Annotated in this window: 226 protein-coding genes, 3 pseudogenes and 1 riboswitch (1 of these 230 cut by a window edge); of the genes and pseudogenes, 126 read left to right on the top strand and 103 right to left on the bottom strand. The window is 67.4% G+C overall.

The features are described 5' to 3' along the window. The 6 genes from ACWFRF_RS01145 to ACWFRF_RS01120 form a co-directional block, all read left to right on the top strand. Positions 1–161, top strand: partial view of an acyl-CoA dehydrogenase gene (locus ACWFRF_RS01145; RefSeq protein ID WP_452448421.1) — the end only. The gene continues 2068 nt to the left of window position 1, outside the view; 161 of the gene's 2229 nt are visible here — the last part of the coding sequence; its start codon lies beyond the left edge, outside the window; it ends in the stop codon at positions 159–161. Between the two features lie 172 nt (positions 162–333). Continuing rightward, positions 334–1017: a TetR/AcrR family transcriptional regulator gene (locus tag ACWFRF_RS01140; RefSeq protein ID WP_378630881.1), complete on the top strand. Its 684-nt coding sequence runs from the start codon at positions 334–336 to the stop codon at positions 1015–1017. Between the two features lie 84 nt (positions 1018–1101). Beyond that, positions 1102–2061, top strand: a complete 960-nt coding sequence (locus ACWFRF_RS01135; protein ID WP_452448420.1) for an AurF N-oxygenase family protein — start codon at positions 1102–1104, stop codon at positions 2059–2061. After that, positions 2058–3386, top strand: coding sequence for a lipase family protein (locus ACWFRF_RS01130; protein ID WP_452448419.1), 1329 nt, complete (start codon positions 2058–2060; stop codon positions 3384–3386). The genes ACWFRF_RS01135 and ACWFRF_RS01130 overlap by 4 nt, the downstream gene beginning before the upstream one ends. Before the next feature lie 80 nt (positions 3387–3466). Next, complete coding sequence (locus tag ACWFRF_RS01125) at positions 3467–4501, top strand: alpha/beta fold hydrolase (RefSeq protein ID WP_452448418.1); 1035 nt, start codon at positions 3467–3469, stop codon at positions 4499–4501. Positions 4502–4651: 150 nt separating this feature from the next. After that, positions 4652–5686, top strand: a complete 1035-nt coding sequence (locus ACWFRF_RS01120) for an alpha/beta hydrolase (RefSeq protein WP_452448417.1) — start codon at positions 4652–4654, stop codon at positions 5684–5686. A gap of 109 nt (positions 5687–5795) precedes the next feature. Here the strand turns inward: ACWFRF_RS01120 and ACWFRF_RS01115 are convergent, their stop codons facing one another. From ACWFRF_RS01115 to ACWFRF_RS01100, 4 genes are all read right to left on the bottom strand, one after another. After that, entirely contained in the window at positions 5796–6449 is a 654-nt protein-coding gene (locus ACWFRF_RS01115) for a class I SAM-dependent methyltransferase (RefSeq protein ID WP_379318251.1), read from the bottom strand. 277 nt (positions 6450–6726) lie between these two features. Then, positions 6727–6993: a hypothetical protein gene (locus tag ACWFRF_RS01110; protein WP_378989817.1), complete on the bottom strand. Its 267-nt coding sequence runs from the start codon at positions 6991–6993 to the stop codon at positions 6727–6729. A 67-nt stretch (positions 6994–7060) separates the two neighbouring features. Then, complete coding sequence (locus tag ACWFRF_RS01105; protein WP_452448416.1) at positions 7061–7339, bottom strand: hypothetical protein; 279 nt, start codon at positions 7337–7339, stop codon at positions 7061–7063. A gap of 66 nt (positions 7340–7405) precedes the next feature. Further along, positions 7406–8647, bottom strand: a complete 1242-nt coding sequence (locus ACWFRF_RS01100; protein ID WP_378989820.1) for an oxygenase MpaB family protein — start codon at positions 8645–8647, stop codon at positions 7406–7408. A gap of 805 nt (positions 8648–9452) precedes the next feature. Between ACWFRF_RS01100 and ACWFRF_RS01095 the strand changes: the two genes are divergently transcribed. Together ACWFRF_RS01095 and ACWFRF_RS01090 are read left to right on the top strand one after the other, a co-directional pair. After that, positions 9453–10196: an SDR family NAD(P)-dependent oxidoreductase gene (locus tag ACWFRF_RS01095; RefSeq protein ID WP_379316573.1), complete on the top strand. Its 744-nt coding sequence runs from the start codon at positions 9453–9455 to the stop codon at positions 10194–10196. 46 nt (positions 10197–10242) lie between these two features. After that, positions 10243–10875: a TetR/AcrR family transcriptional regulator gene (locus tag ACWFRF_RS01090; protein ID WP_452448415.1), complete on the top strand. Its 633-nt coding sequence runs from the start codon at positions 10243–10245 to the stop codon at positions 10873–10875. Between the two features lie 86 nt (positions 10876–10961). Here ACWFRF_RS01090 and ACWFRF_RS01085 read toward each other — a convergent pair whose 3' ends face one another. Beyond that, entirely contained in the window at positions 10962–11819 is an 858-nt protein-coding gene (locus ACWFRF_RS01085; protein WP_452448414.1) for an oxygenase MpaB family protein, read from the bottom strand. A 187-nt stretch (positions 11820–12006) separates the two neighbouring features. Between ACWFRF_RS01085 and ACWFRF_RS01080 the strand changes: the two genes are divergently transcribed. Next, positions 12007–13653 carry an acyl-CoA synthetase gene (locus tag ACWFRF_RS01080; RefSeq protein ID WP_452448826.1) on the top strand — a complete coding sequence of 549 codons (1647 nt, stop codon included), beginning with the start codon at positions 12007–12009 and terminating at the stop codon, positions 13651–13653. Between the two features lie 37 nt (positions 13654–13690). Here the strand turns inward: ACWFRF_RS01080 and ACWFRF_RS01075 are convergent, their stop codons facing one another. Then, complete coding sequence (locus tag ACWFRF_RS01075) at positions 13691–14131, bottom strand: group I truncated hemoglobin (protein WP_379315737.1); 441 nt, start codon at positions 14129–14131, stop codon at positions 13691–13693. 384 nt (positions 14132–14515) lie between these two features. Between ACWFRF_RS01075 and ACWFRF_RS01070 the strand changes: the two genes are divergently transcribed. Together ACWFRF_RS01070 and tatA are read left to right on the top strand one after the other, a co-directional pair. Next, positions 14516–15721, top strand: a complete 1206-nt coding sequence (locus ACWFRF_RS01070; protein ID WP_452448413.1) for a PucR family transcriptional regulator — start codon at positions 14516–14518, stop codon at positions 15719–15721. 80 nt (positions 15722–15801) lie between these two features. Continuing rightward, a pseudogene (tatA, locus tag ACWFRF_RS01065) lies at positions 15802–16257 on the top strand (Sec-independent protein translocase subunit TatA); the annotation flags it as partial. 224 nt (positions 16258–16481) lie between these two features. On the opposite strand, the gene ACWFRF_RS01060 reads toward tatA, so the two are convergent. Further along, positions 16482–17288 carry a PucR family transcriptional regulator gene (locus tag ACWFRF_RS01060; protein ID WP_379315741.1) on the bottom strand — a complete coding sequence of 269 codons (807 nt, stop codon included), beginning with the start codon at positions 17286–17288 and terminating at the stop codon, positions 16482–16484. On the opposite strand from ACWFRF_RS01060, the gene ACWFRF_RS01055 reads away from it, so the two are divergent. Then, a complete protein-coding gene (locus tag ACWFRF_RS01055) occupies positions 17271–17768 on the top strand; it encodes a hypothetical protein (RefSeq protein WP_379315743.1) in 498 nt (165 codons plus the stop codon). The two genes, ACWFRF_RS01060 and ACWFRF_RS01055, sit on opposite strands and share 18 nt — an antisense overlap. Positions 17769–18112: 344 nt before the next feature. Here ACWFRF_RS01055 and fadD5 read toward each other — a convergent pair whose 3' ends face one another. Genes fadD5 through ACWFRF_RS01040 form a run of 3 tightly spaced genes read right to left on the bottom strand, consistent with a single transcriptional unit; the run spans position 18113 to position 21556 of the window. Beyond that, positions 18113–19690, bottom strand: a complete 1578-nt coding sequence (gene fadD5 / locus ACWFRF_RS01050) for a fatty-acid--CoA ligase FadD5 (RefSeq protein ID WP_378989829.1) — start codon at positions 19688–19690, stop codon at positions 18113–18115. A gap of 28 nt (positions 19691–19718) precedes the next feature. After that, positions 19719–20525, bottom strand: a complete 807-nt coding sequence (locus ACWFRF_RS01045; protein WP_452448412.1) for an enoyl-CoA hydratase-related protein — start codon at positions 20523–20525, stop codon at positions 19719–19721. After that, entirely contained in the window at positions 20522–21556 is a 1035-nt protein-coding gene (locus tag ACWFRF_RS01040) for an NAD(P)H-dependent flavin oxidoreductase (protein ID WP_452448411.1), read from the bottom strand. The genes ACWFRF_RS01045 and ACWFRF_RS01040 overlap by 4 nt, the downstream gene beginning before the upstream one ends. 184 nt (positions 21557–21740) lie before the next feature. Here ACWFRF_RS01040 and ACWFRF_RS01035 point away from each other — a divergent pair, with 184 nt between their 5' ends. Both ACWFRF_RS01035 and ACWFRF_RS01030 read left to right on the top strand, forming a co-directional pair. Then, entirely contained in the window at positions 21741–22031 is a 291-nt protein-coding gene (locus tag ACWFRF_RS01035; protein ID WP_452448410.1) for a hypothetical protein, read from the top strand. Between the two features lie 39 nt (positions 22032–22070). After that, entirely contained in the window at positions 22071–23216 is a 1146-nt protein-coding gene (locus ACWFRF_RS01030) for an acyl-CoA dehydrogenase family protein (RefSeq protein ID WP_378989833.1), read from the top strand. A gap of 75 nt (positions 23217–23291) precedes the next feature. Here the strand turns inward: ACWFRF_RS01030 and ACWFRF_RS01025 are convergent, their stop codons facing one another. The 12 genes from ACWFRF_RS01025 to ACWFRF_RS00970 are packed head-to-tail and all read right to left on the bottom strand — an operon-like array spanning position 23292 to position 34283. Then, a complete protein-coding gene (locus tag ACWFRF_RS01025) occupies positions 23292–24581 on the bottom strand; it encodes a TetR/AcrR family transcriptional regulator (protein WP_379317697.1) in 1290 nt (429 codons plus the stop codon). Positions 24582–24621: 40 nt separating this feature from the next. After that, positions 24622–25224, bottom strand: coding sequence for a hypothetical protein (locus tag ACWFRF_RS01020; RefSeq protein ID WP_452448409.1), 603 nt, complete (start codon positions 25222–25224; stop codon positions 24622–24624). Between the two features lie 15 nt (positions 25225–25239). Then, positions 25240–26424: an MCE family protein gene (locus ACWFRF_RS01015; protein WP_387447299.1), complete on the bottom strand. Its 1185-nt coding sequence runs from the start codon at positions 26422–26424 to the stop codon at positions 25240–25242. Continuing rightward, positions 26421–27533, bottom strand: coding sequence for an MCE family protein (locus ACWFRF_RS01010; protein WP_452448408.1), 1113 nt, complete (start codon positions 27531–27533; stop codon positions 26421–26423). The genes ACWFRF_RS01015 and ACWFRF_RS01010 overlap by 4 nt, the downstream gene beginning before the upstream one ends. Beyond that, complete coding sequence (locus tag ACWFRF_RS01005; RefSeq protein WP_452448407.1) at positions 27530–28630, bottom strand: MCE family protein; 1101 nt, start codon at positions 28628–28630, stop codon at positions 27530–27532. The genes ACWFRF_RS01010 and ACWFRF_RS01005 overlap by 4 nt, the downstream gene beginning before the upstream one ends. Next, positions 28630–29643: an MlaD family protein gene (locus tag ACWFRF_RS01000; protein ID WP_452448406.1), complete on the bottom strand. Its 1014-nt coding sequence runs from the start codon at positions 29641–29643 to the stop codon at positions 28630–28632. The genes ACWFRF_RS01005 and ACWFRF_RS01000 overlap by 1 nt, the downstream gene beginning before the upstream one ends. Further along, a complete protein-coding gene (locus ACWFRF_RS00995; protein ID WP_452448405.1) occupies positions 29640–30662 on the bottom strand; it encodes an MCE family protein in 1023 nt (340 codons plus the stop codon). The genes ACWFRF_RS01000 and ACWFRF_RS00995 overlap by 4 nt, the downstream gene beginning before the upstream one ends. Continuing rightward, a complete protein-coding gene (locus ACWFRF_RS00990) occupies positions 30659–32101 on the bottom strand; it encodes an MCE family protein (protein WP_452448404.1) in 1443 nt (480 codons plus the stop codon). Before ACWFRF_RS00990 ends, ACWFRF_RS00995 begins: the two co-directional genes overlap by 4 nt. 9 nt (positions 32102–32110) lie before the next feature. After that, the gene (locus ACWFRF_RS00985; protein WP_378989842.1) at positions 32111–32974 is read right to left on the bottom strand and encodes an ABC transporter permease; all 864 of its coding nucleotides are present in this window, start codon (positions 32972–32974) and stop codon (positions 32111–32113) included. A 1-nt stretch (position 32975) separates the two neighbouring features. Continuing rightward, complete coding sequence (locus ACWFRF_RS00980) at positions 32976–33827, bottom strand: MlaE family ABC transporter permease (protein WP_378989843.1); 852 nt, start codon at positions 33825–33827, stop codon at positions 32976–32978. Positions 33828–33873: 46 nt separating this feature from the next. Beyond that, positions 33874–34059 (bottom strand): hypothetical protein, encoded by a 186-nt coding sequence (locus tag ACWFRF_RS00975; protein ID WP_378630924.1) that lies wholly within the window; start codon positions 34057–34059, stop codon positions 33874–33876. Beyond that, the gene (locus tag ACWFRF_RS00970; RefSeq protein WP_378989844.1) at positions 34059–34283 is read right to left on the bottom strand and encodes a hypothetical protein; all 225 of its coding nucleotides are present in this window, start codon (positions 34281–34283) and stop codon (positions 34059–34061) included. The genes ACWFRF_RS00975 and ACWFRF_RS00970 overlap by 1 nt, the downstream gene beginning before the upstream one ends. Before the next feature lie 583 nt (positions 34284–34866). On the opposite strand from ACWFRF_RS00970, the gene ACWFRF_RS00965 reads away from it, so the two are divergent. Then, complete coding sequence (locus ACWFRF_RS00965; protein ID WP_378989845.1) at positions 34867–36030, top strand: thiolase family protein; 1164 nt, start codon at positions 34867–34869, stop codon at positions 36028–36030. 509 nt (positions 36031–36539) lie between these two features. Continuing rightward, the gene (locus ACWFRF_RS00960) at positions 36540–37538 is read left to right on the top strand and encodes an oxygenase MpaB family protein (RefSeq protein WP_452448403.1); all 999 of its coding nucleotides are present in this window, start codon (positions 36540–36542) and stop codon (positions 37536–37538) included. Positions 37539–37565: 27 nt separating this feature from the next. Here ACWFRF_RS00960 and ACWFRF_RS00955 read toward each other — a convergent pair whose 3' ends face one another. After that, on the bottom strand, positions 37566–38849 hold the full coding sequence (locus ACWFRF_RS00955; RefSeq protein WP_378989847.1) for an MFS transporter: 1284 nt from the start codon (positions 38847–38849) through the stop codon (positions 37566–37568). A 113-nt stretch (positions 38850–38962) separates the two neighbouring features. Here ACWFRF_RS00955 and ACWFRF_RS00950 point away from each other — a divergent pair, with 113 nt between their 5' ends. From ACWFRF_RS00950 to ACWFRF_RS00935, 4 genes are all read left to right on the top strand, one after another. Further along, complete coding sequence (locus ACWFRF_RS00950) at positions 38963–39325, top strand: winged helix-turn-helix transcriptional regulator (protein ID WP_452448402.1); 363 nt, start codon at positions 38963–38965, stop codon at positions 39323–39325. Positions 39326–39498: 173 nt separating this feature from the next. Continuing rightward, on the top strand, positions 39499–39765 hold the full coding sequence (locus ACWFRF_RS00945) for a hypothetical protein (protein WP_378989849.1): 267 nt from the start codon (positions 39499–39501) through the stop codon (positions 39763–39765). A gap of 233 nt (positions 39766–39998) precedes the next feature. Then, entirely contained in the window at positions 39999–40505 is a 507-nt protein-coding gene (locus ACWFRF_RS00940) for a hypothetical protein (RefSeq protein WP_378989850.1), read from the top strand. A 56-nt stretch (positions 40506–40561) separates the two neighbouring features. Further along, on the top strand, positions 40562–41050 hold the full coding sequence (locus ACWFRF_RS00935) for a hypothetical protein (RefSeq protein WP_452448401.1): 489 nt from the start codon (positions 40562–40564) through the stop codon (positions 41048–41050). Positions 41051–41080: 30 nt separating this feature from the next. Here ACWFRF_RS00935 and rox read toward each other — a convergent pair whose 3' ends face one another. Together rox and ACWFRF_RS00925 are read right to left on the bottom strand one after the other, a co-directional pair. After that, positions 41081–42520, bottom strand: coding sequence for a rifampin monooxygenase (rox, locus tag ACWFRF_RS00930; protein WP_452448400.1), 1440 nt, complete (start codon positions 42518–42520; stop codon positions 41081–41083). 205 nt (positions 42521–42725) lie between these two features. Next, entirely contained in the window at positions 42726–43139 is a 414-nt protein-coding gene (locus ACWFRF_RS00925) for a winged helix-turn-helix transcriptional regulator (protein ID WP_452448399.1), read from the bottom strand. A 97-nt stretch (positions 43140–43236) separates the two neighbouring features. On the opposite strand from ACWFRF_RS00925, the gene ACWFRF_RS00920 reads away from it, so the two are divergent. The 4 genes from ACWFRF_RS00920 (at position 43237) to ACWFRF_RS00905 (ending at position 47233) form a co-directional block, all read left to right on the top strand. Further along, positions 43237–44109: an alpha/beta fold hydrolase gene (locus tag ACWFRF_RS00920; protein ID WP_452448398.1), complete on the top strand. Its 873-nt coding sequence runs from the start codon at positions 43237–43239 to the stop codon at positions 44107–44109. 293 nt (positions 44110–44402) lie between these two features. Further along, positions 44403–45170: a MerR family transcriptional regulator gene (locus tag ACWFRF_RS00915; protein WP_452448397.1), complete on the top strand. Its 768-nt coding sequence runs from the start codon at positions 44403–44405 to the stop codon at positions 45168–45170. A 354-nt stretch (positions 45171–45524) separates the two neighbouring features. Further along, positions 45525–46751, top strand: coding sequence for a lipase family protein (locus tag ACWFRF_RS00910; protein ID WP_452448396.1), 1227 nt, complete (start codon positions 45525–45527; stop codon positions 46749–46751). A gap of 131 nt (positions 46752–46882) precedes the next feature. Beyond that, positions 46883–47233: an HNH endonuclease gene (locus tag ACWFRF_RS00905; RefSeq protein WP_378630944.1), complete on the top strand. Its 351-nt coding sequence runs from the start codon at positions 46883–46885 to the stop codon at positions 47231–47233. A 136-nt stretch (positions 47234–47369) separates the two neighbouring features. On the opposite strand, the gene ACWFRF_RS00900 is transcribed toward ACWFRF_RS00905, so the two are convergent. Further along, the gene (locus ACWFRF_RS00900; protein ID WP_452448395.1) at positions 47370–48350 is read right to left on the bottom strand and encodes a zinc-binding dehydrogenase; all 981 of its coding nucleotides are present in this window, start codon (positions 48348–48350) and stop codon (positions 47370–47372) included. Between the two features lie 83 nt (positions 48351–48433). Here ACWFRF_RS00900 and ACWFRF_RS00895 point away from each other — a divergent pair, with 83 nt between their 5' ends. Further along, the gene (locus tag ACWFRF_RS00895) at positions 48434–49093 is read left to right on the top strand and encodes a TetR/AcrR family transcriptional regulator (protein WP_452448394.1); all 660 of its coding nucleotides are present in this window, start codon (positions 48434–48436) and stop codon (positions 49091–49093) included. Positions 49094–49189: 96 nt separating this feature from the next. Here the strand turns inward: ACWFRF_RS00895 and ACWFRF_RS00890 are convergent, their stop codons facing one another. Continuing rightward, positions 49190–50242: a hypothetical protein gene (locus ACWFRF_RS00890; RefSeq protein WP_452448393.1), complete on the bottom strand. Its 1053-nt coding sequence runs from the start codon at positions 50240–50242 to the stop codon at positions 49190–49192. Positions 50243–50358: 116 nt separating this feature from the next. Continuing rightward, positions 50359–51297, bottom strand: coding sequence for an SDR family NAD(P)-dependent oxidoreductase (locus ACWFRF_RS00885; protein ID WP_452448392.1), 939 nt, complete (start codon positions 51295–51297; stop codon positions 50359–50361). A gap of 187 nt (positions 51298–51484) precedes the next feature. Between ACWFRF_RS00885 and arfB the strand changes: the two genes are divergently transcribed. Then, entirely contained in the window at positions 51485–51913 is a 429-nt protein-coding gene (arfB, locus tag ACWFRF_RS00880) for an alternative ribosome rescue aminoacyl-tRNA hydrolase ArfB (RefSeq protein WP_378662109.1), read from the top strand. A 106-nt stretch (positions 51914–52019) separates the two neighbouring features. On the opposite strand, the gene ACWFRF_RS00875 is transcribed toward arfB, so the two are convergent. Beyond that, a complete protein-coding gene (locus tag ACWFRF_RS00875; RefSeq protein ID WP_452448391.1) occupies positions 52020–52373 on the bottom strand; it encodes a hypothetical protein in 354 nt (117 codons plus the stop codon). Positions 52374–52467: 94 nt separating this feature from the next. After that, positions 52468–53307 (bottom strand): LysR family transcriptional regulator, encoded by an 840-nt coding sequence (locus ACWFRF_RS00870; RefSeq protein WP_452448390.1) that lies wholly within the window; start codon positions 53305–53307, stop codon positions 52468–52470. A gap of 105 nt (positions 53308–53412) precedes the next feature. Here ACWFRF_RS00870 and ACWFRF_RS00865 point away from each other — a divergent pair, with 105 nt between their 5' ends. Next, positions 53413–54138, top strand: a complete 726-nt coding sequence (locus ACWFRF_RS00865) for an SDR family NAD(P)-dependent oxidoreductase (protein ID WP_452448389.1) — start codon at positions 53413–53415, stop codon at positions 54136–54138. Between the two features lie 96 nt (positions 54139–54234). Here the strand turns inward: ACWFRF_RS00865 and ACWFRF_RS00860 are convergent, their stop codons facing one another. Next, the gene (locus ACWFRF_RS00860) at positions 54235–54900 is read right to left on the bottom strand and encodes a maleylpyruvate isomerase family mycothiol-dependent enzyme (RefSeq protein ID WP_452448388.1); all 666 of its coding nucleotides are present in this window, start codon (positions 54898–54900) and stop codon (positions 54235–54237) included. 258 nt (positions 54901–55158) lie between these two features. After that, positions 55159–55296: a hypothetical protein gene (locus tag ACWFRF_RS00855; RefSeq protein WP_452448387.1), complete on the bottom strand. Its 138-nt coding sequence runs from the start codon at positions 55294–55296 to the stop codon at positions 55159–55161. A gap of 132 nt (positions 55297–55428) precedes the next feature. Here ACWFRF_RS00855 and ACWFRF_RS00850 point away from each other — a divergent pair, with 132 nt between their 5' ends. The 4 genes from ACWFRF_RS00850 (at position 55429) to ACWFRF_RS00835 (ending at position 58902) form a co-directional block, all read left to right on the top strand. Continuing rightward, complete coding sequence (locus ACWFRF_RS00850) at positions 55429–55824, top strand: MerR family transcriptional regulator (RefSeq protein ID WP_378989873.1); 396 nt, start codon at positions 55429–55431, stop codon at positions 55822–55824. 107 nt (positions 55825–55931) lie between these two features. Next, positions 55932–56855, top strand: a complete 924-nt coding sequence (locus ACWFRF_RS00845) for an NADP-dependent oxidoreductase (RefSeq protein WP_452448386.1) — start codon at positions 55932–55934, stop codon at positions 56853–56855. A 434-nt stretch (positions 56856–57289) separates the two neighbouring features. After that, complete coding sequence (locus ACWFRF_RS00840) at positions 57290–58171, top strand: protein kinase family protein (protein WP_452448385.1); 882 nt, start codon at positions 57290–57292, stop codon at positions 58169–58171. Between the two features lie 413 nt (positions 58172–58584). Next, on the top strand, positions 58585–58902 hold the full coding sequence (locus ACWFRF_RS00835; RefSeq protein ID WP_452448384.1) for a hypothetical protein: 318 nt from the start codon (positions 58585–58587) through the stop codon (positions 58900–58902). Positions 58903–59042: 140 nt separating this feature from the next. On the opposite strand, the gene ACWFRF_RS00830 is transcribed toward ACWFRF_RS00835, so the two are convergent. Further along, complete coding sequence (locus tag ACWFRF_RS00830; protein ID WP_452448383.1) at positions 59043–59438, bottom strand: hypothetical protein; 396 nt, start codon at positions 59436–59438, stop codon at positions 59043–59045. A gap of 375 nt (positions 59439–59813) precedes the next feature. Between ACWFRF_RS00830 and ACWFRF_RS00825 the strand changes: the two genes are divergently transcribed. Then, positions 59814–60218, top strand: coding sequence for a hypothetical protein (locus tag ACWFRF_RS00825; RefSeq protein WP_452448382.1), 405 nt, complete (start codon positions 59814–59816; stop codon positions 60216–60218). Positions 60219–60252: 34 nt separating this feature from the next. Here the strand turns inward: ACWFRF_RS00825 and ACWFRF_RS00820 are convergent, their stop codons facing one another. After that, positions 60253–60639, bottom strand: a complete 387-nt coding sequence (locus ACWFRF_RS00820; protein ID WP_452448381.1) for an AAA family ATPase — start codon at positions 60637–60639, stop codon at positions 60253–60255. Between the two features lie 517 nt (positions 60640–61156). Here ACWFRF_RS00820 and ACWFRF_RS00815 point away from each other — a divergent pair. From ACWFRF_RS00815 to ACWFRF_RS00805, 3 genes and pseudogenes are all read left to right on the top strand, one after another. After that, positions 61157–61318: pseudogene (locus ACWFRF_RS00815) on the top strand (VOC family protein); the annotation flags it as partial. 615 nt (positions 61319–61933) lie between these two features. Continuing rightward, positions 61934–62551: an alpha/beta hydrolase gene (locus ACWFRF_RS00810; protein ID WP_452448380.1), complete on the top strand. Its 618-nt coding sequence runs from the start codon at positions 61934–61936 to the stop codon at positions 62549–62551. A gap of 119 nt (positions 62552–62670) precedes the next feature. Continuing rightward, positions 62671–62814, top strand: coding sequence for a hypothetical protein (locus tag ACWFRF_RS00805; RefSeq protein WP_452448379.1), 144 nt, complete (start codon positions 62671–62673; stop codon positions 62812–62814). Between the two features lie 81 nt (positions 62815–62895). On the opposite strand, the gene ACWFRF_RS00800 is transcribed toward ACWFRF_RS00805, so the two are convergent. Next, complete coding sequence (locus ACWFRF_RS00800; protein WP_452448378.1) at positions 62896–63882, bottom strand: helix-turn-helix transcriptional regulator; 987 nt, start codon at positions 63880–63882, stop codon at positions 62896–62898. 103 nt (positions 63883–63985) lie between these two features. Between ACWFRF_RS00800 and ACWFRF_RS00795 the strand changes: the two genes are divergently transcribed. The 4 genes from ACWFRF_RS00795 to ACWFRF_RS00780 all read left to right on the top strand — a co-directional run bounded on the left by ACWFRF_RS00795 (position 63986) and on the right by ACWFRF_RS00780 (position 66552). Then, entirely contained in the window at positions 63986–64372 is a 387-nt protein-coding gene (locus ACWFRF_RS00795; RefSeq protein WP_452448377.1) for a VOC family protein, read from the top strand. A 61-nt stretch (positions 64373–64433) separates the two neighbouring features. Then, positions 64434–65039, top strand: a complete 606-nt coding sequence (locus ACWFRF_RS00790) for a TetR/AcrR family transcriptional regulator (protein ID WP_379313924.1) — start codon at positions 64434–64436, stop codon at positions 65037–65039. Next, complete coding sequence (locus ACWFRF_RS00785) at positions 65036–65803, top strand: maleylpyruvate isomerase family mycothiol-dependent enzyme (protein ID WP_452448376.1); 768 nt, start codon at positions 65036–65038, stop codon at positions 65801–65803. The genes ACWFRF_RS00790 and ACWFRF_RS00785 overlap by 4 nt, the downstream gene beginning before the upstream one ends. A 23-nt stretch (positions 65804–65826) precedes the next feature. Beyond that, positions 65827–66552, top strand: a complete 726-nt coding sequence (locus tag ACWFRF_RS00780) for an MBL fold metallo-hydrolase (RefSeq protein WP_452448375.1) — start codon at positions 65827–65829, stop codon at positions 66550–66552. A 70-nt stretch (positions 66553–66622) separates the two neighbouring features. Here ACWFRF_RS00780 and ACWFRF_RS00775 read toward each other — a convergent pair whose 3' ends face one another. Beyond that, entirely contained in the window at positions 66623–67774 is a 1152-nt protein-coding gene (locus ACWFRF_RS00775) for a hypothetical protein (protein ID WP_452448374.1), read from the bottom strand. Positions 67775–67785: 11 nt separating this feature from the next. Next, positions 67786–68712, bottom strand: coding sequence for a metal-dependent hydrolase (locus ACWFRF_RS00770; protein ID WP_452448373.1), 927 nt, complete (start codon positions 68710–68712; stop codon positions 67786–67788). Positions 68713–68830: 118 nt separating this feature from the next. On the opposite strand from ACWFRF_RS00770, the gene ACWFRF_RS00765 reads away from it, so the two are divergent. After that, positions 68831–69439, top strand: a complete 609-nt coding sequence (locus ACWFRF_RS00765; RefSeq protein ID WP_452448372.1) for a TetR/AcrR family transcriptional regulator — start codon at positions 68831–68833, stop codon at positions 69437–69439. 48 nt (positions 69440–69487) lie between these two features. Here the strand turns inward: ACWFRF_RS00765 and ACWFRF_RS00760 are convergent, their stop codons facing one another. The 5 genes from ACWFRF_RS00760 to ACWFRF_RS00740 form a co-directional block, all read right to left on the bottom strand. Beyond that, on the bottom strand, positions 69488–70057 hold the full coding sequence (locus tag ACWFRF_RS00760) for an ABC transporter permease (protein ID WP_378989892.1): 570 nt from the start codon (positions 70055–70057) through the stop codon (positions 69488–69490). A gap of 25 nt (positions 70058–70082) precedes the next feature. Next, entirely contained in the window at positions 70083–71102 is a 1020-nt protein-coding gene (locus ACWFRF_RS00755; RefSeq protein ID WP_452448371.1) for a medium chain dehydrogenase/reductase family protein, read from the bottom strand. A gap of 86 nt (positions 71103–71188) precedes the next feature. Continuing rightward, the gene (locus tag ACWFRF_RS00750; RefSeq protein WP_378989894.1) at positions 71189–71758 is read right to left on the bottom strand and encodes a TetR/AcrR family transcriptional regulator; all 570 of its coding nucleotides are present in this window, start codon (positions 71756–71758) and stop codon (positions 71189–71191) included. Between the two features lie 52 nt (positions 71759–71810). Beyond that, entirely contained in the window at positions 71811–72617 is an 807-nt protein-coding gene (locus ACWFRF_RS00745; protein ID WP_452448370.1) for an SDR family oxidoreductase, read from the bottom strand. Between the two features lie 4 nt (positions 72618–72621). Then, positions 72622–73401, bottom strand: coding sequence for a crotonase/enoyl-CoA hydratase family protein (locus ACWFRF_RS00740; RefSeq protein ID WP_452448369.1), 780 nt, complete (start codon positions 73399–73401; stop codon positions 72622–72624). A 252-nt stretch (positions 73402–73653) separates the two neighbouring features. Here ACWFRF_RS00740 and ACWFRF_RS00735 point away from each other — a divergent pair, with 252 nt between their 5' ends. From ACWFRF_RS00735 to ACWFRF_RS00725, 3 genes are all read left to right on the top strand, one after another. Next, positions 73654–74073, top strand: a complete 420-nt coding sequence (locus ACWFRF_RS00735) for a YciI family protein (RefSeq protein WP_378989897.1) — start codon at positions 73654–73656, stop codon at positions 74071–74073. Between the two features lie 6 nt (positions 74074–74079). Further along, positions 74080–75357, top strand: a complete 1278-nt coding sequence (locus ACWFRF_RS00730) for an RNA polymerase sigma factor (protein WP_387447337.1) — start codon at positions 74080–74082, stop codon at positions 75355–75357. A gap of 207 nt (positions 75358–75564) precedes the next feature. Next, positions 75565–76923, top strand: coding sequence for an MFS transporter (locus tag ACWFRF_RS00725; protein WP_378989900.1), 1359 nt, complete (start codon positions 75565–75567; stop codon positions 76921–76923). A gap of 55 nt (positions 76924–76978) precedes the next feature. On the opposite strand, the gene ACWFRF_RS00720 is transcribed toward ACWFRF_RS00725, so the two are convergent. From ACWFRF_RS00720 to ACWFRF_RS00695, 6 genes are all read right to left on the bottom strand, one after another. Further along, complete coding sequence (locus ACWFRF_RS00720) at positions 76979–77455, bottom strand: nucleoside deaminase (RefSeq protein WP_378989901.1); 477 nt, start codon at positions 77453–77455, stop codon at positions 76979–76981. Beyond that, positions 77452–78432 (bottom strand): ornithine cyclodeaminase family protein, encoded by a 981-nt coding sequence (locus ACWFRF_RS00715; protein WP_452448368.1) that lies wholly within the window; start codon positions 78430–78432, stop codon positions 77452–77454. The genes ACWFRF_RS00720 and ACWFRF_RS00715 overlap by 4 nt, the downstream gene beginning before the upstream one ends. Positions 78433–78460: 28 nt before the next feature. Then, on the bottom strand, positions 78461–79387 hold the full coding sequence (locus ACWFRF_RS00710; RefSeq protein WP_452448367.1) for an ABC transporter permease: 927 nt from the start codon (positions 79385–79387) through the stop codon (positions 78461–78463). Then, entirely contained in the window at positions 79384–80442 is a 1059-nt protein-coding gene (locus ACWFRF_RS00705) for an ABC transporter permease (protein ID WP_378990019.1), read from the bottom strand. The genes ACWFRF_RS00710 and ACWFRF_RS00705 overlap by 4 nt, the downstream gene beginning before the upstream one ends. A 155-nt stretch (positions 80443–80597) precedes the next feature. After that, the gene (locus ACWFRF_RS00700; RefSeq protein ID WP_452448366.1) at positions 80598–82223 is read right to left on the bottom strand and encodes an ABC transporter ATP-binding protein; all 1626 of its coding nucleotides are present in this window, start codon (positions 82221–82223) and stop codon (positions 80598–80600) included. 6 nt (positions 82224–82229) lie between these two features. Continuing rightward, positions 82230–83222 carry a BMP family protein gene (locus ACWFRF_RS00695; protein ID WP_452448365.1) on the bottom strand — a complete coding sequence of 331 codons (993 nt, stop codon included), beginning with the start codon at positions 83220–83222 and terminating at the stop codon, positions 82230–82232. A gap of 134 nt (positions 83223–83356) precedes the next feature. On the opposite strand from ACWFRF_RS00695, the gene ACWFRF_RS00690 reads away from it, so the two are divergent. Then, positions 83357–84103 (top strand): GntR family transcriptional regulator, encoded by a 747-nt coding sequence (locus ACWFRF_RS00690; protein WP_387447342.1) that lies wholly within the window; start codon positions 83357–83359, stop codon positions 84101–84103. A gap of 17 nt (positions 84104–84120) precedes the next feature. Here the strand turns inward: ACWFRF_RS00690 and ACWFRF_RS00685 are convergent, their stop codons facing one another. After that, positions 84121–84951, bottom strand: coding sequence for a TetR/AcrR family transcriptional regulator (locus tag ACWFRF_RS00685; RefSeq protein WP_379313471.1), 831 nt, complete (start codon positions 84949–84951; stop codon positions 84121–84123). 74 nt (positions 84952–85025) lie between these two features. Here ACWFRF_RS00685 and ACWFRF_RS00680 point away from each other — a divergent pair, with 74 nt between their 5' ends. After that, positions 85026–86270, top strand: coding sequence for an MFS transporter (locus ACWFRF_RS00680; protein ID WP_452448364.1), 1245 nt, complete (start codon positions 85026–85028; stop codon positions 86268–86270). A 95-nt stretch (positions 86271–86365) separates the two neighbouring features. On the opposite strand, the gene ACWFRF_RS00675 is transcribed toward ACWFRF_RS00680, so the two are convergent. Next, positions 86366–87511, bottom strand: a complete 1146-nt coding sequence (locus tag ACWFRF_RS00675) for an LLM class flavin-dependent oxidoreductase (protein WP_379313468.1) — start codon at positions 87509–87511, stop codon at positions 86366–86368. An 88-nt stretch (positions 87512–87599) separates the two neighbouring features. Next, a complete protein-coding gene (locus ACWFRF_RS00670) occupies positions 87600–88472 on the bottom strand; it encodes a LysR family transcriptional regulator (protein WP_378989911.1) in 873 nt (290 codons plus the stop codon). Positions 88473–88543: 71 nt separating this feature from the next. Here ACWFRF_RS00670 and dapA point away from each other — a divergent pair, with 71 nt between their 5' ends. Then, positions 88544–89434: a 4-hydroxy-tetrahydrodipicolinate synthase gene (gene dapA / locus ACWFRF_RS00665; RefSeq protein WP_378989913.1), complete on the top strand. Its 891-nt coding sequence runs from the start codon at positions 88544–88546 to the stop codon at positions 89432–89434. 66 nt (positions 89435–89500) lie between these two features. Continuing rightward, positions 89501–91033, top strand: coding sequence for a DHA2 family efflux MFS transporter permease subunit (locus tag ACWFRF_RS00660; RefSeq protein WP_378989914.1), 1533 nt, complete (start codon positions 89501–89503; stop codon positions 91031–91033). Positions 91034–91095: 62 nt separating this feature from the next. Here the strand turns inward: ACWFRF_RS00660 and ACWFRF_RS00655 are convergent, their stop codons facing one another. Then, positions 91096–91527: a type II toxin-antitoxin system Rv0910 family toxin gene (locus ACWFRF_RS00655; RefSeq protein ID WP_378989917.1), complete on the bottom strand. Its 432-nt coding sequence runs from the start codon at positions 91525–91527 to the stop codon at positions 91096–91098. Positions 91528–91822: 295 nt separating this feature from the next. Between ACWFRF_RS00655 and ACWFRF_RS00650 the strand changes: the two genes are divergently transcribed. The 5 genes from ACWFRF_RS00650 to ACWFRF_RS00630 are packed head-to-tail and all read left to right on the top strand — an operon-like array spanning position 91823 to position 95719. Then, a complete protein-coding gene (locus ACWFRF_RS00650) occupies positions 91823–93202 on the top strand; it encodes a sensor histidine kinase (protein ID WP_379317792.1) in 1380 nt (459 codons plus the stop codon). Further along, positions 93180–93593 carry a roadblock/LC7 domain-containing protein gene (locus ACWFRF_RS00645; protein WP_378989920.1) on the top strand — a complete coding sequence of 138 codons (414 nt, stop codon included), beginning with the start codon at positions 93180–93182 and terminating at the stop codon, positions 93591–93593. Before ACWFRF_RS00650 ends, ACWFRF_RS00645 begins: the two co-directional genes overlap by 23 nt. Next, the gene (locus ACWFRF_RS00640; RefSeq protein ID WP_056817094.1) at positions 93590–93940 is read left to right on the top strand and encodes a DUF742 domain-containing protein; all 351 of its coding nucleotides are present in this window, start codon (positions 93590–93592) and stop codon (positions 93938–93940) included. Before ACWFRF_RS00645 ends, ACWFRF_RS00640 begins: the two co-directional genes overlap by 4 nt. Beyond that, positions 93915–94517: a GTP-binding protein gene (locus ACWFRF_RS00635; RefSeq protein ID WP_266289261.1), complete on the top strand. Its 603-nt coding sequence runs from the start codon at positions 93915–93917 to the stop codon at positions 94515–94517. The genes ACWFRF_RS00640 and ACWFRF_RS00635 overlap by 26 nt, the downstream gene beginning before the upstream one ends. Next, the gene (locus ACWFRF_RS00630; protein WP_378989921.1) at positions 94514–95719 is read left to right on the top strand and encodes a cytochrome P450 family protein; all 1206 of its coding nucleotides are present in this window, start codon (positions 94514–94516) and stop codon (positions 95717–95719) included. The genes ACWFRF_RS00635 and ACWFRF_RS00630 overlap by 4 nt, the downstream gene beginning before the upstream one ends. Positions 95720–95793: 74 nt before the next feature. Here ACWFRF_RS00630 and ACWFRF_RS00625 read toward each other — a convergent pair whose 3' ends face one another. After that, complete coding sequence (locus ACWFRF_RS00625) at positions 95794–96222, bottom strand: MarR family winged helix-turn-helix transcriptional regulator (RefSeq protein WP_452448363.1); 429 nt, start codon at positions 96220–96222, stop codon at positions 95794–95796. Between the two features lie 119 nt (positions 96223–96341). Between ACWFRF_RS00625 and ACWFRF_RS00620 the strand changes: the two genes are divergently transcribed. Continuing rightward, positions 96342–96923, top strand: coding sequence for a DinB family protein (locus ACWFRF_RS00620; protein ID WP_379314324.1), 582 nt, complete (start codon positions 96342–96344; stop codon positions 96921–96923). A gap of 45 nt (positions 96924–96968) precedes the next feature. Here ACWFRF_RS00620 and ACWFRF_RS00615 read toward each other — a convergent pair whose 3' ends face one another. Further along, positions 96969–97364: a nuclear transport factor 2 family protein gene (locus tag ACWFRF_RS00615; RefSeq protein ID WP_056817088.1), complete on the bottom strand. Its 396-nt coding sequence runs from the start codon at positions 97362–97364 to the stop codon at positions 96969–96971. Positions 97365–97491: 127 nt separating this feature from the next. On the opposite strand from ACWFRF_RS00615, the gene ACWFRF_RS00610 reads away from it, so the two are divergent. From ACWFRF_RS00610 to ACWFRF_RS00595, 4 genes are all read left to right on the top strand, one after another. Beyond that, positions 97492–98103, top strand: coding sequence for a TetR/AcrR family transcriptional regulator (locus tag ACWFRF_RS00610; protein ID WP_452448362.1), 612 nt, complete (start codon positions 97492–97494; stop codon positions 98101–98103). Between the two features lie 30 nt (positions 98104–98133). Further along, the gene (locus tag ACWFRF_RS00605) at positions 98134–99012 is read left to right on the top strand and encodes a siderophore-interacting protein (RefSeq protein ID WP_452448361.1); all 879 of its coding nucleotides are present in this window, start codon (positions 98134–98136) and stop codon (positions 99010–99012) included. A 97-nt stretch (positions 99013–99109) separates the two neighbouring features. Next, positions 99110–99571 carry a MarR family winged helix-turn-helix transcriptional regulator gene (locus ACWFRF_RS00600; protein WP_379219523.1) on the top strand — a complete coding sequence of 154 codons (462 nt, stop codon included), beginning with the start codon at positions 99110–99112 and terminating at the stop codon, positions 99569–99571. Then, complete coding sequence (locus ACWFRF_RS00595; RefSeq protein ID WP_452448360.1) at positions 99568–99945, top strand: DUF5313 family protein; 378 nt, start codon at positions 99568–99570, stop codon at positions 99943–99945. Before ACWFRF_RS00600 ends, ACWFRF_RS00595 begins: the two co-directional genes overlap by 4 nt. 44 nt (positions 99946–99989) lie before the next feature. On the opposite strand, the gene ACWFRF_RS00590 is transcribed toward ACWFRF_RS00595, so the two are convergent. Next, the gene (locus tag ACWFRF_RS00590) at positions 99990–100544 is read right to left on the bottom strand and encodes a TetR/AcrR family transcriptional regulator (protein WP_378989925.1); all 555 of its coding nucleotides are present in this window, start codon (positions 100542–100544) and stop codon (positions 99990–99992) included. Between the two features lie 215 nt (positions 100545–100759). On the opposite strand from ACWFRF_RS00590, the gene ACWFRF_RS00585 reads away from it, so the two are divergent. From ACWFRF_RS00585 to ACWFRF_RS00570, 4 genes are all read left to right on the top strand, one after another. Next, positions 100760–101998 carry a cytochrome P450 gene (locus ACWFRF_RS00585; protein ID WP_379314319.1) on the top strand — a complete coding sequence of 413 codons (1239 nt, stop codon included), beginning with the start codon at positions 100760–100762 and terminating at the stop codon, positions 101996–101998. Positions 101999–102055: 57 nt separating this feature from the next. Next, complete coding sequence (locus tag ACWFRF_RS00580; protein WP_379314318.1) at positions 102056–102853, top strand: N-acetylmuramoyl-L-alanine amidase; 798 nt, start codon at positions 102056–102058, stop codon at positions 102851–102853. Between the two features lie 420 nt (positions 102854–103273). Next, positions 103274–104107: a carbohydrate-binding protein gene (locus ACWFRF_RS00575; protein ID WP_379318202.1), complete on the top strand. Its 834-nt coding sequence runs from the start codon at positions 103274–103276 to the stop codon at positions 104105–104107. Positions 104108–104235: 128 nt separating this feature from the next. Further along, positions 104236–104628 carry a hypothetical protein gene (locus tag ACWFRF_RS00570; RefSeq protein WP_378631050.1) on the top strand — a complete coding sequence of 131 codons (393 nt, stop codon included), beginning with the start codon at positions 104236–104238 and terminating at the stop codon, positions 104626–104628. A 56-nt stretch (positions 104629–104684) separates the two neighbouring features. On the opposite strand, the gene ACWFRF_RS00565 is transcribed toward ACWFRF_RS00570, so the two are convergent. Further along, a complete protein-coding gene (locus ACWFRF_RS00565) occupies positions 104685–107282 on the bottom strand; it encodes an ATP-dependent Clp protease ATP-binding subunit (RefSeq protein WP_452448359.1) in 2598 nt (865 codons plus the stop codon). Between the two features lie 317 nt (positions 107283–107599). Here ACWFRF_RS00565 and ACWFRF_RS00560 point away from each other — a divergent pair, with 317 nt between their 5' ends. Next, on the top strand, positions 107600–109663 hold the full coding sequence (locus ACWFRF_RS00560; RefSeq protein ID WP_452448358.1) for an AMP-binding protein: 2064 nt from the start codon (positions 107600–107602) through the stop codon (positions 109661–109663). Here the strand turns inward: ACWFRF_RS00560 and ACWFRF_RS00555 are convergent. From ACWFRF_RS00555 to pruA, 4 genes are all read right to left on the bottom strand, one after another. After that, positions 109646–110269: a TetR/AcrR family transcriptional regulator gene (locus tag ACWFRF_RS00555; protein WP_452448357.1), complete on the bottom strand. Its 624-nt coding sequence runs from the start codon at positions 110267–110269 to the stop codon at positions 109646–109648. The genes ACWFRF_RS00560 and ACWFRF_RS00555 overlap by 18 nt on opposite strands. Before the next feature lie 30 nt (positions 110270–110299). Next, positions 110300–111727, bottom strand: coding sequence for an amino acid permease (locus ACWFRF_RS00550; RefSeq protein ID WP_378989934.1), 1428 nt, complete (start codon positions 111725–111727; stop codon positions 110300–110302). Positions 111728–111853: 126 nt separating this feature from the next. Continuing rightward, a complete protein-coding gene (locus tag ACWFRF_RS00545; protein ID WP_452448356.1) occupies positions 111854–112819 on the bottom strand; it encodes a proline dehydrogenase family protein in 966 nt (321 codons plus the stop codon). Further along, positions 112819–114465 carry an L-glutamate gamma-semialdehyde dehydrogenase gene (gene pruA, locus ACWFRF_RS00540; protein WP_452448355.1) on the bottom strand — a complete coding sequence of 549 codons (1647 nt, stop codon included), beginning with the start codon at positions 114463–114465 and terminating at the stop codon, positions 112819–112821. Before pruA ends, ACWFRF_RS00545 begins: the two co-directional genes overlap by 1 nt. A gap of 132 nt (positions 114466–114597) precedes the next feature. Here pruA and ACWFRF_RS00535 point away from each other — a divergent pair, with 132 nt between their 5' ends. Continuing rightward, the gene (locus ACWFRF_RS00535; RefSeq protein WP_452448354.1) at positions 114598–116238 is read left to right on the top strand and encodes a PucR family transcriptional regulator; all 1641 of its coding nucleotides are present in this window, start codon (positions 114598–114600) and stop codon (positions 116236–116238) included. 111 nt (positions 116239–116349) lie between these two features. Next, positions 116350–118344 carry an alkyl/aryl-sulfatase gene (locus tag ACWFRF_RS00530; protein WP_452448825.1) on the top strand — a complete coding sequence of 665 codons (1995 nt, stop codon included), beginning with the start codon at positions 116350–116352 and terminating at the stop codon, positions 118342–118344. A 5-nt stretch (positions 118345–118349) separates the two neighbouring features. Here ACWFRF_RS00530 and ACWFRF_RS00525 read toward each other — a convergent pair whose 3' ends face one another. After that, positions 118350–119153 carry a VOC family protein gene (locus ACWFRF_RS00525; protein ID WP_452448353.1) on the bottom strand — a complete coding sequence of 268 codons (804 nt, stop codon included), beginning with the start codon at positions 119151–119153 and terminating at the stop codon, positions 118350–118352. 247 nt (positions 119154–119400) lie between these two features. Here ACWFRF_RS00525 and ACWFRF_RS00520 point away from each other — a divergent pair, with 247 nt between their 5' ends. Together ACWFRF_RS00520 and ACWFRF_RS00515 are read left to right on the top strand one after the other, a co-directional pair. Next, a complete protein-coding gene (locus tag ACWFRF_RS00520) occupies positions 119401–121440 on the top strand; it encodes a CocE/NonD family hydrolase (RefSeq protein ID WP_387447357.1) in 2040 nt (679 codons plus the stop codon). A gap of 105 nt (positions 121441–121545) precedes the next feature. Then, the gene (locus ACWFRF_RS00515; RefSeq protein WP_378990022.1) at positions 121546–122028 is read left to right on the top strand and encodes a gluconokinase; all 483 of its coding nucleotides are present in this window, start codon (positions 121546–121548) and stop codon (positions 122026–122028) included. Here ACWFRF_RS00515 and ACWFRF_RS00510 read toward each other — a convergent pair. Beyond that, complete coding sequence (locus ACWFRF_RS00510) at positions 122019–122765, bottom strand: M50 family metallopeptidase (protein ID WP_378631064.1); 747 nt, start codon at positions 122763–122765, stop codon at positions 122019–122021. The genes ACWFRF_RS00515 and ACWFRF_RS00510 overlap by 10 nt on opposite strands. A gap of 122 nt (positions 122766–122887) precedes the next feature. Here ACWFRF_RS00510 and ACWFRF_RS00505 point away from each other — a divergent pair, with 122 nt between their 5' ends. After that, positions 122888–123892, top strand: coding sequence for an SMP-30/gluconolactonase/LRE family protein (locus ACWFRF_RS00505; protein WP_452448352.1), 1005 nt, complete (start codon positions 122888–122890; stop codon positions 123890–123892). Between the two features lie 2 nt (positions 123893–123894). On the opposite strand, the gene ACWFRF_RS00500 is transcribed toward ACWFRF_RS00505, so the two are convergent. Next, a complete protein-coding gene (locus tag ACWFRF_RS00500; RefSeq protein ID WP_378989943.1) occupies positions 123895–124473 on the bottom strand; it encodes a pyridoxamine 5'-phosphate oxidase family protein in 579 nt (192 codons plus the stop codon). 134 nt (positions 124474–124607) lie between these two features. Here ACWFRF_RS00500 and ACWFRF_RS00495 point away from each other — a divergent pair, with 134 nt between their 5' ends. Then, a complete protein-coding gene (locus tag ACWFRF_RS00495) occupies positions 124608–125435 on the top strand; it encodes an NADPH-dependent oxidoreductase (protein WP_378989944.1) in 828 nt (275 codons plus the stop codon). Between the two features lie 9 nt (positions 125436–125444). On the opposite strand, the gene ACWFRF_RS00490 is transcribed toward ACWFRF_RS00495, so the two are convergent. Further along, positions 125445–126437, bottom strand: a complete 993-nt coding sequence (locus ACWFRF_RS00490; RefSeq protein ID WP_378989945.1) for an LLM class flavin-dependent oxidoreductase — start codon at positions 126435–126437, stop codon at positions 125445–125447. A gap of 145 nt (positions 126438–126582) precedes the next feature. Between ACWFRF_RS00490 and ACWFRF_RS00485 the strand changes: the two genes are divergently transcribed. Continuing rightward, entirely contained in the window at positions 126583–127998 is a 1416-nt protein-coding gene (locus ACWFRF_RS00485) for an amino acid permease (RefSeq protein WP_452448351.1), read from the top strand. A gap of 127 nt (positions 127999–128125) precedes the next feature. Continuing rightward, positions 128126–129130: a hypothetical protein gene (locus ACWFRF_RS00480; protein WP_449961180.1), complete on the top strand. Its 1005-nt coding sequence runs from the start codon at positions 128126–128128 to the stop codon at positions 129128–129130. 96 nt (positions 129131–129226) lie between these two features. On the opposite strand, the gene ACWFRF_RS00475 is transcribed toward ACWFRF_RS00480, so the two are convergent. Next, positions 129227–130033, bottom strand: a complete 807-nt coding sequence (locus tag ACWFRF_RS00475) for a class I SAM-dependent methyltransferase (RefSeq protein WP_452448350.1) — start codon at positions 130031–130033, stop codon at positions 129227–129229. An 85-nt stretch (positions 130034–130118) separates the two neighbouring features. Here ACWFRF_RS00475 and ACWFRF_RS00470 point away from each other — a divergent pair, with 85 nt between their 5' ends. Continuing rightward, on the top strand, positions 130119–130757 hold the full coding sequence (locus tag ACWFRF_RS00470; protein ID WP_452448349.1) for a hypothetical protein: 639 nt from the start codon (positions 130119–130121) through the stop codon (positions 130755–130757). A 107-nt stretch (positions 130758–130864) separates the two neighbouring features. Here the strand turns inward: ACWFRF_RS00470 and ACWFRF_RS00465 are convergent, their stop codons facing one another. Next, on the bottom strand, positions 130865–132280 hold the full coding sequence (locus ACWFRF_RS00465) for an MDR family MFS transporter (RefSeq protein ID WP_452448348.1): 1416 nt from the start codon (positions 132278–132280) through the stop codon (positions 130865–130867). A 110-nt stretch (positions 132281–132390) separates the two neighbouring features. Beyond that, complete coding sequence (locus ACWFRF_RS00460; protein ID WP_379314271.1) at positions 132391–133137, bottom strand: IclR family transcriptional regulator; 747 nt, start codon at positions 133135–133137, stop codon at positions 132391–132393. 212 nt (positions 133138–133349) lie between these two features. Here ACWFRF_RS00460 and ACWFRF_RS00455 point away from each other — a divergent pair, with 212 nt between their 5' ends. The 8 genes from ACWFRF_RS00455 to ACWFRF_RS00420 are packed head-to-tail and all read left to right on the top strand — an operon-like array spanning position 133350 to position 140927. Beyond that, positions 133350–134387, top strand: coding sequence for an NrtA/SsuA/CpmA family ABC transporter substrate-binding protein (locus tag ACWFRF_RS00455; RefSeq protein ID WP_378989952.1), 1038 nt, complete (start codon positions 133350–133352; stop codon positions 134385–134387). Between the two features lies 1 nt (position 134388). Further along, positions 134389–135204 carry an ABC transporter permease gene (locus ACWFRF_RS00450; protein ID WP_378989953.1) on the top strand — a complete coding sequence of 272 codons (816 nt, stop codon included), beginning with the start codon at positions 134389–134391 and terminating at the stop codon, positions 135202–135204. Beyond that, positions 135201–135965, top strand: a complete 765-nt coding sequence (locus tag ACWFRF_RS00445) for an ABC transporter ATP-binding protein (protein ID WP_452448347.1) — start codon at positions 135201–135203, stop codon at positions 135963–135965. Before ACWFRF_RS00450 ends, ACWFRF_RS00445 begins: the two co-directional genes overlap by 4 nt. Further along, on the top strand, positions 135962–136987 hold the full coding sequence (locus ACWFRF_RS00440) for an ABC transporter substrate-binding protein (RefSeq protein WP_387447366.1): 1026 nt from the start codon (positions 135962–135964) through the stop codon (positions 136985–136987). Before ACWFRF_RS00445 ends, ACWFRF_RS00440 begins: the two co-directional genes overlap by 4 nt. Further along, positions 136984–138084 carry an LLM class flavin-dependent oxidoreductase gene (locus ACWFRF_RS00435; protein ID WP_452448346.1) on the top strand — a complete coding sequence of 367 codons (1101 nt, stop codon included), beginning with the start codon at positions 136984–136986 and terminating at the stop codon, positions 138082–138084. Before ACWFRF_RS00440 ends, ACWFRF_RS00435 begins: the two co-directional genes overlap by 4 nt. Next, positions 138081–139250 (top strand): LLM class flavin-dependent oxidoreductase, encoded by a 1170-nt coding sequence (locus ACWFRF_RS00430; RefSeq protein ID WP_378989957.1) that lies wholly within the window; start codon positions 138081–138083, stop codon positions 139248–139250. The genes ACWFRF_RS00435 and ACWFRF_RS00430 overlap by 4 nt, the downstream gene beginning before the upstream one ends. 13 nt (positions 139251–139263) lie before the next feature. Beyond that, positions 139264–139983: a class II aldolase/adducin family protein gene (locus ACWFRF_RS00425; protein ID WP_378989958.1), complete on the top strand. Its 720-nt coding sequence runs from the start codon at positions 139264–139266 to the stop codon at positions 139981–139983. Beyond that, positions 139980–140927 (top strand): ABC transporter substrate-binding protein, encoded by a 948-nt coding sequence (locus ACWFRF_RS00420; protein ID WP_452448345.1) that lies wholly within the window; start codon positions 139980–139982, stop codon positions 140925–140927. The genes ACWFRF_RS00425 and ACWFRF_RS00420 overlap by 4 nt, the downstream gene beginning before the upstream one ends. 45 nt (positions 140928–140972) lie before the next feature. Here the strand turns inward: ACWFRF_RS00420 and ACWFRF_RS00415 are convergent, their stop codons facing one another. Then, a complete protein-coding gene (locus tag ACWFRF_RS00415; RefSeq protein ID WP_378989961.1) occupies positions 140973–141521 on the bottom strand; it encodes a hypothetical protein in 549 nt (182 codons plus the stop codon). A 108-nt stretch (positions 141522–141629) separates the two neighbouring features. Between ACWFRF_RS00415 and ACWFRF_RS00410 the strand changes: the two genes are divergently transcribed. Both ACWFRF_RS00410 and ACWFRF_RS00405 read left to right on the top strand, forming a co-directional pair. Beyond that, positions 141630–142778 carry a sensor histidine kinase gene (locus ACWFRF_RS00410; protein WP_378989962.1) on the top strand — a complete coding sequence of 383 codons (1149 nt, stop codon included), beginning with the start codon at positions 141630–141632 and terminating at the stop codon, positions 142776–142778. Continuing rightward, complete coding sequence (locus ACWFRF_RS00405) at positions 142775–143419, top strand: response regulator (RefSeq protein WP_452448344.1); 645 nt, start codon at positions 142775–142777, stop codon at positions 143417–143419. Before ACWFRF_RS00410 ends, ACWFRF_RS00405 begins: the two co-directional genes overlap by 4 nt. Before the next feature lie 72 nt (positions 143420–143491). Here the strand turns inward: ACWFRF_RS00405 and ACWFRF_RS00400 are convergent, their stop codons facing one another. After that, a complete protein-coding gene (locus ACWFRF_RS00400; RefSeq protein ID WP_378989965.1) occupies positions 143492–143638 on the bottom strand; it encodes a hypothetical protein in 147 nt (48 codons plus the stop codon). Positions 143639–143918: 280 nt separating this feature from the next. Between ACWFRF_RS00400 and ACWFRF_RS00395 the strand changes: the two genes are divergently transcribed. Genes ACWFRF_RS00395 through ACWFRF_RS00385 form a run of 3 tightly spaced genes read left to right on the top strand, consistent with a single transcriptional unit; the run spans position 143919 to position 146049 of the window. Then, on the top strand, positions 143919–144209 hold the full coding sequence (locus ACWFRF_RS00395) for a hypothetical protein (protein WP_211300305.1): 291 nt from the start codon (positions 143919–143921) through the stop codon (positions 144207–144209). A gap of 26 nt (positions 144210–144235) precedes the next feature. Then, the gene (locus ACWFRF_RS00390; protein ID WP_452448343.1) at positions 144236–144820 is read left to right on the top strand and encodes an NAD-dependent epimerase/dehydratase family protein; all 585 of its coding nucleotides are present in this window, start codon (positions 144236–144238) and stop codon (positions 144818–144820) included. A gap of 32 nt (positions 144821–144852) precedes the next feature. Further along, positions 144853–146049, top strand: coding sequence for a GNAT family N-acetyltransferase (locus ACWFRF_RS00385; protein ID WP_452448342.1), 1197 nt, complete (start codon positions 144853–144855; stop codon positions 146047–146049). Between the two features lie 19 nt (positions 146050–146068). Here the strand turns inward: ACWFRF_RS00385 and ACWFRF_RS00380 are convergent, their stop codons facing one another. From ACWFRF_RS00380 to ACWFRF_RS00345, 8 genes are all read right to left on the bottom strand, one after another. Continuing rightward, positions 146069–147319 carry a serine hydrolase domain-containing protein gene (locus tag ACWFRF_RS00380; RefSeq protein ID WP_452448341.1) on the bottom strand — a complete coding sequence of 417 codons (1251 nt, stop codon included), beginning with the start codon at positions 147317–147319 and terminating at the stop codon, positions 146069–146071. 245 nt (positions 147320–147564) lie between these two features. Next, positions 147565–150303: a fumarate reductase/succinate dehydrogenase flavoprotein subunit gene (locus ACWFRF_RS00375; protein WP_378989969.1), complete on the bottom strand. Its 2739-nt coding sequence runs from the start codon at positions 150301–150303 to the stop codon at positions 147565–147567. Next, positions 150300–151043: an ABC transporter ATP-binding protein gene (locus tag ACWFRF_RS00370; RefSeq protein ID WP_378989970.1), complete on the bottom strand. Its 744-nt coding sequence runs from the start codon at positions 151041–151043 to the stop codon at positions 150300–150302. The genes ACWFRF_RS00375 and ACWFRF_RS00370 overlap by 4 nt, the downstream gene beginning before the upstream one ends. Beyond that, a complete protein-coding gene (locus ACWFRF_RS00365; RefSeq protein WP_378989971.1) occupies positions 151040–151972 on the bottom strand; it encodes an ABC transporter permease in 933 nt (310 codons plus the stop codon). Before ACWFRF_RS00365 ends, ACWFRF_RS00370 begins: the two co-directional genes overlap by 4 nt. Continuing rightward, a complete protein-coding gene (locus ACWFRF_RS00360) occupies positions 151969–153399 on the bottom strand; it encodes an ABC transporter substrate-binding protein (RefSeq protein WP_387447374.1) in 1431 nt (476 codons plus the stop codon). Before ACWFRF_RS00360 ends, ACWFRF_RS00365 begins: the two co-directional genes overlap by 4 nt. Positions 153400–153416: 17 nt before the next feature. After that, a complete protein-coding gene (locus tag ACWFRF_RS00355) occupies positions 153417–153644 on the bottom strand; it encodes a 4Fe-4S dicluster domain-containing protein (RefSeq protein WP_056816936.1) in 228 nt (75 codons plus the stop codon). Continuing rightward, positions 153644–154420, bottom strand: a complete 777-nt coding sequence (locus ACWFRF_RS00350; protein WP_378989973.1) for a GntR family transcriptional regulator — start codon at positions 154418–154420, stop codon at positions 153644–153646. The genes ACWFRF_RS00355 and ACWFRF_RS00350 overlap by 1 nt, the downstream gene beginning before the upstream one ends. Before the next feature lie 188 nt (positions 154421–154608). Then, positions 154609–155283 carry a PaaI family thioesterase gene (locus ACWFRF_RS00345; protein WP_379312463.1) on the bottom strand — a complete coding sequence of 225 codons (675 nt, stop codon included), beginning with the start codon at positions 155281–155283 and terminating at the stop codon, positions 154609–154611. Between the two features lie 157 nt (positions 155284–155440). Between ACWFRF_RS00345 and ACWFRF_RS00340 the strand changes: the two genes are divergently transcribed. After that, complete coding sequence (locus ACWFRF_RS00340) at positions 155441–156097, top strand: HAD family hydrolase (RefSeq protein WP_452448340.1); 657 nt, start codon at positions 155441–155443, stop codon at positions 156095–156097. Between the two features lies 1 nt (position 156098). On the opposite strand, the gene ACWFRF_RS00335 is transcribed toward ACWFRF_RS00340, so the two are convergent. After that, complete coding sequence (locus ACWFRF_RS00335; protein WP_378989977.1) at positions 156099–156623, bottom strand: DinB family protein; 525 nt, start codon at positions 156621–156623, stop codon at positions 156099–156101. A 44-nt stretch (positions 156624–156667) separates the two neighbouring features. Then, complete coding sequence (locus ACWFRF_RS00330; RefSeq protein ID WP_452448339.1) at positions 156668–157294, bottom strand: maleylpyruvate isomerase family mycothiol-dependent enzyme; 627 nt, start codon at positions 157292–157294, stop codon at positions 156668–156670. Between the two features lie 112 nt (positions 157295–157406). Here ACWFRF_RS00330 and ACWFRF_RS00325 point away from each other — a divergent pair, with 112 nt between their 5' ends. From ACWFRF_RS00325 to ACWFRF_RS00310, 4 genes are read left to right on the top strand one after another with little or no spacing between them, the layout of a single operon-like run. Beyond that, on the top strand, positions 157407–157901 hold the full coding sequence (locus ACWFRF_RS00325) for a hypothetical protein (RefSeq protein WP_452448338.1): 495 nt from the start codon (positions 157407–157409) through the stop codon (positions 157899–157901). After that, complete coding sequence (locus ACWFRF_RS00320; RefSeq protein ID WP_452448337.1) at positions 157888–158418, top strand: MepB family protein; 531 nt, start codon at positions 157888–157890, stop codon at positions 158416–158418. Before ACWFRF_RS00325 ends, ACWFRF_RS00320 begins: the two co-directional genes overlap by 14 nt. Positions 158419–158437: 19 nt before the next feature. Continuing rightward, a complete protein-coding gene (locus ACWFRF_RS00315) occupies positions 158438–158647 on the top strand; it encodes a hypothetical protein (protein ID WP_266289138.1) in 210 nt (69 codons plus the stop codon). Positions 158648–158688: 41 nt separating this feature from the next. Next, entirely contained in the window at positions 158689–159639 is a 951-nt protein-coding gene (locus ACWFRF_RS00310) for an ADP-ribosylglycohydrolase family protein (protein WP_452448336.1), read from the top strand. Here the strand turns inward: ACWFRF_RS00310 and ACWFRF_RS00305 are convergent. Further along, on the bottom strand, positions 159606–160388 hold the full coding sequence (locus ACWFRF_RS00305; protein ID WP_452448335.1) for an ABC transporter ATP-binding protein: 783 nt from the start codon (positions 160386–160388) through the stop codon (positions 159606–159608). The two genes, ACWFRF_RS00310 and ACWFRF_RS00305, sit on opposite strands and share 34 nt — an antisense overlap. Beyond that, positions 160385–161056, bottom strand: a complete 672-nt coding sequence (locus ACWFRF_RS00300) for a FadR/GntR family transcriptional regulator (protein ID WP_379312244.1) — start codon at positions 161054–161056, stop codon at positions 160385–160387. Before ACWFRF_RS00300 ends, ACWFRF_RS00305 begins: the two co-directional genes overlap by 4 nt. Before the next feature lie 181 nt (positions 161057–161237). On the opposite strand from ACWFRF_RS00300, the gene ACWFRF_RS00295 reads away from it, so the two are divergent. Beyond that, entirely contained in the window at positions 161238–162983 is a 1746-nt protein-coding gene (locus ACWFRF_RS00295; RefSeq protein ID WP_452448334.1) for a 2-isopropylmalate synthase, read from the top strand. Between the two features lie 47 nt (positions 162984–163030). On the opposite strand, the gene ACWFRF_RS00290 is transcribed toward ACWFRF_RS00295, so the two are convergent. Then, complete coding sequence (locus tag ACWFRF_RS00290) at positions 163031–163291, bottom strand: hypothetical protein (RefSeq protein WP_452448333.1); 261 nt, start codon at positions 163289–163291, stop codon at positions 163031–163033. Between the two features lie 100 nt (positions 163292–163391). Next, on the bottom strand, positions 163392–164399 hold the full coding sequence (locus tag ACWFRF_RS00285) for a YeiH family protein (RefSeq protein ID WP_452448332.1): 1008 nt from the start codon (positions 164397–164399) through the stop codon (positions 163392–163394). Between the two features lie 107 nt (positions 164400–164506). Here ACWFRF_RS00285 and ACWFRF_RS00280 point away from each other — a divergent pair, with 107 nt between their 5' ends. Together ACWFRF_RS00280 and ACWFRF_RS00275 are read left to right on the top strand one after the other, a co-directional pair. Next, positions 164507–165112 (top strand): YdcF family protein, encoded by a 606-nt coding sequence (locus ACWFRF_RS00280; RefSeq protein WP_452448331.1) that lies wholly within the window; start codon positions 164507–164509, stop codon positions 165110–165112. A gap of 36 nt (positions 165113–165148) precedes the next feature. After that, a complete protein-coding gene (locus ACWFRF_RS00275; protein ID WP_378989991.1) occupies positions 165149–166069 on the top strand; it encodes a LysR substrate-binding domain-containing protein in 921 nt (306 codons plus the stop codon). A 3-nt stretch (positions 166070–166072) separates the two neighbouring features. On the opposite strand, the gene ACWFRF_RS00270 is transcribed toward ACWFRF_RS00275, so the two are convergent. Beyond that, complete coding sequence (locus ACWFRF_RS00270) at positions 166073–167218, bottom strand: glycosyltransferase (RefSeq protein ID WP_452448330.1); 1146 nt, start codon at positions 167216–167218, stop codon at positions 166073–166075. Between the two features lie 56 nt (positions 167219–167274). On the opposite strand from ACWFRF_RS00270, the gene ACWFRF_RS00265 reads away from it, so the two are divergent. The 11 genes and pseudogenes from ACWFRF_RS00265 (at position 167275) to ACWFRF_RS00215 (ending at position 178615) form a co-directional block, all read left to right on the top strand. Continuing rightward, the gene (locus ACWFRF_RS00265; protein ID WP_379312250.1) at positions 167275–167868 is read left to right on the top strand and encodes a TetR/AcrR family transcriptional regulator; all 594 of its coding nucleotides are present in this window, start codon (positions 167275–167277) and stop codon (positions 167866–167868) included. Between the two features lie 160 nt (positions 167869–168028). Next, positions 168029–168838, top strand: coding sequence for a GntR family transcriptional regulator (locus tag ACWFRF_RS00260; RefSeq protein WP_378989994.1), 810 nt, complete (start codon positions 168029–168031; stop codon positions 168836–168838). A 5-nt stretch (positions 168839–168843) separates the two neighbouring features. Beyond that, positions 168844–171568: pseudogene (locus tag ACWFRF_RS00255) on the top strand (fumarate reductase/succinate dehydrogenase flavoprotein subunit). After that, positions 171568–171795, top strand: a complete 228-nt coding sequence (locus ACWFRF_RS00250) for a 4Fe-4S dicluster domain-containing protein (protein ID WP_378989996.1) — start codon at positions 171568–171570, stop codon at positions 171793–171795. Before ACWFRF_RS00255 ends, ACWFRF_RS00250 begins: the two are co-directional and overlap by 1 nt. Before the next feature lie 11 nt (positions 171796–171806). Continuing rightward, positions 171807–173219, top strand: a complete 1413-nt coding sequence (locus ACWFRF_RS00245) for an ABC transporter substrate-binding protein (protein WP_452448329.1) — start codon at positions 171807–171809, stop codon at positions 173217–173219. 29 nt (positions 173220–173248) lie between these two features. Continuing rightward, entirely contained in the window at positions 173249–174112 is an 864-nt protein-coding gene (locus tag ACWFRF_RS00240; RefSeq protein WP_379312252.1) for an ABC transporter permease, read from the top strand. Further along, positions 174109–174864 carry an ABC transporter ATP-binding protein gene (locus ACWFRF_RS00235; protein WP_379312253.1) on the top strand — a complete coding sequence of 252 codons (756 nt, stop codon included), beginning with the start codon at positions 174109–174111 and terminating at the stop codon, positions 174862–174864. The genes ACWFRF_RS00240 and ACWFRF_RS00235 overlap by 4 nt, the downstream gene beginning before the upstream one ends. After that, positions 174861–175196 (top strand): ferredoxin, encoded by a 336-nt coding sequence (fdxA, locus tag ACWFRF_RS00230; RefSeq protein WP_452448328.1) that lies wholly within the window; start codon positions 174861–174863, stop codon positions 175194–175196. Before ACWFRF_RS00235 ends, fdxA begins: the two co-directional genes overlap by 4 nt. Next, a complete protein-coding gene (locus ACWFRF_RS00225) occupies positions 175193–176569 on the top strand; it encodes an FAD-dependent oxidoreductase (RefSeq protein ID WP_452448327.1) in 1377 nt (458 codons plus the stop codon). The genes fdxA and ACWFRF_RS00225 overlap by 4 nt, the downstream gene beginning before the upstream one ends. A 10-nt stretch (positions 176570–176579) precedes the next feature. Then, complete coding sequence (locus ACWFRF_RS00220) at positions 176580–177710, top strand: Mrp/NBP35 family ATP-binding protein (RefSeq protein ID WP_452448326.1); 1131 nt, start codon at positions 176580–176582, stop codon at positions 177708–177710. A 77-nt stretch (positions 177711–177787) separates the two neighbouring features. Beyond that, positions 177788–178615 carry an IclR family transcriptional regulator gene (locus ACWFRF_RS00215; protein WP_387447388.1) on the top strand — a complete coding sequence of 276 codons (828 nt, stop codon included), beginning with the start codon at positions 177788–177790 and terminating at the stop codon, positions 178613–178615. Here the strand turns inward: ACWFRF_RS00215 and ACWFRF_RS00210 are convergent. Further along, entirely contained in the window at positions 178612–180300 is a 1689-nt protein-coding gene (locus tag ACWFRF_RS00210) for an FAD-binding dehydrogenase (protein WP_452448325.1), read from the bottom strand. The genes ACWFRF_RS00215 and ACWFRF_RS00210 overlap by 4 nt on opposite strands. A 97-nt stretch (positions 180301–180397) precedes the next feature. Here ACWFRF_RS00210 and ACWFRF_RS00205 point away from each other — a divergent pair, with 97 nt between their 5' ends. Beyond that, on the top strand, positions 180398–180610 hold the full coding sequence (locus tag ACWFRF_RS00205; protein WP_378997029.1) for a hypothetical protein: 213 nt from the start codon (positions 180398–180400) through the stop codon (positions 180608–180610). A 183-nt stretch (positions 180611–180793) separates the two neighbouring features. Beyond that, entirely contained in the window at positions 180794–181447 is a 654-nt protein-coding gene (locus tag ACWFRF_RS00200; RefSeq protein ID WP_379318408.1) for a cutinase family protein, read from the top strand. Positions 181448–181453: 6 nt separating this feature from the next. Here the strand turns inward: ACWFRF_RS00200 and ACWFRF_RS00195 are convergent, their stop codons facing one another. Next, positions 181454–182056, bottom strand: coding sequence for a TetR family transcriptional regulator (locus tag ACWFRF_RS00195; RefSeq protein WP_449961264.1), 603 nt, complete (start codon positions 182054–182056; stop codon positions 181454–181456). Between the two features lie 149 nt (positions 182057–182205). Between ACWFRF_RS00195 and ACWFRF_RS00190 the strand changes: the two genes are divergently transcribed. The 5 genes from ACWFRF_RS00190 (at position 182206) to ACWFRF_RS00170 (ending at position 185938) form a co-directional block, all read left to right on the top strand. Next, positions 182206–183432, top strand: a complete 1227-nt coding sequence (locus ACWFRF_RS00190; RefSeq protein WP_452448324.1) for an alkane 1-monooxygenase — start codon at positions 182206–182208, stop codon at positions 183430–183432. After that, on the top strand, positions 183429–183605 hold the full coding sequence (locus ACWFRF_RS00185) for a rubredoxin (RefSeq protein ID WP_378997037.1): 177 nt from the start codon (positions 183429–183431) through the stop codon (positions 183603–183605). Before ACWFRF_RS00190 ends, ACWFRF_RS00185 begins: the two co-directional genes overlap by 4 nt. Then, on the top strand, positions 183602–183784 hold the full coding sequence (locus ACWFRF_RS00180) for a rubredoxin (protein WP_266289085.1): 183 nt from the start codon (positions 183602–183604) through the stop codon (positions 183782–183784). Before ACWFRF_RS00185 ends, ACWFRF_RS00180 begins: the two co-directional genes overlap by 4 nt. Beyond that, positions 183781–184974, top strand: a complete 1194-nt coding sequence (locus tag ACWFRF_RS00175) for an NAD(P)/FAD-dependent oxidoreductase (protein ID WP_452448323.1) — start codon at positions 183781–183783, stop codon at positions 184972–184974. The genes ACWFRF_RS00180 and ACWFRF_RS00175 overlap by 4 nt, the downstream gene beginning before the upstream one ends. A gap of 79 nt (positions 184975–185053) precedes the next feature. After that, positions 185054–185938: an NmrA family NAD(P)-binding protein gene (locus tag ACWFRF_RS00170; protein ID WP_452448322.1), complete on the top strand. Its 885-nt coding sequence runs from the start codon at positions 185054–185056 to the stop codon at positions 185936–185938. A 55-nt stretch (positions 185939–185993) separates the two neighbouring features. On the opposite strand, the gene ACWFRF_RS00165 is transcribed toward ACWFRF_RS00170, so the two are convergent. The 5 genes from ACWFRF_RS00165 to ACWFRF_RS00145 all read right to left on the bottom strand — a co-directional run bounded on the left by ACWFRF_RS00165 (position 185994) and on the right by ACWFRF_RS00145 (position 193108). Beyond that, positions 185994–188006, bottom strand: a complete 2013-nt coding sequence (locus ACWFRF_RS00165; protein ID WP_452448321.1) for an SDR family oxidoreductase — start codon at positions 188004–188006, stop codon at positions 185994–185996. 274 nt (positions 188007–188280) lie between these two features. Continuing rightward, positions 188281–189384 carry a glycosyltransferase gene (locus ACWFRF_RS00160; RefSeq protein WP_452448320.1) on the bottom strand — a complete coding sequence of 368 codons (1104 nt, stop codon included), beginning with the start codon at positions 189382–189384 and terminating at the stop codon, positions 188281–188283. Beyond that, positions 189381–190712 (bottom strand): glutamate-1-semialdehyde 2,1-aminomutase, encoded by a 1332-nt coding sequence (locus ACWFRF_RS00155; protein ID WP_452448319.1) that lies wholly within the window; start codon positions 190710–190712, stop codon positions 189381–189383. The genes ACWFRF_RS00160 and ACWFRF_RS00155 overlap by 4 nt, the downstream gene beginning before the upstream one ends. Continuing rightward, on the bottom strand, positions 190712–192028 hold the full coding sequence (locus ACWFRF_RS00150) for a GNAT family N-acetyltransferase (protein WP_452448318.1): 1317 nt from the start codon (positions 192026–192028) through the stop codon (positions 190712–190714). The genes ACWFRF_RS00155 and ACWFRF_RS00150 overlap by 1 nt, the downstream gene beginning before the upstream one ends. A gap of 9 nt (positions 192029–192037) precedes the next feature. Continuing rightward, complete coding sequence (locus ACWFRF_RS00145; RefSeq protein WP_378991886.1) at positions 192038–193108, bottom strand: YveK family protein; 1071 nt, start codon at positions 193106–193108, stop codon at positions 192038–192040. A 307-nt stretch (positions 193109–193415) separates the two neighbouring features. Here ACWFRF_RS00145 and ACWFRF_RS00140 point away from each other — a divergent pair, with 307 nt between their 5' ends. From ACWFRF_RS00140 to ACWFRF_RS00115, 6 genes are read left to right on the top strand one after another with little or no spacing between them, the layout of a single operon-like run. Then, positions 193416–194240 (top strand): glycosyltransferase family 2 protein, encoded by an 825-nt coding sequence (locus ACWFRF_RS00140; protein WP_452448317.1) that lies wholly within the window; start codon positions 193416–193418, stop codon positions 194238–194240. Then, positions 194237–195601 carry an O-antigen ligase family protein gene (locus ACWFRF_RS00135; RefSeq protein WP_452448316.1) on the top strand — a complete coding sequence of 455 codons (1365 nt, stop codon included), beginning with the start codon at positions 194237–194239 and terminating at the stop codon, positions 195599–195601. The genes ACWFRF_RS00140 and ACWFRF_RS00135 overlap by 4 nt, the downstream gene beginning before the upstream one ends. Beyond that, positions 195598–196662 carry a glycosyltransferase family 4 protein gene (locus ACWFRF_RS00130; RefSeq protein ID WP_452448315.1) on the top strand — a complete coding sequence of 355 codons (1065 nt, stop codon included), beginning with the start codon at positions 195598–195600 and terminating at the stop codon, positions 196660–196662. The genes ACWFRF_RS00135 and ACWFRF_RS00130 overlap by 4 nt, the downstream gene beginning before the upstream one ends. Beyond that, on the top strand, positions 196659–198257 hold the full coding sequence (locus ACWFRF_RS00125; protein WP_452448314.1) for an oligosaccharide flippase family protein: 1599 nt from the start codon (positions 196659–196661) through the stop codon (positions 198255–198257). Before ACWFRF_RS00130 ends, ACWFRF_RS00125 begins: the two co-directional genes overlap by 4 nt. After that, positions 198196–199233 (top strand): glycoside hydrolase 5 family protein, encoded by a 1038-nt coding sequence (locus ACWFRF_RS00120; RefSeq protein ID WP_378991891.1) that lies wholly within the window; start codon positions 198196–198198, stop codon positions 199231–199233. The genes ACWFRF_RS00125 and ACWFRF_RS00120 overlap by 62 nt, the downstream gene beginning before the upstream one ends. Next, the gene (locus ACWFRF_RS00115; protein WP_452448313.1) at positions 199220–200317 is read left to right on the top strand and encodes a glycosyltransferase family 4 protein; all 1098 of its coding nucleotides are present in this window, start codon (positions 199220–199222) and stop codon (positions 200315–200317) included. Before ACWFRF_RS00120 ends, ACWFRF_RS00115 begins: the two co-directional genes overlap by 14 nt. Before the next feature lie 51 nt (positions 200318–200368). On the opposite strand, the gene ACWFRF_RS00110 is transcribed toward ACWFRF_RS00115, so the two are convergent. Together ACWFRF_RS00110 and ACWFRF_RS00105 are read right to left on the bottom strand one after the other, a co-directional pair. After that, positions 200369–201004: an MspA family porin gene (locus ACWFRF_RS00110; RefSeq protein WP_379313018.1), complete on the bottom strand. Its 636-nt coding sequence runs from the start codon at positions 201002–201004 to the stop codon at positions 200369–200371. Positions 201005–201194: 190 nt separating this feature from the next. Beyond that, a complete protein-coding gene (locus ACWFRF_RS00105; protein WP_452448312.1) occupies positions 201195–202307 on the bottom strand; it encodes a class I SAM-dependent methyltransferase in 1113 nt (370 codons plus the stop codon). Between the two features lie 14 nt (positions 202308–202321). On the opposite strand from ACWFRF_RS00105, the gene ACWFRF_RS00100 reads away from it, so the two are divergent. Beyond that, positions 202322–202885: a dTDP-4-dehydrorhamnose 3,5-epimerase family protein gene (locus ACWFRF_RS00100; RefSeq protein WP_378991895.1), complete on the top strand. Its 564-nt coding sequence runs from the start codon at positions 202322–202324 to the stop codon at positions 202883–202885. Here the strand turns inward: ACWFRF_RS00100 and ACWFRF_RS00095 are convergent. The 4 genes from ACWFRF_RS00095 to ACWFRF_RS00080 are packed head-to-tail and all read right to left on the bottom strand — an operon-like array spanning position 202863 to position 206597. Next, the gene (locus tag ACWFRF_RS00095; protein WP_378992052.1) at positions 202863–203897 is read right to left on the bottom strand and encodes an NAD-dependent epimerase/dehydratase family protein; all 1035 of its coding nucleotides are present in this window, start codon (positions 203895–203897) and stop codon (positions 202863–202865) included. The genes ACWFRF_RS00100 and ACWFRF_RS00095 overlap by 23 nt on opposite strands. 2 nt (positions 203898–203899) lie before the next feature. After that, positions 203900–204550 carry a PIG-L deacetylase family protein gene (locus tag ACWFRF_RS00090; RefSeq protein ID WP_449963386.1) on the bottom strand — a complete coding sequence of 217 codons (651 nt, stop codon included), beginning with the start codon at positions 204548–204550 and terminating at the stop codon, positions 203900–203902. Continuing rightward, on the bottom strand, positions 204547–205323 hold the full coding sequence (locus tag ACWFRF_RS00085; protein WP_379312903.1) for a glycosyltransferase family protein: 777 nt from the start codon (positions 205321–205323) through the stop codon (positions 204547–204549). Before ACWFRF_RS00085 ends, ACWFRF_RS00090 begins: the two co-directional genes overlap by 4 nt. 14 nt (positions 205324–205337) lie before the next feature. Then, positions 205338–206597 (bottom strand): methyltransferase domain-containing protein, encoded by a 1260-nt coding sequence (locus tag ACWFRF_RS00080; protein ID WP_452448311.1) that lies wholly within the window; start codon positions 206595–206597, stop codon positions 205338–205340. Positions 206598–207084: 487 nt separating this feature from the next. Between ACWFRF_RS00080 and ACWFRF_RS00075 the strand changes: the two genes are divergently transcribed. Beyond that, positions 207085–208584, top strand: coding sequence for a sugar transferase (locus ACWFRF_RS00075; protein WP_452448310.1), 1500 nt, complete (start codon positions 207085–207087; stop codon positions 208582–208584). 60 nt (positions 208585–208644) lie between these two features. Here the strand turns inward: ACWFRF_RS00075 and ACWFRF_RS00070 are convergent, their stop codons facing one another. Genes ACWFRF_RS00070 through ACWFRF_RS00060 form a run of 3 tightly spaced genes read right to left on the bottom strand, consistent with a single transcriptional unit; the run spans position 208645 to position 211826 of the window. Next, positions 208645–210276: an ABC transporter permease gene (locus ACWFRF_RS00070; protein WP_452448309.1), complete on the bottom strand. Its 1632-nt coding sequence runs from the start codon at positions 210274–210276 to the stop codon at positions 208645–208647. After that, positions 210273–211202, bottom strand: coding sequence for an ABC transporter ATP-binding protein (locus ACWFRF_RS00065; RefSeq protein WP_378991900.1), 930 nt, complete (start codon positions 211200–211202; stop codon positions 210273–210275). Before ACWFRF_RS00065 ends, ACWFRF_RS00070 begins: the two co-directional genes overlap by 4 nt. A gap of 3 nt (positions 211203–211205) precedes the next feature. Continuing rightward, entirely contained in the window at positions 211206–211826 is a 621-nt protein-coding gene (locus ACWFRF_RS00060; RefSeq protein ID WP_378991902.1) for a TetR/AcrR family transcriptional regulator, read from the bottom strand. A 101-nt stretch (positions 211827–211927) separates the two neighbouring features. Here ACWFRF_RS00060 and ACWFRF_RS00055 point away from each other — a divergent pair, with 101 nt between their 5' ends. Continuing rightward, positions 211928–213859 (top strand): acyl-CoA dehydrogenase family protein, encoded by a 1932-nt coding sequence (locus ACWFRF_RS00055; RefSeq protein ID WP_452448308.1) that lies wholly within the window; start codon positions 211928–211930, stop codon positions 213857–213859. Here ACWFRF_RS00055 and ACWFRF_RS00050 read toward each other — a convergent pair. From ACWFRF_RS00050 to ACWFRF_RS00040, 3 genes are all read right to left on the bottom strand, one after another. Then, positions 213856–214452: a phosphatase PAP2 family protein gene (locus ACWFRF_RS00050; RefSeq protein ID WP_379314628.1), complete on the bottom strand. Its 597-nt coding sequence runs from the start codon at positions 214450–214452 to the stop codon at positions 213856–213858. The genes ACWFRF_RS00055 and ACWFRF_RS00050 overlap by 4 nt on opposite strands. A 31-nt stretch (positions 214453–214483) precedes the next feature. Continuing rightward, positions 214484–215362 (bottom strand): nuclease-related domain-containing protein, encoded by an 879-nt coding sequence (locus ACWFRF_RS00045; RefSeq protein WP_378991908.1) that lies wholly within the window; start codon positions 215360–215362, stop codon positions 214484–214486. 63 nt (positions 215363–215425) lie between these two features. Then, a complete protein-coding gene (locus tag ACWFRF_RS00040; protein ID WP_378991910.1) occupies positions 215426–216820 on the bottom strand; it encodes a DUF2252 domain-containing protein in 1395 nt (464 codons plus the stop codon). A 121-nt stretch (positions 216821–216941) separates the two neighbouring features. Here ACWFRF_RS00040 and ACWFRF_RS00035 point away from each other — a divergent pair, with 121 nt between their 5' ends. From ACWFRF_RS00035 to gcvP, 7 genes are all read left to right on the top strand, one after another. Further along, complete coding sequence (locus ACWFRF_RS00035) at positions 216942–217577, top strand: CDP-alcohol phosphatidyltransferase family protein (protein ID WP_378631208.1); 636 nt, start codon at positions 216942–216944, stop codon at positions 217575–217577. Positions 217578–217619: 42 nt separating this feature from the next. Next, the gene (gene gcvH, locus ACWFRF_RS00030; protein WP_379219366.1) at positions 217620–218018 is read left to right on the top strand and encodes a glycine cleavage system protein GcvH; all 399 of its coding nucleotides are present in this window, start codon (positions 217620–217622) and stop codon (positions 218016–218018) included. A gap of 177 nt (positions 218019–218195) precedes the next feature. Then, entirely contained in the window at positions 218196–218681 is a 486-nt protein-coding gene (odhI, locus tag ACWFRF_RS00025) for an oxoglutarate dehydrogenase inhibitor Odhl (protein ID WP_101462719.1), read from the top strand. A gap of 70 nt (positions 218682–218751) precedes the next feature. Continuing rightward, the gene (gene ftsR / locus ACWFRF_RS00020; RefSeq protein WP_452448307.1) at positions 218752–219537 is read left to right on the top strand and encodes a transcriptional regulator FtsR; all 786 of its coding nucleotides are present in this window, start codon (positions 218752–218754) and stop codon (positions 219535–219537) included. Positions 219538–219696: 159 nt separating this feature from the next. Further along, the gene (locus ACWFRF_RS00015) at positions 219697–220170 is read left to right on the top strand and encodes a bifunctional nuclease family protein (RefSeq protein ID WP_067446263.1); all 474 of its coding nucleotides are present in this window, start codon (positions 219697–219699) and stop codon (positions 220168–220170) included. A gap of 158 nt (positions 220171–220328) precedes the next feature. Next, complete coding sequence (locus ACWFRF_RS00010; RefSeq protein ID WP_131816826.1) at positions 220329–220886, top strand: MerR family transcriptional regulator; 558 nt, start codon at positions 220329–220331, stop codon at positions 220884–220886. Positions 220887–221096: 210 nt separating this feature from the next. After that, positions 221097–221196: riboswitch (glycine riboswitch) on the top strand. 164 nt (positions 221197–221360) lie between these two features. Next, positions 221361–224171, top strand: a complete 2811-nt coding sequence (gcvP, locus tag ACWFRF_RS00005; protein ID WP_452448306.1) for an aminomethyl-transferring glycine dehydrogenase — start codon at positions 221361–221363, stop codon at positions 224169–224171. Positions 224172–224188: the final 17 nt, after the last annotated feature.

The following is a 224188-nucleotide window of genomic DNA, read 5'->3' as shown; positions in this document are numbered from 1 at the left end:
CCGGTGTGGTGTCGGTGCCCGGTGAGCGCAGCGACCACGCGATGGAACAGCTGATCGCGGGCCGTGCCACCACCATCTACGGTGGCACCACCGAGGTCCAGCTCAATGTCATCGGTGAACGGATGCTCGGCCTGCCACGCGACGCCGCGGCGCAGGGGTGAGTGCCCCGGGCGTCGGGCAAGCGCCCGGCGCCCGGGCGATCGCCGGTGCCCGTGCGCGGCCGGATCGGTGGAATCGCTGGACTACAGTTCGTCGTTGTATTCAGCACAGCGTGGTATTCAGCAGAGCGCCGAACCGGCATCTGCACCGCACGGACCCGGTGAAGGAGATGACGTGACCGCACAACGCACCGACGGCAGAGCCAGCCGCTGGGACCGTCACCGCGCCGACCGTCGCGAACTCATCCTCGCCGCCGCCCTCGCGGCCGTGCAGGCCCAAGGCGCCTCGGTCGGCGTCCAGGAGATCGCCGATCTGGCCGGCGTCCCACGCTCGGTGCTGTACCGCCTGTTCAAAGACCGCCAAGACCTCGATGAGCAGCTGCGCACCCGCATCATCGACGACCTGATGGCGGTACTCGCCCCCACCCTGAACCCCGAGGGCACCGTCACCGAGGCGATCGCGCGTTCCGTCGACGCCTACGTGGGCTGGATCGCGACCAATCCGCGCCTGCATTACTTCCTCGGCGCCGGATCCGGTGCCAGTAAGGATCACAACTCGCCGATCGTATCCGGGACCAAGATCGCCATCGCGGGTACCGTGCGCGAGGTGTTCGAAAGCGCGCTGCGGGCACAGTCCGCACCGGTGGCGGTGGCCGAACCGATGTCGTTCGGCCTGGTGAGCTTCGTCGACGGCAGTGTGAACCGGTGGTTGAGCCGGTCGATGCAGCCGATGGACGCGGCGGAACTGTCGTCCTACCTGCAGATCGCCATCTGGGCGATCATCGACGCCAGTCTGCGTGAGGTCGGCGTCACGCTCGATCCGCGCACGTCGATCGCCGAACTGACGGCGCAAAATTAGATGTAACACGCAGTAGCGTCAACCCTTGTGTGGTACCGCTGGTACCACTAAACTGGGTAGTGGAACCGCACCGAGGAGACACCGATGACGCTGTCCAGCTACCACGAGGTCCTGCAGAGCCTGTCCGAAGGCTCGGTGACCAAACACTTCGATCCCTACGTCGACATCGACTGGGACTCGCCCGAGTTCGCCGTGCATTCCGACGACCCGCGCTGGATCCTGCCCGAGGTGGACCCGCTCGGCCGTCACCCCTGGTACAAAGCCCAGCCTGTCGAGAAGCGGATCGCGATGGGACTGTGGCGCCAAGCCTGCATCGCGAAGGTCGGCATCGACTTCGAACAGCTGCTCATCCGTGGGCTCATGCAGTACCTGCCGTCGGTGCCCAACGGTGATCCGGAATTCCGCTACATCACCCACGAGGCTGCCGAAGAGTGCAACCACACGATGATGTTCCAGGAGATGATCAATCGCATCGGCTATCGCGATGTGATCGGCATGGGCTCGGTCGATCGTAAGCTCACGTTGATCATCTGGCCGGCGGTGAAGTTCTTCCCCGGATTCTTCTTCGCCCTGGTGCTCGGTGGCGAGGAGCCGATCGATCACCTGCAGAAGGCGTTGCTGCGCAGCGGCACCGACCCACATCCGATGGTGCACCGGGTGATGGAGATCCACGTGGCCGAGGAGGCCCGGCACATCTCGTTCGCGCACGAATATCTTCGGATCAACGTGCCCACGATGAACGTCGTGTCGAAAACCGTCCTGTCCGTGGCCTTCCCGATCATCATGCGGGTAATGCTGGCGATGATCGCGACACCACCGAAGGAGTTCGCCGAGAAGTTCGGGATTCCGGGCGAGGTGATGCGAGACGCGTACTGGCGCAACGAGCACTCGCGCCATATCAAGCGGGATGTGTTCACCGATGTCCGCGCGCTCGCGACCGACATCGGCCTGATGAATCCTGTCGCCAAGCGCGTCTGGCAGCTGCTCGGTATCGACGGACCGGTGTCGCGCTACCGCAGCGAGCCCGCGCGCAGGACCGCATGAGGGCCGAAAGCTGGTCCGCGCCCACGGCCGCCGTGCTCCCGGACAAGGATCCTTTCTTCGCGCCGAGGCCCGGGTTCGAGACCCTTGCCGAGGGCACGATCCTGCGTTCGCGGCCGGTCGAGCTCGCCGCGTTCGGTGTAATCGGCATGAAGGTGCGGGCCTGGCAGCTGCTGTATCGCACGACCGATCTCCACGGCATGCCCGAGGCGTCCGTCACCACCGTGGTGGCGCCGAGGGGCGGTGTCGCGCCCGGTGCCCCACTGCTGTCGTTCCAGTGCGCGATCGACGCCATCTCGCCGCGGTCGTTTCCGTCCTACGCGTTGCGGCGCGGCTCTCGCGCCGTCGGTACCTTCGTGCACGTCGAACAGCTGTGTTTCGCCGATGCGCTGGCCAGGGGTTGGGCGATCTCGATTCCGGATCACGAAGGCATGCTCGGCGCATGGGGAGCGCCGCGTGAACCGGGCTACCGCGCACTCGACGGCATCCGCGCGGCCCTGGCCTTCGAGCCCGGCGGTCTCGACCCGCAGGCGCAGGTCGGGCTGTGGGGGTACTCGGGCGGCGGGCTGGCCACGGCGTGGGCCGCGGAGATGGCGCCGACCTACGCGCCGGAGCTCGACATCGCAGGCGCTGTGCTCGGCTCCCCGGTGGGCGATCTGGTCTCGACCTTCCATCGCCTCAACGGCGGGCTGCACGCGGGCTTGCCGACCCTCGTCGTCGCCGCGCTGCGCCGGGTGTATCCGGCGTTCGAGGACCTCGTCGCCACCCATTTCAGCGACGAGGGTCGCGCGGTACTCGACAAGGCCGCCGAGTCGACGACCGCCGCCGCGGTGCTGCGGTTGGCCCGCTACAACGTCGACCGGCACAGCGGCACCCCGATCGCCGAGTTGCTCGCCATGGAGGCGATGTTGGCCGTCTTCGCCGATCTCACGCTGGGGGACCGGGCGCCCTCGGTGCCGCTGCTGGTGGTGCAAGCCGTGCACGACCAGATCATCGCGGTGGACGATATCGACGCGCTGGTGCAGCGCTACCGCGAGCAGGGCGCGCACGTGACCTACCTGCGCGATCGGGCGAGCGAGCACATCTCGCTGCTGCCGCTGTCGACGCCGCTGAGCTTGAACTGGCTCGACGACCGATTCACCGGCGTCGCGGTGACACCGTCGCAGACCCGGACGGTGCGCAGCGTGCTCGCGCTGCCCGCGGGCCGTCGGGGGTTCGGCGCCCTCGCGCGGGTCGTGCTCCGGGTCCTCTTCGGGCGGCCCATCACGGCCTCGTCGGCCGGTCACGGCAGGGAGCGCACGGGGAGCAAGGCTCGTCACGCAGCCTGAAGCAACAACTTACTCGCTGGTAAGATAGGAAATAGTGGGTCTGCCGGCAGGCAGTAACTGGTGAGGTAAGGGGTTTACCGATGGGGATCGTTGCCGATCTGCCGCGCGCGGTGCGCAATGTGTGGTCGGTGTCGTTCGGTGGTGGACTCGAGTCCTACCGCCCCGCACCGTCGACGACGGTGTACGACGGCGCACACCGGCACTTGAAGCGCTACGACCGCACCACGCGGGCGAAGGGCAATCCGGTGCTGCTGGTGCCGCCGCTCGCGGTGACCACGGCCTGCTTCGACCTGCGGCCCGGGCAGAGTCTGGTGCGCTTCCTGCTCGACCAGGGCAGGCAGCCCTACGTCATCGACTACGGCGAATTCGGTTACGCCGACCGCGATCTCGGCCTCGAGGACTGGACCGAGGACATCCTGCCCGAGGCGATCGCGCGGGTCAGTGCGGAACACGACGGCCGTGGCGTCGACATCATCGGCTGGTCGCTGGGTGGTGTGCTCGCGCTGCTGACCGCGGCCGCCCACGCCGACCTGCCGATCGCCTCCATCACCTGCCTGGCCGCGCCGATCGACCAGGCCCGCACCGCGTTCCTGATCCCGCTGCGTTTGATCGCCAAGGTCACCGGTGGTCGCGAGATGGCCGTGGCGACCAAGGTGATGGGCGGCATCCCGCAGGAATTCGTGCGGCTCGGCTTCCGGATCCAGGCCTTCGACCGCGAGCTCGCCAAACCGATGTTCCTGGCCCGCAACGCCTTCGACACCGAAGCGCTGGCCAGGATGGAGGCCACCGACCGGTTCATGGCCACCATGCCCGGCTACCCGGGCCGCTCGTACTGGCAGATCTATCGCAGCCTGGTGCTGCGCAACGAACTCGCCGGCGGGTCGATCCGACTGCGCTCGGATCTGGTGATCGAACTGTCGAAGGTCACCTGCCGGGTGTTGCTGGCGGGCAGCCCCAGCGACGTGGTGGTGCCCGCCGCCTCGGTGCGCCGCGGCCTCGATGTTCTGCCCAACGCCGCCGAGGTGGAGTTCGTGGAGGTCAGCGGCGGACACCTCGGACTGGTTTCCGCCGCCGACACCACCTGGCCCGCGATCGAGGAGTTCCTCGGCCGCTGACCCGCGCCGACGTCTGTGCCCGCGGAATTTCGGCCGCTCCACCAAACCGCGGGCCGGTGCAGTCCGAACCTCTCTTCATGCCTCACGTCCGCCGTGGGGTGACCCGCACTGATTCGAGCAGTGCATCCGGTAGACGAGAGGTTCGCGCTGGTGAGAAGAACACGTCGATCGATCCGTACGGCTGCGGTGAGCGCCGCGCTGGTGAGCGCGCTGGCCTCGGCCGGGCTGACGCTGCCTGCGAGCGTCGCTGTCGCCCAACCCGGGACGGCCGGGGTGGTCTCGGCAGTCGATATCGACAGCAGACGCCAGCTGGTGACCGTCTTCTCGCCCGCGATGGACAAGCCGATTCCGGTGCAGGTGATCCGTGCCGCCGATACCGAGAACCCGCGGCCGACGATGTATCTGCTCAACGGTTCCCAGGGCGGCCCGAATCAGAGCGGCTGGGACGCGCAGACCGACGCCGTGAGTTTCCTGCGTGACAAAGACGTCAACGTCGTGACCCCGGTCGGCGGCGCCAGCTCCTACTACACCGACTGGGTGCGCGACGACGCGGTGCTCGGCCGCAACAAATGGCAGACGTTCCTCAACGAGGAGTTGCCGTCGGTGATCGAGGGGTTCCTCCGGGCCGACGGCAATCGCGCCGTGGTCGGTGTGTCGATGAGCGGCACCTCGGTGCTGAACCTCGCGATCGCCAAGCCCGGCTTCTGGAACAGCGTGGCGTCCTTCAGCGGTTGCGCGCAGACCTCGGACCCCATCGGCCAGGAATTCGTCCGGATCACGGTCGAGAACTGGGGTGGCGGGCAGAGCATCGAGAACATGTGGGGCCCACGCAACGGTCCCCTGTGGCGTGCCAATGATCCGCTCGTCAACGCCGAAGGGCTGCGCGGCACCCAGGTCTATCTGAGCACCGGCACCGGGATCCCCGGCGCACCCCACGACACGCCGGCGGACGCGCGTGTCCAGGACGGCAGGATCCCGCTCCCGGTCCAGCTCGCCTTCGGCGGCCCCATCGAGGCGGCAGTGCACTTCTGCACCGTCAACCTCGCCAACCGGCTGCGCGAGTTGAACATTCCGGTCACGCTGGACGAACGCCCTGTCGGCACACACTCCTGGGGATACTGGGAGGACGACCTCCGCTCGTCGTGGCCCTTCCTGGCGCAGTCGGTGGGCAGCCGGACGAACTGAGCGCACGGCGTCACCGAGCATCGCGAACCATCGATAGCCCAGCGCGGCAACGGATCCCGATGACCTGTTCCAGGGTCATCGGGACCACCTTCGTCACGGCGACGGGGTATCAGGCCTTCGTGGCGACTACCAGCACGTTCTTGCCGAACAGCTTGCCGGTGACGGCCTGCAGGAGCTTGCTGAGCGGGAACACCACGCGGTCGTAGAGCTTCAGCGCTCGTGTGTTGATCGTGCCGTCGTCGCTGCCGGCGAACTTGTAGGCCAGGGTGGCGAAGAAGCCGATCGGGTCGCAGTAGCGCGACTCCACGATCTCCAGACCCGCGTTACGGAGAATGCGGTTGAGCTGAGTTCGGCGATAACGCCGGTAGTGCCCGACTTTGGTGTCCATCGAGGTGAACAGCACCTCGAGCGCGGGCACATAGATCACCAGCGTCCCCCCGGGCCGCAACAGCGAGGTCAGGTGTTCGGACGCTTCCTGGTCGTTCTTGATGTGCTCGAAAACGTTGAAAGAATAGATCAGACCGTACATTTCGGCTTCGGACGGCTCGGCCTCGCAATCGACGACCTTGTAGCCTTTCGACAGCAGCAGCTTCTGCAGCTCGGCGTCGGGTTCGAGACAATCCGGGATGATCTGCCGCTCGGCCAGCATATCGGCGTAGGTGCCCCGACCGGCACCGAAGTCCAGTATGCGCAGGTCCGGCGACGTGACATGTTTATCTACGCAGTCGATCAGAAATTTGTTGTAATTGACCGCTTCGGTCATCGCCTCCAGGTTGTCACACCCGGTGTACGCGAATTCACTGCTGGTCACGCTTGATCCCCTCAATGCATCGATGGGCGGCAATGGCGGTCAGCGTAGTCCGACTACATTGCGGTGCCACGACATCGGGCAACATTGTCCGCGCCTCGGTCGGCGTCAGCGGCGGGGTGGCCGTGGCGAGGGAGGCCGGAAGGGGTGAGCGGTTGCGGGTTCGGCGCACCGGGCGCGGTGCTCGCGCCCGGTGCGCCGAACCTGTGTCTGCGCCATCATGGTGGTGTCGTCAGTCCGGCCGATCGAAACGGCGGCGGTCGGTCATCGTGGTCAGCGCGACCGGCCCGGTCCAACCACAGGGTGAGTCGCACATTCCGGTCACGATCGCGGTGGTCGATCCGTCGCTGTAATAGACGGTGTGCGTGCTGGCCCGCGCCGGATAGCCGCACGACGGGCACTTCCCGAAGTAATCGAGCACCTCGCGAATCCCGGACGCCGACACCGGTTTCGGCGTCCATGGCGGTGCTTCCGCGCGTTCGACTGAACTGTCTCGCATCGTCGGTTCGCTCCATCGTCGCGATGACGATGGGTCCGTCGTCGCGTCGATTCGAGACAAGAGCCTTTCAGTAGTGCTGGGCTCCGGGCGTGCACGGGCTCGCCGAACCCGTCAATGTCGCCACATCGCAGACTCCGCCGGTCAGGATCTGAAACGGAGTGACGCCGAGCAGGGCGATCAACCCGATGATGTCACCTTGCCCGGCCAGCACTGCGGCCGAGTTGGCCGCTGCCGAACCCGAGTCGGCTGCCGATGAGCCTGTTTCGGCTACCGCGGTGCCCGCCGCGGCTCCGACGAGACCGGCTACCGCGACCGAGGCCGCGGCGATACGAAGAGTGTTGCGCATTGTGTGCTCCTTGCTGGGGAGTGGGAACTCCCTGGAAGTGGGTCGGTGCAGAATTACGGCGACAGATCAGCGCGGCGGCTTGCTCATATCGCGGTTCATCGTCGGGAGTTCGATGCTGATCGGCATGCGCAGTTCGGACAGATAGATCAGGGCGGCCTTGCGCAAGAACTCGTCGAGGAGCCAGTAGGGATCCTCGAGCGGCGGGACCACGCTGAGCGCGCCCTCGCGCACGGCGATGAACGGACCCCATGCAACCTGGAGCAGGGGATCCCAGACCGGTTCCCGCGGAATCGAGAGCCCGTCGGCGGTCTTGTCGCCGAGCAGGAAACGAGTGAACGCGCCGAGCACCGGCTTGCTCAGAATCGACAGATCGATGTTGGCGCCCAGGCTGAGGAGCCGATCGGCCAGCTTGGCGCCCTCCGGCGTCGGCGCGATGATGGGGTCGAGGATTTGTGCCGCTTGGGCATTGGCGTCGGGCCATGACTTGGGGATGTATTCGTCGCGTACGCCCAGCAGGTGCCCGGCGACCTGCCAGGAGTGCAGGAACGCGTCCGATTCGTGTGCCGGGATCGGCACTTTCCAGGAATTGAGGTGCTTCATCACGGTTGTCGGCAGGCTGTGCCAGGTGACCATGATGTCGTTCTGGCTGATCGGTTTGTCCTCTTCCGCGGAGTGCACCCAGTGCGGGGACTGCGGCAACAGGTGACGCACCGCCGCGTGCACCAGTCGGGTTTTGACGCAGGTGACGATCATTTCCCCGTCGGGGGCATAAGCATTCGCGCTACCGATGTCGTAACCGAGTTTCGCGGTTTTGGTGATGCGGTCTTTGAGATCGTGGCCGCCCTTGGAGTAATAGACCGCGCGCGCCTCTTTCGGGATGACGGTGCTCATCATGCCGCTGGCGAACCCGTAGAGGACACCGAGATACAGTCCGCGTTTCTTGTTGAACGCGATCGCGGTATCCAACTTGCCGGTGTCGGTCCACTGCGGCAGTCGGCGGGCGTACTCCATGAAGTCGCGCAACTCCGAGGGCAAGCCGGCAGGCAGCGCCTGACCGTTCTTGGTCCAGGTCCGCAACAGTTCGTTGATCTTGGGAACTTCGCCTCGGTCGACGAGTCCGGCGACGAGTTCGTCGGCTTCGGGATCCCAGACCGTCAACGGGTCGACGCCGGAACCGGATCCGGCCACCGATCCTTCCGGCGACCACGTCCACGGATCTGCCCGTGCGATCGCACCCAATCCGATGGTGCCGACAACGCCGAGCATTCCGCCGGCCTTCAGCGCATTGCGCCTATTGAGTCTATCCATGACATTACTCCTCATTGAGCACGTTCAGACTCCCAGGCCGCAGCGCGAGTACTCGATCCTCTTCACTGAATCAGCCTAGAATAGTGAGTAACTTAACAGGCAGTGACCGCTGTGTCCACGTTATGCGGATTGACGCCGGATGGCGGTTCGGTCGTAGAGAGGGGGAGGTGGGGTTGAACCCTCAATAGAAGGCTGTGACCTGCACACTTTTTCATTCGGTAGGGCGTGTCCGCAGCTCGAGTGTGGTCACCGACTGATGGACTCAGAGTTGCGGGATGGTGAGTAACTTAGCTGGACAGCGCACTCGGGATCGAGATCGTCGGCTCCGGTTGTTGGGCCCCCGCTTCAGTTGCTCGCTGGCTGATGTAGAAGCGGTCAGCACTGTATAGGGGCGTGTACGTGTGGATGGTCGAGTCCTGAGCTGCTTCCCTGTACGGCCGATCTGTCGGAGGGCGTCGATTGAGCGCGTGAGATAGCGGCGGAAACTATCAGGAATTCGCAGTAACATAGCGTCAAAGATCCGATGCTTCGCCGCGCATCCCGGATCTTGAGCCGGCCAACCGCCTGTGCGAGAATCATGGCTAACTTATTGGACCTGTCGCCGACCGGTGGCGACAGCGCGTGAGGAGTCAAAGATGTCCGCTCTCGTCGTCGACGTACTTCGACCACCGTCTGGCTGGAGAACTCGCGGTGGGGGACCGTCACCGGTGGGCTCCGCGGCCCTGCTCGTCGATGTGTTCGGCGAGCCGGCCGATCTTTGCCGCTCGATGATCGTGGCGTCGGCTGACGCGGGATCGGCGCAGCGATGAGCTACCGGCGTTGTGCCCTGATCACCGGCGGTTCGCGAGGGATCGGCGCGGAGGTCGCGCGGCGTCTGGCCGAACTCGGCTACGACCTCACGCTCGCCGCCCGCGATGGAGCGGTCCTGGACAGCACTGCTGAAGAGCTGCGCACCGACCACGGTGTGGACGTAGTGACGGTGATTGCGAACATGAACGATCCCGAACAGTTGCTGCGCCTCGCCGACACGCACGCCGACCGGTTCGGTCGCCTGGACGTCTTGGTGCACTGCGCCGGCACCGGTACCGCCGGTCCGGTAGCGACGATGAGCGCCGCCGGCTACCACCGCATGTTCGACATCAACGTTCGCGGTCCCCTGACTCTTGTTCAGCATTGCCTGCCATTGCTGCGCGAGACGGCGAAGGGCAACCCCGGCGCAGGTGCGAAAATCGTTGCGCTGGCCTCGATCACCGGTGTCGCGGGGGAGCCGGGCTTGGCCGCCTATGGGGCGTCGAAAGCCGCTCTGGTGTCGCTCTGCGAAACCATTTCGCTGGAGGAATCCGCGAACGGTGTCAGTGCGACAGCTATCTCACCTGGCTATGTCGATACCGATATGACCGCGTGGAAACGCGACGAACTCGACCGCGCGGCGATGCTGACGACCGGGGACATCGCTGAACTGGTGCTGGCCATCACTCGTCTGTCCGCCAACGCCGTCGTTCCCAATATCGTTGTCTCCCGGTCGGGGAGCCAGCTGTGGCGAGCATGATCGACCGCGCATCGCCTGCTGAGCCGGTGGGAACGAGTACGGCTCGATGACCGCGATACGCGGCGAAGTGAGGAATGCGCACATCCTCACCCGCGCGGATCGCGGCGCGGCCCGTGCCCGTCGCCGAGAGGTCGTCATCCGCGCCGCACGTGACGTCTTCGTCGATCATGGTTTCCACGGCGCCAGCATGGAAGAGATCAGCGTCAGGGCCCAGGTGAGCAAACCGGTGCTCTACAACCACTTCACGGGCAAGGTTGACCTGTATTCCACTGTGCTGCAACGCTATCTGGACCACATGGTCGGTGGGCTGCGTGATGCGCTCCGGACGACCGCCGGGTACGAGAACAAGGTGCGGCGCACGGTCTCGGCCTATTTCGACTTCGTCGACGAGGACAACGGTGCGGGATACACGCTCGTTTTCGACACTCCGGTTCCGAGTGAGCCGAGCGTCGAGGGTCGGGTACGGATGGCGATGGCCGAATGTGCGGCGCTGGTCGGTGTCGAACTCGCCGCGGTGGGGATGGATCCCTACCGTGCCCGGGCTTGCGCATTCGGTCTCGTCGGCGCCAGCCACCTGGCGGCCCGCTACTGGTTCGACGCCGGTCGCCCGATTCCCAAGATCGACGCGGTCGACACCACCGTTGCGCTGTTCTGGACAGGACTGTCCGGAACAGGGTAGTGCGAATACCGGTGGGGTCGACGAAGTCGCCGCGGCGATCCGGGAAGCGTCCGAGGATCTGGCCCCGATGCACCGTGTGTGTCTGCTCAGATCAGATTCTTGCCCTGAGATCTACGCTCACGCATGTCGTCCAGGTAGCGCTCGAAGGGCTGAGCTCGCCAAGTGTCCGGCAGCACCTCGAGCAGTCGGCCGAGCGTCCGCATCGCGATTTCGAACACTCGTTGCTTGCGCGGGCTCCATGGCAGGCCCAACTCGTCGCGGAACTGCTGTGGCAGAAACCCGGTGGTGAAGAAGCGATTCGCCCGACCGAACGCGACGCGCACGCTTCGACGCCATGCCGCCAACTCGACAACGTAGTTGAGCAGGTAGGTGCGGACTTCGTCGTCGAAGGACAGATCGCCGAGCATCGAGTCCCAGTACCGATCGAAGGCCGCGCGGTCGGCCGGCCACAGTTCGGCCGGCATCTGCAAGGTTGTTCCGAATCTGGCGGCATCGCGATACATCTCGTCGGCATCCTGCTCGTTCATCCCGCCGAAGAGCAGGTTCACCGTATCCAGGACTCCTCGGTACAGGCAGGCGGCTACCCACAGTTGCAGTTGAGGGTCGAAGGCGTTGTACCGAACAGGGCTGTGTGGTCCCGAGCGCACCTGCCGGTGCGCGGAGCCCACCGCGGCACGGTATGCCGCCTGATCTTCGTCTGTGCCGATCATCGCCACCGCGAGGTAGGTGAGCGTGGTACGACCGCGCTTGGCTGGTCGTGTCGCGTAACTGCCTGATTCGACAACACTTTCCACCACGCCGCGTCCCACCGGGGGCAGGCTCAGCTGCATGATCACGTTCGCCGGGCCGCCCAGCAGCGCGCCGGCACCGTTGAGGTAGCGGTGTCTGCGCGCGATGTCGCCCGAGACATCCTGCGGCCGACCAGCTTTTGCTGAACGGGTCATGGCCGGCCTCCGAATCGAAAGGATGAGAGATTCATGCGCTCATGTTCTCACCGAGCCCGGGGCCTCCACAATGCTTTTCGGCGATTAAGTTACTAATGATTCCGGCGAGGTCTACGATCGCCATCGGCTGTCGGTGCGCAGATTCCGATCGCTGGCCCCCCAGTACCCGAACACTTCGGAGGTGTCCATGTCGGTGATCCCGAGCATGTCAGCGGCCCTGGTCGCAACGATGGCCGACGGCTTGGCTGCCGTCGGAGTGCTGCGCAGAAGCGGCGCGATCGAACTTCAGCACCCGCTGGAGCTGCTGCGTACCGCCAGGGATGCGACAGTGCTCGGTCCGGTCGTCACCGCGTTCGCGCACGCGGCTCGCCGCAACGGCGCCGCGACGGCCATCGTCGACGAGCTGGGGCCGCTGACGTTCGCGGAGCTCGATCGTAGGTCGAATGCGGTGGCCAACGGCCTTGCCGCGCGGGGGATCGCGAGTGGCACTGTGCTGGCCGCGCTGTGCCGGGATCATCGGGGGATGGTCTTGTCGCTGCTCGCCGCGGGCAAGCTGGGCGCGCGCATCGTGTTGCTCAATACGGGAATGGCGGGCCCGCAGTTGGTGTCGGTGACCGAACGCGAAAACGTGGGTGCGATCCTGCTCGACGCCGAGTTCCTTCACCGCTTCGAAGATCTTCCGAAGAAGTTACCGACTATTCTGACCTTGGACGACGGTTGGGTGGACCACGGGCAGCCCACGCTGGACGATGTCCGAGCGGGCCAGCACACCAGACCGCCGGTGAGCCCCAAGCAGCCCGGCGGGATCGTGGTACTGACCAGCGGCACGACCGGAACACCGAAAGGTGCGCCGCGAGGCAAGGTGTCGCCCTTGCAATCGGCGCAGTTCCTCGACCGGATCCCCTTGCCGACGGCGAGTACGACCGTGCTCGCGGCGCCGGCGTTCCACGGCACCGGTCTCTCGCAGCTGATTCTCGGTTGGGCGCTGGGAAGCGCGATCGTCTTGCAGCAGCGCAGATTCGACCCGCGACGCACGCTGGCCGATATCGAACACCATAGGGCGGGAACGTTGGTGCTGGTACCAACGATGTTGCAGCGCATCGTCGATCTGGGCGAGTCCGTGCTGGCCGAATACGACACCTCCTCGCTCAAGGTGATCTTCGCGGCCGGATCCGCCATCTCGCCCGACCTGAGCAGGCGCACGGCGCTGGCGTTCGGTGAGGTGCTCTACAACCTGTATGCCTCGACGGAGGTCGCGGTGGCAGCCGTCGCCACACCCGGCGATATGCGGGAAGCGCCCGGCACCGTGGGTCGTCCACCTGTGGGCTGCCGGGTCGCGATCTACGATGACGACCGCCGCCGGATCACCGAACCGGGCGTGGTCGGCACCATATTCGTCGCCAGCGCACTGAGTTTCGGCGGCTATACCGACGGCACGGGCAAGGAGATCGTCGACGGAATGCAGTCCAGTGGCGATGTCGGTCATTTCGATGCGGCGGGAAGACTGTTCATCGATGGTCGAGACGACGACATGATCGTCTCCGGCGGAGAGAACGTCTTTCCGCTCGAGGTCGAAAACCTGCTCGTAGAACGACCCGACATTCTCGAGGCTGCGGTCGTGGGGGTGGACGATCGCGACTTCGGAAAACGTCTGCGCGCGTTCGTCGTGCCCGCGCCGGGTGCGTCGTGCGACGCGCAACAGGTGAAGGATTACGTCAAAGCGAACCTCGCGCGACACAAAGTCCCTCGGGATGTGGTGTTCGTAGACGAGTTGCCACGCAATGCCACCGGCAAACTGCTTCGTCGCAAGCTCGAGAGCGCCGATCCACAATGAGATCCGGGTCGCGGCTTCTTCTGTGCGTCCGGTCTGGTCACGGCGAGGTGGGTGACTCCCGAGACGTGGCGATGTCACCCGCCAACGGTGCGACCGCGCCGATCACGTGGTCCGTGAGATCGCGATCGAGCCCGGCTGCGCTGAGCGCATCGGTGAGATGGCCTGCGACCAGGTTGAAATGGTCTACGGTGATGCCGCGACCACGATGCACGGCTCGCATGGAAACGCCGACGTAGGGCACCGGTCCGCCGAGTAGTGCGGCGAAGAATTCGACCTGCCGGCCCTTCGTTCGAGTGAGGTTGGTGCCGGCGAAGAACGGCGACAACCGCTCATCGGCGAGGATGCGTCGGTAGAGATCGTCGACGACCGTCTCCAGGGCGCCGCGACCGCCGATCCGCTCGTAGAGCGGCACGTTGTTGTGCGATGCATCGGGATCGTTGTCCGGCGCAGGGGTACTGCGTCGATCCGGTTCGTCCATGGTGGGAGTCCTCGTTTCGCGAACATCACCGATGGGGTGGCCGGTGACAGTGCCTGAGGTGTTCGTCTTGCATGAATTGTCGGTAACTTAGCTCTTTGGGGGTGGGATGTCTCGGATTTGGCGCAGTCCGTTCGTGAAGTCCCGTGCAGCGGTCTGTCCGGCGGCGTCCGGTCTACATGCAGTTCAGATAACCGAGTTGGCGCCGCTACCAGCACGTCGGCGCTCGGGCTGATGCGGTCGAGGCGCCGTCACTCGACGAATTCGGCCCTGGATCGAGCTGGAATAGGCATTAACATAATCTTGTGTTGGAGTCTTCGGCGTGGGAGACTACTTGCCAGCCATCGCTGCCGTGAGGCGACGTTGAACGCAGTGAGGAAGTCAAAGATGACTACCGACTATTCACCCAGAATCGATTCCGCGCGGCCCCGTGCGGCCACGGCCGAGTCCTCCATCAGAGTGCGGGCGCTCGCCGACGAGTTGGTCTCCCGAATGCGGGAGAGCATGGCTGCGCGCCTCGGCGGCGTCGACGGCGGTGCCCCGGCCGCCATTGATGTGCTACCGGGCACTGCCCTGGCCACACTGCCGGCCCGTAGACGCGGCGATACCGTTCGACACCGCACCGCCGGGCCGCCGCGAGCGCGTACCGAGGTGCCCGGCGAAGTGATCGATCAGGCGATCGGTCAGGGTTTCACAACGAGTTTGGAGCTGATCGCCTCGAGTGTGGTCGGCACCGACGAGCAGAAGCTCTCGGTCGTCCGCCAATTGGCGACCGAAATGCTGGACAGCGTGACGGCCGCGATATCACTCGCGTACACCGACCAGCTCGAGGTCGAGGTCGTCGAGGATCAACGGGCCAGGAACTCCTTGGCGGTTGCGTTGCTCGCCGGGCAGGATACGTCGACGGTGACGCGGTGCAGTGGTTTCGAGGTCGCCGAGAGCTATTCCGTGCTGGCGGTGCATTTTCCGTCCGGTAGCGACGACAGGCCCGACACATTCGTTACACAGATGGATGTCCGGCGAATGATTCGAAATATCCGGGCGGCCCTTGATCGTCATGGGTCGGTGCGCGCGCTGTCGCGGCTCGATGTGCGCGGTGGCATCATTCTTGTTCCGTCAGCCGAGGTCAGGGACCTCGACACGCTGTTGACCGTGCTCTCTGCGGCGGCCGGCGTCGATATGACCGCAACCTGCGCGGAGGCATCGCCGGCGAGAATTCCGGAAACCGTTGATCAGCTGTGCGAGCTCCTGGATCTCGCACAAAGAATGCAGCGCCCACCCGGTCTGTTTCGTTTCGCTGATCTGGCAGTCGAATTCCAGCTCACCAGACCGTCTGCTGTACGACGGCATCTCGATGCGATACTGAACCCGCTCGACGACCATCCGATTCTGATGGAAACCTTGTGCAGGCACCTCGACAACAATCTGAATCGTCGCCGAACCTCGCGACAGCTCAGTGTTCATATGAACACCATCGATTACCGGCTGAAAAGTATCCGCAAACTGACGGGCTTCGATCCTTCGTCGGCCGATGGGCTCTGGTATCTGCAGTCGGCGCTGGTCGTGCGTAAAGCGAACTATCAGGATAAATAGAGTCGGCCGCAGCGCCATCCGTGGGGCGGACATTTCGGAGGGTCGTGGTACTCGGGCACGGGTCGCCACGCGGCGGTGCCATGTGCGCGGAGTTGATCAGCCGCCTGCGCACTGGATCCGTGCAGGCGTTGCCGGCCCCGGCATCGCCGATCATTGTCGCCGGTGGGAATGCTGCCAGGGGATGTATCGACGCGGCGGCCATGGCGTGCCGGCTGATAGATCTCGGAACAATGGCCGAGCGTGTACGTGGCTTCGCCGGGTGTGGACAACACTTTCGGGACCACGCCATCGTGGGCACGGCGCCTGCGAGCGATCGGGGTAGTCGGCGTTGTCGCATCGGTTCCGAGTCCACCATGTCGATACAGGAGGTAAAGATGGGTCAGTTCAGCGTCTGGCATTGGTTGATAGTCGCGGCTGTGTTCGTGCTGTTCTTCGGTGCGAAGCGTATGCCGGATGCCGCCCGCGGGCTGGGGCGGTCGCTACGGATCTTCAAGAGCGAGGTGAGTCGAATGCAGTCCGAGGAAGCGGATTCGGCGAAAGAGCGGTCGGCCCGAGAGAACGTTGGGCTGGCGGCACCGGAGCAGGCGCCGGCGACGCCTTCGCCGAACCAGTGGCTCAGCCGCCGAAAACGCTCTGAGCATTGTGTCGCTACCGAAGTGGGCGACTGTTCACTTCGGTACGCCGATGATGACGAGGGCGGCGATGACCAGAATGATCGTCTCGCTCCACCCGATGTTGCTGAACATCTACGGAGGCTCCGTCACTCTCTCGGGTTGTCGTCGCGGCAGTCCTGGGCGACCATCGCCGACCGCAACTGCCACAGATCCGATGCCCGCGCCGGGTTGAGTCCGGTGAGCCGGGCGATTCGGCGAAGTCGATAGTCAACGGTATTGGTGTGGATATCCATGATCCGCGCGGTCTGCGCCCGATTCAAGTTGTTGGCGATGTGTACCCGCAGTGTCTTCCGCAATTCGGGATATCTTTCCAACGGCGCCAATAATTCACCGAGCAGGGAAAGACCGAGTCCTTGCCGCGAAAGCTGGTACTCCAGTGCGAGTTGGCCGAATCGATAGAGGCCGGGTGCGCATTCGAGTCGCTCGACGACATCGAGCATCTCGTGTGCCGTTTTCGCCGCAGACGCGACGTCGGCGGCGGGCGCGGCGACCACAGCTGCGACGAGTTCGACCTGCGCCGCCCCTGCGAGCGCCTCGACCAGTGAATCGAGTTCGTCCTCGGCCACCGCGTCGGTCGGGATGAGAACGGTCCCACCGTCGATCGACAGCCGGGCCAAACCCTGCCCGTCGCTGTGCTGGGCCAGGGCTTTCCGCACCCTGTGCAGGTAGTGCAAGGCAATTCCCGTGTTCGGGTTCGCGCGCATCGCGATGGCGAGCACCGAGTACGTGTCAGCGATAGGGATGCCGCATCTGCGGGCGGTGACGGGTGTCCACTGTCCGGCCAGCAGGGCGGACGTGAGAGTCCGCTCGGCGTCCTGGCCGAACGTCGCTGCGCCGTGCTCGCCGAGGTACGCGTGGGTGACTGTCAGGCAGAGTTGATCGCTGATCGTCATGGCGATCTGGAATCCATCGATCACAGTTTCGCGAGTGCAATCCTGATATCGGGCGAACAACTGGCCGGCAACTATCCGTATGCCTTCATGGAAACCGCGCAGCACAAGGTCGATGGGTACGCTGTCGCACGCCAATCCGGCGGCGATTGTCGCGAGTTCTCCGAGTTCGTGCGTGATGTCGCATCCCTCCAGCATTCCTTGCGCGATCTCGAGGGCTATCCGGGTGATTGCTCCGATTGTCGATGCCATCGGCGTGCCGGGCGAAATATCGCACTGCGCCACATTGTCGATGAAATGGGAGACGAGTTGATCGGTCAGCGATGCCACATCGTGCAGCGATGGCCGCCGTTCGGCACTGTCGGATGGGATTGTCATCGTTGGTATCCCTTTCCACGCCGACCAGGCGCCGGGATGGGAACCGCTCTGCTCGTCGCATCGCCGTTCGGCTCAGTGGTGAGTAGTGCTGCGGCACGATACTGATGCCGGGCACGAAGTCGGCTGGATAGAGCGGGGCAATAGATGTAGCGGTGAGCAAATAGTCGGGCCGTATCAGGCAGGCGGGTCCGCACGAGCGAACCGGCTACGTCGGCGGTCGCTCGTGCGGGTGCATCATGTTCCGAACAAGCGATGCGGAATGAACAGTAACATCATTCAACGCGATGGCTCTATTGTGTGAATACACAGTGGAAATCCGACACTAATTCACGCAAATAATTGGAAATTCATTGTGGTCGAGTCGGCGACCGTCCGGGGGCTCATCGAGATCGGCGGTGGTCTCCTCGGAGGAGACCACCGCCGCAACCCGCAACGGAGTCGTAGCTACCTCAGCTGGTGACCACGGGTGTCAAGCCTGTCGAACCGTGCAGTTTGCGCAGCTCGTGCTTGACGACCTTGCCGCCCGCGTTGCGCGGCAGGGCGTCGACCACCACGAGGTCCTTCGGGTGCTTGTAGCGGGCGAGATGGGTGTTGAGATGCGGTTCCAGGTCGGCGAGACTGATGCCGCCGTCGTCCTCCACCGCCACGATCGCGACCGGGACCTCGCCCCATTTGTCGTCGACGCGGCCGATCACCGCCGCCTCTCTGATCCGTGGGTGCGCGAACAGCACGTTCTCCACCTCGGCGCAGTAGATGTTCTCGCCGCCGGAGATGATCATGTCCTTCTTGCGGTCGACGACGTAGACGAAGCCTTCCTCGTCGAGGCGCACGAGATCACCGGAGTGGAACCAGCCGCCCGCGAACGCGTCGGCGGTCGCGCGCGGGTTGTTCCAGTACTCGCGCATCAAAGTCGGTCCGCGATAGACGATTTCGCCGATCTCACCCTGGGCGACATCGTTCATCTCGTCGTCGACGACTCGGGTGGCGATGGTGGGAATCGGCTTGCCGACAGAGCCGAGCTTGCGGATCGCGTCCTCGCCGTCGAGGACGCAGGTGATCGGCGACATCTCGGTCTGCCCGAAGACCGCCACGTTGAGCGCGTTCGGGAAGGTCTGCGCCATGGCCTGCAGCACGGTGTCGGAGGCCGGAGCCGCGCCCCAGCTGATCACTCGCAGCCGCAGATCACGCTGTGCGACAGTCGGATCGGCGCACACTACCTGCCACTGGGCGGGCACCAGGAACACCGAGGTCGCGCGCTCGCTCTCCCAGGCATCGAGCACCTCGGCCGCATCGAACGCCTTGAGCGGATGGATCACCGTCAACGCACCGAGTACGAAACACGATGCGATGCTGCCCAAGCCGGCGATGTGGAACAGCGGCGACGCGCAGAAGGCGATGTCGTCGGAGCTGTAGCGCATGGCGCGGATACAGGTGAGCGCCTGCGAGCTCATGTTCAGGTGGGTCAGGACCGCGCCCTTGGGGTTTCCGGTGGTGCCGGAGGTGTACATGATGAGAGCTGCGGTGTCCTCGGCGATGTCGCGCGGCTCGTGCGGTTCGCCGGTCTCGGCGATGAGGTCCTCGTAGCCGAGGACACCGTCGCCGGTCGGTGCGCCGACCACGATGTGAGTACGCAGATCGGGGGACTGGGCGCTCACCGCCGTGGCCAGCGGGGCGAGCACCGCGTCGGTGATGATCACCGCGGCGCCGCTGTCGGCGACCAGGAAGGCGATCTCGGGCGGAGTGAGCCGGAAATTCACCGGCACCGCGATAGCGCCCAGAGTGTTGATCGCGAATACCGATTCGAGGTACTCGATGTTGTTGAGCATCAAGATCATCACGCGGTCGCCGGCCTTGACGCCACGGCGATCGAGCGCGTCGGACAACCGTTCCACCCGCCAGTGCAGTTCACCCCAGCTGGTGGTCTTGCCGAGGTAGCGCAAGGCGGGAGCGTCCGGGATGGTGGTGGCATGGATCGCGATCTGGTTCATCCAGTGATTGCGGCGCGAGCGCAGGGGTTCTGTGGACATCGTCGTCTCCTCGAAGGCGCGGGAAGGGTTAGGCCGGTTCGGCGATCGGATGCACGGCGCCGGTGAAGTTCGGCGCGCGACGGGTCAGCATCGCGGTCATTCCTTCGAGGAAGTCCGCGGAGGTCAGCAGCTCGATCTGTCCGTCCTTCTCCCGCGTGAGCGCGGCGTCGAGTTCGGTCAGCGTCGATGCGTTGATGGCAGCTTTCGTCAGTTGCAGCGCGCGGCGAGGACCCGCCACGAGTTGGGCGGCGACGGCGTCGATCTGAGCGTCGAGTTCGGCGGCGGGTACACACCGGGTGATCAAGCCCGCCGCAGCGGCGTCGGCGGCGGGCAATCGGGCGCCGAGCAGCGCCATTTCCGCGGCCCTGGCACGACCCATGGCCGCGGCGACGACCGCGGTTGCTCCGCCGTCGGGCATCAGCCCGATCGAGGTGAACGGCAGCAGCAGGTAGGCGCTGTCGGCTGCGTACACGAGATCGGCGGCCAGTGCGATCGACGCGCCGACGCCGGCGGCCGGCCCGTTGACCCGCGCGATGACGGGAAGCGGCGAGGCGATGATCGCGCGGATCAGCGCGTTGGCGGTGTCCATCACGACCTGCGGTGAGGCCTCGTTGCCGCCTGCGGCCGCGGCTGCGGCCAGGTCGGCGCCGGTGCAGAACGCCTTGCCCGCGCCGGTCAGCACGATCACCCGAACCGAAGGCCGAGCCGGGGCAGCGCTGACGAGATCGCCCAGTTCGGTCATCGCCTCGAGATCGATCGCGTTCAGCCGTGCTTGGCGGTCGATCGTCAGGCGCAGGACGCCGCCTTCTTCCTCGACCAGAATGCTCTCGCTCATCGGGCCACCGTTTCGACGATCGACTGTGCCAGACGTCCCGCGATGAGGGTCTCGGCCTCGCGCACGATCCGCGCCACCAGATCCGCGCAGGTGGGGATGTCGTGGATCAAGCCCTGGCACTGGCCGACGCTCCAGATGCCCGCGTCGAGGTCACCGTCCTCGTAGACCTTGCGGCCGCGCGCGCCCGCGACGAGTTCGCGGACATCGTCGAACGTGCCACCGCCGCGCTCGATCTCGACGACCTGGCGGCTGACGGCGTTGTCGGCGACCCGGGCGGTGTTGCTCAAGGTCCGGAAGATCAGCTTGGTGTCGAGCTCGGTGTTGGCGACGATCTGTTCCTTGACCACGTGCGCGATGGGCGATTCGACCGTGCACAGAAACCTGGTACCCATATTGACGCCGTCGGCGCCGAGCGCCATCGCGGCGACCAACCCGCGAGCATCGGCGATGCCGCCGGAGGCGATCATCGGGATCTCGATCTCGCGCGCGGCGGCGGGAATCAGGACCAAGCCCGGTGTGTCGTTCTCGCCGGGATGACCGGCGCATTCGAAGCCGTCGATACTCACCGCGTCGACGCCGACCTGCTGGGCCTTGAGCGCGTGCTTGACGCTGGTGCACTTGTGCAGCACCTTGATGCCCGCGTCTTTGAGGTAGGGCAGGTGGGTCGCCGGGTTGCCGCCGGCGATCTCGACGATCGAGACGCCCCCGTCGATGATCGCCTGGCGGTACTCCGCGTAGGGCGGCGGCGTGATCGAAGGCAGGATCGTCAGATTCACACCGAACGGTTTGTCGGTGAGATCCCTGGTCCGAGCGATTTCCTCGCGCAGTGCCTGCGGGGTCGGCTGGGTCAGGCCGGTGATGATGCCGAGTCCACCGGCCTCTGAGACCGCGGCCGCGAGTTCGGCACGGCCGACCCACATCATCCCGCCCTGCACGATGGGGTGCTCGACACCGAATGCCTCGGTGAATCGGGTGCGCAGCATTGAGCCTCTCTCCGCTCGGGAGTTCTGCGCCGGTTGCGGGGAACCCATGGCCTCTTTGCATCCGGCGAGAATCATGATTAACTTATTGAGAATGGGTGTTAACTTATCCGAGCTGGAGTGTTCCTGTCAACGAACTCGGCCCAAGCGCGAGAATCGCTGGGCCCACCCTGGCCGATCCGGTGGTCGGGGGTGCGTTGACGGGGCGATCCGATTCCTTCGAAAGAAGTCGCCGATGGCTGAATCCCTTGTCGCAGAGGCTGTTGACAAGCAGTTTCTCGAGACCCACCGTCCCGTTGCCAGTGCGGTTCGCGGCCGTCGGCCGGTCGGCGATGCCGCTGTGGCCGCTGTGGCCGCACCGGGCTGGGTGGGAATCGGCGCCGAGGGCGGAAAAGGCCGCTGTGCGGCGATGGGCGAAACATCTGATCGTCAACATCGACGAATCCCGCGCAACGCGGGCGAGGCACCCCAGCGCGTGTTCTGCGGCCTGATGATGGCCGACCACGTGGCGTCAACGCGCCGGTAACTGATCCTCAATCCAACGAAACAAGGGAGAACAATCACTATGGGCGTCGAATTCAGCCCGGAACAGCAGGATTTCGCGGCAGCGGTCGCCGCGTTCGCCAAGCGTGAGGCGGGCACCCGGGAAAAGCGTGACGCGCTCACCGACCATGATGCCGAGCAGCACAACGCCGATGTCTACGGCAAGATGGCCGAACTGGGCTGGCTCGGTCTGACGGTGCCCGAGGAGTACGGCGGCTCCGACGCCACGATGGTCGACATGTGCATCCTGCTCGAGGAGAGCCTGCGCGGCATGCTGCCGATCGGTGCGATCGGGCCGACCCTCATCACCGGTGGTGCCTACGCGAAGTTCGGCACCGAGGCACAGAAGGACGTGGTCCTGCGCGGCATCGTTCGTGGTGCGTCGCAGTCGATTTCGATGTCGGAACCGGAGGCGGGCTCCGACGTCGGCAACATCACCGCCAAAGCGGAGAAGACCAACGACGGCTGGCTGATCAACGGTCAGAAGACCTGGTGCTCCAACGCGCACATCTCGGAGAACATCCTGCTGGTGGTGCGCACCGATCGCAGTGGCGGCAAGCACGAGGGACTCACCATGTTCCATGTGCCCGCCAACACGCCGGGGCTCAAGATCAGCCCGATCGAGCTGATGGGCAACCAGAAGGAGACCAACGACCTGTACTTCACCGATTGCCTGCTTCCCGAGGACGCGGTGGTCGGCGAGGTGGGCAACGGCTGGCGTCAGCTGATGACCGGGCTGAACTTCGAACGGCTCATTCTGGCCGCGATGAGCCTCGGTGCCGCCGAGCGTGCCTTCGAGGACACGCTGCAGTTCATCAGTGAGCGCAAGCAGTTCGGCAGGCCGATCGGTTCCTTCCAGGCGCTGCGGCACCGCGTGGCCGACCTCGCGACCGAGATCGAATGCACCAAGCTGCTGGTCTACAGCGTGGCTGCCGCAGTCGACGCCAACCCGACCAAGACCTTCGCGCGCGAAGCATCGATGGCCAAGCTCAAGGCCACCGAGACGTCCAAGCAGGTCGCGCTGGCCGGGATGCAGATGATGGGCGGCTACGGCTACGCCCGGGAGTTCGACATGGAAAAGCATGTCCGTGGCGCCTTGGTCTCCACGATCTTCGGCGGTACGAGCGAGATCCAGCGCGACATCATCGGTAAGACGTTCGGTCTCTGACACGGAGGGGAAAAGGGGCGTCCGACCGGTCACGGTCGGACGCCCCTGTCGATTGCGGCGCGAGTCGCTCGCTGCCTACCGTGGCAGGGGCTGACCGAGCAGAATGGTCTCCAGCAAACGGATCACCGTCTCCTGCGGACTGATTCCATGGTCACCGAAGGTGCGCCCGAGGTCGACCACGAGGCTGAAGGCCGCGTGCACGAGGATCCGGGCCTCGCCGATGGACAGGTCCGGCCTCGCTTCCACCACCAACTTCGCCCATTCGGTGATGATCAGCTGCTGGAGATGGCGCAGGGTCACCTGATCGGGTTGGTCTACATGGCTGAACTCGGCGTAGTAGACGAAGGTCAGCGCGCGCTCGGCGAACGAGCCGGAGACATAGAGCTCGATCAGTGTGCCGAGTGCTTCGGCCGGAGTGTCCGCGGCGGCTGTCGCGGGTGCGATCGCTCCCGATACCCGGTCGGCGGCGCGCCGGAACGCGGCTACCAACAGGTCGCTCTTGCTGCGGTAGTAGCGGTACACCGCCGATGCGGCCGACAGATCCGCGGCGGCGGCGATGTCTTCCATGCTGACATTCGGATAGCCGCGCTCGTGGAACAGCTCGACAGCCTTGCCCAGCAGCAGATCATGTTTGAACGGCTGCGGTTGCTCGCCCCTCGAACCGGCAGTCTTGGTGCTGTCGTGTCCGCTGAGATCAGCGTCGATCAACGTCCAGCTGGTCGCATGGAGCAGCCGGGCGAGGGCCTTCACCGGAATGGTGGCGTGGTGGTCGCCGATGCTGCTCGCCACGGCAAAGATCGAGACTGCCCGAACCGCCCGGTCTCGACCGTCTAACTCGGGTCGTACCTCGCCGATCAGCTTGCGCAGCGTGGCGATCGCCGCGGCGAATTGATCGGTGAACTCCTGAAGATCGGCCGGCTCGAGATAGCGGCGCTCCCAGCGAGCCAGCGCCACGGTCGGCCGATTGGCGATGGTCAAGCCGATGATGGCGTCGAGCACATGGTCGACGCGCCGGCGCGGCTCCCAGTCGACGGCCTCGGCGGGCAGCTCGACCGCGCCGACAGCGATCCCGGACAATCGCAGAAGTTCCTCCCGGAACAGTGCGTATTTGCTCGGAAAGTGCCGATACAGCGCGGTGGAACTGATGTCGAGGCGCCGTGCGATGTCGTCCATGCTGACACCGTGGTATCCGTGCGCGCCGAAGGCGGCGGCCGATTCTGCCGCGATCTGGGCACGACGATTCTTCGGCCTGCGCCTGACTTGGCGAGTCGGCGCATCCGCGGGGGATTCGTCTGCCTGGCTGCTCGTCGTCTTACCCTTTGTTCCGCGCGGGGACAGTGAGTTCCCGATGATCTTGCCTGTCATGCTATCGCCTGGCGGCGTGAGGTCGATCCGCCGGACCGCGTCATGGGGCGGGAGGCGAGGTCAACGGGGAGTTCACCTTCTCGACGAGCCAGCGGCCGTCGTCATTGTGCAGGTTGAACACCATCGACAGCTGACTCGGCTTGGGCTTGTGCTCGGTACCCAGGCTCGAGATGGTCGTTCCGATCACCACGATCGCCTCAGCGGAGTTCTCGTCGCCGGAGCGCAGCGCACACTGGGTATCGGTCACCTTCGAGATGACCTCACCCTGGGTGAGGGCGTCGCGCAGCTCGGTGCTGGTGGATTCGAACTGTTTCTTCCAGTCACCCGTCGCGCCCGTGAGGACAGCCTTGAAGTAGGTGTCGAGGCTCTTGCTGTCGTAGTCGGCCAAGGCCGGCGCGTAGTGGCACGCGGCCTCGCGGGCCTGCTGTTGGGCCGCGAGGAGATCGGTGCTGTTCTTGTTCTCCACGAACAGGAACACCGAGGTCGCCACCGAGGCGCCGAGGACGATCGCGGTGGCACCGCGCAGGCCGAGAGTTCTGCGGTCCATCGCCCACCACTTGGCCTCGGTGGCCGTCTTCGCATCGACTGTGTCCGCGAGCCCTTCCGATGGTGCTGTGCTGGTGGATGTTTCGTCGCTGGTCATTGCTTTTCGTGCTCCTTATCTTGGTGCGGGCACCGAGGGCTGGGACAGTTCGTCACCGGTCACACCGGGCGGCGGTCCCGCACCGTTGTCGGGGCCGGCGGGTCGTGGTGCGTTCGCCGACCCACGGACCTGCAGCGCTGGGTTGTCGGTGACGCAGTAGTTGTAGAGGCGCACCCTGGTATCGGCGGTGGCCTGTGTCGGCAGGATCGGAACAGTGTCGTAGTCGCAGGTCGGTCGCGGCCACGGATCCACGAGGGTGAAGAAGGCGTTGTCGTGGGCGGGGATCCCGACCGCCTCGGAGAAGCGGCTCAAGGTGGGAAACAGCAGCTCGATCGCGGGTTGACGCAATTTGGCCGCCCGGGTGATCGCCACGAAGTTCGTCACCAGGTCCGTGATCGGGTCGTGGGTGCGGGAGATGAAGCCCCCGAGCGTCGCCAGCTGACCCGGCCCCTCTTGGAGCAGATGCCGCAATTCGGCGTCGGCGGCGGAGAACTGCTGGAACAGGGCGCTACCCGCGTTGGTGAGGGTGCCGAGGTCGGGTTGCGCGTGCGCGGTCGTCGCGGCGATGACTTCCAGATTGCGCAGCAGCTGCTCGGTCTGCGGAAGCAGATCGGTGAGCCCCGCCATCGCACGACTGATCCCGGAGATCATGTTGCGCAAGCCGTCCGGTCCGCCCGCGAGCGCTTTGTCGAGTTCGTTGACGATGACATTGAGGCGGTCGGGGTTCAATCCGCCGACCAGGCCCGTCATATTCGCCAGAACCGACTGCACCTGCACAGGCACGGCGGTGTCCGCCCGGGCGATGACGGAGCCGTCGCGCAGAAAGGGTCCGGTGTCGGTATCGGGGCGGAAATCCAGGTACTGCTCGCCCGCGGCCGACAATCGGGCGACGGCGACTGTGCCGCCGACCGGAATCCGGGTGCCCTCCTCGATCTCGGCTACCGCCGCGACGCCGTCGCCGGCGACCCGCACGTCATCGACCCGGCCGACCCGAACGCCACGGAATGTCACGTCGCTGCCCGCGGTGAGCCCACCCGAGATGGCCAGTTCGACGGTGACAACGTAGCGCGAACTCGTCGGGTCGATCCGTAGCACGGCGCCGCCCAGGTAGAGGCTGCCCAGCACCAGGACGACGACCAGGCCGGCATTGGCTACCGCGATGCGACGGCGAACCAGCCACTCCCACAACGGTGAATTCATCGGGGCCCCTCGTGGGTCGGCTGCTGCGGTGTGCTGGTGAGGCGGCCGGTCACCTTGGCGATCACGTCGGTGATGCTGCCGAGGAACGCCGGCACATCGGTGCCGTCGGGCCAGCGGCTGCCGGCCGGATCGGTGATCGCACCGATATCGAGGTAGGACAGGATTGCTCCGACGGCCAGGGTCGGCCCCTGCATGCTGTCCATCACCGAGGGATAGACGCTGTGGAAGCCCTCGAGCGTGCCGGTGAGGTCATCGCCCATCTGCGCGAACCCGGACATCAGATTCTGGATGCTCTGGAACAGGCTGACGAACTGCGGCCCGTTCGTGGCGCTGAAGTCGCCGAGGGCGTCCATCGTCACGGCCACCTTGTTGATCAGCTCGACGATGGCCTGGTTGTTCTCGGCGAACAGCCCGATCAATTGCGGGAAGCTGTCGGCCGCGGCGCCGAGTTCGGCTTTGCGCCGCGCCAATTCGCCGGTCAGTACCGACAACCCGGCGAGCGTTGCGTCGAGGTCGCCGGTGCGTGCGTTGAGCGCGCTGATGACCGAGGTCATCTCCCCGATCAGGTGCTGCAATTGGGGCGCTCTGCCCGCGAAGATGGAATTGAGCTCGGAGGTGACCTTGGCTGCCTGATTGAGTCCGCCGCCGTTGATCAGCATCGACACCGACATCATCAACTGCTCGACCGAGGCGGCCGATGCGGTGTGCTCGGCTCCGATGGTCGCGCCCGCACGCAGCGGTGGCCCGGCTGCCTCGGCGCTGGGCAGGGTCATGGCGACGAAGATGTCACCGAGGGGTGTCGCCTGGCGCAGCTCCACGGTGGTGCCCTGCGGCAGCTGGATGTCGGTGCGGATCAGCATCTCGACATCGGCGAGGAACGCGGTCGTCGAAATTCCGGTGACGACACCGATATCGGTGCCGCCGATCTTGACGTGGGCGCGATCGGGCAGATTGAGCGCGTCGCGGAATGTGGCGTGCAGGGTATAGCCGGGCCCGCCGATGCCCGGTTCGGGCATCGGCAGTTCGGCCACGGTCATCGAGCAGCCGCTGCTCGATGCGGCCACGGCGGCGGCGCAGAAGGCCGCGGCCAACGTGGTGCGCAGAGTCATTTCGTCAGTCCCAACAGCGCGGCGGTCAGCCCGAAGTCCGGGCCCATATCGGAAATCTTGCCGGTGCGGCAGCCGTCCAGCCGCATCTGCACGCGCTCGCAGAACAGTGAGACCACCTCGCTGTCGAGCACGATCTTGTCGAGCAGACCGTGCAGGCGCAGCGCCTGGTGTTCCCGGCTGATCGCATTGTCGAAGTTCTGAAACATCAGCGGACCGACGTCGATGATCTCGGTCAGATTGCGGGCATTGGCCCGCATCTGGGCGGCGATCGCGACGAACTTGGTAAGCGCGCCCGCGAGCTGATCCTGATTCTGGCCGACCACCGAGGAGGTATTGGTGATGAAGTCGTCGAGCTGGGTCAGCACCGCCTGCAGACCGGGGGACTGCTGCCCGAACAACGCGACCAATTCGGTGATGCGACCGCTGAAATCGCGGACGGTCTGATCGTTGTCGGCGACGATCTGGGTGATCTCACCGAGTTCGATGATGGTGTTGGCGATCTGATCCTTGTTGGCGAAAGTCAGCTCGAAGGCCGCCGACAGTTCGTCGAGCGTTTCGCGCAGCCGGTCGCCGTTGCCGTCGAGCAGTGGGAAGAGCACCCGGCTCGCCATGGGCCCGCTCTGGCTGTCGCCCTTGAGCGCCTCGCCCAGCTGATCGAAGTTGGCCAGGATCCGGTCCAGCTCGACCGGTGTCCTGGTGCGCTCCAGCGGAAGATGCGCGCCGTCGGCCAGCTCGGGTCCTGCGCCGGTATAGGCCGGAGCGAGCTCGACATGGCGGTTGGTGATCAGCTGCGGCGACACCAGCGCCGCCATCGCTTCGGCGGGAATGCGCACGTCGCGGTCGACCGACATCACCACCTCGACGTAGCTGCCGCGCGGTGTCACCGAATCGACGACTCCGACCGGCACCCCGAGTACCGAGACCTCGTTGCCCGCATACAGTCCGGCCACGTTCTCGAAGTCGGCGCTGATGCGTTTCTGCTCGCCGAGCACCTGGTTACCCAGTCCGGTCAGGCTGTCGGGCAGCAGGGCGCAGCCCGAGGCGAGGGTCGCGGCCAAGCAGAGCGCCGCCAGCTTGCTCGTGCGTTCGGTCCTCATCAGTTGCACCCCTGTACGGCCTGTGCGAAGCACAGCCAGTTGTCCGGAAGGATCCACGGTGCCCAGATCTCGCCGTAGGGACCGTTGCCGAGCAGATTGTTGAACTGGCGCAACGTGACCGGGGCGTACTCGTAGATCCGGTCCAGGTTCTCCTTGTTCTTGGTCAGGCCGTCGGCCATCGTGTTGAGGTTGGCGATCAGCGGTCCGAGTTCACCGTTGTTCTCGATGCCCATGTCCTGCAGCAGCCTCGACATGTCGGCGACGTTGTCGAGCAGCTGGGTGAGCAGGGTCTGGCGCTTCTGCACCGCCGCCCCGATCGCTTCGCCCCTGGTGAGCAGCACCAACACACTGTTGCGGTTGTCCGAGACCAGTTGCGAGACCTGATCCATGCTCTTCAGCAGTGTGTCGACCTCGTCGCGCCTGCTGTTGATCACCTGGGCGAGTGAGCCGATGCTGTCGAGGGCCTGCACCGCCATGGCGGGTGAATCGCCCAGCTGGGCGCTGAACACATCGAGTGCGGTGCGCAGTTTGTTCGGGTCGATCCGTTCGATCCGCTCGAACGAGGAGGTGTACTTCGGGTCCTGGATAACCTTGCTCAGGTTGTACGGCACCTCGGTGCTGTCGAGCCGGATCCGGTTGTCGGGGAGCTCTTTTCCGTCACCGGGCCGCAGCACGATGTGCAGCCTGCCGAGGATGGTCGACATCTTGATCGCCGCGTGGGCGTTGGCGCCGAGGCGGATGTCCTTGCGGATCCGCAGTGCCACCTCCACCCGATCGTTGACCAGTTTCACCGCCTGGACCTCACCGACCTCGATGCCGGAGACATCGACCGTCGCGCCGGGCCGAAGGCCCGCGGCCTGGGCGAACTCGGCGTGCACGGTCTTGTCGCCGAGCTGGACCTGGTTGAGCAGATTCGAACCGCCGAGCAACACCAGCACCGCGAGGGCCGCGATCAGGCCGAGCCGCAGGTGCCGGTTGTGCCGCAGAAATGCTGGAACGCCTGGTTTGATCATCGGCACACTTCCGATTGTGAGGTGCCGCCGACCTGGGAGAACAAGCCCTCGGGCAGGAGAACGCCCCACAGGGAGACGTCGAGGCGGCAGATGTAGGCATTGCCGTAGGTCCCGTATTGGGTGAACCTGGCGACGCCGTTGAGGAAGTCCGGGAATTCGACCGCAGCGCGATCGAGCGCGGCGCCGTTGTAGAGCAGCATCATCACGCCTGTGGTCGCGTTGCGTTGCGCGTCGGCCAAGCCGGGCTTGACCTGTTCGATGAGCGAGACCAACCCGTTCGTCGCTCCCGCCACCCGTTCGACCGAACTCTTCAACGATTCGCCCTCGGTGTAGAGCCCTTCCATCAAACTGCGAGTCTGGGTGATCAGGGTCTCCAGCTCATCGCTGCGGTTGGCCAGACCGGCCATCACCGAGCTGAGATTGCTCAGCACATCGCCGATGATCTGATCGCGTTCACCGAAGGTGCTGGCCAACTGGGCGGCCTGGGTGATCAGCGCGGCCAGCGACACCTCGTTGCCTTGCAGTGCCTGAATGAGGGTTTCCGACAGCGAATTGATCTGGTCGGGTTGCAGCACACTGAACAGCGGCTCGAATCCGGACAGCAGCGCCGAGACATCGAACGACGGCTCGGTCCGCTCGAGCGGGATCTGTGAACCGGCGGGGACAACGGTGCCCTCGCCGGTGCCCGGCGCCAGCGCCAGGTAGCGCTGACCGATCAGATTCTGGTATCGCACCAGGGCTTTGGTGGTGTCGGTCAGGTGCTGGCGCGACTCGATCTGGAAGTCGACCTCGGCGATGTAGTTATCGGTGAAGTCGATCTTGTCGATCCGGCCGACCCGTACACCCGCCATCCGGACGTCGTCGCCGATGCGCAATCCGAGGACATCGGTGAAGACCGCCGAGTAGCTCGTCGTATTGCCGGGGACACTGCGTTGCAGGGTCGACCAGATCGTGTAGGTGAGCAACGTCGCCAGTACGGCGAAGAAGCTGAACCCGAGGAGCGCTTTGGTGGATTTCACTGTTGGACACCACCTTCGGTGTCGGGGACGATGGGAATGTTGCCCAGGATCGACCCGAGCAGCAGCAGCTGGCTGAACGTCGGTGTACCGCCGACCAGCGCCGACACCGCGGCGATGCCGCTCAGCCGAGGCTGCGCCGCCGGGGTGGCGGCGGGCGCGGGATCGTGGGATGCGGCGGGCGCGGTGATCCCCGGGATGGCGGGCAGTCCCGGAATGGCGGGCAGACCCGGAATCGTCGGCAGGCCGGGCACCGTCGGCACGGTGATGCTCGGCAGCGCGGGCAGACCGGGAATCGGCAGTACCGGTGCCGGTCCGGCGGACTCGAGCCGCTTCGGCAGCATCTGTGCCGGATACTCCTGCGGCGGTGCGACTTCGGGCACGGACGGTCCGCCGCATCGGGGCCCGGCCATTGCACCGTAGTGCGGGCAGTCCTTCGCGGTGTATTGCTGGAAGGGTGTGAACGTCACGTCCATGCGCCAGGTCATCTGTTTGCGCGGGCCGAAGTTGAACACCTGCTGCAACCTGCGGAACGACGTGTTGAGGTTGGCCGCCGTCGACTGGAGCGCGCTGGGATCCTTGGCGATGCCACCGAGCAGCTGGTCCAGGCCGGAGACCAATTCCTTGCCCGAATCGGGATTCGCGGCGAACAGGGCGTTGACCGATTCGATGGTGGAATTGCCCTGGGTGAGCAGCTCCACCAACTGGGTGCGGTGCTCGTTGAGCGTGCGCGCAGAGGTCACCGAATCGGCCAGCACGCCGACCAGCTCCGGTGCCGACTGGCTCAGTGCCGTTGCCGCCTGACCGAAATTGCCGAGCAGGTGGCCGATTTCGGGGATCTGGTGGACTGTGGTGAGCCAGGTATCCAGGCGCTCCACCGTGGAACCCGGCACGCGGCTGCTCGGGTCGAGCGCGGCGGACAGGGTGGCCAGCACCCGGCCGAGCTTCTCGGGCTGGATGGTGGCGAGCACATCGCGCAATGTGTTGAGTGTGGACTGCAGCGCAATCGTGGCGGCGCTGGTGTCCTCGCGGATGGTCGCGCCCTCGCGCAGCCCCTCGGCGGTCCCCCCGTTGTCCACGAGCTGGAGCGAGGAGACGCCGAAGATGTTGTCGGGTACGACGCGCACGGTGACCGTGTTCGGAATCGTCTGCGCGAGGCCCGGTTTCAGCTCCAGCGTGGCGTGCTGGCGTTCGCCCTTGGCGACCATCTCCACCGAGCCGACCGCGCCGACCAGCATGCCGCGGTACTTCACGTCGGCACGCTGGGGTAGCCCGTCGCCGGTGCTGGTGAGGTCGGCGCCGACCACCACCGTGTCCTCGAACTCGCCGTTGTAGCGCAGTGCGAGCAGATACAGAGCGACCGCGAACGCGGTGATCACCGCCAGTCCCGCGAGCGTGAGCTGCAGGGGTTTGGGGCCGCGGCCGCTGAGATCGAGAATCATTCGATCGACCTATCCCGAGATCCGGAATCCGGGGTCGATGCCCCAGATCGCAAGGGTGAGAAACAGATTGGTGAAGACCATGACGACGATGACCATCTTGATGGCCCGGCCCGCCGCGACCCCGACGCCTTCGGGGCCCCCGGAGGCGACAAAGCCGTAGTAGCACTGGATGAACGCCGCGATGAGGACGAACACCACTACTTTGAAGATCGAATAGAACACGTCCCCGCCCAGCAGGAACTGGAAGAAGTAGTGGTCGTAGGTGCCCGCGGTGGTACCGCCCAGGAAGAGCACCGACAGTTTTGTCGCGATGTAGGCGACTGCGAGGCCGAGTGTGTAGAGGGGAATGATGGTGATCGTCGCCGCGATCATCCGGGTGGTCACCAGATAGGGCAGTGGCCGGATCGCGATGGATTCCAGGGCGTCGATCTCCTCGGAGATCCGCATCGAGCCGAGCTGCGCGGTGAATCGGCAGCCGGACTGGATGGCGAAGGCCAGCGTGCCCAGGATCGGCGCGATCTCACGGGTGGTGGCGAAGCCGGAGATGGCCCCGGTCAGCGGTCCCATGGTGAGCAGGTTCAACGCGGTGTAGGACTCGACTCCGACGGTGATGCCGCCGAACGCGCACAGCACGATGACCACGCCGACGGTGCCACCGCCGACGATGAGCGAGCCGTTGCCCCAGCCGACGTCGGCTACCAAGCGGGCTACTTCCTTGCGGTAGTGACGCAGGGTGAACGGGATGGCGATCAGGGCCTGGAAGAACACGATGGCCTGGTGGCCGAGGCGCTGATTGGCTTGGACAGGGATCTTGGCTGTCGCGCTGATCGCGCGGACCGGCCGCAGTGCGGGCGGGACGTACTCGGCGGCCATCTCACACCACCTTCGCGGGGAAGAAGCTGTTGTACAGCTGGGTAACGATGATGTTGGTGGCGAACAGCATCAGGGCGGAGGTGACCACCGCCGAGTTCACCGAGTTCGCGACACCACCGGGACCGCCCTTGGTGTGTAGTCCGATGTCGCAGGCGATGATCGCGGTGAGCGCACCGAAGATCGCCGCCTTGAACAGCGCGACCATCAGGTCGTTCGCCACCGCGAACGAGGCGAACGAGCTGATGAACGATCCCGGCGTGCCCTGCTGGGCATAGACATTGAACAAGTAGGCGGTGGCGAAGCCGACGAACACGATGAACCCGCACAGCAGCATGCTCACCAGTACCGCGGCGGCCAGTCGCGGGGCGACCAGCCGGCGCACCGGGTCGACGCCCATCACCTTCATCGCGTCGATCTCCTCCCTGATCGTGCGGGAGCCCAGATCGGCGCAGATGGCCGAGCCGACCGCGCCCGCGATCATCAGGGAGGTGACCAGCGGTGCGCCCTGGCGGATGATGCCGAGTCCGGCGACCGCACCGATGAAGGTGGTGGCGCCGACTTGGTTGACCAGCGCGCCGACCTGGATCGAGACGACCACCGCGACCGGAATCGCGACGAACACGGTCGGCAACGCCGAGACGTTGGCCATGAAGGCGCACTGTTTGATGAACTCCTGGAACGGAAAGCGCCGTTGCACGAGAGAGAGAAACAACTGCGCGATCGTTGCCCGACCGAGGAGGACCTGCCTGCCGAGAGTCTCGAGCGACTGCTGAGGATGCCGTCGCCAGAGCCCGGTGGCGCTGTCGATGAGCCGTCCGATCTCGGACGGTTCGGTGGCCGGTTGCGGCGTCACGCTGCACCGATCCTTTCTTGCTGCGGGGGATTGTGTTCCCGGCTGCTCAGAGCGAGCTCAGCCAGTGTTCGAGGAGGACGACGAGTGCGCCGACGGCCGCCAGACACAAGGCGATGACGCAGAGCAGCGCGATCCACATGCCGACTCGGAGAACAGGATTGACCTGTGTCCGCCCGCCGAGGATCTTGACGATGATCACGATGATGTCGATGACCCATACCAGCGCCATCATCAGGTCATCGTCACATTCGCGAAGACGAGTACGGGCCAGCACACGATCGATCCGAGGAACGAGACGATCAGGTCGGCCCCATGGAGGTCACGCAGATGACTGGTGTGGGTGAGCGTCCAGATGACCCCGACCAGTCCGTACGGGATGCCGATGATGATGAGCGTGCCGAGAAATTCGGACACCTTCATCTCATAGCTGAGAAACCTGTCCAGCCGTCGCAACATGGTGGTACCGGTGTCCTTCCTCGGGACCTTGGACGACGTCAGGCCTGCCGGCCGCCGTCGTTGGCGGTGCGATGTTGTTGTCGAGCGTTCTTTGGGGGTGGACCCGAAGGGTGATCGCCGTCCCCTGAGTCATGCAAGAAGTTGTGGAGGCTTCCAGAGCTCGGGAGGTCGATCACCGAAGATCAAGTTACTACCCATTCTCATCGCTGTGATGAGAATTACCGGTAACATATCTCATAGATTCGGGATTGCCTATAGGGCACCGAATCGAGTGCTGTCGCAGGTTGCGCCCGCGGCATCCTGCTCGCCGGTCGTCTACTGGCGGGTTGGCGCGGGCCCTTGCGAGCGGAGGGGGCATCGCATCGGCATCGGACGCCGCTGAGGGGTGCGTTCCGGTGCCGATGCGACCCGCGCATCATGCCCCCAACTCGTGATGCTGCGGAATGGAGAGTAACATAGATGTGCTACACAAAGGCTAAATCACTGGCTATATGGCTAGTATTCGATGGCCCATGGTAAGAATGATAGTTAACTTACTTGATTGATGTCGTCGTGTGCTCGGCGACCGTGCAGGAGGTTCAAGATGTCAGCTGTCATCGTCGATGTGGTTCGTACGCCGTCGGGTCGAGGTAAGTCCGGCGGAGGACTGTCGTCGGTGCATCCGGCCACCCTGCTGGCCGGTGTGCTGGCAGAGTTGGTCGCGCGCACCGGGATCGATCCGGCCCTCGTCGACGACGTGATCGGCGGCTGTGTCACCCAGAGCGGTGAACAGGCCAACAACATCAGCAGGACCGCGGTGCTGGCGGCGGGCTTCCCGGAATCGGTGCCTGCCACCACGGTTGACCGACAGTGCGGTTCGAGTCAGCAAGCCGTGCATTTCGCCGCCCAGGGTGTGCTCGCCGGCGCGTACGACGTGGCGATCGCCTGTGGCGTCGAGTCGATGAGCCGCACGCCGATGTTCTCCAACACTCAGGGCAAGGACTCGCTGCGTGGCCCGCTCGCTGCTCGCTATCCGGCCGGTCTGATCGGGCAGGGGATCGCGGCCGAGATCATCGCGGCCCGTTGGAAACTGGACCGCGCGGTCCTCGACGAGTTCGCGGCCCGCTCGCATCGGCTGGCCGCCGCCACCGCGGCATCCGGCGGGTTCGATGCCGAGCTCGTTGCCGCTGGAGAACTCGTCGCCGACGAGACGATACGCACCGGGACGACTGTCGAAGGGTTGGCGGGTCTGCGCCCAGCCTTCACCGATCCCGCTCTCCTGGACCGGTTTCCGGAGATCAACTGGTCGGTGACCGCTGGCAACTCCTCGCCGCTCACCGACGGTGCGTCCGCGGCGCTCATCATGAGCGAGGCGATGGCGGCGAAGCTGGGGTTGACCCCCCGCGCCCGCTTCCACTCCTTCGCCGTTGTCGGCGACGATCCGACGCTCATGCTCACCGCCGTGGTTCCCGCGACGCGCAAGGCGCTCGACCGGGTCTCACTCACCGTGGACGACATCGATGCCTTCGAGGTGAACGAAGCGTTCGCACCGGTCCCGCTCGTGTGGCAACACGAGCTCGGCGCCGACCCGGCCAGGGTCAATCCGCGTGGCGGCGCGATCGCGCTCGGGCACCCGCTCGGCGCTTCCGGGACCCGCTTGCTCGCGACGATGGTCAACCATCTCGAACAGACCGGCGGTCGCTACGGTCTCCAGACCATGTGCGAGGCAGGCGGATTGGCCAACGCTACGATCATCGAACGCCTCTGAGTCTGCGCGGTGAACGCCCCCGCTGGACGCGATGTGCGGTCGGCGGAGGCGTCGAACTGATTGCCGGTACCGCCGCGGTTCGCGAGGTTCCGCGACTCGATGACGGGCGAGCAGTCGGTCGACGGCGTCGTGCGAAGGATGGGGCGCAAGACTCGCGGCAGTGGGGGCAAAGGGCCTGGACGTCCCACGCCGCGAGCCTTGCGCTCCGGGAGCGAACTCCCGGAATGCCACCTATCGGCGGCAGTCGTGTCCACCTGGCGCCGCAGTGCATGCCCGCTCCGTAGCGCTGGTGAATGCGCATCAACTTAGTTATACAAAGCTGCGGTGTCAATCCTTTGTAGGCCCTATTTTGGGTCCACTTTCCTCTCTGTTCAATCGAGGAATAGTCAGTAACATAATGGGTGTGCCGAGGTATCCTTGGCGCCGAACCGCGTTCGCGAGGTGCGTCGGGCTGCTGTGCATCGCCTCGGCTACTCGGTCGCGCGGCACATCTCTGGGAAAGGATGACGATGAGCACGGCAACCAGGCCTGGCGACCCCGATTACGTCGACCCGCACAGTGATTCCTACGTTGACGAAGGGGCCGGACCCGCGTGGCGTCGGTCGGCCACCCCAGCGGTGGAACCCGCCGCGACGGAGCATGCGCTGACTCTCGACCGGGTTCGCCTCCATATTCCCGACACCCACCGGTCCCCACGCAAACGGCCCGCCCACCTGGCCGATGCCTTGGACTTCTGGATGTTCGCGGGCGCGGCCGCGAACGTGGCGATGCAGTTCGCACACCAGGGGGTCGCGGCGGGTGTGATGGAGAGTCCGGTCGAATCCGGTGCGCTCATGGTGCATCCGTGGAAACGGCTGCGGACCACCTCCGCCTACCTCGCGGTGGCCGTTCTCGGCACCGACGAGGACAAGTCGGCCATGCGCGAAGCGGTCAATGTCGCGCACCGCCAGGTCAGATCGCGGCCGGATTCGAAGGTGAAGTACAACGCCTTCGACCGGAACCTGCAGATGTATGTGGCCGCGGCGATCTACATCGGCTTCGAGGACACGCACCAACTGCTGTGCGGCAAGATGACCGACGACGAACTCGAGGCGTTCTACCAGGGCTCCGACACCTTCGGCACCACGCTCCAGGTACACCCCGACATGTGGCCCAAGACGCGGGCCGAGTTCGACGAGTACTGGCTCGAGGCGTGCAAGCAGGTGGTGTGCGATGACGAATTCCGCGCCTACATCGACGATCTGCTGCACCTGCGGATGATTCACTGGTCCATCCGGGTGATGTTCGGCAGCCTCCTGCAATTCCTGACCGCGGGCTTTCTGCCGCCGCATTTCCGCGAGCAGATGGCGATCGAGTGGAGCGCCGCGGATCAGCGCAGATTCGAGCACCTGTTCCAGTTCGTCGGCTTCGTCAACCGCTTCATCCCGAAGTTCATCAGGTTCGCCGGCACCAATGCGATGATGCGCGACGTGCGCAGCCGCATCAAACGGCAGAAGTCGCTCATCTGACCGAACGGAAGCGCGAAAGGTGCGGGCTCATCTGATTCGGGAGCCGGTGGTGCCGAGGGCTGCTGCGGTGAGACAGGCGAGGGCGGCGGTGATCCACAGGGGAGTGTAGGAGCCGTTGAGGTCGCGGATCAGGCCGCCCGTGAGGGCCATCGCGCCGGCGCCGAGTTGGTGGAAGACGCTGATCCAGCCGAACGTCAGGGCGCTGTCGGCGCCGAAGTAGTGCCGGCACAGGGTCAGTGTCGGTGGCACCGTCGCGACGTCGAGGACGCCGAACACCACAGCGAAGACGACGAGGTCGGGGGACCACCCGCTGGTGAACAGGATGGGGAGGAGAGCGAGGGACACACCACGACCGAGAAAGAATACGGCGAGAAGCAGTCGCGGTTCGATCCGGTCGGTGAGCCAGCCCGCGGAGACGGTGCCGAGGATGTTGGCGACGCCGATGATCGCCAGCAGGCCCGACGCGGCCGTGGCGGCCATGCCGTGATCGTGCGCGGCAGGGGTGAAGTGACTCCACATCAGGCCGTTCGTGGTCGCACCGCACAGTGCGAACATCGAGGCCAGCACCCAGAACCGGGTGTCGCGCGAGGCGCGGAGCAGGGCGGTGATCGTGCGGGCGAACGGGTTGACGCGGCGATCGGTGTCGGCAGGCTCGGTGTCGGGGTTCGCCCCGTAGCGGACCGCGCCGATCGCGGCGGGGCTCTCGCGCAGGAAGAGCAGGACGCCGAGCAGGGCCGCCGTCGCGACAGCTCCGCAGGCGAGAACAGGCGCGCGCCAGTCGGCTCGCTCGAGCAACACAGACAGCAGGGGCAGCATCGCAAACTGACCGAATACGCTTGCCGCGGTAAGTAATCCGGTAGCAAGACCGATCTTGCGGTAGAACCAGCGATTCGCCACGGTCGCGGCGAACACCGTCGTGATCGACCCGGTCCCGACCCCGATGGCGAAACCGAACCACAGCACGAACCAGAAGACCGACGGAGTCCAGATCGCGGTGAGGACCGAACTCGCGATCAGCGCGAGCAGTGCGTACGACGTCACCCGGCGGATGCCGTAGCGGTCCATCATGGCCGCGGCGAACGGCCCGACCACCCCGTAGAGCACCATGTTCACCGCCACCGCGGCGCCGATTCCGGTGCGACTCCACCCCTTCGTCTCGACCAGCGGTTCGGTGATCAGCCCCGCGATCGTGGCGAAACTCCCCGCCGCGACGAGCGCGAGGGCCGCCACGGCCACGATCGTCCACGCGGGATGAAAACGGGGCGCCCGCCGGATCGCGCGCTGCTCGATATCGACTGCGGATATACCCACCGGAATCCTTCGCGTTGGCTCGACGTCCTTACTCTCGTTTCTAGCAACCAACGGTCAGGATCGACAGTATGCACAATCTTGTCCATATGGACGAAATGGATATCATCGAGCGTATGGCAACCACGGAGGAAGTCCGGGCGCCGATCGTCCGAGCGATGCGGAGCTGCCCCGTCGAGGTGAGCATCGCCGTCCTCGGCGGCGCCTGGAAGATGACCATCGTCAAGCACCTGCTCGACGAGCCCCTGCGCTACGGCGAATTACGCCGCAAGGTCGGCGAGGTAACCCCCCGCGTCCTCACCCGTCAGCTCCGCGAGCTGGAACAAGACGGCATCGTCAACAGACATTCTTTTGCCGAAGTCCCACCACGCGTGGAATATTCGCTCACCCCGACCGGGCAGGCACTGCGCGGTTTCGTGTCCGAGCTGAACCGCTGGGGTGCGGAATACGTCGAGAGTATTGCCCGTCCCGACCGGTGAGCACTGACGGGATGGCGCCTGCGGAAGGTCCCCGACCTGGCTGGCCATACGCCTGTATCCGAGTAGGTTGCAGACAAGAGCAGTAGTGGGTGGTCTCTATTTCTGAGATCCTCAGCAACGCTTGACAACTGGTCCGCGACCGCGTTGTCCGAGCTGAACTCGAAGGAGGACGGATGAGCGTTTCCTGGAAGGACGTCCAGGCGTTCCGTGGTCGAGGTGAAGTCGCGAACGCGCTCGCCAGTCGTGCGCAGGACGTCGATCGCTGGGCGGAATCCGAAGGCTACGAGGTGCGCGATGATGGCTCCATCCGTGACGTGTGGCGCGCGACCGGCCGCGACATCGAGCTGACCGGAGCGGAGTCGGTTCGCCGATACAAGGTGGTGTTCGACCTGCGATCCGCCATCGATGCGGTCCTCTCGGATGCGCAGCCGCACGAGTAGCGACGTCAGTACGGGCGAGGTCGTGCAGATTTTTGGCGGTCGCGGCGTCGTCTGCGTGTGTCCGAATACGTAGATCTTGCGTGCGGCGGCCGGCACACGGGCTGGTCGCCACAGGTGGTGGGCACAGCGGGCTGCTGACTGATAGCGGGTCGTGAGGCAGAATGTGGACGTGAGCGTTAGAAGTAAGCCGAAGTTCGGGGCGGGTGTCGCGGCGCCTGTCTGCGGTTAGTTCGATGTCGGACCAGGAAACAGGGCCGGGGTTCGCGCGCGGACCCGGCAACAGTCGATTCGATGCGGTGGAGCGGCTGCGTCAGAAGTTGGCAGAGACGAGGGCTGCCGAGACGGGTCCGCGCCAGGGCGACGACGCGCCGTCGAACGTCGTGCGTCTGCCCAAGCCGCCGCGCCGACGTCAAGAGGATATCGGTGCGGCTCCGCGCTGGTCTCCGGTTCCCGATGGCGCCTACGATCCGGCGGCCACCCGCCCGGTGACTCGCGCGGAGTTGCAGCGCGAATCAGGATCGTTGCCGGTCAACGATGTGACGCAGGCCGGCGCCGAGTCGGGCGCGAATGCCGAGCGCGATGCGAATCTCATCGATTTCGACGCGTCGCGCCGTAAACGTGTCGGCGGGGAAAACCGCCCCGGCGGCGGTCGGCGGATGGTGCGGCCACGCAGGATCGGCCCTACCCGCAGCGATGGCGGTGACGCCGGTCCGTCGCGCCCGGACGAACCTGGCCGCTGAGTCGTTTCGGCGCCACCTGCTCCACCCGTTCATCGCGGCCCCGGCATCATGGTGTGATGCGAATCAGCGTCACCGGGCACACGAACATCTCGGCCGAAACGATCCCGCTCGTTCGTGCGGCAATCGCCGACCTGATCGCCGACACACCGGGTCTGGTCGGCATCTCGTGCCTTGCCCGCGGCGCGGACAGCGTATTCGCGGAAGTGGTTCTCGACGCGGGCGGGCAGCTCGAGGTGGTGGTGCCGTCGCGCGACTACCGGGAGTCGAAAGTGAAGCCGGACCACCTGGCGCAGTTCGACGGGCTCATCGAGCGGGCCACGACGGTTCGGGTCATGGACTTCGGCAACGCGGGCCGCGAAGCGTATGAAGCCGCCAACGAGGTCCTGGTCAGCGAGGCCGACCGGATGATCGCGGTGTGGGACGGGAAGGCCGGCGAGCGTGCCGGTACCGGGACCGTGGTCGCGCTGGCGCGTGCGCGGGGCATTCCGATCGATGTGGTGTGGCCGAACGGTGCCGTACGGGATCAGCCCGGTCCGAAGCAGTAGCCGGCTCCACTGGTGTGGATGGCGCGGACATCATCGAGACGCATGTGCGGGCTTGCCGAACCAGTGGGAGAGGCAGGTGTTCAGGTCCTGCTGGTGCTCTCCGATCCAGGCGACGTGGCCGTCGGGGCGTAGCAGCAGCGCTGGAACATCCAGTGCCGCAGTGGGATCCGCGATGATGTCGACCCGGTCGGACCAGCCGTCGACGGTCAGGCGTTCGGTGCGGTCCAAGACCAGACCGCGGCCCTGACGTAGTCGGTCGTAGAGGTGGCCCTGTTTCAGGTCGAGGTCGGGCAGGCGGCGGCCGAGTAGATCGGGGCCTGGGCCGAAGTCGTACCGGATGGCGGTCGCGGTGATCTTCTCGATCAGGTAGCGGTTCACCTCGTCGAAGCCCATCAGTTCGGTCAGCAGCCTGCGGACGGCCTGTGGGCCCGGCTCGGTGGACGCCAGTTCGACCTGGGCGCGGGTGTTGTCCAGCACGTCCGCGGCGACCGGATGACGTTCGGACTGATAGGTGTCCAGCAGGGTTTCCGGCGCCCAGCCGTGGATCTGCCCGGCCAATTTCCAGCCGAGGTTGACGGCGTCCTGAACGCCCAGATTCAGCCCCTGACCGCCGGCGGGTGGGTGGATGTGCGCCGCATCGCCCGCCAACAGCACCCGACCGACCCGATAGCGCTCGACCAACCGGGTGGCATCGCCGAAACGAGACAGCCAGCGCGGGGAGTGCACGCCGAAATCGGTTCCGGCGATCGCGCGCAACTGCTGTTGGAAATCCGCGAGCGTGGGCGGTTCCGTGCGATCCTCGCGCACCCCCGCGGCGGGAACAACGACGCTGTAGATGCCCTCCCCGAAGGGCCTGAGACTGAATACCGCATGGGTCGCGCGGATTTCGGTCACCTTGGCGACGATCTCTTCGTGCGAGGCACCCACTTCCATCTCGCCCATCAACGTCTCGGTCCGCGCGGGCTCACCGGGGAAATCGACACCGAGCAGTTTGCGCACCGTACTGCGCGCACCGTCACAGCCCACGAGATACCGCGACCGCACCTGCTCACCGTCGGCCAGCTCGACAGTTACGCCCTCGTCGTCCTGCTCGAAACCGGCCACCGCGCAACCACTTCGGACCTGCGCACCCAGTTCGATCGCATGGTCTTCGAGCAGGTGATCGATGATCGGCTGCGGAATGCCCAGCTGATAGGCGTACGCGGAATCCAGCCCCTCGGGCGTCGGTGTGGCGATGGCGGCGAAAACCCCGCCGACCGGACGCTGCCGTCCGCGTTCGAGAAGACGATCCAGCAGCCCGCGCATCGCCATCAGCTCCAGGCTGCGCACATGCAGACTGACCACCCGGACGAACGACGACACGGACTCGGGTTCCTTCTCCAGCACGAGAACCCGCACATCGTGCAACCGCAGCTCAGCGGCCAGCATCGCACCGGTCGGCCCACAGCCGGCAATGATCACATCGAACATGAACCACCCATTCGCCCGAATTCTCGCCGATCCCGTCGCCGCATCCCTGCCACCGCGCATGCAGGCAGCGCGCTGATCCCGGATTTCCGCAGGTCCTGGCCTCGGCCGCCCATTGTGCGGTACCTCCAGCGCTCGCCGCAAGCGATATATGCCGAGCCCGAGGGTGTGTTGCCCGACCGATCTGCGAAGGCGCCCGCTGGGGAAGCTATTCGGTGGTCGGGTCGGCGTGTGCGTCATAGACGGCGCCGGCGCGGTCGATCTCGGCCATATGATCCTCTGCCCAAGTGCGCAGTGCCGCCAAGGGGACCTCCAGGGACAAGCCCAGTTCGGTGAGCCCATAGTGCACGCGTGGTGGCACCGTCGGTTCCACTCGGCGGGTAACGAGACCGTCCCGGGTCAGGTTGTGCAGGGTCACCGACAGCATCTTCTGGGATACACCGGGCATTCGCCGCCGCAGTTCGGCGAACCGCACTTCATCCGGGGCGGCCTGCGCGAGGACCTTGACCGCCATCGACGTCCATTTTGTGCCGATGCGGTCCAGCAACTGACGTGTCGGGCATTGCGCATCGAACAGATCGCCGCGATCCGGTGCCTTCACCTGCGCTGATCGAGTAGTCACCTGGACCTCACCACCTGTAGTAGACGTGCCGTCTTGGCAGCCTACCCGAGATTACCTATCGTTCCCTGATAACCAATAGTTACTAACCGGGGGTCCTATGTCCCGCACTCCGCCGCTCCATGCCGCGCCTACCGAGCTGCGCCAGATCGAGACCAACGGCATCCGCGCCAATGTCGCCACCGCAGGCTCCGGGCCCGCAGTCGTTCTGCTGCACGGCTTTCCGCACACCTGGCGATTGTGGAGCGAGATCATCGGCCCGTTGTCCGCGCAGTACCGGGTGATTGCCCCGGACCTACGCGGGTTCGGCGCCACCAGCCGTGCGTCGGACGGCTACGACGCAGGCACGCTGGCCGCCGATGTCGCCGGGATCCTCGATGCCCTCGGCGAACCCACCGCGGCCGTGGTCGCGATCGATGCCGGCACCCCGGTCGCAGTCCTGCTCGCCCTGCGATACCCCGACCGGGTTCGGCGGCTGGTGGTCATGGAAGCACTGCTGGGCAGGCTCCCCGGCGCCGAGGACTTCCTCGTCGCGGGTCCGCCGTGGTGGTTCGGATTCCATGCCGTCCCCGGTCTCGCCGAAACGGTCCTGCTCGGCCACGAGGCGCGGTATATCCAGTGGTTCCTCACCACCGGCACCCGAGGCCGGGGCGTGCGGGAAGATATCCGCGACGCGTTCGTCGATGCCTACACCGGAGATGACGCCCTGCGCTGCGCCTTCTCCTACTACCGCGCACTGCCGACCAGCGCTCACCAGATCGATCACGCCGTGGCGACCGACCGGCTCACCGCACCCACCCTGGCGATCGGTGCCCACCCGGTCGGCGACGCGCTGGAGCGTCAGCTACGCCCCATCGCCGCCGACCTCACCGGACACGTCATTCCGGATTGCGGTCACATCATCCCGCTGGACCGCCCACAGGAACTGCTCAGCCTCATGACCCCCTTCCTCGCCGCCGACCAACCCGCCTGAAGGCCACTCGGTCCACCGACCGAATTCAACCCGAGTTCCAAACCATTCGGCCAAGGTCCAGGTAGGCCTAGCTGGGCCACCTATCGGTGGCAGCGGGCTTTCGCACCGTCTGATGGCTTCCGCGGCGGTCAGGGTGAAAGGGCCCACAGCGTATTCTGCGCGGCGACCATGGCAGCAGCCGTCACTGCGGCGCTGGTGGCGATCTCGGCCGCGGGTATTGAGGTTCACGTTGCGTGCATGTTTAGCGTCGAGGTGCCGGATCGGCCGGTCGAGTTCCAAGTTGGAGGATGGGTGTGTTCTGGTCTGTTGCCGAAATTGCCCGCATGTCTGGCGTGACGCCGCGCACGCTGCGGTACTACGACGAGATAGGGCTGCTGCCGCCCGCTGGTATTCGCAGCAATGGCTACCGCGTCTACGAGCAGGAGCAACTGCTGCGGTTGCAGCAGATTCTCGTGTTGCGGGAGTTGGATATGCCGCTCGATGCCATCGCGGCGATTCTCGACGGGCAGACGGATCACGTGCAGGCGCTGCGCGAGCACCACGCGAAGGTGACCCACAAGCGTGATCGTCTCGCCCGGGTAGCACACACGCTTGCCCGCACCATCGAGGAACTCGAGACACAGAACGGAACAGTTGTTGTGACCGAAATCAACAGGCCGGAAAACCTTTTCGAAGGTTTCGACCCGAACCGGTACGAAGCGGTACGAGGCGACGATTGGCCGGATCGGGAGCAGACCCGGCAGCGGTCGCAACAGTTCATCGACTCGCTCAGTACCGAGGACATCGAACGGATGCAGCGAGATACGACCGCAGCGATGATTCGGATGGCCGAATTCATGTCATCCGAGACGGCGGTGAGCGACCCGTCCGTACAGGCGGAAATCGAGACGGCATACCAGCTCATCCGCGCGACTTGGGACCCGGGCGCTCGCGCGTTCAAGGCGCTGGCTCGTACCTATGATGATCCGGGCTATGCCGAGAATTTCGACCGGATCGCTGTAGGGCTTGCAACGTACTACCGCGACGCAATGGTGGTCTTCGCCGACACCCGGCTCACCTGAGCTAGGCGGCAGCTGCCGCAGGGGCGGGTCGTATCCAGGGGGCTTGTACGACGGCTCGACCAGCAACACTCGGTCGCGCTCGTCGACAAACAGGGCTCCCGCCCCCCATTCGCTTGTCCGGCAGCCTCGAATGTCTTCGGCTAGCCCAGCTCCGATGGGGTACAACGCTATCCAGCCTGAACACCAGATGTCGTGCCGCTGTTCGAGTAGGTGGCTTTTGTCGGATATTTGCTATGCGGCACCCCCGTCGACTGCCCGGTCGCCAGATCGCTGGTTCGGGTGTCAGGTTCTATCGAGTGCATTACGCTCGCGGGAGCGCAAAACTAGAACAGGTTCTCGGGGGTGGGGTGTTCGATGCGGGCAGTTCAGATCGCGACATTGCGGGCAGCGGTTGGCGGTGTGGTCTTCGTGCTGGTAGCGGCGTGCGCGGGTTGGGCTACGGCAGTGCCGCTGCCGGAACAGGATTCGTTCTACGCCCAGCCTGCGGGTCTCGCCGACCTGGCCGATGGGACAGTGCTCGCGTCGCGGGTGATCGAAACGGAGTCGTTCTCGCAGCCGCTGCCGGCGGATGCCTGGCAGGTGCAGTACAAGACGATCGACAATCATGGGGCACCCCGGGCCTACATCGCAACAGTCCTTGTACCGCATCAAGAATGGACTGGCGAGGGCCCGCGTCCGCTGCTGTCGTACCAGGTAGCCGAAGACGGCGTCGGCTCGAAATGCGCACCTTCGTATGCTCTGCGTGGTGGGATCGACGGCGTCCCCAGCGGCGCATACGCCGAGACCGGCATGATTCGGTTTGCACTGCAACAGGGATGGGCTCTGGTCGTACCGGACTATCAGGGTCCCGACTCCGATCTGTTCGGTGCCGACGGATATGTCCATGGCGTGCTGGACGGTATCCGCGCGGCTAGAGCGTTCGCGCCCGCGGCTGTCGACCCCGCGGCGCCGATCGGCATGTGGGGATACTCCGGCGGTGCACAGGCCACCGCTATCGCTGCGCAAGCGCACGCCACCTACGCCCCGGAACTGCGACTGTCCGGTGTGGTGCTGGGCGGGGTCGTCGCGGACCTGGAAGCCACCATGTCCGGCTTCAGCGGTGGAATCGCCGGTGGCGCGGTTGTGGTCGGCCTGGTGGGGTTGGACCGGTCCTATCCCGAAGCTGATGTGGCTCAGTACCTCAACGAATCCGGCCGCAGGATGCTGGCCGCGAGCCGGGCCGATTGCGTGCCCGACGCCGCTCTGGCGTATCCGTTTCTCGATGCGGCGGCGCTGGAAGCTTGGCCTGGGTCGATCACGAACAACGCCGAACTGAGCACGGTGGTGCGGAAAGCCAGCCCCTTGTTCCGTCCGGGCGAACCTGCCGTGCCGGTGCTGCTCCATCACGCTGTCGCTGACGAGTTCGCGCCGATCGGTGCGGCCCGGGCGCTGGCCGGAAAATACTGCGCCGCTGGGATTCCGGTGCAGCTGGTGGAGAATTCCGTCGGCGAGCACGGTACCGAAGCCATGCTGGGAATGCCGACGGCCCTGACCTATCTGGCCGACCGATTCGCCGCGAAGCCGGCGGCAAGCACGTGCTGAGCTATATCAGCCCTCGACGGCCCAGGGGATAGGGGAACAGGCCCAGGCCCGGTATCCACGGTGCGGACTGTGCCGGAAACAGTGGCCCGGCCTCCGGCCAATTGATCATCGCAACGCGTATCCTGACCGTCGTGCCGACTGGGGGTAGCAAACAGGTCCGCGCCGCACGTAAGCGCAAGAAGCGGATGGCGGCCGTCGCGCACGACCTCACGGACGCGCAGTGGGACGCGCTCAAAACGTCCTGGGGTGGGTGCGCCTACTGCAAATCTCCTGTCACCTCGCTGCAGAAGGACTGCGTGCAGGCCCTCTCGCGCGGTGGCCGCTACACGCTCGGCAACGTCGTGCCCGCGTGTGGGTCGTGCAACGCCAGCAAGTGCAACGCCGAGGTGACCGGCTGGCTGCGCCGCAAGAAGCTCGACGAACGCTCGTTCCTTGTGCGCCACTATGAGATCGCGACCGAGCTCACTACGAGGTTCGCCTAGCCGCGTACATCGGGGTGGGGAATTCTTCAGCAGTCTCGGGCGGATACTTGCTGTTCGGCTGCTATAGCAGCGTTTCCGATTTAGGCAGCCAACAACATAATTGGTCATCGCAGGATGTCCGGAGCAGCAAGCGATCTCACCGACGCTTGGTGACCGATGGAATGAGCACGATTCTGCCGAACACCTCGCCGGCGTCCATTCTCCGGTGAGCCAGCACAGCTTGCTCAAGGGAAAGTATCTCGTGCACAACTGCTTTCAGCTCGCCGCGAACCGCGGCCGCGAATAGTTCGGCGGTTGCTGCTCGCCGGTCGGATATAGGCACGGTATCGGCACTGAAGGTCGCGAACGACGTCGATCGCCGGAAAGCCTTGATCATCTCCACGCCGAAATCCGCGGGCGGCATGCCTGCCATAACACCGACGACCACCATCCGGCCGTTGGGCTCGAGCTTGGTGAGGAACGACGGTAGATCCGCACCCGCGGCGATATCGATGATGACGTCGTAGCCCGCGGGAGCGTTCTCCGCACCCCGGCCGGCGCGGTCCAGCACATGTGTCGCGCCGAGATCCCGCAGGCGATCGCCGCGCGCAGGCGAGGAAGTCGTGACCGCGACCGCACCCGCACCGCCGCGAGCCGCGAGCTGGACTGCCACCACGCCGATACCGCCCGCCGCGCCACGCACCAGTACCGACTCTCCGCGCGTGAACTGCGCATGGCGCAAAGCGAAGTGGGCCACCATGGCCGAGCTGCCGAGGGTCACCGCGTCGACAGCCGACAGGGCCTCCGGAACGGGAACGAGCGTCTCGGCGGAAGCGATGGCGCGCTCGGCATAGCCGCCACCCTCACCGGTGAACGCCCACACGCGCTGACCGATCCACCCTGTGTCGACGCCCTCGCCGACCGTGGTCACAGTGCCGACGACCTCTTGGCCCAAGATGTGACCTGGCGTGATCCCGAAGGCGGCCAGCGCGCCACTTCGGACAAGAGCGTCGACACCGCCGACACCGATCGCCTCGGTCGTGATCAACACCTCTCCGGCGGCCGGATTCGGGTGCGGGAGTTCGACCACCGCGAGGACCTCTGGACCTCCGAATGCCTGGACCACTATTGCCTTCATCGGCGTCTCCGTGTTCTGTTCGAGGGGAACTGACCAGTGGGACCGTAACGGACGCCCCCGTCCGTTTAGCTAAAGTGAGAGCGGTGACCACTCGTTTGCCTCACACCCTGCGTTCGGATGCCAGGGACAACCGCGAACGCATTCTCGATGCGGCCCGCGCGGTGTTCGTCATCGACGGCCTGGATGTGCCGATGCGGGAGATCGCCCGGCGCGCCCAGGTCGGCCCCGCCACCCTCTATCGCCATTTCCCGACCAAGGAGATGCTGGTCGCCGAGGCGTTCACCGATCAGATGCTCGCCTGCCGGACTCTCGTGGACGAAGGGCTCGCCGACCCTGATCCCTGGCACGGTTTCTGCCGCACCGTCGAGAAGCTCTGCGAGCTGCAAGCCCGCGACCATGGATTCGCCGCAGCCTTCATGTCCGCCTACCCGCACGCGCTGGACTTCGCCGCGATCCGCAACTCCTCGCTCACCGGCGCCGCCGAACTGGTCCGCCGCGCCAAGAACACCGGCCACCTGCGCCCCGACATCGTGGCGGACGACCTCATCCTCATGATCATGGCCAACAACGGCATCCATGCGGGCACATCGGCAGCACGAATCGCGGCCTCGCGCCGCTTCGCTGCCCTCATGATCGAGGCGTTCCGGGCCTCGCCGGGGTCTGTACCGCTACCGCCGGTGCCACGATTGATGCCCCCGATGCCCCGACGCGAGCCTGGCAGAAACGCGGATGATCGGAGGTAGGGCTGTGCCGACCACAGGCAGTGGGCGGCCGAGTCGGTTCGTGCGGTGAGCGAGTGCGGTCCACCGACTGCGCCCGCTCGGGCTCGGGCGAGGCAGTCAGTAGTTGAAGTCAGGTGCGTCGATGGGAACGACTGGGGGCCAAGGGTTGTGGTGTAAGTCGCGCTCGGGGATGCGGACGCCGTGGAACCAGCCGTGGGTGGGGTCGGTGGGGGAGGTTTCGCCGGCGTCGATGTAGTCCAAATGCAGCCAGGACCATTGTTCGTGCGCGGGGCAGGGGCCGGTTCGCGCCCCGGGATCGCTGACTACGTCGGATTGGACGAGAACGTCGAGGTGGTAGGCGGCGGAGAACCAGCGTGCGGTGTCGCGTGCGGCGGGGTCGGGGTCGCGGTGCCAAGTGGTGCTCAGCGCGCGCTCGTCACCGAGACCACCCGCGCCTATCGAGCGTGCGGCCAAACGTCGGACCATGGGCGCAGATTCGGTCAGGTCCACGCATATACCCTGAGTGACAAGGGAATTGGCGTAGTGTCCCGGTCCGTTCACCGAGATCATCACCCCACCGGGGATCCGGCGGTCGTGATGACGGCGCAGATGGGCACCGGTATGGAACAGCTGCACACTGCCTTTGAACAGGCGCAGCACCCCGTCGCTACCGCGCAGCGGGATCGCCTCGGTATAGATCACGTCGGGCCGCACGGGTGCCAGTTCGGTGAGGTACAGCGATGCCAGGTCGGTGCACAGACGGGCGAATTCGGGGCCTGGCCGGGCGTGAGCCAGACACCGGCTGTTGAAGATCACCAGAAAGGCACTGCTCATTCCGCGCGCGGCTCGCTCCTTCCAGGTGCGTCGGTCTGCGGCGATGCGGGCTGAGATCGCGTGCGGCCCGGCGGCGAGCGTCTGTTCGCCGACCCAGCACAGATCCATCGCCAATCCCCGCGCTGGTGTGCCGGACTTGGTGGCCATCCGTCCGAAAACACACGGCTGGTGCCGGGCCGCCCAGTCCAGAAACGCCGCGCGTTTGGTCTGCTCATCGGCGGCGGACAGCAGAATCTCGTTGGCGGCGTCGATATCGGGGCCGAACGATGTTCCTGCTGGAAATCGGGGAAGTGCGGAGAGTGTGTCGAGCGAGATACCAGCCGGAATCGGTGTCATCGTTGCCTCGGTGTCGGGGGCGATGAAGCTTCTGGACCGGCCAAGTCTGCCCTGCGGTCATCCCGATCGCACGCCGCCACTCCGTGTGGCGGAACGCGGTGCCGAACCGAAATGGGTCACTGCCGAGTCGGTGTGGAAGGACGCACGAATGGATCGACGTCAGTGAGTGCCGCACTGGCGGCCCACAGTTCGGCAGCAGTGTCGTGGTCGGTCATGTGCGCGTGGGGCGTTTCACGATGCGGTTGCCCTCGAAGACCGAACACCCTTGGCCCCCAGAGTTGCCCGCCGTCTATCTCGCTGTCGAGAACGGCTCGGACAATGGTGGCGGCCGCCGCGTGTTTACCGTGTAGCGCAACACCCGCGGGTAGTCCGCGCAGGCGCTGGGCGGTGGTGCGAACGAACAGCGGTGGCCGAGACGGCGTCAGTGAGTCCAAGGCGCCGCCGGGGTGGACGACAATGCTGGCGATGTCGGCAGCATTCGCGCGCAGACGACGATCCAGTTCGAAACCGAACAGCATTTGGGCCAGCTTCGATCGCCCGTAGGTGCGCTTGGGTCGATAGTCGTGCTCGGATTGCAGATCACCGAGATCGATTCGCTCCGACCGTGCGGCGAAGCTGCCCACCGTGATCACCCGGCTGTTCGCTGTCGCGGCCAATAGTGGTGCCAGATGTGCGACCAGTGCGAAGTGCCCGAGATGGTTTGTCGCGAACATCAATTCGTGTCCGTGAGCACTCATGCGACGATCGGGACCGGACAGCAGGATTCCCGCATTGAGCACGATCGCGTCCAGACTGTCGACATCGAGGGCGCCCACCGTCACCGACAGTGCGGACAGATCCGAGAGATCCAGACGCACGCACCGCAGTCGAGCATCGGGAACCCGTGCCCGGATCGCGCGTACCGCGAGGTCGCCCTTGGTGGTGTCGCGGCAGCCCAGCACCACCGTGGCACCGTTGGCCGCGAGCTGCTCGGCGGTGAAGTATCCGATGCCCGCGTTGGCACCGGTCACCAGAATGTTCTTTCCCTCGGCTCGTCGGCCGCTGTGCCACGTCATGTCATCGACTCTGACAGCGGACCCTTGCGCCGCCCTTGCACGCTACTGTCCTGGCGTGCGAAGGGACGGCCTGGTTGTTTCCCGCCGACAAGGTCATCGCTATCGTGAACGACAAGGTCACTGTCCAGTCGGACCTGGGCCGACCCGGCCGAGGTGGCTGTTCGATCGGAGAGAGTGGCGTCGGATCATGGCAGAGGACCTGACCGTGACTCGGGGGCTGGTGATACCCGCGTCCGAGTTGCGCGAGCGGTTCTCACGGTCGTCCGGCCCGGGAGGGCAACACGTCAACACCACCGACAGCCGGGTAGAGCTGTCCTTCGACCTCGCCAACTCACCCTCGGTGCCGGAGTGGCTGCGCACCCGGATGCTCGACCGCCTGGCCACCCGCCTGGTCAACGGTGTCCTCACGATCGCCGCATCGGAGCAGCGCGCACAACTGCAGAACCGCGCGGCCGCCCGCGAACGCCTGGCCTCGCTACTCCGCGATGCCGCTGCCGCCCCGCCACCCGTTCGCCGCGCCACCAAGCCCTCGCGCGGAGCGAAGGAACGACGCATCTCCGCGAAGAAGCGGCGCGGTGTCACCAAACGCAACCGCCGCGCGTCCCCCGACGACTAGCCGACGGCATCCCGCACGTCGGGGTGCTCGGCTCGTTGATCTTCCACGTGCCTGCACCGACCGGTTCGAAATCCTCGGGTCGCGGTTCGAGCAGACGCCGGTTCGCCTAGACCGGACGCGTGGGCGGCGGTCGGCGGTTGGTTGGGCCGAGGGTGTCCAGTCGTACGTCGAAGACGAACGGCACGTTGTCGGGGCCGCCGGATAACCACCATGTGCTGACGGTAGCTATATCGTCGTCGATGTCCTCGATCGTGCACTGGATAGTGGTGGGGCAGGGATAGGCCGATGTGGGAAGCAGTTCCCCGCCGAAGTAGGCGGTCTTAGCGACCAATTGGTGAGGTCGGTCGTGTACATCGACCAACTCGACCAACACAATGCCCGGTTGCGGATCGTCACTGAGCCAATGGACAGCGGTGGCAGGCAGTTCACAGCCATCACCGTTTCCCAGCCTCTCGTGCACTGCAACAGCGTATCGGTCCGCAGTTGGACTGGAGAGTGCGCGATACTCGGCAGATTCGGACGTTCGTGACCGCGCGGTAGGCGGCATGCGAATGTCAGAGGCTTGTCGCCGTGCGGACGAGGTCGGCGATGGCTTGTGATCTGCTGTGTGGTGGCCAGGCGATGACGGTGGTGACGGCCGGTGCGTCCGGCACCGACACGATGGCGTGCTCGTGGCGTAGCTGGGTTCGGAGCGACTCGGGCATGACCGCGCAGGCCCGGCCGAGCGTGATCAGCTGGGTCAACTGGGTATGGTCGCGAACCTGCGGGCCGGGGCCGTCCGGATAGCTTCCGTCGGGTCGAGGCCATCGCGGTAGGGGCAGGTCCGTCAGGGCGTTGACCTCAGCCATCGACAGGTGAGTTCGGTCGGCGAGGGGGTGTCCCGCGGGCAGGACCACGATCTGCTGTTCGGTGTGCAGGTCCTCGGTATCGAATCCGGCCGTCGTGTCGTAGGGCCGGAGGAGCAGAGCGACGTCGGCACTCCCGTTGCGTAGCAGGCTTTCCGGTTCGCCGGGCCCGCACAGCACCACCTCGACTGCGACAGCGCAGGGGTCGGCGGTGTAGGCGTCCAGCAGCTTCGACAACAGTTCGCTGGACGCTCCTGCCTTGGTCGCCAGCACCACACCGGGCCGGTCGGCAGCGGCGCGGCGAGTGCGGCGCTCGGCGGCTTCGACCGCTCCGATCGCCAGCCGGGCCTCCCGTAGCAGCACCGCCCCGGCTGGGGTCAACGTGATCGCGCGCGTAGTGCGATGCAGCAGAACGACTCCGAGCCGGCGTTCCAGTTGCTGGATCGCCCGCGACAGCGGTGGTTGCGCCATCACGAGCCGTTGCGCCGCCCGCCCGAAGTGCAACTCCTCGGCGACGGCGACGAAGTATCGCAACTCCCGCGTCTCCACCGGGCCATCGTATCCGGCACTCACCACGACCAATACCCGCGCGGTATCGACGCACACCCGATCGGTCTTGGACGTCCCACCCGTGTCCGCAGCATTGTCAACGGCATGAGTGAACGGACAATCGCGCTGGTGACCGGCGCGAACAAAGGAATCGGATTCGAGATCGCGGCGGGCCTGGGCGCCCTCGACTGGCGAATCGGTGTGGGCGCGAGGGATCGACAACGGCGCGACACCGCGGTGGAGAAACTGCGCGCGGCCGGAATCGAGGCGTTCGGCGTGCCGCTCGATGTGGACGACGACGCGAGTGTCGCCGCCGCGGCCGAGCTGATCGCCGACCATGCGGGAGGGCTCGACGTCCTGGTCAACAATGCCGCGATCACCGGCAGCGTGCCACAGACGCCCACCACGGTCGATCCCGCGACCGTGCGCGCTGTCGTGGAAACCAACGTGATCGGCGTCATCCGGGTAACCAACGCGATGCTGCCCATGCTGCGCCGCTCGGCAGCACCGCGAATCGTCAACATGTCCAGCAGCGTGGGCTCGCTCGCCCTGCAGACCGCTCCCGGCCTCGACATGGGCCCGGTTCCCACTGCCTACTCGGCGTCGAAGACCTTCCTCAACGCCGTCACCATCCAATACGCCAAGGAACTGGGCGACACCAACATCCTGATCAACTCCGGCTGCCCAGGTTTCACCGCCACCGATCTCAACGGTTTGCGAGGCGTCCGCACTCCAGCACAGGGGGCGGCGATCGCGATTCACCTCGCGACTTTGCCCGACGACGGACCGACCGGCGGATTCTTCGACGATGCCGGAACAGTGCCTTGGTGACAGGCCCACGGTGCGTCCGGGCGGTCCGGGCCCTTCCCCGGATCACTGTTCACCGCACGGTCTTGGCAGGTGCGGCCTCGGCGGAGGTGGATGGGATCATCCGCTGCGGGTGCCGGATCGAGCGGTCACCCGGTCGCGCAGTATCGGCACGCCGGGTCCGGCGAGGTCATCGCAGTACGTAGATCTGCCGGCCATCGCCATGGTCAGCGCGATCGTGGTCCCGCTGACGACAGGGCCGGACCCGGCAGCAAAAGGTCCGTCGGTCGCCTCCAATCGCAGGCCGTCGGTATTGCTGCGGCTGGTGACCGTGAAGTCACGTCCGGCGTAGAAACGCGCGACTTCGGTAGCGGCTTCCGTCGACGGTGTGCGCGGTAGTCCGAGGGGACGCCGGATGTCTTGTGCGTGGACAACGACTTCACCGAGCCAGGCCGCCGTGGGTCCGGGAGCCGCAAGGGTGCTGGTGACGACCGCCCGGAACCGTTCGAGGGTTTCGGCGGGAGTACTGCCACGGTGCTCGGCGAGACGCCGGTTGTTGTGCTTGTCGAAGTCGAACCGGGCACCCAGGACGCTGGACAGCCAGCGCAGCCGTCCGATGCTCGCCGCTGCGGTGAGGTGCGCGACGACCTCTTCGACCACCCAGTCTCCGCACAGCGAGGGCCGTCTCCACTGCTGGTCGTCCAAGCCGGCGAGATCGTCGGCCAGGGCGGCACGCTCGGCGTGGGCCATCGCCCACAGGGTGTCACGGGCCAGGGCATCCGACACGAGGTACCTCCAACACTCAGTCGCCTACGGGTGCGATGCGCACCTCACGGTGTGCGGCGAAACGGGCGCGCGGAGCCGCTTCGTCGTTCTGTAGTGCAGACGCCGCGATCTGCACAGACTCATCGGTGCGTGCGTTGTGAACGTCATGTGGCCATGCCGAGGTTTTCGAGAACCCAGCGTATGGCGCGGCAAGTCCTTGTGCGATACCGGCTGCGGGTTCAGGTCCTGGACGTAGTGGTTGGTCACGCCGGGTTCGCGCTACTCGCAGACCATGAACGTCGCGTCGAAGCGCACACCGACCACGCCGACGCCACTGCCGAGATAGTCGCGATGCGCGTCGGGCTCACCACCGCCCGGATTCCTGCGGTGACAGACTGAACCGCTGTCCTCGCACACGCAGGCTGCTCGCCGACATGCCGAAACGGGCCGACTGCTGAACTTCCTTCTCGAATCGTCGCTTGGGCGCGGCCCCAGCTGACCACATCGGAGGCCCTCCGGGCTGGGAGCACATCGGCGTAGCCTCGCAGGATGCGGATCGGCGAGCTGTCCAAGCGCACGGGCGTGAGTCCGCGCTCATTGCGGTACTACGAAGCGCAGGGTCTGCTGACCAGCTCACGCTCCGGCGCCGGGCAGCGCCACTATTCCGATGCGGAGGTCCAGCGTGTGTCGCTCATCCGGCAGCTGTTCGACGCGGGTATGTCCAGCCGGGTGATCGCGACCGTGCTGCCGTGTGTGGACATTCCCGGTGACTTGGGTGTCGCCGAGGAGACGTTCGCGACGATGACGCGCGAGCGCGACCGGATCGACGCCGAGATCGCGCACCTGACCGAGAACCGAGATGCGCTCGACGCGCTGATCAGGGTCAACAGCCGGCACCGGGCGGAGCTGTCGGTGGCCGCCGAACCGGTGGCGCGGTCGGCCTGATGCTGTGACCTGCACCTCGATCGGTTGCCTCTTACATCGGTGTGAGGGGTGAGGATGGCTACAGAGCCCGGAATCACCTGGGCCGGTCATTCGAGAGGCGGCGGAAAATGGGGCAGGCGTGGGGTTTCGGCAGGTTTGGCGGGCCCGAGGTGCAGGAGTTCTTCGATCGTCTCGTTCCCGTTCCCGGTCGCGGCGAGGTGCTGATCCGGGTCGACGTCGCCGGCGTGAATCCCCTTGACCACCTTGTGCGCTCGGGTCTGGTCCCTGGGCTCGACGGCGGGCGTCCATTTCCCCGCGTGCTGGGCATGGAGGCATCCGGAATCGTTCTCGCCCGCGGCGAGGATGTCGAAGGGCTCGAGGTGGGTGACGCGGTCTTCGGCTTCGCACTCACCGGTGGTGGTACCTACGCCGAGACGACGGTGCTGTCCGCGCCGAACACCGCGCGCATCCCGGCGGGCCTGTCCGCGACCGTGGCGGCAACGCTGCCGGTGGCCGGGACGACCGCGGTGGATGCGCTCGACCAGCTCGACCTTCCGGCCGGTGCCACGGTCCTGGTCAACGGCGTCGGCGGTGGGGTCGGCCTCGCCGCCGCCCGGCTGGCCATCGGGCGCGAGCTGCGTGTGATCGGCATCGGCAGTACTGCCAAGCGCGAGCACGCTGAAGCCATCGGAGTGCGGTTCATCGACTACGCCGTCGAGAACGTCGTCGCGGCGGCGCGCGAGCTGGTTCCGCACGGCTTCGACGGGGTCGTCGATCTGGTCGGAGGTACCTCGCTACGGACGGTCGCGCCACTGGCCCGCGATCCTCGCAACGTCATCGCGGTGGGTGATATGTCTGTGCCCGACCTCGGTGGGCGTTTCATCGAGCGTCGCCTGGACCGAGAGAATCTTGAGCGCTCCGCCCAGCTGGCCCTCGACGGAGTCCTCGCACCCGTGATCACCGCGGTCCATCCGCTCGCCGACGCCCCGGCCGCCCTCGCCGCCGTCGAGAACGGCCACACCTCGGGCAAGGTCGTCATCAAGGTGACATGAGAAGCGCCGGCTTTCCGACGCCGAGAGGCCGCACCCAGGACCGCGGCGGGAAACAGCGATACCACCCTGCTCAGAGTTCGACAGGTTGAGACCGCGATAGGCTGACTGTTGATTGCCGCGGAATCGCAAGTGCGGCTGGGGGAGGGGCGGACGTGGTGATACGTGGCCGAGAGTCCCGCGATGCTGCGGCGCCCCTTGACATGTCGCGCACGGAGCGCCTGCGCGTCCACGGCGCCGTCTCTACTGCGCTGGCACTGCACAGCGATCATGCGTTGGGCGAGCTCGTGGATGCGGCCGTGCCGATCGGTTCCGGTATCGGCGGAAAGTCAGCGCTGCTGGAGATCGCCGGAGCTCCGGTTTTCGTGAAGCGAGTGCCCCTCACCGATCTGGAACGGCAGCCGGCGCACGTCCGGTCGACGGCGAACCTGTTCGATGTGCCGCAGTTCTACCACTACGGTGTCGGCCTCATCGGTGGGGCGGGCTTCGGAGCTTGGCGCGAGCTCGCCGTGCACACCATGACGACGAACTGGGTGCTCGCTGCCGAACGCGAGGGGTTCCCGCTGATGTACCACTGGCGGGTGCTGCCGGACACGACGCCACTGTCGGACGAGCTCGCCGACATCGATCGCGCCGTCGCCTACTGGGATGACCGACCCCGGATACGCCATCGGATCGAGGCCGTTCGGGACTCTTCGGCGAGTATCGCGCTGTTCCTGGAGTACATTCCGCAGACCCTGCACGAGTGGCTGAATGCCCAGATCGAGGCGGGCGATGAGGCCACTGACCGGGCCTGCGCCATGGTGGAGCGGGAGTTGGCCGCCGCCACCGCCTTCATGAACGGTCGGGGGCTCCTGCATCTCGACGCGCACTTCCAGAACATCCTGACCGACGGTCGACGCCTCTACTTCGCAGATTACGGCCTCGCGCTCTCCTCCGGGTTCGACCTCTCACCGCAGGAAGCCGCGTTCTTCGACCGGAACCAGAGCTATGACCGCGGCTTCACCGCAACCTATTTGGTGAACTGGCTGCTCACCGCTCTGTACGGGCTCCGGCGGGACGACCGGGCCGAACGCATCGAGATGGTGCGCGCCATCGCGGCGGGCGCGCCGCCGGAGGGCATCCCCGAGGTTGCCGCCGCGGTTCTCACCCGGCAGGCGCCGGTCGCTGCGGCGATGTCCGCGTTCATGCTTGCGTTCCAGCAGACGAGCCGGAGCACCCCGTACCCGGACGATGAGATCCGCCGCCTGCTGGACGAGCAGACTTCTGTGTTCGCTCAGCCGCTCCTGTCGTCAGATCAGCTCGGGCGGAAGTGCTAACGCCGGGACAAGTGTTGCGAGGTCGGCAATCGAAGATCTGTCTCCAGATCGAACGGTCGCGACGGGTCATTTCCCGATCCCAGCGAGGGCCGCTGGACGACTACCTCTCCGTCTTCCGAGATGGCGGGTAGCACGCGCGCGATGACGGTCCCGTGAATGACGTCGTTGAGGTGCCCGACGTGTGCGCGTACAGCCAGCGCGGCATCGAGGAGGTCGTCGCTGATTCCGTACCTGACCTCATGACTCGTTGCGGATCCAGCGCCCTGGAAGTCAGCCTCCGTGGCGGCGAGGTGCGCTGTCAGATCGCTTCGTCCCTTCCCGAGAGGTTTCACCACCACGGGCCGGCAGGGCAACCGCGGGCACCGAATTGCGTCCTGAGTGGAGTGAACGATCTCATCGGTACGCTCGTAAGCATGGGTGGGGACTTGCTACTGCTGATCGCCACCATCGGTCCGGTGGCACTGTTGGGGTGGGCGGCTGTTCGGGCGAAGCACCGCGGTCTGGGAGGGTCGTTCGTCGGGCCATTTCAGGAGATGTTCGATCCCGGTGCGGCGCGAGCGCAGATCGTCATCGAGGAGATCGCGGAACTGCCGGATCCCGCGGACTCCGGCGACCCAGACAACGACGATGATTCGCCGAATATCGTGATGTACAAGGGCATTCGGCTCTACATCGACCCTGATAGAGCTCGGCGGCGCGGAGGTGGTGGGACCGCCAGGCAAGCGGGATGAGCACCCGCCTGGCAAACCCGAACACAGCCGTCCGGCCATCACGCTCTCAGAATTCACCGTCTGATGGTTGCGAGGATTGACGAAGTGCACTCTCCTGGTCGGCGTTTCGGGAGTTGCTCCTGCGATGACTCATTCCGAGGTCATCGAGACGTTGGAACAGGGGCGGCGATTGCGGCGTCGAGGTTCTGGACAGCTTTGTCGTACTGATTGCGGTCGAACAGAAATGGGCCGAATGCGGCGCAGTCACGAGTGGTGCGATACGGCTGTTCGAAGTGGTCCCACACGACAAGGTCGCCGGTCGAGGTTATGCGCGTCAGCAGCGGCCAGCAGCCGAAATCCCCGCAACTGCAAGCAAGTACAGGAGTCTTCTGTCCCATGGTGAGGGGAGAGGAACCGTGAAAATGCTCCTCCGCTGACTCGAACCGGACGAACAGGGGGACGAGGCCACCGTAACGGCCGCCCACAGGCTCCATGTCGGCGCTGATTTCGAAGGTGTCGATGAGATCGGTCAGAGGGATGGTATCGATGCGGGGCATGATCTGGGGGACGTCGGTGGGTCCGGGGGGTCCTGGCCGATAGTCGAACCCGATCTCACTGATAGCTGTCAATCGGTTGCGCTGCAAGCGCTTCCGATCTCGGGTGATCGACCCAGCACCCGCACGGCGGCGCGCGTCGGGGGCCTGGGCCCTGCGGGGGATCACCGACTGAGGCGCACGACGCCCTTCCCAGTTGAAAGAATCACGGCGTCAATGTATCCAGCGCTCGCCCATCCTGCAAAGGTGGAGGCCCTCTGCGACGCCGCCCAGCCGGACGCTCATCGGTAGGTGAGTGCGTTAATCGGCTGGGACCGCGGACGTCGGGGTCGCGCGGGTCGTGGCATGAGCGTGCTTCTGGCCGCTAGCATCACGAGCGTGGGCGACCAGGACCGGCCGAGCGGGCGGGTTGTCGAGCAGCGACTGCGAAACCGCGCGATAGAGGCACTGGAGACACTCGTCGAGGGAGACGAGGGTGTTCGTACATGGGGGTACGGGGACTACATCAACGAGTTCTTCGACACGATCGACGACGAAAGCGCGTGGCTATGGCGCGAATGGTCGACGTTCACACCGGCAGAGGTGACCGCGCTCGACGACGTGCAGCGAGCACTCCTTGATGCCTGTGCTGCGACGCCTCGGATTTCGTCCGATGAGGAGTTCATCGCTTCGGGGTGGCCTAGGCGTATCAAACCGCTCGCGGCTGCGGCACTCGAACTGATGCAGTCGAGAGGTCGTTTTCGAGAGGATCGCGAGGAAGATGCGCCTTCGCGTACGAGCTGAAACTCACACCACCGATCGCACGGGAATCGGCAGATCAGTATGTCAGTGCGTTCAGAACCGCACGGCCGCGCTGGTCGAGTGGGCAGGCCAGCTCGAGGATGGGCACGTCTTCGAGTAACTGCATGTCGTCGACGTAAACCAGTTCCAGCAGAGCATCATTCACGCTGCGCCGGAGCCCGGTCAGTTCCGGTGTGGGTAGTACACGTTCGGTCTCAGCAGTGATGGGAACGATCACCAGCAGATCGAGGGAGGCCAGTGCGGTGCGTAGGGCGGTTTCGTCGATCCCGGCTTCCGCGTCGACGCCGATGGCTGCCAGATATGCGAGGAAGTCGAGGGGTGTCCTGTCGTATACCGCAGCGGGTGCGGGATCACCGAGTAGGCGCATCGCGTAGCGCAACTGTGCCCAATAGTCGGCGGCCACGGGCGGATACGCGAATTCGTATCCTTCCTCTTCGAGTAGTACGTACGGTTCCTGGATTGCTGTGTGCCCGCGCTCCAGTCGCGCACAGAGCTCTTCGACCAAACTTGTCTTGCCGGTTCCATGCGGTCCGGAAACCCCGATGCGCAACTCTGCCCCTTCCAATGTCTGGTCACTAGTCTGCGTCCTGCAAGGAATTGTGCGGAAATCAGGTGTGGAGTCCAGGGTGTCAGGATGCCCAGGCTGGAGACCGCTGCCCCCTCCTTTGAGGCGATCGCGCCGAAATTTAGCTGTCTGCAACCATTTCCGGATGAGGACTGTTGCCCGACGTCACCTTGCCGAAGGTGTTGATCAGTGCGTCCAGCCGGGCCGTCAGGTACGGGGGTAGGACGCGGCGGAGTTTGGCCGTCGCGCTGTCGGCTGCGCGGGCGGCCGGTCGGCGCCGCGGCTGGGGAAGAGCCCGAGTAACACGGCCACCGCCTCGTCGTCGGTTAGTGGCATCCGTCAGCAGGAGCACACAGTGAAGCTCGTCTCGATCCGTGTGATTACTGACGACATCCAACGACTGGTCAGCTTCTATCAGCACGTGACCGGCGTCGAAGCCAACTGGGCTACACCAGATTTCGCCGAAATCGTGCTGTTTCGAGATCCCGACGGCAACCTGATCAACCTCTTCACCCCGGCGGCCCGGACACAGCAGGTCCGCCACCGAAACATTACGTCACGTCGCGGAGGAGTACGGACTTCAGCAGGTGGCCACCCATCGAGTTTCACGGATCGGTGCGCACAAGGTCGTAGACATAGGACCGTTCGCCCTTGCGGCTCACCCACACGCCCTCAGGAGGAACCTCGCCTTGCCCAGGTTCGTCGAATGGGCGACTCGATACCTCATCGGCCGCGTTGCACACCACCCAACCGAAGTCGGGGAGTCGGCGACACCAGATATCGAGGTCGGTCCGCCTATACGACGGGAACCCGTGCGCGTCCCCATCGCGGACGAACTCATATGTCAACCCATCCACGCGCCGCACGAACCTCACACCCGACATCGGACCATTCTCACCAAAGACCTCGACACGAACAAGCAGGTCCCCGGTCAGGTTGACGAGAACCCAGGGACCGCATACGTGGTCAGCTCTGCTGATTGCTGAGCAATCCTCGACCAGATGAGCCTCTGTGCGTGAACGGCTGCCGGCCCCTGTGTGCGCACGCCACCCCGGAACAGGACATATGCCGGTCACACTGAGGGTGCGAGCGCGTGTTCCGCGGTGGCTTGAGCCCCGTAGGGTCTGTGTCGATGACGGCATCGACACACGCTCACTGCTTCCACGCTGGCGCTGACGGCGAATCACCGCTCGTTCTGCTCCATGGCTCACACGGCAGCGAATCCGACCTCATTCCGGTAGCCGACGAAATTGCCCCAGAGGCATCAAAACTGAGTGTCCGTGGCACAGTCAGCATGGATGAGGGCTATGCCTTCTTCCATCGCTTGCCGGACCGTCGCGTAGACCCGCGCGACATCGTCACCAGGACGCGGGTGCTGGCAGGTTTCATCGCAACCGCCTGCGCTGACTACAACCTCACCAGACGCCCCGTCGCAATCGGTTTCTCCAACGGCGCCATTATGGGCGCGGCTCTACTCATGACCTATCCGGGATTGCTGGCGGGAGCGATCCTCTTCCGTCCCCTGGCCCCGTTCGCCCATGATCTAGCCGACCGCGTCGACAACACTCCAGTTCTGATAGTCGACGGCGCTCACGACAACCGCCGGTCACACGGGGACGGCCTTCAGCTGGCTGAACAGCTGCGCCGTGCGGGAGCCCGGGTAACCCATCAGGTGCTATCGGTCGGCCATGCGATCACCGCCGAGGACAAAATCGTTTCGCGCGAGTGGCTTCTGGCGCAGAGGTACTGAGCGATGGTGCTCAACCGAGGCGCCATACATTGCCCGGGCAATCTCCACGCGCCTGCGGTCATGCTCCGAGCACGACTGGTCTACGCACAAACTTCGAGTTTCACGAGACAACCAGTTTCATGCTTGCAGAGTTCAAGGGCGATTTCTCTGGCGCGAAGTTCGACTGGGTGATATTCCAGCATGCCGAGTTCTCCGGTGCTGTCGACGACCGCGGGGCGGACTTCAATCCGATCAGCTTCCCTCACATCAAGTCTCAGAGCTGAGCGCTGCTGATCCTGCTCCAAGTTCGGGTTCGGCCTGGCGGGCGATTGCCTACTGATCTCGACGTTGCTCAGTCATCGGCATTACCGGACGGTGGAATTCTGGTCGGATGCGGTGGCGGCGGTGAGGCGCTGGCCCAGGGCGCGCACGGCGTCGTTGAGGGCGTCGGGGTGCTCGATGACAAAAGGGCGGTTCAGGGCGGCGAGGACGGGGGGAATCCAGTCGAGGTGTTCGGCGCGGATGAGGACTCGGACCCAGGGGGTGGGATCGGTGGGTGGGGAGTCTATTTCGTGCAGCGTTGCGATGGTCGCGGGGAGTAGTGGGCGGATTTGGGTGGGTGTGCCTTGGACGCGGATCGATACCTCGTGCCGGTAGGGGGCAGTGGCGAGGGCGGACACGAGGTGGGTGGTCGGGTCGAATTCGGCGGGTGGAGTGAAGGTTTCGGGGAGGGTGGTTGTCTCGGTGATGCGGTCCAGTCGGAACTGGCGTAGGTCGTCGCTGTTGTTGTCCATCGCCGTCAGGTACCAGCGGCCAGAGTGGGCGACAAGTCCGTAGGGGTGCACGGTCCGCTGAGAGTGTTGTCCGTTCCGGTCGGTGTAACCGATGGCGACCAGTCGGTGTTCGCGGGTGGCCGCGGCGATGTCGAGGAGGACGGCGGTTTCGACCGGGACTTCGGGGCGGGCGTCGGTGGTGAATTCGGCGGTGTTCATCAGCGCGTCGAGACGAGCGCCCAGGCGTGTGGGCAGGACGCGGCGGAGTTTGGCGGTCGCGCTGTCGGCGGCGTGGACCGATGTCGTCGAATGGCTGGTGAGGAGTCCGAGCAGCACGGCTACCGCCTCGTCATCGGTCAGCATGAGTGGAGGCATCCGGTAGCCGGGAGCGAGCCGGTACCCGCCGTAGCGGCCGCGGACCGAGCGGACGGGGATATCCAGGTCGGTGAGATGGGTGACGTAACGCCTGACGGTGCGTTCGTCCACGCCCAGCCGCCCAGCGAGTTCGCCGACGGTATGGGTGCCGCCCGTCTGCAACAGCTCGAGCAGGGCCAGTACCCGGGCCGTGGGGCGCGTCATCCGGCAATTCTCCCATCGATACCGGGCGGAAAATGTCCGGTATCGCCTCTACCTTGGGATTCGGTGGTGGAACTTCCGCCCTTCCCGACAGCAGGAGTACGCAATGAACCTCGTCTCGATCCGCCTGATCACCGCCGACATCGAACAGCTGGTCGGCTTCTATCAGCGGGTGACCGGTGTCGAAGCCCGTTGGGCTACACCGGATTTCGCCGAGATCGTCACTCCGGCCGGCACACTCGCGATCGGAAGCGTGCGTACGGTCGCGTTGTTCGGGGCCGGCAGCGCGCGCCCTGCCGACAATCGCACCGCGATCATCGAGTTCATGGTCTCCGACGTCGACGCCGACTACCGCAGGTTGCGCGACTCCGTCGAGGACTTCGTCAACGAGCCGACGACGATGCCGTGGGGCAACCGGTCGCTCCTGCTCCGAGACCCCGACGGCAACCTGATCAACCTGTTCACCCCGATCACCGCGCAGGCCGCCGGGTAGGCATCCAGCCCACCGTTGACCGTTTGCCTAACGGCGTTCATAATAACTAACTATGGACGCTATGCCGAGGCGTGATCGGAAAGCGGAACGGCGTGAGGCGACGCGGCAGGAAATTGTCGAGGCCGCGTGGGAGATCGCACGGGAGCGGGGACTGGCGCAGCTGACACTGCGCGAGGTCGGCGAGCGGATCGGAATGCGGGCGCCGTCGCTGTACTCGCACTACGGATCGAAGAACGCGATCTACGATGCGATGTTCGAGCAGGCTTGGAGTGAGTGCGAGCGCGTCTCGATCGACGCGCTGCGCTCGGCCCCCGCGGATCCCCGCGGCCTCGTGCGCGTCTTGGCACTGGCGTACTTCGATTTCGCGGTTGCCGATCTCGCCCGCTATCAGCTGATGAACCAGCGCACGATCCCGGGATTCGAACCCTCACCCGAGGCGTACGTGTCGGCGGTCCGCGCGCTCGACGAGGTCATCGCGGTGCTCGCCACGATCGGCGTGACCGACCGCGATGACGTGGAGATCTGGATTGCAATCCTGTCCGGCCTGGTCGATCAGCAGCTCGCCAACGATCCGGGCGGGCACAGTCGGCGCAAGCTGTTGGACCGCGCCGTGGACATGTGGGCCGACAGTGTCGGCCTTCCGCCGACGAAGGAGCCGCAGAAATGACGGCTGTCGAGCAGACGGCGGTGACTGCGCAGCGCGCGATGCTCACCCATACCGACGCGATGCGCCTCGCCCGCGACGAGTACTTGCGCTTCGCCGACGCGGTCGCCGCGCTCGACGGTGACGACTGGACCGCACCGACCGAGTGTGCCGGGTGGACCGTGCACGACCTCGTCGCCCACGTGGTCGGTATGTCCACGATGGCATCGTCCCCGCTGGAGAATGTCCGCCAGACCTGGGCTGCCCGTAAGCGGTTGCGGCCCGGCCGGCAGCTCGTCGACGCCGTGACCGCGTATCAGGTCGAACGATTCGGACAGCAGACGACGGATCAGCTGGTCCGGTCGATGGCGGCCATCGCGCCCAAGGCCGCGGCAGCGCGCAGACGTACCCCGGGGTTGCTGCGCAATCGAACAATTCCCGAGCAGCAGCTGGTCAGCGGCACCGCCGAACGGTGGACCATCGGGTACGCCATCGACACGATCCTGACCCGTGACCCGTGGATGCATCGGATCGACTTGGCCCGGGCCACCGGGCACGTTCTCGTGCTGACCGATGAGCACGACGGGGCGATCGTGGCCGACGTGGTGCAGGAATGGGCCGCCCGCCACAACAAACCCTACGACCTGTGCCTGACAGGTGCCGCTGGAGGCCGATGGCATTGCGGCACAACGGATGAACGCCTCGACCTCGACGCGGTCGAATTCTGCCGGATCCTCTCCGGCCGCGCCGAAGGCGCTGGACTACTGACCACCCAAGTGCCGTTCTGACACTGCACCGAATCGAGCCGACCATGACCACCACCATCGAGGAAATCGCCGCCGACATCTACCGCATCTCGACGTTCGTGCCCGACATCGGCGAACAGGGGCTGACGTTCAACCAGTTCCTGCTCGCCGATGATCAGCCGCTGCTGTTCCACACCGGGCATCGCGCGATGTTCACCGACGTCGCGGCGGCGATAGCACAGGTCACACCGGTGAACCGGCTGCGGTGGATCACCTTCGGGCACGTCGAATCCGACGAATGCGGATCGATGAACCAGTTCCTCGCCGCGGCCCCCGAATCGCAGGTCGCCCACGGTGCCGTCGGCTGCATGGTGTCGCTGGACCACATGGCCGACCGGCCACCGAGACCGCTTGCCGATGGCGAAACCATCGAACTCGGCCGGATGCGAGTGCGCCACATCGACACCCCACACACCCCGCACGGCTGGGAAGCGCGTGTGTTGTTCGAGGAAACCACACAGACTCTGCTGTGCGGGGACCTGTTCACCCACCTCGGCTCGGGCGCGGCCCTCACTACCGGCGACATCGTCGGCCCCGCCGTTCACACCGAAGATCTGTTCGCCTACTCGTCGCTCGCACCGGCCACCCCGATGATCGTCGACCGACTCGCTGAGCTCGCACCGAAAACGCTGGCGCTGATGCACGGTTCGTCGTTCACCGGCGACGGCGGCGCCGCGCTGCGCGCATTGGCCGACAGCTACCGCCACCGCATCGGCGACGCCACGGCTTGATGGCTTGCCGCAGGCGATACGCCGAGCGGAGGGGAACGTTCTGCTGACCGCCTCGAGCGCGGCCGGCGGATCAGCCGGGCGCTTGCGATGCTGCCGCCACGGGTGCGTCCGGGGTGGGCCGTGCGCGCGGCACGGTGAAGGTCGCCAGGACCGAAGCGATCGCGACGGCGAAGCAGGCTGCTGTGTACCAGAGGTTTCCGATGGGGTCGCCGTTGGTTGTTTCGCCGTTGACGGCGGCGAAGAAGTCGGGGAGCGACGCGATCCAGAGAGCGGCGAAGACGACCAGGTAGAGGGTGGCGAACCGTTGGACGAAGGGGTCTTCGTACTGCGGGGGTGTGGCGGTTCCTCGGCGTAGTTCGGTCCACTGGCGGACCATGACGATCCCGGCGACCACCGCGAGGACGGCGAGTTCCAGTGCGTAGACGATGCCGCGCACGGTGGTGCCGCTCATGCCGATGACGGTGGCGGGCAGCGGGAGCAGGAACGTGCCGACCGAGGCCAGCAGGCCGATGACGATGGTGCGCCAGGTCAATTCGACGCCGGAGAAGTGGCGGCCGTCGTCGACGTGGCGGCCGACGAAATACTGCACGCAGAAGGCCAGCGACATCGGCCACAGGGCCGCGAACACGACGACGCTGCCCATCGGGACCGAATCGAACATCGGCTGGTTGATCGGGTTGTCGATCGACCATTCCCACCAGCGCAATTGGGGCCCGAGATGGTCGAAGATCTCGTAGAAGGCGTGGTGGACGAAGCCGACGCAGGTGGCGCCGATCAGGGTGCCGTAGCGGCCGAAGATGCCGAGCATCCGGACGATGCCGAACGCCATCGTCGCCATCAGCGGGTAGATCGCGATGATGTAGATGGGCAGTCGGCCCCAGAGGAAGTCCACGGTGAAGACGTTGTGCGCGAACATCGTGTCGACGTGTTCTTCGATGCCGAACGCCGCCGGGAAGTACAGCGGCGGTTCGATGACGAACAGGTAGGCGGTGGCACCGAACCACAGCACGAGATTGGTCGGGTCACCGTGGCGGCGCAGGCGCACGATCGCGTACCAGAGCGCGAGAATCGCGCCGACGACGATGGTGAGCTCGAGGACCGGCAGGGTCCAGTTCTCGAGGGCGAACGGGTTGCGGAACTCGACGAGTCCGCCCGCCTCCTCGCAGGAGAAGCCGAGTTCGTGAGCGAGTTCGGCGAAGGTGGGGGAGCAGTGTTCGGCCATCGGGCTACCTTCTACGAGCTGACGGAATCGGCTGTGTACCAACGGGTTACGTCGTAACCTTCGTCATAGCGGCGGAACCACTCGTCGGCGAGTGTGGGCAGCTTCTCGTGCGCGGGATTGTGCCCGGGCGTCTGACTGCGGATGATGCCGCCCAGCGCGACGAGCTGTTCGCGCAGACCGAGATCGTCGAACGCGCGCGGCATCGTGCCGTTGTCGGCCGGCTGGAGGAACGGCAGCCACCGGCGCAGGGTCTGCCCCCGGCGGTAGTTGGCGAACATCGACAGCGCGTCGACCTGGCGATCTTCCAGCGGCACATGCTCGTTGAAGCCCTCGCACGCCACCCGGATCACCTGCAACACGTGCCGGAAGATCGAGGCCGCCACCCGCATCCGGTACAGCTCGCTGTCGACCACCGAATTGAAGATGATCAGCGCCGAACTGCGGTGCTCGACTTCCTCGACGAAATGCCAGATGAACAGTGAGGCGACGCGGTCGTCGCCGGGGGCGAACAGATTCTTGTCGTTGTCGAGCATCAGCTTGAACACCGGCGTGAACGTCGCCTCGAGGTCGGCGGTGTAGGCGAGGCGGTACTTCACCGAGGTCTCGGCGGTGAGCTTGTCGAACTCGCCGATCACCGCGTCGAGGGTCTGCTGCAAGCCGGGATAGCGGCGGATCAGCGCCTTGACATGCTGGCGATGCGCCGTCGAATGCTGCCCTTCCTGGCGCATGAAGGCGTCGGCCTCCGACGCCACCTCGGGGTCGGTGATCTGCGGTTTCGCCTGCGTGATCAGCTGCACGATCATTTTCTCGAAGCCGATGGCCAGGAACGAAACGGCATTGGCCATCGACGAGAACGCCGGGTTCTGCGGATTCCACAGAAACGGCACGTCGTAGTCGGAGAACGCGAAATCCATTTTGCGGACGTGAAGGTCGGTCACGGTGAGTTACCTCGTTGTTCGGCCACGGTTGATAGAGCAATCATACGCACGAGGCTTCATGTGTATGATCACTTTTACGGAATTCGCCCTGACCTGGGGTTGTGCTAGCGTCCACCTGGTGGCGCGTAGACGTGGGTGGGGCGGCAGTCCGCCGGGTGACGATGTGGAGGCGACGCGCCGGATCATCGCTGCCGCAGTCGAACTCATCGGCCGGACCGGTGCGGAGATCAGCATCGCCGACGTGGCGGAGTCCCTCGGTGTCATCCGGCAGACGGTGTACCGGTATTTCCCCAGCGCCGACGCGCTCATGACCGCCTCGGCCATCGCCTCGGTCGACGATTTCCTCGATCGACTCACCCGGCAGGTCAGCGGCCTGGGCGACCCTGTCGAAGCGATGACAGAGGCCGTCGTCTTCACCCTCACCGATGTTCGCCGGACCCCCCACCTGGGGATTCTGCTGTCGAGCTCGTATTCCAACGCCCACCCGGAAGGCATGACCTCCGATGAGGCCCAGGCGTTCGGTATGACCATGATCCGCCGCTTCGACGTCGACTGGGCCGCTCACGGCTACGACGAGCCGGCGCTGCGCGAACTCGTCGAATTCGTGCTGCGCACCATGCAGTCGTTCTTCCTGTCACCGGGCAACCCGGCACGCTCCGACGACGAACTGCGCCGGTACCTGCGGCGATGGATGGGATCGGCGATCGGCGCGCAGCAGAAGGGCTGAACGCCGAACGTGCCCGTCCGGAATTCCGGACGGGCACGAAACGCATGCTCAGCTCGCGGCGGCGATCCTGCGCGGCTCGAGCGCGGCGGCGAGCAGATAGCTGCCGCCGCCGGCCAGTGCCAGCGCCCAGTACAGGTACGCGCCGTCGAGAAACAGTGCGGCCGTAGAGCTCACGGCCAGCCAGGCGCCGAGCGTGTATTGCAGGACGTCGCGGTACGCGACACCGCCGGCGAGGTAGAGCAGTCCGACGATCAGCCCGGACCCGGTCGGCCACAGAGTCGCTGCGGTGTCGGGGCTCAGCGTCGAACCGAGCGCCGTGATCAGGAAGAACAGCGCGGCGAAACCGATCAGCCACGATGCGCCGAGCAGATTGCCCACGACCGCTTCCTGTCCCGTCGCGCCGCGCTGGGCTCGCAGGGAGACGACGGTGGTCACGATCATGGCCGCCAGCAGGCCGACGCCCAGCAGCGCGGTCGGCACGAATCCGGGGAGGTCGAGCAGGGGATTCGGGCCATGGCTGAGGGCGAAGGTGCCGTGGCCGACCAACCAGGCGAGGCCGAAGCTCAGGTAGATGGGGCGGTTGTCGAGGACGGTGCGAACGGGCTGGGAAACGTACATGACTGATCTCCAGGGTGTGAGCGGGTCAGGCGCTGACGAGGACGACTTTGCCGGTGACGGTGCCGGATTCGGCCAGCTCCAGAGCTCGGGCGGCATCGGTGAGAGTGATACGGGCCGCGACCTGGGCGGTGACGGTGCCCGCGGCGGCGAGGGAGAAGACCTGGGACAGATCTTCGGCGATTCGAGCACGGAAGCGGGTGATGTTGCGCTTGCCTGCCCACAGGTTGTAGAAGTGCGCACGTCGCTTGTTGGGCAGCATGTTCCACCACAGCAGGCGGGCGAACAGTTTCAGCACCGGCAACCGGGAGTCGCCCTCGTCGTTCTTGGTGGCCGCCGTTCCGTAGGAAACGAGGGTGCCGCCGTCGGCGAGCAGGCCGAACGAATCGCTGATGCCGGGCCCGCCGACGTGATCGAACACCGCGTCGACACCGTGCGGTGCGATGGCCCGAACCTGGTGTGGCACATCGGCGCGGTAGTCGATCCAGGTGGCACCCAGCGCGGTGACCGCGTCGGCATGGCGAGCGGACGCGGTGCCGATCACGTGAATGCCCGCGGCGCGGGCCAATTGGACCAGGGTCGAGCCGACGCCACCGTTGGCGCCGTGGACCAGTATCGTCGCGCCCGGCTGAACAGCGGCGACGCGGTGCAGCATCTGCCAGGCGGTGATGCCGTTCACGACAAAGGTTTCCGCGTCGGCGGAGTCCAGGGTGTCCGGCACGGGGATCAGATCGGCGGTGTCGAGGTCGACGTGGCTGCTCCAGCCGCCGGTCTTGGTCAACGCGGCCACTCGCTTGCCCGCCAGTGTCGCGTCGTCGGCCTCGACCACCGTGCCGACCAGGTCGTAGCCGGGCACGAAAGGAAACGGTGGCTGGTCGTAGTACTTACCGCGGCGCATCTGCTGCTCGGCGAAGGACACCCCGGAGGCATCGACTCGAACCAGTGCGCGACCCGGTGCGGGTGCGGGGAGTTCACGTCGGGTGACGAGCAGGCCGCTTGGGTCGACGCGACCGGGCAGGACGATTTCGGTGGCGGTGGTGGTGTTCATCAGGAGCTACCTTCCGTGGTGTGTGACTGGTCAATCACTCTTGCTGCAAAAGAAAGCTCCACCCTGAAAAGGCTGGAGCGAGGGGGTCAGTGGGCTTTCGGGTGGCGCATTCCCGTTGTCAGGGCGGTGGCCCAGGCGCTGTCGTTGCCGTCGAGCCCGAGGGTGGTGACGAGGTGGCAGAGCTGGCCGTAGGCGATGAAGTACTGGATCTGCTCGGGGGTGCCGCCGGAGCGGCGCTGCACGAAGGTGGTCACCTTGGCCAGGCCCCGGCGCAACGCGTCGGCGATTTCGGGGATGTCGGTGGCGGACTGGGCGTGCACCTGCAACATGAGCAGGCTCTTGTCGGCGATGAGTTCGGCGTAGGCGCCGCCCATGTCGTGCAGGATGGCGGCCGGGTCCGTCGCGGTGGAATTGGCCGCGCCCGTGGACATCGCGCGTTCGACGAGGTCGAAGCAGTGATCGAGCGCGGCGACGAACAGGGCGACCTTGCCGGGGAAGAGTTTGAAGACGTAGGCGGGGGAGATGTCGGCGCGCGCGGCGACGGTGTTGATCGGCGTGCCGTGGTAGCCGGTCTTGGCGAACTCGATGATCGCCGCGTCGACGACCGCGTCACGCCGGACGTCCGAGGTGGAGAGGGTGGCGCCGCGCTTGGTCATGTGAGTGACTGTACACTCACTCTTTCGCGGGCGTCAACGGGTGACCGGAGATTCAGTGCAGATCGGCGAGGGCGGTGTCCACGTCCGGGCCGGTCAGGCTGTGCCGAATACTGCGCATGACCAGCCGCAACGGTCGTGGGCAGTCCTGGACGGCGGAGAAGCGATCGGTGGCCACGACACGCGCCGGTGCGCCGAGACGGTCGCGGACCCGGGTCATGAGGTCGTAGCGGCTCAGGGTTTCCGCGCCCGCGAGGTGCACAGCGCCCGCCTGGTCGGCGAGCTGCTCGAGTGCGGGCGCCAGGCTGGGTAAGTACAGCGGATTGCAGACGATATCGGTGCGCGCGGCGATCTCGGGTGCGGCGAAGCGGGCCAGGAACTTGTTCGACAGTGGGCTGCGCCCGTAGACGAGGGGCAGGCGCACGACCAAGTGCCGGTCGCGTTCGAGGACCAGATCCTCGGCGGCCACCTTGGTCTCGCCGTAGACGTTGATCGGTGCGCGCGTGGCGCTTTCGTCGTAGTGCTCGGCGGCGCCGTCGAAGACATTGTCGGTCGACAGGTAGACGAGCTTCGCGCGCGTGTCGCCGATGGCGTCGAGCAGCGGGACCATCGGCGCCACGTTCGCGGCACGGGCCGCGGCGGGATCACGCTGCGCGGCACCGAGATCCACGACACCGGCGGTGTGGACGACCACGTCGAAACCTTGTGCGACGAGTGCGCGCACCGCGCCGGTGTCGGCGAGATCCACCGGGGCGAGCCCGTGCCCGCCCCGGCTGGTCCCGACGACCTCGTGGTTCGCGGCGAACTGCGCGTGCAGCGCGCTGCCGACGAAACCGGAGGCGCCGAGGATCAGGATCCGCACCGTGTCAGCGCGCCTGCCAGTTCGGCTTGCGCTTCTGCGCGAATGCGATGGCGCCTTCACGCATGTCCTCGGTGACCGCGACTGTCATGATCTCGCGGTTGGACTGGTCCCAGGCGTCGTCGTCGGCGAGCTTGCCGTCGATCATGCCCAGCGCCACCCGCTTGCTCGCCTGCACGGCCAACGGGGCGTTCTCGGCGATCCGACCGGCCAGCGCGAGCGCCGCGTCGAGAACCTCGGCGGCGGGCACGACACGGTTGATCAGGCCCAATTCCAGCGCACGGGCGGCGGTGATCGGTTCACCGGTGAGGATCATCTCCATCGCGACCTTGCGGGGGAGCTGCTCGGGCAGGCGGAACGCGCCGCCTGCCGCGGCGAACAGGCCGCGGGCGACCTCGGGCAGGCCGAAGGTGGCGGTCTCGGCGGCGACCGCGAGATCGCTGGCCAGGACGAGCTCGGTGCCGCCGCCGAGTGCGAAACCGTTCACCGCGGCGATGGTCGGCTTGCTGATCGGATGCCGGACATACCCGGCCAGGTTCCAATCCTCATGTCCCGGGGCGAGAATCGACTCACCGCGGCTCAGCGCCTTCAGGTCCGCGCCCGCACAGAACGCCCGCTCGCCCGCGCCGGTGAGGACCACCGCGCGGATCTGCGGGTCGGCCTCGGCTCGCTCGAGCGCCTCGCCGACCCCCGTGCTCACTTCGGCGTTGACCGAGTTCATGGCCTCGGGCCGATTCAGCACGATGACGAGCACATGCTCGCGTTGCTCGACGAGAACTGCGCTCACGAGTGACTCCTTCGCTAGGTGGCTGTCAGCATGACAAACCTCTTCGATCTGTATCACGCCGGACGATCTTGAATACCCGAATCGGGGATTCGTGTCCGTCGTCGTCGCGCGCACCCGGCACTCGTCGTAGGCTGCCGAACACTCGCGAAAAGAATGTTCGGCCGGGTGTCGATCCGCAGCGGTGCCCGTTCGACCTAGGGATGAACGCAGGGCCCGGCAGGCGGGTCCACACCGATCCGAGGAGACGAAACTATGAAGTTCATGCTGATCATGCGCGCCACCGACGAAGCCTGGGCCGCGGCGGCCGATATCGACTTCAACGAGATGCTCGAGACCATGGGCAAGTTCAACGACGAGTTGATCAGCGCCGGAGTGCTGGTCGCCGCCGAGGGGCTCGACGACGCGGCGCAGGGCGTGGTCGTCGATTACTCGTCGGAGACCCCGGTGGTCACCGACGGGCCCTACGGGGAGACGAAGGAACTGTTCGGCGGGTTCTACATTCTCAATGTGGCCTCCAAAGAGGAGGCGATCGAGTGGGCCAAGCGCATGCCGGTCGTCGTGCCGGGCACCAAGACCGAGATCCGACGAGTCCCGAGCATCGATGAATTCCCGCAGGACAATGTCTGGGTCGCGAGGGAGCGCGCGTGGCGTGAGGCCAGCGGCCAGCTCTGAATCACGATGAGCGACCACACCGGCCGCGAGGCCGTGGCCGCCGTCTGGCGGATCGAATCGGCCCGGATCGTCGGCGCCCTCGCGCGCTACACCCGCGACTTCGCGATGGCCGAGGATCTCGCCCAGGAGGCGTTCGCGGAGGCACTGGTGACCTGGCCGCGCGAAGGCGTGCCACGTCAGCCGGCCGGGTGGTTGCTCACCGTCGGCAGACGCCGGGCCATCGACGCGTTCCGGCGCCGAGCCGCCCTCGACGACCGCTACGTCGCCCTCGCCGCCGACCTCGGCGAGGGCGACGCGCTCACCGGCGGGGACCCTGTGCGTGCCGGGCAGGACGTGCTGTGGGATCCCGATCAAATCGGCGACGATGTGCTCGCGCTGATGTTCATCTCGTGTCACCCGGTGCTCTCGCGGGAGGCGCGGTTGGCCTTGACGCTGCGTGTCGTCGGCGGTCTGACCAGCGACGAGATCGCCAAGGCGTGCCTGGTCCCGACCGCGACAGTGCAGGCCAGGATCACCAGGGCGAAGAAGACTCTCGGCGCCGCCGAAGTCCCCTTCGAGGTGCCGCCGGTCGCCGAGCGCCGGGCCCGGCTGGGTTCGGTGCTCGGGGTCATCTATCTGATCTTCACCGAAGGGTCGTCTGCCAGCACCGGCGACGACCTCATCCGCTTCGACCTCGCGGGGGAAGCGCAGCGGCTGGCCCGCGTGCTGTCGCGGCTGATGCCCCACGAACCCGAGGTCTACGGACTGCTGGCGCTGCTCGAACTGACCGCGGCGCGATTTCCTGCCCGCACCGGTCCCGACGGTGAGCCGGTCCTGCTCGAACAGCAGGACCGCCGCCGCTGGGATCGCTCGGCGATCCGGCGCGGTCGTGCGGCGCTGGTGAAAGCCGGTGCGGTCGGGCGTGGACTGGGCGCCTACGGGCTTCAGGCCGCGATCGCCGAATGTCACGCCGTCGCACCGTCGGTCGAGCGGACCGACTGGGAACGGGTGGTCGTGCTGTACGAAGCACTGGGCCGACTCGCACCGTCGCCGGTGGTGGACCTGAACCGGGCGGTCGCGGTATCGATGGCCGACGGGCCCGCCGCGGCCCTGCCGATCGTCGACGAGATCACCGCATCCGGCGCCCTGTCCACCTCGCACCTGCTGCCCAGCGTGCGCGGTGAACTGCTCACCCGGCTCGGCCGCACCACCGAAGCTCGTGCGGAGCTCGCCGAAGCCATCCGCCGGTGTGGCAACGAACGTGAGAAGAACGTCCTCGCAAAAAAGCTCGCCGGACTCGCCTGATCGTCGAGCGCCGGCGCCGCCCGCCGCAGCGGGGCTCGGCCTGCACTCGCGGGTCGGCCAGGTCGCCGAACGGCGGCAGAAATACACCGGGTCGCAGGACCATATTCGCAGTATAGAGGCCATAAAGGCCGGTCTTCGCGCGCTCGTAACGTTTGCTCGCAAAGAGGTCGGGTATTCGTGAAAGGCGACGACGAGAGGGTGTTGTGGATGTCAAGGGAATCGAAAACGGTGCTGCACCGGGCAATCGGTGCGTCGGCGATCGGTAATGCGGTCGAATGGTTCGACTATGGTGTCTACGCCTATCTGGCGACGTATATCGCGAGGTCGTTGTTCCCCGGTGACGGTGAGTCCGGGATGGTCTACACGCTGCTCGGTTTCGCCGTATCGTTCCTGATCCGGCCGGTCGGCGGCATGATCTGGGGTCCGCTCGGCGACCGCATCGGGCGCAAGCGCGTGCTCGCCACCACGATTATTCTGATGGCCGGATCGACCCTCGCCGTCGGCCTTATCCCGAGCTTCGACATGATCGGCATCGGTGCCCCGATTCTGCTGTACGCGCTGCGCATGATCCAGGGACTTTCCGCCGGTGGTGAATATGGTGGCGCCGCGACATTCATGGCCGAATACGCACCCGATCGCAAGCGCGGATTCTATGGCAGTTTCCTCGAGGTGGGCACGCTCGCCGGCTTCACGCTCGGCAACCTGGTCGCCCTGCTGCTGGTGAATGTCCTCGACGACGCGTCGATGAATTCGTGGGGCTGGCGCATCCCGTTCATGATCGCCGGTCCGCTGGGCCTGATCGGCATGTACCTGCGCAGCCGGGTGGAGGACACCCCGGTGTTCCGCGAGGTCGACAGCAAGGACGAGACCGAGGAAGTCTCCGGCGTCTACCGCGATCTGGTGACGAAGTACCTGCGCCCGGTGCTGACCCTGTTCGGCCTGGTGATCGCGCTGAATGTCGTGAACTACTCGTTGATCAGCTACACCCCGACCTACCTCGGCTCCGCGCTGGGTATGGACAAATCCGATGCGTTGCTCGTGCCGCTGATCGGCCAGATCGCGATGCTGTGCACCCTGCCGTTCCTGGGTGCCCTCTCCGACCGGATCGGGCGCAAACCCATGTGGATGTTCTCGTGTGCGGCGATGATGGTCGCGGTGATCCCGGTCTACCATCTGATCGGTTCTTCGCTCACCGGCGCGATTGTCGGCTTCGCGATCCTGGGCATGCTCTACGCGCCGCAGCTGGCGACGATCTCGGCCACGTTCCCCGCGATGTTCCCCACCATCGTGCGGTTCGCCGGTGTGGCGATCGGCTACAACGTGGCCACGTCGATTTTCGGTGGCACCGCCCCGGTGATCAACGAGTCGATCATCAGCGCGACCGGCAACAACATGGTTCCGGCCTACTACATGCTCGCTGCGTGCGCGGTCGGCCTGATCGCGTCCTTCTTCCTCATCGAGACCAAGGGTGTCTCGCTGCGCGGCACACAGGTGCCGGGTACGCCCGAGGCGATCGAGGAACAGCGTGAACTGGGCGAGCCCGCCGAGGTCGTCGCGGTGAAATAGATCGTGCACCGAGGGCGCGGCGTCGATGCGGCGCCGCGCCCTCGGTGTCTTCGGGCTAGTTCTGCGCGGCCGCGCGGAACACGGCGAGAGCTTCCTCGCCCAGGTGCGGTCCGCTGACCTCGACCGGCACGTTCGAGCTCGCGACGACCTCGGCGCAGGTGAGTCCGAAACTGGTACCCGGGGGCATGATCGGCCCGAATTCGGCTGCGGCCGCGGCGAAGACGATGCGGCCGACTCCGGCCCACACCATCGCGGCGGCGCACATCGGGCACGGTTCGCCGCTGGCGTAGACGGTGGCGCCCCGCAGTTTCGCCGCGTGGCCCGCGGCGGTCGCGAGGGTGATCGCGACCAGTTCGGCGTGGGTGGTGACGTCGCCGGTGGTGTTCACCGCGTTCACACCCTCGGCCAGGACCGCGCCGTCGTGGCCGAGAGCGACCGCGCCGAAGGGGCGATCGCCGAGCGCGGTGGCGTGCCCGGCGAGGTCGATGGCGCGACGCAGATGGGTGATGTCGATATCGGTCAGCTCGCTCATGAGGTGAGATCCACTTCCGTTCCGATGCCGTTGGCGCGGGCCTTGTCGATGAGCAGGCGGGCGGCGGCCAGATCCTGCAGGCCGATGCCCACCGAATTGAACAGGGTGATGTCGCGGTCGTCGTGACGGCCGGCTGCCCGGCCCGCGATCACCTCGCCCAGCTCGGTGCCCACCGCGTCCTGCGTGATCGCGCCTTCGGCGATGGCCATCAGCGTGTCGCCGGATTTGGTGAGCGTGGTGCCGATCGAGTCTACGACGACCCTGGACCGGCGCATGGCCTCGCCGTCCACCTCCCGGTGATCCGCCCTCGGCGGTGCGCCCACCGCGTTGACGTGCAGACCGTCGCCGAACCAGGCGCCGTGGACGATCGGCTCGCGGGACGGCGTGAGGGTGCACAACACGTCGGCGGCGCGGGTGACCGACTCCGGGCTGTCGAGGGCACGCACGTCGAGACCGAGATCGGCTATCGCACTGCGGAATCGGTCGACCGTAGCTGCGGTGCGCGACCAGACCAGCACGGTCTCGAGCTCGCGCACGGTCGCAATCGCGCGCGTGTGCTCCACGGCCAGATTGCCCGCACCGATCACACCGAGTACCGAACTCGATGGTCGGGAAAGATATTTCGTCGCCACCGCGCTGGCGGCGGCGGTCCGCACAGCGGTGACGAGGCGTCCGTCGATCAGTGCCTCGCACGAACCGTCGGCCGCCGAGGTCACCACGATCACCGACCGTTGCACCGGCAACCCGCGCCCGCGATTGGCGGGCAGGTCGGCGAGCAGTTTGACCGCGGCGGCACCGGCGGATTCGGCGGCGGCGACCATGGGCACGAAGGCCGCGCCGCCCAGTGTCATCGCCGGTGGAGCGGGGACGAACGCGGTGCCCAGCGCCAGATCGGCGTGCGCGCGCTCGACGGCGGCGAGCACCTCACCGCGGTCGAGGACGGCGGTCACATCGGAGTGCGACAGGATCAGAGTCAACGGTGGCTCCTGCGAAAGTAGGGGCGGGTCAGGAAGTTCGGGCGAAGGCGACGGTGAGGTCGCGCGGCGAGCGGCTGTTGCCGACCAAGCCGCTGACGGCCACGATCGCGATCAGATAGGGCAGCATCACCAGCAACGCGAACGGCACATCGACGCCGAGGGCGGGCAGTGCGAACTGCAGGGCCTGGGCGAGACCGAAGAACACCGATGCCCAGATCACCCCGAGCGCACGCCAGCGGCCTGCGATCACCGCGACCACGGCGAGATAGCCGATGCCGCCGGTCATGTTGTCGCTGAACGAATGCACCTCCGACAGCGCCAATTGCGCGCCGCCGAGGCCGGCAGCGAACGCGGCGAGCAGCACACAGCCGTACCGGGCGGCCTTCACCGGCAGACCTGTGCGGTCGGCGGCGACGGCGTCTTCACCGATCGCGTCGATCACCAGACCCAGCTTGGTGCGGCGGGAGAACACGACCGCCAGGACGGCGACGACCGCGATGCACAGATAGCCGAGCGCGGTCTGCCCGAACAGGGCGGGACCGATAACCGGGATATGGTGCAGCACCGGTATCGGCAGCGCGTCGAAACCGGGAACGCTGTGGCCCTTGCCGTCGTCGAGCAGCAGGCGCGCACCGTAGGTGGTGGCGCCGAGTGCCAACGCGTTGCCGGCGATGCCGACGACGATCTGATCGGCGCGCAAGCCGATACTCCAGATCGCTTGCAGCGCACCGAAGATCAGGGCAGCGAGCACGGCGGTGGCCGCGCCGAGTACCGGCGAACCGGTGGTGACGGCGCCGAGCACGCCGGCGAACGCGCCGGTCAGCATCATCGCCTCGAGGCTCAGATTGAGCACACCCGCGCGTTCGCTGACCAGCTCACCGCTCGCGGCGACGAGGATGGGCAGGGTGAAACCGATTCCGCTGGTCGCGATATCGGTGACGGTATCGAGGCTCATCGCGGCGCTCCTGCCAGATCGGCGGTGTCCACGGACGGCACCGGTTGTGGTGCGGGTTCGGTCTTGCGTCTGCGAGAGGTCCAGATGGCGGCGCCCGCGATGAACACGATCATCAGCGACTCCACGACCGCGATGGTCGACGCGGGCACATTCGCGGCCAGCTGCAGGTTGATCCCGCCGGAGACGAGGAACCCGAGCAGCAGCGACACCGCGACCACGGCGGCCAGTGAGCCACGTGCCAGCAGGCCGACGACCAGACCGGAGAATCCGTATCCGGAGGAGAACCCTTCGGCGAGGACGAACGGCGCCGTCGCCACCAGCAGCCCGCCCGCGACGCCGGAGAACGCGCCCGCCGCCGAGAGGCTCAGGAAACGCAGCCGACGCACCGGCAGCCCGAGCCGCGCGGCCGCGTCGGGATTGAGCCCGACCGCCCGCAATCGGGTACCGAGTGCGGTGCGACGCACCAGGATCGCGGTGCCGAACGCGGCCACCACGGCGATCCACAGGGCAATGGTCGCGGGCGAGCGTTCGATGCCCAGCAGCGGCAGATGCGCGGCCGCGGTGAGCTGTTCGGACTGCGGCAGCGTCTCCGAGGACGTCACCGGCTGGCGCAGCAGCGCGGGCTCGTGCACGACGAGCAGCACCAGCGCCAACCCGACGAAGTTGAGCAGCAGCGTGGTGATGATCTCGCTGGTGCCGCGCGCGACCCGCAGGTACGCGGCGATGGCGGCCCACAGCCAGCCCGCGGCTGCCGCCCCGATCAGCACCGCGGGCAGGGTGATCACCGCGGGCGCACCGGTGAGCGTGGTGCCGATCGCGGTGGCGGCGATGCCACCGGCGCAGATCTGGCCCTCGCCACCGACATTGACCAGTCCGGCGCGGTGGGCGATGGTGAAGCCGACGGCCACCAGCATCAGCGTGGCCGCGACATTGAGCGAGGCGCCGATCGCGTAGTCGCTGCCGAACATGCCCTCCCACAGTGCTGTCATCGTGGCGCCTGGTGCCGCGCCGGCGACGGCGGCCAGGACCAGCCCGATCACCCCTGCCGCGAGCATCGCCGCGACGGCGACGACGATCGGGTGGTGTGCCCACTGGCGCAAGCCTGCCGGGTGCTGCTTCGAGGAAGGCTTGCCGAGCCCGCGCAGCCCGCCCAGCGACGTTCGCCGAGGTGGGGGCGCGGTGGCCGCGGTCGTGGTCCGACTCGGTGCGCTCATGCCGCGACTCCCATCATCAATTCGCTGATCTGTTGTGCCGCTGCGGGATCGGCGGTCTCGATCGGTCCGGCGAGTGTGCCGCGATACGCGACGAACACCCGGTCGCACAGCGCGAGCAGCTCGGGTACCTCGCTCGACACCACCAGCACCCCACAGCCGTCGGCGGCCGCATAGCGCAGCTGGGTCAGCACGAAATCGACTGCGCCGATGTCCAATCCGCGCGTCGGCTGGGCGGCGACCAGGCAGCGCAGGTTCGCGGCGGACAGTTCGCGGGCCAGCACCACCTTCTGCTGATTGCCACCCGAGAGCGAACCCATCGGCACCCACGGCCCGGCAGCGCGCACATCGAAGCGGTCGAGTTCGGCCTGGGCGGCGCGTCCCATGGCCTGCTTGTCGAGCAGTCCGAAGCGCCGGAAGCGGCCGAGTCGGCCGAGGAAGAGGTTCTCCGCCAGGGTCATCTCGGCGACCATCGCGTCGCGGTGGCGGTCCTCGGGCACGACGCCGAGTCCGAGCCCGGTCCGGGTGGCGGGGTTGGCGGTCGTGATATCGGTGTCGGCGAGCGTGACCGTGCCGGCGCTCACCGGGGTAGCCCCGGCGAGGACCGCGACGAGCTCGCTCTGCCCGTTGCCCTCGACGCCCGCGATTCCGACGATCTCGCCGGGCCGCACGACCAGACACGCATCGTCGAGCGCCGCGCTGCCGTCGGCGCGATGCACGGTCACTCGATCGATGGTGAGAACCGGTGCGGGGGAATCGGATTCGGCAGACGACTCGAGACCGGCGCTAGACGGGGTCGATTCGGTGGCAGGGCCGACCGGGAGAGCCGTTGCGGGTGAATCTGCTGTCGTCGCCGAATCGGCGGGATCCAGGCCGATGGTCGCGGCGACGGTCGGGTCGAGGTCGGCGGCGGTACGCCCCACCATCGCGGTGAGCAACTGGGCGATGGTGGTGTTCGACATCCGCCCGCCACCGGCGACCGTGCCGCGGCGCAGCACGGTCGCGGCATCGGCGACCCTGGCCACCTCGCCGAGTTTGTGCGTCACCAGGACTACCGCTTTGCCGTCGGCGGCGATGGCGCGGCAGGTGTCGATCAGCGCGTCGATCTCGGCCGGATCGAGCACTCCCGTCGGTTCGTCGAGCAGGATCAGCGCCGGATCACGCAGCAACGCCTTGACGATCTCGACCTTCTGCCTCGCGCCGACCGGCATGGTCGCGACCTGCTGGTCGAGGTCGACGCGCAGGCGGTAACGCTGTGCGATCTCGTCGAGCCGGTCGGTCAGCTCCTTGCGGCGCGACCGGAGTCCGTGCTGGGTGAGCAGCAGGTTCTCCGCGACGGTCATGGTGGTGACCAGACTGAAGTGCTGGTGCACCATGGCGACACCGGAAGCCATCGCGGCGGCGGGGGAGTCGGGCCGGAAGTCCTTGCCGCCCAGCTGCATACGTCCGGTGTCCGGGTGGTAGCCGCCGAAGACGAGATTGCACAGCGTGGACTTGCCCGCGCCGTTCTCGCCGAGAACGCAATGGACAGTGCCGGATTCGACGGTGACGTCCACATCGTGCAGCGCCTGCACGTCACCGAAGCGCTTACCGACCCCGTGCAGGGTCAATGCGGGAGTGCTCATCGTGGATCAGTACGGCTTGACCGCGCCGGTGGACAGGGCCGTTTTCGCCTTCGCGAGTGCGTCGGCGACCCCGGAGTCCTTGCTGCACAGCACGAAATCGGTGCCGTCGTTGGGCGAGGTCAGCCCGAAGCGCACGTTCTCGGCCTTCCACGAGTCGTCCAGAACGGCCTTCACCGCGAACTCGACCTCGGCGCCGATATCGGTGTGTACGTAGCCCAGGTACGCGGGGTCGGTGCAGTCGCCGGGGATCGGGCCGCCGACCATCGTGGCGTTGGACTGGGTGGCGGCCTGCTCCATGCCCGCCTTGCCCAGGTTCACGATCTGGCCGAGCGTGCCCGCGCCTGCGCCGTAGTCGGCCAGTGCGGCCTGCTTGGCCTTGGCGGGGTCGTTGAAGTCGCCGACGTACTGCGGGGTGAGTACCTTCGCGTCGGGCTTCGCGAACCGCGCACCGTTGCCGAAGGCGTTGGCGGCGTTGACGATCGCGGGCAGTTCGACGCCGCCGACGAAGGCCACTGTGCCCGACTTGGACCCCGCCGCCGATACCGCGCCGCTGAGGAATTCGGCCTCGGCCTGCTGCGGGTCGTAGTAGGCGAGGTTGGCGAGTGGTTTGGCGTCGGCCGGTCCGCCGATCTCGACGAACTTGACGTTCGGGAACTGTGGCGCCACCTTGCGCACGTCGGCGTCGGTCTGGCCGCCGAGGGAGATCACCAGGTCGTTGGCCGAGGCGAAGCGGACCAGGGCCTGCTGGTAGTCGCTGGCGGCGACCTGTTCGACCTTGCTGAGTTCCACCTTGTCGCCGAGCGCGTCGGCGACGCGTTGGTAGCCGAGATATCCGGACTGCATGAAGCCGGTGTCCGACAGTGAGCCGGGGAAGAACACGCCGACCTTCAGCTTGCCGCCCGACGCCGTGGAATCGGCGGAGCCACAGGCCGACAGGAGGGCAGCGGCGGCGAGCGCGGCCGAGCCGAAGGCGATCGCGCGCCGAGTGGACTTGTGCACGGGGTACTCCTTGATCGAACGAACCGCTCACTTAGCGGTATACCGTTAAGTGTCAGCCTGGGGCTCGGAGATGACGGGCGGATTACCGAAAAGTAAGAAACGGTCGCATGCCGCGAGCGGACTACCGTGGTGGCGTGCAGGAGCAGAAGGATGGTGCGGTGGCAGACGAACCGGCGAAGAAGTCGCTGCGGGATCAGGCCTACGAGGAGTTACGTGACCGGATCATCGATCTGCGCTTGAGCCCTGGTCAGCGGCTCGTGGAACGCGACCTCGCCACCGAGCTGGCCATCTCGCGGATCCCGCTGCGCGAGGCGCTGCAGATGCTCGAACGCGAGGGCCTGGTCGTGATCGTGCCGAGGCAGGGCGCGATCGTCGCCCCGTTCACGGTGACCGACGTGCGTGACCTGTTCGATGTTCGCGAAAGCCTCGAAGTTCTCGCGGCGCGCCTGGCCGCCGAACGCGCCGAGCCGGCCGACCTCACCGCCCTGCGCGCGCAGCTCACCGCGGCTCGCCAGGCCACTGCCCGTGGCGACCAAGCCGCGATCGCCGCCGCGAACGCGGGGTTTCACGCCGTCATTGTCGAAGTGTCCGGCAACCCGCTGTTGCAGTCGTTGTTGCGCCCCTTGGAATCCCGAGTCCGCTGGCTGTTCCACCTGACCAAGGAACGTGACCCGGGCACCCAATGCGACGAACACGAAGCCCTCTACGCCGCGATCGCCGCGCACGACTGCGACGCGGCCGCCGAAATCGCCTACCGCCACGTAGCTTCCGGCCGTGAGCCCAGCCTGGCCCTGTCCGCCCAATGGTCCATGCCCGACATCGACCCCGTCTCGGCCACCCGCACCCGCCAACGCGGCTCCCACCGCGAGAAGACCGCGTAGACCGCGGCGTTTCGGGTCTAGTCGGTCAGGAGCTTGAGGACGAGGGGGCGGGACATGGTTCCGGCGACTCGGCGGGCGAGCTGATTCGCCCCCGCCCCGGCGGCGTGGGCGGTGCGCAGGGCGGTTGCGAGTTCCGCGCGGGCGACATCGGCAGCGGCTTGGGCTTCGCGAAGGCGGCGGGCGGCGTCGTCCACCGGGGTGGTCAATGCATTGACCGGTTCCGGGAGGGTGGCGTCCGGCTGCGGCGCGACGGGTTGGGGTGTGGTCGCGAGGTTTCGCAGTGCGGCCCGGGCGAATTCCTTCACGAACTCGCGGGTGGCGTCGGTGTCGGAGGCGGCGTCGCCGAGTAGCAGGCGCGTGGTCTGGGGGACGGCGTGGGTCCAGTTGGCGAGGCCGCAGAGGGCGAGTAGGAGGCGGCCTGCCTGCTTCTCGTCGACACCGAATTGTTCTTGGGCACGGTCGAATTTCTGTCCGTAGTGGTCAGCGCGCCAACCGTCGACATCGTGGGCGTCGGCGCCGCGGTGCAAGCCCTCCCAGAGCAGCAGGCGCAGCAGCTGCGGATGGTCGCGGTGGTAGTCGAAGAGCTTGCCGACGTAGTCGCCCGGCTCGGTCTCGGCGAGTGGCTGGACGACCTCCATGAATTCGCGCATGGTGTCGACGATGATGACGTCGAACAGCCTGTCCTTGCTGCCGAACAGGCCGTAGATGCGTTCCTTGTTGACGCCGGCGGCCTCGGCGATGCGATCGACCCGGGCTCCGGCCAGGCCGTACTGCGCGAATTCGGCTCGCGCCGCACGCAGTAGGGCCTGTCTGGTCGCGTCGCTGCGTTTGATGGTGCTCGCCGTCATGGGGCCGACTTTACCAGGTCTTTAAACCAACTATTTGGTTGACTCTGTCTCTGTGCGAGCCTACTGTCGTCGACATGGCATCACCGACAGTCCAGCTTCCGGTCGGAAGTCCGGCCCCTGCCCGCGTTCGCGACACGTCGCCCCGTACGCACACCGGGCGCACCCTCCCCGTTTTCGTGCTGTCGGCCTTGTTGGCCACCGGTCAGATGTACACGCCGATTCCCCTGTTCGAAGCCATGAAAGCAGAGTGGAGTGTGGGTTCGGGGGCGATGACGTGGGTCATCAGCGCCTTCGCCTTCGGCTACGCGGGCGGCTTCGTGCTGTTCGGCCCGCTGTCGGATCGATACGGCCATCGCCGGGTCCTGGTCACCGGCATGCTCGTGGCCGCGGTGGTCACCCTGTTGACCGGTCTGGCGTTCAGTGCGCCCGTGGCCATCGCGCTCCGGATCGTGCAGGGCCTCGTCGTCGGCTCCATTCCGCCCGCGATCATGGCCTACGTCGGCACGCGCATCGCGCCGGGGCACCGGGCCGTGGTCACCATGTCGGTGGCCACCTCCTTCCTGGCCGCCACCGTCATCGCCCAGATCGTCTCGCAGGCCGTTGTCGCGTCGTTCCCGTGGCGCGCCGTATTCCTCGGCTCCGCGGTCGTTTTCGCGGCCTTGGCCTTCGCGCTGCGGGCCGTCATGCTCGATGACGCCCCCACCGGCCGTGACCTCCCGCTGCGCCACAGCTACGCCGCCATTCCCGCGGTGCTGCGCATCACGCCGCTGCTCCCGATGCTCGTGGCGGGCGCCCTGAGCATGGCCGTCATGGTCGGCATCTACACCGGGATCGAGCTCACCGGCCTGGTCACCGGTTCCGGCGAACTGCTGACCCTGCGGGCGGGCGCCCTGCCGGTGATGATGGCGCTGCCACTGCTCGCCATTCCGCTGGCGCGCCTGTCCAAGCCCACCCAGATGGTCCTCGGCGTGCTGATCGCGGCCACCGCGATGGTCGCCGCGACCTTCGAAGGCTCGCACCTGGCGGTCCTCACTGTGCTGCTGGCGGTCCTGGTCGGTGGCCTCGGCGTCATCGCCCCCGCGGTGTTGCAGAGCGCGGGTGAACTCGGCGGCGATGCCCGCGCGGCAGCCTCTTCGGTCGCCATGTTCAGCTTCTACGTCGGCGCGACCCTGGGCCCGATCGTCGCGGCAGCGACTGCGCCACACGGCTTTTCGACCCTGGCATGGACCCTGGCTCTGCTCCTGGTCCTTGCCCTGTGCCTGACTCTGCTCGGCGCTCGCCTGCAGCGCTCCGCGCGTCTCGCGGCCGCGACGGGTTGACCGTCGAGTAGATCAGGCAAGCCCTTATGCCGCCGCCATCGCCGCCGACGCACCCCGACGCGGCCACCGAAATCGCCTACCGCCACGGCGGTTCGTCACAGTCGGCGGATTCCGCGTGCGACCTTGGCGAACGACGACCCGGTCAGGAGTCCCGTCCGCAGTTTCGGGTGACACGCGCCGAGGTCGACCAACACGGCGTAGGTCAATCCGTGGTCGCGCCGTTCGGCGATCTGGTCGAGCACCTCTGCCGGTGTGCCGACCTGGAAGACATCTCGGATCAACGACAGCGGTGCGCGTCGACCGTATTCCAGCGCGGTGGCCTCGTCGATGGTCTGCGGCAGGATGTCCTGGGCGCCGGAGAACGTGGGGCCCAACGGATGCTCGACGCCATGGCGTGCCCAGGCCTGCGCGGACGCGGCGAGCATGTAGGCGCGGATCACCGCCGAATCGAGGATCTCCTCGACAATCGTCTGCGACTTCGCGGTGATGATCCATTGCCACCCGGCCGCTTGGACCGCAGACGGGTCGCGTCCGGCATCCGAGGCCGCGGTCCTGATCGTGTCGAGCTTGTCGCGGTATTCGGCCGGGCTGCCCGGAAAGGCGGGCAGCCACGCGTCGGCGAATCGACCGGCCACCCTGAGCATGCGCGGTCCGTGCGCTCCCATCCAGAGCTCCGGTCGGGTACCGCGGTGCGGCGGCAGCGCGAAGACCGCGTCGCGGAGAGGGAAGAATTCGGAATCCCGGGAGATCGGCTCACCGTGGGACTCCCACAATGCCCGAATCGTCGCGACAGCCTCCTCGAAGCGCGCGACCGGGCGTTGCCAATCGACACCGTAGGGCTCGTTGTTCTCGCGTTCTCCCGGACCGATCCCGAGAATCGCTCGCCCGCCGCTGAGCAGATGCAAGGTCGCGGCGGCCTGTGCGGTCACCGCCGGATGCCTGCGACCGGCGTCGGTGACTCCCACCCCGAGCCGAAGCCGACTCCACCGATTCCGCGCCGCCGCGCGCCCGAGCAGGGTCCACGGTTCGTAGTACGCGTCCGCGACGGGAACGACCCGTGCGCCGCCCGCATGGCTCGGCTTCCACACCGACGAGGGAAACAACCCGATCAAGTGGTCGACGACCCACAGGGAGTCGGCACCGGTCGTCGCGGCAACGAACTTCGCCGTGCGGTGGGTGAGATCCGGCGCACCGCGGGAATGAAGACCCGGATCGACTATTCCGGTCCTGACTCGTGCCATGGGCTACTCCCACTACTCGATGTCATCACTGCGGTCTCCCTGTCGACCGGCTCGATTATCCCACCGATCGGCGGTAGGCCGGATGTGCCTAGCCCGCGGCGTGCAGGGCGAGCCGGGCGGCGTGGATCGCCGGATGCAGGCCGGTGCCGTTGCGGTATACGAGCTGGGTGTGGCGGCGGATCGGCAGGGGAGTGAGGGTGATGTGTTCGGGGGGTGCGTAGAGGGCGAGGGCGGGGACTATGGCGGTGCCCGCGCCTGCGGCGACGAGGGTCAGGACGGTGTCGAAGTCGTCGGCGTGGTGGCGGATGTGGGGGGTGAATCCTGTTGCCTGACAGGCTCGGATCGTCAGGGTATGGCACAGCGTGCCGGGGGTGCCCGCGATCCAGGGGGATCGGCGGTGTGCGGCCAGCGAGTCCTCGGTGGGCACGGGGCCCAGCGTGGCCAGGTAGACGGTTTCGGTGTGGAGGGGCTCGGTTTGCAAGGAGGGGTCCGTGTCGGCGGGGACCAGGTCGTAGTCGTGGGTGAGCGCGATATCCAGGGTCCCCGCGCGCAGGGCGTTCGGGATGTCGGCGGGGTCGATTTCGGTGACGGTGAGTTCCAGGCGCGGGTGGTCGGTGCTCAAGGTGACGAGGGCGGGCGACAGCAGGGTGCGCGCCGCGGTCGGAAAGGTGCCGATGCGCAGGGTGCCGGCCAGCTCGTCCCTGGTACAGGACAATTCGGCGTCGGCGTGTTCGAGGGCGGCCAGGATCGTTTCGGTGTGCCCGACGAGGAGCTGCGCGGCGGGGGTGAGAGCGACGCGGCGGCCCGAGCGTTCCAGCAGCGGGACGCCCGCTTCGCGTTCGAGCGCGGTGAGCTGCTGGGATACCGCCGAGGGCGTATAGCTGAGCGCCTCGGCGACCGCGGCGATGGTGCCGCGATGGGCGAGTTCGCGGAGCAGGCGAAGTTTGCGGACATCGAGCATCAGTTCAGCTTACGGTCGTCATCATGAATGTGAACTGGACCTGATGGTGGATCTGGCTCGACGATAGAGTCATGACATCGCTACACGGACTCTTCGTCCCTTTGATCACGCCGTTCACCGCCGACGGGGCCGTCGAGCCCGCGGCGCTGGAACGACACGCGCACGCTGTCCTCGACGCGGGTGCGACCGGACTCGTCGCGCTCGGCACCACGGCGGAGCCGTCCGCGCTCACTGCCGCCGAGCGTGCGCGAGTCCTGGATATCTGCGCGAGCGTCTGCGCCGACCGCGGCGCACCGCTGATCGCCTGCGCGGGCGGCAACGCCACCGCGGAATCGGTGCGAGCGATCGCCGAACTCGCGCGGCCCGTCGCGGCCGTGCTGGCGGTGGTGCCCTACTACGTGCGACCGAGCGAAGAAGGCGTGATCGCGCACTTCACGCAGTTGGCAGCGATCAGTCCGGCCCCTCTGCTCGTCTATGACGTGCCGCACCGCACCGGACGCCCGCTCAGCGGCAGTACGTTGATTCGTCTCGCGAATACCCCGAACATCGCCGGCTTCAAGCACGCCGTGGGCGGAATCGACGCGGCCAGTGTCGAATTGATGGCCGCCCATACCCCGGCGACAGTGCTCAGTGGCGACGACCGTTTCGCCTCCGCGCTGCTGGCTCTCGGCGCGCACGGCGCGATCCTGGCCGCGGCCAATATCGCGCCCCGTGAATACGCCGATCTCATCGAGGCATGGCACGCCGGTGACGTCGTCCGGGCCCGCGCGATCGGTGACCGTCTCGACGCGCTCGGTGCGGCCCTGTTCGCCGAGCCCAACCCGACGGTCATCAAGGCGGTGCTCGCCGAGCGTGGTCAGATCTCCAGCGCGGCCGTTCGGCTGCCGATGCTGCCGGCATCGAGTGCCGCGACGAGGGCGGCGCTCATGGCGAGCGAGGCGGCGACGATCACGCGGGTGTGACATCGACCAGATCACGAACAGAAAATTTCACTGGTCATCGGCAGCGAAAGGTGCTTGGGTTAACCGGTGACGAAACCTCCGGATATCGGCGCCGCCGCGCCCGATCACACTCCTGACAAGCTGGATGCCGCCGTGTTGAAGGTGGCGGGCGTCGTCGTCCTGGGCGCGGTGATGTCGATTCTCGACATCACGGTGGTCACCGTGGCGATCCCGACGTTCATGCAGGACTTCAACGCCTCCGTCGAGGTCGTCGCCTGGACCATGACCGGTTACACCTTGGCGCTGGCCTCGGTCATCCCGATGACCGGCTGGGCCGCCGATCGCTTCGGCACCAAACGCCTCTATATGGCGGCGCTGACCTTCTTCATCATCGGGTCGGTGCTGTGTTCGATGGCGTGGAGTATCGAGTCGCTGGTGGCCTTCCGTGTCATCCAGGGCATCGGCGGCGGCATGCTCATGCCCCTCGGTATGACGATCATGACCCACGCCGCGGGCCCGCAGCGGATCGGGCGGGTGATGGCGGTACTCGGCGTGCCCATGTTGCTCGGCCCGATCTGTGGCCCCATTCTCGGTGGCTGGCTCATCGACTCCTTCAGCTGGCACTGGATCTTCCTGATCAATCTGCCGCTGGGCATCGTCGCGCTGATCCTGGCCTGGATCGTGTTCGCTCCCGACAAGCCCAAACCCTCGGAATCGTTCGACTTCCTCGGCATGCTGCTGGCCTCGCCGGGTCTGGCGCTGTTCCTGTTCGGTGTCTCCTCCATTCCGGAGAAGGGCACCGTGATGGCCTCGCGCGTGCTGATTCCGGCGATCATCGGCGCGGCGCTGCTGGTGGCGTTCGTGTTCCACGCGCTGCGCACCGAGCATCCGCTGATCGACCTGCGGCTGTTCTCCAACCCGTCGCTGCGGTACTCCGTGCTCACCATGTCGCTGTTCGCGACGGCGTTCTTCGGCGCCGGCTTCCTGCTGCCGAACTACCTGCAGCAGGTGCGCGGGGAGACGGCGTTCGACTCCGGTCTGCTCATGGCCCCACAGGGTATCGGCGCCATGCTGACGATGCCGATCGCGGGATTCCTGGTCGACAAGATCGGCCCCGGCAAGATCGTCATGTTCGGCATCACCTTCATCACCCTCGGCTTGGCCGGGTTCACCCAGCTGGGCGCCGACACCTCCTACCTGCTGATCGGTGGCGCGCTGTTCGTGATGGGTCTGGGCATGGGCTGCACCATGATGCCGGTGATGACCGCCGCGATCCAGACGCTCTCGCACGCACAGGTCGCGCGCGGTTCGACATTGATGAACATCATCAACCAGACCGCGGCGTCGATCGGCACGGCGACGATGTCGGTCGTGCTGGCCGCCCAGCTCAACGATCACCCGGAGGCGAAGGTCGCTATCGGCGCCAACGCCCGGCCCGATCTCGCCGCGCAGGTTCCCCCTTCGGTCATCGAGCAGGGACTCGACCTGGCGGCGACAGCGTTCAGCAACACGTACTGGGTCACCGTGGTACTCGCTCTGCTGACCCTGATCCCGGCGTTCTTCCTGCCGCGAACCAAGCCGAAGGCGCCGATCGACGCCGAAGCTGTGGCGCTGGCCTGATCGGTCATACGCGGAAAGCCCGGACGGAACTCTCTGTTCCGTCCGGGCTTTCGCGTCGGGATTCAGCCGTAGAGCTTGACGAACATCTCCAGTGAGCGCTCGATATCGCCGCGCAGGGCCTTCGCGACGGCGGACCCGATCGGGCCGAACAGCGGCGCACCGCCCAGGTCGATGTCGACACTCACCTTCGACCCGCTACCGCTCGGCTCGACGAGCATGCCGAGGCCGAACTTGGTGCCGCCGATACCCGTGCCGGTGAGGGCGAGCTTGCGCGGCGGTTCGGCGGTGCGCACGGTCCAGGTGACTTTGTTGCGGAAGCCCTTCACGCGGGCGATGCCGGCGACAACGGTGCCCGGCGTCAGCTCCTCGGGCAGTGTTCCGCGCCAAGCCTCGTGAATGGTCAGCCAATCGCCGAGGTGCGGAAGGTCGGACGCGTGCGCCCAGGCCTGGTCCGGTGGGACGGGGACATCGACGGAAAGCTTCAGTTTCGCCACGCCCGGATAATATCCGGTACCCGGGGTTCCGCGAGCATCGGCTCGAGGCATAGCGAACCAGAATAGATCAACTGTCCAGTAGCGTGCAATGTTTCGAGCGGGAAACATGATGTCGGACAGGAAGATCCGTGTCGCGATCGTTACGTGTGCTGCTAATGTGTGCGGGTCGCTGGAATCGGGGCGTGTGAATCGGGTATCCGAAATCACCCCGCGGTGGACAGTGAATGCCTCGGCGGGCCGGCCGGCGAGGGCCACCGGCAACAGCGCCGTGTGGTCGAGGACGACGAAAGATCTGATGAACTCAGGAATTGCGGTGCTGTTGCTCGTCATCGGTGCGCCGCTGTTACTGCTCGCGATCGCGGTCAGTGTCATGGCCATGCGGAACGAGCGCCGACAGCGGCAGCGAGCCGACGCCGCCATCCGGGAACGCCTCGCCTGCGAGAACGCCCTCATGCAGCTGGCGCAGGGCACCTTGCCCGCGATCACTGCCGCGGTGCGTCGCCACGAGATCCCCTCGGTCGCGGTGGATCTGCCGGTGGAACTGGGCGATTCGCAGTTCGGCCAGGCGCTGCAGTGGATTGCCACGGGTCATGCCGAAGACCTGCGCGTGGTCGCCGAGGAAACCAGGGCGATGGTCGAGCGCTATGGCGAACAACGTCGCCTCGGTGAGATACAGGACGCCCGGGACCAGACCCGCGGTGAGCTCTCGGCATCCTCGCGGGCGGCCACGAGCGCCGCGGTGCGCTCCTTCGGCACCTCGGTGGTGAGCCTGGGCACCGACCTCGGACAGGTCGTCAGTGCCGCACTGCGCGAACATCGCGACGACGCCATCTACGAAACGCTCACCCGGATCGACCACACCGTGCAGCAGATGATCCGGCAGGCGCAGTCCTATGTGATCGTCTCCGGCGGTCTGCCCGGCCGCCGGTGGCCACAGCAGTCGCTCACCGATGTGGCGGGCGGCGCCACCGGACGGGTCAGGGAATTCCTGCGGGTGCGCGCGGCGCAATCGGACCGGATCGTGATCAGTCGCGCGGTCGAACCGCTCGTGCACACCATGGCGACCCTGCTCGACAACGCGCTGCGCTACTCACCGCCGTCGTCGTTCGTCGAGATCGGTTTCCAGGAGGGCCATCACGGCGTCACCGTGATCATCGACGACGCGGGCATGCGGATGAGTCCCGAGCAGCTCGAGGACGCGCGCCTGGTACTCAGCGGCGAACGCCCGGTCGACATCCACGATCTCGGCCCCGCGCCGAAGGTCGGCTTCCCCGGCATCGCGGCGCTGGCCCGGCGCTACGGATTCTCCGTGCACGTCGACGGGCCCAACATCTTCGGTGGCATGCGGGCCATGGTGTATGTACCGTCGGCGCTGCTGGTGAGCGGCGACGCCCCGCGGCTGCCCGAGCCCGAACTCGCCGCGCCCGCGCACATTCCCGTGCCGGTCGCCGAGATCGAATCGCCCGGCGCCGACGTTCACGAGATCACCAGCGGCGGGCTGCCCAAGCGCCGCCGCAGACCGGTTGCCCCGGATTCGGCGGGGGTAACGACAGAGTCGGGGCACGCGCGCCCCGACCTCGCCGCTGCCTGGCGCAGCGGATCCCGCAGCGGTCGTGCCGCTGCGGCCGAGCGAACCACGGAAGGAACAGCCGATGAGCACACCGGTAGCCGATAGCACCAACCGATTGGCGTGGCTGCTCGAGGATCTCGAGATCCCCGGCGTCCGCTTCGCGGTCCTGCTGTCCGAGGACGGACTGCGCATCGCCCACTCCCGTGGCGTGAGCAAAGACGACGCCGAACGGTTCGCCGCGGCGGCCTCGGGCCTGCGCTCGCTCGGTAAGGCGCTCGGCGAGTTCTGCGGCGGCCCGTCGAACGCGGTGCGCCAGAACATGACCGAGTACGACGAGGGCATGATCATGATCACCGCCGCCGGTGTGGGCGCGCTGCTCGGTGTCGCCACCACCGCCGATGTCGATGTCGCGCTGGTGGCGCATCGGATGAACGAACTGGCCTCGCGCGTGGGTCACGAGATCGGCAGCGCGCCCCGCCTAGGCGGGAGGAATTGAGCCGCGGCAGGCGCGATCCCGATCTGGTGCGGTCCTATGTGCGCACCGGCGGGCGGGTGCGTGCCGCCCATGACCTGGATTTGGTGACCCTGGTCCGTGCCGTCGAGGACGCGCGTCCCGATCACCGCCCCGACGAACGTCGCCTGCTGGCTCTCACCAGCCGCCGCGGCGCTCTGTCGATCGCCGAGCTGTCGGCCTATCTCGACCTGCCCGCCTCCGTCGTGAAGATCATCGTTTCCGATCTGCTCGACAGCGGTCACCTGCACTGCCCCACCCCGGCACAGGTGAAGCCGGAACTCGCATTGATCAAGGAGGTGCTGCATGGCCTCCGCGCCATCGCGGGATGAGGTCGACTACGTCGCGGAAACCGTGACACGGTCGGTGAAGATCCTGGTCGCAGGCAATTTCGGTGTCGGCAAGACCACCTTCGTGTGCGGGGTGTCCGAGATCAGGCCACTGCGCACGGAAGAGACGATCACCGAGGCCAGTATCGGTGTCGACGACATGGCGGGTCTGGGCAGCAAGGTGTCGACCACTGTGGCACTGGATTTCGGCCGCATCACCCTGAATCCCCAACTGGCGCTGTACCTGTTCGGTACGCCGGGCCAGGAACGATTCGCCCCGCTGTGGGAGGAACTGGCTCGTGGTGCCCTCGGCGCGCTGGTGCTCGTCGACACCCGCCGTATCGAGAAGGCCGACGACGTGCTCTCGGCGCTGGAACAGCGTGGCGTGCCGTACGCGGTGGCGGTGAACGAATTCGAAGGATTCCGGCGCTACCCGCTCGAGGAGGTGCGCGAGGCGCTCGACCTCGCGCCCGAGACTCCGGTGATCGCGCTCGACGCACGTCGCCGTGATCAGGGCCTGCGCGCACTGATCACGCTGGCGGAATACCTCTTTCGCAGACAGGAAGCAACAGCGTCATGACGGTCGATATCGCCGCCGACGAACGGGTGGCGATGTGGGCACCCGAATTCGCCGCCGACCCACAGGCGGCGTACCAGCGGATGCGCAGGCGGTTCGGCTCGGTGGTGCCGGTGGAGTTGTCGCCGGGCATCCGGGCCACGCTGGTGATCGGCTATCACACCGCTGTGCGCATCCTCAACGATCCGGAGCACTTCCCGGCCGACCCCCGCATGTGGCAGCGCGACATCCCGCTGGACTGCCCGGTGCTGCCGATGCTGCAGTTCCGCCCAGCCGCGCTGCGCACCACCGGTGCCGAGCACACCCGATACCGGCAGGCCAATGTCGCCGGGATCGCCGGGGTGGATCTGTACGCGATGCACAGCACCGTCGAACAGTTCGCCATCCCGCTGATCAACAGCTTCTGCGCGACCGGGTCCGCGGACTTGCTGAGCCAGTACGCGTTTCCGCTGGTGTTCCAGGCGCTGAACTCGATGCTCGGGTGCACGCCCGAGATCGGGCAGCAGGTCGCCACCGGGATGGCACAGATCTTCGAAGGTGACGACGCCGAGGCGGGCAACAACCTGCTCGCCTCCGCACTGGCCGATCTGGTGGGGTTGCGCCAGCGCGAACCCGGTGACGACGTCGCCACCCGCCTGCTCCAGCACCCGGCGGCGCTGACCGACGAGGAAATGGTGCACCAGCTGCTGGTGCTCTACGGCGCGGGCATCGAGCCGATGCTGAACCTGGTGGTCAACACCTTGCGGCTGATGCTCACCGACGACCGGTTCGCCGGAGATGTGCTCGGCGGCAGCCTGTCCACACGCGACGCGCTCGACGAAGTACTGTTCACCGACCCGCCGCTGGCCAACTTCTGCATGACCTACCCGCGTCAGCCGATCCTGGTCGAGGACACCTGGCTGCCCGCACACGAACCGGTCGTCATCAGCATGTCGGCCTGCAACAACGATCCGGCCATCGCCGGGCGCGATGTCGTCGACAATCGGGCGCACCTGGCCTGGAGCGCGGGGCCGCACGGCTGTCCGGCCAAACCGGTGGCGTACCTGATCGTGCAGGACGCGATCGACCAATTGCTCGACGCGCTCCCGGAATTGAGCCTCGCCGTGCCGGTCGAGGATCTGGTGTGGCGGCCCGGCCCGTTCCATCGGTCGCTCGCGGCGTTGCCCGTGAGTTTCCCGAAGACACCGCCGCTGCCGATGCCCTGAATTCGCTCGCGAGGGCCCGACAGAGCGTGGGTCAGGACAAGGTCGCGTGACGCTCCCCGAATCGGTCGGCGCACTCAGGCTGCGAGCCGAGCGAGCAGGCGTCTGAGGACGGTGGCTTCTTCCGCGGCCAGGGTCGAGTGCAGGAACTGGTCCTCGGCAACTCTGATGCGTTCCTTGGTCTGTGCGTACAGAACACGTCCGCTCTCGGTCAGTCCGACGGTGCGCTGACGCTTGTCACTCGCACGAGAACGCGTGACGAGCCCGCGCACGGTCAGATCGTCGAGATGCTTGCCCAATCGCGTGGGATCGCGACGGGTGCGGCGCGACAGCTCTACCTGTGACACGCCCTGTGCCGACGTCAGTTCGCTCATGATCGCGTACTCCCACATCGACAGCCCGGCCTCACTCAGAATCGGTTCTTCCAATGCCGCCAGCTGCGGAAACACGCGAGCCATCAACGCGGCCAGATCTGGCTCGTCCTTCGCGTCGCTCTGCTCTGCCATGGACACCCTCTCCGATATCGTCTACCGTGGTAGAGGATCTAGCGCATCTACGCCCGATGCGTTCAGCATCTCCTACCGGACCGGCGACCGTGGAAGCGAGCTATGCGGTGGATGTATCCATGCTGCACACCCTGACCGAAGACCTGGCCTCGTTCCTGTCCGAGGTGACCCATGGCGATCTCAAATGTCCACTGCCGCATGGCACCGGCGACATCGGTGATCTGTACCTGCGCCTGATCGAGCAGAATCTCAGCATCGCCGCAGCGACCGCGGGTGATCCGACTCTGCACGGACCGTCGATCGCACCGATGGACAGAGCATCCCTTGATGTCTCCGTGGACAAGTGCTACGGCGATGCCGGACTCGACGCGGGCTATCGACGGACTGCTCGGCTCATGGAGAACGCGTTCGCCTCGGTGACGGACGCGAGCCGGCTCATTCGAATGAAGGGGGCCGGTGGGGCGGTCGACATCGAGACCCTTTACGAGGAACAGATCAGTAGCGCGGTGATACATACCTGGGACATCGCCCAGGCGCTCGGAGGCCTGCCCTATCAACCGGCCACCGACGTGACCCAGCGGATCCTGCGGGCAACCGTCGTGCGGATGACGCAGACTCACGCCACCTCTGCCGAGGGTGAAGTGGCCGATGATGCGGGCGCCTTCGAGTGTGTGCTCACCCTGACGGGACGCGTGCGCTGACGGGTTCGGCGCGATGTCGGTGACCTCCGGCGAACGCGCTGTGGCTCAGGCGATCTCGGCGGGCGCGGTCAGCGCGGCCTGCATGGCCACGCCGTCGACGTAGGTGTGCTTCGCCTTGACCGCGCCGTCCTCGACGGTGACCATGTCCGCGATATCCACATCGACGGCGCCGCCGGTGACGGAGGTGCCCGACAGCTTCCATCGCACCACCCAGAAGTCGTCGCCGACGCGCAGGTCGACCTGGGTGAAAGTCAGATCGGGGACGAGGGCGAAGGTCTCTGCGGCGGCGGTTCGGATTTCCGCGCGCCCGTGCGCGGGTGCGCCCCCGGAGTGCAGGTGGAAGACCGAATCGGGCGTGTGTAGCGCGGCGATCCGGTCGGGGTCGCGCTCGGCCCAGCAGGCGTGATAGCGCTCGAACAGATCCTTGGTGGCATCGGACATAGTCCCCAAGCCCTTCCAATATACAAACAGGATGACTGTATGTTCCCGAATCCGGTGTGGCCGGTCAAGGGGCGAACGGCCTCGGATCTGCCGCGACCCTCGTCCTGTCCTAGACTTCGACGTCGCCATGAATCCTGATCGCCGGACCCAAGCCGAACGCTCGGCCGCCACGCGTGCCGCGGTGATCCGTGCCGGGCGAGAGCTGTTCGGGCAGTTCGGGTACGGGGCGGTGAGCACGATCGCGGTGGCCGAGGCGGCCGGGGTCAGTCGCGGCGCGCTCTATCACCAGTTCGGCGAGAAGCGGGATCTGTTCGAGGCGGTGTTCGAGGATCTCGAGCGCAGCTTGGTAGAGGTGATCGCCGCCGCCGTGGCCCAGGCGCGTGCCGAAGATCCGATCGCGAGTCTGATCGTGGGCTGCCTGGCGTGGTTGGAGGCGTCGACCGCGACCGAGGTGCGCCGGATCGCGCTGCTCGACGCGCCCGCGGTGCTCGGGTGGGCCCGGTGGCGCGAGATCGAGTTGCGGCACACCATCGGCCTGGTGGAGAACGCGATGGCCGGTGCCATGGCCGCCGGCCGGATCAGGAAGCAGCCGGTGCGGCCGCTGGCGCTGGTGGTGGTCGGTGCGCTGGACGAGGCGGCGCAGTACCTGGCGCATTCGGCGGACGCGGGGGATATCGTCGCTGTCCGCGCGGTGATCGAGCAGCTCATTTCCGGCCTCGCCGTCGATCAGGGCGGGTAGTTCACAGGCTCAGTAGGTTAGGCTTGCCTAATGACGACTGGGACTGTGAATCGACCGGCCATGGTCTACGCGCCGCTGACGGTTCGTCGCGCGGTACGGCTGACGCCGCGGATGGTGCGGGTGACCCTCGGGTGTCCGGACCCGGCCGCCCTCGTCGACGCCGGGCCCGACCAGTACACGAAGCTCTTCTTCCCGCTGCCGGGCAGGCCGCGCCCCGTCGTGCCACCGCCACTGGACGACTCGGGCAGCGTGATGAGTTGGTACCAGCGCTATCTCGCGATGCCCGACGAGATCCGCCCGCCGATGCGGACCTACACGGTCCGGGCGCAGCGGCCCGAACTCGGCGAGCTCGACATCGATTTCGCCCTGCACGCCGAGCATGCGGGTCCCGCCTCGGACTGGGCGTCGACCGCGGTGCCGGGCGACGAGATCGGCCTGCTCTGCCCGCCGCACGCGCTCTACACCCCGCCCGCCGACCCCGAGTGGCAGCTGCTCGTCGGTGACGAGACCGCCGTTCCGGCGATCGGCGCGATCATCGAACGCCTCGCCGTGGGAGCGCGAGCGCGAGCGTTCATCGAGGTCGAAGGTCCGGCCGACGAGCAGAGCTTCGAGACCCGCGGCGACGTACGGATCGAGTGGGTGCATCGCGGCGATCGCCCGCACGGCGACGCGGTGGTCGCCGCGGTCCGTGCGGCCGAGCTCCCCGCGGGCGTGCCCTACGCGTGGATCTCCGGTGAGGCCGACTTGGTGAAGCTCACCCGGCGGAATCTGGTCCGCGACCGTGGTGTCGACAAGCGCGCGATCACCTTCACCGGCTACTGGCGTCAGGGTCGTAGTGAGGAGGACAACGGCCGCGAGAAGGTGCGCCGTGCTGCCGCCGGTGAGCCACTGGTCCTCGACGAGGACTGACGCGCATCGTCCCGCCGCCCATCTGTGATGCCACTAATAGTTATTGCACTAACTATTAGTGGCGTAATAGTGTGTGGGCTGAGAAAGGTGGTGGACGATGCAGGAGCTCGACGACCCGCTGCGGCTCGACCGGCAGGTGTGCTTCGCCCTGGCGGTGGCCAATCGATCCGTGCTGGCGGTCTACCGGCCGCTGCTCGAACCGCTCGGCCTGACGCATCCGCAGTATCTGGTGATGCTGGCCCTCTGGGGTGAGGCGCCGATGTCGGTGAAGGCCGTCGCCGAGGCGATCCAGCTCGACTCCGCGACCTTGTCACCGCTGCTCAAGCGACTCGAATCCGCCGGTCTCATCACCCGCCGCCGCGATCCGCACGACGAGCGCACGCTGCACATCGACCTCACCGAGGCGGGCCGTGACCTGCGTGAACAAGCCGAGCAGATCCCGCCCGCCGTCGTGGCACGCCTCGGCGTGAGCCTGGCGGACCTGGAAGAACTGCGCGATGTCCTCGGCCGGGTGAACGCGGCCGCGCGACGCGCATCCGATGTGAGGGAGCAGCAGTGAGCAACTCGACCCCGAATCTCTGGCAGCGCGTTCGCTACATCACCGGCGGAACCCTGCCGCTCTCGATGTCGGACTGGGTGCTCGCCGACCTCACCGGCCCCGGCGCGACCCGCCGATACCTGATGCGCTTCCTGCTGCCGGTGCTGCCGGTGCTGTGCCTGTTCTTGCTGGTGCCGGGCCCGCTGTGGATAGGGCTGTCGATGATGGCGCTGCTGTACCTGCCGCTGGTCTACTTCACTGTGGCGTTGGTCTACGTGTACCGGCGGCACCGCCTGGTCAGCCATGGCTTCGATCCCGAGTTGGCCAACGAGGCCGAACGCCGTCGGACCGAGGCCGAACGCGTTGCCTACGAGAGTCGCCACCACCGCGGCTGAGCGGAGCCGCGACGGATCGAGGACGCGTGGACCGAACGGGGGAGTCAGCCCGCACGCAGGGTGGGCCCGACGAATCGTTCGACCAGGTGACGTTCCGCCGTGGCGTCGGGCAGCGGCCAGGTGAGCAGCGACAACACGACGCGCACGACCCAGCCCGCGGCCTCGTCGTCGGGGGCGATCCGGGTCAGCGCGGTTGCGATGTGACCGAGTTCCGGTGCGCCGGCGAGGAATTCGTCGGTGTCGGGGGAGCGGTGGCGGATCAGCCACTGGCGCAGCACCGGGTCGGCACGGATCGCGGCGACGGCGGCCAGGATCGCTTCGACGGGTCGTCGGCGGGGCGGGACCGAGTCGACGACCGCCTCCACGCGCGCGACGACAGAGCCCGCGGCCCGGACCATCACGGCGCGTATCAGTCGTGGTTTGCCGCCGACACAGCGATACAGCGTCGCGCGCGAGCACCCCGCGGCCGCGGCGATGTCGTCGGCGGTGACGTTGTCTATGCCGCGTTCGAGGAACAGCGCGAGGGCGGCGCGTTCGATGCGGTCGACCGCGATGGTGCGTCGGTCACCGCCGGCCAGCCAGTCGACTTGGTCGCTCACCGGGGAACCTCCACTCGTGTCTGTCTCAGGGTGAGACGTTCGATGGAATCTGTCTAGCCGAATCCGGCCAGGCTGAGGGGTTTTTCGACGAAGTACGCGGCGGATTGCGGGGCAACGCGGTCGCTGGGCTGTCTCATCTCGAGACAGTCGTTGACCACATGCCTCTGCGCGGTACACGGTGAGCGCCGACAGCCCGACCAGGAAAGGCGGCAGCCGTGACCACGGACCTCGAAGCGATCGACCTGTTCGATGCGACGGTGCTCGACGACCCCTACCGGATGTATCGCGCCCTGCGTGAACAAGCGCCGGTCTATCGGGTACCCGGCACCGATTTCTTCCTCGTCGCCTCGTGGGCCGAGGTCACCGAGGCGACCCGGCGCCCCGCGGAGTTCTCCTCGCATCTGACCGGCGTGCTCGTCGCCCAGCCGGGCGCGGCGCCGATGACCTTCGACCTCGACGCGACCGGGCAAGCGGTCCACGTGCTCGCCACCGCCGACAGCGACGTCCATGCCGTTCACCGCGGCATCGTCGGACCGGCTCTGGCCAAACGGGTGCGCACGCTCGGCCCGTTCGTCACCGCCCTGACCGAACGGCTGTGGGCGGAAGAACTCGACGGCGATCGGATCGACTGGGCCACCGGGGTCGCCGATCGTTTGCCGCTGGCGCTGATCGCCGAACTCGTCGGTCTGCCGGGGACCGATGTCGCGAAACTGCTCTCGCTGGCCTACGACTCCACCGAGATGCTGGGCGGTGTCGTCGCCGAGGGCCGGATGACCGAGCTGATCACCTCCGCGGCCGAGCTCGCCCACTACGCGTACCTCGCGATCGGCAATGCGAAAGACCGTGTTGCCGATCGAGATTCGCCGCGAAGCCTGCTCGAGGTGCTTGTCGCCGCGATGGATGCGGGCACGATCGACGAGCAGCAGGCGGTACTGATCGTGGTGCAGCTGATCGGTGCGGGAGGGGAGTCGACCGCGGGTCTGATCGCCTCGGCGGCGCGACTGCTCGCCGCCGACCTCACTCTGCAGACCCGTCTGCGTGAACGCCCCGAGCTCGTCCCCGCGTTCCTCGACGAGGCACTGCGCCTGGAGTCACCCTTTCGTGGCCACCACCGCCACGTCATGGTCGATACTCGGCTCGGCGGTGTCGAGCTGCCCGCGGGCAGCCACCTGCTATTGCTGTGGGGTGCCGCCAATCGCGATCCCGCCGTCTACCCGGATCCCGATATCGTCGATCTGGACCGGCGGCGCGGCCGTGCCCATGCGGCGTTCGGTGCGGGTGCCCATTTCTGCATCGGGTCCGCCTTGGCTCGGCTGGAAGCGACCGCCGCGATCACCCTACTGCTCGAACGCACCGAACGGTTCGAGCTGATCGAGCAGGAGCCGCCACGCTGGGTGCCCAGCCTGTTCGCCCGTCGCCACGCGACTCTTCCGCTGCGCATCACCCGGCGCTGAACACGGGTTCGGCGGGGACGAGGCCGGGTCGTCGGCACGGTGTGGCACGGTGTCGGGGTGCGTCCCCGTCTGTTCCTGCCCGCCTGCCTGCTCGCGGCGACAGCGCTGTTCGCCGGCTGCGCGTCCACCACCACGGACGCGAACCCGGCGACGTCGACCGCGACGGCCGTTTCCTCGGAGAGTGCCGTGCCGCCGACTTCGCCCGCCGTGAACCACACGGTTGTCCTCGATCCCGGTCACAACGGTGGCAATGCCACCCATCTCACCCAGATCAACGCACCGGTGCCCGATGGGCGCGGCGGCACGAAGGCCTGCAACACCACCGGGACCTCGGCCGCCAGTGGCTACACCGAGCACGAGTTCACCTGGGACGTCACCCTGCGAGTGCGCGACCTGCTCGCCGCCCGCGGTGTTCGGGTGATCCTCACGCGCGCCGACGACACCGGCGTCGGACCGTGTGTCGATGAGCGCGCCTCGATCGCGAATGAGTCGGGCGCCGACGCGGTGGTCTCGATCCATGCCGACGGCAATACCGGTGCGGACGCGCACGGATTTCACATCGCCTACGCCGAACCTGCGCTGAATCCGGTGCAGGCCGAGGCGGGGACGCGACTGGCGAGGGCGTTGCGTGATGCGATGATCGCCGGTGGCGCGGTGCCCTCGACCTATGTGGGATCGGCGGGACTGGATCCACGGGCGGATCTGGCCGGGCTCAACCTGGCCGAGCGACCGAGCGCGCTGGTCGAATGCGGGAACATGCGCTCGGCGACCGACGCCGCGCTCATCGAGACCCCCGAGGGCCGGGCTCGCTACGCCGAACTCGTCACCGCCGGAATCCTCGCGTTCCTCGGCTGATTCGGGCGCCCGTCCGCCTATTTCGGAGGAGTCGCGCAAAGTTCGCCAGGCTCCCTGCTGTGGGTGCTCGCCCTCGAACAGTAAGACAGCTTGTTGTCGACATGGCTACCTATCTACAACCGATGGCAAATCTGTACACCCCGCACAGCAGCGAGATTAACCGGCCGTTTGCTTCGGATGGATACCGGTTGGTTCCAAACGCGGATATTCGCTGTATTCGCACAGTTGGGAAATTATCCGCGAATACCGGCCGGTAGCAGTATTTTTCGCTACCGGGACGGTTGACGGATGATCTTCGTAACCCTAATCTTCGGAATCACAGTTCGATATCGAAGTGTTCAGTGTCATCGCTCGAAATGTTTCCCGGACGGCAAGCCTGCCCCTGTCGTCCTCCGCGTGCGTTTCCAAGGAGTATTGATAGTGAGAAGTCGAATCCTGTTCTTCGCCGGAGCAATGGCATTGGCGCCCATCGTCACCGCGTTGGTGCCCGCCGGGAGTGCCACCGCGCACGGTTGGATCACCGGACCCGCGAGCAGGCAGGAGCAATGCGCCCGTGGCCTCGTGCCCTGCGGCGCGGTGAAATACGAGCCGCAGAGCGTGGAGGGACCGAAGGGGCTCACCACCTGTAGTGCGAACAAATACCCTGAGCTCGACGACGACAGCCTCGGCTGGGTGCCGCAGAAAGTCTCCGGCAGTGCGAGTTTCACATGGAAGAATACCGCGAATCATCGCACGCTGAATTGGGAATACTTCATCGGCAACACCAGAATTGCTGTGTTCGACGGCCGGAACGAACAGCCGTCCATGGAGGTGACCCATACCGTTGATTTGTCGAGTTATTCCGGCCGTCAGAAATTGCGCGCGGTCTGGAATATCGGTGATACGGCAGCGGCCTTCTACAGTTGCGTCGATCTCGAGGTGAGCGGCGGGGGCGGCACACGGCCGCCGACGACCACCCCGAAACCCACCACTTCCCCGCCGACCACCAATACCCCGGCCCCGACCACCACACCGCCTACGACCACGAAACCCCCAGCTACAACCACGAAACCGCCGGTGACGACTACCCCCGGGCACGAGCATCCGACAACCACGGCCGCCCCCGGCGGATCGCCGTGGCGTCAGGGCGCCACCTATGCCATCGGCGACAAAGTCACCTATCAGGGCGCGACCTATAGCTGCAGGCAGGCGCACACCGTGCACGACCCGAATTGGACGCCACCGAACACTCCCGCACTCTGGTCGCAGCTGTAGCCGGCGCGACGAGGTCGGCGAAACGGTTCGTGTGTTCTCCCACCATCGGTCCCGCGATGGGGTGAGGATGGGGACCGACTCGCCGGCCTCGCGTTCGGTCGGCCCCGCAGCACAAGGACGTGAGAAATATGAGTGACAGGAAATTCGCCATCACCGTTGCTGCCCTCGGGACGGCGATGCTGGCCGCGACCCTCGGTGCACCCACCGCCTCGGCCGGAGTTTCGCAATTGACGGTGAAACCCAACCTCAGCGTCGGCTCGGCAACCGACTACGGCACCGGATGCACCCACCAATTGCTGGCCAGGCTCAGTGTCGGCATCATTCCTGTCGCCTTCTACGACAACGGCGCGCTGCTGGCCGTGGTCGCGCCGACCGACGGCGTCGCCATGTTCAACTGGGTGCCGTCCTACACCGGCGCCCACACGATGACCGCCGTCCAGGACGGCATCGCCAGCAGCGCGAATGTGACGGTCGGCCGGGGCTTCCGCTTCGGGGAATCCTGCGTGGTCACCGGCGGCTGACCCCATGACAACACTGTGGCCCGGTTCGTACGAACCGGGCCACAGTCGTCGTTTCGCTACTTCGACGCGAGCTTCTTGTCGTCACCCTTCTTGCTCGCGGCCTTCTTGGCGGGTTTCTTGGCCGGCTTCTTCGCCGCGGGCGCGGGTGCGGAACCATTGGTGTCGGGCTTACCGCCCGGGTTCATCGCCGTGACGACCAGATCGTCGTCGGCGGTGTCGACCTTCACCGTGCCGCCGGGATCGAGCCCGCCGTCGAGGAGCAGCCGCGAGACCCGGTTGTCGAGCTCTTTCTGCACCGTACGGCGCAACGGTCGCGCACCGAATTCGGGCTGGAAACCGCGCTCGCTCAACCAGTCCACCGCGGACTGACTGATCTCGAGTTCGATGTCCTGGGCGGCGAGCATGCGCCGGGTGCGATCCAGGATCAGTTCGACGATCTGTTCCAGCTGCTCCTTGTCCAGGCGATGGAACACGATCTGCTCGTCGATCCGGTTGAGGAACTCGGGTCGGAAGTGCTGGCGCAGTAGCTCTTCGAGCTGCGGCACGATGGAGTCGAGGTCGCCGGGTGGCGCCTCGAGGATCAGGTGCGACCCGATGTTGGACGTCATGATCACGATCGTGTTCTTGAAATCGACTGTGCGGCCCTTGGAATCGGTGACGCGCCCGTCGTCGAGCAATTGCAGCAGCACATTGAACACATCGGGGTGGGCCTTCTCGACTTCGTCGAACAGGATCACCGAATACGGCTGACGCCGCACCTTGTCGGTCAGCTGGGCGGCATCGTCGTAGCCGACGTATCCGGGCGGGGCGCCGACCAGTCGCGAGACCGTGTGCTTCTCCTGGAACTCGCTCATGTCGAATCGGATCAGGCGATCCTCGTCGCCGAAGACCGCTTCCGCGAGGGCCTTGGCGAGCTCGGTCTTGCCGACACCGGTGGGGCCGAGGAACAGGAACGACCCGATCGGCCGGCTCGGGTCCTTGAGTCCGGCCCTCGCTCGGCGCACCGCCTCGGCGATCGCCACGATGGCCTCGTTCTGCCCGATCACCCGCTTGTGCAGGACGTCTTCGAGCTGGAGCAGGCGCTGCTTCTCCTCGGCGGTCAGATCGGCCACCGGAATGCCGGTGCGCTTGGAGATCACCTCGGCGATGTCGACGACATCGACGATCGGTTCCGACGACGTCGCACCGGACTCCTCCAGCTCCTCCTCGGCGGCGGCGATGTCGGCCTTGAGAGCCGTGGCCTTCTCGTAGTCCTCGTTGTCGACCGCGGCGTCCTTCTCCCGGTACAGCCGCGCGATCGCCTCGTCCCTGGCCTTCACCGCCGGGTCGGGGGTGCCCGAACGGAGCCGGACCCGGGCGCCCGCCTGGTCGATCAGATCGATCGCCTTGTCGGGCATGAACCGGTCGGTGATGTAGCGATCCGACAGCTGCGCGGCCGCGACCAGCGACTCGTCGGAGTAGCGCACCTGATGGTGCTCCTCGTACACATCGGCCAGGCCGCGCAGGATCTCGATGGTGTCCTCCACCGAGGGCTCCGAGACCATCACCGGCTGGAACCGGCGTTCCAGCGCGGCGTCCTTCTCGATGTATTTGCGGTACTCATCGATGGTGGTCGCGCCGACGACGTGCAGATCGCCGCGGGCCAGCGCGGGCTTGAGCAGGTTGCCCGCGTCCATCGAGCCCTCACCACCGCCGCCGGCGCCGACGATGGTGTGCAGCTCGTCGATGAAGATGATCAGCTCGTCCTTGTGCGCACGGACCTCGTCGAGGATCTTGGTCAGCCGCTCCTCGAATTCGCCGCGGTACTTGCTCCCGGCCACGAGCGAGCCGACATCGAGTGCGATGACGCGGCGGTCGGCGAGGGTGACCGGCACGTCCCCGTTGACGATGCGCTGGGCCAGCCCCTCCACGATCGCGGTCTTACCGACCCCGGGATCACCGATCAGCACCGGGTTGTTCTTGCGCCGCCGCGACAGGATCTCGATGGTCTGCTCGATCTCCTCCGCGCGGCCGACAACCGGGTCGATCAGGCCCTCGCGGGCTTCGGCGGTGAGATCACGGCCGTACTCGTCCAGCGTGGGCGTGTCGGATTCTGGCTGCTGCCGCTTCGACGGCGCGGTCGCCATCGGGGTTCCCGGCGCGGGGACGCCGCCGCTCTGGGTGGCCGCGATCCCGGCGACCAGCGCCTGCGCGGCGACGCTGTCGGGGAGTGCGGCGATGCCGAGCAGGATGTGCTCCGGGCCGATGTAGCTGCTGCCTGCCTGGGCCGCCTGGCGCTGGGCGGCGCGCAGCGCGACCTTGGTGGCAGGGCTGAGCGTGATGTCGGCGAGGTCGTCTTCGCTGGGCCTGCCGGTGTCGAGGTAGTCCTCCATCTGCTCGGCGACCTGGTCGGGATCCAGGCTGAGCTCGGCGACGATGCTGCGCCCGGGTTCTGCTTCGGTGGCCGCGTACAGCAGGTGTTCGGGAGTGATTTCGGGGTTGCCCCATTCCTGGGCCGCCTCGCGAGCGGTACCGACCAGCAACTTCGCGTTGTCGGTCATCAACTTGCCCAGATCGATGCGTTGTACCGGTGGCTTCGAGGACATTCCGGAACCGAAGAATCGCTGGAAGATGTCGTCGAAAGGGTCCCGAGAACTCGGCCAATTTGCTGTCATGCCCACACCTCTTCGCTCGTCGCGCCGTGTGTCACGGCGACTCATGCAGATCGGGTCGGTACTGCCAGCAATACTTCGGCATCCTCGAAGGGTGTGCAAGGGATTGGACAGTTTCACATCGGCGATGTCGGCAGGTGTGGCGCACAAACCAAAATCCGGCCGAAACGCTCCCGAACCACCGGTTTTGTCTGATTCTTGATGACAGGGCGCCGCAGCCGGGTAGCGTGGCGACCCGCGAGGTGGTATCGGCCGCAGCGCCCATTTTTGCCCGCCGACCAGCTGGGTCGAACAGGCCGACGGGAAGTAGAGCACGGAGTTTGGTCAACGACGTCATCGATGTCAGCGCGGATTTCACGATCGCGCGTCAAGCGTTGTGGGATGTACTGCTCGATCCCCAGAGCTACCCACGCATGTTCACCGGGATCGGCAGTTGCGAACCGGTGGAACGTCCCGACGGCGCGGTCCACTGGCAGGTGCGGGTCGGGTCGGCGAGCGGCGGTATCCGCACGCACGAGTTCATTCTCGTGATCGGCCGCTGGTACGAGAGTTTCGAACTGCGCAGCCCGGTCCTCGGCAGTTTCGCCGCGATCCGCTTGCGTGGCGATCAGCAGCGCACGCGCCTCGATATCACCCTGTTCGCGACCGCGCGGATCCATCCCTTGCTCGAGCAGGGCGGCAACTCGCTGGTCACCGACTGGGTGAAGGCGGGGCTACGCCGTACCGCCGACTCGATCGCGGGCACCCGTTCCTCGGTGGTGGTCAACGCCGAACGCTCGATGGTGCGCCGCAATGCCGGCGTGGCGCGCAGCATCGCGGCCACCGGCCTGATGCGGCCCGAGCCGATGTCGATCGTGAGACAGCTTCGCTCCCTGTCGAAATGGGGCTTCAACCTGGCCGGTGGGTACGCGGCGGGCGCGGCGTACGAACCCGATCGGCTCGCGCTGATCGATGCGGGCGGTCATCGCACTTTCGCCGAGGTCGACGCCAGATCCACCGCGCTGGCCGCCGCGATGCACTCGATCGGTCTGCGCAAGGGCGACGCCATCGGCCTGCTGGCGCGCAATCACGCGGGCATGGTCGAAACCATGGTCGCCGCGGGCAAACTCGGCGTCGACGTGGCGCTGCTCAACGCGGGATTGTCGGGGCGGCGGATCGAGGAGATCGTGCAGCGGCACCGGCTGAGCGCCGTCTTCGTCGACGGTGCGCTGGAAACGCTGATCCGCTACCTGCACAGCGAGGTACCGCGCTACACCACCGACGACTGTCCGCCCGACCCCGACCGCACCACGATCGACGACCTGATCACCCAGGCGCACACCGACTTCCCGGTGCCTGCCCATCCCGGCAGGCTGATCGTGCTCACCTCCGGCACCAGCGGTTCGCCCAAGGGCGCGCGCCGCCCGCACGCCAAGGGGTTCGGCACCATCGCCGCGCTGCTCTCGCGGATCCCGCTGCGGGTGGAGGAGGTCATGCTCATTCCCGCGCCGCTGTTCCACACCTGGGGTCTGGCCGGGTTGCAGCTGAGCACCGCGTTGCGCGCCACCGTGGTGTTGTCGGACGGTTTCGATGCGATGGATTGCCTGCGCGCGGTCGCCGAACACCGGATCACCACGTTGATCGTGGTTCCGACGATGGTGGAACGCCTGCTCGAGGTTCCCGACGAGGTCCGTGCGGGCTTGGACCTGTCGAGCCTGCGATTCGTGGTCAGCTGTGGTGCGCCGCTGGCCGGCGCCACCGTGTTGCGATTCCTGGACAGCTACGGCGACGTGCTCTACAACGTGTACGGCTCGACCGAGGTCTCGTGGGCCAGCGTCGCCACCCCCGACGACCTGCGGGTTTCGCCCACGACGGCGGGTCGTCCGCCGCTGGGTACCCGGGTCGCGGTGCTCGGTCCCGACCTGCGGCCGGTACCGGTCGGCTCCACCGGCCACATCTTCGTCGCCAACCACATGCTCTTCGACGGTTACGTGAACTCCGCGCCGCCGGAGGAGGCAGACGGCATGCTCGACACCGGCGACCTCGGCTATCTCGACGCCGCGGGACGGCTGTTCGTGGCGGGCCGCGACGACGAGATGATCATCTCCGGTGGCGAGAACGTCTTCCCGCGACCGGTCGAGGAGGCGCTCGCCCACCTGCCGCAGATCAGCGAAGTCGCCGTGGTCGGCGTCCCCGACCGGGAGTTCGGTCAGCGGCTGGCCGCGTTCGTGGTGAAACGCGAAGGGGCGGGACTGGATTCGGACATGGTGCGGACCTACATCCGCAACCGGCTGAGTCGATTCTCGGTCCCGCGTGATGTCACGTTCCTGAGCGCGCTGCCACGCGGGGAGACCGGCAAGATCCTCAAGCGGGTGCTCGTACCCGGGTCAGCGCTGAGCGAGTAGCAAGCGCACCGCACGCTCGATCGTCGCTGATGCCTGCTCGCCCGACAGTCCGCGCCGGTCCTGCAGGTGGTGGCGCGTCGGCCAGGCCAGGGCGCCGTCGACCAGATCGAGCAGCTCGTCGTCGAGTTCGCCGTCGGAGCGCGACAGTTCGGGTGCGAACAGCGCGGCCAGTACGGCGCGGATGCGTTCGTCGGTGCGCCGCATCCGTGCGTCGATCGCGTCGATCGATCGAGATTCCTGCAGACCGGGCAGCCGGGGCACGCGCTGCAGGTCGAAGATCGCGGCGCTCTGCGCGACCGCGACCCTGATCCGCTCGGCCAGGGCAGGCGAGGGGTCAGCGACGACCAGGCACCCCTCGACCATGTCGGACTGGCGCTCCGTCGCGGCCACCAGCAACGCTTCGCGGTCGGGAAAGTGCACGAAGACACTGCGTTCGGAGGTGCCCGCCCTGGCGGCGATCTCGCGCGCGGTCGGTGCGAAATCGCCCGCGGTCACCGCAGCGAGCAGTCCGTCGATGATCGCTTCGCGCGTTTTCGCGGGATCGCGCCGCCGCCGCGGCGCGCGCGCCTGCCCCGCGCCCGCCGCGGCGTCCTGCTCCGATCTCATCGACCCATCACAGCACAGTTCGCTGTCGGCCTACTTGCTCGGCTCCGGCGCGGTCCGGTTCATCACCGAGTGCTTGCGCGAATAGGCGAAGTATACGATCAGCCCGACGACCAGCCAGCCGAGGAAGCGCACCCAGGTCTCCCACGGCAGTGACCAGATCAGGTAGGCCGAGAAGCCGATCCCGACCAGCGGGATCACCGGCATCAGCGGCAGCCGGAACGAACGCGGAGCATCGGGCCTGGTGCGCCGCAACACGATCACCGAGACGCACACCACGATGAAGGCCATCAGGATGCCGATATTGGTGAGCTCGGCGACGGTGTTGATCGGCAACACGCCGGCCAGGATCGCCGCGCCGAAGCCGACGATCCAGGTGACCCTGGTCGGGACCTTGCGGGTGGGGTGGGTCTTGGCGAACCAGATCGGCAACAGCCCGTCGCGGCTCATCGCGAACCACACCCGGGTGACGCCGAGCATGAAGGTGAGCACCACGGTGATGATGCCGACGATCGCGCCGACCGCGATGATGTTGGCGACGCCCGGCATCCCTACCGATTCGAACGCGGTGGAGAAACCGCTGGTCGGGCTGATCTCGGTGTACTTCTGCATACCGGTGAGCACGAGCGTGGCCAGCACGTAGAGCACCATCGCGATCGCCAGGGAGTAGATGATCGCCTTGGGCAGGTGCTTGCGCCCGTCGATGGATTCCTCAGCGGCGGTGCTCATCGCGTCATAGCCGAACACGGCGAAGAACACCGTCGCCGCACCCGTCCACACCGCGCCGGTGCCGAACGGGAAGTACGGCTCGTAGTTGGCGCTGTCGATATGGAACACCCCGAGCACCACGATGAGCACGACCAGGGCGACCTTGATGCCGACCGCGACCGTCTCGAACCGGCCCACACTGCCGATGCCGCGCGAGAGCACCCACGCGGTGCCGAGACAGAACAGCACCGCGAACAGGTCGATCACCCGGCCGTCCCCGGTATCGGGCGCGCCGAGCATCCACTCCGGCAGGGTCAGCCCGATCTGATCGAGCAGGAACCCGAAATAGCCCGATACACCGATCGCGACCACCGCCGCCACCGCGATGTACTCGAGCAGCAGATCCCAGCCGATGAACCAGCCGGCGAGCTCACCGAGGGAAACGTAGCCGTAGGTGTAGGCCGAGCCCGCTTTCGGGACCATGCCCGCGAATTCGGCGTAGCACAGCGCTGCCGCGGCGCTGGCGACACCGGCGATCAGGAACGAGATCAGAACTGCCGGACCGGTGACCGAGTGCGCGACCGAGCCCGCCAGCGTGAAGATGCCCGCGCCGATGATGCCGCCGACGCCGATCGCGGTGAGCTGCCAGAGCCCGAGTGATTTGGCCAGGCGCTCGTCACTGGGGATCTCGTCGTCGACCTCGATCAATGGTTTGCGGCGCAACATCTGGGTGCGCAGCTCTGCGAAAGACATTCGCGTTTCCTTCCATCGGCGCACACCGCCGCGTCACGGTGGGCTCATCCGAGTACACCGCCACGCGCAACCACGGGCGTCGAGAGTGAATAATGTTCAGCGGCGATGATCGTTCGACCGAGCCGGTCATCTTCCGCGCGTGCCGACCAATGCGCGCAGGAAGAACCCGAGGTTGGCGGGCCTTTCGGCCAGCCTGCGCATGAAGTACCCGTACCACTGGTCACCGTAGGGGACGTATACGCGAACATGGTTGCCCGCGGCGGCGAGTCGCTGCTGTTCCTCGGTGCGAATGCCGTACAGCATCTGGTATTCGTACTCCTCGGTCTTGCGCTGTGCCGACTGCACACCCACCCCGGCCGCGGTGATCACGGCCGGGTCGTGCGAGGCGATCATCGGATAGCCCGCGCCCGCGGTGAGCACGCCGAGGCACCGCATGTACGACGCGTCGACCTCGGCCTTGTCGCGGAAGGCGACCGATTCGGGTTCGTCATAGGCGCCCTTGCACAGCCTGATTCGCGAGCCCGGGCCCGCCATCGCGCGGCAGTCGTCCTCGGTGCGGCGCAGATACGCCTGCAGCACCGTGCCCAGCCACGGGTAGTCGGCGCGGAGTTCGCGCACGATCGACAGCGTCGAATCTGTGGTGGTGTGGTCTTCGGCGTCGACGGTGACCCAGATTCCCGCGGCCTCGGCGGCGGCGCAGATCTGGCGGGCGTGCTCGCGGGCGATGGCGTGACCGCCGCTCGGCACGGCCTGCCCGAGCGCGGACAGCTTCACCGAAACCTCCAGTGGCCGAACAGCTCCCGGGGCCACCTCGGACTGGGGGAGTGCGCCGAGCGCGGCGATCAAGGTCCGGTACTGCGCGACGGTCGCCTCGGCGCCCGCCAGGTCGGTGGTGTCCTCGCCCAGGTAGTCGATGCTGACGAAGCGTCCTGAGCGCAACAGTGATTCGGTGGCCCGCACCGCCTCCTCGGTGCTGGTGCCCGCGACGAAGCGGGCCACCACCGCCCGGCTGATCGGCAGTCGAGTGATGGTGCGCTCCAGTCGGGGTGAACGCGCGGCGGCGAGCATGGTCGAACGCAGCAGAGCAGACATCAGCCGACCTCCGGTGCCTGGTGAGGGTAGCGATGCTCGGTGGGCGCAACGAAGGTTTCCTTGATCGTGCGCGCGGAGGTCCAGCGCAGCAGGTTCTGCGGGGAACCGGCCTTGTCGTTGGTGCCGGACGCGCGTCCACCGCCGAAGGGCTGCTGGCCCACGACCGCCCCGGACGGTTTGTCGTTGATGTAGAAGTTGCCCGCGGCGAAGGTGAGCCGGTCGGTCGCCGCGGTGATCGCGGTGCGGTCCTGTGCGATGACCGAGCCGGTGAGCCCGTAGGGGCTGCCGCTGTCGACGAGGTCCATCGCGTCGGCGAAGGCTGTCGGGGTGCTGTCGTCGTAGACGTGCACCGCCAGGATCGGGCCGAAGTACTCGGTGCCGAAGACCTCGTCGGTGGGATCGTCACCGACCACGATCGTCGGGTCGACGAACCAGCCGACACTGTCATCGCTGTGTCCGCCCGCCACCACGGTCAGGCCCGGTGTGGCCTTGGCGCGCTCGAGCGCGGCGGTGTTGCGGTCGAAGGCGTGTCGATCGATCAGTGCCCCACCGAAATTGGTGAAATCGGTGACATCGCCGTAGCGCAGGTTCGATGTCCGTTCGATCAGGTCTTCCGACATCGTCGCCCATACCGAACGCGGGATGAAGGCTCGCGAAGCGGCCGAGCACTTCTGGCCCTGATAGTCGAACGCGCCGCGCAGCAGCGCGGTGGTGAGTACCGCCGGATCGGCCGACGGGTGTGCGAGCACGAAATCCTTGCCGCCGGTCTCCCCGACCAGCCGCGGATAGGTGCGGTAGCCGTCCAAACGCTGCGCCACCTCGCGCCACAGGTGCTGGAAGGTGGCCGTCGACCCGGTGAAGTGCACGCCTGCCAGTCGTGGGTCGGCCAGCACGACATCGGAGATCACCGGACCCGCCCCGTTGACCAGGTTGATCACTCCGGGCGGCAGTCCGGCCGCCTCGAGCAGTCGCATCGTCAGATAGGCCGCCACGGACTGGCTCCTGGCCGGCTTCCACACCACGGTGTTGCCCATCAGGGCGGGCGCGGTGGGGAGATTGCCCGCGATCGCGCTGAAGTTGAACGGTGTCACCGCGTAGACGAACCCCTCGAGCGAGCGGTACTGCATCCGATTCCACACCCCGGGTGCGGAGATCGGCTGCCCGGCCAGGATCTCGCGGGCGAACGAGACGTTGAACCGCCAGAAGTCGATCAGCTCGCACGGTGCGTCGATCTCGGCCTGGTAGGCGGACTTGGACTGCCCGAGCATCGTCGCGGCCGCGATCTTCTCCCGCCACGGCCCGGAGAGCAGGTCGGCCGCACGCAGGAAGATCGCGGCTCGATCGTCGAACGGCGTCGCCTGCCAGGCGGGCGCCGCGGCACAGGCGGCCTCGACCGCGGCGGCGGTTTCGGCGGTGCTCGCGTCGCGCAGGGTGCCCAGGACGGCGGCGTGACGATGCGGTTGGACCACGTCGTAGGAAGGACCGTCGCCGGGCAGATGGCGACCGCCGATCACGTGGCTGATCTCGGTGGGGGAGGCGGACAACTCGGCGAGCGCGGTCTGGAGGCGGCGGCGTTCCGGGCTGCCCGGAGCGAAGGTGCCGACAGGTTCGTTGACCGGTGGTGGGGTGGTCGCGATGGCGTCCATGAGTGCGGCTCCTGCGTCGTGGGGGAGAGCGGGATGTGACGTAGTCAACACCGATCGGCAGCAGTCATAATCATCTGATCGGATGAATATCCGAGCCTGTCTTTGTCCGATCGACCAAACCGGAGGTACCCGATGCCCGACGGGTCCACCACGCTGCGCGGGCTGCTCGCCGCGCTCGACCATGCCGTCGCGACCCTCGTCGACGCGCCTGCGGGCGAGGAGGTCGCGGTGCGAACGGTCGCGTTGGCCGAGCCTGCTGACCTGCCCGAACACCTCGACGCCGAGGGCGCCCTGCCCGAGGTGTACTTGCTGGTCGGCGTCGACGCCGACGCGACCGAGCGGTGGTTGCGCGAAGTCGGCGACCGTGACCCCGCGCAGCGGCCGCGCGTGCTCATGACCAAGAGCGCCAACGACTCACCCGCGGTGCGCGCCGCCGCCCACACCGCGGGCGTCGCGCTGGTGCACGTGCACCGGCAGGCGCGCTGGGACCAGGTGTTCTCCCTGATCCGGCGGATGCTTGCCCGTTCGCCCGGTCAGCGCGCCGCATCCGACGAGCACGACCTGCTCGCCCCCGACACCGACCTGTTCGGGCTGGCTCAGGTGCTGGCCAGGGAAACCGGCGGCATGGTCTCGATCGAAGACCCCCAATCGCACGTCCTGGCCTACTCGGCCTCGGACGCCTCGGCCGATCAGCTGCGCATCCAGTCCATCCTCGGACGGGAAGGCCCGAGCGACTACCTGCGGATCCTGCGGGAATGGGGCGTGTTCGACCGGGTGCGGCGCGGTGACGAGGTCGTCGATGTGCCCGAACATCCCGAGCTCGACATCCGCCGCAGACTTGTCGTCGGCATCCGGCGAGGCGCCGACGGCGCGCAAGCCAGAATGCTCGGGACCATCTGGTTGCAGCAGGGTGCGGGGCCGCTGCGACCCGACGCGGCGCAGGTGTTGCGCGGCGCGTCGGCGGTGGCGGCCCGGATCATCGCGCGACGACTGGACGCGCCGTCGACCGAGGCGCTGCTCGTGCGCCGGTTGTTCGGCGCGCACGGTGACGGCGTCGACGTGCCCTCGGTCGCCGCCGCGCTGAACCTGCCGGCGACCGGTCCCGCCGCGGTGATCGGCTTCGCGCCGATCGGCCCGGCTGCGGGACTGGCCGCGTCGAGCGGTTTGATCCGGTTGCACGCCAGCGCTTTCCGCGACGATTCGGTGACCGAGTCGATCGGCGAGCGCGTCTATGTGCTGTTGCCCGCCTACCATTCCGAGCGCGGCGTCGGTTCGTGGGTGCGCAAGCTGGTGACCCAGCTCGAGCAGACGCGCGAACTGATCGTGCGGGCCGCGATCGCCGCACCGGTCGCCGGGCTCACCGCGGTCGCGAGTGCGCGCGCCGAGGTCGACCGGGTGCTGGACAGCCCGGTCGCCGACCCCACGGGTGGCCGGGTCGCCACGCTGGCCGATGCCAGGACCGCGGTACTGCTGGCCGAGATCATGGAGCTGATCCGCGAGCGCCCGCGCCTGCACGATCCGCGCCTGGCCGACCTCGATGCCTACGATCGAACTCACGCCGCTGACCTGCGGGTATCGGTTCAGGCCTATCTGCGGGCGCACGGTGAGGTCCGTGCCGCGGCGGCCACGTTGCGCGTGCATCCGAACACGCTGCGCTACCGGCTGCGGCGGGTGGAGGCCATTCTCGGCATCGATATGACCGACCCCGAGGACCGGTTGCTGCTCGATATTCAGCTGGCCGCGCTGCCCGGTACGGCGATTGCTCAGAAATAACACAGATATTGCAGTTAGTCTGCAATAGTCGTTCGGGTCGGACGGTCGTGGAACGAAGGAGTAACGGTGAGCAGTGCACACAGGGGCCGGGGCGAGCTGTCGCGGCGCGGGATGCTGGGTGTCGGAGTCGGCGCGGCTGCCGCGGTGGCGGTCGGCGCGACCGTCACCGGATGTGGTGACCGACCCGCCGGAGTCACCCCGTCGAGCACCCAGACCGACCCGACCGAGGCCATCCTGGAGGCCAACCGCGCGCTGGCCGACACCTTGCCCTTCGGCGATACCGCCGACTTCGCCGACGCCGACCGCGGCTGGATCGCCTCCCTCGAGCCGGGCACGGTGACCGATCCGTCGGGGAAAGTGGTGTGGGACACCGACTCCTACGACTTCCTCGCCGGTTCCTGTCCGCACTCGGTGAACCCGAGCCTGTGGCGGCAGTCGCAGCTCACCGTCAAACAGGGCCTCTACGAGATCGCGCCGGGCTTCTACCAGATCCGTGGCCTCGACCTGTCGAACATGACGTTGATCGAAGGCGAGACCGGCGTGGTCGTCATCGATCCGCTGGTCTCGGCGGAGACGGCGGCGGCCGGGCTCGCGCTCTATCGCAAGCATCGCGGTGACCGGCCGGTCACCGGCCTGATCTACTCCCACTCCCATGTCGATCACTTCGGCGGCAGCTACGGCGTCATCACCCCGCAGGACGTCGCCGCCGGTCGCTGTCCGGTGATCGCGCCCTCGGGATTCATGGAGCACGCCGTCGCCGAGAACATCTACACCGGTACGGCGATGGCCCGCCGCGCCGCCTACATGTACGGCGCCGCCCTGCCGCGCGGTCCGAAAGGTCAGGTGGGAGCCGGTCTCGGACAGACCAATTCGGTCGGCACGATCGGCCTGATCCCACCCACCGTCCATGTCACCCGCGCCGACCAGGAAGAGACGGTCGACGGCGTGCGGATGGTCTTCCAGCTGACGCCGGGCACCGAGGCGCCGTCGGAGATGAACTTCTACTTCCCCGATCGCCGCATCCTGTGCATGGCCGAGAACGCCACCCACACCATGCACAACATCGTCACTCTGCGCGGCGCGCTGGTGCGCGACCCGCATGTCTGGTCGAAATACCTCACCGATTCGATCAACCGGTACGGTCGCCGGTCCGATCTGGTGTTCTCCTCGCACCACTGGCCCGTCTGGGGTACCGATCGGATCGTGGAGTTCCTGTCGCTGCAGCGCGACATGTACGGCTACCTCAACGATCAGACGCTGCGACTGCTGAACCAGGGCTACGTCGGCGCCGAGATCGCCGAAATGCTGCGGATGCCGCCCGCGCTGACAACGTCGTGGTCCACGCACGGCTACTACGGCTCGGTGAGCCACAACGTCAAGGCCGTGTACCAGCGGTACATGGGCTGGTTCGACGGCAACCCGGCGCACCTGTGGGAACACCCGCCGGTGGAGAACGCGCGCCGCCACGTCGACGCGATGGGCGGCGCCGACGCGGCCCTGCGCACGGCGCAGAAGGCCTACGACGCCGCCGACTACCGCTGGGTCGTCCAAGTCGTGAACTACGTGATCTTCGCCGACCCCACCAACAAGACGGCAAAAGACTTGCAGGCCAGTGCCTTCGAACAGCTCGCTTACGGCGCGGAGAACGCCACCTGGCGCAACTTCTATCTCAGTGGCGCCCACGAACTGCGCAACGGTTCCTTCGGCACGCCGACCACGGCCAACTCCGCGGCGATGGCCTCCGCGCTGAGCGTGGAGCAGGTGTTCGACGCGGTGTCGCTGCGGATCGACGGTCCAAAGGCCTGGGATGTCCGGATGAGCACCGACTGGCGGATCAGCAACGAGGACAACCGCGTTCACCGCGTCGAACTGCGCAACGGCGTACTCGTGCACTACGACCGATTCCCCGGTGACGCGCTGCCCGCACCCGACGCGACGATCACTCTCACCCGTCAGACCCTGATCGCCACCCTGGTCGGTGGCGCCGACCTGCGCAAGGGCGTCGCGAGCGGTGACATCGCCCTCGACGGCGATGCCACCGCACTGGCGAAGCTGCCCGGTCTGATCGACAAGCCGGACCCGAACTTCGCCATCGTCACGCCGTGACGAGGTCAGGACCCGGTGGGTACCTCGCCGACCGCCTTGGCCGGATCGATCACGCCGAACACCTCGCCCTGGGGCGCCTGCAGAATGCCCATCCGGCCGAACGGGCTGTCGTCGGGGCCCATGATCACCGAAGCTCCCAGTTCGGTGGCCTCGGCCAGCGAGCCGTCGGCGTCGTCGACCTGGATCCAGGTGAGCCAGTAGGGCGGGGTGCTCAGCGCTGAGGCGTCCATCATGCCGCCGATCTCGTGGCTGTCACCGGGCAGCGCGAAGGTGGAGTAGGTGAAGGTTTCCCCGTCGCCGATCTCGTTGTACTGCCAGCCGAATACCTTGTCGTAGAACTCGTGTGCCTGGTCGTAGGCGGGAGTGTGCAGTTCGTTCCAGCAATAGGCGCCGTGCTGGTTGAACACGCCGGCACCGTGGTGTGCCTTGGCTTCCCACACACCGAAGACCCCGCCTGCCGGGTCGGCGGCGATGAACATCCGCCCGACGTCGAGAACATCGAACGGCGGCATGAACACCTGTCCGCCCGACTTGCTCACCCGCTCGGCGATTTCGTCGGCGCGTTCAGCCGCGAAGTAGGTGGTCCACACCGACGGCATCTCGCTCATGCCCTCGGGTTTCGGACCGATGCCCGCCGCCGGTCGGCCGTCGAGTGTGGCCATGAGATAGCCGCCGGCTTCGGCGGGACCGTCCTGGACCTCCCAACCGAACAGCGTGCGGTAGAAATCGCGGGCGGCGGTGGTGTCGTCCACCTGACAGTCGATCCAGCAGGGAGTCCCCTGCGGCCAAGCTTCGTCGCGTGTCGGCATTGTCGAACGTCCTCCTCGGCGATGGATGTAGGCCGGTCCCAACGGCACCGGCATGGGTCGAGTCAACCACCGGCCACCGACATGAACGCGGAGCCACAACCGCGCTGAACTGGAACAACGTGTGTTCACAGCGACAGTCCGAGCGGGCCGACGATCACCCGGCGAACTCGTTACCCCTGTTACAGTTTCCGCGCCGATCGTGCGGTGGCTTGGTCAACGTCGGAAACGAACCGGTCGGGAGCGACTCATGGTGGTTAGAGGTTCGGAACGCGGGTTGGTCCGGATTCTGGTGACGATCCTCGCGGTGGTCGTCGTGCTCGGCTGCGGCGGCGGTCTCGCCGGTGGACAGCCGCCGGACGCGCCGTCCGCGCGGTGGACCGCCCAGCACGACGGCCCGGGGGCCTACCCCGAGGTGCGGGTGGAGCGCGGCGTCCAGATCGCGATGAGCGACGGTGTGGTGCTCAAAGCCGACGTCTACCGCCCGGCCGACGCCGCGGGCGTGATCGAGCAGAAGCCGCTTCCGGTGATCGTCAGCCTGACGCCGTACTCGAAACTCATGACCGGGCTGATCGAATCGGCCGCCGCGATCCCGGGCCTGCAGTCCACCGCCGTCGATATCGTGCGCAGGCTGAACCTGTCCACCACCCCGATCAGCGGTTTCGGCGACCTCATGCAGGCACTGGACGGCGGCATGATCCAGACCATGCTCGGCGTCGACCGCAAACTGGTCAGCGCCGGCTATACCGTGATCGTCGCCGATGTGCGCGGAACCGGCCTGTCGCAGGGCAAATGGGACACCCTCGGTGCGCGCGAACAACTCGACACCCGCGAGGTGATCGACTGGGCGGCCACGCAGCCGTGGTCGAACGGGCGCATCGGGATGAGTGGTGGCTCCTACTCGGGGATCAACCAGTTGCGCGCCGCCGAGAACGCCCCGCCCGCGTTGCAGGCGATCTTCCCGGTCGAACCCGGCAGCGACCTCATGCGCGACGTGGTCGCCCCCGGCGGCGGCGTCGGCACCACCTTCCTGCCGATGTGGCTGAACTCGGTCAACCAGCTCAAGCTCGTGCCCGACGTGGCCTCGATGGTCGACGGCAGTTTCGACTGGACCTGGTTCAAGGATCGCCTCGCCGACCCGACCACCAATTTCGACCTGCTCGCCCAGTCGCTGCTCACCCCGTCGCTGTCGAACATGCCGCCCGCGCTCGACGGTGCGCTCGACGACACCTCGGCGTTCCGCGAGGCGATCATGGGCCACCCGGAGAACGTCACGGTGCCCACCTTCGTCTACGGCGGCTGGCACGACATCTTCGCCAACAGCGCGACCAAGCTCTACGAACAGATCCCGCTGCCCGCCGGGCGCAAGCAACTCGTCGTCGGCGACACCTATCACGCCAATCCCGGTGCGGGGACCGGTGTTCCCGGCGCGCCCCCGCGCCTGGACGTTCTGCAGCGGGCCTGGTTCGACAAATGGCTCAAGGACATCGACAGCGGCATCGAGGGATTCGGGCCGGTCACGGTGAAACAGCAAGGTGGTAGCTGGGTGACGCTGCGCGAGTTCCCGCAGCCCGGCGTCACGCATCGCCGCGTCTACCTCTCGGCCGCCCCCAGCGGCAGCACCGAGGACAGTCTGCACGACGGATCGCTCAGCGCCACCGGGCCTACCGCTACCGAAACACTCACCGTCGCACCGGGTTTGAATCAGGTCTGCTCGCGCGACGCGGCTCAGGGCTCGGCGGGTATGGCGGCCGCGTTCGACACCTGCGCGAAGGACTCCCGCATCGCCGAACGCAACGGCCTCACCTTCACCAGCGCCCCGCTGACCGAACAGACGGTGATCTCGGGCCCGATCAATGTGCGGCTCAACACGATCCACGATGCCACCGATGGATTCTGGAACGTCACCGTCAACGACGTGGCACCCGACGGGACCTCGACGGTGCTCACCACCGGCCAGCTCACCTCGTCGATGCGGGCCGTCGACGAACGGCGCAGCGCGCGCTCGATCAACGGAGACTTCACCGCGCCCTTCAACCCCCTCACCGTCGACCGGCTGCTGCCGGTGGTCCCCGGCGCACCCACCGACATCGATGTGGCCGTCATCCCGACGCAGGCGGTGCTGGCGCCGGGACATCGGCTGCGCATCGACGTCTTCGCGGGCAACGCGCCCAAGGCATTGCCGTTCCGGCCGATGCTGAACGCCAGCGGTCTCGAGCCCCAGCACGTTCGTCTCGACCCCGCGGCGCCGAGCTTCGTCAACCTGCCCACCGACCGTCCGATTCCCTGATCGACGCTGGGGGAGTCGTCGCCCCCACTACCCTCGGTCGGGCAGGATGCGTGGGCGTGCTGTGGAGACGAGGAGGTCGCTGTGGTCGAACCTGTCATCGTGGTGATGGGCGTGTCGGGGTGCGGGAAGACGACCGTCGGCGCGCTGACCGCCGACCGGCTCGAAGTCCCGTACGCCGAAGGTGACGACTTCCATCCGCCGGCCAACATCGAGAAGATGGCCGCGGGCATCCCGCTCACCGACGAGGACCGGCTGCCCTGGCTCGATACCGTCGCGGACTGGCTCGCCGAGCACCAGGCGGCCGGCGGGGTCGCGACCTGCTCGGCGTTGCGGCGGGCCTACCGCGACCGCCTGCGCGAGAAGGCGCCGCAGACCTACTTCGTTCACCTGGCCGCCACCCGCGAGGAACTGCTCCGCCGGATGACCGGCCGACTCGGTCACTTCATGCCGACGATCCTGCTGGACTCCCAGCTCGACACCCTCGAACCGCTGCAACCCGACGAAGCGGGTGTCACCCTCAACGCGCTGCAGCCGCCGAGTGCGCTCGTCACCGAGGCCGTCGACTACTGGATCGCCGATCACCGCTGAAGCAGCGGGTGCAGCTCCTCGACCGGGGCCAGCATCAGCATCGCGCCCACGACCAGCGCCGCCAGGCAGACAGCGCTGAAGAACAGCACCCACAGCACCGCGGGCAGATGGGTCAACCGGGCCAGCTGGTCCGCATCGGAGTCCGTCCGCCCCGGTTGCCTGCGACGGCTGCGTTGCAGTTCGAAGACGGGCCGCACCCCGGCGGCGAGTAGGAACCACGCCGCGAGATACGCGAACGCGGCCTGCAGCAGATCGCTGCCGAACCACGACACCCCGAACACCAGTGCGCCGAGCACGAACACGGTGAGCAGCCCGTACACATTGCGCACCTTGATCAGCACCGCCGCCAGCATCACCAGTGTCGCCCACAGCATCACCGTGACCCGGCCCGTTCCCAGCAGTGCCGCGTAGCCGAGCCCGAGCAGCGCCGGCGCCGGATACCCGGCGGCCGCGGTGAGAATCATGCCGGGACCACTCGGTTTGCCGCTCGACACGGTCAGCCCCGACGTGTCGGTGTGCAGGGTGATCGCGTGCAGCCTGCGCCCGGTGAGCAGCGCGACCAGCGCGTGTCCGCCCTCGTGCGCCACGGTCACCGCGGCGCGGGTCAGCCGCCACAGCGGTCGGTAGCCGACCAGGATCAACGCCACCGCGGCGGTGGCGAGCACCAACCACCAGGCGGGCGCGGGCTGGGGTGCGAGGAGACGATCGAGCAGCGAGCTGGCAGATCCGGTGTTCACCGCCGCACTTTAACCGTCCTCGGGCTCATGCGTCGCCGACCGGGGAACCGGACTGCCGCTGAACTGCCTGCGGTGCCGTCCATTCCGCCACCGGGCCCGTGGCGACCCGCAGCGTGGTAGCAATGGGCATGCAGATGCGCCCTCACCGCTGGACTCCGCCACGCCCCACCGCTCGTGCTCGGCAGACCCAGAGCGATCCGCCGATGCCGCCGACCCGTCTGTTGCCGCTGCCGGGCAACGGCCCGGAGGATGTGGTGGTGCTGCCCGACGGCCGGATCGTCACCGGGACCGACGACGGCGCGATCTGGCGCGTCGATCCGGCCAGTGGTGAGGTCGAGCGGATCGCCGACGCCGGTGGCAGGCCGCTGGGCATGCACGTCGAGGCCGACGGCGCACTACTGATCTGCGTCGCAGGTCGGGGCATCCTCCGGCTGGCCGAGGCGGGCGCGGAACTCGAGGTCGTCGTCGCCGAGCTCGACGGTGTTCCGATCGCGTTCCCCAGCAACGTGATTCGCGACGACGATGGCACGATCTATTTCTCGATCTCGTCGCGGCGGTGGCCGTTCGAGGAGTGGATGACCGACATTCTGGAACATTCCGGCAGCGGAGCGCTGGTCCGCCGCGATCCGGACGGACACCTGGAGGTGCTCGTCGACGGTCTCCAGTTCGCCAACGGTGTGGTATTGGCCCCCGACCGATCCTGTCTGCTGGTCGCCGAGACCGGCGCCTACCGGATCACGCGCTATTGGCTGACCGGTCCGCGCGCGGGCACCACGGACTACGTCGCCGAGAACCTGCCCGGTTCACCCGACAACATGCTGGTCGGCAGCGACGGACTGGTCTGGGTCGGCATCGTCTCCCCACGTAACCCATTGCTGGACAGGCTCTTCCCGCTTCCGGGGATCCTGAGGCGCTTGGTCGACGCGCTGCCGGATCGCCTGACGCCCGCGCCCGTTCGTTCGGTCTGGGTGCTCGCGTTCGATTTCGACGGCACCCTCGTGCACGATCTGCAGCGCGAGGGCGCCGACTACGCGCTGGTCACCGCGGTGGCCGAACACAACGGCACCCTCTACCTCGGCAGCCTGTCCGAGCCGGCGATCGCGGTCACCTCGGTCCCGGCGACCTGACCTCAGCGCCGCACGGTGGACGGCACCGGATGGTCCGGCTCGAGCGCGGGCAGCCCGTCGATGCTGGTGGCGTTGTCGCCGGCGATGCGGCGGGCGAAATCGGCATCGGTGCGGCGGGTATGGGCCTCGTCGAGGATCGAGCGTTCCTCGACGAGGTCGAGTTTCGGCACCGACCAGCCACACGAGTCGGCGATCCGGTCGACCGAGATCACCACCGCCGAACGGATTCCGGTGTGGCCGGTGCCGAAATGTTCACGCAGCGTGTCGAATTCGTCGGAGTCGGGGCGAACCACCCGGCCCGCGCCGAAGAGTCGCAGGATGCGGGTGGTGCGGGTGAACGAACAGAACATCACGGTGATCCGGCCGTTGTCGCGCAGATGGGCGATCGTTTCCGAGCCGCTGCCGAACAGATCGAGATAGGCGACGGTGTGGTCGTCGAGTACGGCGAAGGTGTCGCGATAGCCCTTGGGGGAGACATTCACGTGGCCGCCGGCCGACGGCGCGGTGCCGATGAAGAACATCGGCTGTTCGGTGATGAATGCCCGCAACTTGTCGTCGATCCGATCGAACACCTTGCCCATGACGCACTCTCTTCGTCCCACCAGTCGGTGGGCTCCCCGCGTCCACTGTATCGACCGGCCGGACCGAGGCCGCCGTTCGGTTCACGGTGAGGGTTACCGCAGACGGCCGCGGCGCCTTGGCCGACGATATCCCTATGACGCAGACCGCACCGAGCCCCACCCACCCCGTACAGCAGCGTTACGCGGACCCGGCCACCGAGATTCCGGCCCAGTGGAATCCGGTGCTCGAAGTGCTGCACGCGCACAAGTCGGTGCGCCGCTATCTCCCGGATCCCGTATCGCCGGACACGATTCGGCTGCTGGTCTCGGCCGCGCAGTCGGCGGCGACGTCGTCGAACCTGCAGGTGTGGAGCGTCATCGAGGTCCGTGATCCGGCGCGCCGGGCCAGGTTGGCCGCGATCGCGGGCGGTCAGGCGCATATCGAGCAGGCGCCCGTGCTGTTGGTCTGGACTGCCGACTTCGCCCGGTTGCGTCAGCTCGCCGACGATCACGGCGCACCGCTGGAGGGTGCCGACTATCTCGAATCCAGCTACGTCGGCTTCGTCGACGCCGCGCTCGCCGCACAGAACGCGGTGGTCGCCGCCGAATCTCTCGGCTTGGGCACCGTCTACATCGGCGCGCTGCGCAACGACCCGGAAGCGGTGGCCGCCGAGCTGAATCTGCCCGACCACGTCTTCGCGGTTTTCGGCCTGGTTGTCGGCCACCCGGACCCGGCGGAGGGCACCAGGGTCAAGCCGCGCCTACCGCAGACGGCGGTGCTGCATCACGAGACCTACGACCTTCCGGTCCAGCGCGAGCCGGTCGCCGAATACGAACAGCGGATCGGCGAGATCTACACCGATCAGGGCCTGCCGTTCTCGTGGACCGAGCGCACCCTCGCCCGGCTGGCCTCGGCGGCCTCCCTCAACGGCCGCCACCGGTTGCGGGAGTCCTTGGCCGCCAGGGGATTCCGACTGCGCTGAGCGAAGCGCTCAGCCGTCGATCGCCTTCTTGGTCAGGTCGAGCGAGCGGATGCGGGCGTCGAGGTCGTAGACGAGGGTGTTGAGCATGAGCTCGTCGGGAGAGGTGGCGTCGAGCAGTTGTGCGGCTTGGGCGCGGACCGTCTCCGGCGAGCCCTGCAGCTGCGCGGCCCGGCGCTGCGCCGCGAAGTGGCGTTCGGCGTCGGTGCCGGGGAAGCCCGCGGCCTGCTCCGGGGTGGCCAGTGCCTGGGGGCGGCCCGAGCGCAGGTTGGCGAAGGCGAGATCGCGGGGTGCGGCGAGGCGGTCTGCCTCGGCATCGGTGTCGGCGCAGATCGCGGAGGCGGCCACGATCGTGTACGGCTCGCTCAGGGTCTGCGACGGCCGGAAGTTGTCGCGGTAGAGCGTCAGCGCGGCGACGGTGTTGTCGGGGGCGATGTGATGAGCGAACGCGAACGGCAGACCCAGCACCGCGGCGACCTGCGCGCTGTAGCCGCTCGAACCGAGCAGCCACACCTGCGGTTCCGCGTCGAGGCCGGGGCTTGCCACGATCCCGCTCGGATCGGCGCCACGGAAGAAACCGATCAGCGCGGTGAGTTCCTGAGGAAACGCGTCACCACCGAGTCCTTCGGCACTGCGGCGCAGTGCGCGCGCGGTGACCGGATCGGTGCCGGGGGCGCGGCCGATCCCGAGATCGATCCGTCCGGGATGCAGCGACTCGAGTGTGCCGAACTGTTCGGCGACCACCAGCGGCGGATGGTTCGGCAACATCACCCCGCCCGAGCCGACCCTGATCCGCGAGGTGGACGCGGCCAGATGCGCCAGCACCACCGCCGGCGCCGCACTGGCGATGCCGGGCATGTTGTGGTGCTCGGCCACCCAGAATCGGCGAAAGCCCTGCTCTTCGGCGTGCTGTGCGAAGCGGGTCGTCGCGTGCAACGCGTCACCGGCCGTCGCATCCGATTGCACCGGTGCCAGATCCAGAACCGACAGCGTGACGGCGCTCATGAGCCTCCTCGAGTTGCGTACTACCCCTATGGAGGCCAACCCGCGCCGGACCGCCGGTATTTCCGCGCACCGGTGGTGGTGACACCGGCCACGGTTGCGGGGCGGTAGCGTGCACGACTGATCGACGCGACGGAAGGACTGCTCCATGTCAGCCGATGGCTCCGGCCTATCCATCGACGCCCCCGTGGCGTCCGCCCCTACGGCCGAATCGGAGGGATACGAGCGCGGCCTGAACCCGCGCACCATCCAGATGATCGCCATCGGCGGTGCGATCGGCACCGGGCTGTTCTACGGCTCCGGCGCGGCGATCGAGCAGGCGGGTCCGTCGCTGATCCTGGCCTATCTCGCCGCCGGGCTGGCGATCTTCGTCATCATGCGCGCGCTCGGTGAGCTGCTGACCTACCGCCCGGTGTCGGGCAGTTTCGCCGAATACGCGCACGAGTTCCTCGGCCGGTTCGCCGGGTTCGCGACCGGCTGGTCGTACTGGGCGGTGTGGGTGTCGACCTGCATGGCCGAGATCACGGTGGCCGGCCACTACGTCCAGTACTGGTTCGATATCCCGCAGTGGGTGACCGCGCTGGTCGTGCTCGCGGTGCTGTTCACCGCGAACTTGATCTCGGTGCGCGTCTTCGGTGAGGGCGAGTTCTGGTTCTCGGCCATCAAGGTGACCGCGATCCTGGCGATGATCTTGATCGGCATCGGTGTGCTGGTGTTCGGCTTCGGCCACGCCGCCGATCCCACGGTGACCAACCTGTGGGCCGACGGCGGCATGTTCCCGCACGGTTTCGGTCAGACCCTGCTCGTGTTGCAGATCGTCGTGTTCGCCTACGTCGGTGTCGAACTGGTCGGCGTGACAGCGGGAGAAGCTCGCGACCCCGAGACCACGCTGCGCAAGGCGATCAACACCCTGCCGTTCCGGATCGGTCTGTTCTACGTCGGTGCGCTCGTGGTGATCATGTCGGTGGCGAGCTGGCGCAGTTTCCACGCCGGGCGCAGCCCGTTCGTCGAGGTCTTCGAGCAGATCGGCATCCCCGCCGCCGCGGGCATCATCAACTTCGTGCTGCTCACCGCGGCACTCTCATCGTGCAATTCGGGCATCTACTCCACCGGCCGGATGCTGCGCAGCCTCGCGCTGCGTGACGAAGCGCCCGCGAAGTTCGCGATCTTGAGCAAGCAGTCGGTGCCGTTCACCGGCATCTGCGCCTCGGCGGGCGCGATGGTCATCGGGGTGGTCGTCAACGCCATCTCGCCGGACAAGGCCTTCGCCTACATCACCTCGGTGAGTACCGTCGGGATCATCGTCGTGTGGAGCGTGATCCTGGTGTGCCACATCAAGTATCGTGCCAAGGTTCGGGCGGGCGAGCTGCCCGGCAGCGACTACCGGCTGCCCGGCGCTCCCGTCACCACGTGGGCCGCGCTGGGTTTCCTCGGGTTGGTCGTGGTGCTGTTGCTGTGGACCGATGGCGGGCGCACCGCGCTGGTCGTCGGTGCGGTCTGGGCGGCACTGGTCTGCGCGGGCTACTACGCCTTCGGCCGCCGCGACGCAGTACACACCGGATAGCTCCGTTTGCTGGAAAGCCGCTGGCAGAGAGCCATTTTCTGTCGTACCCCCTCGGTATCGTCGAAGTGTCACACAACCAGCCCGGACGCGAGTGTGGCCGGGCGGTGCGAGAACGGGGGCACACGAGATGAGTGACGAGAACCGCGGCGATCTGCGGCCGCCACGCCAGCACGGAACCACCTGGCGGGAATCGGAATACCGGATACTGGCCGACGATCTGCGCGCGGGCGCCGATCTGGCCCGCACGGCGATCACGGTCGGGCGTACCGAATCGGCGGTGCGCGCCGCGCTGCGCAACTTCGTACCGCCGGAGGAACGGGTACCGACCGCCGAACGGGAGCGCTGGATCCGCACACGCCTTGTCGCCGAACCGGAATGGGACTGGTGGGCGGTGGTGATCGATCATCACCGCCGCTCCCGCAGCGGCCTGTGGTTCACCCGCCACGAGCACTGTGCCCGCATCGGCTGGCGCAGGCGCACCCCCATGCCCGCGCTGGCCCAGGAACTGGCCACCTCGGAACTGTCGGTCGCCGAGTTGCTGCGTGCGCTGGGGCTGGTCGAGAGCATCGAGGAAGCCGCCGACCGACTCGGCGCCACCCCGGGCCTCGCCCTGGCCAAACGGGTCACCGCCCGCCGCGACGAAGCCGTGGGCGCCCGCTGGATCCTGGTCGTCGACGGCGCCGCGGGCACCACCCGGCCGCGCAACGCTCCGGTGCGGCGCCAGTTGTCCCTGCACGAGACCCGCGCCGACGCCGAAGCCGAACGCGACCGAATCCTGTCCTGGCACACCCGAATCGGCCCCGAAGATCCCGACTCACCCGTCTGGTGGACCATCGCCGAACGCGGCCTCGGCGCAACGGTCGGCCACACCCGTTGCGGCACGCACGATCCCACCGCGACCGGTGGCCGAATCCGCGCCGAAGCCCTGACGGTCGGCGACATCATCCGCGTCCCGGTCCCCGACGGCGGCTTCCTCCAGGACCGCATCACCGCGCTCACCCAACCCGCCGCGGGCGCGTCGATCGTCGTGGACTTGGCACCGGTCGCCAACTCCCGCGTCCGTCGCGTCGTCGAATTCGCCTCCGATGAAATCGTCGACGTGGTGCGCAGATCGGAGGAACGCTCGGCATAGCGGGCGCGACAGCCGAGTCCGGTCATGGCGGCGGCGAACCTCGGCACGGTGAAACCCGCGGTCCGGCGCGGGTTCATTCGTATCCGTGATCGGCGCTCACCGGGGTGAATTCGGGCCCAGGACCGTGCGGATCACCTCAGTGCGCAGCGGTAGATCGAACTCGCCGTCGGCTGTCTCCGGTGTCGCACGCAGGTAGTCGAGGATCCGGCCGAGCACTTCGGCTCGTTCTTGCGCGGAGATGACCACGGTGTGTGAGTTGGTGCCGATGGACGCGGTCAGTGATTCGGCGGTCCGTCGCTGGCTGTGCGCGAACTCGGCGTGCTCGAACGGCGCGAACAGTGGGTGCGCGGGCAGCGCGTCATCGGACGACGACGGTGGAAACGACGCGGATGAGCGCGAGACCGCCTGCAGTCCCGCGACCCACTCGACCTTGTTGTCGTCGTTGTTCCAGAACGCGGCGAACACCCCCTCCGCGCGCAGCACCCGCGCGATCTCGGGAAAGGCCAGCGCTTGATCGAACCAGTGGAACGCCTGCCCGGCGAGCACCGCGTCCACCGACCCATCGGCCAGCGGAATCGCTTCCGCCGTACCGGAAAGCGCCCTCACTCCGGGAAAGTGACGAACGAGTTCGGCCCGCATCGCCTCATCGGGTTCCACCGCGATCACCTCGACCCCCGCGGCGAGCAAACCGCCGGTGAGCTTGCCTGTCCCCGCTCCCAAATCCAGCACAACAACCCCCGCCTTTTTCGCGACCGCCTCCAGCGCCCACCGAATCCCCGCCTCCGGATAGTCCGGCCGATGCTCGGCGTAGACGGTTGCCTGCGCGCCGAACGAGCCGGCCCGTCGCTTCCGCCGCTGGATTTGGTCCGCCGTCCGATCCGCAGAGTTGCCGATTCCCACCATGGCACAAAGTTACCGACTGCCGTCGCGCCGCGAAATGGTTCGTGTGGGTGGTGAATTGTATTGGGGTGCAGAGAGAATAGTTGCTATGGATTGGACCAATGTGGCGGTTGCCTCGATCACGGTTGTCGGCACGCTCGGGGGCGGCGTCGTGACCCAGGTTTTCGCGATTCGCAGCAAGCGAATCGATGCGAAGGTGCAGCGCGACAATCGAGCGGAGGAACTGCGGGAGCTCACCCGGAAAGAGGCCACCGACGAGAAGCGGGCGGTCTACGCGGATCTCAACACCACGGCGCATTCCTGCCGAACGGCGATCCGGCACTATCTCGACGAGAAAAGCGGCGGGCGTACCCCTGATCTCGCCAAGTTCGAGACTGCGCGGGAGGCGTTGCGCGACAGCTATTCCCGTGCGCAGATGGTGGTGTCGGATCGAGCACTCGATTTTGCGTCGGAGGTCAATCGCTGCCTCGACATCGCCCATCGCGCAGCGCTCCAGTTGGACGAGAACGACGCCGTGGAGGTCGCGGCACTTTATCGTTTCCTGGACGAGTCGGTGGGCTTCGGTGTTCGCCTGCTGCGTCGAGCGATCCGCGAGGACCTCGGGATCGAACCCGGGGCCGATGCCGATCTCGGCGGCCGTCTCGTCTCTCTCAGGGAAATGCGCCACGAGTTCGTCGGGAGGCAACGGCCCGACGTGCCCGCCCAACAGCTCGACCACCTCGGTTGAGGTTCGCCGACCGACGCTGGTCGCGATACCCAGACCACCTCGATGCCTGCGGATACGCGCGGCCGCGGCACATCGGGGGCGAGGTCGTGGCCGACATCGCGCAGTGATCACGTCGCGGAGACGTGGCCGCGGCCCGGCATGGTCGCGGCGGCGACGAGCATGACGACAGCCATGGCCAGCATCGCGAGGAAGACCAGGTGGATGCCGTGGGCGAGTTCGCCGGGTGCGGGGTGGTCGGGGTTGTGGATGCCGGCGTTGACGATGGCGCCGAACACCGCGACGCCCAGTGCGCTGCCTAGAGAACGGGCGAACATGTTGGCGGAGGTGACCACGCCGCGTTCGTGCCATTCGGCGCTGGCCTGAGCGGCGATGAGGGTGGGGGAGGCGACCAGGCCCATCCCGCAGCCGATGAGGAAGCAGGAGGCCGCGATCTGCCACGGGCTCGACTGCGGGCCGACGAGCAGCGTGGTCGCGCAGCCGAGCGCGGCGATCGTGCTGCCGACGACGCCGCTGATGCGGAATCCCCAGCGCAGGTACAGCCTGCCGGACAGGGTCGCGGCGAGCGGCCAGCCGAGCGTGAGCCCACCCACGGTGAGCCCGGCCACCAGGGCGGTGGTCCCGAGCACGCCCTGGGCGAAAGTCGGCACGTACGAGGTCAATCCGAGGATGACGGCGCCGACCAGCAAGGAAACCGTGCTGCTCGCGATCACCACGCGCCGGGTGAAGATCCACAGCGGCAGAATCGGGTTCGCCGTCCGTAGCTCGACCACCACGAACAGTGCCAGCACCGTCACGCTGCTCACGAACAAGGCGAGCGAGACCGGTGAGGTCCACTCCCAGGCCTGACCACCTTCGAGCAGGGCGAGGATCAGGGCGCCCGCACCGACAGTGAGCAGGATCGCACCGAGGTAGTCGATGCGCTGGGTGCGGCGCACCGCCGATTCGGTGAAGTGGCGCACCAACATCCAGGCCGCGACCGCGCACAGCGGAAGGTTGATCAGGAAGATCCACCGCCAGCTCAGATGGTCGGCGAACAAGCCGCCCAGCAGCGGGCCGAGCACGGCCGAACTCGCCCACACCCCGGCCAGATACCCCTGGACCTTGGCGCGTTCGGCCAGTGTGTACAGATCACCGGCGATCACCATCGTCATCGGCTGGATCGCGCCCGCTCCGATGCCCTGGATCGCCCGGAAGGCGATGAGCGCCACCATGCTCGTGGCCAGCCCGCACAGCAGCGACCCCACCGCGAACGCCGCGATCCCGAACAGGATCACCGGCTTGCGCCCGACCATGTCGGCGAGCTTGCCGTAGATCGGCACCGTCACGGCCTGCGCGAGAAGGTAGATGGAGAACAGCCACGGGAACATCGCGAACCCGCCGAGAGTGTCGGTGATGGTGAGCACCGCTGTGGCGATGATGGTCGAGTCGAGTGCCACCAGCCCGGTGGAGAGCATGAGCGAGGCCAGGATCGGACCTCGTTCGGAACGCAGACCGACAGCCGGGCTCACGGTATCGGTAGCCACCGAGGTCCTTTCGTTGCATCGACTAACCACTCGGTTCAAGGTATCCGGGGCGCAACCGGTTTCGCGCGGCATTTTCCGAGGGTGTGACGCGATCGGTGTGGGGCGGGTCTTCAGTCGGCGGCGAACCTCGCGGCGATGTCGGCCGCGGTGACCTTGGCCAGTTCCACGAAGAACGGCACCCGCTCGTCGATCATCAGCGTCGCGGGTCCGCGCATGCCCAGAGCGAAGCGGCAGCGACCCTGGCTGTCGAGGATCGGCAGGCCGATGGTCCGGAATCCTGGGTCGAGTTCGCGATCGTTGAACGCATAGCCGCGTTCGCGCGTGGTGATCAGTTCCGCGCGCAGTTCCTCGGGGCTCGACACCGAACGCTCGGTGCCCTCTTCGTAAGGCAGCGCACGCAATTCGTCATCGCTGGCATCCGACCATGCCAGCAGCGCTTTGCCGAGTGCGCTGGCGTGCAACGGAAGTCGCACACCCTGGAGCTTGTGCCCGTCGCTCTCGCGCCAACGGCTGGTGCCCAGCAGGACCGCGTGGATGCCGTGGCGGGTGGCCACCGACCCGGTCGCTCCGGTGGTGGCGGCCAGTTGCTCGAGGTAGGGCTCGGCAAGGTAGATCCGGTGTTGGCGATAGGCGATCTGACCGTATTCGGCCAGTGCTCCGCCCATGCGGTAGCGACTGGACTCGGCGTCCTTCTCCAGGAACCCGGCCTGCACGAGCGCACCGAGCAGACGGTGGGTGGTGCTGATCGCCAGGCCCTGGGCACGGGCGACTTCCGAGACCCCACGCTCCTCGCCGCCGCGGAAGCAGTCGAGTACCGAGAGGGCCCTGGTCACGGTCTGCACGCTGGAGGTCTCCACAGAGCCGACGGTAACACAGGTGTTCGAGCGCTCGACCGCCCAAATTTCCGCTATGTGGAAAACAAGAGTCCGGAAACCTCGGTTATGTGCCATAGAACGACAAGTCCACCGCTGTCAAGCTTTCCGATCCGTGGAAAGGCATACCTCGTTCGAGACCACACCCGCTCCTACGCTGCGAAGGCATCAACCCCCAGCCCCGAACAGGAGCCCCGATGTCCCGCAGGCTGCCGGCCTTCTCGCGGATCGCCCTCGCGATCGTCCCCGTCGTAGCCCTCGTCGCGGCGTGTGGCTCCGGCTCCACGCCGGAACAGGGGGCGCAAGCCTCGTTCGTACTCAAGGTCACCGATCCGGGCAACAGCGGCCCGCTCGCCGTCGGCAAGCGCGACGGCACCTTCGACGCCGCACTCGCCCCGCTGGGCGCCAAGATCGAATGGGTCAGCACCACGCCGGGTTTCAGCTCCATGCTGAAGCTGTTCAACACCAGCGAACTCGATGTCTCCGGCGCCGCGTTCAGCCCCGTCGTCGGCGCGCTGTCCAAGGATGTCGGCGTGAAGATCGTCGCCGTGGCCGACCCGGCGGGTCAGGATCAGAGCGGCATCGTGGTGACCCCGGACTCGGGCGTGACCACCGTGGCAGGCCTGGTGGGTAAGCGGATCGCGGTGAATCCCGCGGGCAAGGGCGAGTACATCACGCTCAAAGCGCTCGCCCAGGCGGGCATTCCGGCCGACAAGGTGACCCGGGTGCCCCTGCAGCAGAAGGACGCCGCTTCGGCCTTCGCGACCGGCAAGGTCGACGCGTGGGCATCGTTCCTGGTGCCCTACCAGGAGGCCAAGGCCGCGGGTGCCAAGGAGATCGCCACCGAGAAGTCCGTCGGCTCCAAGGACAACACCGTAGTGGTTTTCCGCACCGAAGTTCTCGACAAGCGCCCCGATATCGCCGCGAAGTACCTGGAAGTACTGCAGGGACTCACCGCGAAGCAGAAGGCCGCGCCCGCAGACTTCGAGAACGTCTTCGAGAAGTCAGGCCCGCGTGCGCTGACCGGTGACCGGCTCGCCGACGCGGTCCGGGTCGGCGGTGAGGTCACCGTGCCCCGCCTGCCCGCCGAATCCGATGCCATCGACCTGGCCGACGTGGTGAACACCTTCGCCGACAACGGCGTCATCTCCCGCCGGATCACCGCCGCCGACATCTTCTACGACCTGAAATCCAAGCTCACCCCGGACCAGCTCGCCGCGCTGAAGGGCAAGTGAGATGAGCACCCTCGCCTTGGCCCCGCCCCGGGCGCGCGTCGCCCGGCAGCGGCCGCGATGGTTGTCGCTCGGCCTGCGCGCTGTTCTACCCGCCGCGATCGTGCTGGTCTGGTGGGTGGGTTCGGCGAGCGGCGCGATCTCGCCGCGGGTGATCGCGGGCCCCGGCGCGGTCTGGTCGGCGTTCGTCGAACTGTTCGACAGCGGCCAGCTGGTGGACTTCGCGCTCGCCTCGTTCGGGCGCGCGGCCGCCGGGGTCGCGATCGGCGTAGGGGTCGGGCTGGTGCTCGGCCTGCTGTCGGGGTTGTCCAGCCTCGGGGAGGAACTGGTCGATTCGACCATGCAGATCGTGCGGGCGGTGCCGTTTCTGGCGCTGGTTCCGCTGTTCATCGCCTGGTTCGGGATCGACGAGCTGTACAAGATCCTGCTCATCGCGGTGGCGACGACGGCGCCGATGTATGCCTACACCTATCTCGGTGTGCGCAATGTCGACCGCAAGATGGTCGAGGCGGCACGCAGTTTCGGGCTCACCGGCGCCCGGCTGGTGGTCGAGGTGATCGTGCCCGCCGCGCTGCCCGGGATCCTGATGGCGCTGCGGGTGTGCCTGTCGATCAGCATCACCGCGCTCATCGCCGCCGAGCAGGTCGGCACCCAGCAGGGCGTCGGCTACCTGGTGACCCTCGCTCAGGAATACAACCGCACCGACTACATGGTGCTGTGCGTCGTGCTCTACGCGCTGCTCGGTCTGGTGTTCGACGCACTCGTGCGGCTCGCGGAACGCTACGCGATGCCCTGGCGGAAGCAGGTGGCGATCCGATGACGACGACAACAGCCGCGCCGGTCCCCATCGAGACCGAAGCTCGGGCCCCGGTAGCGGTATCGATCACCGGTCTGCGTAAGGCGTTCGGCGAGAAGACAGTTCTCGACGGAGTCGACCTGACCATCCGCCGCGGCGAGTTCGTGGTGCTGCTCGGCCCGAGCGGCACCGGCAAGACCACTCTGCTGCGTCTGCTCACCGGGCTCGAAACCCCCGATGCCGGTGAGGTATTGGTGCCTGCCCGACGCACGACGGTCTATCAGGAACCCCGGCTGATCCCGTCGAAGCGGGTACTGGCCAACGTCATCGTCGGCCTGCGGCGCGGCAAGCCGCAACGCGAAGCCGGTCTGCGCGCACTGAACGAAGTCCACCTCGACGGCAAAGCCGGTCAGTGGCCCGCCACCCTGTCCGGTGGTGAAGCCCAGCGCGCCGCACTCGCCAGGGCGCTGGTGCGCGAACCGGAGCTGCTGCTGCTCGACGAACCGTTCGCGGCACTGGACGCCCTCACCCGGCTCCAGATGCAGGACCTGGTCGGCGATCTCGTCGCCCGGCACCGGCCCGCCGTCCTCATGGTCACCCACGACGTCGACGAGGCGATTCGCCTCGCCGATCGGGTGATCATCCTCGACCACGGCCGTTTCGCCGTCGACGAGGTCATCGATCTACCCCACCCGCGTGATCACGCGGCACCCGAAACCCTCGGGTACCGCACGCAATTCCTCGCCCAGCTCGGCGTCGGACCACACACCAGGAGCCTGTCATGACCGAAACCCTGTGGTACACCCGCTGCCCCGTGCCGACCGCGAGCGGTCTCGCGCACAGCCTCGGCTGGCTCGGCGAGACCGCCGCCAGCGCCGGCCTCGAGTTCGGCGTTCTCCAGGACGCGGGCCCCGAGCTCGCCGGCCACCACTTCTCCCACGACCTGTCGGGCCTGATCCGGGAGGGCGGCAATGTGCCCGCCCTGGCCGCTCGCGCGCAGGGTTCGCCCACCCGCCTGATCGGGCTCACCTGGATCGACGAGTCCCAGGCGATCCTGGTCGGCCCCGAATCGCCGGTCGCCGACGCGGCGGGCCTGGCCGGTCTGCGCGTCGGTGTGCCCGCGTGGGCGCAGGATCAGGCGCGCAGCTTCCCGCGTGCGATGGCACTGCACGGCTTCGCCAACGCGCTGCGCCCCGCCGGGCTGACCCTGGCCGATGTCCGGGTCGTCGAGCTCGATGTCGAGCGGGACCCGCAGGTGCGCACCGCGATCCAGAGCGCACGGCGCTCGACGACGTGGGGTGTGGAGGAACTCCTCGACGGCAAGGTCGACGCCATCTACGTCAAGGGCGCCCGCGCCCAGGAAGTAGCCAAGGAGAACGGGCTGCGCGTCGCGGTCGATCTCGACGCCTCGGCCACCAAGCACCTGCGGGTCAACAACGGCACTCCGCGCCCGATCACCGTGCACGCGGACCTGCTGGAATCCCGGCCCGAGGTCGTCGTCGGCTTCCTCGCGCAGAGCCTGCGCGCCGCCGATTGGGCCGCCGGTGATCTCGACGGGGTCCGCGCGGTGTTGCAGCGCGAAACGCTGTCCGGTCCCGACGGCGTCGCCGCGGCCTACGGTGACGAGTTCCATCGCGGCCTGCATCCCTCGCTCACCGCCGAACGCGTCGAACTACTCGGCGTGCAGAAGCAGTTCCTCTACACCCACGGCTTCCTGGCCGCCGATTTCGATCTCGAATCCTGGGTCGCCCCCGAGCCGTTGGCTCGCGCGCGGGAACTCGTCGCCGCCGAGCGGGTGCCCGCATGACCGAGTTCGTGTGGCGGCTGCCCAGCCGCGGCGACGGTCGGCGCGCCGACCCGGGTCTGCGCGGTCGCGGAGGCTTCGGCCTGCCGACACCTCCGGTCGAGACCACCGACGTGCGTCCGGGTCGCTTCGGTCCGTTCGACGATCTCGCCCAGATCGTCGACGCCGCCGAACTGAACGGGTTCGACGGTGTGCTCGCGCCCTACGACCCGCTCGGCGAGGAGTCCTGGATCGTGGCGGCCGCCGCCCTGCGCGCCACCCGCTATACCCGGGTGACGGTCGAATTCCAGCCCGCTTTCGGCACACCGGTGTACGCGGCCAAGGTGTCGGCGACCCTGCAGCGGCACTCGGCGGGCCGATTGAACTGGCGGCTGGCTGTCGACACCGACGCCGCCGAGGCCCGCTCGCGCGGCGATCGCGTCACCGGCGACGAACGCTACGACCGCGCCGCGGAATTCCTCACCGTCGCGCGCGGTGTCTGGAACGAGAACGAGATCAGCGCAGCGGGATTCGCGGGCACCGGCTTCGACTACGCGGGCCGGTACTACGACGTCGTCGACGGGGGATTCCGCGGCATCCTGTCCGGTCTGCCGTTCCCGACCGTCCACCTGAGCGGCACGTCACCCGCCGCGCTGGCCTTGTCGGCCGCGCACGGCGATGTCCATCTCTTCGCCGATCGGGCCGACGGAATCGCCTCCGCCGTCACCGAACTGGAGGAGCGAGCCGCCGCGGCGCGACGCCGGGTACGGGTCGGTCTGGAGCTGCCGATCATCGCCAGGGAGACCGAGGACGAAGCCTGGGCCAGGGTCCACCGCCAGTGGGACGAGCTCGACCGCCCCGATACCGCCGCCGACCACGCGCTGGGTGATGGACGCTGGGCGGGGTTCGACGCCTTCGGCTACGACCGGAGCATCGGCCTGGTCGGCAGTTACGAGCAGGTGGCACACCAACTCTCGGCCTACGAGAGCGCCGGAGTGCGGACCTTCGTGCTGGCCGGCCACCCGAACATCGAGGAAATCCACCGCGCGGGCGAACACCTGCTGTTCCTCGCCGACCCGGCAGGCCGCACCCTCCCCACCGCGCAGGAGCTCACCGCATGACCATCGACGTCTACTGGCGCATCGGCATGGAAGGCGACCACGCCTCCCTGCGCACCCCGCGCCGCTACAACCGGGGCAACGCGGGCGGCTACGGGCCCGGAAATATCGCACCGGCCATCCGCGACGGCGCACTCGATCAGTACAGCTATCTCGACCATGTCGCCGCGGTCGCCAAGGCCTCGGAATCGGCGGGCTTCCTCGGCGGGCTGCTGCCCTCGTTCCCGGTGACCGACGACCCGTGGGCCGTGGCCGCCGCACTCGCCGCCGAGACCACCACCTACCGCTTCATGGTGGCGTTCCAGCCCGGCTTCCTCCATCCCGTGCAGGCGGCCAGGATGTCGGCGAGTCTGCAACGCGCCACCGGCGGGCGACTCGTCTACAACATCATCAGCGGTGGCGGCGGACCGGCCCAATTGTGGTGGGGCGACAAGGTTTCCCATGACGACCGCTACGCGCGAACGAGCGAATTCCTCGACGTGCTGCGCGGGGTCTGGGACGGCGAATCCTTCGACCACGACGGCCGTTTCTTCGGCACCGAGGGCGCCGCACTGCCGCCGGGTCTGGCCGGACAGCCTTTCCCCGAGGTGTACTTCTCCGGCTCCTCGGGTGCCGCCGTGGCCGCGGCGGGCCGCCACGCCGACTACTACCTGTCCTGGCTCGAGCCCTACGCCGACCTGCGCGCCAAGTTCGACGGTGTCCGCCGCAACGCCGAAACCACCGGCCGCACGCCCAAGTTCGCGGTCCGCATCGACATCGTCGCCCGCCACACCGAGGAAGCGGCCTGGGCCGAGATCGAGAAGGGCTGGGCCTTCGTCGACCGCGACGCCGCCAACCGCGCCGCCCAGGGCGACTCCGTCGGGGCGGCCCGGATCAAGGGCTGGGTGCCCGAAACCATCACCGGATACCGCGATCTGGAAGTCCAGCCCAACGTCTGGTGCGGATTCAGCCTGATCCGCGGCGGCCCGGCCTTCGGCCTGGTCGGCAGCTACGAGCAGGTCGCCCAGCGGCTCGACGAACTGATCGACCTCGGCGTCGACGCCTTCATCCTCGCGGGCAACCCGCACCTGGAAGAGGCCTACCGGGTCGGCGAGGAAGTACTGCCACTGCTGGGCCGTTCCCGGCTCACCACCCCGTCCACCGACACCGTCCTCGCGACGGCCCGATAACGCAGGAGCAACCTTGACCACCACCGAAACCCGTCTGCCGGAGGCCGTCACCGCCTTCGTCGATGCGGTCACCCGCGACGCCGACACCGCGTTCCGGGTATTCCGGGAGACCGGCACCGTCACCGGCAACGGCACCGTCAACTTCGTCGAGCGCGTACCCGGCGAGGAGATCGCCGTCGCTCTCAACGAGCCCGGCCCGTGGGCCGACGACCGGACCGTCGCGCCCGTCGTCGCCACCTTCGACGGAGAAGTGCTGTCCGGCAAAGGATCCGCCGGATTCGTCACCGGTTACGCGAAGGTGTTCCGCGCGCACCCCGAGATCACCTCCGTCGTCCACATCCACACCCCATGGCTCGGCGGCTGGGCGCAGACTCACCGCACCCTGCCGATTCGCTACGCCGCCTCGCAGCGACTCACCTTGTCGCGCGAGATCCCGCCGCACATCGACCGCACGGTCGGTGCGGGCGATTTCATTCTCGGCCGCCTCGAGGTCGACCCGCACCTGGTCGCGATCTTCGAGGCCAACGGTGGCGCGAACGTGATCGGTCGCGCCGGTCTGCTGGAACTGGCGAAGTTCGTCGTGCTGCTCGAGGAGGGCGCGCAGTATCAGGCGATCGCCGAAACCCTCGGCGGCTCGGTCGAATTCGATCCGTCGAATCTCGCGGTGCAGTGGCAGCGCAGCGGTCTGGCCGACGAGGCCCGTCGTCTCGGCCTGATCGGAGACGCGCGATGAGTGGTATCAGGGTCGGCTACTTCCCGCACAACAATTCGCTGTTCGTCCTGCGTCATCGCGGGATCCTGGAACGGTCGCTGCCCGAGGTCGAATGGGTCGATCTGCGTGCGCTGCCGCAGCCCGCGCGTGTCGATCCCACTACCGCGCTGCCGAGCGAACACTCGGACTGGTTGTTCACCGAGGGCGGCTACGACATCATCGGCACCGGGTTCACCCCGCCGATCACCGCGCTCGCCATCCAGCGCGACATCGTCTATCTCGGTATCTCGGGCCCGCGTGTGGAGAACGGCAGGCTGGTCGCGACCGCGGCGAGCGGCATCACCTCCGCCGCGGATCTGAAAGGCAAGCGGGTCGGGATCGCGCACGGCTCGTGGCAGACCACCCTGTTGCTGTTCGCCCTCGACCAGGCCGGTCTCAGCTGGGCCGACGTCGAACCGGTCGATGTCGACGTGCGCGGGGGCGGCGCCGCGCTGCTGGCCGGTGACCTCGACGCCTGGGTCGGTACCTACCCCGGTCTTCAGGACGTGGAGGCGGCCACCGAGCTCACCACGCTGGTCGACACCGCCTCGGTCTTCAGCCACCCGTCGCTGTGGTTCACCCGTCGCGACCTGGCCGAAGGCAACCGCGCCGCAGTGGAAGCGGTGCTGGCCGCACTCCAGGAGTCCGACGCCTGGATCGCCGCGAACCCCCGCGAGGCGGCCCAGTACTTCGTCGACGACGCACAGGCACGCGGCATCCCCGCCGACCTGGATGCCTGGGAAGCAGCCCTGCGCGGCCGTCCGTTCGGCGTGCATCCGGTGAGCGAGGATTTCCTCGACGAACAGCAACGCGCCGCCGACCTCCTCGCGGCCAACGGGCTGCTCCCGCGCACGGTCGAGGTGCGGTCGGCCGTGCTGCCGTGGATCGGTGAGGTGATCAGCGACCAGTCCGCTGCCACCGTCTGAGCCCGGAACGCTCGGGTGATCGAACCGATCACCCGAGCATCGCGTTCAGTCGCGCCGCGACCCCGTGACCCACACCGGCCCGGTGAGCAGCCAGATCACGGTGATCACACCGAGGCTGCCGAACACCCCCATCAACTGTTCGCGCTGGGCGGCATCGGCGACGGTGTAGCTCAACGCCAGGGTGAGCGCGCCGGCGATAGCCGCCGCACCGAGCCAGCGGGAGAAATCGGCCCATTCCTTGCGGGTGCGTTCCGGCCCGTACTTCGGGATCTTCACCGGGACCGGTCCACCGGCGAAGCGGTGGGCGAATCGCTCGTCGGCCCACCGGATCATCCGGCCACCGAACATCACCGTGCAGCCCAGATAGATCCCGGCGACACGATGGGCGAAGGTCACCTCGCCACCACGGTGGAGGTCGATCGCCACCGCGACCACCAGCACCACATCCAGGACCGGCACCAGAGCCAGCGCCACGGTGCTCGCACGCGGCACCCGGATCACATAGCGCAGCAGCAATCCGCCGACCACCAGCACCCAGAAACCGACTTCGCACGCGGCGATCGTCAGCAGTACGGGGTTGCTCAGTTCGTTCATTCCCCCACTGTGCCGGGCACGTCGGTCCACCGTCGTCCCGCTTGTGGTCCGCCGCCGGTCCGTCTTTCGGGGGACCCGGCCCGTGCGGACGATGTGCTGAAATGGGGCATGCCCACGTCCCGCACGCTCCTGAGCCGGCTCGCGGACGTTTTCGACAGCTCGACCGCGGCCGCCGTCGGGGTGTTCCTGGTGGGCTTGCTGTTGTGGGCAGCGGGTGGCTGGGCGGTCGTGGTCGACCACGACCTGTATCCACCACCGGCGAAAATGGCGCTGCTGTGCGCGGCGTTCGCGATCCAGCTGACCGCGCAGCGCAGGCCCGCGCTCGCCTTCGGCCTGATGGTCGCGCTGCTGGCCGGCGACTTCGTGTTGGGTCCGTCGCTGCCGCTGTGGATCGCGCTGACCGACGTGATCTTCCTGGCGGTCAGCACCGGATCGGATCGGCTGGGCGCGGTGGTCGGCTGGTTCTCGGTGACGGTGACCCTGGGCGGGTCGCTGCTGGCGCTCACCGTGTTCGGCGTCAGAGCGGCCTTCTACACCGGCTTGATCGGCGTCGCGCTCACGTGGTCGCCGCTCGGTTACGCCCGCGCGGTGCGGGCCTCGCGCCGCACGGTCGATGCCGAACGGGCCGCGGCCCGCGCCGAACTCGCCGCCCGCGACGCCGAACGGTCCGCGGCGATCGGCGAGGAGCGTCGGCGCTTGGCCCGTGACCTGCACGACGCGGTGGCAGGCCACGTTTCCGCCGTCGCAATCCTCGCCGAAGTCGCCCTCAAGGACCCCGCCAACACCGCGGTGCTGGCGACGATCCGCTCGAGCAGTCTGGCCGCGGTCGAGGAGATGCGCACGACCATCGAACTGCTCACCGCGCCCGACGACACCGCCGTGACCACGCGACTGGCCTCCCTCGACGGCTTGATCGACGCGGCCGAGGCGGCCGGCGGCTCGGTGACATTGCGCCGGCCCGCCGACCTCGAACTGTCCACCGCGGTCGAGGCCGTCCTCACCCGGATCCTGAGCGAGACTCTCGCCAACGCGACCAAACACGCCCCCGGCGCACCCCTGGATATCGAATTGCACCGCGATGCGACACGATTGGTGGTGACCGCGATGAATCCGATCCCACCCGGCATTCCGGTAGGGCAGGGAAACGGACTGCGCAACATGATGTTTCGCGCGGAATCAGTCGAGGGCACCATCACCGCGGGCGCACAGGACGGCACCTGGCGGGTGTGCGCGCGAATTCCCCTGGGAGACAAGTGACAGTCACAGTGCTGGTGGCCGACGACCACGCCACCATCCGCGCGGGTCTGCGGATGCTGCTCGAAGTGTCCGGTGAGGTGCGGGTGATCGGTGAAGCGGCCGACGGCGCCGCCGCGGTCCGCCAAGCCAAGGCCCTGAGCCCCGATGTGGTGCTGATGGACGTGCGGATGCCGCGCGTCGACGGGCTGGAGGCGACCGCCGCCGTCGTCGCGCAGACCAGCGCGAAAGTGCTGGTCCTCACCACCTTCGCCATCGATGAATACGTCCTCGGCGCGCTCTCGGCCGGTGCGAGCGGATTCCTGCTCAAGTCCGTCGGTGGCGATGACCTGGTCAGTGCCGTACTGGCGGTGGCCGAAGGGGACGCGGTCCTCGACCCGAAGGTGACGCGCGCGGTGATCGCGGCGCTGCCTCGCGCGGCCGATGTCGCGCCACCGCCCGATCTGTCCGCGCTCACCGACCGTGAACGACAGGTACTCGCCGGTCTGGGCGCCGGTCTGTCCAATATCCAGATCGGTACCCGCCTGCGCATCGGCGAGGCCACGGTGAAAACGCACGTTTCCCGGGTGCTGAGCAAGCTCGGTGTGCAGTCGCGCGTGCAGGCGGCGGTGATCGCATCGCAGTCCGGTCTCGATCTGCCCTGATCGCGATCGGGTCTCAAACCGACGATGTCCCGGTACCGCGTCGGGTACCGGGACATCGGGTCGGAACAGGGCTCAGCGTGCAGGTTGCGGGTCGGACTGTTCCGGACGGATCCGGCGTGATTCAAACCAATAGGTCAGGGAAACGGTGGCGTAAGAAGCCAGGACCACTGCTGCGGTTACCAGAAGAAACGCGACGAACAAGGGAATCAGGAAAGCCATGGTGCCCTCCTCGCGGTACGGTAGTCGTGCGATGAAGGTGGTGGTCAGCGCCTCGTCGCGCCGAATCTGAACGAGCCCCGCACGTTCGATAGTAGGGGCACGGCGCGACGCGGGCACGGATCCGCGGCTGTGACTGCGGTCATGGTTTACGCGGAGTGTCGCCCACGTCACCGAACCGCCCATGAGGTTGAATGTTCAACATATCTGGGTTCTACCGCGTCACGAGTTCTCGACATCGGCTTCACCACGAACAACCGACGAAGGAGCACCGATCGTGAGCATGATCCTGGCCGCAGTGCATGACACCTATAACGTCGTTGTCGCCCAGGTGGGCAATCCCACGCCGGAAGCGCCGCCGATGGCCGACAAGGTGATGCAGTTGGGCCGGTATTTCACCTGGATGATCCTGTTGTCCGGCGTCACCGCCATCACCTACGGCGGCGGCCGCTTCGCCTGGGAGAAGTGGAACGGCGGCGGCCTGCAATCGCCGAAGATGATCGCCAGCGCCATGGCGGGCGGCGCGGTCGCCACCAGCGCGGGCACGATCATGAACGCGGTCATCGGGGCCTGATCGACCGCCCCGCTACTGTCGGGGTTGTGCGTATCTTTCTCGCGGGCGCCACGGGCGTCATCGGATCACGGTTGCTGCCGCTGCTGGTCGGCGCCGGTCACGACGTGGCCGGCCTGACCCGTTCCCCGAGTAAAGCGGCGGCGGTCCGCGCCACCGGAGCCACCGCGGTGGTCCACGACGTCTACGACGCCGACGGCCTCCTTACCGCGGTGCTCGACTTCACCCCTGACCTGGTCATGCACCAGCTCACCGACCTCCCCGACGAGGTGGCGCGCCTGGCCGGCTCCGGCGAGGCGAACTCCCGCATCCGTACCGAGGGCACCGCGAATCTGCTCGCGGCCGCCGCGGCGGCCGGAGCGAAACGCTTTCTCGCCCAGAGCATCGCCTGGACGCTGCCGGCGGGCCGTGGTGACGCCATCGCGACCCACGAATCCGCCGTCCTCGCCGCGGGCGGCGTCGTTCTGCGTTACGGCCAGTTCTACGGTCCCGGAACGTACTACGAGTCCACCCCCCCGGCGCACCCGCGCATCCACGTCGACACCGCCGCCGCGCGCACGCTCGAGCTGCTCGAAGCGCCGACCGGCATCGTGGTCGTGGTCGATCCGGAGTAGAGGCGCCGCCCCGAATAGGGAACAGTGAGGGGATGGCTGTTGACGTAGACACCCTGCACGACGACGACGATCTGCACGCCGCGGGCGCGCTGTTCCGGGCGGCGATGGTGGGATTGCCGCCGCTGCCACCAGATCGCGACCATCTGTCCGAACCGGGCCGCACGCTGGGCGCTCGCATCGATGGTCGGCTGGTCGGCACCGCGGAGTCCTACACCAGCTGGCTGGTCGTTCCCGGTGGCGCGCGCGTCTCACACGCCGCGGTCACCCATGTCGGCGTGCTGCCCACGCACACCCGGCGCGGAGTGCTCACCGCCCTGCTGCGCCGACAGCTCGACGACATCGCCGAGCGGGGCGAAGTGGTGGCGACCCTGCGCGCGTCCGAGGGCTCGATCTACGAGCGTTTCGGGTACGGCGTGGCGAGTTCGTTCGCGCGCCTGGACCTGCACCGAGGTCGAGCCCGCCTGCGTGACACGGTCCCGCCGTCCGGTCCGGTGCGGTTCGTCGAACCGGCCGACGCGTGGAAGCTGTTCCCACAGATCTACGCGACCGCCGCGATCGCCTGGACCGGCGCGATCGATCGGCCCGGCTACTGGTGGAAGGGCAAGGAACGTGCCGCGGCCGAACCGCTGTACACCGTGACGCACGGGCCGGCCGGTGCCGAGGACGGGTTCGCGCGCTATCACCCGGTCGACACCGCGAACTGGTTCACCAGCCGCGAACGCACGATCGTCGTCGACGATCTCGTCGCGACCACCCCGCAGGCCTACCTCGGTGTGATCCGGCACCTGCTCTCGGTCGATCTCGTCGACAAGGTGAGTTTCGCGTTCGCGCCGGTGGACGCGCCGCTGCGGCATCTGTTCACCGATGAACGCGCGGTCGGCGTCGCGGGGGTGCACGACGAAACCTGGCTGCGCCTGGTCGATGTCCCCACCGCACTGGCGCGCCGGACCTATCGCGACGCTCCGCCGGTGATCGTCGAGGTCGAGGACGCGATCCGCACCGCCAACACCGGCCGGTACCGGATCTCCGCCGAGCAGGTGGCGAGAGTGGATGACCCCGCCGATATCACCGTCGACGTCGCCGGCCTCGGCGCGATCTACCTCGGCGGGTCGACGTGGCGACAGCTCGCCCTCGCCGGTCGTGTCGTCGAGCACCGTGCGGGTGCTGTCGACGCCGCCGACGACCTTTTCGCCACTCCCACACTGCCTTTCAGCGGCACCTTCTTCTGATCGAGGGCGCGTGCCCGGATCAGGGTCGGAAGAGCCGAGCGGCGGGCGGCAGTGGACGCAGGGTGTCGGAGATCTGGGCGACCAGCTGCCACGGGCGATCGAGGTCGGTGATCGCTTTGCCGTTGGTCAGAACAGCGCCCGACAGGCCACGATCGGGGTCGGCCCAGCCGTACTGGGTGGTGAGACCGCTGCGGCCGAAGTGCGACCCGGTGTCGCGGCCGAACTTGGACCGGCGGGCGCCGAGTTCGAATCCGGCGCGGCTGACGCGACCGGCCACTCCGAGCATGCGATCGGCGGGGGCGATCGCATCGCGCAGGGTGCCGGTCCCGATGATCCTCGTTCCGTCCAGTTCGCCACCGCGCGCGAGGATTTCGTAGAAGCGGGAGAGTTCGTAGGCGGTGGTGACCAGGTTGCCGGAGGGGAGTTCGGCGGCCAGGAATGCGTCGTTGGTGGCCTTCGAGGCCTTGTCCAGATGCCCACCCAGGGCCTTGTTCGCCAGGAATCGGGCGAGGCGGGGTTGGGGTGGGCCGGTCTTGACGCTCGGTACGACCTTGCCGACATCGGCGGGATCGACACCGAAGTTGTTCCAGCGGAAGCCGAGTGGGGTCAGCACCTGCTCGGCGAGGTGCTCGCGCATCCGCTTGCCGGTGGCGCGCTGGACGAGCAGGCGCTGGATCAATCCGCTGGTCAGTGCGTGGTAGACGCGAAAACGTCCGGGTGCCCAGCTCGGCACCAGGTCGGTGAGAGCAGCGAGGGCCAGTTCCTCGTCGAGCACCGCCGCGGTTCCGCTGTGTGGTGCGGTGATGAACGGAATACCCGCCGAATGCGACAGCACATCGCCGACGGTGATCACGCCCTTGCGGTGGGCCGCGAACTCGGGAACATAGTCGGCCACCCGGTCTTGCAGACCGAACGCGCCCTGTTCGATGAGCATGAACATCAGCGTGGCGGCGACGCCCTTCGCGGTCGAGAATCCGCAGAACAGGGTTTCCGGCGTTGCCAGGATCTTCTCGGCATCCGGTCCGTCGCTCGGTGCGTTGCCCCAACCGTGACCGATCGTCCGGTTCAGCACGATCCCGCCGTTGCGGCGCAGACACACCTGGATGGCGGGCGTCGTGCCCATCGCGTACCACCTGCGCACCGACGCCCAGATCGCCTCGACGTCGGCCCGCGAGGACCCGACGTCGGCCGGATCGTCCTCGTGGCCGATCGTCGTCACCGCGTCCAGGTTGTCGGTGACCCTCACCAGGGTGGCAGGAAGTGCGCTCATCGGGCCAGCCTACCGACGGTGACCTGTGATAATCCTGAGCGCGCTGTCGGGTGAACGGTGGCACAGCGACGTCGCCGGGTCCGCGAAACCCGGCGTGCGACGACCGGGATCATCGGTCTCGGCCGCCCGGTCACCGAGGTACTCCTCGGCGGTCGACCGCTGCGCGCCGGACCCGCCGCCACCCGCCCGCCGCAGCGACGATCGTGGCGCATTCGCGCTGCGGCACCGCCCCGGCGAGTTGCTGATCATGCCCTGGCCTCGGTCAGTTCCGCGTCGGCGCGAACAGCGTCGACCGGGGTGCGACCCGCGGCGGTCACCGCGCGGCGGGCGTAGGCGCGGACGTCGGCGTCGGGATCGGTGATCGCCGACTCGAGCGCGTCGAGGGCGGTGGCGCTACCCGGCCAGGTGGACAGGGCCAGTACCGCCGCTTTGCGCACATCGAGGTGACGGTCGGTGAGCGCCTCACTCAACGGCACCACGCCGGTCTCCGGGGTCGAACCCGCCAGCCCGCGCGCCGCACCGACACGCACCTGCCAGGCGGAATGCCGCAGTGCCGCAGTGAGTTCGGCGACATCTACCTCCGTGGTACCCAGTGCGGCGTAGGCGGTGAGGGCGGCAGCGCGGACCAGTGGATCGGGATCGCCCGCCAGCACGCGGATCACCTCCACGCCGCCGCTCCCGATCGAGGCGAGTCCGTGTGCGACCGCGATGCGGACCTCACGGTTGACATCGCCCGCGATCGTGGACACCGCATCGGCGTCGTCGAGCGAGACCAGTGCGCGCACCGCCTCGATCCTGACGCGATGATCGGTATCGCCCAGTGCGGCACGGTATTCCGAGGCAGACCCGGCCCGCAACGCCCGCAGCAGATCGACGACGGTCGCGCGGACGAGGGGATCGGGGGAGCCGAGATACTCACTCAGCGCACCGGCTCCCGCCAGCACCTCTACCAGTTCCCGCAGACTCTCGGTGGCCGCCCGGCGCACCGAAGCGGCCTCGTCGCCCAGCGCCCGGATCAGCTCATCGCCGAATCCGTCCGGGGTGTTCTCGGTGAGCACCGACAGCGCGGCCACCCGCACCACCGGATCGGGGTCGGTGAGGTAGCTCGAAAGATCCTCGACCACCGGGGAATCCAGCGCGAGCAGAGTGACCAGTCGAGGCGAGGACGGCGACACCGGCGCCGCCTCACTCCGGACCGGGGCTTCGCGCTGCGGCGCTCGCGTTCCCACCAGCTCGGGCTGGGCGATCACCTCGACGATCGGCTCGGCCGACGGCACATCATCGAGACCGGGCACCGGCACCAGATACGGCGCCACCGATCGCTTGACGAATTCCATCTCGCCGTCGACGGTCTTGCGCAGGTTCAAATGGAAGTTCCACGACTCGTCGTCGCGATCGGGCAGATCCGCGCGGTCGTGATAGAGGCCCCAGCGCGACTCTGTCCGCGTGAGGGAACTGCGCGAGGCCATCTCGGCGCAATCGCGAATGAACTGCACTTCGACGGCACGCATGAGTTCGTGGGGTGTCTGCGCGCCGATCCCGTCGACTTCGGCGCGCATCCGCTCGAAGGTCTCGACGGCGATCGACAGCTTGGCAGCCGTTTTCGGCGGCGCCACATAGTCGTTCACGAACCGGCGCAGCTTGTACTCGACCTGCGGCTGCGGCGGGCCTTCGGGCTGACGCAACGGCCGGTAGATCAATTCGTGTGCTTCGGCGAGCTGATCCTCGGGCAGTTCGGCAGGGGTATCGAGTTCGGCCAGGGTGGAGGCCGCGTGCGCGCCGGCCAGATCGCCGTAGACGAACGCACCGATCATGTAGTTGTGTGGCACGCAGGCCAGATCGCCCGCCGCGTACAGGCCCGGCACGGTGGTTCGCGCGTTCTCGTCCACCCACACACCCGACGCGGAATGCCCACCGCACAAACCGATCTCGGAGATGTGCATCTCGATATCGTGGGTGCGGTAGTCGTGGCCCCGGTTGGCGTGGAAAGTCCCGCGAGTCGGCCGCTCGGTAGTGTGCAGAATCGATTCGAGCGTCGACAGCGTCTCGTCGGGCAGGTGCGAGACCTTGAGATAGATGGGCCCGCGCGCGGATTCGATCTCCTGCTTCACCTCGGCCATCATCTGCCCCGACCAGTAGTCGGAGTCGACGAAGCGTTCCCCCTCGGCGTTGACCTGGTACCCGCCGAACGGGTTGGCCACATACGCGCAGGCGGGACCGTTGTAGTCCTTGATCAGCGGGTTGATCTGGAAGCACTCGATACCCGAGAGTTCAGCGCCGGCGTGGTAGGCCATCGAGTAGCCGTCACCGGCGTTGGTGGGGTTCTCGTAGGTGCCGTAGAGGTAGCCCGACGCGGGCAGGCCGAGCCGACCGCAGGGGCCCGTCGCCAGAATGACCGCTTTCGCGGCCACCTCGACGAATTCGCCGGTGCGCGTGTTCAACGCGGCCGCGCCCACCGCGCGCCCGCCGGCGGTGAGCACCCGCACCGGCATCAGCCGATTCTCGATGCGGATCTTCTCGCGCATCGTGCGTTGGCGCAGTACGCGATAGAGCGCCTTCTTGACGTCCTTGCCCTCGGGCATCGGCAGCACATACGACCCCGACCGATGCACTCGGCGCACCGCGTACTCGCCGTACTCGTCCTTCTCGAACTTCACCCCGTACCGCTCGAGGCGCTGCACCATCGCGAAACCCCGTGTCGCCGTTTGATACACGGTGCGCTGGTCGACGATGCCGTCGTTGGCGCGGGTGATCTCGGCGACGTAGTCCTCCGGCTCGGCCTTGCCGGGGATGACGGCGTTGTTCACACCGTCCATGCCCATGGCCAGTGCGCCCGAATGGCGTACATGCGCCTTCTCGAGCAGCAGCACGTTCGCGCCGGACTCGGCGGCGGTGAGCGCGGCCATGGTGCCCGCGGTGCCGCCGCCGATGACGAGCACATCGCAGTCGAGGCGAACGCGGTCGGACAGTTCGGGAATGTTCACAGAGTCTCCAGGATTCGGGCCCGCAGGGCGCTCCGGTCCACCGGTTCGCGCGGGTCGGGTACCTCGACGACCGCGCGCAGCGAACCCGCGCCGAGCACGGCGATCCGGTCGCCGAGCAGCAGGGCTTCGTCGAGGTCGTGGGTGACGAAAACGATCGTGGTCGGGTGTGCGCGCCAGGTCTCGACCAGCAGACGCTGCATCTCCGCACGGGTCTGGCTGTCGAGCGCGCCGAACGGCTCGTCCATGAGCACCGCGCGCGGCGAGCCCGCCAGGCTGCGGGCGAGCTGAACCCGTTGGCGCATCCCGCCGGACAGATCGCGCGGCAGATAGTCGGCGTAGCCGCTGAGCCCGACCTCGTCGAGCCAGCGCAGCGACCGTGCCGCACGGTCGCTGCGGGACACGCCCCGAAGGCGCAGCGCCAGATCGATATTGGCGCGCGCGGTGCGCCACGGCAGCAGCGCGTCGTCCTGGAACACCAGCGCGCGATCGGCCGACGGACCGGTGACAGCGTCCGCATCGGCGCGGATGACCCCGGCAGCGGGCTTGCGCAGCCCGGCGATCGCGCGCAACAGGGTCGACTTGCCGCAGCCGGATTTGCCGACCAGGACGAGGATCTCCCCGGCCGCGACCGTCAGATCGAGGTCGTGCACCACGGTTTTGCGGCCGTAGCTGATCCGCACGGACTCGAGGTCCAATCGCATGCCGACCGAGACGGCGGGCGCGGCAGTGGTCGTGGTCATGAGGCAACCTCTCGCGGCAGCCAGCGGGTCACCCGGCGGCCTGCCAGTTCGACGATTCCGGAGGTGAGGAAACCGAGCACACCGATGGTGATCATCCCGACGAACACGGCCGGGTAGTCGACGATGGTGTAGGACTGCCAGGTGCGGTAGCCGATGCCGAGCCGCCCGGAGATCATCTCCGCCGAGATCAGGCAGATCCAGGCCACCCCCATTCCCACCGACAACCCGCTGAACACCCCGGGCAGGATGCCGGGCACGACGACCCTGGTCAGCACCTCGCGCCGCGACGCGCCCAGCGTGCGGATCGCGTCCTCCCAAATGGTCGGCAGCGCCCGCGTGGCATGCCTGGTGCTCACCAGCACCGGGAACAGCGACGCGGTGAACGTGATGAACACGATGCCGGACTCGTCGCTGGGGAACAGCAGGATCGCCACCGGCACCAGCGCGATCGCCGGAATCGGCCGGATCAGCTCGGCCAGCGATCCGAACACATCCGCGAGCAGTCGCGACCGGCCGAGCCCGATGCCGGCCAGCACACCGACGACCGCGGCCAGACCGAATCCGGTGACGATCCGGATCAGCGACTGCGCCACATCGAGGTAGTACTGCCCGGTCCCGAGATGTTCGCCGAACTCGGCCACGATCTCGGTCACCGTCGGCAAGGTGTCGAACCGGAGGCCCGCGCGGACATCGCCCGCGGTGAGCAACTGCCACAGGCCGATCGCCGCCGCCACCGAGGCGACCCGGATCGTCCGCGACACCCAGACCGATCTGACGGGCGCGATGTCGTCGTGCAGAGCGGCGGCATCGGCGGGCTCGCCGCCCGCGACGCCAGGTCTGCTGCCCGCGGCATTCGCCGCACCGGCAGTGGCAGTGCGCAATTCGGTCGCGTCGGCAGTCCGTCCGACCTGCCCGGAGACCGTGCTCATCCGCGGACTTCCGTCACGGCCTGCGCATAGGAGACCGGTGCGGCGGCGGGATGGGTGGCGCGGTAGCGGTCGGCCGCTGCCTGCGTGGTGAACGGCAGGTACTGCGCGCTCTCGCGCAACCAGATGGCCTTGTCCGCGAACCAGCGAGTACCCAGTTCGGCATCGGGAACATAGACCGCGCGAATCGTCTTGCCCTGCGCCTTCGCTGCCTGCACCGCCCGCAACAAGCACACAGGGTTCGCGGCGGGTTGGGGCTTGTCCGCGCCGTCGACCCAGATCTCGCCGGCCAGTGCCGGATCACTCACCGGCGCAGCGCAGATCGGATCGGTGCCGGTCACCTTGCTCGGATTGACCCCCGACGCGAGTTCGGTGTCGTAGGTCGTACGACCGGTCTCGGCGAAGGCTTTGCGCAAGGGTCCGTCCTGCACGAAGGCGTCGATGTCGAGATCGGCGAAATCGCCGATCGATTTCAGGTAGTTCACGTCATCCTTGAACGCCGCGATCAGGTTCGCCTTGAGCGTGGTGTCGAAACTGGTACCGCCAGGGCCGTTGTAGAGGTACACGACCTCCTGTGGCAGGCCGGAACCCTTCGCGACGAGATCCGCTGCCTCGAACGGCTTCTCGTTCAGGAACGCGGTCGCATCCAACTGCGCGGCGAGGAACGCCTGCAATACCTCCGGATGATCGGCCGCGTACGCACGGCGAGCGACCACGCCGTGGAAAGTCGGCACGTTCAGCTCCGCACCGTCATAGAGCAGCTTGGCCTTGTTCTGCTGCACGAGCAGACCCGGCCACGCCACGAACTGCGAAAGCGCGCCCACCTGATGCGATTCCAGCGCGGTCGCCCCGACCTGTGGCTGCTGGTTGAGTACTTCCACACCCTTGGCCGGGTCGATCCCGGCCCGGCTCAGCGCCTGCACCAGGGTGCCGTGGCCCGCCGAACCCACACTGGCCGAGATCTTCTGCCCGGCCAGATCGGTCAGCGAACGAGCGGGTGAGTCGTTGGGCACCACCACCATGTTCAGCGCGCCCTTGGGGTTGTAGCCGGTGATCGACACCAGCTCGGTCCGTGCGCGTTCGTTGGCCTGCGTACGAGATCCGTTGATCAGCAACGGGTAGTCGCCCATCGAGCCGATATCGATCTTCTCCGCCACCATCTGGGCGGTGATCGGTGCTCCGGTGTCGTAGTCCTGCCACTCCACCTGGTATTTCGCGCCACCACCATCGGTGATCTTCTGTAGCCGCTGCTCCAGGTAACCCTGTGCTTTGAGCAGCGTGCCCGCGGTGACGGTGTTGATGGTCTTGGACTGGTAGCCGATGACGACCTTGACGGTGCCCGCCGGTGCGGCGTCGGAACTTTCGAGCGAGCAGCCGGCCGTGGTGAGCGCGAGAGCCAAAGCGACAGGAGCGAATCGAGTGATCTTCATGCGTGGGATTCCCGGTTTCAGCGGAGCAGATAGGGCATGTTGACGGTGACGGCGCCGGTGGGGCAGCGGGCCGCGCACGGCCCGCAGTACCAGCACTCGTCGACGTGCATGTAGGCCTTGCCCGAATCATCGTGAATGGCAAGGGAATCGAGCGGACACATGTCCACGCAGAGGGTGCAGCCGGTGATGCACAGTGATTCGTCGATCGTCACCGGGACGTCGGCGCGCTGGGGGACCAGTGCCATTACAGGACCTTCCATTCGGGGGTGCTGCGGGTGAGGCTGCCGCGCATCGTGATGCGGTCACCGCGCATGCGGATGTATTCGAGGTCGACGGGGCGGCCGTCGTCGAGGTGGGTGAGGCGTTCGAGCATCAGCAGCGGCGCACCGGCCGGGGTATCCAGAGTGGTCGCGGTGTGCGGGTCGGCCGCGACAGCTTCCAGCGCGAGGTCGGCGGCGCCCAGCGACCGGCCGGTGACCTGTTCGAGGAGCACGAACACGTCGGTGGTCTCGAGATCGTGGGCGAGCACTTCAGCGCCCACATCGGGCGCGAGATAGGTGAGGTCGAGGCTCAGCGGCAGATCGGCGAGAAACCGCAGGCGTTCGATGTAGACGACCTTGTCGCCCGGCGCCAGCTCGAGCCGGCGCGCGACGGCCGGGGGAGCAGTGATGGTGGTGGCGGCCCTGACCTCGTTGCGGACGGTGCCGTGCCCTTTGAGCGTCTCCTGTAGTCCGAGCAGGGCATCGAGGCCGTGGTCGAACTTGCGGGCGGCGACCCGGGTGCCGAGCTTCGGGGCGCGATCGATGAGTCCCTCGTCGCGTAGCAGCGCCAGCGCTTCGCGCACGGTATTGCGGGAGGTGCCGTGCTCGGCGGCGAGCTCCTGCTCGCCGGGCACCGTACCCGTCACCGCGCCCGCCAGGATCTGGTGGCGCAGGATATCGGCGACCCGGCGCGCCCGATCGGCGCGCTGACCGCGGATCGGGGTGGGCTCCGTAGCCCCTGTTTTCTCGCTGACCTGCATGAACAGCGACGATAGCGGCGATTACGCGGCGCTCCGCGCGCCGCGATCGCGGGGGGAATTCAGCGGATGTTTCTACGCCGGGTGGCGGCTCACACGACCTGCGGGTATCCGCGGAGAAACCGCTATTGCGCCACCTCGGACCGTACGGCCGACATTGCGATCACGTCGATCGCAATGTCGGCGCGCAGTCACGGCTGGCCGGGATTGAGCACGATGAACAGACCCTTCGCCTCGGCGCACAACCGCTCGCCGTCGTGCAGCGTCGCCCGCAGGTACACCTTGCGGCCCTCGACGCGTTCGGTCCACGCGCGCACCGTCAGCTCGCGATTGAGGGGCGTGATCGAGCGGTAGTCCAAGGTGAGCGAGGCCGTGCGGGTCACCGACCTGGTGGACAGCGCGGCGGTCATGCCGATGATGTCGTCGAAGGCGAGGGCGATGTGGCCACCGTGGGCGGCGTTGTTGCCGCCCAGGTGGAAGGTGCGGAAGGTGACCTTCGCGGTGACACCGTCGCGGTCTCCGCTGACCACCGTGTACGGCGGCAGCGTGATGTTGCCCCGCGCAGGCAGGTCGGTCCGGGTCCAGCTGGGCGAGGACCACTCGTCCACCACGGCCTCGTCGAGGCGGGCGTTGAGCTGTTCGAGAGTGGCGATGGCCTCTTTGGCGAGCTCGTCGGAGGGGTTGACCAGCCGCGCCCGGTCCATCAGCGCGCGGACCTGATCGATCAGCTCGCCGTAGTGCGGTCCACCCACCGTGTTGTCGGTGCCGCGGTTCTTGCGTGCCTGGATCAGCTCGGCAACCGGCCGGAATCCGCCTTCGTGATGCTTCTCGTCCGGGAGCGAGTTGCCGACCTGTGTATCGTCCATATGCAACACGTTATCGCTGCCGAGCTGGATGTTCGCGCCGGGGATCGGTGTCGGGTCAACTAGGCTGGATCCCGATCACCGAGCAGGTCCTACGTACCGGAGCGTCGGCGCACCAACTGGTGGTGCCCCTCCGGGTGAGCGGCGAAAGGCTGAACGCATGGGTATCGCGGCGGTTGTGTTCGATATGGACGGCGTGCTGATCGATTCCGAGCCGATCTGGGAACAGGTCAGGCACGAGTACGTGGTCCTCAAAGGTGGCCGGTGGCAACTGGATTCGCAGAAGAAGATGATGGGGATGAACACCGTCGAGTGGTCGTCGTACCTGGCCGACGAGCTGGGCGTGGCCGAACCGGCCGACGAGGTGGCTGCCGCCGTCATCGACCTGATGGCCGACAAGTACGCCCACCACGTCCCGCTGCTGCCCGGCGCGGTCGACGCGGTGCGGCGGTGCGCGGGTTCCTGGAAACTCGGCCTGGCCAGCTCGTCACCGGCCACCTTGATCGATCTGGTGCTCGCGAAGTCCGGATTGCTCGACTATTTCACCGTGGTGCTGTCCACCGAGGAGGTCGGACGCGGCAAACCCGCACCCGACGTCTACCTCACCGTCGCGCAGCGACTCGGCGTGGAGCCGAACGACTGTACCGCTGTGGAGGATTCGACCAATGGTCTGCGCTCCGCCCACAACGCCGGGATGCGCCTGATCGCGGCGCCGCGCCCGGAGTTCCCGCCGCTGCCCGACGCCCTCGCCCTGGCCGACACCGTCATCGACGATCTCGACCAGCTCACCCCCGGCGTCGTGACCGGCGCCGCCTGACTCAGAAGCTGCCGGTGACGCCGTCGATCCGCTCGCGCAGCAGGTCGGCGTGGCCGTTGTGGCGGGCGTATTCCTCGATCATGTGCAGATACACCCAGCGCAACGTGTACTCGTCGCTGCGCCACGGCACGTGGAACACGTGATCGAGGGAGAGTTCGGCGACGGCGGCGTCACAGGCGGCGACCTCGGCGTGAAACGCCGCGAACACCGCCTCGGCGGGTAGCGAGGCGAGGTCGTCGAAATCGGCGTCGGGCTCGGCCTCGCAGCTGTAGACCGGTTCGACCTCCTCGCCCGCGGCGGAGGTCCGGAACCAGCCTCGCTCCACCTCGGTGAGATGCCGGACGAGGCCGAGCAGCGAGAGCGAGGACGGCTCCACCGAGCGTGCGGCGAGCTGTTCACCGTCGAGTCCACCACATTTGCCGAGCAGGGTCTGGCGATGAAAGTCCAACCAGGACTGCAACATCGGCCGCTCGTCCGCGCCGACCAGAGTTCTGGTCGGCTCTAGCTCGGGAGCTGTCCACGTCATCGGTGCGAGGCTACCCGCCGTCGTGCTGTGGCGCAGCTCGATGGTCAGTGGCCGGTGAATCGGGCCGCCGACTCGCCATCGAGACGGCCCGGGGGAAGTTTTCGCCCGCAGAGTACGAGCAGCAGATCCTGCGCACGTCCGGACAGCACCTCGCCTTCGCCGTAGCTGAAGTCGAGATCGTCTGCGCGCAAGGCGATTCCCGCGAGGTCGACACCGAAATACTTGGCCGTGCGTGGGTTCAGCGCTGCCAGCACCATGCGCATGCGGTCGAGAGGAACCGGATCGGCGTGGCCGAGCGCGACGGTGATGTCGAGGCCGTGGATCACATCGTGGCTCAGCGCGCCCGCGAAGCCGCCGCCCGGTGGCTTCCACGGGTGCCCGGTGTTGTCGCCGATGGCGGCGACCAACTCGGCGGTGCTCAACCGGGCGGCGTCCTCGCGGGCCGCGCGGTCGGCCAGGCGATCGAAGTTGCCGCGCGCGGTGATCATGCCGAGGACGAAACGCGGTAGCGAGGTCCGGTACGGCATGCTCAGGTGTGCGGCGACCTCGCGCACCCGCCAGCCGGCGCACAGTGTCGGCGCGTCCCAGGCGGCCTCGTCCAAGCCCGCCAAGAACTCCGCCGTCTCCGCTCGCTGCCGTGCGGTCTCGGCCCTGACTTCGTTTTCGTGCACTGGTGGAGCCTCTCTGTCGACAGAAAATCTGCTGTCGATGTAGACGCTGTACGCGTCACCGATTCATCGGTCCGGCTGTTCGCGATGTTCGCCGATCCGGCACACTGGCCCGATGGGTGCCCAGCGCGACGACCAGCCCGAAGTCGTAGTCCACGTCGGTGACGGCTCGGCGCAGCCACACCCCGTCGACCCCGCCCGACCCGGCGCCTCCGCCACCGATCCGGCCCCCGAGCACCCCTTCCTCCTCCTCACACGCACCCCGGCCGACTCCATCCAGGCGCGCTACCTCGACGACGGCACCTACGAACTCGAGCACACCACCGGCGCCGAACACCGTCAGCTGTTCACCACCGATGCCCTGCTGGTCCGCGACATCGTCTGGTCCTGGATCCAACGCGACACCTGGTGGTCCGACACCGTCGCCTGGACCACCGTCGACCCCGCCATCGCCGAACTCCACGCCCTGCACTCCGAACTGTCCGGGATGCTCGACGGCATGTCTGTGCTCGACACCGTCACCGACGAACTGGACCAAGCGCTCTCCCGGGCCGACGAACTCCTCGACAACTTCGATCCCGACTTCGAAGGCTCGGATGACGCACCCTGAACTTCTCGCGGCCCGAACCCTCATCGCCCAGCTGGGACTGGACATGTCGGCCACGGTTCCCGAGACGCAGAACGCGGAATACGGAGCATCCGTGGCCGAGGTCGGTCGTGGCTCGGTGAGATTTCGGGTGGGCAAGCGGACTCCGACGAAGCCGGGTCTGTTCGTATCCGTGTGGCAGCGCGCCGAGGACGGCTCGACCGAGCCGTTCGCCGTGGAGGACGGTGTCGACCTCCTGGTGATCACCGTTCGCGAGGAATCGCGGGTCGGACAGTTCGTCTTCCCGCGGAACGCCCTCGTCGAACACGGCATCGTTTCCGTAGCCGGCCGTGGCGGCAAACGCGGGTTCCGCCTGTACCCGCCGTGGTCCGCGACCCGGAACAAGCAAGCGCAGCAGTCACAACAGTGGCAGTCCGCCTACTTTCTCGATCTCGACAACGCCGACCGGCGGCGCGCTCGCAACCTCTACGAACCGATCCTTCCCCCCTTTGTCCCATCACACAAAGGCGATGCCCGCTGACGTGAATTACAGTGGCGCCGTGGGGTTCACCGACTACGGGCCGGGCGATGTCGTGTATTTCCCGGCAGGTCCGTTCAGCGGCATCTGCGGGGTTGTCCGGGAGGTCGACGCGCGGCGCGCGGAGCTGAGAATCGAGTTCGGGGAGGGAACCGTCCACCGTGAGGGGAATGTCCTGCGCGAGCGCCGACACAAGCTGACCGTCGGATTCGACGAGGTCGAGCTGGTCTGACCGACCGGAGATCGTGTTGCGTCGTTTACCCAGGGTGAGCAATGATTACGCACAGCATGCCGAATTCCGATCCCGCTTTCGACAGCCTTCAAGGCTTATCTGTTGGTGATGCGCTGGGTGCGCAGTTCTTCGTTCCCGGTCGTTCTGTTCCTGATCTTCTCGCGGGTCGACCGCCGTCGGCGCCATGGCCATGGACCGACGACACCGAAATGGCGTGTTCGGTGTATGCGGAAATCCGTGAGCGTGGCCACGTGGATCGTGATGTCCTCGCGGGCGCGTTCGCGCAGCGGTGCGAACCGTATCGTGGCTACGGGCCGGGCACAGTTGTTGTGCTGCACGAGATTCGAGACGGGCGTCCATGGAGCGAGGCGGCCGGTGCTGTCTTCGGTGGGAGTGGATCGTGGGGAAACGGGGCCGCGATGCGAGTCGCGCCGCTCGGCGCGCATTTCGCCGGCAATCCCGATCTGGCCGCGGTGCAGGCGGCGCTGTCCGCCGAGATCACCCATCGGCACCCGGAAGCGATCGTGGGAGCGATGGCAGTGGCGGTTGCCGCCGCGCACGCTGCGCAAACACGGGGAAAGGGCTGCGCGCCAGATGAATTGCTGCGGGCCGTCGAACCGAATCTGGTCGACGGGCGCACCGCGCACGGAATCCGTCGAGCTCGAGAGCTGCTCGGCCGAACCGTAGCCGAAGCGGCCTACGAACTCGGCAACGGCGCCCGGGTCAGCGCTCAGGACACGGTGCCCTTCGCCTTGTGGGCCGCCGCCACCTACCTCGTGGACTATCCGCGCGCCGTCACCGCTTGTGTGGAAGCCGGCGGCGACGTCGACACCACCGCCGCGATCGTCGGCGGGATCGTGGCTGCCCACACCGGTGTCGGGGACCGTGGCACGACCCGCGGGATCCCGCAGGAGTGGCTCGCGGCGCGCGAAGCGTTGCCCGAGTGGGCATCCGGTGGTCAGCGGGCGCGGGCGCTCCAGCGGCCGTCGTAGCGGACTTCGATCGGGTGGGCGAAGGCGGTGGAGACGTGGTCGGTGGTGATGACGTCGGTGGCGAGGCCCGCGGCGACGGTGTGGCCGTTCGCGATGAGGAGGGCGTGGGTGGTGGTGCTGGGGAGTTCCTCGAGGTGATGGGTGACCAGGATCGAGGCGACCTCGGGGTGGGTGCGATCGAGGGTGTCGATGGTGGTGAGGAGTTGCTCGCGCGCGGCCAGATCGAGGCCGGTGGACGGTTCGTCCAGGAGCAGGACATCGGGGTCGCTGATCAGGGCGCGGGCGATGAGGGTGCGGCCGCGTTCGCCCTGGGACAGGGTGGGCCAGCTGTCGTCGGCTTTGCCGGACAGACCGAGAGTGTCGATGATCGCGTCGGCACGGGCGAGGTCCTCGGAGGTCGGCGACCAGCGCATAGGGGTATCGATGGTGCCGGTGATACCGGTGAGGACGACCTCGCGCACGGTGAGGGCATAGCGCAGCGGATGGCGCGGGTTGACGTGGCCGATCGAGCGTCGCAGCCGGGCCAGCTCCACCCGGCCGAACTGTTCGCCGAGCACCCGCACCGCGCCGGTGGTGGGGAAGGTGACCGCGCCACAGAAGCCGAGCAGCGTGCTCTTGCCCGCACCGTTGGGGCCCAGCAGGGCCCAGTGCTCACCGGCCCGGACGGTCAGTGAGATGCCGTTGATGATCTTCTTGCCGTCGCGCCGGAAGGTCACGTCGTCGAGCTCGATCACGGGGGCGGCGGTCATGTGAAGGCCTCCTTCAGGGCGGACAGGTGGGTGCGGCTGAATTCCGCTGCGGCAGTGGGAGTTCGGTCGGCGATCGCCTGGGCGAGTTGTTCGTGCGCGCAGTGGTCGGCCTCCTCGGAGCGGACCGGGCGCAACTCGAGCATGTCGATCATGGCCAGGCGCAGCCGCGGCAGGAAGCTGTCGAACAGCTGGGTGAGCACATCGTTGTGCGCGGCCACGATCACCGCGCGATGGAAGGCCATATCGGCATCGACGTGCGCGGCGACGGTCTGGCCCTCGGCACGACGACCGGCCAGCGCACGCCGGATGGCCCGCAGATCGGCAGGCGTGCGCCGTTGTGCCGCGAGGGCGGCGGCCTCGGCCTCGATCGCGATGCGCGCCTCGATCACCGCGGCGATGGTGGCGCCGCGCAGCACGACGTCCCAGTCCTCGGACACGTCCAGCGCGGTGACGAAGACCCCGGAGCCCTGCCTGCTGTCGAGCACGCCTTTGCCCGCGAGCTCTCTGATCGCCTCGCGCAGCGTCGAGCGGCCGACCCCCAGCTGGGCGGCGAGCAGCGTCTCACCCGGTAGTCGATGACCCAGTGGCCATTCGCCCGCGCGGATCCGCGCGAGCAGTAGTTCAGCCGCTTGTGCGGCCAGCGGCTGACGTCGTACCTGCGATACCACCGGCAAACCTCTCTACTTGTCTGAGGAGTTGTGGTAGAAGTGTACCCATCATGACCTACACCGCGCTTCTTCTCGGCCGCCACGGCGGGGCCTGACCGACCGGCCGCCCCGCCGTGGGGCTCCGTCATGGCCGGTCGCCGTCGTCTCGTGGCCCGAAGTGGGCCGGGAAGCAGAGCAAGTCATGACCGAATTCCCCACCCTGACCACCCCCTCGGGCGCTGTCGCCGACGGCGCGCCCGCGTGGAATCGCCAGCGTCACTCGGCAATGCCCTCGTCTCGATATCGCGATGTCCATCGGCGCGTGGATGTTGCTGTCGGACAACGCGACTGGCCGAACGCGCGGCTGACCACCGCGCCCCTGTGGGTGCCCGTCGACCTGCGTGACGGCAATCAGGCGCTGGCCGAACCGATGGACCCGGCGCGCAAACGCCGGTTCTTCGAGCTCCTGATCGCCATGGGCTACAAGGAGATCGAGGTCGGCTACCCGTCCGCATCACAGACCGACTTCGATTTCGTGCGCCTGCTGGCCGACACCTCGATCGCCCCGCCGGACGTCACCGTGGTCGTGTTCACCCCGGCGCGGCGAGACCTGATCCAACGAACCGTCGAGTCGGTGCGCGGTATCGCCAACGAGGTGGTGATCCACCTGTACACCGCCACCGCGCCGGTCTGGCGGGAGGTGGTCCTCGGCAAGGATCGTGCGCAACTGCGCGAGTTGATCGTCGCCGGTGCCCGCGACGTGCTGGAACTGGCGGGCGAGCTGCCCCGCGTGCGCTTCCAGTTCTCGCCGGAGGTGTTCAACCTGACCGAACCGGATTTCGCCCTCGAGATCTGCGACGCGGTCACCGACCTGTGGCAGGCGAGCGCGCAGCGTCCGGTGACGCTGAATCTGCCTGCGACAGTGGAGGTCGCGACCCCGAACATCTACGCCGACCAGATCGAATACATGCACCGCAACCTGGCTCGCCGTGACGGCGTGATCCTGTCGGTGCACCCGCACAACGACCGGGGGACCGGTATCGCCTGCGCCGAACTGGCCGTGCTCGCGGGCGCGCAACGCGTGGAAGGCTGTGTCTTCGGCAACGGTGAACGTACCGGCAACGTCGACATCGCCACGCTGGCCCTGAATCTGCACGCCCAGGGTGTCGACCCGATGATCGACTTCTCCGACATCGACGAGATCCGCCGCACCGTCGAACACTGCACCCGCCTGCCTGTGCACGAGAGGCATCCGTATGTGGGCGATCTCGTCCACACCGCCTTCTCCGGCACCCATCAGGACGCGATCGGTAAGGGCATGGCCGAACATCGCGAGCGGGCAGCGGCCCAGGGCATCACCGAGCGCGAGTCACCGTGGCGGGTACCGTATCTGCCGATCGACCCCGCCGACCTCGGCCGCTCCTACGACGCCGTGATCCGGGTCAACTCCCAGTCGGGCAAGGGCGGTATCGCCTACCTGCTGCACGCCGAATACGGTCTGGACCTGCCACGTCGTCTGCAGATCGACCTCGCGAAGCGGGTGCAGGAACACACCGACGACACCGGCGCGGAGATCACCGCCAAGGATCTGTTCACGCTGTTCGAGCAGACCTACACCGTCTCCGATCAGCGAATCACGCTGGTGGGGTGGCAGATCGCCGACGGCGCCACCGGGATCGTCCTCGACGCGCACGGCAGTGAACGGCATTCGGTGCACCGCGAGGTGGGCCCGGTCGAGGCACTGACCGCCGCACTCGACGAGGCGGGCTATCGCATCGAGATCCTCGGCCTGACCCAGCATTCGGTGGGTGAGGGCGCCGCAGGCGCCACCGTGAGCTACGTCGAGTACCGAGCGGCGGACCGCATCGGATGGGCATTCGGTCGCGACACCTCGGTCGTCGCGGCCTCGCTGGCAGCGGTGATGAACGCCGTCAACGCGGCGGGATAGATCGATGGGGCGGTCGCCCTGTCGGCCGCCCCACCGCACCGGGCGAGTCAGTCCGCGTCGCCCTCGCACCAGTCGTCGAACGCGTCGAACTCCGGCTCGTACCGGGGTGGGATCGAATCCTCGACGGCGTTCTCGATCGGGTCCCACCTCGCGTTGCACCATTCGGGGGCGGGTGGCCACGACTCGATGTACTCGACCAACGGCGACGAGGGTGGCTCGGCGTCCTCGGCCGCCGCGACGCCCGCGGTGACCAGTGTCACTGCCGCGGCGGCACCCGCGGTGGCGATGATCCGGTACACGCTGTTCATGACATCCTCCTGTCCGCGCCGACCTGCGATGTCCAGCAATCCTAGCTCCGCGACGCGGGCCCGATCAGGCCCCGCGCGCACGTCGGTGGGGCCGTTGTTGTCAGCACCAGCCGGTCACGTACATGAGGCCGAGGCTGGTGGTGCCGAGGATCAGGCCGAGGGTGCCACCGAGGATCAGGGGGCGGATACCCGCGGTGCGCAGGCGGGCGATGCTCAGCGAGGTGCCGATGGCGGCGAGGACGGCGGCGATCAGCCAACCGCTGACAGTGGCGAGCGGTGCGGTGAGCTCGGTGGGAACGATGCCGAGGCCCGCGATGACGGAGGCGGCCAGGAACAAGATCACGAACAGGGGGACCGCCCGGCGCAGGGAGGCCTGGGGGAGATCGGTGTCCTCGGCGATGTGGCGGCGGCCGACGTGCAGGCCGACGCAGAGCGGGATGATGGCGAGGCTGCGAACCATCTTCACGATCACGGCGAACTGTGCGGCGCCCGCGCCGAAGATGACGCCGGCGGCCAGGACGGACGACGTGTCGTTGATCGCGGTGCCCGCCCAGAGTCCGAACGCCTCCTGTGACAGGCCGAGAGCGCGGCCCAGCGGCGGATACACCAGCACGGCCGTGACATTGAAGATGAAGATGGTGCACAGGGCGTAGGCGACCCGTTGTTTGTCGGGCCGCAGGACCGCGGTGGCGGCGGCGATCGCGGACGCGCCACAGATCGTGGTGCCCACGGCGATGAGGGTCGCCGACTCCTTGTCCACCGCGAGCATCCGTCCCACGAAGAACGCCGCCACACCGCCGACGAGCAGCGTCCCGATCAGCACCACCGCCGTCTCGCGCCCCACGCTCATCACCGACCCGAGCGGCAGGCCGAGCCCCAGCAGCACGATCGCCAGCCCGAGCAAGCGCTGGCGGGCAACGTCGAGCCCAGGGCCGAACGTCTCGCCCGTCACGTCCTTGCGGCGCAGCACCATCCCGGCGACGGCGCCCGCGCCGAGCGCGAGCACCGGCGTGCCGATCATCGGCAGCGCCTTGCCGAACGGCGTGGCCACGGTGGCCAGGAGCGCGGCGAGGATCAGGCCGGGAGCGAGAGCGGGTGCGCGGTTCACTCCTTCACCTTCGCGGTACGCAGGAGCCCGAGGTAGAGAGCGAATTCGCAGGTGGTCATAATTTCGGCTTATGGCCCTGCCGACGGGGTGTGTGGTTTGCTGGAGACGTGCGGAAACGAACCCGGCTGACGATCGCCACCGGTGTCGGAGTGATGCTGTGGGGCGAATGGGCGAATCGACGGGCCTCCCGTCGGGGCGTCGGAGCCCCACGCTCAGGGTCGGAGGCCGTCGTGGTCCTCGGATATCGCAACACCGGTTCGCGTGCCAACGGCATGAACCGCTGGCGAGTGCGCGCCGGTCTACGATCCATCGATCCGCACGCGTCCGAGACTCGCCTCGTGCTGTGTGGAGGTGCCTGCGCGGGACCGGAGACCGAGGCGGCGATGATGGGCCGCTACGCCGTGGAAACCCGCGGTTACGAGGGCGAACTCGTTTTGGAGGAGTCGAGCCGGTCCACCTGGGAGAACATCGCCTTCGCGATCCCGTACCTGAAGGACGTCGACCGGATCAAGATCGTCTCGCTGCCGACGCATGCCGAGACCGCCCGCGCCTATCTCGCTGAACAGAGCCCGGAACTGGCCGCCCGCTTGGTCCCTGGCCGGGAGTATCGGTTCGGCGAATGGATGCCACTGAAACCGGTGTTCGCCCTCTACGGTGTGGCGAAGAAGCTGCGAGGCCGATTCGGTCACGATCACGACGGCTACGGTGGCTGATGTGGCGTCGCGCCACCCGTCACCCATAATCGGGCCATGACCCTGCCACCCGGAACCCCCGACCTGGAGGTCCTCGATCTCCTGGTGTCGGTGGCGGAGCTGGGCAGTCTGGGCGCCGCCGCCCGCAGGCACGGGGTCAGTCAGCCGGCCGCGAGTATGCGGATCAGCGCACTGGAACGCCGCCTGCACGTGAAGCTGCTCGACCGCGCGCCGACCGGCTCCGAACTCACCGACGCGGGTCGCGCCGTCGTCGCCCACGCGCGCACCGTCCTGGCCGCTGTCACAGACCTCGTCGACGACGTCGCCCGCCTGCGCGCCGCGCAAGCGCCACGCCTGCGCATCGCCGCCTCCAAAACCATTGCCGACCACCGCATTCCGCACTGGCTGGCCGCACTGCGCGCCGATCACCCCGAGGTCGTGATCTCCCTCGAGGTCGAGAACTCGACCCAGGTCGCGGGCCTCGTGCGGGACGGCACCGCCGATCTGGGCTTCGTGGAAGGCCCGCATCCACCGGCCGGGCTCGGCAGCCGCGTGCTGGGCGCCGACGACCTCGTCGTAGTCGTGGCGCCGAATCATCCATGGGCGCAACGGAAGACCCCGGTCACGCTGACCGAGCTGGCAGGCACCGCGCTGCTGTGGCGCGAACCGGGTTCGGGTACCCGCGACACCGTGTGGGACCTGCTCGCCACCGCGGCCCCACCCATGGGCCCGGCGGCCGAACTCGGGTCTACCGCCGCGATCGTGGCCGCCGCCCGAACCGGCATGGCACCCGCGGTCCTGAGTCGATTGATCGCCGCACCCGACCTCGTCACCGGCACCCTGGTGGAAGTCCCCTCGGCCGAGGCCGCCCGGCTGACGCGCAAATTTCGGGCCATCTGGCGCCGCAACACCCCACCGGCCGGGCCGGGCGAACTGCTCGTGGAGCGAGCCGCGCTGCTCGAGAACGCGCGCGGTTGAGCGTCACCCGAGCGCCTCGAGCACGGCAACGGCTTTCGCCGCGCCGCCGTATGCGCTGATGCCGACGGCCAACTGTTCGGCGGACGAGGCGAAGCTGCTCTCGCCGAGGATCTGTGCGGCGGTCTGTGCGATCACCTCGCTGCTCGCGTCGGGCATCAGCATCAGGCCCGCGCCGAGGGTTCGGACCTGCTCTGCGTTGAAGAACTGATCGCGGCCCATCGGGGTGCACAGCAGCGGCACGCCACGACCGAGCGCGGCCATGGTCGTTCCGAGTCCGGCGTGGGTGATCACCAGTGATGCCGAAGGAAGGATGTCGGCGTGTGGCGCGTACCGCACGATCTGGGTATCCACCCCCGCACGCACGGTCGCCGGGTCGATCGCCGCCCCGGTCGTGACAATGGCGCGCACCGGCATCCGCGCGACCGCATCGACACAGCGCTGCAACAGATCGGCCTGACCTTGCTCGCTCGTGCTCAGTGCGACCAGAACCAGTGGCTTCGCACCGTCACCGACATCGACCTCGTCGATCTCGCGCGACAACGCGGGCGCGTCGAGCACTGGCCCGATGCGCACCACATTGGCTGCGTCCGCAACGTCGGGCTCGAACTCCTCGGGCACCGCGACGAGCGCCTGCGCGCACGCGTCGTGGATCTCGGCGAGACTTTCGATCGCGGGCAGGCCGAGGTCCGCGCGTGCCGCGTTCGCGATCGCGATACCCGGCGTGAACATCTCGACCAGTGGTCCGCCCCGAAAGATGCTGTACGCCGTGTGGAACAGCGTCGCGGTCGGAGTGCCCGAGGCCAGCGCGACGTCGATTGCGGTGAAGAGCAGACAATCGACGATCACCACATCGGCGGGCTCGCGGTCCAGCTCCCGGGCGAGGTCCCGCGCGATCGCGGAACTGAAGCACAGCTGGTCGATCATGAGTTTCACCTCGGCTTCGAAGTCGTCCGGGGTGTCCATCGCGTCCCAGCCCTCGCTCTGGGTCAAGGTGACGAAGCGGGCGCCGACATCGGCGCATCGTTGAGCGATCGTCTCGTGTCCGAGTATTCGGACATCGTGGCCGCTATCGACCAGCTCGCGGGCGATGCCGAGCGTCGGGACCAGGTTTCCCGCACCGTCCCAGGTGGTGATCAGGTAGCGAGCCATGGCGTTCCTCCTCGGAGATTGCTTGACAGCTTGTAAAGTACGGTAAGGTTGACAGCGTGTCAAGTGGCGGACGACCCCAAACCCGGACTCAGATCCTCGAGTCGGCGCGCGCGATGTTCGAGGAACACGGCTATCACGGCGCCGGCCTCGGAGCGGTCGCGAAAGAGGCGGGGGTCTCACGCCAGGCGATCTACCTGCATTTCCCCTCGAAGGTCGAGCTGTTGACGGCCCTGCATCTGCACATCTACGCCACCGATGTCGTTCCGGTTCTCGAACGGCATCCGGTCACGGACACGATGACCGCGTGGGAGGCACTCGACGCGACAATCACCGCCGATGTCGAGGTCGCATCCAGAGTGTGGCGGATTCACGAGGCGCTGGTGGTGGCTCGGCGCCAGTACCCGGAGGTCGAGGAGACATTGCGGGTACGCGAGGCGGATCGCTACGGCGAGTTGCTCGATCTCGGGCGGCGACTCGAGCGAGAGGGCGCACTGCCGCAGCAGGTCGATGTCGGTGCGGTGGCCGACATGCTGTGGGGCCTCGTCAACACCGGAACCTACGGCAATCTCGTCAACGAACGAGGCTGGTCGCTCGACCGGTACCGGTGCTGGGTACGCGACACGATCCACCTCCATCTCCGAGCGCAGTGACCGCACAGGGGGCGGTCCGGCCACTGCGGTGGTGGTGGGATTCGTAGTGGCGTCGGAATCATCGCAGGTCACGGCCCTCGCCAACGGCCAGGAACTGGCGTAACCACCCGGTAATTGCCCGAAACGTCCGTCGTAACGCGGCGTTCGCAGCATTTGCCGCATGACAGCCACTCCCACCTCCTCGGCGAGGCCACGGCCCCCCGATCCGGGTTCGGGCAGACGCAGCGCACCGGCCCGGCGCATCCGCGACATCCTGCGCGCACGTATCCGCAGCGGCGTCTACGGCACCCGCGCACTGCCCGCCGAAGCCCAGCTCGCCGCCGACTTCGCCACCAGCCGCAATATCGTGCGCGACGCGCTCACCCTGCTCCGCGACGAAGGCCTGATCGACCGCGTCCCCGGTGCGGGTACTTTCGTCGTCGCCGACAAGGCGGTACAGGGCCTCGACCGCCTGCGCGGCCTCGCCGAAACCTTCGAGACCAGCAGCGACCGGGTGGTGAACCAGGTCCTGCTCGCCGAGGTCGTGCCCGCCACGCCACTGGTCGCCGAACGGCTCGAGCTCCAGCCCGGCGACCCGGTCGTCGCCCTGGAACGGGTGCGCTACCTCGACGGGGCGCCGCTCTCGCTCGACGCCAGCTACCTGACCGCCGACGTCGGCATCCCGCTCCTGGACAAAGACCTCACCGGGTGCGACGTGTTCGGCCTGCTCGAAGCCGAACTCGGCCTGCCGCTGGGCTCAGCCGCGGTCGCAATCGAGGCGGTCGCCGCCGATCCCACCGTCGCCGGACTGTTGCAGGTCCGTGCGGGATCTCCGCTGCTGTTCCTGGAACGGCTCACCTACACCGACTCCGGTCGGCCCGTCGATCTCGAATACATCCGCTATCGCGGCGACCGGTTCTCCCTGTCCGGGCGGCTCGACCGCATCCCGGTGACCCCGCGGCGCACCCGCGACAACCACGAAAGGGGTTGATCCCCATGCAGATTCCACCGCTGACCCACCGGCGAGAACTGGTCTGCGACGTCCTGATCGTCGGTGGCGGCACGGCGGGCACCATGGCCGCGCTCACCGCCGCCCGCCACGGCGCCAGCGTGCTGCTGCTCGAGAAGGCCCACGTCCGGCACTCCGGCGCACTCGCCATGGGCATGGACGGCGTCAACAACGCCGTGGTCCCGGGCAAGGCGAGCCCGGAGGACTACGTCGCCGACATCACCGTCGCCAACGACGGCATCGTCAACCAGCGCACCGTCTACGAAACCGCCACCCGGGGTTTCGAGATGGTCCAGCGCCTCGAGGGCTACGGCGTCAAATTCGAGAAGGACGAGCACGGCGAATACGCGGTCCGCAAGGTGCACCGCTCCGGCTCCTATGTCCTGCCGATGCCCGAGGGGCGCGACGTGAAGAAGGTGCTCTACCGCACCCTGCGCGCCCGCGACGTCCGATCCAAGGTGACCATCAGCAACCGGGTCATGCCGGTGCGGGTGCTCACCGTCGACGGACGCGCGGTCGGCGCGGTCGGATTCGACACGCGCACCGGCGAATTCGTCACCATCTCGGCAGGCGCGGTGATCCTGGCAGCGGGAGCGTGTGGCCGGCTCGGCTTGCCCGCATCGGGCTACCTCTACGGCACCTACGAGAACCCGACCAACGCCGGCGACGGTTACGCCATGGCCTACCACGCCGGTGCCGAGCTCTCGGGTATCGAGTGCTTCCAGATCAACCCGCTCATCAAGGACTACAACGGTCCTGCTTGCGCGTACGTGGCCAATCCGTTCGGCGGGTACCAGGTCAACTCCGAAGGCAATCGCTTCGTCGACTGCGACTACTGGTCCGGTCAGATGATGGCCGAGGTCAAGCGCGAACTCGACAGCGCCCGCGGCCCGATCTACCTGAAACTGAGCCACCTGCCCGATGCCACGATCCGCGAGATCGAAGGCATCCTGCACACCACCGAACGACCCACCCGCGGCACCTTCCACGAAGGCCGCGGCACCGACTACCGCACCAGCGACATCGAGATGCACATCTCCGAGATCGGTTTGTGCAGTGGGCATTCCGCCTCGGGAGTCTGGGTCGACGAACACGCTGCCACCACCGTGCCCGGCCTCTACGCGGCGGGCGATATGGCGCTGGTTCCGCACAACTACATGATCGGCGCCTTCGTCTACGGCGACATCGCCGGTGAGCACGCGAGCGAATTCGCGCGTGGCGCAGCACATCCAGAGCTGCCCATCGATCAGATCGAGGCCGCCCACGAGCTGATCTACCGCCCGCTGCGCAACCCCGACGGCCCACCCCAAACCCAGGTCGAGTACAAACTGCGGCGCTTCGTCAACGACTACCTCCAGCCGCCCAAGGCGCAGTCGTATCTGACGCTCGGCGTCGAGGCCTTCGAACGGATGAACACCGACATCGCCGCGATGGGCGGCCGGACGCCGCACGAACTGATGCGCTGCGCCGAGGTGACCTTCATTCGCGACTGCGCCGAAATGGCGGCCCGGGCCTCACTGCGGCGCACCGAAAGCCGTTGGGGGCTCTACCATCAGCGTGCCGACTGGCCCGGGCGCAACGATGCCGAATGGTTCTGTCATCTGAACCTGTATCGCGGTGCCACCGGTGCGATGGAGTTCCGCACCAGGCCGGTCGCCCCCTACATCGTGCCGGTGCCGGGCTTCGTCCGTCCCGACGGCGTCGCCGACGTCTCCGCACCCGAACTCGTCGGCGCGTGGGGTACGCGATGAGTACACCCGTGCCCGGCCCGTGCGATGTCGGCGACCTCGACGTGAGGGATGTCCGATGAGCGCCCGCCTGCTGGCCCTGCTCGAACTGGCCGACGAGTGCCCCGAGTTCGACGAACTCACCCCGTTCATCACCGACCCCGACCCGGAGGTGCGCCGCACGGCGCTGTCGGTGCTCAGCGAGACCACCGACGCCTGGGCCGAGGCCGCCCCGATCTTCGCCACCGCACTGGCCGATGTCGATGTCGACGTGCGTCGCGCCGCCATCGGCTTGCTCACCGAACTCCTCGAGGTCATCGTGCCCGGTCCGGAATTCGATGCGGCGCTGCGCCATTGCGTCACCGCAGCGGAGCCGGCGGTGCGCGCGGCCGCGATCGAGGCGCTGTGGCGGCACCGCAGGACCGGTGCGGCGGAGCTGGCGGGGTGGCTCGCCGATCCGAACGCGGCGGTTCGTCGCACCGTCGTGGGCGGGCTCACCTCTGTCGACGCTCTCGACGAACTGAGCCTCGGCGCCGCTGACGAAGACGAGGACGTGCGCATCGCAGTGGCGAAAGGTGTTGCGGCGATCGGTGATCCACGCGGCGCGGTGACCCTGCTCGTCCTCGCCGCCGACCCCCGACCGCTTGTCCGCGCCGCCGCGCTGTCGAGTCTGGCCGGGACCGGCTGCGACGAACACGCTGCCGCGGCGGCCGCCGCATCGATGACCGACCCGGCCTGGCAGGTCCGACAGGCGGCGGCCATCGCCCTGGCCGCCGCCGACCCCGAACTCGCCGCGGCACCGCTGCTGTCGGCGGTCTCCGATCCCAACCTCGACGTTCGCAAGGCGGCGGTGCGCGCACTGGCCGAGCGGATCGCCGAACGACGCGACATCACCACGGCGCTGCAGGCCGCGCTCGACGACCCGGACGCCGACGTCCGCGCCTTCGCTCGCATCGGCATCGCCAACTCTGGAAAGGAACTCTGATGGCCCAGGCCAATGCCCGTCTCGATGTCCCCGTCTCGGTCGACGAAGCGAAATGTATCGACGGCTGCACCCTCTGCGTGGACATGTGCCCACTCGATTCCCTTGCCATCCACCCGGATTCGGGCAAGGCCTACATGCACGTCGACGAATGCTGGTACTGCGGGCCGTGTGCCGCGCGGTGCCCGGTCGGCGCCGTCACCGTGAACATCCCGTTCCTGTTGCGTTGAGAGAGCCGACCATGAGCACCCGAATCCCCGCGCTGCTGCTCGGCATCGCCGCGGTGGCCGCCCTGGCCACCGGCTGCGGGAGCGCCGACGACGCCAAGACCGTCACCGTGAACATCGGCTACCAGTCCAAGACGATCAACACCGTCACCGCGGGCACGCTGCTGCGTGATCGCGGCACTTTCGAGGCCGAACTCGCCGAACTCGGCAAGACAACAGGGCTCACCTACAAGGTGGAGTGGAAGGACTTCGCCGCGGGCCCACCGCTGACCGCGCAGATGCTGGCGGGCCAGGTCGACATCGGGTCGATGGGAGACGCCCCGATCCTGGTCAACGGCTCCAAGACTCGCGACCACGCCGACGTGAAGTCCGAATTGATCGCCGTCACCGGCTACAACCTGCGCGGTTCGCTGAATCAGATCGTGGTACCGACGGATTCGAAGGCGGCCACGATCACCGACCTGCGGGGTGAGATCGTGTCGACCAGCGTGGGGTCGGCCGCGCACGGCATGCTCGCCACCGGGCTCTCGGCCGCCGGGATGACTCTCGACGATGTGAAGCTGCTCGGTCAGGATCCGGCCGTCGGTGCCTCGGCGCTGCAAGGGGATCAGGTGGCCGCGCTGGCCCAATTCGTGCCGTGGCCACAGAAACTGGTCTACGACGGTAAAGCCAAGCTGCTCTATGACGGTGGCAGCGCCGGCATCCCGACCTTCCACGCCGTGGTCGCGAGCGAGCGCTTCGGCACCGGTAACCCCGATATCGTCACGGCGTTCCTCACCGCGGTGCGCAAGACCACCGACTACCTCAATCAGAACCCACTGGCGGCCGCACAGCGCGTCGCCGAGATCACCGGGCTGCCTGCCGAGGTCGTGTATCTCTACAACGGCCCGAACGGCCTGGTGAGCTTCGATCCGACGATCAAACCCCAACAGGTGGACGCTCTGGGCACACTGTTGCCGTTCCTGAAAAGCCTTGGCGCGCTGTCGGATCTGAACCTCGGCGAGTTCGTCGACGACCGTTACCTGCGCACCGTCTACGGTCCCGGCTACGACGCCGCCCGCGCGTCGGTGGCGGCTCCCGCACCACTGAGCGGCACCGATGCCGCGTGCGGGGGAGCGGTGGACGGCCTTCCCACCGCTTCGGAGGTGTGGTTCGCTGACGCCACGACCACCGCCGTCGCCAAGACCCCGACCTGTCTGCTGCGACAGATCGCGGCCACCGGCAGCACCGTCCGCGCCGCCTACGTGCCCGACCACAGCACCGGCACCCGGCTCTTCGCCGCGACCGCGACCTGGGTCAGCGAACCCACCGCGAGCCCCGACGATCGGTTGCTGCCCTTCGCGACCGGTGCCGCCGCACAGCAGTACGCCGCCGCCCATCCGGGCGCCACGGTGATCGACTACCAGGCAGCACTGAAGGCCCGCTAGATCCGTCACGTGAGACCAGGAGGCTCACCATGACCGTTTCCGCCGAACCCCGCACCGCGCCCGTCGCGAAGCCCGACATCGCCACCGCACCACCGAGTTCACCCACCCGATTCATCGTGCCCCGTAAAGCACGCAGGGCCGTACTGACCGCCGTGCCACTGGCCGCGTTGCTCCTGGCCTGGTATCTGCTCACCACCAATCAGGTCGTGTTCTGGCTGCGTTTCGACAAGATCCCCACGCCCGCACAAGTATTCGACTCCTTTCGTACGCAGCTCGGTGCGGCCACCTACTACCGCGACATCTTCTCCAGCACCCGCCGCATCCTGATCGGCTTCGGCCTCGCCACGGTGTCGGGCGTGCTGATCGGCATGGCGGTCGGTCGCTCGGCCGTGGTCAGCGCACTCGTGCGGCCGGTACTCGAGGTGTTCCGGCCGATCCCCGCGATCGCACTGGTGCCCCTGGCCATCCTGCTGTTCCCGACCGGGGAACAGGGCATCGTGTTCATCACCTTCTTCGCCGCGTTCTTCCCGGTCGCGGTGAGCACCATCCACGCCATGCACGCGCTGCCCAAGGTGTGGGAGGAAGCGGCCCACACCCTCGGCGCGCGTCGACGCGACATTCTGTTCCAGATCGCCCTGCCCGGTGCGCTACCCGGCATCTTCTCGGGCCTGTCGGTGGCGATGGGCGTGGCCTGGATCTGTGTGATCAGCGCGGAGATGATCTCGGGTCAGTTCGGCATCGGGTACTTCACCTGGCAGTCCTACGGGCTCCTGGACTATCCGGGGGTGATCGTCGGGATGCTCACCATTGGGTTGCTCGGCTGGTTCACCGCCTGGCTGGTCGAACTGGCGGGGCGCCGGGTGAACCGGTGGCTGCCCAGGGCGCAGCGATGAGCGCCGGCGCCGCGGTACGGCTGCACAAATTGCGCATCGCCTACGGCGAAAGTCTCGCCGCCGAAGTAGATCTCGACGTCGATGCCGGCCAGATCGTGGTTCTGCTCGGTCCGTCGGGTTGCGGCAAGTCCACGGTGCTGCGGGCGATGGCCGGGTTGCTGCCGCCGATCGGCGGCAGCGTCACCGTCGACGGTGGGCCCAGCGCCCAGCACTGTTCGATGGTGTTCCAGGAGGACGCGCTGCTGCCGTGGCGCACGGCCCGGCGCAATGTCGAATTCGCGCTGAAACTGCGTGGAGTGTCACGGCGCAACCGGCGCGTCGAAGCCCGGGAACTGCTGAACCTGGTGGGGCTCACCGACTTCGGTGACCATCTGCCCGGTGCGCTGTCGGGCGGTATGCGTCAGCGTGTGCAGCTGGCGCGGACATTGGCCGCGCAGCCACGCGTGCTGCTGATGGACGAACCGTTCGGCGCTCTCGACGCCCAGACCCGCGCCGATATGCAGCGCCTGCTCATCTCGGTGTGGCAGCAGCGCCGGACCACGGTGTTGTTCGTGACCCACGACGTCGACGAGGCGCTGTTGCTGGCCGATCGGATCGTCCTGCTCACCCCGCGCCCCGCCCGCATCCAGCGCGTCATCGAGATCGCCGCACCACGCGCACCCGGCGCCCGATTCGAACCCGAATTCGCGCGGCTGCGTTACGAAATCCTCGCCGCCCTCGGCGAGCCCAACGACAAGGAACTACAGCCATGACCTTCGTCATCGGAGCCGCCTGCGTGGACGTCATGGATCGCGCGTGCGTGGAGGAATGCCCCGTCGACTGCATCTACACCGGCGACCGGATGGCCTACATCCACCCGGCCGAGTGCGTGGATTGCGGTGCGTGCGAACCGGTCTGCCCCGTCGAGGCGATCTACCTCGACGGTGACATTCCGGCCGGCCAGGAAGGTTTCGTCGCCACGAACGCGGCCTTCTTCGACACGGCGCTGCCCGGCCGCGACACCGCGCTCGGCTCGCCGGGCGGCGCGGGCGCGGTGGGTGAGCTCGGCGTGGACACGCCGTTCGTCGCGGGCTACGAGAAATGAGAACTCCACTGCGGGTAGCGATCATCGGCGCCGGGCCCGCCGGTATCTACGCCGCCGACGCGTTGATGAAGTCCGATGCCGGTGAACACAGGGGAGTGAGCATCGACCTCTACGAGCGTATGCCCGCGCCCTTCGGCCTGATCCGCTACGGCGTCGCCCCCGATCACCCGCGCATCAAGGGCATCATCACCGCCCTGCACAAGGTCCTCGACAAAGACCAGGTCCGCCTGCTCGGCAACATCGACTACGGCACCGACATCACCCTCGACGACCTGCGCCAGTTCTACGACGCGGTCATCTTCTCCACCGGCGCCAACGCCGACCGCGCCCTGGCCATCCCCGGCATCGACCTCGACGGCTCCTACGGCGCCGCGGACTTCGTGTCCTGGTACGACGGCCACCCCGATGTCCCGCGTTCGTGGCCCCTGGAGGCCGAGAAGGTCGCCGTCCTCGGTGTCGGCAACGTCGCCCTCGACGTCGCGCGCGTGCTCGCCAAGACCGGTGACGAACTGCTGCCGACCGAGATCCCGCCGAACGTCTACGAAGGTCTCAAGGGCAACAAGGCCCTCGAGGTCCACGTGTTCGGTCGTCGTGGTCCCGCGCAGGCCAAGTTCACGCCCCTCGAGCTGCGCGAACTGGATCACTCGCCGACGATCGAGGTCATCGTCAACCCCGAGGACATCGACTACGACGAGGGCTCCGAAGCCGCGCGCCGTAACTCCAAGCAGGTCGACATGGTCGCCAACACCTTGGAGCAGTGGGCCATCCGCGACCACGGCGACCGCCCGCACAAGCTGTTTCTGCACTTCTTCGAATCGCCCTCGGAGGTCCTCGGCGCCGACGGCAAGGTCGTCGGCCTGAAGACCGAACGCACCCAGCTCGACGGCACCGGCAACGTCAAGGGCACCGGCGAATTTCGGGTGTGGGACGTACAGGCGGTCTATCGGGCGGTCGGCTATCGCTCCGAAGATGTCGCCGACATCCCGTTCGACGACCGCACCGGCACCATCCCCAACGAGGCGGGGCGCGTGCTGATCGACCCGAACGGGCACGAGGGGGCGCGATACCTCGACGGGGTGTACGTCACCGGCTGGATCAAACGCGGCCCCGTCGGCCTGATCGGCCACACCAAAGGCGACGCCGCCGAAACCGTTGCCTGCCTGCTGGCCGATCAGGCCCGGCTGACACCGGCGCCGCGACCACACCCCGATGCGGTGACCGAACATCTCACCGCATCGGGCATTGCCTTCACCACCTGGGAAGGCTGGTACCGACTGGACGCTCACGAACGCGCGCTGGGCGAATCCGAAGGACGCGAGCGGATCAAGGTCGTCGAACGCGCGGACATGCTGCACGCCAGCTCGGTCCAGTGAGGAGGAGCCCATGACATCACCGACCGAACCACAGATCAGGACCGCGCTCGCCGGAGTGGATGACCCCGAGATCGGCCGTCCCATCACCGAATTGAACATGGTCGAGACCATCGACATCGACGGAGCAGGTCGTGTCGCGGTAGGCATCCTGCTCACCGTCGCAGGATGCCCCCTTCGGACGAAGATCAGTGACGACATCCGCGCCGCCGTCACCGCGGTGCCCGGCGTCGCCGGTGTCGAGATCGACTTCGGGGTGATGAGCGAGGAGCAGCGCCGTAGCCTGAGAATCCAGCTCCGGGGACCCGGATCGGAGAGTATCGCCGCTCTCGCGCAACCGGATTCACCGACCCGCGTGTACTGCGTGGTCTCGGGCAAAGGCGGCGTCGGGAAGTCGAGTGTCACCGTCAATCTGGCCGTCGCGCTGGCTCGACGTGGATTACGCGTCGGTCTCATGGACGCCGATGTCCACGGTCACTCGGTACCCGCGATGCTCGGCATCACCACCGCGCCCACCCTGGTCGAGTCGATGATGATGCCGCCCAGTGCATTCGGTGTGCGCGTCGTGTCGATCGGTATGTTCGTCGACGACAACGCCCCCGTCGTCTGGCGCGGGCCGATGCTGCACCGCGCGTTGCAGCAGTTCGTCAACGACGTGTACTGGGGCGAACTGGATATTCTGCTGATCGACATGCCACCGGGCACCGGCGATGTGGCCATCTCCCTGGCCCAGTTGCTGCCCACCGCGCAGCTGCTGGTCGTCACCACCCCGCAACACGCCGCGGCTCGCATCGCCGAACGCGCGGGCGCCGTGGCCGCGCAGACCGGTCAGCGGGTGGCGGGCATCATCGAGAACATGTCCTGGTACGACAGTCCCGACGGCACCCGGCAGACCCTCTTCGGCGCGGGCGGCGCCACCGCGGTGAGCCGCGCGCTGAGCGGCCTGCTCGACACCTATTGCCCGGTCATCGGCCGGATCCCGTTCGATCCGGTGGTCTGCGCGGCGGGCGATCAGGGCGCTCCGTTCGTCGACACCGACCCGCACTGCGCGCCCGCCAGAGCGATCGGCGAGATCGCGGCGACCATCGCGCCGATCGTGCGCCGCCCGCTGTCTGTGACGCCGGTCAGCCCGGTGCCTGCCTGAGATCGAGGCGAAATAGTGCGTAAGCGGAGCTGACAGCTCTAGTCTGTTAGCGCTACGCACTGTGGAGGTTGGATCACATGACGGTCGAGATCGTGACCGAACCGGCGCCCGAGAACCTGTGGACCGGATCGGGCCGGGCGACCGGGGCACCGCCGACGTCGATGATCGAGCGGATGACGCTCATCCTGGACGCGTTCGACGCCGCCACACCCACGCTGACGCTGCTCGGGCTCGCCGAACGCACCGGGCTGCCGCGCTCGACCGTGCATCGCATCCTCGACCAGATGATCCGGCTGCGCTGGCTCGCGCACACTCCGGGCGGCTACCGGCTGGGGCTGCGGGTGCTCGAACTCGGCGGGCTCGCGGCCGAGCAGAACGAACTGCGCGAGGTGGTGGGGCCACTGCTCTACGAACTCAGTCAGCGCACGGGGCTGGTGGGGCACCTCGCGGTGCTGGACGGGCGTGAGGTGTTGTTCCTGGATCGTTCGGGGGGCCGCGGCCGGGTGGTCATCCCGACCCGTGTCGGTGGCAGGCTGCCCGCGCACTCCACGGCGGTGGGCAAGGCGCTGCTGGCCACGCTGGAGCCCGGCATCGCCGAGGCCGCGCTGCGGGGCAATGCCGTGGCACGAACCGCGCGCACGATCGTCGACCGGGCCGAACTGCATCGCGAACTCGCCCGTATCCGCAACCGTCAGGGCGTGGCCGTGGACACCGAGGAGTCGCTGCCGGGCGTGGGTTGCGTGGCGGTGCCGATCCGCGGCCGCGGTGTCGCGGTGGCCGCGATCTCGTTGTCGGGCACGGTCAATGGTGAGCGCACCGCGCTCGACACCGCGCGGCTGGCTCGGGCGCTGGCCGAGGTGGCCAAGGAAGCGTCACGCACCCTGGCCCCCCGGCACCCGCACTAGGCTGCGCGTCGCGCGATCGCTCGACCGGCAGCCCGACCGGAGAAGATGCACCCGCCCAGGAACGTGCCCTCCAGCGCGTTGTAACCGTGCACGCCGCCACCGCCGAACCCGGCGACCTCACCGGCCGCGTACAACCCGGGGAACACCGAGCCGTCCGGGCGCAGCACCTGCGAATCGAGGTCGGTCTGCAGACCGCCGAGGGTCTTGCGGGTCAGCACATTGAGGCGCACCGCGATGAGCGGGCCGTGGGCAGGATCGAGGATGCGGTGCGGCTTGGCGACGCGGAGCTTGTCGCCGAGGAACTTGCGGGCGCTGTTGGTCGCGGTCACCTGCGCGTCCTTGGAGAAGGAGTTGGCGACCTCGCGATCGCGGCCCACGATCTGGTGCTCGAGGGCGGCCAGGTCCAGCTTCGGACCGCGGGAGATGTCGTTCATGCCGTCGACGAGTTCGGCCAGGGAGTCGGCGACCACGAAATCCACGCCGTGCTGCTTGAACGCCTCCACCGGGCCCGGCGCGCCCTTGGCGAGCCTGCTGCGCACCGTGAACTTCAAGTCCTTACCGGTGATGTCGGGGTTCTGTTCCGAACCCGACAGTGCGAACTCCTTCTCGATGATCGACTGGTTCAGGACGAACCACGAGTAGTCGTAGCCCGTCGACAGGATCTGGCGCATGGTCTCGTTGGTGTCGAAACCGGGGAAACACGGTGCGGGCATGCGGTTTCCGTTCGCGTCGAACCACAGCGACGACGGGCCGGGGATGATGCGGATGGCGTGATCGGGCCAGATCGGATCCCAGTTGTGGATGCCCTCGGTGTAGTGCCACATCCGATCGCGGTTGACCAGCGCCGCCCCGGCTTCCTCGGAGATCCCGAGCATCCGGCCGTCGACATAGGCGGGTACACCGGAGATCATGTGCTCCGGGCACGGGCCGAGCCGTTCGGTGGGCCAGTTGCGGCGGATGAGGTCGTGGGCGTGCCCGATGCCACCCGAACTCACGAGAACCGCGGGGGCTCGGAAGGTGAACTCGCCCACCACATCCCGGTTCGAGGCCTGACCGCGGTCGGTGTCGGAGGGGGCGAGAACGCTGCCGCGCACGCCGGTCACGGCGCCGTCGTCGACGATCAGCTCGTCGACGCGGTGCCGGAAGGCGAAGCGGACCAACCCTTTCGCCTCACCGGCCAGCACCGGCTCGCGGAACACCCGCAGTACCTCGGGCCCGGTGCCCCAGGTGAGGTGGAACCGTGGCACCGAGTTGCCGTGTCCGCCCGCCAGGCCACCGCCCCGTTCGGCCCAGCCGACCAGCGGGGTGAAACGCAGACCCAGGGCGTGCAGGTAATCCCGCTTCTCGTCGGTGGCGAAACGGACGTAAGCCTTCGCCCACTCGCGGCCCATCCGGTCCTCGTCGTCGCGGTCGAAACCGGCCGAACCCAGCCAATCCTGCAGTGCCAGTTCGTAGGAGTCCTTGATGCCCATCCTGCGCTGCTCCGGGCTGTCGACGACGAACAGCCCGCCCAGCGACCAGAATGCCTGCCCGCCGAGGTTGGCGCGATTCTCCTGATCGAGCACCAGGACCTTGCGTCCGGCGAGCACCAACTCGTGCGCGGCCACCAGGCCCGCGAGTCCGGCGCCGACGACAATCGCGTCGGGGGTGAAATCTTCGGTGGGCGCAGGCACTGTGCTCGACATGCCTGGAACGTAGCATTGGTTAGTCGGCAGGTGGGGGCAAGTCCTGGAAAACAGCCTGACCTGCGACATCTCATTCGATGAAAGGCTCGACACGCTCATGAACGCCCGAACCCGTACCGGCGCCGCCGTCCTCACACTCGCCGTCGTGGCAGGCCTCGGCGCCACCTCGTGCTCGAAGTCGCGCTGGTGTGAACGCGATCAAGGCGACGTTCTCGTCGCGGACTCCTACTGCGAACGTGGTGTGGCGGGCTACGAGTGGGAGCCCGATCACGACAAGCCCAAGTACAAGAAGAAGCCGAAGAAGCACTGAGGTAGCGCAGCGGCGTTGTGCCGCAGGCGATCCGAGATGTAACCGTGGCGCAGCCGATGCCGAGTTCGCGCCATGACGATGCAGGTCAACGGGTATTCCACCACTGAGCACACCGAATGCTGTTGGGCAGGAGGTGAATCGCTCTTTCTCTATTTCTCACAACGGCGTGAGTGGGTGGGCACGATGACCTATCGGAAGGCAATTCGTATCGTCGCAAGGCAAACAGCGCGAGCGCTGTCGGTGTTGCTACTGACCGCGGGAATCGGGACAGCGATGTCCCCGGGACTGACAGCGTGGGCGCAGGATTGCGCCACCCTCGACGTCGTGATCGCCCGCGGCACAGCAGAACCCGGCTATCTGGGAGCCGCGATCGGCGACCCGCTCTACGCGGTACTGAGCGCGCAACTACCGGTGGACACCACCGCCCATCGCGTGGACTACCCAGCCGACCTGCTGGTGCCGACCTCGATGCCCGACGGCACCCGGGCCATGACCGGCCACCTGCTCGAGCAGGCCGCCGCCTGCCCCGACCAGCGTTTCGTTCTCGTCGGCTACTCCCAGGGCGCGGTGGTCACCCACGGTGTCCTCGGCTCCGTCCCGTTGCCCGGAGCGTGGGTGCTGCCGCCGGAGCTGTCCTCGCGCGTCGTCGCGGTGCTCCTGTTCGGTGACCCCCTGCGATTGATCGGCGGCCCGGTCGCACCGCTGTACGCCGACCGCACCGCGAACTATTGCGCCGCAGGCGATCCGGTGTGCGCGGGCGGGGTGTTCCCAGCCGCGCACGGCAGCTACGGGTGGGCGTTCGCGGCCGCGGCCGGACAGGTGAACGCGCGGTTGTGAGCCCGCTCAGAGCGCGGGCATGACCCCCGACAGGACAGCGCCGACCTGCGCCACCGCGCGGTCGACGCTGCCTGTCGGCTGGAACAGATGACTCAGCGTCAACCGGACCATGATCTCGACGACCGAGGTCAGCTCGTCATCGGTGAGGGACGCGAATTCGTACTGCTCGCGGACGGTGGCACTGAGGGCGGCGACGGCCCGCCCGAGTACCGGTTCCGGGTCGCTTACCAGGGCGGGCAGCAAGGCGGTATCGCCGTCCTGGCGAGCTGAGAGCACCGCCTTGATCAGGGTGTTGTCGCCCGCGGCGCGCAGCGTGTACTCGGCGGCGGCGGTCATGCCGGCGAGCGGGTCGGCCGGATGCCGGGCCAGCGTCTCGGCGATGCCGGTCAGGTAGATGCCGGTCTCACGCTCGATCAGGGCATCCGCGAGCGCCTGCTTGGTGCCGATCTCCTTGTAGAGGACCGGCCTGCTGATACCGACCTCCTTGGCCACCCGCGACATGTTGACCGCGCCCCAGCCCTCGCTGACGACCATCGTGCGCGCGGCGTCGATCATCCGGTCGCGCAGCAGTTGGCGCATTTCTGCCTGAAAGTTCGGTGGTTCGGCCACGTGATCATCCTACATGTGCCCATCGATGTGCTCGTTCATTGACAATCTGCGTGAATGTGTATCCAATCGGAACAACAAGCGCTAATGTGTAAACGAAGACGACTTCGAGCGAGAAGGTGTCCGAAGTCTCGGTGATGAGGAGAATGGCAATGACGACATCTCGAATCGGTGACCACGCAGGATCGGCGGCGCCGCCGCAGTGGCGAGATCCCAAGCGATACCTGTGGCTGTTCGGCCTCGTCGCCCCCAGTGCGACGCTGCTGGCGAGCGGGTTCGTGTGGGCCTTCAACCAGTTCGGCTGGCAGGCCGTCGCGCCCGTGTGGTGGTGGCTCGGGCCGATCCTGCTGTACGTGCTGCTGCCGACCCTCGACCGGTTCTTCGGGCCCGACGGCAAGAACCCGCCCGAGGAGGTGATGGAGCAGCTGGCGAACGACAAGTACTACCGCTACTGCACCTACGCCTACATTCCGTTGCAGGTGTTCAGCCTGGTGTTCGCCTGCTACCTGTGGACCGCGGACAACCTGTCCTGGCTCGGCATCGACGGTGGTCTCGGCCTGATCTCCAAGATCGGTCTGGCCTTCACGATCGGCGCGATGGGCGGCGTCGGCATCAACACCGCGCACGAACTCGGCCACAAGAAGGACGAACTCGAACGCTGGCTGTCGAAGATCACGCTGGCCCAGACCTTCTACGGCCACTTCTACATCGAGCACAACCGTGGCCACCACGTGCGCGTCGCGACGCCGGAGGATCCGGCCAGTGCGCGCTTCGCCGAATCGTTCTGGAGCTTCCTGCCGCGCAGCGTGTGGGGCAGCTTGACCTCGTCGTGGGAGCTGGAGCGCACCCGCATGCAGCGGCTGGGCAAGAGCGCGTTCTCGCTGCAGAACGACGTGGTGAACGCCTGGCTCATGTCGGTCGTGCTGTGGGTGGGGCTGGTCGCGGTGTTCGGTCCGTCGATTCTGCCGTTCCTGGTGATCCAGGCGATCTACGGTTTCTCGCTGCTGGAGACGGTGAACTACCTCGAGCACTACGGTCTGCTCCGGCAGAAGACCGCCTCGGGCCGCTACGAGCGCTGCACCCCCGAGCACAGCTGGAACTCCGACCACATCGTCACCAACATCTTCCTCTACCACCTGCAACGGCACAGCGACCATCACGCCAACCCCACCCGCCGCTACCAGATCCTGCGCCACATGGACGGCGCGCCCGAGCTGCCCAGCGGCTACGCGAGCCTGATCGGCCTGGCCTACGTGACGCCGTTGTGGCGCAAGGTGATGGACCATCGCGTGCTCGCCCACTACAACGGCGACATCACCCGCGTGAACATCCAGCCCAGCAAGCGGGCGCGGGTCCTGGCGAAGTACGGAGTGAACTGATGGCGTACCTCTGCCCGATCTGCGACTACGTCTACGACGAGCGATTCGGCGCTCCCCGTGAGGGTTTCGCGCCCGGCACGGTCTGGTCGCAGATCCCCGACGACTGGTGCTGCCCCGACTGCGGTGTGCGCGAGAAGGTCGACTTCGAACCGAGGGAAGGCGCGACCCGATGAGCGACTATCGACTGTTCCAGTGTGTCCAGTGCGGCTTCGAATACGACGAGGCGCTCGGCTGGCCCGAGGACGGTATCGAACCCGGCACCCGCTGGGACGACATTCCCGACGACTGGTCCTGCCCCGACTGTGGTGCCGCCAAGGCCGATTTCGATATGCGGGAGGTGAGCCGCGGATGAGTGGACGGATCGTCATCGTCGGCACCGGTGTCGCCGGCGCCACCGCCGCCCAGACCCTGCGACGCGAGGGCTACGCCGGTGAGATCGTGCTCGTCGGGGCCGAACCCGACCTGCCGTACCGCCGACCGGCGGTCTCCAAGGAGCTGCTCGCGGGCACTACGCCGTTCCAGCGGGCGGTGCTGAAGCCGGTGAAGTTCTGGGCCGACAACGCGGTCGATCTGCGCCCTGCCACGCTGGTGCGCGCGATCGACACCGACAGCGCGACAGTGCGTTTGAGCACCGGCGAGGTGCTCGGCTACGACAGCCTGCTGCTCGCCACCGGAGCAGGCGCGCGCACGATCGACACTGCGTCCACCCGCGTGCACACCTTGCGCAGACAGGCCGACGTCGTCGCACTGCAAACCGCGATCGACAGGGGCGGCTCGCTGCTCATCATCGGTGGCGGGCTCATCGGCTGCGAAGTCGCCGCCACCGCGCGCGGTCTCGGCGCCGAGGTGACGCTGTTGAACGCCGGGCCGGGGTTGCTCGATCGGGTAGTGCCGAACGCCGTGTCGAACCTGGTGCGCGACATCCACATCGAGCACGGCGTCGTCGTCGAGAACAGTGTCACCACCACACAACTGGTCGACACCGCCACAGGCGTCACCGCGACCACCACCGGCGGCCGCACGTTCACCGCGGCCGCCGCCCTGGTTGCCATCGGCTCGATCCCCGACACCGCCCTGGCCGAATCCGCCGGCATCGCGGTGAACGACGGCATCATCGTCGACCAGCACTACCGCACCTCGGCCCCCGCCGTCTTCGCCGCGGGCGACGCCACCACCGCATTCAACCCCCGCCGTGGCGAATACGAACGCGGCCAACACTGGAACACGGCGATGTCGGACGGCGCCGCGGCTGCCAAAGCCATCCTCGGCCACCCCGCGGCCCCCGCCGAAGTCCCCTGGGGCTGGACCGACCAACACGGCCTGTCGATGCACTTCGCAGGCTGGCTGCACCCCCACGACGACCTGGTCATCGACGGCGACCTCGGCTCCCGGGACTTCCTCGCGATCGCCCTGCACAACGGTCACCCCGTCGGTGCCGTAGCCATGGCCAGGCCGAGAGAACTCCGAGCCACCCGTACCCTCATCGCCGCAGGGCAGCCGTGGTCACCGAGCACTTCCCTCGACCTGGTTCGTTCACGCTGAACCGAGAGCCGGCGAATTCGGCGAAATCTGTCGGCTGTTGCGGTCAGGAACTGGCCGCGATGGGTTTTAGCGTGGGGTTATGGAACTGAGAGAGGACGCGAAGAAGGTTGTTGTCACTACGCCGGTCGGGCATGTGGGGGCTCGGGTTGTGCAGTTGCTGGTGCAGGCGGGGGTCCGGCCGACGGTACTGATGCGCGATCCAGGGCGGCTCGATGCCGCGATGCGGGAGTTCGTCGATGTCGTGCGGGTCGATCAGGGGGATTCGGAGGCGGTGGTGCGGGCCACCGTGGGGGCGGATCGGTTGTTCTGGGTGGATCCGCCTGCGCTGGTGGAGGGTGATCCGGTGGCGGGGTTCGCGCGGATGGGAGCGTCGGCGGCGCGTGCTGTTGTCGAGAACGGGATCGAGGCGACGGTGTTCGTCAGCAGTGTGGGTGCTGAGAAGCGGGGTGGGGCCGGGGAAATCGACGGGCTGGCGCGCACCGAGGAGCTGCTCGACAAGACCGGGGCGAATGTGGTGCACCTGCGGTGCGGCTACTTCTTCACCAATCTGCTGACCCAGCTCGACGAGATCCGGGCGGGCACGCTGTCCACACCGTGGCCGCCCGACCATGCGATGGCCTGGGTGGATCCGCGCGATATCGGTGAGGTGGCGGCGGCCCGACTGCTGTCGGATGCCTGGTCGGGGCGTGTCGTGCAGGCCGTGCACGGTCCGCGGGATCTGACATTCACCGAGGTCGCCGAGATCCTCGGTCGGCAGTTGGGCCATGCGGTCACCCCGATCCACCTCGCCGACAACGAGTTCCGGGAAGCGCTGCGATCAGCGGGCCTCGGACAGGGTCAGATCGACGGAATCGCCGGTATGTCCGCGGGCTTGAGTTCCGGATTCGTCGCGGAGAACCCGCGGACGGTGCTCACCACCACGCCGACGACCCTCGCCGCCTGGGCGAGCACCTGGCTGCGGTGAACCGAACCGGCCGGTCACGACAAACGTCGTGACCGGCCGGGTGTTCAGGGTGATGTCACCAGTGCACGCCGGGCAGCACCCGGCTCATGCGGGCCGCCGAGTTCGGCATCACCATCAGCGGCGCGAAGACCGGGCCGAGGACGGTGAGGGCATTGCGCGTAGGTTCGGCGGGCTCGGTGACCGCGGCGGGAACGGACTTACCCTGTGCCGCAGTGGATTCGCCGAAGAACCGGAACCCGGTGTGCATGATCGTGCGCTTGAGCGAGGGCAGGAACATCTCGACCGCCTGGGCGAAGGTGCCCGCGGGGGTGTCGATGCGGTCGGGGCGTTCCAGCAGAGCGCGGACCACGATGTCGGCCGCCCGGTCGGGGTCGGGCAGGGGCAGCGAACGGTAGAGATCGGTGGGCGCGATCATCGGGGTGCGCACGAGCGGCATCCGGATCGAGGTGAAAGACACACCGTCGCCACGGTTTTCGACGGCGGCGATATCGCTGAAGTTGTCCAGGGCGGACTTGCTCGCGGCATAGGCGGCGAAGCGAGGTGCCTTGGTCTGCACGGCGATGGAGGAGATGTTGACGATGTGGCCGAAGTGACGTTCGCGCATCGAGGGAAGCAGCCCCAGGATGAGGCGGACGGCACCGAAGTAGTTGACCGCCATGGTGCGTTCGAAGTCGTGCATCCGGTCCACCGAGTTGGCCACCGAACGGCGGATGGAGCGACCGGCGTTGTTGATCAGGTAGTCGACATGGTGGTGCTCGGTCAGCACGGTCTTGACGAGGAGGTCGACCGCCTCCGAGTCGGTGATGTCGCAGGGGTAGGAGAACGCGGTGCCCCCTTCGGCGCGCACGGATTCCGCTGCGGCCGTGAGATCTTCGACGCCACGGGCGATCATCAGCACGATCGCGCCACGGCGGGCGACGGCGTGGGCTGTGGCCAGACCGATACCCGAGGACGCGCCGGTGATCAGCACCGTGCGGCCCGAGAGCGGGTGCGCGTCGGCGGCGGGACGACCGCGGTGCGGGTCCAGATTGACGCGCCAGAAGTCCCAGAGACGGTCGGCGTAGGTGTCGAAGGCGGGCACGGTTAGGCCGGGCAGTACCGCCTGGGTGGAATCGGAGACGAAGTCGGCGGTGAATCCGACGTGGGGTGCGACCTCGGCGGGAATACCTGCCTGTTCGAACAGGAAGTCGCGCACCGTGTTCGCGCCGGGCACGTGGCCGAGCCCGCTCAGCGCGCGTGCGCTGCCGGGCACGGTGCCGATGCCGACCGGACCGCCCGCGGCGGCGGCCAGTGCGCGGTAGATCTCCCCGAACGGCTGCGGCCGCGGGTTGACCAGGTGGAATGTGCGCCCGTCCAGGCCGTCGCGGCGCACCAGTCGCACCATCGCCTCGGCGACGTAGTCGACCGGCACCACATTGGTCGCACCCAGATCGGGCAGCGGCAGCGGCAGTTCGGACGGCAGGCCGGCCAGCGTCGAAATGGCCGAGAAGAAGTAGTACGGGCCGTCGATCTTGTCCATCTCGCCGGTCCGCGAATCGCCGACGACGATCGCCGGGCGATATACCCGCCAGCGCACGTCGGTGGCCTCGCGAACAAGTTTCTCCGCGGCGAACTTGGTGCGGTGGTACGGCGAGGTCAGGTTCTGGCCGAGGTCGAAATCCTCCTCGAAGAATTTGCCGCGGTGGTCGCCCGCCACCGCCACCGAGGAGACGTGGTGCAGGGTTGCATCGAGGTTGCGGGCCAATTCGATCACCGAGCGAGTGCCCGCGACGTTGGCCGCGTGGGCGGTCTCCTCGTCGGCGGTCATGTCGTAGACCGCGCCGAGGTGCAGTACGTGATCGGCACGCGGTGCGCCGTCACCGAGACCGAGGCCGTCGGCGGTCAGGTCCCCGACCAGCGCGAACACGCGGTCGCTGTCGGGATGTTGCGCATTGTGCGCGGTGAACTTGGGCAGCGACTCGGCGCGCACCAGCACGTGCACGATCGCGGTGGGGTCGGCTGCGAGCAGCCCCCGCACCACGCGTCGACCCAGAAATCCGGTACCGCCTGTCACGATGTAGGAAACCATCGCTCCTCCTGAAAATCTCGAAACACGGTGTCGCGCAACAGTGATCGGCATGCGGCGGTGAATGCGAAATCAACGGTTGAGGTCCAGCAGCAAAGTGGCTGGAGAGAAACCGGGCACATCGTCGTCCCGGCTACGCTTACCGTACTCGTCAGTAACCTAGCCGGGCAAGCTGATGGCGTGGTATCACCGTGTGGGAATTGTCACCCATCGCCGCAGGTCAAAGGGTATGTGTGACAGATACTTTCAGTAACCGAGAGTTTCAGACAACATGTCGCTACCGATCCGCCAGGACGTCGCCGACAGTGCTCGCGATCCTGGTGCGGAACACCTCGGGGGCGAAGGTGCGGGCGTGCTCGCGGATCTTCGCGGGATCGTAGGACGCCGAGCGGAATTCGCGCATCACGTCGGCCAGCGCCGCGACGACGTCCGCATCGGATCCGGCCGGTACGTACTCGCCGGTGACGCCGGGGCGCACCGTATCGAGGGCGCCACCGGCACCGACCGCGAGCACGGGCGTGCCGCAGGCCATCGCCTCCACCGGGACGATGCCGAAGTCCTCGATGCCCGGCATGAGCAGGGCCTGGCAGCGCCGGTACATGTCCTGCAACAGCTCGCCGGAGGTGGCGCCGAGGAAGGTCGTCTCCGAGCCCGCGATCTCGTCGAGCTGCGCGCGGAACCGGCCTTCGCCGAGAACCACCAGGCGAACCCCGGCCCGCTGCGCGGCGCGAATGGCGAGGTCGGCGCGCTTGTAGGGCACGAGCCTGCCCGCGCACAGGAAGAAGTCCTCGCGTGCCACCGACCGATCAGGGGTGAAGCGGCTGACCTGCACGGGCGGGTTGACGACCGAGGCGGGCAGCCCCCACCATTCGGTGACCCGCTCGGCGACCGCGTGCGAGTTGGCGATGACGTGGGTGAGCCGCGGGGCGGCGCGCAGTTCGCCCCGCCGGGCCAGGGTGCCCAGTGCGCCCAGCGCCAGCTGCCCGATACGACCGCCTGCCTCCTGTGCGCGGAATTCGCGATCCCACGCCCAGCGGGCGGGGGAGTGCACGTAGGCGACCACCGGTGCGTCGGTGGCCAAGGCGGCCTGGGTGGCGAACGCGTGATGGCTGATCACCACGACATCGAAGTCGCGCAACGGCATTCGCCGCAGCGCGCGCGGGACCAACGGGAGCAGGGGAGCGTGCCTGCCGCCGGTGTAGGTGTGCGCCGTGCTGAGCCAGGTGTCGTGCACAGTGCGCACGGGCTCGCGCAGGCCGCCCGGCGCGACGATCGGTGCGAAAACCTCGGCATCGGGCCAGGTTTCGACGAATTCGCCGACCACGGCCTCGGAGCCGCCGAACTCGGTGAAACGTTCGTGGACGATGGCGACACGGGTCATCGGCGGGTGCTCGCTTCGATCTGTCGGGGCGCGGCGGTGCGACGCAGGGTGGGGGCGACCGGGCGACCGGTCAGCAGGCCGTCGACGGTGCCACGGGCGAGGGCGGTGCGGTACACCCGAGCGGCCTCGGCGAACGCGGCGATGGTGTGGTCGACGGCGGTGTCGTCGTGGGCGGCCGAGGTGACGAACGACTGACCGAGGACGCCTCGGGTCAGCATCTCCTGGATGAACAGGGTTCGAAAGGCTTGCGAAGCAACACCATCGGCGTCGTGCGTGCGGAAAATGGAGCAGGACGGGCGACCCGTCACCGACAGGTGCCCGGCAATGCCGAGCTCGGCGGCGATCGCGTTCGCTCCCGCGGCCAACCGGCTACCGGCCGCTTCCATCCGGGCGACCGGGTCCTCGGTGCGGTAGGCGTGCACCACCGCGCGAAACGCCGCCAGCGACGCGGTCTCCGGGCCGTGCGTGGTCGACAGCAGGAACACGCGGTCGTGGTCGGTCCGAAGCCCGCCGCGTTCCATGAACTCGCGTTTGCCCGCCAGCGCCGCGATGGGGAAACCGTTTCCCATCGCCTTGCCCCAGCACGACAGATCGGGGGCGACGCCGTATACGGCCTGCGCGCCACCCGCCGACCAGCGGAAACCGGTGATCATCTCGTCGAAGACCAGCAGGGCGCCGTACCGGTCGCACAGGTCGCGGACCGCGGACAGGTAGCCGTGTTCGGGTTCGCCGGTGGCGGTCGCGGGTTCCATCACCACGGCGGCGATCGGCGACGCGGCCAGGACTCGACGCAGCGCGGAGAGGTCGTTGTAGGGGAAGGTCACGGTGTCGACCGGGGGGATACCAGCTGACATCGGTGTGGTGCCGATGAACCAGTCGTCGACGGAGAAGAAGGGCTGCTGACAGACCGCGACGCGTTCGCGTCCGGTCACCGCGCGGGCCAGGCGCACCGCGGCGGTGGTCGCGTCGGAACCGTTCTTGGTGAACTTCACCATGTCGGCGCCGGGCACCAGATCCAGGAAGTCCTGGGCGGCCAGCAGTTCCAGCTCGGTGGGGCGGGTGAAGCTGACCCCGTCGGCGATGGTCGACGACACCGCGTCCAGCACGGGTCGGTACGCGTGGCCGAGCGTCACCGACCGCAACCCCATCCCGTATTCGACATAGCGATTGCCGTCGGCGTCCCACACGTGCGCGCCCTTGCCGCGCACCAGGATCGGCGCCATGTTCTCCGGGTACTGATCGGCGCCACGGGCGTAGGTGTGCGCGCCGCCCGGCACCAGATCGTGCAGGCGGGCCTGGATCTCATTGCTGCGCTGGAACGTTCGCATCAGCGGCGACCTCCGTGACTCGGTGGTGTGGTCAGGGCCCACAGGCGATGGTCGGCGCGGACGCCCGTGGGGCCGCAATGGTCGTGGAGCACACCTTCTTCGGTGAAATGGGCGGCAGTCAAAGCGGTGTTCGGCGCGGGGTCGGCGCTGGGGACTTCGGCGGCGATCCGCCGAAGCCCGAGTTCGTCGAACCCGTGTTCGGCGACTGCTCGCAGCGCCGCCCCCAGCTGCGTGGCCTCGACGAGCTCGGGATCCGCCCAGGCCGACAGCCGGGCGACGCGCCCGGTCATCGTCGGTTCGAACAATCGGATCTCCCCGGCGTACCGGCCCTCGGTGCGGAGTACGAGGACCAGCCCGCCGGGTGACCGCAACCCGTGACGGGCGTTGCGCAGGGCGCGGTGCCACTCGCGCCGATGCCGGCGCCGGTCGGTCGGTGCGAGCCGGGCGCGGTGTGCGGTAGCGGCCGCCTGCCAGTCGACCCGGTCGGTGCGGGACAGGCTGCGCACCGCGATGTTCGGTGCGCCGGTGACGGTGATCCGCACCGCCCGGGCGAGCGCGTATCGACGCAGACGGCGAACGACCATCCACAGGAACAGCCGCAGCGCGGCGATCGCGATGATCGCCGGTGCGGGCCCACCGGTGCGCGAGGATGGATCGGTTGCCGGCGCTGGGAACCGTGGCGTAACCGCGAAAGTCTCGGGGGTCGAACTGTCACGTGCGGTCCACGCCCACAACGCGTGGTCACGCAGCGACCCACCCGCGTCGAAGGCCACGGCCATGGTGGCTTCCTTGCGGAAGCCGAGGGCGCGCACCGATCCGGCGGCGGGCAGGTTGGCGGGCGAGATCGGTGCGACAACGCGTACCAGCCCGAGCGCGGTGACCCCGTAGTCGAGCAGCATCGCGCCCGCCACGGTGATCACCCCGTGGCCTGCCCAGCGGGCGTCGATCCAGGCGCTGGACTCGGCGGTCCTCGTCGCAGTGTCGATGACGCAGTACTCCAACTGTCCGACGAATTGTCCGTCGACCTCGATCGCACCCGCGTAGCGGCGTCCGGCGCGCATGTCGGCACGGGCCAGCAGACATTCGCGCGCCCAGCGCCGCGCGGTGTGCCGTCGTTCCCACGGCAGCGGGGAGGTGCTCCAATACGGTTCGATATGGGCGCGATCACGCAGTCGGATCTCGCGCCACGCGGCGAAATCCGACATCCGGGGTGGGCGCAATCGGATCTCGTGGCCGTTGTGCCGCACCGGGCCGAGGGTCAGCTGTGACAATTCGCGGTCGCTCGGCCGTTGTTTGCTTCGGTAGGAGATGGTCACGCCGCGGAGCTAGCTGTCGCGTGGTTCGGTGGGAGTCGCGCGCGGACTGCCCGGCGTGTACCCGACCCGAGGCAGCGCCATGGTCTCGGGATCGTGCGAGAGGGTGGCCGAGCGCGGGGTGACCGGGGCAGCGCGGCGTGGCGGCGTGTCGAACGACGCCGGGGGAGTCGGCGACGCGCGCATCCGGGAATCGGCAGCGGGTGCACGGGTTTCCACTGCAGGAGCACGGTTTTCGGGTGCTCGGGTTTCCGGCGTGGGCGCGACCTTGTCGATGTCGACCCCCGTGGGATCGGCAGGCTTCTTGCCGCCACGTCGACGGCCACGAGCCACCCCGGCCAGCACCAGACCTTCGGCGACCACGATCACTGTGGCCAGCGCGGCGAACAGCCCTTCCTGCACCGGGTGCGGGGCGACCAGTTCCCAGGAGGGCGCGGTGAGCACCGTCAGACGCGCCGGACCGAGTACCTGGCGGAACTCGGTCTCGCGCGCGACATCACGGGCGTCGAAACTCAACTCCGGGCGCAGCGGATCATCGGAGAGCCGCTTGGAGAAGGTGTCCTCGACCGCGCGCCGGTGTGCCTCCAGGTCGGCTGCGGACCGGGCGATCGCCTCGGTCCGCATCTGGGAACCGACGCTGTCGAGCGACTGTTCGACCGCCACGACCAATTTCGAGGCCTGCTCGGGCGAGCCGGCCTCGGCGGTGATGATCAGCAACGACGGCGCGGGACCGGTCATCGCCGACACCCGGGAGCGCAGATCCGCTTCCGAGGGTGCGAGCCCGTTCTTCACCACATCCGAGAGCACGCGGGTATCGGTGACCATCACGATGTAGGGCTGGGTCAGTTCGTTGAACACCGCGCCGATCGAGGGCTGCGAGATCTGGACAGTGATGCTCGCCTGGTAGGTCCGCTCGCTCCCGTCACGAACCAACCACACCGCGCCGCCGACGATGATCGCGGCGACCAGGGCGAACGGCAGGACCCGGATCAGTTGGCGGAGGTGGCCCGCGATGTTCACCACAGGCATCGACCGCCCGCCGGAGTCGAGGTCGGCGGTCGACGGCGACTCGGTACTGCTCACACTTCCCCCACATTTCACGCATCAACACTTCTCGATCACCGGCCCCCGAAGCCGGTACGGCCGTCACTTCGGCACGACCGAGTTGCGATGACGATACCTCAGGTCGGCCGGACGGTCGTGTCGGCGAACGCGGCCGAACCCCGCCGAACCTGCACTGTTCACTCGCCGGTAAGTCGCTGGGAATTCCACGGCGAACATCCGCGGGACCCTCCAGGTAGTCTGATCTACGTTCGCCCTTGATGGGTGCGGGACGGCTGAGCCGTCGGCAAATGGATGTCATTGAGGGGTAACGGCTGTGGGGGTTCGAGTGTCGGTATGTGTACCGGCCTTCAACGCGGCGCGCACGATTGTCGAGACGCTGGAGTCGATCAGCGCGCAGGATTTCGACGACCTCGAGATCGTGGTCGTCGACAACGCGAGCACCGATGGCACGGGTGATCTCGTGCGGGCGTTCGACGATGCGCGCATTCGGTTGTACACCAACGACACCACCTTGCCGATCGAGCAGAACTGGAATCGGGCGATCGAACTGGCCGGCGGCGAGCTGGTCAAGCTGGTCTGCGCCGACGACATGATCGCCCCGGGCTGCCTGTCGGCGCAGGTCGAGTCGATGGACGATCGCGAGATCGCGGTCGCCGGCGCCAAGTTCGACGTCGTCGACGACGACGGTGTGGTCCTCGCACGGGGGCGCGGGCTGCCAGGACTGGTGGGTCGATGCTCGTCGCAGACCGTGCTGCGCACGCTCGTACGCAAACTACCCGACGACGTGTGCCCGACCGCGGCGTTCCTGTTCCGTCGCGCTGATTTCGCCGCTACCACCGGTTTTCGCGCGGACTTCCTGTACGCGATGGATGTCGACCTGGTCGCGCGGCTGTGCGGACGCGGAGAGTTCTTCGGCCACGATCGGGTGCTCGCGATCAACCGCGCGTCGGTGTTCAACTACTCGAGTACGACATCGTCGGCGAGCAAATTCGCCGACGTGCTGCGGTTCAACCACCATCACCATCGGCAGTTCGCTGACCGCGTCGGTGTGATCGATGTCCTGATCGGCGACGGTCGCGTGCTGCGCCAGGCGCTGGTCCGGGTATCGGCGCGGGCCGCGCGGTTGTTCGGGCGAGGCGCGCGGCAGTGAGCTCCCTGTTGTACGTGGTGGCCCTGCCGGTGGCATGGGTCTTCCTGCGCTGGATCTGGCATCGGCCCCAACGCGGGGTGTTGCTGGTGGCGGCGTTGGTGCCGTTCAACGGATTGCTGCTGATCGCGCCGGCGTGGATGCGGGTCGACGGCTGGAAAGAAGCGATGCTGCTGCTCACCCTCGCGGTGGCGGCGTTCGTGCCCCACGGGCGAGTCGACCCGCGTCCGGTGTTGCCGTGGTGGTCGATCGGCGTGGTGCTGTGTGTGTTCGGGGTCGGTTCGGCGTTCCTGACAGCCGGAATTCTGGGCATTTTCGCGATCAAGATCACGTTCTTCTACTTCATCGTGGTGCCGCTGATCCTGTACCTGCGGCCGTTCACCGCGCGCGATCGCGATCTGCTCATCACGATCATGATGGTCGAGTCGGTCGGAATCGCGGTCTTCGGCTTGGCGCAGCAGGCGATCGGGCCCGCCGGGCTCGCGGAGATGGGCTACAAATTCAACGAGACGATCCGGTTCTCCGGTGGTCTGATGCGCTCGTTCGGATCGTTCAACCAACCGTTCCCGTTCGCGTTCTATCTGGTCACCGTCTTGCTGGTGGGCGGATCAGTCGCGCTGGCCGCGCCGCGACGGCTACGCAATCGACTGTTCCTGCTGACGACTCCGGTGCTGGTGGCCGGTGTCGCGGCCAGCGTCGTGCGCGCCGCGCTCCTCGGGTTGCTGATCGGCGTGCTGGTGCTCGCGGTTGTGCGCTATCGGCGACAACTCAAAGCGGTGATCATCGGCGGGGTCGCGTTGATCGTGGTGGCCGGCGTCGGGGCGTCGTCGCAGGCGCGCAGTTCGCTGTTGTCCTCGGACAGCCTGGCCGCGCGCGAGACCGGGTGGAAGGTCGTGACCAGAACGGTTCCGAGTCATCCGTTCGGTGAGGGCCTCGGCTCCACGGGGGCGGCCAAGGCGGCCCAACTCGTCGCCGAGCTCGGCCCGGCCGCCGAGAAATTGCCCTATGCCACCGGCGAAGTCCAGATCTACGGGCGCCCGTACCAACCCGACAACTACTACGTGAAGCTGCTCATCGAACTCGGGCCGATCGGGGTGTGGTTGTTCTGCGCGATCCTGGTGGTGATCTATCTGCTCGCGCTGCGTTCGGCGCGCACGATGACCGGCAACGACGCCGCACTGGCCCTCGGTGTCGCGGCGGCCGTGTTGTCGAGTGCGGTCGCGGCGGTCGCGTCGAGCTACTTCGAGATCTTTCCCAGCGATTTCTACTTCTGGTTGCTCGCCGCGGTCGTCGGCTGCGCGGTCTCCCAGCACTCCCCAGCCCAGGCCGTCGAGCGCAGCCCCGTCCCCGAACAGGTGTCATGAATTCTGCTGCGAACAGCCGGCCCACCGTGTGTTTCGGGGCCTTGGCCTACCGACCCGACGGCGCCGGGGTATCGACGTATCAGCGGGAACTGCTGGCGCAGTTGCCCGCGCTGTTGCCGGGTGCCGAGCTGTCGGCGCTGGTCCAAGCCGACGCGGCGAGTTCGCTGCCGTCCACCGTTTCGGCGGTGTCGCGGCCGGTCGCGGCGGGTGCTCGCCGCGCGTGGCACGGCGTCGCGCCGCTGCGCGGATTCGATGTGTTCCACGGCCTCGATGTCGACCTTCCGCTGGTCGGGCCGCGCGCCACGGTCGCCACGGTGCACGACCTGTCGGTTTTCGATGTGCCGTGGGCGTTCAGCCGCTATCGGGCGCGCGGGGAACAGCTGCTGGTCCGGACGTCGTTGATGCGGGCCGATCTGCTGATCGCGGTATCGGAATTCACCGCCGAACGGATCGCGGACAAGTTCGGCCGTGCGGCGGTCGTCGTGCCGCTCGCTCCCGCCGACTGGGCGCGCGTCCCCGAGGCCTCCGCAGTGGACCGGGTGCGTGCCGACTACGACCTGCCGCCTCGATTCATCCTGCAGGTGGGGACCGTCGAGCCGCGCAAACAGGTCGGGTTGCTCGCGGAAGTGGCGCGTGCCCTCGACATTCCGCTCGTGCTGGCCGGGGCCGGATCCACCGGTCCGCAGGCCCCGGCCACCGCGATCGGTCTCGGTTATGTCGACGCCGCCGATCTGCCCGCGCTGTACGCGGCCGCGACCGTGGTGGCCTACTGCTCGGAGTACGAAGGATTCGGGCTGCCGCCGGTGGAGGCCATGGCGTGCGGTGGCGCGGTGGTGGCCAGCGCGGTCGGCGCGCTGCCACAGGTCTGTGGCGACGGCGCCGTGCTGGTCGCGCGCGCGAATGTCGAGTCGTGGACGGCGGCCGTGCGCCCACTGCTGCACGACAGCGTCGGTAACTCCGCACTGCGCGAGCGTGGTCTCGCCGCGGCGTCGACGCTGAGCTGGCGGGCCACCGCCGAGGCGACGGTCGGCGCCTATCGCGGCGCCGGGTTGATTCCGTGACGACCGAGGCGAAACCGTCGGTTCCCGATCGCCCGATCGGGGGCCGCGCCGCGCTGTCGGGCCGGGCCGCCGCCAACAACACCGCCGCGATGCTGGCCAGCCGGATCTTCGCCGCGGTGCTCGGCCTGCTCGGCACCATGCTCACCGCCCGCATGCTGCCCGCGGTCGAATGGGGCTACTTCTCCTTCGTGTTCGGTCTGCTCGGCATGCTCGCGATCGTCACCGATCTGGGTGTCGGGCGCGCGGTCATCGGCAAACTCGTGCACGGCGAGCCCGCCGAGGTCGCCGAGATCGCGAGCTCGTTCATCGCGCTGCGGACCGTACTCGGGCTGCTGGGCTACGGGGTGGCCCTGGGCTATGTGGTGGTGCTCGATTGTCCACCGCAGGTCATCGCGGCGACAGCCATCGCGGGGCTGGTCGTGGTGGTCGCGACGCCGAGCAACGCGCTCACCGTGCTGTTCCAGTCGACCATGCGCTTGACCTTGGTCGCCGCGGCGGAGTCGATCGCCCGCCTTGTCCAGGTGGCGCTGACCGTCGTGGCGGTGCTGTGGGCACCGACCTTGCTGATCGTGGTGATCCCCGCCGTGGTGTACGAACTGATCGCCATCGCGATCAAGATCGTCGGCGTGGGGCGGGGGCTCGGTGGACCGATCCCGGCGCGCCGCGTCGAACTGCGCTGGTGGGGCGGCATGCTGCGTGAGGCGCTGCCGCTGAGCATCGGCCTGGCCTTGATCATCATGCTGCAGAAGGTCGGCCTGCTGCTGCTGGGTCATTTCGACACCTTCGAATCCGTCGGGATGTTCGCGGTCGGTATGAAATTCGCCGACCTCGTCGACACCGCGGCGATCGCGGTCGTCGCCCCGTTGACCACGCTGCTGATCGCGGTATGGCCAGCCGACCCCACCGGATTCCGGCGCTACTTCCGCCAGTCGGGTGCCGCGCTGACGGCCCTCGGCCTTGCCGCGCTGGTCGCCTTCTGGCCGGTCGCGACCCAGGTGATCGACCTGCTCTTCGGTGCGAAGTTCGTGTCCGCGGTCGACGCGAGTCGCTACCAGATCATCGGCGGACTGCTCGGCGCGCTGGCCCATCTGGGCCTGGTCGCGCTGATGGCTGCCGGGCGCAACTACCTGATTCCCTGGATCGCGTTGCTCGCGTTGGCCGTCGACCTGGCGTTGTCGTGGCCGCTGATCGCGTGGCTGTCGTTCGAAGGCGCGGCCGTCGCCGGTCTGGTGGCCAACGTCGTTCTGCTGATCGGGGTGTGGCTCGCGCTCGTCGCCACGGTGCGGATCGGGCGGTTGATCCCGGTCGCCTCGGTGGTGTCGGTCAGCGCCGTCGCCGCCGCGGTGATCGTCCCCGCGACGATGATTCAGCAGCGGTGGGAGCCGCCGTGGATTGTCACCTCGACGGTGGCCGGTGTGTTGTACCTTTTCCTCGCCGGCTGCGTTGTGCGCTGGACCGACGGATTGACGATACGAAGCGTGCGAGGGCCGAAATCTGATGACACTGTGGCGATTCGCTCGGATGATCACCACCGTGGCTCTCACCCTCACCCTGCTCGGATGCGGGACACCGACGATGTCGACCGTGCTCGATGAGCGCGTGAACGAGACCGGACTCGGCATCGCGGGCGGGCACTCGTGGCTCACGCTGAGCACCGGCGAATTGGACCGCCAGATGAAGGGCGTGGTCGACGCGGGCGCCACCTGGATCAGGATGGATCTGGACTGGTCGCTCATCGAGCACGATCGTGGCCGCAAGGACTGGTCGATGACCGATCGGGTGGTGCGGTCGGCGCGCGCCCATGGGCTGCACGTGCTGGCCATCCTCACCTACTCACCGCCGTGGGCACGTCAGGACCCGGGGCCCGGCGGAAACAAGGTCGCCCCGTACCCCGCGCTGTTCGGCCAATTCGTCGCCGACGCGGTCGAGCGTTACCGCGATCAGATCAAGCACTGGGAGGTCTGGAACGAGCCCAATGTCACCAGCTTCTTCGCGCCGTTGCCCCATGTGGGTCTGTACGCCCAGTTGCTCCACCAGGCGGCGACGGCCGTGCGCACCCGCCAGCCGGGTGGTCAGGTGTTGGTCGGTGGCTTGGCGCCCGCTGCCGACAACGGCCGCGACATCGCGCCGTCGACGTTCATCGAGCGCCTCTACGCGCTGGGCTCGGCTCTCGACTTCGACGCCATCGCGGTGCACCCCTATTCCTATCCGGAGCTGCCCTCGTCACCGAGCCGGGACAATGCCTTCCAGAACCTGACTCGAATTCGGGCGATCATGGACGCGCGCGGCGACACGTCGAAGCGGTTGTGGCCCACCGAATTCGGCGCGCCGACCGGTACCGGAGCACGCGCGGTCGACGAGCAGACCCAAGCCGAGATACTCGGCGGCGGCCTGGACTCGATGGCGGCGATGCCCAATATCGGCCCTGTTTTCGTCTACTCCCTGATCGACGCGGGCGACGATCGCCAGAACCTGGAGGACAACTTCGGCATGCTCCGTCGTGACTATTCGGCGAAACCGGCACTGGCGCAGGTCCGCGCCCGCGCGGAGGTGCTCCGTGCGGGGCAGTGACGACGGGCGCGAGCTGGTATTCGTCGCTCACACCGGACAGGCGTCGGGCGCGGAGAACGTGATGCTCGCCCTCGTGGACTTGGCGCTGGAACGTGGCTACCGGGTGCGGGTCGCCTGCCCGGATGGTCCGTTGCGGGAACGGCTGCCCGCCGAAGTCGAGCACATCGGCATCGCCGGGCTGGGGCTGGCGGGTGAACGGGGCCTGCGCCGGTTGACCGCCGCGCTGGTCATGCTGAAGAACTGGATCGGTGCGGCGTGGCGACTTCGGAAGCCGCTGCGCGACAGCCGAACCCGAATCATCGTCAATTCGACCATGGCGTTGCCCGCGCTGGCGCTGGCCTGTCCGCATCGGCGCTCGGCGGCCTGGTTGGTCCACGACATCCTCGCCAGCCGACGGCAATACGGCGCAGCCTGGGCCGGTCGTGCCGCGGTGGGCCACGCCATCGCGGTCTCCGAGACCGCCGCGGAGCCGCTGCGCCGGCGCGGCTTCGATGTCGATGTCGTGTGCAACGGCGTGACCTGGCCGGTCGAACCCGCGCCCGTCATCGAGCGCACGCCACCGGTGGTCGGCATCCTGGGGGTGGTGACCTCATGGAAGGGCCACCACGTTCTGCTGGAGGCCGTCGCGGGGTTGCCCGAGGTGCGACTCGAAATCGCCGGTCGGGCATTGCCCGGCGACGTGACGTATCTGGCCGAGCTCCGCGAGCGCGCCGAGCAGCCCGACCTCGCCGGTCGGGTCGCCTTTCTCGGTCAGGTCGACGCGATGACCACCCTGCGGGGCTGGGACGCGGTGATCTCGGCCAGCGTGCTGCCCGAGGCCGGTCAGCTCGTCGTCCTCGAGGCGATGAGCCTGGGTGTCCCGGTGATCGCCACCGATCACGGTGGTTACGCCGACGACCGCGTCATGGTGTGCGTTCCCCCCGCTGATCCGGTCGCGCTGCGAGCGGCGATCGAGCGGGTCACCGGCGACCCGCGGTTGCGGTCGCGCTTGCACGAGGACGGTCGGGCTCGTGTCGCGGCGGCACACGATCGGTCCCGCACGCTGCCGCAGATGCTCGACGCTCTGCTCGGCACGGCACGGTGACAGTGACGGACCCGGCGAGTGAACTCACTCGCCGGGTCCGTCGGGCCCCGATCAGATCGAGAAGGTCTTGCCGTAGGTGACGACGGTATCGCCGGACGAGCCGACGATCCGCACGAATGGGCGGACATTGGTCTGGCCGAGCACACCGGTGACAGTGCCGTGGAAACCCGAAAGACGCAGTACACCTTCGGCGCCGGCGATCTCACCGCCCGCGACCTCGACCTCCTGGATGCCGGGGCCGAAGCCGGCGGCGAGTTCGATGCCCGCGCGCGGGATGAGGCCGTCGAGCTTTACGGTGGGGCCGTCGGCGCCGACCTCGAGGCCGAGGCTCGGGGTGGACCACTCGAACTTGATCCTGCCGTCGAGGGTGGCGGGGTAGCCGACCTGATAGCCGAGCGTGATGCGACCGGACCAGGTCTCGGCGTCGGGGCCGGTGACCAGGTAGGAGGCCGCGCCGCTGTGGAACCATTCGCGGGTGAGCGGATTGCCGTCCAGTGGTGCGACGAAGTCGATCCGGGTGTCGGACTGGATCGCCTCGACGGTGCGGTTCTTGCCGTCGAGAACAGTACTGCTGCTGTCGATTCCGGCAGCAGCGGCGCCTGACCCCATGGCGAGACCGACAGCGATGGCCGATACCATCGCCGCGATCCGGAGCGCGCGTGGTGCGAGCACGGTGGTTCCCCTCATCAGAATTCTTCCCCTGGATACTCGCCCGTCGAACGCTGCGTTCGGCGCCGCATTTCCCCTTGCGACCCGGGCACCGGCCACCGCGACACTGCGGCGGTCCAGCGGTGACCCGAACTCGATCATGGTGCGGCGCTGGGCATTTCCGAGTATCTCACGTCCTGCGATCATGCGCCGATCGACATAAGGTCGGCTATCCCACAGTCTTCCCATGCCTGTCTCGGTTGCGTGGGCCCGCCGGATCGTCGATCATCCACCGCCCGTCGAGTTCGGGCAGTGCGGCGCTCACCTCGGCGAGCAGGTCCGGCAGCGTCAGCAGCACGACGTCGGGCTCGGCGGCGACCAGTTCGGCGGGGGAGATGATGGGCACATCGGTGCCGGGCATCCGGCAGCCCTGCTTACCCGGAGCGGCGTCGGCGACCCCGGCGAGCAGGCCGCGGTGCGCGCCCGCCATGCTCAGCAGCGCCACCGCGCGCGACGCGGCGCCGTAGGCATAGACCCGACGGCCGTGCGTGGCGCCGGCGTCCAGCCAATCGCGCAGGGCGCGGACGTGACGGTCGACCGTCTGCTGCAACTCGGCGGCCGCGCTCAGTGCGTCGGCTTCGGCGACGAGAAGGCTGTCGATGGTGGCGTCGGGGGTGTGATCGCCGTGGCGAACGGCCAGGAGCACCGTGCCGCCGTAGAGGTCGAACTCCCACGCGGTGACCACGCTCATCCCCGCCGCCCGCAACAAGGTGCGCAGAGCGGCCAGTGAGTAGTACGCGAAGTGCCCGTGCCGCAACGCGTTCCATTGTCCCTGCGTGACGATGGTGGCCAGTGAGTGGTATTGAACGAGCAGCACCCCGTCGGGCGCTGTCGCCGCGGCCCGTGCCGCGAAGGCCGCGCGCTGATCGGGTTCGTGCATGATCCCGAAGCAGTCGAGCACCACATCGGCCGGTTCCCCGGTGTTCTCGGTGAAGCCGTGCTCGGCGAGCAGGGGCAGCCAGGTGCCGCCGTGCGGGCTACCGAATTCGGTGACCGTCGATCCGCGCAGCAGCCCGGCGGCGTGTACCAGACGCACCGCCTCGGCGGCCTGGTCGCGCAGGGCCAGCGGCTCGATACCGCGGGGCTCTGCGGTGACAGTGTCGTCGTCGGCCAGCTGAGCCAGCCCGCATGCCGCGCACCGGTCCATCCGCAGGGGGTGGCCGGATTCGGTGGCGGCGACCGGAGCGTCACGTGGCGGAAAGTGATCCGCCGCCGGGACCGCGCCGAGATCGAGGACGGGAACAAGCGCGGTCTTCGCGCAGCCGCGGCATCGGTGGGTCATGGGAGTATGGCCTCGTGCGTATCGAGCGGACCGAATTGGCCGACGTAGTGGTACTCGTTCCCGAACCGTTCCGGGACGAGCGGGGGTTGTTCACCCGTACCTTCGACGCGGGTGAGTTCGACGCCCATCTCGGGGTACCGGGTGCGGCGGCGGCCTTCGTGCAGGATTCGCAGTCGCGGTCGGTGCGCGGGGTGATCCGTGGCATGCACGGGCGCGGCGGGCGCGGTGAGGCCAAGCTGGTGCGGTGCGCGCACGGCGCCGTGCACGACGTGCTCGTCGACATTCGTCCCGGTTCGCCGACTTTCGGTGCGCGCCAAGCGTTTCGGCTCGACGACGAGCAGTTCCATCACCTCTATGTGCCGCCGGGTTTCCTGCACGGGTTCCAAGCGCTCACCGAGATCGCCGACGTCTGCTACCGCATCGACCGTCCGCACGATCCCGCCGAGGACCTCGGGGTCGCCTATGACGACCCCGAACTGGCCATCGCATGGCCGTTGCCCGTCGGCCCGGTCTCCGCACGTGACGCGCGGGCCGGGACCTGGGCCGCGCTGCTGGCTACGCTGACGCCGGCGCACTGATCCGGCGCAGCTGTGCGTCGAGCACCCCGGAGTCGCACAGGCCCTGCAGGTGCGGCAACCGGGTGTACCGGCGGAAGAACGCGTCGGCGGTGAGTCCGCGCGCGGTGTACTCGGTGTAGAGCTCGGCCGCGCCCGCAGGGACCGTCCACTGCGCCTCGAAGCCGAGAACCGCACGCGCGTAGGAGAAGTCGACCCGGTAGGACCGTGGGTCGGCGCCGTTCTCACCGGTGATCAGCAGCCGGGATCCGGGGACCGCGTCGACCACCGAGGCGGCGATCTCGGCGACAGTGAGGTTGTTGACCTCGGTGCCGATGTTGAACGCCCGGCACGAGATGTCGGCGGCGGGCGCGGTGAGGCAGGTGGCGAACGCGGCGGCGATGTCGGCGGCGTGCACCAGGGGCCGCCACGGGGTGCCGTCGGAGAGCACCTTCACCTCGCCGGTGAGCACCGCGTAGCCGACCAGATTGTTGAGCACGATGTCGGCCCGCAACCGCGGCGAGAAGCCGAAAGCGGTGGCGTTGCGCAGGAATACCGGAACGAAGTTGTCGTCGGCCAGCGCGGCCACATCGTCTTCGACGCGGACTTTGCTCTCGGCGTAGGGGGTGATCGGGCGCAGCGGGGCGTCCTCGGTGACGAGGTCGGCTCCGGCGGCGCCGTAGACCGAGCAGGTAGACGCGTAGAGGAACCGCGACACCCCGGCCTCCTTGGCGAGGCGGGCCAGTCGCACCGACGCGTGATGGTTGATGTCGTAGGTGATCTCCGGCGCCAGGGCGCCCAGGGGATCGTTCGACAACGCCGCGAGGTGGATCACCGCGTCGAAACCGCGCAGCTGCTCGACGGTCACCTCGCGCAGGTCCACCGCCGACCCGTCGGGGTCACCGGCGAATTCGCCGAGCAGGCAGTCGGCGAAGTAGCCGATGTCCAGGCCGGTGACCTGGTGGCCCGCCGCCCGCAGCACCGGCACCATCACGGTGCCGAGATAGCCCTGGTGCCCGGTGACCAGTACCCGCATGTTCACGTCTGTTCCCATCTGATGATCGCTTTGTCGAGCACGAACGCCTCGGCATACGGTGCGTGGCACTGCACGCCACGCATCCGGGCCAGTCCGAGGAAGGCCTGTTCGTCGAACCAGTCGCGGCCCGTCTGCGACGGATAGTGTTCGTGTAGCAGACGCGACTTCTGCTGTACGAGTGCGTGACTCAGTGGGTGGTAGAGGGTGGGAGTCGGAGTGTCGGTCTCCCATTTGAGGATTTCGTAACCCAGGGTCAGGTGATCACGGAACTCGGTGGGCACCAGTTCGGCGAGCAGCCGGTGGTCCTGGTGGGCATCGCCACGATGCGGCGCGAACACCACCTCGGGTTCACCGCCACGACGAAAGACCGCCAGTGCGTCCTTGATCCGATCCCAGTGCGCGGGCGCGCGACCGTCGGGCACATCGAGCACGTGCAGTTCCGGCTTGTTGCCCGAGCAGAACGCGGTGAGCGCCGCCCGCTCCTCGTCCTCACGTGCGGTGCCGCCACCGGAGAGGACGAGCGCGCGTACCTCGACCTCGGGATCGGCGCCGGTGAGCGCGAGAAGCGTTGCCCCCATCCCGATCGCGATGTCGTCGCAGTGCGCGCCGAGCACCGCGATCCGGCGCGGCGGGGTGGTGAACAGCCCGATCACGGCCGGTCCCACACCATCCACGGCCGGGTGCCGTTGCGGTAGGCGTCGTCGAGTTCGGCGCGTTCCTTGAAGGTGTCGGCCGGTTTCCAGAAACCCATGTGCTGATACCCGAAGAGCCTGCCCTGCCCGGCGAGCGCGCCGCACGCGTCGGCCACGAGATCGCCGCCAGGGGGCAGCAGATCGAAGATCTCCTGGCTGAGCACGAAATATCCGCCGTTCTCCCACAGCGGCATCTGCGCCACCGGCACGATGTCCTTCACCTCACCGGTCGGCGAGATGTCCACACAGTGGAACGAGGACTGCGGCGGCACCACCATCATCGACGCGGCCGCACCCGAGGCATGGAAACGCTCGATCATGGTGTCCAGCGGTGCGTCGGTGAGGACGTCGGCGTAGTTGGCCAGGAAGTATTCGTCGCCGTCGAGGTGCTCGCGCACGCGGCGCAGTCGCTCCCCGATCGCGGATTCGACGCCGGTGTCGACGAAGGTGATCGTCCAGTCGCTGATGTCGCTGCCCAGCAGCTCCACGTCACCGTTGCGGATCACGAAGTCGTTGGACGCCGACTCCTGATAGGTGAGAAAGAAGTTCTTGATGTGCTCGGCGCCGTAACCGAGACACAGCACGAACTCTGTGTGTCCGTAGTGCGCGTAATAGCGCATCACGTGCCACAGCAACGGGCGCGGCCCGACCAGCTGCATCGGCTTGGGGACGACGTCGTCGGATCCGCCGCGCATGCGCATGCCGTATCCGCCACAGAACAATACGACCTTCATCGGTTCGTTCACCTTCATTCGGAGAGTGCGCCGACCGCGACCGGTTCGCCCGCCGTGGCGGCGCGATGCAGCACCGGCAGGGGGTAGATCAGTTCGCCACCCCATTCGCCGACGTGGCTGAGTTGAGCGGTGATCTCGGTTTCGAGATTCCACGGCAGGACCAGCACCACATCGGGCTTGTCCGCGTCGATGCGTTCCGGCGGATGGATCGGAATCCGGGTGCCGGGGGTGTAGCGGCCGTGCTTGTAGGGGTTGCGGTCCACGGTGTATTCGAGCAGGTCGGGCCGGATGCCGCAGTAGTTGAGCAACGTGTTGCCCTTGCCCGGCGCGCCGTAGCCGACCACCCGCTTACCCGCAGCGCGGCAGTCGAGCAGGAAACGCAGCAGCTCGTGGCGAACCGATTCGGCACGGGCACCCAGCGCGGCGTAGCCGGCGGGTTCGTGCAGCCCCGCCGCACGCTCGAGGTCGAGGACCTCGGCGACCCGGGCGGTGGGTTCGGCTACCGCGTCGGGGCGTGCCCACAGCCGGATCGAGCCACCGTGGGTGTCCAGCAGTTCCACATCGACGACGGTCAGGCCGGCGATCGCCAGCGCGCGCTGCGCCGAATGGACGGTGTAGTACTGGAAGTGCTCGTGGTAGATGGTGTCGAACTGGCCGAGCTGGACCAGGTTCAGCGCGTGGTGCACTTCGATGCTGCACCAGCCGTCGTCGCTGAGCAGGGTACGCAGCGCGTGGGTGAACCCGCGCAAGTCGGGTACGTGGGCGTAGACGTTGTTGGCGACCACCAGGTCGGCCGGTCCGTGCTCGGCGCGGATCCGTGCGGCCGAATCCTGTTCCAGGAACGCAGTGTCCGTCGGTACGCCGACCGCGCGGGCCGCGCGTCCGACATTGACCGAGGGCTCGATGCCCAGACAGCGGATGCCGCGCGCGACCGCGTGTCGCAGCAGGTAGCCGTCGTTGCTCGCCACCTCGACGACGAACGAATCGCCGCCGAGGCCGAGTCGTTCGGCGGTCGCGGTGACGAACTGCTCGGCGTGGCGGACCCAGCTGTCGGAGAACGAGGAGAAGTACGCGTACTCGGTGAAGGTGTCCTCGGGGGTGATCAGCGCCGGGATCTGCAACAGCAGGCAGTCCTCGCACAACCGCAGGTGCAGCGGATAGGTCGATTCGGGCAGGTCGAGTTCGGCGGCGGACAGAAAGCTCTCGCACGGTGGGGTGGCGCCCAGGTCGAGCACGCTCGTGAGCCGTTCGGAGTCACAGAGTCGACATTGCACGTGGAGCCCCCACCTTCATACCTGTTCACCCGAGCTGTCGCGGCTCATGCCGGTCATGCCGGAAGTCGGATCAGTGGGCACAGACGTTACAGCGCGGCGGGCGATAAGAGTGCCCCGAAACATTCGGGCGGAAACAGATTCATGGTAATTTTCGGAGTTATACCAGGCCGATCCGGCACCGGCTAACTGCCGGCGAGGACGACCTTTCCTCCTCTGTTTGTGATGGCGATCACTTGTGAAAGTGATTGTCCTGCATTCATATCGAAAGGCAATAGCGGTTCGGTGATAGCTGTCCGATTGCGCTGTGAAGTGGCTAACTACTGGAATCCCTTGTGGCGGTGAGTCTTCGGAAAGAACCCCTGCTGGTGGTCTGTAACAATCAGCAGGCGGGTATCGAATCGACGGGAAGTAGGACGGCCGCAACGGCCGCATTCCGGTCGACGGGGATCGGGAAACGATTCGTCGCCCGAAGGGGAGGTGTGGGTTCATGAGCTACGAGCTCACCGGGAGTGGCGACGTCGATGTTGTCAACGGTGTCCAGGTGCTGCGCCGCACCCAACGCGAGAGTTGGCAGAGCGCACTGGTCCAGCGGTTGGCGGCGACCGATGTGATCGCGGTGTTCGGTGCGGTCGCGGCGGCACAGGTCATCCGCTTCGGCGGTCCCGCCGCGCCGCCGCTGGCCTGGCCGCTGCCCTACGAGGTCGGCTACTCCGTGGTGTCGCTGGCGTTGGCCGCCGGGTGGCTGGCGTTGCTGCACGGCTACGGCAGCCGCACCCCGCAGGTGGTCGGCACCGGGACCGAGGAATTCCGCAGGCTGGTGTCGGCGACCCTGCGGCTGTTCGGTGTGCTCGCGATCCTCGCGCTGCTGTTCCGGGTGGAGGTCGCGCGCGGTTATCTCGCCATCGCGTTGCCCGCCGGGCTGTTCGCGCTGGTCGTGGGGCGATTGGCGTGGCGATGGCGGTTGCGGCGGTGGCGCGCGCAAGGGCGGTGCCACATCGCGGTGCTGGTCGTGGGTTCGCCGGAGGCCGCGCAGGCGATGGCGTCGGCGTTCACCGGCGATCCCGGCTCCGGCTATCGCGTGGTCGGCGTCTGCGTGCCCGCGGGATCGGTGGGCGCGCAGTTCGATACGTCCGACGGGCCGTCGGTGCTCGGCGACGATCGCTCGGTGCTGGAGGCGGTGCGCCGCAGTGGCGCCGACTCGGTGGCCGTGGCCGCGACCGACCATCTCGGACCCGCCGAGTTGCGGCGGATGGCATGGGCATTGGATCCCCTCGGCGTCGATCTGATCGTCGCGCCCGGCATCGCCGACATCGCGGGGGCGCGGCTGACCAACCGCCTCGTCGCGGGGATGCCGATGCTGCACATCGACCCGCCGCGCTACGGACGGGCGAAGTCGAGCCGCAAAGCGCTGTTCGATGTGTGTTTCGCCGCGACCGTGCTGGTGCTCGTCGCGCCGATGCTGGCCGCCATCGCAATCGCCGTGAAGATGACGAGTGCGGGGCCGGTGTTCTACCTGTCGGAGCGGATCGGGCGCGACGGTATTCCGTTCCGGATGATCAAGTTCCGCAGCATGCTCGTCGACGCCGACCACGCGGTGGAGGCGCTCATCGAGCGCCACGGTGGAAATCCGTTGTTCTTCAAGGTCAAAGACGATCCGCGGGTCACCGCCGTCGGCCGCTTCCTGCGCAAGTACAGCCTCGACGAGCTGCCCCAGTTCTTCAATGTGCTGCGCGGCGACATGAGTGTCGTCGGGCCACGGCCGCAGGTGCAACGTGAGGTCGACAGCTACGACGGGGAGATGCGGCGGCGGCTGCTGGTGAAGCCGGGCGTCACCGGGTTGTGGCAGGTCAGCGGACGGTCGGATCTGTCGCCGGAGGACTCGGTGCGGCTCGACCTGTCCTATGTCGAGAACTGGTCGATGGTGCTGGATCTGGCGTTGATCGCGCGCACCATCGGAGCGGTCACCCGCGGCGACGGCGCGTACTGAAACCGGGGTGGCGAGTCGACTCACCACCCCGGCTCGGCTACGCGGAGCGCGCGCTCCCGGTCAGCGCAGGTCGCGCCGGCGGAAGGCCATGAGCCCCACCGCGATCCCCGCCCCCGCGAGGGCGAGCAGGTAGCCGATCGGCACCATGTCGAACGGCGCACCCGGCAGCTTCGGCGGGTGGACGAAGGGCACCAGATCGAGGATCCACTGCGAGAAGCTGCCCAGCGAGCCCAGCACGAAGATCACGATCATCGCGCTCAGCACGCCCCACGCGAGTGCCGCGTACTTGGGCAGTGCGCCGAACAACAGCATCGCGATGGCGGTGACCACCCAGACCGCGGGCAGTTGTACCGCGACCGCGCCCAAGGATTCGCCGACCTTGCCGGGGAGGTCGCCGTCTGTCGCACCCCAGACGATGCCGATCGCCAGGCCCGCGGTCAGCAGTGCCACGGCGGGTCCGCCGATCGCGAACAGCAGGTGGCTCGACGCGTAGCGCACGCGGCTCACCGCGGCGGCCATGACCGTCTCCGCGCGCCCGGAGTTCTCCTCCTCGTGCAATCGCAGCAGCGCCGACACGGAGTAGGCGGCGGCCGCGGCGGCCAGCATGGTGACGGCGTAGGCGATGAACGACTTCTCCAGATCGGCCGACCCGCCCATCGAGGTGACCACGTCCTGCAGGGTGCCGCTGTCGTCGAGCATGCCGCCGATGCTGTTGACCGCACCGCCGATGAGCAGACCGTAGAGGGCGAAACCGGTCGTCCAGGCGAGCAGTGAACCTCGCTGCAGCCGCCAGGCCAGACCCACCGGACCCGACAGCGCGGTGCCCGCGACGGCTGGTCCGGGTCGGTCGGCCAGCAATCCCGCGCCGATATCGCGTGTCCGCAGCAACCGATAGGCGAGCAGCGTCGCGCCGGTGGCGAGGGCGGCCATCGGTACGAGCACCCACCAGCGTTCGTCGGCGAACGGGCGGATCTGCAGGCACCACCCCAGCGGCGAAAACCAGGACAGCACACCGTTTCCCGCATCGCCAACCGCACGTACCGCGAACGCCGCGCCCAGTGTGCCCAGCGCGATGCCACGGGCAAGCCGCGCGCCGGTGCTGACCTGCGCGGCGACGGCGGCCACCGCACCCCAGACCACACCGGAGCCGGCGAGTGCGGCGCCGAAGGCGACCGACCCTCCGGCAGGCAGATCGGTGGCCATCAGTGAAGCGGCACAGACGATTCCGGCAACCGCCGAAGCGCCGTAGGTGAGCAGGAGTGCTCCGGTGAGGCCGGCGAAGCGGCCGATGCTGGTGGCGCCGACCAGTTCCGCGCGCCCGGTCTCCTCCTCGACCCTGGTGTGGCGGATGACCGTGAGTACCGCGGCGATCGCGATCATCGCGTACATCGCTCCGGCCTTCCAGGTGCCGATGGAACCGAGCGCCGAGCTGAAAACGGGTCCGTACATGGCGATCAGTGCGGGGCTGGCCGCCGTGGTCGCCGCGAAGTGGTCGAGTTGTTCTCCGGTGGTGTAGATGTCCTTGATCGACACGATCTGCAGCGCGGGCATCAGCCCGATCAGCAGCGACCACAGCGGCGCGACCACCCGGTCGCGGCGCAGATACAGGCGCAGCATCTGGCCGGTGCCGGCGAATTCGCCTGCGGTGCGGGCAGTTCCGGCGAAACGGGGGAGAGCGGCTGTCGCAGTCATGCCCGCACCTTCTCCGCGGTCTCGGCGTCGTCGACGTGGTAGTGGCGAAGGAACAGATCCTCTAGCGTCGGTGGTGCGCTGGTCAGGCTGCGGACCCCCGCGTCGCCGAGTACCCGGATCAGTGCGCCGAGGTGGTCGGCGTCGACCTGGCAGCGCAGGGTCGAACCGTCTCGTTCGACATCGCCGACCCCGGGCATCGTGCTCAGATCGCCGGGATCGCCGATCAGGTCGGCGGTGATGGCAGTGCGGCTCAGATGGCGCAGGTCGTTGAGCGAACCGGATTCGACGGTACGCCCGGCGCGGATGATGGTGACCCGGTCGCACAGGTGCTCGACCTCGGACAGGATGTGGCTCGACAGCAGCACCGTCGCGCCACGGGCGGCGGCATCGCGCACGCAGTCCTGGAAGACCTGCTCCATCAGCGGGTCCAGACCCGAGGTGGGCTCGTCGAGGATCAGCAGATCCGCGTTCGCCGAAAAGGCCGACACCAGTGCGACTTTCTGCCGGTTGCCCTTGGAATAGGTGCGCGCCTTCTTGGTGGGGTCGAGTTCGAAGCGTTCGATCAGCTCGCCGCGGCGTGACTCGTCCAACCCGCCGCGCATGCGGGCGAGCAGGTCGATCGTCTCACCGCCCGACAGCGACGGCCACAGCGTGACATCGCCGGGGACATAGGCGATCCGGCGATGCAGGTCGACGGCATCGGTCCAGGGGTCTCGGCCGAAGACCGCGGCTTCGCCACCGGTCGCGCGCAGTACTCCGAGCAGGATTCGGATGGTGGTGGACTTGCCTGCGCCGTTGGGACCGAGGAAACCGTGGATTTCGCCGGTGCTGACGTGTAGGTCGAGTCCGTCGAGCGCGGTGAAGCGGCCGAACGTCTTTCGCAGGCCCGCGACATCGATGACCCGGTCGGTGGTGGGGGAGGGCATCGTCTACTCCTCGAAAAGGGTGTCGAGCATGGTGGAATCGGTGAGTAATCCTTGGGTGTAGAGCTCGAGCGCCGGGAAGGTGATCTCGTCGGACAGCTCACGAATCGCCTTGCGGTAATCGAGTTTTCCTTCGCGCTGCATGCGCATCTGGAGGTAGAGGTTCATCGCGCCGACATGGCAGAGCACGATGTAGCGAGCGCGGGCCGCGTGGTCGCGACTCGGCTTGGCCTTGCCCTCGTCGACGGCGGTCTGCATGTACTGCTCCGCGTCGGAGATCATGTGTTCGAGCAATGACTCCGACAGCGGGCCGCCTGCCTGGAAGCTGCGCAGCATGTAGGCCACCAGGGGTGCGTACATCTCGATCTCGGCCATCGCGTTCAAGATCCCCGCGGGACCGGGTGCCTGGATCGCGCGCAGCTTCTCGTCGCGGATGATCTCGAGCACACGATCGTCGCAGACCGCGCGCAGACCGTCCTTGGAGCCGAAGTGATGGTTCACCAGCCCGGGTGACACCCCGGCTGCGGCGGCGATGGCCCGTACGCCGACGCCGAAGCCCTGCTCACCGAACAATTCGATCGCGGCATCACGAATCCTGGCGGCGGTGGTGAGATCGGCTGAACGCATGTTCAATATGTTAAACGCGTGTTCAATCCGTTGGCAAGACTTTCACCCGATCCGAGTTTCGGGCCTGGGTGACCCATCGTGTCCGGGCTAATGTCGAAGCCATGGCTACCGGCACATCGACGACGGCAGAACATCTCCGCGCAGCGCTGGACGGACCGTGGCGCACGGTCAGGGAGCAGGCGCGCACCCAGCTCGCCGGTGCGGAATTCACCGACGATCCCGAACTCGACATCCACGCGGCGAGAGCTCGCGTGCTCGACCAGATGCGGGTCATCGCGACCATGGGCTACCCCGAGCGCGGGTTCCGGCCCGAGAACGGCGGCACCGGTGATCCCGGCGGCGCGGTCGTCGGGCTGGAGATGCTCGCCTACACCGACCTGTCGCTGTGGGTGAAATCCGGCGTGCAGTGGGGACTGTTCGGTGGCGCGGTGGAGAACCTGGGCACCGAACGTCACCGTGACTTCATCAAGCGCCTGATCTCGCTCGATCTGCTCGGCTGTTTCGCGATGACCGAGTCGGGCCACGGCAGCGATGTCGCCGATCTGGAGACCACGGCCACCTATGACCCGGCCACCCAGGAATTCGTCGTCAACACCCCGACCCCGTCGGGGCGTAAGGACTACATCGGTGGTGCCGCGGTGCACGCGCGGATGGCCGCGGTGTTCGCTCAGCTGATCGTCGGCGGCGAGAGCAAAGGGGTGCACTGCCTGCTGGTGCCGATCCGTGACGACCTCGGCGCGGACCTGCCCGGCGTGACCACCTACGACGACGGTATCAAGGGCGGCCTGCCCGGCGTCGACAACGGCCGGATCGTCTTCGACCAGGTGCGGATCCCCCGCGAGAACCTGCTCAATCGCTACGCCGATGTGTCCGCGGACGGCACCTACAGCTCGGAGATCGAGAACCCGAGCCGCCGTTTCTTCACCACCCTCGGCACGCTGGTGCGTGGCCGGGTCAGTGTGGGTGGCGCGGCTGCGGCGGGCGCGCGGGTGGCACTGAGTATCGCCGTCCGCTATGCGTTGGCACGCCGACAGTTCGCCGACCCCGATACCGGTGAAGAGACCCTGCTGCTGGACTACCGCAGCCATCAGCGCAGGCTGCTGCCGCTGGTCGCGAAGTCGTTCGCGCTGGCCTTCGCCCAGAACGACCTCGTGCGCCGGATGGATGAGATCCAGCGCGGGGAAAACACCGAACCGAGCTCACAGCGGGCGCTGGAGAAGCGTGCCGCCGGTCTGAAGGTGGCTCAGACCCGCCATGCCACACGGGCGATTCAGGAATGCCGCGAAGCCTGCGGCGGCGCCGGCTATCTCACCGAGAACCGCCTGGTGACGCTGAAAGCCGATACCGATGTGTTCACCACCTTCGAAGGTGACAACGTCGTCTTGACCCAGCTCGTGGCGAAGGAGCTGCTCACCGCCTACTCCGACGAGGTCCGCGACCTCGACGCACTCGGCTGGGTGCGCTTCGCCGCCACCATGGCCGGTGACGTGGTGCGCAAACGCTCGGGCGTGCGGCAGCTGATCCAGACCCTGCGCGACCGCAACGACGAGTCCGTCGACGAAGGCGACCTGTCCAAACGCGACGTCCAGCTACAGCTGTTCGCCGACCGCGAGGACTACCTGCTGCGCACCGCCGCGCACCGGCTGCGCGCCCGCGCCGCCGACACCGGCCCGTTCGAGGCGTTCAACAATGCCCAGGACCACATCCTGGCCGCCGGCGCCGCGCACATCGACCGGCTCGTGCTCGAGGAATTCGTCGACGGCATCGCCACCATCGAGGACCCGGATGCCAAGGCGCTGGCCGAAACCGTCTGCGACCTCTTCGTTTACGCCTCGCTGGAGGAGAACCTGGCCTGGTACATCATGCACCGGTTCATGTCGGTGGAGCGGGCCAAGGCGGTGCGGCGCGGGGTGAACGAACTCGTCGACCGCCTGCGTCCGGACGCGCTGACCCTGGTGGAGGCGATGGGTGTGCCCGAGACGATGCTGCGCGCCGAAATGCTGCACGACGCCAGCGTTTTCGATCGTCGCTAGGCGGCGCGCCGGGCGTGTAGGGCATCGGAGATCCAGCACAGGCCGATCGCCATCGAGGCGGCCGCCGCCGCCCCACCGAGGACATCGGTGGGGTGGTGGTAGCCCAGCTCGGCCATCGCGGGGGTGATCGCGATCAGGGCGAGCACGGTGAGCGTCGCGACCGCGATCCGTGTCCGCAGGTCGGTCACCAGGCACGCGAAAGTTGTTGCGACAGCGACCATGTGGACGGTGTGTCCGCTCGGGTAGGCGAGATGGTCGTCCAGCTGCCGATCCCACAGTGGTTTCAGCAACCAGGTGTTGACCACCAACGCGACCTCGGGCACCACCAGCATGGTCACGGCCCGCCACCACTGCCGGTGGAGCGCGAAAAAGGCACACGCGGCCAGGAGCAGCGCCACGACCACCGGCGCGTTACTCGGCGTGACGAGCACCTGCGCGAGGCCGGCGGAGACGGTGTTGTCCGGCACCACCGAGTCCAGTTCGGTCGGGCCGCCGTCCGCGGGGAACGTCAACGGCAGCGACGCGGTCAGCGCGGCACCGGCGCCGATCGCTGCCACCCGCACAGCGCAGGTACTACCGACACGGTCGATCACGAACGCGACGATAGCCGCCGTCCGGCGCCGCTCAGGCCGGACCGTAGGTGAGCACCGCCGTGACCAGGAACCACAGCACCCACACGATGGCTACGATCATGCCGAGAGCGAGGGTGATCCGCAGGAACGCCCGGCCGAAATCGAGATCGCCGCCGACCCGCGGATACAGCTTCCACGGGCTGTACCACGGCGCGACCATGCCCCGGGACTGCGCCTGGCGTTCGAGCTCGGCCTGTTGCTCGGCATAGGACTCCGCGGCAGCCTGGGTGGGCCCGCCGTGCCACAGCGTCACGTCGATCGGGCCGAGGAAGCCCTCGTTGAGCAGATCCTGTGGCGCGGGCAGGAACGGCAGGATGCCGAGGCCACGGAACGCGATGGCGACGTCGTTGGCCGTCCAGAGGTTGTGTTCCTTCTCGGCCAGCAACTCGAAATACATCTCGAGCCGTTGCGGGTCGTCGGTGACGATCACATCGAAGCTCGGGTCGCTCCAGCCCTGGTGCACGTCGATCTGGGCGCCGGGCATCGGCACGATCAGGCCGAGACCGTGCACCGCGCGCTGGCCGAGCCCGCGCGCGGCGAGATAGTCCTGCAGGGCGAAGGTGTGATCACGCGAACGCTCCAGCGGCGTCGATTTCTCCGCGCCCGCGAACTGGGCGAGTTCGCCGGAGACCATCCACGGACCGTTGAGCGGGATCTCGAGCACGCCGTCCTGCGGGGCGGTGAACGTCTCCGCCTCGATGATCACGCAACTGGTCGGAGTCCAGACCACCGCGTCGAACTGATGCAGCCGATCCTGGTGGAACAGGCTGCAGTTGATCGTGGCGACGCCGTGCGGGCTCGCCGGGTCCTTCCACGTGCGCAACCAGTCGATCAGTGCCGCCTCGGCATCGCTGCCTGCCGCATTCTGCACGCGCACGAGCATGGAGACCGCCCTTCGTTGTGCCGAGAACCGTTGGCGTACATCGTAGCTCGATCAATCCTGTTCGGCGGCGACCGTGCCCGCGTCCACGGCGGCGACGAGGTCGGCGTGATCGGCCTCGGTGCGGTCGGCGTAGCGCACCGCGAAGCGGGCCACCGAGTCCTCGAACCGCTCGTCGTCATCGTCGGTTTCCAGATACCCCGCCAGCGCGCGCGGGTCGAGAGAGCGAGCGTGCGCGCGGGCCAGCAGGGCGCCGGCGAGGCGGCCGTAGTCGTCGAGATCGTCGGCGGACAGTTCCGCCGGGTCGATGCTGCCCTTGAGATTGCGGAACTGACGCACGATGAAGGGCAGCGACTCGTCGAGTTCGACGGTCGTCCAACCGAGCAGGATGTCGGTCTCGGACTGCACGGTCCGCGCGCCGACCACGATCCGTTCACCCTCGTGCCGGGGCTCGGTGGGCGGCAGGAACGGCGCGAGGGCGGATGGGCGCGCCTGCTTGACCTGCAACACCACCGCCTCGCCGTCGTTGCCGTGCAACAGCGCCACATAGCTGTGCAGGCCGACGCTGCCGGTGCCGACGATGCGGAACGCGACATCGGAGACCGCGAACCTGGCCAGCAGGTTGCGCCGGGATTCCCGGATGGTGCTCGCGTAGCGTTGCAGGCCGTCGATGACGGCTTCCGACACCGGCGTGTCGACCGCGGTCAGCACGGGTGGATCGCTGACGAAACGGTGTTTGCGGATGTCGGTCTCGTGGTCGTCGAGGTGCTCGGTCCACTTCGCCACCACCTTGGCGCTGGTGTTCTTGCGCGCCTTCTTCGCGGCCTTCTTGAAGTCGTCGAGCAGGTCTTCGGCTTTGGCACTGGTGAGGATCGACTCGTCGGGCAACGCCGTCCAGGACTGCATGAACGGCATGTCGGCCAATTCGCCGACGGTATGACGGTAGGAACGGGCGGCATCGCGTGCCGCGCGCAGGCAATCGTCCTCGTCGACGCCGCTCTCGCGTCCCGCCAGCACGAGGCTTGCCGCCAGACGCTCCAGATCCCACTCCCACGGGCCCATGACCGTCTCGTCGAAATCATTGATATCCATCACGATCTCGCCACGTTGAGTGCCGTAGAGGCCGAAGTTGGCGGCGTGGGCGTCACCACAGATCTGGGCGGCCAGACCACTGTCCGGTCCGGCGGCGAGGTCGGCGGCCATCAGGCCCGCGGCGCCGCGGAAGAAGGTGAACGGCGAGGCGATCATCCGCCCGATCCGCAACGGGATCAGACGTTCGATCCGGCCACGGTTGCTGATGTCGATGAATTCGCGCACCGTCGGCCGATCGGGGCTCGCCGCGGCACGGTCACGCTCGGTGACAGGCACCCGCCGCCGGGCAGCCCGGCCACGCTCGCGGGCGTCCTCGGCGGAGACGTAGGAACGCAGATCAATACCACTGTCGGACACGATTGCCGAGGTTAGCCGGTTGCCGCGCGCCGGGCAGCGTGGCGCTCGGTACACAGCGGAGTTGACGGCGTTTCGGCGTGGCCGGATGGCGCCGGACGGGGTCGGTGCGGTAAGCAGGGGCGTGGCAACCGAATCAGGAACGCCGGGCACGCACGACACCGAAACCGGTGGCGTGTTCAGCGACCGCATCCTGACCGTGCCCAACGCGCTGAGCGTGGTGCGGTTGATCGGCATCCCCGTCTTCCTCTGGCTCCTGCTGGTCCGCCACGCCGACGGCTGGGCCTTCGCCTTGCTGATCGCCAGCGGCTTCACCGATTTCCTCGACGGCAAACTCGCCCGATTGCTCGATCAGTCCTCGCGTCTGGGAGCGCTGCTCGACCCGCTCGTCGATCGGCTCTATCTGGTGACGACCCTGGTGGCCTTCGTCGTGCGCGGCCTGCTGCCGTGGTGGCTGGCAGTGATCTTGATCGCACGCGATCTGGTACTCACCGCGACCCTTTCGGTGTACAAGCGGCGCGAACTACCCGCGCCGGAAGTGATCTACCTGGGCAAAGCGGCCACTTTCGCGCTGATGTCGGCGCTGCCGTGGATATTGACCGGGGAGATGGACTGGGCGGGGGCGAGTTTCGGGTGGGCCTTCGGCTGGGCACTGCTGATCTGGGGCACGGCACTCTACGTCTGGACCGGGCTGCTCTACGCGGGGCTCGCGGTCGCGGTCGCGCGATCGATACCGCCTGTGCCGCACCGGGGGAGCTAGTCGATACTGTTGCGTGCAACGTCGACGATGAAAGGACGTCCAGTGACCCGGACCCCTGAGGAACTGCGCTACACCGAAGAGCACGAATGGGTGCGGCGGACCAGCCCCACGGCGGTCCGTGTCGGCATCACCGATTACGCCCAGTCACAGCTGGGTGACGTCGTGTTCGTCCAGCTGCCCGATGTCGACAAAGACGTGACCGTCGGCGACAGCATCGCCGAGGTCGAGTCGACCAAGAGCGTGTCCGACATCTACGCTCCGCTCACCGGCAAAGTCGTTGCGGTGAACGAGGATCTGGTCCAGACGCCGGAGACGCTCAACGAAGATCCCTACAACGAGGGTTGGCTGTTCGAGCTCGCGTTCGACGACGAGGCAACCCTCGATTCCGCCCTCGGTGAACTGCTGGATGCAGCGGGTTACCAAGGAGTTATCGGGGGCTGACTCAGCCTTCACAGTTCTCCCTGCACGGGCACGCCCCGGCAGGGTACGGTCAAAGCCAAGCGGATACGTCGGGGAATCGACGCCGGGATCTTTTCCTGGCGATGTGATCGCGCCGGTCGTGTCGCCGAATACAGCACCTGCTTGCATGGATAATCAGGTTCGAGGAGGAGAGAAACGGTGAGCGAGAACAGGGACCCGGGTTACGGGGAAACCGCGGCCGAGACGACGTCGGTCTTCCGCGCGGACTTCCTCAACGAGGTCGACGCGTCGCGCTCCGCAGAGCCGACCGGCGAACAGCCGGTTCAGGGCGTCGAGGGCCTGCCGGCCGGTGCGGCCCTCCTGGTGGTCAAGCGTGGCCCGAACGCGGGCTCGCGTTTCCTGCTGGATCAGCCGACCACTTCGGCCGGCCGCCATCCCGACAGTGACATTTTTCTGGATGACGTCACGGTCAGCCGTCGGCATGCCGAGTTCCGTCAGGACGACGACTCGTTCCAGGTCGTCGATGTGGGCAGCCTCAACGGCACCTACGTCAACCGGGAGCCGGTGGACTCCTCGGAGCTGCAGAACGGCGACGAGGTCCAGATCGGCAAGTTCCGGCTGGTCTTCCTGACCGGTCCGCGCACGCAGGCGAACGAGTCGGCGTCGGGCGCGGGGTCGCGATGACCCCAACGGTACTGGTGCCCGTAACGGGCACAGTGCTGTGACAGGGGCGGCGCAGTGGGCGCGCGGAGGGATGTCGATCGGCTCCGTACTCGACCTGCTGCGACCAGATTTTCCTGATATCACCATCTCCAAGATCCGGTTCCTCGAATCCGAGGGCCTGATCCGGCCGGAACGGACACCGTCGGGATACCGGCGGTTCTCGGTGGCCGACTACGAACGGCTGCGTTTCGTACTGACCGCGCAACGCGATCAGTACCTGCCGTTGAAGGTGATCAAGGAGCAGTTGGAAGCGATCGACAGTGGTGCGGCGACGTTGGGCGTGCGTGAAGCGCGCGCCCGCGCGCACTCCCACCACGGCTCCGCGGAGGCCGGGCACGGTGTGTCCGGCTCCGCGGAGGCCGATACCGAGGCGAGCCCGGCCGCGCCGCGCCGCCTCGGCATCGTGACGGGCGCGATCACGCCCGAGGAATTGCGCGTCGACGTCGGCGTGCGGCTCACCAGGTCCGACCTGCTCGCCAAGGCCGACATCGACGACCGTTTCCTCGACGATCTGCTGCGCGCGGGACTCATCGTCCCCGGTGCGGGCGGATTCTTCGAGTCCGATGCGGTCACGCTGGCACACGCGGCGAAGGCGATGGCCGAATTCGGCCTGGAGGCTCGTCATCTGCGCGCCTTCAAACTCGCCGCCGATCGCGAGGCAGCGCTGATCGCACAGATCGCCGCGCCGATCGCGAAGAGTCGTGATGCCGATGCGCGCGCTCGCGCCGAGGAGACCGTGCGCGAACTCGCGGCGCTGTCGCTGAACCTGCACGCCGCATTGGTCAAAGCCGCGGTGCGCACAGCCCTCGGCGGCTGACACACCCGGCCTGGTGATCAGGTATCGCCCCGGCTACACACCGATTTCGGCGCGAACGTCTTTCTTGCACGCCCCAGAATTCGCCTAGACTCGTTGATACGGCGAGCTGTGCAGCTGTCGTGCCGGCCGGCGGCCGAGTATGGGAGGCAGGACTTACTGATGAGCGAGATGCGTGTCATCGGCATCCGTGTCGAGCAGCCACAGAACCAGCCCGTGCTGCTGCTGCGGGAGGCTTCGGGGGAGCGGTATCTGCCGATCTGGATCGGGCAGGCCGAGGCCACCGCGATCGTGCTCGAGCAGGAGGGGGTCACGCCGATCCGTCCGCTCACTCACGATCTGATCAAGATTCTGATCACCGAGCTGGGACACACACTCAAGGAAGTGCGGATCGTGGATCTGCAGGAGGGCACCTTCTACGCGGATCTGGTCTTCGACGGCGATCTACGGGTCTCGGCGCGACCGTCGGACTCGGTGGCGATCGCCTTGCGCGTCGGGTGCCCGATCTACGCCGAAGAGCCGGTGCTCGCCGAGGCGGGCTTGGTGATGCCCGACGAACGCGAGGACGAGGTGGAGAAGTTCAAGGAGTTCCTGGAGTCGGTCTCGCCCGACGACTTCAAGGCGACCGACAGCTGATCACGATCTTCTAAACCTTAAGTAGAGGTCCAGGGAATCGCGGCGTTTGGTGCTTGGTGTGACAACACCGCAGGTCCGACAATGGCAGGAGTAACCTCGAAAGTCGGGCAACATCCGTCGTGACTCCGACCCGAGAACGTCGGCAGAAGGAGCGATCAGTGGAAGAACAAACGCAGGATGTCGTACAGCCTGGCTTGTTCCCGGACGACTCGGTTCCGGACGATCTGGTCGGCTACCGGGTGCCGAGCGCGTGTCAGGTCGCCGGTATCACCTACCGTCAGCTCGACTACTGGGCCCGGACCGGGCTGGTCGTGCCGTCGATCCGTGGTGCGGCGGGATCGGGCAGCCAGCGGCTGTACTCGTTCAAGGACATCCTTGTCCTCAAGATCGTGAAGCGGCTGCTGGACGCGGGCATCTCTTTACAGAACATCCGGATCGCCGTCGATCACCTGCGCAGTCGTGGCGTGGGCGATCTGGCCGGGATCACCCTGTTCTCCGACGGCACCTCGGTGTACGAGTGCACCTCACCCGAGGAAGTCGTCGATTTACTGCAGGGCGGCCAGGGAGTCTTCGGGATCGCCGTCGGTGGCGCCATGCGTGAGCTGACCGGCGCGATCGCGGACTTCCCGGCAGAACGAGCCACCGCCATCACCGACCGCCCCGAAGACGAGCTCTCTTTTCGACGCAAGGTGAGAGAGAACCGGAAAACCGGTTAGTCGTGCCGCGCGATCTCGCAGGCACAGGGGTAACTCACCGGGTACGGGCCGACCGGCCGTCTCGTCTCCACTCGGCCGCGTTTGCCGCCCAGCCCGCACCTGGGTCCGGCCCGAAGGCGCGGAGAGGCGCGACAGTGATCAGCACTACACCCCCGGCGGGCCCCTGGTGGCGCGACCGGGGGTTCGCTGCATCTAGAATCGGTGGTGCGTCGCCGCCGTGCGGGAGAGTCCTCGGTTCGTGAGAATCGGGGCGCCGAAGGAGCAGCACCTCCCCGTCAATCTCTCAGGCAACAGGGACCGCACGGTGATTCGACGCCTCTGGAAAGCGGTGGCATCCGGCTGCCCGCCCACGGGGAAAGGAGCACGGTCTTCCCGTTTCGGGGGCCGGGTTTCCGAATCTCTCAGGCGCACAGACAGAGGGGGAGGGCTGGTACCCGTCGACCATGAGGTCGACCCGCCCGACCTGGAGCTGCCGTGACCCGTTCGTTCGCCGACCGCCACATCGGACCCGATTCCGGCGAACTCGCCCGGATCCTCGCGACCATCGGCGTCGAGTCCCTCGACGCGCTCGCGACCACGGCGTTGCCCGCCACGATCCTCGACGAGTCCGGCCTCGGCGCGCTGCCCGCGCCCGCCTCCGAGCACGAGGTGCTCGAGGAACTGGCCACGCTGGCGCAGGCGAACACCGTCGCCACCTCGATGATCGGTCTGGGCTACTACGACACCCTCACCCCGCCGGTGCTGGTGCGCAATCTGCTCGAAAACCCCGCCTGGTACACCGCCTACACCCCGTACCAGCCCGAGATCAGCCAGGGCAGGCTCGAGGCGCTGCTCAACTTCCAGACCATGGTGTCGGATCTGACCGGCATGGACGTCGCCAACGCCTCCATGCTCGACGAGGCCACCGCCGCGGCCGAGGCGATGACGCTGCTGCGCCGCGCGGGCAAGTCCAAGTCGAACCGGCTGCTGATCGACGCCGATCTGTTCCCGCAGACCAAGACCATCATCGGCACCAGGGCCGAGCCGCTCGGCATCGAGATCATCGAGGCCGACCTGTCGACCGGGGAGCTGCCGGAGGGCGAGTTCTTCGGCGTGATCGTGCAGACCCCGGGCGCCTCGGGCCACATCGTCGACTGGACCTCGCTGTTCGCCGCCGCCCACGAGCGCGGCGCACTGGTCGCCGCCGGCGCCGATCTGCTCGCGATGACGTTGAGCACCCCGCCCGGTGAACAAGGTGCCGACGTGTGCTTCGGTACCACCCAGCGCTTCGGCGTGCCGATGGGCTTCGGCGGCCCGCATGCCGGTTACCTGGCCGTGCGCACCGCCTTCGCCCGTCAGTTGCCCGGTCGCCTGGTCGGCGTGTCCGTCGACGCCGACGGCGCGCCCGCGTACCGTCTGGCGCTGCAGACCCGTGAGCAGCACATCCGCCGCGAGAAGGCCACCTCGAACATCTGTACCGCCCAGGTGCTGCTGGCCATCGTCGCCGCGATGTACGCGAGCTACCACGGTGCCGACGGCCTGCGCGCCATCGCGCGCCGGGTGCACCAGCACGCCGCTGCCGTCGCGACCGGTCTCGGTGGGGCCGTGGTGCACAGTGCCTTCTTCGACACCGTGCTCGCCCACGTGCCCGGCGGCGCGGAAGCGGTTGTCGCCAAGGCGAAGTCGAAGGGCATCAACCTGCGCCTGGTCGACGCCGACCACGTCGCCATCGCCTGCGACGAGGCCACCACCGACGCGCATGTCGCGGCCGTCGTCGAATCCTTCGGCACCGCACTGACTCCCGACGCGGGTGCGGGCGCCGAGCCCGCCGCGATCGAGACCCGCACCTCGGACTACCTGACCCACCCGGCGTTCACCCGCCACCACACCGAGACCGCCATGTTGCGCTATCTGCGCGCGCTCTCGGACAAGGACATCGCACTGGACCGCAGCATGATTCCGCTCGGTTCGTGCACGATGAAGCTCAACGCGACCGCGGAGATGGAACCCATCACCTGGCCCGGCTTCGCCCGCCTGCACCCCTTCGCGCCCACCGAGGACACCCCCGGCATCCGCACGCTGATCGCCGACCTCGAGCGGTGGCTGGCCGAGATCACCGGCTACGACGCGGTGAGCCTGCAGCCCAATGCTGGCAGCCAGGGCGAATACGCGGGCTTGCTCGCGATCCGCCGCTACCACCTCGATCGCGGTGACGACCACCGCGACACCTGCCTCATCCCGTCCAGCGCGCACGGGACCAACGCCGCCTCGGCGGCCATGGTCGGCATGCGCGTCGAGGTGGTCAAGTGCCGTGCGAACGGTGACGTCGACCTCGACGACCTGCGCGCCAAGATCGCCGACCACGCCGACCGGCTGGCCTGCATCATGATCACCTACCCGTCCACCCACGGCGTCTACGAGCACGAGGTCGCCGAGTTGTGCGCGCTCGTGCACGATGCCGGCGGCCAGGTGTACGTCGACGGCGCGAACCTCAATGCCCTTGTCGGCCTTGCCCGTCCGGGCCGGTTCGGCGGCGACGTGAGCCACCTGAACCTGCACAAGACCTTCTGCATCCCGCACGGCGGCGGCGGACCCGGCGTCGGCCCGGTCGCGGTGGGTGCGCACCTGGCGCAGTACCTGCCGGGTGACCCGCTCGAAGCCGGTTCGCACGCGGTGTCGGCGGCGAACTACGGTTCCGCGTCGATCCTGCCGATCACCTGGGCCTACATCCGGATGATGGGCGCCGAGGGCCTGCGCGCGGCGACGCTGACCGCGATCGCGTCGGCCAACTACATCGCCCGCCGCCTCGACGCTCACTTCCCGGTGCTCTACACCGGCGAGAACGGCATGGTCGCCCACGAGTGCATCCTGGATCTGCGGGAGATCACCAAGCAGACCGGCGTCACCGTCGACGATGTGGCCAAGCGATTGGCCGACTACGGTTTCCACGCGCCGACCATGAGCTTCCCGGTCGCGGGCACGCTGATGGTGGAACCCACCGAGAGCGAGAACCTCGAGGAGATCGACGAGTTCATCGCCGCCATGATCGCCATCCGTGGTGAGATCGACCAGGTGGCGGCCGGGGTGTGGCCGGTGACCGACAACCCGCTGCGCGGTGCGCCGCACACCGCTGCCAGCCTGGTAGCCGAGTGGAACCATCCGTACAGCCGGGAGACCGCGGTGTACCCGCGCGGTATCGGCCATGCTCGTCCGAAGGTCTGGCCTTCTGTGCGGCGCATCGACGGTGCGTTCGGTGACCGCAATCTGGTGTGCTCGTGCCCGCCGCTGGATGCCTACGAAGACTGACCGGTAGTCCTGACAAC

The sequence above is a fragment of the Nocardia sp. NPDC055165 genome (assembly GCF_053606985.1).
Note: the sequence above shows the minus strand (reverse complement) of the source record. Positions and strands in the feature narration are given on the sequence as shown.

What these genes read in the sequence shown, in the direction of transcription:
- ACWFRF_RS00305 (WP_452448335.1), bottom strand. Translation starts at nt 160,388, where the DNA reads ATGACCGCCGCCCCCGTGATCGAGCTCGACGACGTGACCTTCCGGCGC.
- ACWFRF_RS00475 (WP_452448350.1), bottom strand. Translation starts at nt 130,033, where the DNA reads ATGGTGGGAATCGGCAACTCTGCGGATCGGACGGCGGACCAAATCCAG.
- ACWFRF_RS00675 (WP_379313468.1), bottom strand. Translation starts at nt 87,511, where the DNA reads ATGGCACGAGTCAGGACCGGAATAGTCGATCCGGGTCTTCATTCCCGC.
- ACWFRF_RS00340 (WP_452448340.1), top strand. Translation starts at nt 155,441, where the DNA reads ATGGGTATCGCGGCGGTTGTGTTCGATATGGACGGCGTGCTGATCGAT.
- ftsR (WP_452448307.1), top strand. Translation starts at nt 218,752, where the DNA reads ATGTCGATCGGCTCCGTACTCGACCTGCTGCGACCAGATTTTCCTGAT.
- ACWFRF_RS01105 (WP_452448416.1), bottom strand. Translation starts at nt 7,339, where the DNA reads ATGCGCAACACTCTTCGTATCGCCGCGGCCTCGGTCGCGGTAGCCGGT.
- ACWFRF_RS00320 (WP_452448337.1), top strand. Translation starts at nt 157,888, where the DNA reads ATGACGCACCCTGAACTTCTCGCGGCCCGAACCCTCATCGCCCAGCTG.
- ACWFRF_RS00370 (WP_378989970.1), bottom strand. Translation starts at nt 151,043, where the DNA reads ATGACCACGACCACTGCCGCGCCCGCCGTCTCGGTCGGCATGCGATTG.
- ACWFRF_RS00065 (WP_378991900.1), bottom strand. Translation starts at nt 211,202, where the DNA reads ATGCCCTCCCCCACCACCGACCGGGTCATCGATGTCGCGGGCCTGCGA.
- ACWFRF_RS00920 (WP_452448398.1), top strand. Translation starts at nt 43,237, where the DNA reads ATGTCCCGCACTCCGCCGCTCCATGCCGCGCCTACCGAGCTGCGCCAG.
- ACWFRF_RS00165 (WP_452448321.1), bottom strand. Translation starts at nt 188,006, where the DNA reads ATGGTTTCCTACATCGTGACAGGCGGTACCGGATTTCTGGGTCGACGC.
- ACWFRF_RS00015 (WP_067446263.1), top strand. Translation starts at nt 219,697, where the DNA reads ATGAGCGAGATGCGTGTCATCGGCATCCGTGTCGAGCAGCCACAGAAC.
- ACWFRF_RS01090 (WP_452448415.1), top strand. Translation starts at nt 10,243, where the DNA reads ATGACCGCGATACGCGGCGAAGTGAGGAATGCGCACATCCTCACCCGC.
- ACWFRF_RS00810 (WP_452448380.1), top strand. Translation starts at nt 61,934, where the DNA reads ATGACGGCATCGACACACGCTCACTGCTTCCACGCTGGCGCTGACGGC.
- ACWFRF_RS00775 (WP_452448374.1), bottom strand. Translation starts at nt 67,774, where the DNA reads ATGGCCGAACACTGCTCCCCCACCTTCGCCGAACTCGCTCACGAACTC.
- ACWFRF_RS00890 (WP_452448393.1), bottom strand. Translation starts at nt 50,242, where the DNA reads ATGACACCGATTCCGGCTGGTATCTCGCTCGACACACTCTCCGCACTT.
- ACWFRF_RS00270 (WP_452448330.1), bottom strand. Translation starts at nt 167,218, where the DNA reads ATGGCTCGCTACCTGATCACCACCTGGGACGGTGCGGGAAACCTGGTC.
- ACWFRF_RS00485 (WP_452448351.1), top strand. Translation starts at nt 126,583, where the DNA reads ATGTCAGCCGATGGCTCCGGCCTATCCATCGACGCCCCCGTGGCGTCC.
- fdxA (WP_452448328.1), top strand. Translation starts at nt 174,861, where the DNA reads ATGACCTTCGTCATCGGAGCCGCCTGCGTGGACGTCATGGATCGCGCG.
- ACWFRF_RS00935 (WP_452448401.1), top strand. Translation starts at nt 40,562, where the DNA reads ATGCGAATCAGCGTCACCGGGCACACGAACATCTCGGCCGAAACGATC.
- ACWFRF_RS00670 (WP_378989911.1), bottom strand. Translation starts at nt 88,472, where the DNA reads ATGCTCGATGTCCGCAAACTTCGCCTGCTCCGCGAACTCGCCCATCGC.
- ACWFRF_RS01080 (WP_452448826.1), top strand. Translation starts at nt 12,007, where the DNA reads ATGTCGGTGATCCCGAGCATGTCAGCGGCCCTGGTCGCAACGATGGCC.
- ACWFRF_RS00105 (WP_452448312.1), bottom strand. Translation starts at nt 202,307, where the DNA reads ATGACCCACCGATGCCGCGGCTGCGCGAAGACCGCGCTTGTTCCCGTC.
- ACWFRF_RS00760 (WP_378989892.1), bottom strand. Translation starts at nt 70,057, where the DNA reads ATGTACGTTTCCCAGCCCGTTCGCACCGTCCTCGACAACCGCCCCATC.
- ACWFRF_RS00730 (WP_387447337.1), top strand. Translation starts at nt 74,080, where the DNA reads ATGAGCGACCACACCGGCCGCGAGGCCGTGGCCGCCGTCTGGCGGATC.
- ACWFRF_RS00620 (WP_379314324.1), top strand. Translation starts at nt 96,342, where the DNA reads ATGCTGCACACCCTGACCGAAGACCTGGCCTCGTTCCTGTCCGAGGTG.
- ACWFRF_RS00490 (WP_378989945.1), bottom strand. Translation starts at nt 126,437, where the DNA reads ATGAGCGCCGTCACGCTGTCGGTTCTGGATCTGGCACCGGTGCAATCG.
- ACWFRF_RS00625 (WP_452448363.1), bottom strand. Translation starts at nt 96,222, where the DNA reads ATGGCAGAGCAGAGCGACGCGAAGGACGAGCCAGATCTGGCCGCGTTG.
- ACWFRF_RS01005 (WP_452448407.1), bottom strand. Translation starts at nt 28,630, where the DNA reads ATGAGGACCGAACGCACGAGCAAGCTGGCGGCGCTCTGCTTGGCCGCG.
- ACWFRF_RS00615 (WP_056817088.1), bottom strand. Translation starts at nt 97,364, where the DNA reads ATGTCCGATGCCACCAAGGATCTGTTCGAGCGCTATCACGCCTGCTGG.
- ACWFRF_RS00600 (WP_379219523.1), top strand. Translation starts at nt 99,110, where the DNA reads ATGCAGGAGCTCGACGACCCGCTGCGGCTCGACCGGCAGGTGTGCTTC.
- ACWFRF_RS00570 (WP_378631050.1), top strand. Translation starts at nt 104,236, where the DNA reads ATGAGTGACAGGAAATTCGCCATCACCGTTGCTGCCCTCGGGACGGCG.
- ACWFRF_RS00960 (WP_452448403.1), top strand. Translation starts at nt 36,540, where the DNA reads ATGAGCACGGCAACCAGGCCTGGCGACCCCGATTACGTCGACCCGCAC.
- ACWFRF_RS00430 (WP_378989957.1), top strand. Translation starts at nt 138,081, where the DNA reads ATGACCATCGACGTCTACTGGCGCATCGGCATGGAAGGCGACCACGCC.
- ACWFRF_RS00725 (WP_378989900.1), top strand. Translation starts at nt 75,565, where the DNA reads ATGTCAAGGGAATCGAAAACGGTGCTGCACCGGGCAATCGGTGCGTCG.
- dapA (WP_378989913.1), top strand. Translation starts at nt 88,544, where the DNA reads ATGACATCGCTACACGGACTCTTCGTCCCTTTGATCACGCCGTTCACC.
- ACWFRF_RS00155 (WP_452448319.1), bottom strand. Translation starts at nt 190,712, where the DNA reads ATGCGAACGTTCCAGCGCAGCAATGAGATCCAGGCCCGCCTGCACGAT.
- ACWFRF_RS01070 (WP_452448413.1), top strand. Translation starts at nt 14,516, where the DNA reads ATGACTACCGACTATTCACCCAGAATCGATTCCGCGCGGCCCCGTGCG.
- rox (WP_452448400.1), bottom strand. Translation starts at nt 42,520, where the DNA reads ATGTTCGATGTGATCATTGCCGGCTGTGGGCCGACCGGTGCGATGCTG.
- ACWFRF_RS00345 (WP_379312463.1), bottom strand. Translation starts at nt 155,283, where the DNA reads ATGGACGATACACAGGTCGGCAACTCGCTCCCGGACGAGAAGCATCAC.
- ACWFRF_RS00845 (WP_452448386.1), top strand. Translation starts at nt 55,932, where the DNA reads ATGGGGCAGGCGTGGGGTTTCGGCAGGTTTGGCGGGCCCGAGGTGCAG.
- ACWFRF_RS01115 (WP_379318251.1), bottom strand. Translation starts at nt 6,449, where the DNA reads ATGACCGAAGCGGTCAATTACAACAAATTTCTGATCGACTGCGTAGAT.
- ACWFRF_RS00985 (WP_378989842.1), bottom strand. Translation starts at nt 32,974, where the DNA reads ATGGCCGCCGAGTACGTCCCGCCCGCACTGCGGCCGGTCCGCGCGATC.
- ACWFRF_RS00290 (WP_452448333.1), bottom strand. Translation starts at nt 163,291, where the DNA reads ATGAACAGCGTGTACCGGATCATCGCCACCGCGGGTGCCGCCGCGGCA.
- ACWFRF_RS00545 (WP_452448356.1), bottom strand. Translation starts at nt 112,819, where the DNA reads ATGTCTGCTCTGCTGCGTTCGACCATGCTCGCCGCCGCGCGTTCACCC.
- ACWFRF_RS00210 (WP_452448325.1), bottom strand. Translation starts at nt 180,300, where the DNA reads ATGTCGAGCACAGTGCCTGCGCCCACCGAAGATTTCACCCCCGACGCG.
- ACWFRF_RS00635 (WP_266289261.1), top strand. Translation starts at nt 93,915, where the DNA reads ATGGCCTCCGCGCCATCGCGGGATGAGGTCGACTACGTCGCGGAAACC.
- ACWFRF_RS00800 (WP_452448378.1), bottom strand. Translation starts at nt 63,882, where the DNA reads ATGACGCGCCCCACGGCCCGGGTACTGGCCCTGCTCGAGCTGTTGCAG.
- ACWFRF_RS01125 (WP_452448418.1), top strand. Translation starts at nt 3,467, where the DNA reads ATGGGGATCGTTGCCGATCTGCCGCGCGCGGTGCGCAATGTGTGGTCG.
- fadD5 (WP_378989829.1), bottom strand. Translation starts at nt 19,690, where the DNA reads ATGTCCACAGAACCCCTGCGCTCGCGCCGCAATCACTGGATGAACCAG.
- ACWFRF_RS00720 (WP_378989901.1), bottom strand. Translation starts at nt 77,455, where the DNA reads ATGAGCGAGCTGACCGATATCGACATCACCCATCTGCGTCGCGCCATC.
- ACWFRF_RS01030 (WP_378989833.1), top strand. Translation starts at nt 22,071, where the DNA reads ATGGGCGTCGAATTCAGCCCGGAACAGCAGGATTTCGCGGCAGCGGTC.
- ACWFRF_RS00790 (WP_379313924.1), top strand. Translation starts at nt 64,434, where the DNA reads ATGCCGAGGCGTGATCGGAAAGCGGAACGGCGTGAGGCGACGCGGCAG.
- ACWFRF_RS00235 (WP_379312253.1), top strand. Translation starts at nt 174,109, where the DNA reads ATGAGCGCCGGCGCCGCGGTACGGCTGCACAAATTGCGCATCGCCTAC.
- ACWFRF_RS00990 (WP_452448404.1), bottom strand. Translation starts at nt 32,101, where the DNA reads ATGATTCTCGATCTCAGCGGCCGCGGCCCCAAACCCCTGCAGCTCACG.
- ACWFRF_RS00275 (WP_378989991.1), top strand. Translation starts at nt 165,149, where the DNA reads ATGACCCTGCCACCCGGAACCCCCGACCTGGAGGTCCTCGATCTCCTG.
- ACWFRF_RS00160 (WP_452448320.1), bottom strand. Translation starts at nt 189,384, where the DNA reads ATGACCCGTGTCGCCATCGTCCACGAACGTTTCACCGAGTTCGGCGGC.
- ACWFRF_RS00245 (WP_452448329.1), top strand. Translation starts at nt 171,807, where the DNA reads ATGAGCACCCGAATCCCCGCGCTGCTGCTCGGCATCGCCGCGGTGGCC.
- ACWFRF_RS00415 (WP_378989961.1), bottom strand. Translation starts at nt 141,521, where the DNA reads ATGAACGAACTGAGCAACCCCGTACTGCTGACGATCGCCGCGTGCGAA.
- ACWFRF_RS00075 (WP_452448310.1), top strand. Translation starts at nt 207,085, where the DNA reads ATGAGCTACGAGCTCACCGGGAGTGGCGACGTCGATGTTGTCAACGGT.
- ACWFRF_RS01045 (WP_452448412.1), bottom strand. Translation starts at nt 20,525, where the DNA reads ATGAGCGAGAGCATTCTGGTCGAGGAAGAAGGCGGCGTCCTGCGCCTG.
- ACWFRF_RS00605 (WP_452448361.1), top strand. Translation starts at nt 98,134, where the DNA reads ATGACGACTGGGACTGTGAATCGACCGGCCATGGTCTACGCGCCGCTG.
- ACWFRF_RS00565 (WP_452448359.1), bottom strand. Translation starts at nt 107,282, where the DNA reads ATGACAGCAAATTGGCCGAGTTCTCGGGACCCTTTCGACGACATCTTC.
- ACWFRF_RS00110 (WP_379313018.1), bottom strand. Translation starts at nt 201,004, where the DNA reads ATGAGGGGAACCACCGTGCTCGCACCACGCGCGCTCCGGATCGCGGCG.
- ACWFRF_RS00070 (WP_452448309.1), bottom strand. Translation starts at nt 210,276, where the DNA reads ATGACTGCGACAGCCGCTCTCCCCCGTTTCGCCGGAACTGCCCGCACC.
- ACWFRF_RS00350 (WP_378989973.1), bottom strand. Translation starts at nt 154,420, where the DNA reads ATGCAGGTCAGCGAGAAAACAGGGGCTACGGAGCCCACCCCGATCCGC.
- ACWFRF_RS00750 (WP_378989894.1), bottom strand. Translation starts at nt 71,758, where the DNA reads ATGACCAAGCGCGGCGCCACCCTCTCCACCTCGGACGTCCGGCGTGAC.
- ACWFRF_RS00830 (WP_452448383.1), bottom strand. Translation starts at nt 59,438, where the DNA reads ATGCCCCGCATCGATACCATCCCTCTGACCGATCTCATCGACACCTTC.
- ACWFRF_RS00945 (WP_378989849.1), top strand. Translation starts at nt 39,499, where the DNA reads ATGAGCGTTTCCTGGAAGGACGTCCAGGCGTTCCGTGGTCGAGGTGAA.
- ACWFRF_RS00970 (WP_378989844.1), bottom strand. Translation starts at nt 34,283, where the DNA reads ATGTTGCGACGGCTGGACAGGTTTCTCAGCTATGAGATGAAGGTGTCC.
- ACWFRF_RS00495 (WP_378989944.1), top strand. Translation starts at nt 124,608, where the DNA reads ATGACGCAGACCGCACCGAGCCCCACCCACCCCGTACAGCAGCGTTAC.
- ACWFRF_RS00365 (WP_378989971.1), bottom strand. Translation starts at nt 151,972, where the DNA reads ATGAGCACGGTCTCCGGGCAGGTCGGACGGACTGCCGACGCGACCGAA.
- ACWFRF_RS00310 (WP_452448336.1), top strand. Translation starts at nt 158,689, where the DNA reads ATGATTACGCACAGCATGCCGAATTCCGATCCCGCTTTCGACAGCCTT.
- ACWFRF_RS00685 (WP_379313471.1), bottom strand. Translation starts at nt 84,951, where the DNA reads ATGACGGCGAGCACCATCAAACGCAGCGACGCGACCAGACAGGCCCTA.
- ACWFRF_RS01130 (WP_452448419.1), top strand. Translation starts at nt 2,058, where the DNA reads ATGAGGGCCGAAAGCTGGTCCGCGCCCACGGCCGCCGTGCTCCCGGAC.
- ACWFRF_RS00735 (WP_378989897.1), top strand. Translation starts at nt 73,654, where the DNA reads ATGAAGTTCATGCTGATCATGCGCGCCACCGACGAAGCCTGGGCCGCG.
- ACWFRF_RS00085 (WP_379312903.1), bottom strand. Translation starts at nt 205,323, where the DNA reads ATGAAGGTCGTATTGTTCTGTGGCGGATACGGCATGCGCATGCGCGGC.
- ACWFRF_RS00435 (WP_452448346.1), top strand. Translation starts at nt 136,984, where the DNA reads ATGACCGAGTTCGTGTGGCGGCTGCCCAGCCGCGGCGACGGTCGGCGC.
- ACWFRF_RS01040 (WP_452448411.1), bottom strand. Translation starts at nt 21,556, where the DNA reads ATGGGTTCCCCGCAACCGGCGCAGAACTCCCGAGCGGAGAGAGGCTCA.
- ACWFRF_RS01085 (WP_452448414.1), bottom strand. Translation starts at nt 11,819, where the DNA reads ATGACCCGTTCAGCAAAAGCTGGTCGGCCGCAGGATGTCTCGGGCGAC.
- ACWFRF_RS00200 (WP_379318408.1), top strand. Translation starts at nt 180,794, where the DNA reads ATGACCTATCGGAAGGCAATTCGTATCGTCGCAAGGCAAACAGCGCGA.
- ACWFRF_RS00865 (WP_452448389.1), top strand. Translation starts at nt 53,413, where the DNA reads ATGAGTGAACGGACAATCGCGCTGGTGACCGGCGCGAACAAAGGAATC.
- ACWFRF_RS00470 (WP_452448349.1), top strand. Translation starts at nt 130,119, where the DNA reads ATGGATTGGACCAATGTGGCGGTTGCCTCGATCACGGTTGTCGGCACG.
- ACWFRF_RS00360 (WP_387447374.1), bottom strand. Translation starts at nt 153,399, where the DNA reads ATGAAGATCACTCGATTCGCTCCTGTCGCTTTGGCTCTCGCGCTCACC.
- ACWFRF_RS00885 (WP_452448392.1), bottom strand. Translation starts at nt 51,297, where the DNA reads ATGACGTGGCACAGCGGCCGACGAGCCGAGGGAAAGAACATTCTGGTG.
- ACWFRF_RS00835 (WP_452448384.1), top strand. Translation starts at nt 58,585, where the DNA reads ATGGGTGGGGACTTGCTACTGCTGATCGCCACCATCGGTCCGGTGGCA.
- ACWFRF_RS00975 (WP_378630924.1), bottom strand. Translation starts at nt 34,059, where the DNA reads ATGATGGCGCTGGTATGGGTCATCGACATCATCGTGATCATCGTCAAG.
- ACWFRF_RS00385 (WP_452448342.1), top strand. Translation starts at nt 144,853, where the DNA reads ATGGCTGTTGACGTAGACACCCTGCACGACGACGACGATCTGCACGCC.
- ACWFRF_RS00610 (WP_452448362.1), top strand. Translation starts at nt 97,492, where the DNA reads ATGAATCCTGATCGCCGGACCCAAGCCGAACGCTCGGCCGCCACGCGT.
- ACWFRF_RS00480 (WP_449961180.1), top strand. Translation starts at nt 128,126, where the DNA reads ATGAGTGACGAGAACCGCGGCGATCTGCGGCCGCCACGCCAGCACGGA.
- ACWFRF_RS00950 (WP_452448402.1), top strand. Translation starts at nt 38,963, where the DNA reads ATGGCAACCACGGAGGAAGTCCGGGCGCCGATCGTCCGAGCGATGCGG.
- ACWFRF_RS01060 (WP_379315741.1), bottom strand. Translation starts at nt 17,288, where the DNA reads ATGACGATCAGCGATCAACTCTGCCTGACAGTCACCCACGCGTACCTC.
- ACWFRF_RS00260 (WP_378989994.1), top strand. Translation starts at nt 168,029, where the DNA reads ATGACAGCCACTCCCACCTCCTCGGCGAGGCCACGGCCCCCCGATCCG.
- ACWFRF_RS01110 (WP_378989817.1), bottom strand. Translation starts at nt 6,993, where the DNA reads ATGCGAGACAGTTCAGTCGAACGCGCGGAAGCACCGCCATGGACGCCG.
- ACWFRF_RS00795 (WP_452448377.1), top strand. Translation starts at nt 63,986, where the DNA reads ATGAACCTCGTCTCGATCCGCCTGATCACCGCCGACATCGAACAGCTG.
- ACWFRF_RS00910 (WP_452448396.1), top strand. Translation starts at nt 45,525, where the DNA reads ATGCGGGCAGTTCAGATCGCGACATTGCGGGCAGCGGTTGGCGGTGTG.
- ACWFRF_RS00455 (WP_378989952.1), top strand. Translation starts at nt 133,350, where the DNA reads ATGTCCCGCAGGCTGCCGGCCTTCTCGCGGATCGCCCTCGCGATCGTC.
- ACWFRF_RS00535 (WP_452448354.1), top strand. Translation starts at nt 114,598, where the DNA reads ATGCCCGACGGGTCCACCACGCTGCGCGGGCTGCTCGCCGCGCTCGAC.
- ACWFRF_RS00250 (WP_378989996.1), top strand. Translation starts at nt 171,568, where the DNA reads ATGGCCCAGGCCAATGCCCGTCTCGATGTCCCCGTCTCGGTCGACGAA.
- ACWFRF_RS00505 (WP_452448352.1), top strand. Translation starts at nt 122,888, where the DNA reads ATGGGCATGCAGATGCGCCCTCACCGCTGGACTCCGCCACGCCCCACC.
- ACWFRF_RS00355 (WP_056816936.1), bottom strand. Translation starts at nt 153,644, where the DNA reads ATGGCACTGGTCCCCCAGCGCGCCGACGTCCCGGTGACGATCGACGAA.
- ACWFRF_RS00215 (WP_387447388.1), top strand. Translation starts at nt 177,788, where the DNA reads ATGACGGTCGAGATCGTGACCGAACCGGCGCCCGAGAACCTGTGGACC.
- ACWFRF_RS00180 (WP_266289085.1), top strand. Translation starts at nt 183,602, where the DNA reads ATGAGCGACTATCGACTGTTCCAGTGTGTCCAGTGCGGCTTCGAATAC.
- ACWFRF_RS00940 (WP_378989850.1), top strand. Translation starts at nt 39,999, where the DNA reads ATGTCGGACCAGGAAACAGGGCCGGGGTTCGCGCGCGGACCCGGCAAC.
- ACWFRF_RS00850 (WP_378989873.1), top strand. Translation starts at nt 55,429, where the DNA reads ATGCGGATCGGCGAGCTGTCCAAGCGCACGGGCGTGAGTCCGCGCTCA.
- ACWFRF_RS00710 (WP_452448367.1), bottom strand. Translation starts at nt 79,387, where the DNA reads ATGAGCCTCGATACCGTCACCGATATCGCGACCAGCGGAATCGGTTTC.
- ACWFRF_RS01135 (WP_452448420.1), top strand. Translation starts at nt 1,102, where the DNA reads ATGACGCTGTCCAGCTACCACGAGGTCCTGCAGAGCCTGTCCGAAGGC.
- ACWFRF_RS00785 (WP_452448376.1), top strand. Translation starts at nt 65,036, where the DNA reads ATGACGGCTGTCGAGCAGACGGCGGTGACTGCGCAGCGCGCGATGCTC.
- ACWFRF_RS00500 (WP_378989943.1), bottom strand. Translation starts at nt 124,473, where the DNA reads ATGGGCAAGGTGTTCGATCGGATCGACGACAAGTTGCGGGCATTCATC.
- ACWFRF_RS01035 (WP_452448410.1), top strand. Translation starts at nt 21,741, where the DNA reads ATGGCTGAATCCCTTGTCGCAGAGGCTGTTGACAAGCAGTTTCTCGAG.
- ACWFRF_RS00520 (WP_387447357.1), top strand. Translation starts at nt 119,401, where the DNA reads ATGGTGGTTAGAGGTTCGGAACGCGGGTTGGTCCGGATTCTGGTGACG.
- ACWFRF_RS00380 (WP_452448341.1), bottom strand. Translation starts at nt 147,319, where the DNA reads ATGAGCGCACTTCCTGCCACCCTGGTGAGGGTCACCGACAACCTGGAC.
- ACWFRF_RS00130 (WP_452448315.1), top strand. Translation starts at nt 195,598, where the DNA reads ATGAATTCTGCTGCGAACAGCCGGCCCACCGTGTGTTTCGGGGCCTTG.
- ACWFRF_RS00170 (WP_452448322.1), top strand. Translation starts at nt 185,054, where the DNA reads ATGGAACTGAGAGAGGACGCGAAGAAGGTTGTTGTCACTACGCCGGTC.
- ACWFRF_RS00295 (WP_452448334.1), top strand. Translation starts at nt 161,238, where the DNA reads ATGACCGAATTCCCCACCCTGACCACCCCCTCGGGCGCTGTCGCCGAC.
- ACWFRF_RS00965 (WP_378989845.1), top strand. Translation starts at nt 34,867, where the DNA reads ATGTCAGCTGTCATCGTCGATGTGGTTCGTACGCCGTCGGGTCGAGGT.
- ACWFRF_RS00220 (WP_452448326.1), top strand. Translation starts at nt 176,580, where the DNA reads ATGACATCACCGACCGAACCACAGATCAGGACCGCGCTCGCCGGAGTG.
- ACWFRF_RS01000 (WP_452448406.1), bottom strand. Translation starts at nt 29,643, where the DNA reads ATGATCAAACCAGGCGTTCCAGCATTTCTGCGGCACAACCGGCACCTG.
- ACWFRF_RS00445 (WP_452448347.1), top strand. Translation starts at nt 135,201, where the DNA reads ATGACGACGACAACAGCCGCGCCGGTCCCCATCGAGACCGAAGCTCGG.
- ACWFRF_RS00530 (WP_452448825.1), top strand. Translation starts at nt 116,350, where the DNA reads ATGCTGGGTGTCGGAGTCGGCGCGGCTGCCGCGGTGGCGGTCGGCGCG.
- ACWFRF_RS00705 (WP_378990019.1), bottom strand. Translation starts at nt 80,442, where the DNA reads ATGCTCGCGGCAGGGGTGATCGGGCTGGTCCTGGCCGCCGTCGCCGGC.
- ACWFRF_RS00555 (WP_452448357.1), bottom strand. Translation starts at nt 110,269, where the DNA reads ATGAGATCGGAGCAGGACGCCGCGGCGGGCGCGGGGCAGGCGCGCGCG.
- ACWFRF_RS01025 (WP_379317697.1), bottom strand. Translation starts at nt 24,581, where the DNA reads ATGACAGGCAAGATCATCGGGAACTCACTGTCCCCGCGCGGAACAAAG.
- ACWFRF_RS00400 (WP_378989965.1), bottom strand. Translation starts at nt 143,638, where the DNA reads ATGGCTTTCCTGATTCCCTTGTTCGTCGCGTTTCTTCTGGTAACCGCA.
- ACWFRF_RS01020 (WP_452448409.1), bottom strand. Translation starts at nt 25,224, where the DNA reads ATGACCAGCGACGAAACATCCACCAGCACAGCACCATCGGAAGGGCTC.
- ACWFRF_RS00780 (WP_452448375.1), top strand. Translation starts at nt 65,827, where the DNA reads ATGACCACCACCATCGAGGAAATCGCCGCCGACATCTACCGCATCTCG.
- ACWFRF_RS00755 (WP_452448371.1), bottom strand. Translation starts at nt 71,102, where the DNA reads ATGAACACCACCACCGCCACCGAAATCGTCCTGCCCGGTCGCGTCGAC.
- ACWFRF_RS00900 (WP_452448395.1), bottom strand. Translation starts at nt 48,350, where the DNA reads ATGAAGGCAATAGTGGTCCAGGCATTCGGAGGTCCAGAGGTCCTCGCG.
- ACWFRF_RS00515 (WP_378990022.1), top strand. Translation starts at nt 121,546, where the DNA reads ATGGGCGTGTCGGGGTGCGGGAAGACGACCGTCGGCGCGCTGACCGCC.
- ACWFRF_RS00630 (WP_378989921.1), top strand. Translation starts at nt 94,514, where the DNA reads ATGACGGTCGATATCGCCGCCGACGAACGGGTGGCGATGTGGGCACCC.
- ACWFRF_RS00095 (WP_378992052.1), bottom strand. Translation starts at nt 203,897, where the DNA reads ATGCGGGTACTGGTCACCGGGCACCAGGGCTATCTCGGCACCGTGATG.
- ACWFRF_RS00645 (WP_378989920.1), top strand. Translation starts at nt 93,180, where the DNA reads ATGAGCACACCGGTAGCCGATAGCACCAACCGATTGGCGTGGCTGCTC.
- ACWFRF_RS00055 (WP_452448308.1), top strand. Translation starts at nt 211,928, where the DNA reads ATGGCTACCGGCACATCGACGACGGCAGAACATCTCCGCGCAGCGCTG.
- ACWFRF_RS01010 (WP_452448408.1), bottom strand. Translation starts at nt 27,533, where the DNA reads ATGACTCTGCGCACCACGTTGGCCGCGGCCTTCTGCGCCGCCGCCGTG.
- ACWFRF_RS01095 (WP_379316573.1), top strand. Translation starts at nt 9,453, where the DNA reads ATGAGCTACCGGCGTTGTGCCCTGATCACCGGCGGTTCGCGAGGGATC.
- ACWFRF_RS00335 (WP_378989977.1), bottom strand. Translation starts at nt 156,623, where the DNA reads ATGACGTGGACAGCTCCCGAGCTAGAGCCGACCAGAACTCTGGTCGGC.
- ACWFRF_RS01015 (WP_387447299.1), bottom strand. Translation starts at nt 26,424, where the DNA reads ATGAATTCACCGTTGTGGGAGTGGCTGGTTCGCCGTCGCATCGCGGTA.
- ACWFRF_RS00650 (WP_379317792.1), top strand. Translation starts at nt 91,823, where the DNA reads ATGAACTCAGGAATTGCGGTGCTGTTGCTCGTCATCGGTGCGCCGCTG.
- pruA (WP_452448355.1), bottom strand. Translation starts at nt 114,465, where the DNA reads ATGGACGCCATCGCGACCACCCCACCACCGGTCAACGAACCTGTCGGC.
- ACWFRF_RS00325 (WP_452448338.1), top strand. Translation starts at nt 157,407, where the DNA reads ATGGGTGCCCAGCGCGACGACCAGCCCGAAGTCGTAGTCCACGTCGGT.
- ACWFRF_RS00060 (WP_378991902.1), bottom strand. Translation starts at nt 211,826, where the DNA reads ATGCGTTCAGCCGATCTCACCACCGCCGCCAGGATTCGTGATGCCGCG.
- ACWFRF_RS00420 (WP_452448345.1), top strand. Translation starts at nt 139,980, where the DNA reads ATGAGTGGTATCAGGGTCGGCTACTTCCCGCACAACAATTCGCTGTTC.
- ACWFRF_RS00450 (WP_378989953.1), top strand. Translation starts at nt 134,389, where the DNA reads ATGAGCACCCTCGCCTTGGCCCCGCCCCGGGCGCGCGTCGCCCGGCAG.
- ACWFRF_RS00190 (WP_452448324.1), top strand. Translation starts at nt 182,206, where the DNA reads ATGACGACATCTCGAATCGGTGACCACGCAGGATCGGCGGCGCCGCCG.
- ACWFRF_RS00225 (WP_452448327.1), top strand. Translation starts at nt 175,193, where the DNA reads ATGAGAACTCCACTGCGGGTAGCGATCATCGGCGCCGGGCCCGCCGGT.
- ACWFRF_RS00525 (WP_452448353.1), bottom strand. Translation starts at nt 119,153, where the DNA reads ATGCCGACACGCGACGAAGCTTGGCCGCAGGGGACTCCCTGCTGGATC.
- arfB (WP_378662109.1), top strand. Translation starts at nt 51,485, where the DNA reads ATGGCAGAGGACCTGACCGTGACTCGGGGGCTGGTGATACCCGCGTCC.
- ACWFRF_RS00680 (WP_452448364.1), top strand. Translation starts at nt 85,026, where the DNA reads ATGGCATCACCGACAGTCCAGCTTCCGGTCGGAAGTCCGGCCCCTGCC.
- ACWFRF_RS01075 (WP_379315737.1), bottom strand. Translation starts at nt 14,131, where the DNA reads ATGGACGAACCGGATCGACGCAGTACCCCTGCGCCGGACAACGATCCC.
- ACWFRF_RS01100 (WP_378989820.1), bottom strand. Translation starts at nt 8,647, where the DNA reads ATGGATAGACTCAATAGGCGCAATGCGCTGAAGGCCGGCGGAATGCTC.
- ACWFRF_RS00205 (WP_378997029.1), top strand. Translation starts at nt 180,398, where the DNA reads ATGAACGCCCGAACCCGTACCGGCGCCGCCGTCCTCACACTCGCCGTC.
- ACWFRF_RS00240 (WP_379312252.1), top strand. Translation starts at nt 173,249, where the DNA reads ATGACCGTTTCCGCCGAACCCCGCACCGCGCCCGTCGCGAAGCCCGAC.
- ACWFRF_RS00550 (WP_378989934.1), bottom strand. Translation starts at nt 111,727, where the DNA reads ATGTCTTTCGCAGAGCTGCGCACCCAGATGTTGCGCCGCAAACCATTG.
- ACWFRF_RS00175 (WP_452448323.1), top strand. Translation starts at nt 183,781, where the DNA reads ATGAGTGGACGGATCGTCATCGTCGGCACCGGTGTCGCCGGCGCCACC.
- ACWFRF_RS00395 (WP_211300305.1), top strand. Translation starts at nt 143,919, where the DNA reads ATGATCCTGGCCGCAGTGCATGACACCTATAACGTCGTTGTCGCCCAG.
- ACWFRF_RS00440 (WP_387447366.1), top strand. Translation starts at nt 135,962, where the DNA reads ATGACCGAAACCCTGTGGTACACCCGCTGCCCCGTGCCGACCGCGAGC.
- ACWFRF_RS00805 (WP_452448379.1), top strand. Translation starts at nt 62,671, where the DNA reads ATGCTTGCAGAGTTCAAGGGCGATTTCTCTGGCGCGAAGTTCGACTGG.
- ACWFRF_RS00410 (WP_378989962.1), top strand. Translation starts at nt 141,630, where the DNA reads ATGCCCACGTCCCGCACGCTCCTGAGCCGGCTCGCGGACGTTTTCGAC.
- ACWFRF_RS00700 (WP_452448366.1), bottom strand. Translation starts at nt 82,223, where the DNA reads ATGAGCACTCCCGCATTGACCCTGCACGGGGTCGGTAAGCGCTTCGGT.